The 230686-nt window shown below is 59.1% G+C and carries 204 protein-coding genes, 3 tRNA genes, 2 pseudogenes and 1 riboswitch (2 of these 210 cut by a window edge); of the genes and pseudogenes, 139 read left to right on the top strand and 70 right to left on the bottom strand.

Annotated features, from left to right (window positions below):
• The 5 genes from ACYVIS_RS02030 to ACYVIS_RS02010 form a co-directional block, all read left to right on the top strand.
• Positions 1-73, top strand: partial view of an MmgE/PrpD family protein gene (locus ACYVIS_RS02030; protein WP_232742203.1) — the final stretch only. Its footprint begins 1343 nt before the window's first position; the window shows 73 of its 1416 coding nt (coding positions 1344-1416); its start codon lies off the left edge, out of view; its stop codon occupies positions 71-73.
• Positions 74-141: 68 nt separating this feature from the next.
• Positions 142-1128 (top strand): Bug family tripartite tricarboxylate transporter substrate binding protein, encoded by a 987-nt coding sequence (locus ACYVIS_RS02025; RefSeq protein WP_232742204.1) that lies wholly within the window; start codon positions 142-144, stop codon positions 1126-1128.
• A gap of 31 nt (positions 1129-1159) precedes the next feature.
• Positions 1160-1870, top strand: coding sequence for a DUF4286 family protein (locus tag ACYVIS_RS02020; RefSeq protein ID WP_232742205.1), 711 nt, complete (start codon positions 1160-1162; stop codon positions 1868-1870).
• Positions 1867-2844, top strand: a complete 978-nt coding sequence (locus ACYVIS_RS02015; protein WP_460873132.1) for a Bug family tripartite tricarboxylate transporter substrate binding protein — start codon at positions 1867-1869, stop codon at positions 2842-2844. The genes ACYVIS_RS02020 and ACYVIS_RS02015 overlap by 4 nt, the downstream gene beginning before the upstream one ends.
• A 392-nt stretch (positions 2845-3236) precedes the next feature.
• Positions 3237-3956, top strand: coding sequence for a GntR family transcriptional regulator (locus ACYVIS_RS02010; protein WP_232742207.1), 720 nt, complete (start codon positions 3237-3239; stop codon positions 3954-3956).
• Here ACYVIS_RS02010 and ACYVIS_RS02005 read toward each other — a convergent pair.
• Both ACYVIS_RS02005 and ACYVIS_RS02000 read right to left on the bottom strand, forming a co-directional pair.
• Positions 3953-5308 (bottom strand): MmgE/PrpD family protein, encoded by a 1356-nt coding sequence (locus tag ACYVIS_RS02005; protein WP_232742208.1) that lies wholly within the window; start codon positions 5306-5308, stop codon positions 3953-3955. The two genes, ACYVIS_RS02010 and ACYVIS_RS02005, sit on opposite strands and share 4 nt — an antisense overlap.
• The gene (locus tag ACYVIS_RS02000) at positions 5305-6711 is read right to left on the bottom strand and encodes an MmgE/PrpD family protein (protein ID WP_232742209.1); all 1407 of its coding nucleotides are present in this window, start codon (positions 6709-6711) and stop codon (positions 5305-5307) included. The genes ACYVIS_RS02005 and ACYVIS_RS02000 overlap by 4 nt, the downstream gene beginning before the upstream one ends.
• A gap of 180 nt (positions 6712-6891) precedes the next feature.
• Here ACYVIS_RS02000 and ACYVIS_RS01995 point away from each other — a divergent pair, with 180 nt between their 5' ends.
• From ACYVIS_RS01995 to tcuA, 3 genes are read left to right on the top strand one after another with little or no spacing between them, the layout of a single operon-like run.
• Entirely contained in the window at positions 6892-7881 is a 990-nt protein-coding gene (locus ACYVIS_RS01995) for a tripartite tricarboxylate transporter substrate binding protein (RefSeq protein ID WP_232742210.1), read from the top strand.
• Positions 7878-9311: an MmgE/PrpD family protein gene (locus ACYVIS_RS01990; RefSeq protein ID WP_232742211.1), complete on the top strand. Its 1434-nt coding sequence runs from the start codon at positions 7878-7880 to the stop codon at positions 9309-9311. The genes ACYVIS_RS01995 and ACYVIS_RS01990 overlap by 4 nt, the downstream gene beginning before the upstream one ends.
• A gap of 10 nt (positions 9312-9321) precedes the next feature.
• Complete coding sequence (gene tcuA / locus ACYVIS_RS01985) at positions 9322-10821, top strand: FAD-dependent tricarballylate dehydrogenase TcuA (protein WP_232742212.1); 1500 nt, start codon at positions 9322-9324, stop codon at positions 10819-10821.
• Between the two features lie 51 nt (positions 10822-10872).
• Here tcuA and ACYVIS_RS01980 read toward each other — a convergent pair whose 3' ends face one another.
• The gene (locus ACYVIS_RS01980; RefSeq protein WP_232742213.1) at positions 10873-11973 is read right to left on the bottom strand and encodes an ornithine cyclodeaminase family protein; all 1101 of its coding nucleotides are present in this window, start codon (positions 11971-11973) and stop codon (positions 10873-10875) included.
• A 213-nt stretch (positions 11974-12186) separates the two neighbouring features.
• Between ACYVIS_RS01980 and ACYVIS_RS01975 the strand changes: the two genes are divergently transcribed.
• The 14 genes from ACYVIS_RS01975 (at position 12187) to ACYVIS_RS01910 (ending at position 25186) form a co-directional block, all read left to right on the top strand.
• Positions 12187-13155, top strand: coding sequence for a Bug family tripartite tricarboxylate transporter substrate binding protein (locus ACYVIS_RS01975; RefSeq protein ID WP_232742214.1), 969 nt, complete (start codon positions 12187-12189; stop codon positions 13153-13155).
• A 55-nt stretch (positions 13156-13210) separates the two neighbouring features.
• Positions 13211-14170 (top strand): D-2-hydroxyacid dehydrogenase family protein, encoded by a 960-nt coding sequence (locus tag ACYVIS_RS01970; RefSeq protein ID WP_460873131.1) that lies wholly within the window; start codon positions 13211-13213, stop codon positions 14168-14170.
• Between the two features lie 168 nt (positions 14171-14338).
• Entirely contained in the window at positions 14339-14590 is a 252-nt protein-coding gene (locus ACYVIS_RS01965; RefSeq protein WP_232744751.1) for a GlsB/YeaQ/YmgE family stress response membrane protein, read from the top strand.
• Between the two features lie 166 nt (positions 14591-14756).
• Entirely contained in the window at positions 14757-15212 is a 456-nt protein-coding gene (locus ACYVIS_RS01960; RefSeq protein ID WP_370636019.1) for a hypothetical protein, read from the top strand.
• A gap of 117 nt (positions 15213-15329) precedes the next feature.
• Complete coding sequence (locus tag ACYVIS_RS01955; RefSeq protein ID WP_460873130.1) at positions 15330-15467, top strand: hypothetical protein; 138 nt, start codon at positions 15330-15332, stop codon at positions 15465-15467.
• A gap of 13 nt (positions 15468-15480) precedes the next feature.
• A complete protein-coding gene (locus tag ACYVIS_RS01950; protein WP_460873129.1) occupies positions 15481-16461 on the top strand; it encodes a Bug family tripartite tricarboxylate transporter substrate binding protein in 981 nt (326 codons plus the stop codon).
• A gap of 58 nt (positions 16462-16519) precedes the next feature.
• On the top strand, positions 16520-18046 hold the full coding sequence (locus ACYVIS_RS01945; RefSeq protein WP_460873128.1) for an amidase: 1527 nt from the start codon (positions 16520-16522) through the stop codon (positions 18044-18046).
• A 98-nt stretch (positions 18047-18144) separates the two neighbouring features.
• Positions 18145-19320 (top strand): fumarylacetoacetate hydrolase family protein, encoded by a 1176-nt coding sequence (locus ACYVIS_RS01940; protein ID WP_232742218.1) that lies wholly within the window; start codon positions 18145-18147, stop codon positions 19318-19320.
• Between the two features lie 278 nt (positions 19321-19598).
• A complete protein-coding gene (locus ACYVIS_RS01935; RefSeq protein WP_460873127.1) occupies positions 19599-20288 on the top strand; it encodes an amino acid ABC transporter permease in 690 nt (229 codons plus the stop codon).
• Between the two features lie 16 nt (positions 20289-20304).
• The gene (locus tag ACYVIS_RS01930; protein WP_232742220.1) at positions 20305-20958 is read left to right on the top strand and encodes an amino acid ABC transporter permease; all 654 of its coding nucleotides are present in this window, start codon (positions 20305-20307) and stop codon (positions 20956-20958) included.
• A gap of 13 nt (positions 20959-20971) precedes the next feature.
• On the top strand, positions 20972-21700 hold the full coding sequence (locus ACYVIS_RS01925) for an amino acid ABC transporter ATP-binding protein (RefSeq protein ID WP_460873126.1): 729 nt from the start codon (positions 20972-20974) through the stop codon (positions 21698-21700).
• 104 nt (positions 21701-21804) lie between these two features.
• Positions 21805-22605, top strand: coding sequence for a transporter substrate-binding domain-containing protein (locus ACYVIS_RS01920; protein ID WP_460873125.1), 801 nt, complete (start codon positions 21805-21807; stop codon positions 22603-22605).
• A gap of 56 nt (positions 22606-22661) precedes the next feature.
• Entirely contained in the window at positions 22662-24191 is a 1530-nt protein-coding gene (locus tag ACYVIS_RS01915) for a UxaA family hydrolase (RefSeq protein ID WP_460873124.1), read from the top strand.
• 62 nt (positions 24192-24253) lie between these two features.
• A complete protein-coding gene (locus tag ACYVIS_RS01910) occupies positions 24254-25186 on the top strand; it encodes a dihydrodipicolinate synthase family protein (protein WP_460873123.1) in 933 nt (310 codons plus the stop codon).
• Between the two features lie 14 nt (positions 25187-25200).
• Here ACYVIS_RS01910 and ACYVIS_RS01905 read toward each other — a convergent pair whose 3' ends face one another.
• Positions 25201-26154, bottom strand: a complete 954-nt coding sequence (locus ACYVIS_RS01905) for a LysR family transcriptional regulator (protein ID WP_460873122.1) — start codon at positions 26152-26154, stop codon at positions 25201-25203.
• A 353-nt stretch (positions 26155-26507) separates the two neighbouring features.
• Here ACYVIS_RS01905 and ACYVIS_RS01900 point away from each other — a divergent pair, with 353 nt between their 5' ends.
• A complete protein-coding gene (locus ACYVIS_RS01900) occupies positions 26508-27680 on the top strand; it encodes a PepSY-associated TM helix domain-containing protein (protein WP_460873121.1) in 1173 nt (390 codons plus the stop codon).
• Positions 27677-27856, top strand: a complete 180-nt coding sequence (locus ACYVIS_RS01895) for a hypothetical protein (RefSeq protein ID WP_232742227.1) — start codon at positions 27677-27679, stop codon at positions 27854-27856. Before ACYVIS_RS01900 ends, ACYVIS_RS01895 begins: the two co-directional genes overlap by 4 nt.
• Before the next feature lie 569 nt (positions 27857-28425).
• Here ACYVIS_RS01895 and ACYVIS_RS01890 read toward each other — a convergent pair.
• Positions 28426-29658 (bottom strand): MFS transporter, encoded by a 1233-nt coding sequence (locus ACYVIS_RS01890; protein ID WP_460873120.1) that lies wholly within the window; start codon positions 29656-29658, stop codon positions 28426-28428.
• A 154-nt stretch (positions 29659-29812) separates the two neighbouring features.
• On the opposite strand from ACYVIS_RS01890, the gene ACYVIS_RS01885 reads away from it, so the two are divergent.
• Positions 29813-31972 (top strand): TonB-dependent siderophore receptor, encoded by a 2160-nt coding sequence (locus ACYVIS_RS01885; RefSeq protein WP_460873119.1) that lies wholly within the window; start codon positions 29813-29815, stop codon positions 31970-31972.
• 106 nt (positions 31973-32078) lie between these two features.
• Here the strand turns inward: ACYVIS_RS01885 and ACYVIS_RS01880 are convergent.
• A pseudogene (locus tag ACYVIS_RS01880) lies at positions 32079-32195 on the bottom strand (acyl-CoA dehydrogenase family protein); the annotation flags it as partial.
• Between the two features lie 132 nt (positions 32196-32327).
• Between ACYVIS_RS01880 and ACYVIS_RS01875 the strand changes: the two are divergent.
• The 8 genes from ACYVIS_RS01875 (at position 32328) to ACYVIS_RS01840 (ending at position 40831) form a co-directional block, all read left to right on the top strand.
• Positions 32328-33125, top strand: coding sequence for a crotonase/enoyl-CoA hydratase family protein (locus ACYVIS_RS01875; protein ID WP_460873118.1), 798 nt, complete (start codon positions 32328-32330; stop codon positions 33123-33125).
• 19 nt (positions 33126-33144) lie between these two features.
• Positions 33145-34209: a maleylacetate reductase gene (locus ACYVIS_RS01870; RefSeq protein WP_460873117.1), complete on the top strand. Its 1065-nt coding sequence runs from the start codon at positions 33145-33147 to the stop codon at positions 34207-34209.
• Between the two features lie 34 nt (positions 34210-34243).
• Positions 34244-35113 carry an intradiol ring-cleavage dioxygenase gene (locus ACYVIS_RS01865; RefSeq protein WP_460873188.1) on the top strand — a complete coding sequence of 290 codons (870 nt, stop codon included), beginning with the start codon at positions 34244-34246 and terminating at the stop codon, positions 35111-35113.
• 75 nt (positions 35114-35188) lie between these two features.
• Positions 35189-35659, top strand: coding sequence for a nuclear transport factor 2 family protein (locus tag ACYVIS_RS01860; RefSeq protein WP_460873116.1), 471 nt, complete (start codon positions 35189-35191; stop codon positions 35657-35659).
• 101 nt (positions 35660-35760) lie between these two features.
• Positions 35761-36318, top strand: coding sequence for a TetR/AcrR family transcriptional regulator (locus ACYVIS_RS01855; protein ID WP_460873115.1), 558 nt, complete (start codon positions 35761-35763; stop codon positions 36316-36318).
• Positions 36319-36638: 320 nt separating this feature from the next.
• Entirely contained in the window at positions 36639-38873 is a 2235-nt protein-coding gene (locus ACYVIS_RS01850) for a TonB-dependent receptor (RefSeq protein WP_460873187.1), read from the top strand.
• Positions 38874-38896: 23 nt separating this feature from the next.
• Complete coding sequence (locus ACYVIS_RS01845; RefSeq protein ID WP_460873114.1) at positions 38897-39652, top strand: tetratricopeptide repeat protein; 756 nt, start codon at positions 38897-38899, stop codon at positions 39650-39652.
• Between the two features lie 204 nt (positions 39653-39856).
• Positions 39857-40831: a M14 family metallopeptidase gene (locus ACYVIS_RS01840; protein ID WP_460873113.1), complete on the top strand. Its 975-nt coding sequence runs from the start codon at positions 39857-39859 to the stop codon at positions 40829-40831.
• A 14-nt stretch (positions 40832-40845) separates the two neighbouring features.
• Here ACYVIS_RS01840 and ACYVIS_RS01835 read toward each other — a convergent pair whose 3' ends face one another.
• The 3 genes from ACYVIS_RS01835 to ACYVIS_RS01825 are packed head-to-tail and all read right to left on the bottom strand — an operon-like array spanning position 40846 to position 42950.
• A complete protein-coding gene (locus tag ACYVIS_RS01835) occupies positions 40846-41529 on the bottom strand; it encodes a 2OG-Fe(II) oxygenase (RefSeq protein WP_460873112.1) in 684 nt (227 codons plus the stop codon).
• A gap of 6 nt (positions 41530-41535) precedes the next feature.
• On the bottom strand, positions 41536-42186 hold the full coding sequence (alkB, locus tag ACYVIS_RS01830; RefSeq protein ID WP_255696601.1) for a DNA oxidative demethylase AlkB: 651 nt from the start codon (positions 42184-42186) through the stop codon (positions 41536-41538).
• A gap of 8 nt (positions 42187-42194) precedes the next feature.
• On the bottom strand, positions 42195-42950 hold the full coding sequence (locus tag ACYVIS_RS01825; RefSeq protein WP_460873185.1) for a 2OG-Fe(II) oxygenase: 756 nt from the start codon (positions 42948-42950) through the stop codon (positions 42195-42197).
• A 207-nt stretch (positions 42951-43157) separates the two neighbouring features.
• Here ACYVIS_RS01825 and ACYVIS_RS01820 point away from each other — a divergent pair, with 207 nt between their 5' ends.
• Positions 43158-44384, top strand: coding sequence for a TIGR03862 family flavoprotein (locus ACYVIS_RS01820; protein ID WP_460873111.1), 1227 nt, complete (start codon positions 43158-43160; stop codon positions 44382-44384).
• A gap of 11 nt (positions 44385-44395) precedes the next feature.
• Here ACYVIS_RS01820 and ACYVIS_RS01815 read toward each other — a convergent pair whose 3' ends face one another.
• A complete protein-coding gene (locus tag ACYVIS_RS01815) occupies positions 44396-45268 on the bottom strand; it encodes a phosphonopyruvate hydrolase (RefSeq protein ID WP_460873110.1) in 873 nt (290 codons plus the stop codon).
• A gap of 204 nt (positions 45269-45472) precedes the next feature.
• On the opposite strand from ACYVIS_RS01815, the gene ACYVIS_RS01810 reads away from it, so the two are divergent.
• Genes ACYVIS_RS01810 through ACYVIS_RS01775 form a run of 8 tightly spaced genes read left to right on the top strand, consistent with a single transcriptional unit; the run spans position 45473 to position 54687 of the window.
• On the top strand, positions 45473-46351 hold the full coding sequence (locus ACYVIS_RS01810; protein WP_460873109.1) for a MurR/RpiR family transcriptional regulator: 879 nt from the start codon (positions 45473-45475) through the stop codon (positions 46349-46351).
• On the top strand, positions 46344-47312 hold the full coding sequence (locus tag ACYVIS_RS01805) for an isoaspartyl peptidase/L-asparaginase family protein (protein WP_460873108.1): 969 nt from the start codon (positions 46344-46346) through the stop codon (positions 47310-47312). Before ACYVIS_RS01810 ends, ACYVIS_RS01805 begins: the two co-directional genes overlap by 8 nt.
• An 8-nt stretch (positions 47313-47320) precedes the next feature.
• The gene (locus ACYVIS_RS01800; RefSeq protein WP_460873107.1) at positions 47321-49276 is read left to right on the top strand and encodes a dipeptide ABC transporter ATP-binding protein; all 1956 of its coding nucleotides are present in this window, start codon (positions 47321-47323) and stop codon (positions 49274-49276) included.
• Between the two features lie 54 nt (positions 49277-49330).
• A complete protein-coding gene (gene gsiB / locus ACYVIS_RS01795) occupies positions 49331-50881 on the top strand; it encodes a glutathione ABC transporter substrate-binding protein GsiB (protein WP_232742241.1) in 1551 nt (516 codons plus the stop codon).
• A 47-nt stretch (positions 50882-50928) separates the two neighbouring features.
• A complete protein-coding gene (gsiC, locus tag ACYVIS_RS01790; protein ID WP_232742242.1) occupies positions 50929-51849 on the top strand; it encodes a glutathione ABC transporter permease GsiC in 921 nt (306 codons plus the stop codon).
• A 5-nt stretch (positions 51850-51854) separates the two neighbouring features.
• Complete coding sequence (gene gsiD / locus ACYVIS_RS01785) at positions 51855-52757, top strand: glutathione ABC transporter permease GsiD (RefSeq protein WP_232742243.1); 903 nt, start codon at positions 51855-51857, stop codon at positions 52755-52757.
• Positions 52758-52783: 26 nt separating this feature from the next.
• Positions 52784-53872 (top strand): DmpA family aminopeptidase, encoded by a 1089-nt coding sequence (locus ACYVIS_RS01780; protein WP_460873105.1) that lies wholly within the window; start codon positions 52784-52786, stop codon positions 53870-53872.
• On the top strand, positions 53869-54687 hold the full coding sequence (locus ACYVIS_RS01775; RefSeq protein WP_460873104.1) for a M55 family metallopeptidase: 819 nt from the start codon (positions 53869-53871) through the stop codon (positions 54685-54687). The genes ACYVIS_RS01780 and ACYVIS_RS01775 overlap by 4 nt, the downstream gene beginning before the upstream one ends.
• 213 nt (positions 54688-54900) lie before the next feature.
• Here the strand turns inward: ACYVIS_RS01775 and ACYVIS_RS01770 are convergent, their stop codons facing one another.
• On the bottom strand, positions 54901-55179 hold the full coding sequence (locus tag ACYVIS_RS01770; RefSeq protein WP_460873103.1) for a hypothetical protein: 279 nt from the start codon (positions 55177-55179) through the stop codon (positions 54901-54903).
• A gap of 79 nt (positions 55180-55258) precedes the next feature.
• Between ACYVIS_RS01770 and ACYVIS_RS01765 the strand changes: the two genes are divergently transcribed.
• The gene (locus tag ACYVIS_RS01765; RefSeq protein WP_460873102.1) at positions 55259-56179 is read left to right on the top strand and encodes a DMT family transporter; all 921 of its coding nucleotides are present in this window, start codon (positions 55259-55261) and stop codon (positions 56177-56179) included.
• A gap of 281 nt (positions 56180-56460) precedes the next feature.
• Here the strand turns inward: ACYVIS_RS01765 and ACYVIS_RS01760 are convergent, their stop codons facing one another.
• Together ACYVIS_RS01760 and ACYVIS_RS01755 are read right to left on the bottom strand one after the other, a co-directional pair.
• Positions 56461-59934, bottom strand: a complete 3474-nt coding sequence (locus tag ACYVIS_RS01760; protein WP_460873101.1) for a DUF748 domain-containing protein — start codon at positions 59932-59934, stop codon at positions 56461-56463.
• Between the two features lie 353 nt (positions 59935-60287).
• A tRNA-Phe gene (locus tag ACYVIS_RS01755) sits at positions 60288-60363 on the bottom strand.
• Positions 60364-60528: 165 nt separating this feature from the next.
• Here ACYVIS_RS01755 and hemA point away from each other — a divergent pair.
• The 5 genes from hemA to ACYVIS_RS01730 all read left to right on the top strand — a co-directional run bounded on the left by hemA (position 60529) and on the right by ACYVIS_RS01730 (position 64751).
• Entirely contained in the window at positions 60529-61806 is a 1278-nt protein-coding gene (hemA, locus tag ACYVIS_RS01750) for a glutamyl-tRNA reductase (protein ID WP_232742258.1), read from the top strand.
• Positions 61807-61875: 69 nt separating this feature from the next.
• Positions 61876-62955 (top strand): peptide chain release factor 1, encoded by a 1080-nt coding sequence (gene prfA / locus ACYVIS_RS01745; protein ID WP_232742259.1) that lies wholly within the window; start codon positions 61876-61878, stop codon positions 62953-62955.
• 9 nt (positions 62956-62964) lie between these two features.
• Positions 62965-63777 carry a peptide chain release factor N(5)-glutamine methyltransferase gene (prmC, locus tag ACYVIS_RS01740; protein ID WP_255696602.1) on the top strand — a complete coding sequence of 271 codons (813 nt, stop codon included), beginning with the start codon at positions 62965-62967 and terminating at the stop codon, positions 63775-63777.
• A 32-nt stretch (positions 63778-63809) separates the two neighbouring features.
• A complete protein-coding gene (grxD, locus tag ACYVIS_RS01735; RefSeq protein ID WP_232742260.1) occupies positions 63810-64136 on the top strand; it encodes a Grx4 family monothiol glutaredoxin in 327 nt (108 codons plus the stop codon).
• A gap of 45 nt (positions 64137-64181) precedes the next feature.
• On the top strand, positions 64182-64751 hold the full coding sequence (locus tag ACYVIS_RS01730; protein ID WP_232742261.1) for a UbiX family flavin prenyltransferase: 570 nt from the start codon (positions 64182-64184) through the stop codon (positions 64749-64751).
• An 86-nt stretch (positions 64752-64837) separates the two neighbouring features.
• Here the strand turns inward: ACYVIS_RS01730 and ttcA are convergent, their stop codons facing one another.
• Positions 64838-65842, bottom strand: coding sequence for a tRNA 2-thiocytidine(32) synthetase TtcA (gene ttcA / locus ACYVIS_RS01725; RefSeq protein ID WP_460873100.1), 1005 nt, complete (start codon positions 65840-65842; stop codon positions 64838-64840).
• Positions 65843-65858: 16 nt separating this feature from the next.
• Positions 65859-66230 carry a dihydroneopterin aldolase gene (gene folB, locus ACYVIS_RS01720; RefSeq protein WP_460873098.1) on the bottom strand — a complete coding sequence of 124 codons (372 nt, stop codon included), beginning with the start codon at positions 66228-66230 and terminating at the stop codon, positions 65859-65861.
• A gap of 86 nt (positions 66231-66316) precedes the next feature.
• On the opposite strand from folB, the gene ACYVIS_RS01715 reads away from it, so the two are divergent.
• Positions 66317-67276, top strand: a complete 960-nt coding sequence (locus ACYVIS_RS01715) for an NAD(P)/FAD-dependent oxidoreductase (RefSeq protein ID WP_460873097.1) — start codon at positions 66317-66319, stop codon at positions 67274-67276.
• Here the strand turns inward: ACYVIS_RS01715 and ACYVIS_RS01710 are convergent.
• On the bottom strand, positions 67273-69039 hold the full coding sequence (locus tag ACYVIS_RS01710; protein ID WP_460873096.1) for a M61 family metallopeptidase: 1767 nt from the start codon (positions 69037-69039) through the stop codon (positions 67273-67275). The genes ACYVIS_RS01715 and ACYVIS_RS01710 overlap by 4 nt on opposite strands.
• A gap of 75 nt (positions 69040-69114) precedes the next feature.
• On the opposite strand from ACYVIS_RS01710, the gene ACYVIS_RS01705 reads away from it, so the two are divergent.
• From ACYVIS_RS01705 to ACYVIS_RS01640, 14 genes are all read left to right on the top strand, one after another.
• Entirely contained in the window at positions 69115-69891 is a 777-nt protein-coding gene (locus tag ACYVIS_RS01705) for an enoyl-CoA hydratase (RefSeq protein WP_232742266.1), read from the top strand.
• A gap of 600 nt (positions 69892-70491) precedes the next feature.
• A complete protein-coding gene (locus ACYVIS_RS01700) occupies positions 70492-70938 on the top strand; it encodes an ATP synthase subunit I (RefSeq protein ID WP_232742267.1) in 447 nt (148 codons plus the stop codon).
• A 62-nt stretch (positions 70939-71000) separates the two neighbouring features.
• Entirely contained in the window at positions 71001-71879 is an 879-nt protein-coding gene (gene atpB, locus ACYVIS_RS01695) for a F0F1 ATP synthase subunit A (protein WP_232742268.1), read from the top strand.
• A gap of 105 nt (positions 71880-71984) precedes the next feature.
• A complete protein-coding gene (atpE, locus tag ACYVIS_RS01690) occupies positions 71985-72227 on the top strand; it encodes a F0F1 ATP synthase subunit C (RefSeq protein ID WP_088603884.1) in 243 nt (80 codons plus the stop codon).
• Positions 72228-72359: 132 nt separating this feature from the next.
• Positions 72360-72830, top strand: a complete 471-nt coding sequence (locus tag ACYVIS_RS01685; protein WP_232742269.1) for a F0F1 ATP synthase subunit B — start codon at positions 72360-72362, stop codon at positions 72828-72830.
• Positions 72831-72844: 14 nt separating this feature from the next.
• Positions 72845-73384, top strand: a complete 540-nt coding sequence (locus ACYVIS_RS01680; RefSeq protein ID WP_460873095.1) for a F0F1 ATP synthase subunit delta — start codon at positions 72845-72847, stop codon at positions 73382-73384.
• 35 nt (positions 73385-73419) lie between these two features.
• Positions 73420-74961: a F0F1 ATP synthase subunit alpha gene (gene atpA, locus ACYVIS_RS01675; protein WP_232742271.1), complete on the top strand. Its 1542-nt coding sequence runs from the start codon at positions 73420-73422 to the stop codon at positions 74959-74961.
• Between the two features lie 98 nt (positions 74962-75059).
• The gene (atpG, locus tag ACYVIS_RS01670) at positions 75060-75971 is read left to right on the top strand and encodes a F0F1 ATP synthase subunit gamma (RefSeq protein WP_232742272.1); all 912 of its coding nucleotides are present in this window, start codon (positions 75060-75062) and stop codon (positions 75969-75971) included.
• Between the two features lie 48 nt (positions 75972-76019).
• Complete coding sequence (atpD, locus tag ACYVIS_RS01665; protein WP_232742273.1) at positions 76020-77441, top strand: F0F1 ATP synthase subunit beta; 1422 nt, start codon at positions 76020-76022, stop codon at positions 77439-77441.
• 9 nt (positions 77442-77450) lie between these two features.
• Complete coding sequence (locus ACYVIS_RS01660) at positions 77451-77873, top strand: F0F1 ATP synthase subunit epsilon (protein ID WP_232742274.1); 423 nt, start codon at positions 77451-77453, stop codon at positions 77871-77873.
• A gap of 251 nt (positions 77874-78124) precedes the next feature.
• Positions 78125-78922, top strand: a complete 798-nt coding sequence (locus ACYVIS_RS01655; RefSeq protein WP_460873094.1) for a hypothetical protein — start codon at positions 78125-78127, stop codon at positions 78920-78922.
• A gap of 30 nt (positions 78923-78952) precedes the next feature.
• Positions 78953-80035 carry a uroporphyrinogen decarboxylase gene (hemE, locus tag ACYVIS_RS01650; protein ID WP_460873093.1) on the top strand — a complete coding sequence of 361 codons (1083 nt, stop codon included), beginning with the start codon at positions 78953-78955 and terminating at the stop codon, positions 80033-80035.
• Positions 80036-80348: 313 nt separating this feature from the next.
• Positions 80349-82439: a primosomal protein N' gene (locus tag ACYVIS_RS01645; protein ID WP_460873092.1), complete on the top strand. Its 2091-nt coding sequence runs from the start codon at positions 80349-80351 to the stop codon at positions 82437-82439.
• A 47-nt stretch (positions 82440-82486) separates the two neighbouring features.
• Positions 82487-84550: a UvrD-helicase domain-containing protein gene (locus tag ACYVIS_RS01640; RefSeq protein WP_460873091.1), complete on the top strand. Its 2064-nt coding sequence runs from the start codon at positions 82487-82489 to the stop codon at positions 84548-84550.
• Between the two features lie 112 nt (positions 84551-84662).
• On the opposite strand, the gene ACYVIS_RS01635 is transcribed toward ACYVIS_RS01640, so the two are convergent.
• The 5 genes from ACYVIS_RS01635 to ACYVIS_RS01615 all read right to left on the bottom strand — a co-directional run bounded on the left by ACYVIS_RS01635 (position 84663) and on the right by ACYVIS_RS01615 (position 89610).
• Complete coding sequence (locus tag ACYVIS_RS01635; RefSeq protein WP_460873090.1) at positions 84663-84896, bottom strand: hypothetical protein; 234 nt, start codon at positions 84894-84896, stop codon at positions 84663-84665.
• A 172-nt stretch (positions 84897-85068) separates the two neighbouring features.
• Positions 85069-85803 carry a dethiobiotin synthase gene (gene bioD, locus ACYVIS_RS01630; RefSeq protein ID WP_460873089.1) on the bottom strand — a complete coding sequence of 245 codons (735 nt, stop codon included), beginning with the start codon at positions 85801-85803 and terminating at the stop codon, positions 85069-85071.
• The gene (bioA, locus tag ACYVIS_RS01625) at positions 85796-87172 is read right to left on the bottom strand and encodes an adenosylmethionine--8-amino-7-oxononanoate transaminase (RefSeq protein WP_460873088.1); all 1377 of its coding nucleotides are present in this window, start codon (positions 87170-87172) and stop codon (positions 85796-85798) included. The genes bioD and bioA overlap by 8 nt, the downstream gene beginning before the upstream one ends.
• Complete coding sequence (bioF, locus tag ACYVIS_RS01620) at positions 87165-88334, bottom strand: 8-amino-7-oxononanoate synthase (RefSeq protein WP_460873087.1); 1170 nt, start codon at positions 88332-88334, stop codon at positions 87165-87167. Before bioF ends, bioA begins: the two co-directional genes overlap by 8 nt.
• Positions 88327-89610, bottom strand: coding sequence for a cytochrome P450 (locus ACYVIS_RS01615; RefSeq protein ID WP_460873085.1), 1284 nt, complete (start codon positions 89608-89610; stop codon positions 88327-88329). The genes bioF and ACYVIS_RS01615 overlap by 8 nt, the downstream gene beginning before the upstream one ends.
• Before the next feature lie 271 nt (positions 89611-89881).
• On the opposite strand from ACYVIS_RS01615, the gene ACYVIS_RS01610 reads away from it, so the two are divergent.
• Entirely contained in the window at positions 89882-91108 is a 1227-nt protein-coding gene (locus ACYVIS_RS01610) for a CaiB/BaiF CoA transferase family protein (protein WP_232742286.1), read from the top strand.
• A 119-nt stretch (positions 91109-91227) separates the two neighbouring features.
• Entirely contained in the window at positions 91228-92763 is a 1536-nt protein-coding gene (locus ACYVIS_RS01605; protein WP_460873084.1) for a 3-hydroxyacyl-CoA dehydrogenase, read from the top strand.
• Positions 92764-92882: 119 nt separating this feature from the next.
• Here the strand turns inward: ACYVIS_RS01605 and ACYVIS_RS01600 are convergent, their stop codons facing one another.
• The gene (locus tag ACYVIS_RS01600; RefSeq protein ID WP_232742288.1) at positions 92883-93776 is read right to left on the bottom strand and encodes a c-type cytochrome; all 894 of its coding nucleotides are present in this window, start codon (positions 93774-93776) and stop codon (positions 92883-92885) included.
• Positions 93777-94012: 236 nt separating this feature from the next.
• On the opposite strand from ACYVIS_RS01600, the gene ACYVIS_RS01595 reads away from it, so the two are divergent.
• Positions 94013-94087, top strand: a tRNA-Arg gene (locus ACYVIS_RS01595).
• Between the two features lie 27 nt (positions 94088-94114).
• On the opposite strand, the gene ACYVIS_RS01590 is transcribed toward ACYVIS_RS01595, so the two are convergent.
• Positions 94115-97327: an amino acid adenylation domain-containing protein gene (locus tag ACYVIS_RS01590; protein WP_460873083.1), complete on the bottom strand. Its 3213-nt coding sequence runs from the start codon at positions 97325-97327 to the stop codon at positions 94115-94117.
• 10 nt (positions 97328-97337) lie between these two features.
• The gene (locus tag ACYVIS_RS01585; protein WP_460873082.1) at positions 97338-98582 is read right to left on the bottom strand and encodes an MFS transporter; all 1245 of its coding nucleotides are present in this window, start codon (positions 98580-98582) and stop codon (positions 97338-97340) included.
• Positions 98583-98732: 150 nt separating this feature from the next.
• Between ACYVIS_RS01585 and ACYVIS_RS01580 the strand changes: the two genes are divergently transcribed.
• The gene (locus tag ACYVIS_RS01580; RefSeq protein ID WP_460873081.1) at positions 98733-99452 is read left to right on the top strand and encodes a haloacid dehalogenase type II; all 720 of its coding nucleotides are present in this window, start codon (positions 98733-98735) and stop codon (positions 99450-99452) included.
• Positions 99453-99473: 21 nt separating this feature from the next.
• Positions 99474-99626 carry a hypothetical protein gene (locus tag ACYVIS_RS01575; RefSeq protein ID WP_460873080.1) on the top strand — a complete coding sequence of 51 codons (153 nt, stop codon included), beginning with the start codon at positions 99474-99476 and terminating at the stop codon, positions 99624-99626.
• Between the two features lie 32 nt (positions 99627-99658).
• On the opposite strand, the gene gshA is transcribed toward ACYVIS_RS01575, so the two are convergent.
• Positions 99659-101242, bottom strand: a complete 1584-nt coding sequence (gene gshA, locus ACYVIS_RS01570) for a glutamate--cysteine ligase (protein ID WP_460873079.1) — start codon at positions 101240-101242, stop codon at positions 99659-99661.
• Between the two features lie 159 nt (positions 101243-101401).
• On the opposite strand from gshA, the gene ACYVIS_RS01565 reads away from it, so the two are divergent.
• Positions 101402-101914: a hypothetical protein gene (locus tag ACYVIS_RS01565; protein WP_232742295.1), complete on the top strand. Its 513-nt coding sequence runs from the start codon at positions 101402-101404 to the stop codon at positions 101912-101914.
• Here ACYVIS_RS01565 and ACYVIS_RS01560 read toward each other — a convergent pair.
• The gene (locus ACYVIS_RS01560) at positions 101799-102113 is read right to left on the bottom strand and encodes a helix-turn-helix domain-containing protein (RefSeq protein ID WP_232742296.1); all 315 of its coding nucleotides are present in this window, start codon (positions 102111-102113) and stop codon (positions 101799-101801) included. The two genes, ACYVIS_RS01565 and ACYVIS_RS01560, sit on opposite strands and share 116 nt — an antisense overlap.
• 130 nt (positions 102114-102243) lie before the next feature.
• A riboswitch (SAM riboswitch) is annotated at positions 102244-102322 on the top strand.
• On the opposite strand from ACYVIS_RS01560, the gene metX reads away from it, so the two are divergent.
• The 4 genes from metX (at position 102312) to ycaO (ending at position 107242) form a co-directional block, all read left to right on the top strand.
• Entirely contained in the window at positions 102312-103562 is a 1251-nt protein-coding gene (metX, locus tag ACYVIS_RS01555) for a homoserine O-succinyltransferase MetX (RefSeq protein ID WP_370635914.1), read from the top strand. It overlaps the preceding riboswitch by 11 nt.
• Entirely contained in the window at positions 103559-104185 is a 627-nt protein-coding gene (metW, locus tag ACYVIS_RS01550) for a methionine biosynthesis protein MetW (protein ID WP_232742297.1), read from the top strand. Before metX ends, metW begins: the two co-directional genes overlap by 4 nt.
• Entirely contained in the window at positions 104182-105447 is a 1266-nt protein-coding gene (locus ACYVIS_RS01545) for a muropeptide transporter (RefSeq protein ID WP_232742298.1), read from the top strand. The genes metW and ACYVIS_RS01545 overlap by 4 nt, the downstream gene beginning before the upstream one ends.
• A gap of 70 nt (positions 105448-105517) precedes the next feature.
• A complete protein-coding gene (gene ycaO / locus ACYVIS_RS01540; protein ID WP_232742299.1) occupies positions 105518-107242 on the top strand; it encodes a 30S ribosomal protein S12 methylthiotransferase accessory factor YcaO in 1725 nt (574 codons plus the stop codon).
• 22 nt (positions 107243-107264) lie between these two features.
• Here the strand turns inward: ycaO and ACYVIS_RS01535 are convergent, their stop codons facing one another.
• Positions 107265-107714 carry a DUF2214 family protein gene (locus ACYVIS_RS01535; RefSeq protein ID WP_460873077.1) on the bottom strand — a complete coding sequence of 150 codons (450 nt, stop codon included), beginning with the start codon at positions 107712-107714 and terminating at the stop codon, positions 107265-107267.
• Between the two features lie 104 nt (positions 107715-107818).
• Between ACYVIS_RS01535 and ACYVIS_RS01530 the strand changes: the two genes are divergently transcribed.
• The 6 genes from ACYVIS_RS01530 (at position 107819) to rfaE2 (ending at position 113561) form a co-directional block, all read left to right on the top strand.
• Positions 107819-108463 (top strand): TetR/AcrR family transcriptional regulator, encoded by a 645-nt coding sequence (locus ACYVIS_RS01530; protein ID WP_460873076.1) that lies wholly within the window; start codon positions 107819-107821, stop codon positions 108461-108463.
• Positions 108464-108656: 193 nt separating this feature from the next.
• Positions 108657-109637 (top strand): Tim44 domain-containing protein, encoded by a 981-nt coding sequence (locus tag ACYVIS_RS01525; protein ID WP_232742302.1) that lies wholly within the window; start codon positions 108657-108659, stop codon positions 109635-109637.
• 90 nt (positions 109638-109727) lie between these two features.
• Positions 109728-110435: a ubiquinone biosynthesis accessory factor UbiJ gene (locus ACYVIS_RS01520; RefSeq protein ID WP_460873074.1), complete on the top strand. Its 708-nt coding sequence runs from the start codon at positions 109728-109730 to the stop codon at positions 110433-110435.
• Between the two features lie 2 nt (positions 110436-110437).
• Positions 110438-111994 (top strand): ubiquinone biosynthesis regulatory protein kinase UbiB, encoded by a 1557-nt coding sequence (gene ubiB, locus ACYVIS_RS01515; protein ID WP_232742304.1) that lies wholly within the window; start codon positions 110438-110440, stop codon positions 111992-111994.
• 188 nt (positions 111995-112182) lie between these two features.
• Positions 112183-113037, top strand: a complete 855-nt coding sequence (locus ACYVIS_RS01510) for a ferritin family protein (protein WP_232742305.1) — start codon at positions 112183-112185, stop codon at positions 113035-113037.
• A gap of 41 nt (positions 113038-113078) precedes the next feature.
• Entirely contained in the window at positions 113079-113561 is a 483-nt protein-coding gene (gene rfaE2, locus ACYVIS_RS01505) for a D-glycero-beta-D-manno-heptose 1-phosphate adenylyltransferase (protein WP_460873073.1), read from the top strand.
• A gap of 12 nt (positions 113562-113573) precedes the next feature.
• Here rfaE2 and ACYVIS_RS01500 read toward each other — a convergent pair whose 3' ends face one another.
• The 4 genes from ACYVIS_RS01500 to ACYVIS_RS01485 form a co-directional block, all read right to left on the bottom strand.
• The gene (locus ACYVIS_RS01500; RefSeq protein WP_232742307.1) at positions 113574-114254 is read right to left on the bottom strand and encodes a protein-L-isoaspartate O-methyltransferase family protein; all 681 of its coding nucleotides are present in this window, start codon (positions 114252-114254) and stop codon (positions 113574-113576) included.
• Positions 114255-114421: 167 nt separating this feature from the next.
• The gene (thiD, locus tag ACYVIS_RS01495; RefSeq protein WP_232742308.1) at positions 114422-115231 is read right to left on the bottom strand and encodes a bifunctional hydroxymethylpyrimidine kinase/phosphomethylpyrimidine kinase; all 810 of its coding nucleotides are present in this window, start codon (positions 115229-115231) and stop codon (positions 114422-114424) included.
• Between the two features lie 149 nt (positions 115232-115380).
• The gene (locus ACYVIS_RS01490) at positions 115381-116217 is read right to left on the bottom strand and encodes a cobalamin-binding protein (protein WP_232742309.1); all 837 of its coding nucleotides are present in this window, start codon (positions 116215-116217) and stop codon (positions 115381-115383) included.
• 34 nt (positions 116218-116251) lie between these two features.
• Complete coding sequence (locus tag ACYVIS_RS01485) at positions 116252-118096, bottom strand: TonB-dependent receptor domain-containing protein (protein WP_232742310.1); 1845 nt, start codon at positions 118094-118096, stop codon at positions 116252-116254.
• 514 nt (positions 118097-118610) lie between these two features.
• On the opposite strand from ACYVIS_RS01485, the gene ACYVIS_RS01480 reads away from it, so the two are divergent.
• The 10 genes from ACYVIS_RS01480 to ACYVIS_RS01435 all read left to right on the top strand — a co-directional run bounded on the left by ACYVIS_RS01480 (position 118611) and on the right by ACYVIS_RS01435 (position 127853).
• Positions 118611-119345, top strand: a complete 735-nt coding sequence (locus ACYVIS_RS01480) for an IclR family transcriptional regulator (RefSeq protein ID WP_232742311.1) — start codon at positions 118611-118613, stop codon at positions 119343-119345.
• 57 nt (positions 119346-119402) lie between these two features.
• Positions 119403-120182, top strand: coding sequence for an enoyl-CoA hydratase/isomerase family protein (locus ACYVIS_RS01475; RefSeq protein WP_460873072.1), 780 nt, complete (start codon positions 119403-119405; stop codon positions 120180-120182).
• Positions 120179-121807 (top strand): acyl-CoA mutase large subunit family protein, encoded by a 1629-nt coding sequence (locus tag ACYVIS_RS01470; protein WP_460873071.1) that lies wholly within the window; start codon positions 120179-120181, stop codon positions 121805-121807. Before ACYVIS_RS01475 ends, ACYVIS_RS01470 begins: the two co-directional genes overlap by 4 nt.
• Positions 121804-122220: a cobalamin B12-binding domain-containing protein gene (locus ACYVIS_RS01465; protein WP_460873069.1), complete on the top strand. Its 417-nt coding sequence runs from the start codon at positions 121804-121806 to the stop codon at positions 122218-122220. Before ACYVIS_RS01470 ends, ACYVIS_RS01465 begins: the two co-directional genes overlap by 4 nt.
• Entirely contained in the window at positions 122217-123344 is a 1128-nt protein-coding gene (locus ACYVIS_RS01460; protein ID WP_460873068.1) for a CaiB/BaiF CoA transferase family protein, read from the top strand. The genes ACYVIS_RS01465 and ACYVIS_RS01460 overlap by 4 nt, the downstream gene beginning before the upstream one ends.
• The gene (locus ACYVIS_RS01455) at positions 123341-124237 is read left to right on the top strand and encodes an ArgK/MeaB family GTPase (RefSeq protein ID WP_232742316.1); all 897 of its coding nucleotides are present in this window, start codon (positions 123341-123343) and stop codon (positions 124235-124237) included. The genes ACYVIS_RS01460 and ACYVIS_RS01455 overlap by 4 nt, the downstream gene beginning before the upstream one ends.
• Before the next feature lie 52 nt (positions 124238-124289).
• Complete coding sequence (locus ACYVIS_RS01450; protein ID WP_232742317.1) at positions 124290-124859, top strand: cob(I)yrinic acid a,c-diamide adenosyltransferase; 570 nt, start codon at positions 124290-124292, stop codon at positions 124857-124859.
• 152 nt (positions 124860-125011) lie between these two features.
• Entirely contained in the window at positions 125012-126025 is a 1014-nt protein-coding gene (gene dctP / locus ACYVIS_RS01445) for a TRAP transporter substrate-binding protein DctP (RefSeq protein WP_232742318.1), read from the top strand.
• Positions 126026-126045: 20 nt separating this feature from the next.
• Entirely contained in the window at positions 126046-126522 is a 477-nt protein-coding gene (locus ACYVIS_RS01440; RefSeq protein ID WP_232742319.1) for a TRAP transporter small permease subunit, read from the top strand.
• A 20-nt stretch (positions 126523-126542) separates the two neighbouring features.
• Positions 126543-127853 (top strand): TRAP transporter large permease, encoded by a 1311-nt coding sequence (locus tag ACYVIS_RS01435; RefSeq protein ID WP_460873067.1) that lies wholly within the window; start codon positions 126543-126545, stop codon positions 127851-127853.
• A gap of 190 nt (positions 127854-128043) precedes the next feature.
• On the opposite strand, the gene ACYVIS_RS01430 is transcribed toward ACYVIS_RS01435, so the two are convergent.
• Genes ACYVIS_RS01430 through ACYVIS_RS01395 form a run of 8 tightly spaced genes read right to left on the bottom strand, consistent with a single transcriptional unit; the run spans position 128044 to position 139467 of the window.
• A complete protein-coding gene (locus tag ACYVIS_RS01430) occupies positions 128044-131859 on the bottom strand; it encodes a hydantoinase B/oxoprolinase family protein (RefSeq protein WP_460873065.1) in 3816 nt (1271 codons plus the stop codon).
• Entirely contained in the window at positions 131856-132776 is a 921-nt protein-coding gene (locus tag ACYVIS_RS01425; RefSeq protein WP_255696605.1) for an NAD(P)-dependent oxidoreductase, read from the bottom strand. Before ACYVIS_RS01425 ends, ACYVIS_RS01430 begins: the two co-directional genes overlap by 4 nt.
• A 43-nt stretch (positions 132777-132819) precedes the next feature.
• Positions 132820-134298 carry an aldehyde dehydrogenase gene (locus ACYVIS_RS01420; RefSeq protein ID WP_232742323.1) on the bottom strand — a complete coding sequence of 493 codons (1479 nt, stop codon included), beginning with the start codon at positions 134296-134298 and terminating at the stop codon, positions 132820-132822.
• A 33-nt stretch (positions 134299-134331) separates the two neighbouring features.
• Complete coding sequence (locus tag ACYVIS_RS01415) at positions 134332-134715, bottom strand: carboxymuconolactone decarboxylase family protein (protein ID WP_232742324.1); 384 nt, start codon at positions 134713-134715, stop codon at positions 134332-134334.
• Between the two features lie 60 nt (positions 134716-134775).
• A complete protein-coding gene (locus ACYVIS_RS01410) occupies positions 134776-136014 on the bottom strand; it encodes an ABC transporter substrate-binding protein (protein ID WP_232742325.1) in 1239 nt (412 codons plus the stop codon).
• Between the two features lie 27 nt (positions 136015-136041).
• Positions 136042-136749 (bottom strand): ABC transporter ATP-binding protein, encoded by a 708-nt coding sequence (locus tag ACYVIS_RS01405; RefSeq protein WP_232742326.1) that lies wholly within the window; start codon positions 136747-136749, stop codon positions 136042-136044.
• A complete protein-coding gene (locus ACYVIS_RS01400; protein ID WP_460873064.1) occupies positions 136736-138511 on the bottom strand; it encodes a branched-chain amino acid ABC transporter ATP-binding protein/permease in 1776 nt (591 codons plus the stop codon). The genes ACYVIS_RS01405 and ACYVIS_RS01400 overlap by 14 nt, the downstream gene beginning before the upstream one ends.
• Positions 138508-139467: a branched-chain amino acid ABC transporter permease gene (locus ACYVIS_RS01395; protein WP_460873063.1), complete on the bottom strand. Its 960-nt coding sequence runs from the start codon at positions 139465-139467 to the stop codon at positions 138508-138510. The genes ACYVIS_RS01400 and ACYVIS_RS01395 overlap by 4 nt, the downstream gene beginning before the upstream one ends.
• Before the next feature lie 185 nt (positions 139468-139652).
• Here ACYVIS_RS01395 and ACYVIS_RS01390 point away from each other — a divergent pair, with 185 nt between their 5' ends.
• From ACYVIS_RS01390 to ACYVIS_RS01380, 3 genes are all read left to right on the top strand, one after another.
• Positions 139653-140573 carry a LysR family transcriptional regulator gene (locus ACYVIS_RS01390; protein ID WP_232742329.1) on the top strand — a complete coding sequence of 307 codons (921 nt, stop codon included), beginning with the start codon at positions 139653-139655 and terminating at the stop codon, positions 140571-140573.
• Positions 140574-140852: 279 nt separating this feature from the next.
• A complete protein-coding gene (gene metH, locus ACYVIS_RS01385; RefSeq protein WP_460873062.1) occupies positions 140853-144626 on the top strand; it encodes a methionine synthase in 3774 nt (1257 codons plus the stop codon).
• A 13-nt stretch (positions 144627-144639) separates the two neighbouring features.
• Positions 144640-145476: a helix-turn-helix transcriptional regulator gene (locus ACYVIS_RS01380; RefSeq protein WP_460873061.1), complete on the top strand. Its 837-nt coding sequence runs from the start codon at positions 144640-144642 to the stop codon at positions 145474-145476.
• Between the two features lie 86 nt (positions 145477-145562).
• Here ACYVIS_RS01380 and ACYVIS_RS01375 read toward each other — a convergent pair whose 3' ends face one another.
• Positions 145563-147014, bottom strand: a complete 1452-nt coding sequence (locus ACYVIS_RS01375) for a DHA2 family efflux MFS transporter permease subunit (RefSeq protein WP_460873060.1) — start codon at positions 147012-147014, stop codon at positions 145563-145565.
• Between the two features lie 66 nt (positions 147015-147080).
• Between ACYVIS_RS01375 and ACYVIS_RS01370 the strand changes: the two genes are divergently transcribed.
• The 4 genes from ACYVIS_RS01370 (at position 147081) to ACYVIS_RS01355 (ending at position 149331) form a co-directional block, all read left to right on the top strand.
• Complete coding sequence (locus tag ACYVIS_RS01370) at positions 147081-147269, top strand: DUF3460 family protein (protein WP_232742332.1); 189 nt, start codon at positions 147081-147083, stop codon at positions 147267-147269.
• A gap of 9 nt (positions 147270-147278) precedes the next feature.
• A complete protein-coding gene (locus tag ACYVIS_RS01365; protein WP_232742333.1) occupies positions 147279-148157 on the top strand; it encodes a segregation and condensation protein A in 879 nt (292 codons plus the stop codon).
• 33 nt (positions 148158-148190) lie between these two features.
• Positions 148191-149033, top strand: coding sequence for a pantoate--beta-alanine ligase (panC, locus tag ACYVIS_RS01360; protein WP_460873059.1), 843 nt, complete (start codon positions 148191-148193; stop codon positions 149031-149033).
• Between the two features lie 79 nt (positions 149034-149112).
• Positions 149113-149331 (top strand): response regulator transcription factor, encoded by a 219-nt coding sequence (locus ACYVIS_RS01355; protein ID WP_232742335.1) that lies wholly within the window; start codon positions 149113-149115, stop codon positions 149329-149331.
• A 56-nt stretch (positions 149332-149387) separates the two neighbouring features.
• Here the strand turns inward: ACYVIS_RS01355 and ACYVIS_RS01350 are convergent, their stop codons facing one another.
• Positions 149388-150050 (bottom strand): copper resistance protein NlpE N-terminal domain-containing protein, encoded by a 663-nt coding sequence (locus tag ACYVIS_RS01350; RefSeq protein WP_232742336.1) that lies wholly within the window; start codon positions 150048-150050, stop codon positions 149388-149390.
• Positions 150051-150119: 69 nt separating this feature from the next.
• Between ACYVIS_RS01350 and ACYVIS_RS01345 the strand changes: the two genes are divergently transcribed.
• The 7 genes from ACYVIS_RS01345 to ACYVIS_RS01315 all read left to right on the top strand — a co-directional run bounded on the left by ACYVIS_RS01345 (position 150120) and on the right by ACYVIS_RS01315 (position 161294).
• Entirely contained in the window at positions 150120-150827 is a 708-nt protein-coding gene (locus tag ACYVIS_RS01345) for a prepilin peptidase (RefSeq protein WP_460873058.1), read from the top strand.
• An 18-nt stretch (positions 150828-150845) separates the two neighbouring features.
• Positions 150846-151457 (top strand): dephospho-CoA kinase, encoded by a 612-nt coding sequence (gene coaE, locus ACYVIS_RS01340; protein ID WP_460873057.1) that lies wholly within the window; start codon positions 150846-150848, stop codon positions 151455-151457.
• A 10-nt stretch (positions 151458-151467) separates the two neighbouring features.
• Positions 151468-152250: a cell division protein ZapD gene (gene zapD / locus ACYVIS_RS01335; RefSeq protein WP_460873056.1), complete on the top strand. Its 783-nt coding sequence runs from the start codon at positions 151468-151470 to the stop codon at positions 152248-152250.
• Between the two features lie 153 nt (positions 152251-152403).
• Entirely contained in the window at positions 152404-153642 is a 1239-nt protein-coding gene (locus ACYVIS_RS01330) for an MdtA/MuxA family multidrug efflux RND transporter periplasmic adaptor subunit (protein ID WP_232742340.1), read from the top strand.
• Between the two features lie 29 nt (positions 153643-153671).
• The gene (locus ACYVIS_RS01325; RefSeq protein ID WP_460873184.1) at positions 153672-156755 is read left to right on the top strand and encodes a multidrug efflux RND transporter permease subunit; all 3084 of its coding nucleotides are present in this window, start codon (positions 153672-153674) and stop codon (positions 156753-156755) included.
• Positions 156752-159847 carry an efflux RND transporter permease subunit gene (locus ACYVIS_RS01320; RefSeq protein WP_460873055.1) on the top strand — a complete coding sequence of 1032 codons (3096 nt, stop codon included), beginning with the start codon at positions 156752-156754 and terminating at the stop codon, positions 159845-159847. The genes ACYVIS_RS01325 and ACYVIS_RS01320 overlap by 4 nt, the downstream gene beginning before the upstream one ends.
• Complete coding sequence (locus ACYVIS_RS01315; RefSeq protein WP_460873054.1) at positions 159840-161294, top strand: efflux transporter outer membrane subunit; 1455 nt, start codon at positions 159840-159842, stop codon at positions 161292-161294. The genes ACYVIS_RS01320 and ACYVIS_RS01315 overlap by 8 nt, the downstream gene beginning before the upstream one ends.
• Here ACYVIS_RS01315 and ACYVIS_RS01310 read toward each other — a convergent pair.
• Both ACYVIS_RS01310 and ACYVIS_RS01305 read right to left on the bottom strand, forming a co-directional pair.
• Complete coding sequence (locus tag ACYVIS_RS01310) at positions 161276-162247, bottom strand: Nudix family hydrolase (RefSeq protein ID WP_460873053.1); 972 nt, start codon at positions 162245-162247, stop codon at positions 161276-161278. The two genes, ACYVIS_RS01315 and ACYVIS_RS01310, sit on opposite strands and share 19 nt — an antisense overlap.
• Positions 162240-163106, bottom strand: a complete 867-nt coding sequence (locus tag ACYVIS_RS01305) for an ATP-binding protein (protein WP_232742345.1) — start codon at positions 163104-163106, stop codon at positions 162240-162242. The genes ACYVIS_RS01310 and ACYVIS_RS01305 overlap by 8 nt, the downstream gene beginning before the upstream one ends.
• A 297-nt stretch (positions 163107-163403) precedes the next feature.
• On the opposite strand from ACYVIS_RS01305, the gene ACYVIS_RS01300 reads away from it, so the two are divergent.
• Positions 163404-164369, top strand: coding sequence for a polyprenyl synthetase family protein (locus tag ACYVIS_RS01300; RefSeq protein ID WP_232742346.1), 966 nt, complete (start codon positions 163404-163406; stop codon positions 164367-164369).
• Between the two features lie 179 nt (positions 164370-164548).
• Positions 164549-164625: transfer RNA gene (locus ACYVIS_RS01295), tRNA-Pro, on the top strand.
• Between the two features lie 157 nt (positions 164626-164782).
• Here ACYVIS_RS01295 and ACYVIS_RS01290 read toward each other — a convergent pair.
• Genes ACYVIS_RS01290 through ACYVIS_RS01280 form a run of 3 tightly spaced genes read right to left on the bottom strand, consistent with a single transcriptional unit; the run spans position 164783 to position 167876 of the window.
• On the bottom strand, positions 164783-165652 hold the full coding sequence (locus ACYVIS_RS01290; protein ID WP_460873052.1) for an HpcH/HpaI aldolase/citrate lyase family protein: 870 nt from the start codon (positions 165650-165652) through the stop codon (positions 164783-164785).
• Positions 165643-166908: a CaiB/BaiF CoA transferase family protein gene (locus tag ACYVIS_RS01285; RefSeq protein WP_460873051.1), complete on the bottom strand. Its 1266-nt coding sequence runs from the start codon at positions 166906-166908 to the stop codon at positions 165643-165645. The genes ACYVIS_RS01290 and ACYVIS_RS01285 overlap by 10 nt, the downstream gene beginning before the upstream one ends.
• The gene (locus ACYVIS_RS01280) at positions 166905-167876 is read right to left on the bottom strand and encodes a Bug family tripartite tricarboxylate transporter substrate binding protein (protein ID WP_460873050.1); all 972 of its coding nucleotides are present in this window, start codon (positions 167874-167876) and stop codon (positions 166905-166907) included. Before ACYVIS_RS01280 ends, ACYVIS_RS01285 begins: the two co-directional genes overlap by 4 nt.
• A gap of 86 nt (positions 167877-167962) precedes the next feature.
• Here ACYVIS_RS01280 and ACYVIS_RS01275 point away from each other — a divergent pair, with 86 nt between their 5' ends.
• The 8 genes from ACYVIS_RS01275 (at position 167963) to ACYVIS_RS01240 (ending at position 176007) form a co-directional block, all read left to right on the top strand.
• Entirely contained in the window at positions 167963-168514 is a 552-nt protein-coding gene (locus ACYVIS_RS01275; protein ID WP_460873048.1) for a MarR family winged helix-turn-helix transcriptional regulator, read from the top strand.
• Positions 168515-168607: 93 nt separating this feature from the next.
• Entirely contained in the window at positions 168608-169366 is a 759-nt protein-coding gene (locus ACYVIS_RS01270) for a COG4705 family protein (RefSeq protein WP_232742347.1), read from the top strand.
• 137 nt (positions 169367-169503) lie between these two features.
• Positions 169504-170214: a sulfite exporter TauE/SafE family protein gene (locus tag ACYVIS_RS01265; RefSeq protein WP_460873047.1), complete on the top strand. Its 711-nt coding sequence runs from the start codon at positions 169504-169506 to the stop codon at positions 170212-170214.
• Positions 170215-170358: 144 nt separating this feature from the next.
• Positions 170359-171267, top strand: coding sequence for a LysR family transcriptional regulator (locus tag ACYVIS_RS01260; protein ID WP_460873046.1), 909 nt, complete (start codon positions 170359-170361; stop codon positions 171265-171267).
• A gap of 217 nt (positions 171268-171484) precedes the next feature.
• Complete coding sequence (locus tag ACYVIS_RS01255) at positions 171485-172471, top strand: Bug family tripartite tricarboxylate transporter substrate binding protein (protein ID WP_460873045.1); 987 nt, start codon at positions 171485-171487, stop codon at positions 172469-172471.
• 66 nt (positions 172472-172537) lie between these two features.
• Positions 172538-173581: an amidohydrolase family protein gene (locus ACYVIS_RS01250; protein ID WP_460873044.1), complete on the top strand. Its 1044-nt coding sequence runs from the start codon at positions 172538-172540 to the stop codon at positions 173579-173581.
• Between the two features lie 414 nt (positions 173582-173995).
• The gene (locus ACYVIS_RS01245) at positions 173996-174424 is read left to right on the top strand and encodes an ACP-like domain-containing protein (RefSeq protein WP_232742349.1); all 429 of its coding nucleotides are present in this window, start codon (positions 173996-173998) and stop codon (positions 174422-174424) included.
• A gap of 137 nt (positions 174425-174561) precedes the next feature.
• Complete coding sequence (locus ACYVIS_RS01240) at positions 174562-176007, top strand: DUF3300 domain-containing protein (protein ID WP_460873043.1); 1446 nt, start codon at positions 174562-174564, stop codon at positions 176005-176007.
• A gap of 7 nt (positions 176008-176014) precedes the next feature.
• Here the strand turns inward: ACYVIS_RS01240 and ACYVIS_RS01235 are convergent, their stop codons facing one another.
• From ACYVIS_RS01235 to ACYVIS_RS01220, 4 genes are all read right to left on the bottom strand, one after another.
• Positions 176015-177136: an MFS transporter gene (locus ACYVIS_RS01235; RefSeq protein ID WP_460873042.1), complete on the bottom strand. Its 1122-nt coding sequence runs from the start codon at positions 177134-177136 to the stop codon at positions 176015-176017.
• Positions 177137-177241: 105 nt separating this feature from the next.
• Positions 177242-177556 carry a non-heme iron oxygenase ferredoxin subunit gene (locus ACYVIS_RS01230; RefSeq protein WP_232742352.1) on the bottom strand — a complete coding sequence of 105 codons (315 nt, stop codon included), beginning with the start codon at positions 177554-177556 and terminating at the stop codon, positions 177242-177244.
• A gap of 7 nt (positions 177557-177563) precedes the next feature.
• Positions 177564-178037: an aromatic-ring-hydroxylating dioxygenase subunit beta gene (locus ACYVIS_RS01225; protein ID WP_460873041.1), complete on the bottom strand. Its 474-nt coding sequence runs from the start codon at positions 178035-178037 to the stop codon at positions 177564-177566.
• Position 178038: 1 nt separating this feature from the next.
• Entirely contained in the window at positions 178039-179298 is a 1260-nt protein-coding gene (locus ACYVIS_RS01220) for an aromatic ring-hydroxylating dioxygenase subunit alpha (RefSeq protein ID WP_460873040.1), read from the bottom strand.
• 111 nt (positions 179299-179409) lie between these two features.
• Between ACYVIS_RS01220 and ACYVIS_RS01215 the strand changes: the two genes are divergently transcribed.
• The gene (locus ACYVIS_RS01215; protein ID WP_460873039.1) at positions 179410-180318 is read left to right on the top strand and encodes a LysR family transcriptional regulator; all 909 of its coding nucleotides are present in this window, start codon (positions 179410-179412) and stop codon (positions 180316-180318) included.
• A gap of 53 nt (positions 180319-180371) precedes the next feature.
• On the opposite strand, the gene ACYVIS_RS01210 is transcribed toward ACYVIS_RS01215, so the two are convergent.
• On the bottom strand, positions 180372-181187 hold the full coding sequence (locus tag ACYVIS_RS01210) for a sulfite exporter TauE/SafE family protein (RefSeq protein WP_460873038.1): 816 nt from the start codon (positions 181185-181187) through the stop codon (positions 180372-180374).
• A gap of 248 nt (positions 181188-181435) precedes the next feature.
• Here ACYVIS_RS01210 and ACYVIS_RS01205 point away from each other — a divergent pair, with 248 nt between their 5' ends.
• Positions 181436-181771, top strand: a complete 336-nt coding sequence (locus tag ACYVIS_RS01205; protein ID WP_460873037.1) for a PsiF family protein — start codon at positions 181436-181438, stop codon at positions 181769-181771.
• 62 nt (positions 181772-181833) lie between these two features.
• Here ACYVIS_RS01205 and ppc read toward each other — a convergent pair whose 3' ends face one another.
• Positions 181834-184689: a phosphoenolpyruvate carboxylase gene (gene ppc / locus ACYVIS_RS01200; RefSeq protein ID WP_460873036.1), complete on the bottom strand. Its 2856-nt coding sequence runs from the start codon at positions 184687-184689 to the stop codon at positions 181834-181836.
• Between the two features lie 178 nt (positions 184690-184867).
• On the opposite strand from ppc, the gene ilvD (ACYVIS_RS01195) reads away from it, so the two are divergent.
• The 3 genes from ilvD (ACYVIS_RS01195) to ilvD (ACYVIS_RS01185) all read left to right on the top strand — a co-directional run bounded on the left by ilvD (ACYVIS_RS01195) (position 184868) and on the right by ilvD (ACYVIS_RS01185) (position 189604).
• Positions 184868-186739, top strand: coding sequence for a dihydroxy-acid dehydratase (ilvD, locus tag ACYVIS_RS01195; protein ID WP_232742359.1), 1872 nt, complete (start codon positions 184868-184870; stop codon positions 186737-186739).
• Between the two features lie 587 nt (positions 186740-187326).
• Positions 187327-187800, top strand: a complete 474-nt coding sequence (locus tag ACYVIS_RS01190) for an OsmC family protein (RefSeq protein ID WP_232742360.1) — start codon at positions 187327-187329, stop codon at positions 187798-187800.
• A gap of 118 nt (positions 187801-187918) precedes the next feature.
• Complete coding sequence (gene ilvD / locus ACYVIS_RS01185; protein ID WP_232742361.1) at positions 187919-189604, top strand: dihydroxy-acid dehydratase; 1686 nt, start codon at positions 187919-187921, stop codon at positions 189602-189604.
• Positions 189605-189665: 61 nt separating this feature from the next.
• Here ilvD (ACYVIS_RS01185) and ACYVIS_RS01180 read toward each other — a convergent pair whose 3' ends face one another.
• On the bottom strand, positions 189666-190487 hold the full coding sequence (locus ACYVIS_RS01180) for an IclR family transcriptional regulator (RefSeq protein WP_460873035.1): 822 nt from the start codon (positions 190485-190487) through the stop codon (positions 189666-189668).
• 115 nt (positions 190488-190602) lie between these two features.
• Between ACYVIS_RS01180 and ACYVIS_RS01175 the strand changes: the two genes are divergently transcribed.
• The gene (locus ACYVIS_RS01175; RefSeq protein ID WP_460873034.1) at positions 190603-192672 is read left to right on the top strand and encodes a metallophosphoesterase; all 2070 of its coding nucleotides are present in this window, start codon (positions 190603-190605) and stop codon (positions 192670-192672) included.
• 38 nt (positions 192673-192710) lie between these two features.
• Positions 192711-193676: a Bug family tripartite tricarboxylate transporter substrate binding protein gene (locus ACYVIS_RS01170; RefSeq protein ID WP_460873033.1), complete on the top strand. Its 966-nt coding sequence runs from the start codon at positions 192711-192713 to the stop codon at positions 193674-193676.
• Positions 193677-193762: 86 nt separating this feature from the next.
• Here ACYVIS_RS01170 and ACYVIS_RS01165 read toward each other — a convergent pair whose 3' ends face one another.
• A complete protein-coding gene (locus ACYVIS_RS01165) occupies positions 193763-194674 on the bottom strand; it encodes a LysR family transcriptional regulator (RefSeq protein WP_232742365.1) in 912 nt (303 codons plus the stop codon).
• Positions 194675-194815: 141 nt separating this feature from the next.
• Here ACYVIS_RS01165 and ACYVIS_RS01160 point away from each other — a divergent pair, with 141 nt between their 5' ends.
• Genes ACYVIS_RS01160 through ACYVIS_RS01140 form a run of 5 tightly spaced genes read left to right on the top strand, consistent with a single transcriptional unit; the run spans position 194816 to position 200014 of the window.
• On the top strand, positions 194816-195991 hold the full coding sequence (locus tag ACYVIS_RS01160; RefSeq protein ID WP_232742366.1) for an iron-containing alcohol dehydrogenase family protein: 1176 nt from the start codon (positions 194816-194818) through the stop codon (positions 195989-195991).
• 43 nt (positions 195992-196034) lie between these two features.
• The gene (locus ACYVIS_RS01155; protein WP_232742367.1) at positions 196035-196910 is read left to right on the top strand and encodes a TauD/TfdA dioxygenase family protein; all 876 of its coding nucleotides are present in this window, start codon (positions 196035-196037) and stop codon (positions 196908-196910) included.
• Positions 196907-197833: a fumarylacetoacetate hydrolase family protein gene (locus ACYVIS_RS01150; protein ID WP_232742368.1), complete on the top strand. Its 927-nt coding sequence runs from the start codon at positions 196907-196909 to the stop codon at positions 197831-197833. Before ACYVIS_RS01155 ends, ACYVIS_RS01150 begins: the two co-directional genes overlap by 4 nt.
• Positions 197834-197873: 40 nt before the next feature.
• Positions 197874-198848, top strand: a complete 975-nt coding sequence (locus ACYVIS_RS01145) for a Bug family tripartite tricarboxylate transporter substrate binding protein (RefSeq protein WP_232742369.1) — start codon at positions 197874-197876, stop codon at positions 198846-198848.
• Positions 198845-200014 (top strand): alpha-hydroxy acid oxidase, encoded by a 1170-nt coding sequence (locus tag ACYVIS_RS01140; protein ID WP_232742370.1) that lies wholly within the window; start codon positions 198845-198847, stop codon positions 200012-200014. Before ACYVIS_RS01145 ends, ACYVIS_RS01140 begins: the two co-directional genes overlap by 4 nt.
• Positions 200015-200091: 77 nt before the next feature.
• On the opposite strand, the gene ACYVIS_RS01135 is transcribed toward ACYVIS_RS01140, so the two are convergent.
• Positions 200092-200961: a LysR substrate-binding domain-containing protein gene (locus tag ACYVIS_RS01135; protein ID WP_232742371.1), complete on the bottom strand. Its 870-nt coding sequence runs from the start codon at positions 200959-200961 to the stop codon at positions 200092-200094.
• A 140-nt stretch (positions 200962-201101) separates the two neighbouring features.
• Here ACYVIS_RS01135 and ACYVIS_RS01130 point away from each other — a divergent pair, with 140 nt between their 5' ends.
• Genes ACYVIS_RS01130 through ACYVIS_RS01100 form a run of 7 tightly spaced genes read left to right on the top strand, consistent with a single transcriptional unit; the run spans position 201102 to position 207547 of the window.
• Positions 201102-201695, top strand: coding sequence for a cysteine dioxygenase family protein (locus ACYVIS_RS01130; RefSeq protein ID WP_232742372.1), 594 nt, complete (start codon positions 201102-201104; stop codon positions 201693-201695).
• Positions 201695-202852: a cystathionine beta-lyase gene (gene metC, locus ACYVIS_RS01125; protein WP_232742373.1), complete on the top strand. Its 1158-nt coding sequence runs from the start codon at positions 201695-201697 to the stop codon at positions 202850-202852. Before ACYVIS_RS01130 ends, metC begins: the two co-directional genes overlap by 1 nt.
• A gap of 53 nt (positions 202853-202905) precedes the next feature.
• The gene (locus tag ACYVIS_RS01120) at positions 202906-204507 is read left to right on the top strand and encodes a rhodanese-like domain-containing protein (protein ID WP_232742374.1); all 1602 of its coding nucleotides are present in this window, start codon (positions 202906-202908) and stop codon (positions 204505-204507) included.
• A gap of 22 nt (positions 204508-204529) precedes the next feature.
• Positions 204530-205369 (top strand): transporter substrate-binding domain-containing protein, encoded by an 840-nt coding sequence (locus tag ACYVIS_RS01115; RefSeq protein WP_232742375.1) that lies wholly within the window; start codon positions 204530-204532, stop codon positions 205367-205369.
• Positions 205370-205409: 40 nt separating this feature from the next.
• Positions 205410-206105, top strand: a complete 696-nt coding sequence (locus ACYVIS_RS01110) for an amino acid ABC transporter permease (protein ID WP_232742376.1) — start codon at positions 205410-205412, stop codon at positions 206103-206105.
• Positions 206106-206107: 2 nt separating this feature from the next.
• A complete protein-coding gene (locus tag ACYVIS_RS01105; RefSeq protein WP_232742377.1) occupies positions 206108-206800 on the top strand; it encodes an amino acid ABC transporter permease in 693 nt (230 codons plus the stop codon).
• Positions 206801-206821: 21 nt separating this feature from the next.
• A complete protein-coding gene (locus tag ACYVIS_RS01100; RefSeq protein WP_232742378.1) occupies positions 206822-207547 on the top strand; it encodes an amino acid ABC transporter ATP-binding protein in 726 nt (241 codons plus the stop codon).
• A 53-nt stretch (positions 207548-207600) separates the two neighbouring features.
• On the opposite strand, the gene ACYVIS_RS01095 is transcribed toward ACYVIS_RS01100, so the two are convergent.
• Positions 207601-207873 carry a hypothetical protein gene (locus tag ACYVIS_RS01095; protein ID WP_232742379.1) on the bottom strand — a complete coding sequence of 91 codons (273 nt, stop codon included), beginning with the start codon at positions 207871-207873 and terminating at the stop codon, positions 207601-207603.
• A 162-nt stretch (positions 207874-208035) separates the two neighbouring features.
• Here ACYVIS_RS01095 and ACYVIS_RS01090 point away from each other — a divergent pair, with 162 nt between their 5' ends.
• The 3 genes from ACYVIS_RS01090 to ACYVIS_RS01080 all read left to right on the top strand — a co-directional run bounded on the left by ACYVIS_RS01090 (position 208036) and on the right by ACYVIS_RS01080 (position 212066).
• On the top strand, positions 208036-208536 hold the full coding sequence (locus tag ACYVIS_RS01090) for a MarR family transcriptional regulator (RefSeq protein ID WP_232742380.1): 501 nt from the start codon (positions 208036-208038) through the stop codon (positions 208534-208536).
• 98 nt (positions 208537-208634) lie between these two features.
• Complete coding sequence (locus ACYVIS_RS01085) at positions 208635-210155, top strand: DHA2 family efflux MFS transporter permease subunit (protein ID WP_460873183.1); 1521 nt, start codon at positions 208635-208637, stop codon at positions 210153-210155.
• A gap of 462 nt (positions 210156-210617) precedes the next feature.
• Positions 210618-212066: an MATE family efflux transporter gene (locus tag ACYVIS_RS01080; RefSeq protein ID WP_460873031.1), complete on the top strand. Its 1449-nt coding sequence runs from the start codon at positions 210618-210620 to the stop codon at positions 212064-212066.
• Between the two features lie 83 nt (positions 212067-212149).
• Here ACYVIS_RS01080 and ACYVIS_RS01075 read toward each other — a convergent pair whose 3' ends face one another.
• The 3 genes from ACYVIS_RS01075 to ACYVIS_RS01065 form a co-directional block, all read right to left on the bottom strand.
• Complete coding sequence (locus ACYVIS_RS01075) at positions 212150-213316, bottom strand: mandelate racemase/muconate lactonizing enzyme family protein (protein ID WP_460873030.1); 1167 nt, start codon at positions 213314-213316, stop codon at positions 212150-212152.
• A gap of 86 nt (positions 213317-213402) precedes the next feature.
• Complete coding sequence (locus tag ACYVIS_RS01070; protein WP_460873029.1) at positions 213403-214167, bottom strand: GntR family transcriptional regulator; 765 nt, start codon at positions 214165-214167, stop codon at positions 213403-213405.
• Positions 214168-214307: 140 nt separating this feature from the next.
• A complete protein-coding gene (locus ACYVIS_RS01065) occupies positions 214308-215108 on the bottom strand; it encodes an SDR family NAD(P)-dependent oxidoreductase (RefSeq protein WP_460873028.1) in 801 nt (266 codons plus the stop codon).
• A 141-nt stretch (positions 215109-215249) separates the two neighbouring features.
• On the opposite strand from ACYVIS_RS01065, the gene ACYVIS_RS01060 reads away from it, so the two are divergent.
• Positions 215250-216188: a GlxA family transcriptional regulator gene (locus ACYVIS_RS01060; RefSeq protein WP_460873027.1), complete on the top strand. Its 939-nt coding sequence runs from the start codon at positions 215250-215252 to the stop codon at positions 216186-216188.
• 69 nt (positions 216189-216257) lie between these two features.
• Here ACYVIS_RS01060 and ACYVIS_RS01055 read toward each other — a convergent pair.
• The 9 genes and pseudogenes from ACYVIS_RS01055 to ACYVIS_RS01015 all read right to left on the bottom strand — a co-directional run.
• Positions 216258-216737 (bottom strand): annotated as a pseudogene (locus ACYVIS_RS01055) (methylated-DNA--[protein]-cysteine S-methyltransferase); the annotation flags it as partial.
• Positions 216738-216870: 133 nt separating this feature from the next.
• On the bottom strand, positions 216871-217845 hold the full coding sequence (locus ACYVIS_RS01050; protein WP_460873026.1) for an ABC transporter ATP-binding protein: 975 nt from the start codon (positions 217843-217845) through the stop codon (positions 216871-216873).
• Complete coding sequence (locus tag ACYVIS_RS01045; protein WP_460873025.1) at positions 217842-218840, bottom strand: ABC transporter ATP-binding protein; 999 nt, start codon at positions 218838-218840, stop codon at positions 217842-217844. The genes ACYVIS_RS01050 and ACYVIS_RS01045 overlap by 4 nt, the downstream gene beginning before the upstream one ends.
• Positions 218841-218842: 2 nt before the next feature.
• The gene (locus ACYVIS_RS01040; protein ID WP_232742391.1) at positions 218843-219718 is read right to left on the bottom strand and encodes an ABC transporter permease; all 876 of its coding nucleotides are present in this window, start codon (positions 219716-219718) and stop codon (positions 218843-218845) included.
• On the bottom strand, positions 219715-220656 hold the full coding sequence (locus tag ACYVIS_RS01035; protein ID WP_460873024.1) for an ABC transporter permease: 942 nt from the start codon (positions 220654-220656) through the stop codon (positions 219715-219717). The genes ACYVIS_RS01040 and ACYVIS_RS01035 overlap by 4 nt, the downstream gene beginning before the upstream one ends.
• On the bottom strand, positions 220653-221795 hold the full coding sequence (locus ACYVIS_RS01030; RefSeq protein WP_232742393.1) for an NAD(P)/FAD-dependent oxidoreductase: 1143 nt from the start codon (positions 221793-221795) through the stop codon (positions 220653-220655). The genes ACYVIS_RS01035 and ACYVIS_RS01030 overlap by 4 nt, the downstream gene beginning before the upstream one ends.
• Complete coding sequence (locus tag ACYVIS_RS01025; RefSeq protein ID WP_232742394.1) at positions 221792-223192, bottom strand: NAD(P)/FAD-dependent oxidoreductase; 1401 nt, start codon at positions 223190-223192, stop codon at positions 221792-221794. The genes ACYVIS_RS01030 and ACYVIS_RS01025 overlap by 4 nt, the downstream gene beginning before the upstream one ends.
• The gene (locus ACYVIS_RS01020; protein WP_232744764.1) at positions 223189-223482 is read right to left on the bottom strand and encodes a (2Fe-2S)-binding protein; all 294 of its coding nucleotides are present in this window, start codon (positions 223480-223482) and stop codon (positions 223189-223191) included. The genes ACYVIS_RS01025 and ACYVIS_RS01020 overlap by 4 nt, the downstream gene beginning before the upstream one ends.
• Complete coding sequence (locus tag ACYVIS_RS01015) at positions 223463-224596, bottom strand: NAD(P)/FAD-dependent oxidoreductase (protein ID WP_232742395.1); 1134 nt, start codon at positions 224594-224596, stop codon at positions 223463-223465. The genes ACYVIS_RS01020 and ACYVIS_RS01015 overlap by 20 nt, the downstream gene beginning before the upstream one ends.
• 22 nt (positions 224597-224618) lie before the next feature.
• Between ACYVIS_RS01015 and ACYVIS_RS01010 the strand changes: the two genes are divergently transcribed.
• Positions 224619-225536: a LysR substrate-binding domain-containing protein gene (locus ACYVIS_RS01010; RefSeq protein WP_232742396.1), complete on the top strand. Its 918-nt coding sequence runs from the start codon at positions 224619-224621 to the stop codon at positions 225534-225536.
• An 11-nt stretch (positions 225537-225547) separates the two neighbouring features.
• Here ACYVIS_RS01010 and ACYVIS_RS01005 read toward each other — a convergent pair whose 3' ends face one another.
• Positions 225548-227116: an ABC transporter substrate-binding protein gene (locus tag ACYVIS_RS01005; protein WP_232742397.1), complete on the bottom strand. Its 1569-nt coding sequence runs from the start codon at positions 227114-227116 to the stop codon at positions 225548-225550.
• A 236-nt stretch (positions 227117-227352) separates the two neighbouring features.
• Positions 227353-228204, bottom strand: coding sequence for an IclR family transcriptional regulator (locus tag ACYVIS_RS01000; protein WP_232742398.1), 852 nt, complete (start codon positions 228202-228204; stop codon positions 227353-227355).
• A gap of 135 nt (positions 228205-228339) precedes the next feature.
• Here ACYVIS_RS01000 and ACYVIS_RS00995 point away from each other — a divergent pair, with 135 nt between their 5' ends.
• Together ACYVIS_RS00995 and ACYVIS_RS00990 are read left to right on the top strand one after the other, a co-directional pair.
• Complete coding sequence (locus tag ACYVIS_RS00995; protein ID WP_232742399.1) at positions 228340-229590, top strand: CaiB/BaiF CoA transferase family protein; 1251 nt, start codon at positions 228340-228342, stop codon at positions 229588-229590.
• A gap of 20 nt (positions 229591-229610) precedes the next feature.
• Positions 229611-230686, top strand: the 5' portion of a protein-coding gene (locus ACYVIS_RS00990) for an acyl-CoA dehydrogenase family protein (RefSeq protein WP_232742400.1). It continues 88 nt past the right edge of the window; the window shows 1076 of its 1164 coding nt (coding positions 1-1076); its start codon is at positions 229611-229613; its stop codon lies off the right edge, out of view.

The following is a 230686-nucleotide window of genomic DNA, read 5'->3' as shown; positions in this document are numbered from 1 at the left end:
GCATGATGCAGTGGACGGTCTGGAGGACTGTGCCGACTTGCGTGATTTGACCGAATTGCTGGCTGCTCCATAGCCGGCCGATTCGGTTTCCTCTCAATTGAACATAAAACATACAACGCATAGTGCGATAAGGAGACATCCATGTTCCGACTTTTTTCCAGGCGCGGCTGCGGCAGTTTTGCTTTGCTGGGAGCGCTGCTTGCGGCTCCGCTGGCTTGTCAGGCGCAGGCCTACCCGACCAGGCCCATCCATTTGGTTGTTCCTTTCCCGCCTGGAGGCGTCGCCGATCTGATCGCGCGCCCGATTGCCGACAAGATCAGCAAGGAGCTGGGGCAGCCGGTCATCGTCGACAACCATGGGGGAGCCACTGGAACGATAGGCGCGGCATTGGTTGCCAATTCCCAGCCCGATGGTTACACGCTGCTGTTTGGTACGACGAATGAAATTGCAATGAGTCCTACTTTATATAAGTCATTGCCGTACAACCCGGTCAAATCGTTCGCGCCGATCATGCCGGTTGCCGAATTTCCCAATGTGCTGGTGGTGAGCCCCATGACGGACGCCAAGTCGTTCGCCGAGTTGATCGAACTGGCGAAGGCCCGGAAAAAAAGCCTGTCTTTCGCATCGTCCGGCGTAGGCAGTACGAATCACCTGACGGCGGAAATCTTCAAGTCGCTGGCCAAGGTCAATATCCTGCATGTCCCTTATAAGGGGGGCGGACCGGCGTTGATAGGCCTGATCGGCGGCCAGGTTGATGCGATGTTCGCTACATTGCCGTCGGCGATCACCATGATCAGGGGCGGCAAGCTCAAGGCCCTGGCAGTCACCGGCGAACGGCGCTCGCCCGCACTGCCCGATGTACCCACCGCCAAGGAGGCCGGTATGCCGGGCTTGGTCGTGACAACCTGGAACGGTGTGCTGGCGCCGGCGGGCACTCCTGACGCTGTGGTGGATCGTGTGCATCGCGCGCTTCTCCTGGCCGTGGCCGATCCCGACATAAAGAAAAGGCTGGCCGCGGTCGGTGCCGAGACGATGAGCATGACGCCGCAGGCATTCGCCGCTCTTATACATAGCGATTTCGATCGCTGGTCCGAGGTCATAAAAGGGGCAGGAATCAAGGCCGAATGAATCAAGACATAGAGCCGCACAAGGAGACGAAATGAGTGCATTGATGGGATCCGGCGCTTTGGCGCTTTGGCTGGATGTTGCAGCCCAACTCGACCGTGAAACAGATGGATGGTATGTCGACGAGCATTTGCCCGACCGGATCGACACTGGCGGGTATCTGCGAGCTCGCCGCTACCAGGCGCTGGAAGGGGAGCCAGCTTATTTTTCCATGTTCGAGGCATCGACGCCGGAGGCGCTGGCAAGCGAGGGCTATCTGAGCCTGGTCGGGAAAATCAGCGATCAGTCGCAGCGTATTCGCGCCGGTTTTTCCAATGTCGTGCGCAACACTTTCCGGGTGAGGGCCAGCATGGGGAGGGGCTTGGGAGCTGTGATGGCCAGTTTGCGGCTTAAGGCCTCAGGCGCGAATCCGGCCGGGCTTGCCGCCGCCATGGATGAACAGGTGCCTGCGCTGCTGCGCCGGCACGGTATCGTGGGTGTTCATTGGATGGAGGCCGCACCCGAAGTGCGCGCCCGCATGGATTCAGTACGCGCGGTTGGGCAGCAGGATCGGTCCGCTGACTATGTGCTGCTGATCGAGGCCACACGCCAAGCCGAGATTCTCCCGCTGCGCGCAGCGCTTTTATCCACAACAGCACTTGCGGAATTGGGCTGGAGCGAAGAAGGTTTCGGCATTTACAGCCTGCTTTATGAAGTATCGGGCCGGCCCGCCGGCAACGAAATAATATTGGGAGACAGAATATGAACAAATTTGCGAAATTGCTGCCGTGTGCCGCGTTGTTCGCTTTTGCGGCATGTGTGCCCGCAGCGACCCAGGCCGCTGCTTACCCCGAACGGCCGATCACATGGGTAGTGCCCTATCCTCCCGGCGGAACCACCGATGTCGTGGCGCGTAATATCGCGCAAGCCATGTCCAAGGCGTTGGGAGAGTCGATCGTAGTGGAAAACAAGGCCGGCGCGGGGGGCCAGATTGCCATGACGTATGTGGCCCACGCCGCGCCGGACGGGTACACTTTGCTGGTCAGCGATGCCAGCCTGGCAACCGCGCCCAGCCTGTACAAGCGCATGCAGATAGATCCACTAAAGGATCTGCAGGCGGTATCGTTATTCGTCACGGTGCCCCATCTCCTGGTGGTCACTCCGGCACTGAAGGTCAATTCATTGTCCGATCTGATTGCGCTGACCAAAAAGGAGCCTGGCAAGCTCAATTTTAGTTCGGGTGGAATTGGTTCGCCACTGCATCTCGCCGGTGAGGCATTGCGCATGGAAACCGGTCTGCAATGGACTCATGTGCCTTACAAGGGCGCCGGGCCGGCCATTCTGGCCGCCGTTACTGGTGAAGCGCAGATCGCCACGCCGTCGCTACCATCCGCTCTCCCTCAAGTGAGAGCCGGAAAATTGCACGCTCTTGCGGTCACCAGCCCCAAGCGTGTGTCCGTGTTGCCGGATGTGCCTACCGTGGCCGAATTGGGCTATCCAAAAGCGACAGTATTTGGCTGGGTTGGCCTGCATGCTCCCACCGGCACGCCTGCCGACGTCATGAAAAAGCTGGAAGGCGCGGCGGCGGTGGCCATGAAAGATCCCGCCTTGATCAAACGTTTGCAAGGTTTGGGCGCGGACATTATGCCGGAATCAGGCCCTGCATATGGAAAGCTGGTTGAGGATGAAGCCGTTCGTTGGAAAAAAGTTGTACAAGCGGCGGGTCTCAAGCCGGAATAAACGACAGCGCATGCTGTCTGCCCAGTTTGCGTTTGCCGCGGGCTTGCGCAAACCAGGCATCGGTATTCCGACTGGCCAGATGCCTGAAAGAAATAATAATATTGAATTCGTTTGCTGTGGCCAGCGGCCGCTCCGCTGGCATGCAGCCAAATTGGTTCGAGCCGATTTAAAGAGTAGAATTTGCCAGCCCCCAGCGTAGTCAGCCGCACAAAAAGGCCTTGTGCCGCTGACTACGCCGTCGCCGGCGCCTGCCGGTAAATTCGCAATCGGGTAAAGTCGATTATGCTTCTCGCTGTAGCGGTGTATCGTTGCATGTGTTGGTCACCGGTGTGAAGCACTTGGCGCCGCAGCCGCCAGGACTAAATCAGAAGTCCAATTTAATTGACTTGCCAATGATCAAGAAAGTAAACGACGCTAATTTATTATTGGGTGACCTTGCCTACGAGTCGGTGCGAGAGGCCATTCTGGCCAATGATCTCAAGCCGGGCGAGCGCGTATCCGAATACAAAGTCGCCGAGTGGCTGGGCATCAGCCGCACTCCCGCTCGCGAAGGGTTGCGGCGTCTGGAAAACGAAGGGCTCTTGTCTCAACATCCGCGTCGAGGTCTGGTCGTGGCTTCGATCGACGACAATGCGGTGCAGGAACTCTACGCCGTGCGTCAATTGCTGGAAGGCGCCGCCGCGGCCATGGCCGCCAAGCAGGCCACCGACGCCGAGGTCGCCACCTTGCAGCATCTGGTGGAGGCGGAGGCACGGATCACCGAAGACCCGCAGCAAATGTACGAGCACAATCGCACCTTCCACGAAGTCATCTATCGGGCGGCTCACAATCAACTGCTCTTGAAATTCCTGCTCTTGACGGCCGACACGCTAACGGCGTATCGCAATGTATCGACACTGGTTATCAAAGAGCGGCGCGAACAGGTCGTGGCCGAACACCGCGAACTCAGCGATGCCATTGCCCGGCGCGATGAAGCGGCTGCCAAGGAAATTGCCGTGCGCCACGTACAAAACGCATTGCGCGCGCGAACCAAGGTGCAGCACACTATCTTGATCGACGAGGTTCGGCGCCGCAGCCTTCCGCGGCCCGTCGCCAAGCCGCCGCGCGCTTAAATGCCCGCGGCTTGATCGCCCACTGGAAAGCGTGGCTGCGCGCCTAGTGCCGCAAGCTGGCCGTACCAGGCCGAGGCGGCCGCTTCCCCCATGTTTTTTTGCGTCAGAAGCAGGAATCTGCGATGTTGCTCGGGTTCGGACAGGGGATGCGCGGGCATGCCCCTGAAGCTGCTCGCCAGCGTTTCGAAGCTGCGGCCGTCGCGCAAAGTAACAGCCAGGTGGGCGCTCCATGCCGAAGGCAGGCCTGTCGCGGGGCGCAGTTCGATTGCGCGGCATATTCGGCGGATGGACGCATCGCCCAATGCCGATTCGTCGAAGGAATCAGGATCTTCCGGATCCCTGTGCAAGGCCAGGGCCAGGCAGAACGGCACACTGTACTGCGCCTTCATGACATCGCCCGGTTCGCGGATATCGTGATGGCTTGCCACCTTTTCATTGCACGATAGCGACAAGCCAATGACATCGTCGCCGCTGAAGCCGTGTTCGCGCATGAGTTCGCGCAAAGCCTGTATGGACGGTTGCGCGGTGACGTGGCAGGGATAGCGCTTGATGCAGATCTTCAGGCTTTCCCATTCCTGCCCCAGCCCGGCGGTCAGAAGTGCCGGATCGCCATTGCGGCAGTATGTTTCAAGGAAGCCGAATTGCCCTTCGAGTATGGTTTCCGGCCCTGTGTAGCCGTCGGCCACAAGACGCGCCGCTACAATTCCCGCTTCGGCGGCACGCCCCATGTGCAGCCGTTTGACCGTCGCCCCGTGCTTCGCTTTGGTAAAGGCCAGCAGCCCGCCGGACATTGAGCCTGCAACGCCCAGTGCATGGCCGAGCTGAACGGCGTTCAGGCCATAGATCAGGCCGGCGGCAATCGCGGCGCCATAAGGGCCGGTCAGTCCCGGCGCATGAAAACCGAGTTTTTCGCTGCTGTGATGACTGGCGGCTCCGATGCGGAACAGCACTTCGCAACTGGCGACGAAGGCGGTCAGCGCCATCGCCCCATTGGCGCCCGTTTCCTGGCAAGCGGCGACCAGTGCCGGTACCAGCGCCGCGCCCGGGTGCACGCCGGCCCCCGGAAAGCGCAAGCTGTCCTGCTCGAAAGCATGCGCCGACGCCGCATTGGCGAATGCCGCACTCGGGGCGGAAACGCTCTCTTTCAGACCGAACAGCGTGCAGGGACCGCCCGCGCCATATCGACGCGCATAGCCGGCCGTTGCCGCGCTCCATGGGAATCGGCTGCCGTATACCGAGCAGGCCAGGGTGTCGGAAATACAGGCGCTGGCGCGCTCCTGTACGGGCGCCGGTATGGCTTCAAGGCTCAGCCCGGCGGCAAATTGCGCAAGCTCCGACGCCGCTGTGGTCATGGCTTGGCCAGCAGGCGTGCCAGTTCGGCCGCATCGCTTTGCTGTTCCATGGTCAGCATCCAGTCGCGGATTTTCGCAATGTGCGCCTTCGGCAAGACGTGCGATGCGAGTTTGTCGAATTTCTCGACGATATCGGCTTCGCTGGCGAAATTTCTTTCGTTGCCTCGCCCCGCTTCTACTGTGTGCTCCAGGCGCGCGCCGTCCTTGAAAAAGACCTCGGCCCGCACCATGTGGCGGAATTTCGAGCCTTTCGCGGTAATGGCGGCATCGTGCATGACCTGGACTTTCTCGGCGACCCGCATGCGTTCGGGGTCGGCCACTTTGTCTTCAGTGAACTGGTCGACGAAGCAGTCGCCGTCCAGCAGCCAGGTGGCCACGCAATAAGGCAGATTCAGTTGGGCCGAGGTAAGGCCCTGCGGTTCGTACTTCCAGCCGACGTGATCCATCGTCACCTGCGAGCCATGCACCACGATCTTTTCCACTTCGGCTTCGCCAAACGGCCGCTGGGCCTGTATGGCCCGGATTGCATCCAGGGTACTGTGGTTGCTTCCCACACAGGAGTAGAACTTGAGGGCTACTCCCATCGTCTGCCAGGTCTGGCCCAGTCCGGCGGTGAGCTCTTCCAGCTTGAAGCGGTCTTGCGAGCGCGAAAAGGTGCTGCAAAAGCCGCCGTACTCGCTTTCCAGCACATTGACGATGCCGGTGAAACCTTGTTCGGCCAATAGTGCGCCGTACAGACCGCTTTGCGAGGCGCGGCCGGCATGCATGCGCTTGACCATCGCGCCGTATTGCGCCGCCATCAAGCCGCTGGACTGGGTGCCGGCGATGCCCAGCGCGTGCACTGTTTGGTCCGTATCCAGCTTCAGGCCGCGCGCGGCACCGGCCGCCGCGGAGAATACTCCCAACGTTGCCCCCGAGTGCCAGCCCTGCGCGATATGTTCGGGCCCCATGCAGATGCCCACGCGCGGGCCTATTTCGTAGCCGGCGACGGCAGAGGTAATGAAGTCGCGGCCGGTCATTCCCGGGCGCGACTCGGCAATCGAGAGCAGGGCGGGCAGCACCACCGCGCCGACGTGCAGCACGCCCTGGCGGTGGACGTCGTCCAGTTCGAAGGCCTGGACTTGCGTGCCATTGACCAGGGCGGCATGCGGTGACGAAAGCTTCCGGCCGGTTCCCCAAACTGTGCAGTGGCGTGTCGTGTCGACCGCGCCCAATACGTTCTGCAAAATGCGCGTCCACGGCAGGTTCGCGCCGTAAATGGCACAACCGATGGAGTCCAGCATCAGAAGTTTTATGCGGGTAAGGACTTCCGGTGGAATGGCTTCGTACTGCAGGCCTGAGACGAAACCGGCGATACCCCGGGTATAGGGGTTTGCTGAGAGGGTGGTGGTATTGGAAGACATGGGCTCGGTCAAGTGAGAGATGAATAAACGGAACGCATTGGCAAATCGCGCTAGCCATAGAGCTGATCACAAAAAATAGTATACCGTGGTATTCTATTATCGTCTTGCACTCGGCCGACTCAGGCTGATTTCGCACACCGCACAGATTAAAACCACTTACGAGACAAGGAGCGGATAGATATGAACAGACGGCAATTCAATCAACTGGGTGTTGGGCTGGCAATCGCTGGCGCAATGCCGGACGCATTCGGGCAGCCGCAGGAGGCGGCGGCGAAATATCCGTCTCATCCCATACGTTTGGTCATTCCTTTCGCGCCGGGCGGAGGCACCGACATTATTGGCCGTTCGGTCGGCCAGAAACTTTCCGAAGCCTGGAAGCAATCCGTTGTTCCCGAGAATCGCCCCGGCGCCAATAGCACGATAGGGCTGGCCCTGGTTGCCAAAGCGCCCGCCGACGGCTATTCCTTGACGATGATCACGGCCAGCGCCACTGTCAATGTCACACTCCAGGGACATCAGCTGCCTTATGACCTGTTTCGGGACTTTGCCCCGATTACCCAGATCACCGCGCAACCGTACCTGCTGGTCGTCAATCCCGCCTTGCCCGTGAAAACCGTGGCGGACCTGATCGCGCTGGCCAAGCGTCGCTCCAAGCCCATGACTTATGGATCGTCGGGTATCGGTGGCCTGAGCCATCTTTCGGGCGCCCTGTTTTCGTCCCTGGCCAAGATTCCCCTGACCCATGTTCCCTACAAGGGCGGCTCGCCCGCCATGACAGCGGTCGTCAGCGGCGAAATCGATATGCTGTTCAGCACACGCCTGCAGGCCAACAATCTGATCGAGGCGGGACGGTTGCGGCCAATAGCCGTGTCGACCGCCAAGCGATCGGCGGCATCGCCTCAACTGCCGACCATGAGCGAAGCGGGGGTGCCGGGCTTCGAGGTCACAGACTGGTATGGCATGCTGGCCCCGGCCGGGACGCCGGCGCCCATCATCAATAAGCTGAATCATGAAATCGTCCACATTCTCAAGCTGCCGGACATAGCCGCGAGGATGCGGGTCGATGGCTCGGATCCGGTGGGCAGCACCCCGTCGCAGTTTGCCGCCCACATTCACACCCAGGTAGAAAAGTGGCGCAAATTGATTACCCAGCTTGGAATACATACATGATGGGTGCGCTTAAAAAAGCACCTTCAATCGCCGGCATGCAGGCGCGGGGCGGTTTCGCTCGCGAGCTTGGCGCGCGGGTTTCCGCGTTTTCGCAAGCAAACGTCCCTGAAATGGCCGTGCATTGGGCCAAAGTCGGGATTCTCGACACCGTTGGCGTCACGCTTGCGGGCAGCCGTGAAGATGCCGCCCGGCTTGCCGCAAGCGCCCTGGATCCGGCGCAAGGGCCGGCGCTGGTGCTGGGTACTTCCCGCCGCGTCGGTATGCTCGATGCGGCCCTGATCAATGGCACCGCGTCGCATGCTCTGGATTTCGACGATTGCAACAACACGCTGGGCGGCCATCCCTCCGCCCCGGTACTGTCGGCCCTGTTGCCGCTGGCCGAGCATCTGGGCAGTTCAGGCAAAGACTTTCTGACCGCTTATGTGGTCGGCTTCGAAGTCGAAACGAAAATTGCGCTGGCAGTCAATTTTCATCACTACACCAAGGGCTGGCACCCTACTGCCACGATGGGCACGTTCGGCGCCGCGGCGGCCTGTGCAAAACTGATGGGCCTGGATGCCGAAGGCACGGCCACCGCGCTGGCGCTGGCCGCGTCGTTTGCCTCCGGCATCAAGGCGAATTTCGGCACCATGACCAAGCCCTTGCATGTCGGCCACTGCGCCCGCAATGGCTTGTATGCCGCACGCCTGGCAAGCCATGGCTTTACCGCCAACGCAGGCAATGTCTTTGAGCACAAGCAGGGGTTTCTGGATGTATTCAATGGCCCCGGCACCTACGATGTCGAACGCGCCCTGGCAGCCTGGGCGAATCCGCTGGATATCGTCGAACCCGGGATTGCCATCAAGCAATACCCCTGTTGCGGCAGCACGCATCCGGCACTCGACGCAATGCTCGACTTGGTGCGCTTGCACAGTCCGCGTCCCGATGACGTTGCCCGTATCGATGCGTCGATTCATGGGCGCCGGTTGGCTCATACCAACCGGCCCGACCCATCCGGCCCGCTGGATGCGAAATTCAGTTTGCAGTACGTGCTGGCCCGCGCATTGATCGATGGCCACGTCGGGGTTGCCGACTTCAACGGCAATGCCCACGAAGATTCTCGCGTGCGCTCCCTGTTGCAACGTGTTCATGTGGCGGCGTACGACCAGACCGGCGCCGGCGGCTTTGCCGCGGATAACCATTTCGGCGGGCTGGTGCGGATCACTTTACGCGATGGCCGTGTGCTGACGTCGCAGGTCGAGCAGCCGCTGGGCCGCACTTCCGCCAACCCGCTGCCTGCAGATCGATTGCATGAGAAGTTTCGCCTATGCGCCGCAACCGTCCTGCGCGACGATGCCATTGCTGCGGTTGTCGATCTTGTCGAGCGCGTTGAAACCCTGGTCCGAGTGGACGAAATTACCGCGCTGATTCATGGCGCAACGATAGAATGAGGACATTGAATTGGAACACCAGACTTATCAGTACGATGTGATTGTCGTCGGTAAAGGAAATGCCGCACTATGCGCCGCGCTTGCCGCACGGGACGCCGGCGCGAGCGTCGCCATGCTCGAAGCGGCTGCGGAAGACGAATCCGGCGGCAATAGCCGCTTTGCGGGCGGCGTGATGCGTTTTGCCTATTCATCCGTGGACGACCTGAAGCTGGTTACCGATCTTAGCGAAGAAGAAATCGCCAGCAGCGACTACTTTACCAACACGACCGACGAGTTCTTCGATGATCTGTTTCGCCTGACCAATTACCGCACCGACCCCCATCTGTCGGAAATTCTGGTTACGCAAAGCCTCCAGACCATGGTCTGGCTGCGCACCAAAGGCGTGAAATTCGTTCCCAATTACGGCCGCCAGTCGGTCATGGTCAATGGCCGGCGCAAGTTCTTCGGCAGGCTGCCCATTGAAGTGTCCGGAGGTGGCGCCGGCCTGGTGCAGTACCTCGACCGCGCCGCCGGCAAGGCGGGCATCGCGGTCCACTATCGCACGCGCGCCAAATCGCTGATCATGGAAAATGAACGCATCGTCGGCGTGCAGGCCAATCAGGGCGGCCGGCCCGCGACCTTCCTGGGCAAAGCCGTTGTGCTGGCCTGCGGCGGCTTCGAAGCCAATCCCGAGATGCGTACGCGTTATCTTGGCTCAGGCTGGGAGCTGGCCAAGGTGCGTGGCTCGCGTTTCAACCAGGGCGATGGTTTGAAGATGGCCTTGGACATGGGTGCCGCCCCCTATGGCAACTGGTCTGGATGCCACGCTACCGGATGGGACCTGAACGCGCCCGAATTCGGCGATGTCAATGTAGGCGATCAATTCCAGAAGCACAGCTATATTTTCGGGCTGCTGATCAATGCCAAAGGTAAGCGTTTCGTCGATGAAGGCTACGATTTTCATTCGTTTACCTATGCCAAGTACGGCGGCGAGCTGCTTAAACAGCCGGGGCAATTCGCGTGGCAGGTGTTCGATTCCAAGATCAATCAGTTGCTGCGGTCCGAATATCGCGTCAAGATGATTACCAAGGCCAGCGCCGATACGCTGGAAGAACTGGCCGGGAAGCTTGAAGGCGTGGACGCCAAGGCGTTTCTGGAAACGGCCTACGCGTATAACGCGTCCGTTCGCGACGATGTTCCCTTCGATCCGGCCATCAAGGATGGACGCGCAACGCAGGGCATAGAACCGCCGAAATCCAATTGGGCGCAAGCGCTCGATACACCCCCGTATCATGCCTACGCCACCACCTGCGGCATCACATTCACTTTTGGCGGCTTGCGCATATCGCCCGACAACGGGCAGGTTCTGGACGTGAATCTGACGCCGATGCCGGGCCTTTTCTGCGCCGGTGAAATGGTCGGCGGCCTTTTCTATTTCAATTACCCTAGCGGTACGGGATTGGTGTCGGGTGCGGTATTTGGCCGTATTGCGGGGCAGGGTGCCGCAGCCGAGGCAATGCGGCCGGCATAAAAACCCGGCCGGCGGTGAATGCCGTTTATGTGCCGCGGGCCAGGGTTCCGCTTAGTTGCGGATGTCCTGAATGAACCATTCAAGCGGCAGCTCCGTGCCCAGCCCCTGTTCCTTGGCCTTGCGGTAAACCAGCCCGCCCACGGATGAAAATTGAACCCCCCAGTTGCCAACCGTGTAGTAGAAGGTAATCTGGTCGTCGCTGACTCTGCCAGGCGCCTTGCCGGAAATCACGTCGGTATAGATGGGCCAGTTTTCTGTCTGGATGCGCTGGTGCCTGGCTTTGGGCAGGCGCATCTGCTCTTCTTCGGAGCCGGCCACATACGCACCCGGGCTGCCGGAAATTCCCTTCCTGAAACGCTCGGTTTCGGGCATGGGCAAATCTTCCCGGCCTTGCTGTATCTTTACATCGAAGCGATCGACGATTTCCTGGTTGAGTTCGCGAGGCGCCAGTGCCACCACATGCATGCCGGGTTCCAGCCACGCGGCTTCTATGACCGGGGTCATGCTGTCGGTACAGGTTGCGACAATGTCGGCGCCTTGCACTGCGGTGCGCGCCGAATCCATGGGCACAACCTCGATGCCGGAATGCTCGGACATCTCTTTTGCAAAGCGCAGGCAATTGGCGCGGGTGCGACTGTAGACGCGGACGCGTTTGATATCGCGCACAGCCGTGATCGCCTGGAAAAATGTGCGGGCCATACCGCCCGAACCGATGATGCACAGTTCGCGCGAGGATTCTCGTGACAGGAGCCGCGTGCCGATTCCCGCCGCTCCCCCCACCCGCATATGCTGCAAGTGGCCGTCGTTGAGCAATGCCAGCGGCGCGCCGTTTCCAGTACTGAACAGGAACACCAGCCCACAATAGGTTCCGGGCTCGATGCAGAATTTCTGCTCGCTGCCCGCCTTGCCTTCCGCCTTGGGCCAGACAAGGATGTCGGATTTGAGCCGCACGGCAAGTATGCCGTCGCTGGTGCCTTCCACGGAGCCATAGCGATAGTAGCCATTGTCCTGATCGCAGGGAACATACATATCGATACGTGGGCGGCCAATTGCCCCGCCTGTAAGCAGCGATGCGAACGCAGCCTCCTGAGCGGCAATGCAGTCGCTCATGTTCAGCACACGTTCAACAACCTTGTTGTCGATCAAAAGCACTTTTTTCTCCTTTTTGGGCGGATCGGGGCAATTGGCATTCCGTCTCGGATTGCATGGCGAAAATTCACGGCATTGCACTCGCTACTTTAGTTCAAACGGTACATAAAGGAGTACACTTTTCAGGCTGTTTTATAAAATAAAAACGAAGCCCGCAACGTCCTCAGAATGGCACAACGATTTGCGTCGGAATGCGAGGCGGCAAAGGAGATAGGCATGAAATGGCTTGGTCGTGTGGCAATCTTTACCGCATTGGTTCTGGGCCCCTTCAGCCCATCATTCGCAGATCAATATCCCAGCAGGCCGATCCGCCTCATTGCTCCCTATGCGCCGGGTGGCGGCGTCGACATCATGGCTCGACTGGTCGCGCAGTATCTATCCCAGACGATAGGCCAGTCGGTGGTGGTGGAAAACCGGCCGGGCGCGGGCGGCGTGGCCGGCACCGAAGCGGTCGTGAACTCGGCTGCCGATGGCTACACGCTCATACTGGCATCTTCCTCGCCTATCGTCGTCGCGCCTTATCTGATGAAAAAGCTCAGCTACGATCCGCTGAAAGATTTGGCCCCGATTACGCTGATCGCAAATATTCCGGCTATCTTGCTCGTCAAGCCCTCATCGAAGATCAACACCATTCAGCAGCTTATCGCGATGGCCAAGGCCGAACCGGGGAAACTGACCTTTTCGTCGTCCGGCATCGGCGGTACTGCGCACTTGGCGGCGCAGATGCTGAAGATCATGGCGGGAGTCAATATGCTGCACGTCCCGTACAAGGGAACAGGGCCGGCAATCCTCGCCGTCATGAGTGGTGAAGTAACCATGACCTTTTCCGATGTGATCTCCGGAATGCCGTACGTCAAGAGCGGCCAGCTCAAGGCAGTCGCCATAACCACGCCGGAACGGTCGCCGGAGCTGCCCAAGCTGCCTTCGATCGCCGATGTTCTGCCCGGATACTCGGCCACCGTATGGTACGGCGTCTTTGCGCCGGCGAAAACGCCCAAGCCCATTATCGATATATTGAATAAAGCCTTGGTGAAAGCCGTGCATTCGCCGGGCATGACAAAGACACTGAACAATGAAGGCGTTACCCCCATTGGCGATACTCCGGCCGAGTTCGCCCAGTTCGTGCGGGCGGACGGCGCCCGCTGGTCGAAGATTATTCGCGAATCGGGGATGAAACCCGAGTAGATCCTTTCTTACTGAAACCCGCCCCCTTACGGGTGCCATCAATCCGGGCCACACCATGAAAATAGCTGTACTCGACGATTACCTGCAAGCCGCCCAAAACGGCATAGACTGGGCTGCGCTGGGCAACGACGCCGCGCTGACTGTATTTACCGAACTCTTGCCCGCCGGGCTGGAAGAGCGGGCGGCCGCGCTGGCGGGGTTCGAGGTCATCGTTGCGATGCGCGAACGCACTCCGTTTCCGGCCGAACTGATACGGTTGTTGCCCGAGCTGCGTTTGCTGGTTACCACGGGCATGCGCAATCTGAGCATAGACATGGCGGCGTGCACTGCGCAGGGCATTGTCGTGTGCGGTGCCCCGGGAAGTCCCCAGGCCGCCAATGCAACGGCGGAACTGGCCTGGGCGCATATTCTGGGCCTGTTCAAGAATACGGTTGCCGAAGATCAGGCCATGCGTGCCGGGCTGTGGCAAACCAGAATGCCCGCCATATTGGCCGGCAAAACCTTGGGCGTGGTGGGCCTGGGCAAGCTGGGCCAGGCCGTGGCCACGGTCGGGAAGGCATTCGGCATGGCTGTGCTGGCGTATAGCCCCAACCTGACCGATGAGCGGGCTGCGCGGGCCGGTGTGACGCGCGTCGACAAGCATGATCTGTTTCGTCAGGCCGATGTGATCAGCCTGCATCTGATCCTCAGCGACAGCACCCGGGGCCTGGTCGATGCCCAATTGCTGCAGGCCATGAAGCCGGGAGCATTCTTGGTGAACACTTCGCGTGCCGGCCTTGTCGACGCCGGCGCCTTGTATCGCATGCTGAAAGACAAACGCATAGCCGGCGCCGGGCTGGATGTCTACCCCGAAGAACCGCTGGCGGCAGACGATCCAATACGCAGGCTGGATAACGTGCTGCTTACGCCGCACTTGGGCTACGTAAACCGCGAAAACTTCGAGGCGTTTTATCAGAGCGCCGTCAAAGCCATTGCTGCGTGGGCCGGCGGGCAGGCCGTTCATGTACTGAGTTAAGGCCGTCGCCCGGCTTGGCGATGGCCGGCCGGGCCAAACGGGAAGCAAGGGATTGTCAGCTTGATGTCAGTAAAACTTTACTTTTTTTAATACCATCATTTGACTGGCGGGCTTATTATTCCACGTGCATCGATACCTTTCTTTCAACCATCAGGAGAAAAAACAATGGTGCACTATATCTGGATGTTCGTGGTCGGTATTGTGGTCGGCTTGATAGCGCGTGTTGTCGTCCCCGGAAGTGAGCATATGGGCCTTGTGCTAACAGGTATTTTGGGCATTGTGGGGTCTTTTGTCGGCGGCTTCATCAGCCGCTTGTTCAGCCAGCCTGCCGAAGGTTCTTCTTTCCATCCGGCGGGTTTTATTTTGTCTGTGATCGGCGCGATTATCGTGCTGTTCATTTATACGCACTTTGTCCATTAGAAGTCGGGTGCTACACCGTGTTGCAATTTAAACGTAGTTGAGCTTCTTTGGTAACACGGCAAGGCGCGCCTTACGATACGATATGCGTGGTCGTTTCGACCAACGAGAGCACCATCAATTTTCTGGAAGGCTATAAAACATGAATACATTTCTGAAAACCTGTGCCATGGCTGCCGGGGTCTTGACTGCAGCAACAATCGGCTTCTCGTCCACCTCCATGGCGGCTACCACCCAGGCGGCGGCTACGAGCACGGAGACCGTCACCGCCACTTGCAAAGACGGCACCCCTTTTACCGGCACGTCCAAGAAAGGCGCATGCCGCGGCCATAAGGGCGTCAAAGAGTGGGGCGCCGCAGCACCGGCCGCAGCGGGTGCTGCCGCTGCCACCGCCGCAACAGCGCCTGCCGCAGCTCCAAAAGCGCCCACGGCCGCCAGCAAGACCATGCCCACTACAGCTGCCGCGGGCGGCGGGGCCGGTAAAGTCTGGGTCAACAGCAGCAGCAAGGTTTACCATTGCGCGGGCAGCAAATGGTATGGGAAGACCAAGGCGGGCGAATACATGACAGAAGCCCAGGCCAAGGCCCAGGGCAATCACGCCGACCACGGCAAGGCATGTTCCTGATTCCTTGGGTTCATGGTTAGACAAGGGGCGCACAAGTGCGCCCCTTGTCATATTAGGCGCCCATTGGCGTCGTATCCGCGGCGGACAGGCACAAGGCGCCCGCCTCTATGCGAACCCATGAGCAGCTACGAAGCCAGCTTTACGCTACAGTCTTTTGACTTCCGCGGCCGTATCTACGAAACCGCCGAGCCTGTAAACTGCGAAGTTGACTACCCCGTGCGCGCCGCTTTGGGCGCCGGCCAATTATTCTGCTAAACGGAGACCAATTTTGAAAAGGTATTGTGTCGGTATTTTGCAGGGCGTTGTTCTCGGTGCCTTGCTGCTTAACGCAGGCGTTGCATTGGCCAAGGATTATCCTTCGCGGCCCATAACTTTGGTTGTTCCATATCCGGCCGGCGGTGGCGGAGACACTTTGGGTCGCCTGATAGCCAAGGGCCTGGGCGACCAGCTGGGTGTATCGGTTATCGTGGAAAACAAGGCGGGCGCCGGCACGATCATCGGGGCTGGATACGTTGCGCATGCCGCCCCCAATGGTTATACGCTGCTGGTAAGTTCAGGCTCGACCTTTACCGTCAATCCCGCCATACACGACAAATTACCTTACGATTCAAGCAAGAGTTTTGAACCGGTCGGCATTTTTGGCCGAACCGCGCTGATATTGCTCGCCAACCCCAAGGTTCCCGTCAACAACCTGAAAGAACTGGTTGCGGCGGTCAAGGCCACGCCCGACAAATATTCGTTTGGCACTTTCGGCACGGGTACGACTTCCCATTTTGCCGGAGAGCTGATCATGAACGCTTGCGGCATTACGATGCAGCAAGTGCCCTACAAGGGTAGCTCGCCCGAAATGTCCGATTTGATCGGTGGACAGATTCCGTTTTCAGTCGATACCGTGTCGGCTGCCTTGCCGCAAATCAAGGCGGGCAAGGTGAAAGGCATCGCGGTTACGTCAGGCAAGCGTTCGCCCTTCCTGCCCGATGTACCTACTGTAGGCGAAAGCGGGTGCGCTCCAACCAATATGGATACCTGGATAGCCATGGTGGCTCCCAAGGGCTTGCCGGCCGACGTCAAGGCCCGGCTCGACACCGCGGCAGCGAAAATCTTCGACGATCCGGGATTGCGCAGCAAGTTTCTTGCGGTCGGCACCGAGCCGGCCTACAGCTCTTCGGCGCAGCTTGCCGAGTTGATCAAAAGCGAGAGCCTGCAAATGAAGGATCTGGCCAAAAAAGCGCATATCAAGGTAGAGTAAGCGCCTATCCGGCATTGCCGGCTTCCGTTATATCCCATCATTTCAGGATCATCGAACCATGAGCAACAATCACACATTGGTGAGCAAGTCGGCGAATGAGCTGCGTCGCCTGATAGGCAGCAAGGAAATTTCCCCGGTGGAATTGCTGGAAGCCTGCATTGCCAGAATCGAAGCGATCAATCCATTTGTCAATGCGGTTACCGCCACGTGCTACGAGCGTGCCAGAAAAGAAGCCAAGGCGGCCGAGGCAAAGGCGCTCAAGGGTGAAAAGCTTGGTCTGCTGCATGGCTTGCCCATGGGGGTTAAAGATCTGGAGGCGACTGCAGGCTTGTTGACTACCTATGGCTCGCCCTTGTTCCGCGGCAATGTACCCATCGCCGACAATGTGCTGGTGTCGAGGCTGCGCGCGGCAGGCGCCATTGTGGTGGGCAAGACCAATGTGCCTGAAATGGGTGCGGGCGCGAATACGCGCAACGCGGTTTGGGGCGCCACGGGCAACCCATTCAACACAAGTTTGAATGCGGGCGGTTCTTCAGGCGGTTCCGCGGCCGCCCTGGCTTGCGACATGTTGCCGGTTTGTACCGGTTCCGATACCGGTGGGTCCTTGCGGATCCCGGCGGCAAAATGCGGCGTGGTCGGATTCCGGCCATCGCCCGGGTTGGTGCCGAATTCTCGCCGGCTGCTGGGCTGGACTCCGCTATCGGTGGTGGGCCCCATGGGCCGCAGTGTCGATGAAGCGTGCCTGCAACTGGCGGCGACCGCCGGCGTTTCGGAGAGCGACCCGCTGAGCTATGAACTCGATCCGCTCGCATTCATCGGCTTGCCCGAGGTGGATCTTGGTGCGTTGAAGGTGGGCTGGACCGCGGATTTTGGCTGTTGCACCGTCGACAAGGACATACGCCGTGTCTTCGAGAAAAAAATCGGCGCCATGAAGCATCTTTTCAAGCAATGCGACGAGCTGCGGTTCGACCTGGGCGACGTGCATCGCTGTTTCGATGTACTGCGCGCCGAAAGCTTTGTGGCCGGGTTTCAAGACGCATACGACAAAGATCCGGCCAGCCTGGGCCCCAATACCCGGGCCAACTACGAGATGGGCGCGGCAATGTCTCTGCTCGACAGCGCCTGGGCACAGAAAGAACAAACGCGAATCCTGAACCGCTTCCAGGACACGTTCTCTGGCTACGACATCATTCTTTCGCCTACAACACCGGTGACGCCATTTCCCTGGACCATTTTGTATGCGGAGACGGTCAACGGCGAGCAGCAGCAAAATTATTATCGCTGGCTGGCGCTTACGTATGCCGTGACCCTGACTGCGCTGCCTTCCTTGAGCCTGCCCTGTGGCGTCGATCATGCGGGCATGCCGTTTGGCTTGCAGGTGGTGGGCAAATTCCGTCGCGACGCCTTTGTTCTCGGGGCCAGCAGGGCCATGGAAAAGGCTTTCGCCGGCCACGACGAATTGCGCCGGCCTGTTCCCGATACAAGCCGGCTCACGCATTCGGTGCCCGACCTGAAATCGATCGTTACCGCGCCGCCGATCGAAGGCCGTGTGGCAGATTCTGCAGGTTCAGTCGCCGCCGTTTAGGCCGCGGGCCGCGGGCTCCGCATTCGCCGAGCCACATCTTGGCAGGGAAGCTGTAGTACTCTGCTGTTTTCGTGTTGTTGAACATCCTTGCTTTTGCCATGAAACAATTTTCCGTGCATGAATTGCTGCCTGCCGATGCCGACCGGGCTACCCTGGTAGGGCGAGTCTGGCGCGATGGGCCGATACCTGGGCCATCGGTGATTGCCGTGCGCGACGGAGACGTCTTCGACATCAGCTCGCACGCGCCGACCATGGCCGACTTGCTTGATCGGGACGATGCGGTCGCCGTGGCCCGATCCGCCTCGGGAGAGTTCCTGGGGCCGATTGCGGCATTGCTGGGCACGGAAAGCGGCCGCGGCCTTTCTTTGCTGGCACCCTGCGACGTACAGGCTATCAAAGCCTGCGGCGTCACGTTCGCGGTCAGTTTGCTGGAGCGTGTGATCGAAGAGCAAGCCCGCGGCAATGCCGCCGATGCTGCTGAAATCCGTGCGCGAATCCAGGAATTGATCGGCGGCGATTTATCGCGTATCAAGCCGGGCTCGGCCAAGGCTCAGGCGCTCAAGGAAGAACTGCAGCGCCGCAATGCCTGGTCGCAATACATGGAAGTCGGAATTGGGCCCTACGCGGAAGTGTTCAGCAAATCGCAGCCGATGTCGGCGGTGGGGTTTGGCGCGCAGGTTGGTCTGCTGCCGGATTCCAGCTGGAATAATCCGGAACCCGAGATCGTGCTGGCCGTCGACCAGCATGGCCGCGTGGTTGGGGCTGCCTTGGGCAACGATGTCAATCTGCGCGATATCGAGGGGCGCAGTGCGCTTCTGCTGGGCAAGGCGAAAGACAATAATGCGTCGTGCGCGATCGGGCCCTTCATCCGATTGTTCGACGACCATTTTTCGATTGATACGGTGCGCGAGGCCCGGGTATCGCTGCTGATCGAAGGTGAGAGCGACGGCTTCGTGCTGGAGGGGATCAGCGATATGCGGGAAATCAGCCGCGACCCGCTGGATCTCGTGCAGCAAACTTGCGGGGCGCATCATCAGTATCCCGACGGCTTCATGCTGTTCCTGGGCACCATGTTTTCGCCGATCAAGGATCGGGCCGCCGTCGGCAGCGGATTCACCCATCGCTTGGGCGACCGCGTCACGATTGCCACCTCGTCGCTCGGCTCGCTGGTCAATACGGTGCAACTGTCCACCACCATTGCGCCATGGAATTTCGGCGTAAGGGCCTTGTACCGCAATCTGGCGGCACGCGGCCTGATTCAGGCGCCTGCCTGAGGCGAAACTCGCACGTTTGCGCGGCTTCCTACAGTAAAAGCAATAAGTATTAGTACTAGGAAAGCAAAGCCTCGCCTGTCTGATCCTATGGTTAACCCTTGGTTCAGGGGTGGAAAATTAGCTATCAGCATTCGGCTCACTGGCACATTATCAGACATTCCAAAAAGCGAACGCAGATTGGGAATTATTCAATAGACGGCGAGACGCCGATACGTAAAACTTGAATCGTCAGGGTAAGCAAACAGCAAGCACGATACAGGCAGCAAACAAATAAAAATATGGATTATGGTTTCGACTTCAGTTTTCTGAGCGGGTTTTGGCCTGATTTATTGAAGGGCACCTGGCTCAGCATAAAAATGTCGGCGCTTTCTTTGGTGCTCGGCTTTCTGGTGGGCGTGGCGTTGGCAGTGGCCAGGACCGAAGGCGGCAATTTCCTGAAAAAAATCGCCGCGGCATTTGTCGATCTGATACGCAATACGCCCCTGGTCGTACAAACATTCTGGCTGTTTTTCGGCCTGGCGGCGATTCAGATACGAGTGCCGGCTTTTTACGCGGCCATCGTCGCGCTGACGATCAATACCTCCGCCTACACCTGTGAAATCGTCAGGGCTGGCATCGACTCCATCCACAAGGGGCAAAAAGAGGCCGCGGCTTGCCTGAGCCTGAGCAAAGGCCAGATTCTGGGATATATCGTTTTGCCCCAGGCGGTCGAAAAAATGTATCCGGCGCTGATCAGCCAGTTCGTGCTGATGATGCTGGCGACCTCGATCATGTCGCAGATATCGGCGCAGGAACTGACGGCGATCGGCTATCAGATTCAAAGCGAGACTTTCCGCGGTTTCGAGGTCTACCTGGTGATTGCGGTCATTTATCTATTCCTGTCGTGGTTGTTGCGGCTTGTGATGAATCTGTGCCACGACCTTGCCTTTCCCAGGAAAAAACGCATGAACAAGAGCAACAAGAAATGAGCCGGGGGTACAGGTCGTGATATTTGGAATTACCTATAACCAATGGTTTTTTGTTCTGCGCGGAGCGGGCTGGACGATTGTGCTGTCCTTACTGGGGTTTGCCGGCGGCACTATTGCAGGCCTGCCATTGGCCGTTGCGCGGGCATCGAAACACCGTTTGTTGCGCGAGCTGAGCGGGCTTTACGTCAAGCTGATCCAGGGCATTCCATTGCCCGTCATGATGTTCATCGTGTATTTCGGCATCAGCATAGCCGGTTACGATTTGCCGGCGCTGGTCGCGGCGGGCCTGGCCATGACGTTCTATTCCAGCGCCTACCTGGGTGAAATATGGCGGGGCTGTATCGAGTCGATTCCCGTGACTCAATGGGAAGCGTCGAATTGCCTGGCGTTCAATACCCTGCAGACGCTGGCCTACATCATTCTGCCCCAGGCATTCCGGGTTGCGATTCCTCCCACCGTCGGGTTTCTGGTCCAGATTGTCAAGAATTCGTCGTATGCGGTGGTGATCGGCTTTTTTGACCTGACGTATTCGGCGCGCGTCATCAATAACTCCACCTTCAAGCCGTTTGCGGTATTCACGGTGGCGGCGCTTATCTATTTCATCATCTGCTACCCGCTTTCCCTGTTGTCTTATCGCTTGGAAAAAAAATTAAAAAATAAAACCAATTAAAGGCCATCCCAACATGAATCCCGTTGTCAGCTTCAAGAACGTAAAGAAATCCTATGGCAAGGACGAAGTCCTGAAAGGCATTACCTTCGATGTATTCAAAGGCAATGTGGTGGCGCTGATCGGCCAGAGCGGCTCCGGCAAAAGCACGGCCCTGCGCTGCATCAATGGCCTGGAAGGCATCAACGAGGGCGAGCTGCATGTCTGCGGCCGGGATCTGCACAAGAACGACTGCGACATATTCGGCTTGAGAAAGGAGGTGGGCATTGTGTTCCAAAGCTATAACCTGTTTCCCCACTTGAGCGTCGAGCAGAACATCACGATCGCGCCACGCAAGGTAAAGAAAATCAAGGCCAAGGAGGCCCAGGAGCTGGCTTCGCACGTGTTGAACCAGGTGGGGCTGGCAGACAAGGCCCGGGCCTATCCCGACCAATTGTCGGGCGGTCAGCAGCAGCGCGTGGCGATTGCCAGGTCGTTGGCGATGCAGCCGCAACTCATGTTGTTCGATGAGGTGACCTCGGCTCTCGATCCGCAAATAACCGGGGAAGTCCTGAAGGTGATAGAAAGTCTCGCCGACAGCGGCATGACCATGGTGTTGGTTACGCATGAAATGGCTTTCGCGCAAGCGGTTGCCGATCAAATCCTTTATGTGAAGAACGGCGTCGTATGGGAAGCGGGAGATGCCGGCCTTCTTAAAAATCCTCAAACACCCGAATTGAGGCAATTCATCAGCAATGGCCTTTGATTTCATCGCCGCGGCGGCCGCGCGCATTGCCAGCTTCGCGTATACGGTCGATGCGGTGCTGGGGCAAGGCCGAACGAGCGATTAACTACTATCTGGAGATAAGCATGTTGAACAAAAAAATAGCGATGTGGGCATTGGGCGCGTCATGCCTGATGGCGGCCGTTACCGCCGTGCAGGCGAATACCCTGGAGGCAATACAGAAACGGGGCAAGATCATTGTGGGCGTGGATATCAGCGCGCCTCCTTATGGCATGGTCGACGACAACGCCAAACAAACTGGTTTCGATATCGATGCGGCTCATTTGCTCGCCCACGATCTGGGCGTCAAGCTGGAGGTGGTGCCGGTTACCGGGCCGACCCGCGTTCAGTTCCTGCGCACCAACAAGGTCGATGTGATCATGGCGTCGTTTTCGATTACAGCCGAAAGAAAAAAAGTCATCGATTTCTCGGAGCCCTACGGCGTGGTGCCCGTTGTGGTGGGCGGACCCAAAGCGGCAAAAGTGATGTCGGCAAAAGACTTGGCTGGGAAGTCGATTGCGGTCACGCGCGGCACGACCAGTGATCAGGCCATTACCAAAGAAACGAAAGATGTACCCGGTGTGTCCATTGTGCGCTACGAGGACGATGCCACGACCAATACGGCGGCGCTGACGGGCCAGCAAGACTATATCGTTGCCGCCAGCAGCGTCTTGCCGGCAATCCACAAATCCAATCCCAAGCGCGATATTGTTTATAAATATACGGCTATCAGTTTTCCGATGGGCGTGGGCATTCGCCAGAACGAGCCGCAATTGAAAGACAAAATAAATCAGTGGGTGTCGAAGAACCTGAAGAATGGCAAGCTCAACGACATTTACAAAAAATACTTTATCGGTCAATCCCTGCCGGCAGAAATGCTGAAATAAAGGACAGGGCCTTGCCTCGATGGCAAGGCTCATGCCCGCCACGCGCGATCGCTATCATGTCGAAAAAAAACAAATTCCTGTTGTTGAATCAAGCCGACGATGTTGTCGTGGCTCTTGAGCAGTTGATCGGCGGCGCGCCGCTTGTCAATGGAGTGACTGTGTCGGGCCTGATACCCGCCGGCCACAAGGCGGCCATCAGGCCCATCGCGCAAGGGCAGGCCGTCAGGCGCTATGGCCAGATCATCGGTTTTGCCAGCAAACCCATTGCGGCTGGCCAGCACGTCCATACGCATAATATGGCGATAGGCGAATTCGACAAGGACTATCGCTTTTCGCAGGACTACATCGCGCAGGACAAGGCCAGTCCGCAAGCCACTTTCCAGGGCATCGTCCGGGCCAACGGCCAGGTCGCGACGCGCAATTACATAGGCATATTGACCTCGGTCAATTGCTCGGCCACCGTGGCGCGCGCCATTGCGGATTATTTCCGGCGCGATATACACCCCGAAATTCTGGCGCCTTATCCGAATATCGACGGCGTGGTCGCCCTTACGCATGGGGCGGGATGCGCCGTCGATCCCGGTGGAGAAGGGCTGGCCGTGCTGCAGAGAACCCTGGCCGGGTATGCACGGCACCCCAATTTCGCCAGCCTGCTGATCATAGGACTGGGGTGCGAAACCAATCAGATATCGACGCTCGTCAAAACCCAGAACCTGGTTCAAGACGAGCGCCTGCATACCTTCAATATTCAGGACACCGGCGGAACCACCAAAACCATTGCCAAAGGCATTCAGATCATCAAGGAGATGCTCGAGCCGGCTAATCAGGTATCCCGGGTGCCGGTGCCGGCCAGCCAGATCAAGGTCGGGCTGCAATGCGGCGGTTCCGACGGATATTCGGGGATCACCGCGAATCCGGTTCTGGGCGCCGCGGTCGATCTGCTGGTTCGCCATGGTGGGACGGCGATCCTTTCCGAAACTCCGGAAATCTATGGGGCCGAGCATTTGCTGACCTGTCGGGCCGTGAGTCCGCAGGTGGGCCGGAAACTGGTTGATCAGATCGCCTGGTGGAAAGACTATTGCGAACGCAATCATGCCGCTCTCGATAACAATCCCTCGGCCGGCAACAAGGCGGGCGGGCTGACCACGGTGCTGGAAAAATCGCTGGGAGGTATTGCCAAGGCGGGTACGACGGGCTTGATGGAAGTCTACGAGTATGCCGAACCTGTGGCGCAGAGCGGCCTGGTCTTCATGAATACCCCGGGCTACGATCCCATTTCGGCAACAGGCCAAGTCGCTGGAGGAGCCAACCTGATCTGTTTCACCACCGGCCGCGGCTCGGCCTACGGCTGCGCGCCGTCGCCGTCCCTGAAGCTGGCGACCAATACCGCTTTATGGACTCGCCAGCAAGATGATATGGATATGAATTGCGGTTCCGTCATCGATGACGGTGTCGGCATCGAACAACTGGGCCGCGAGTTGTTCCAGATGATCCTGGATTGCGCGTCCGGCGTGCGCTCCAGAAGCGAAATCCATGGCTACGGGCAGAATGAATTCGTTCCCTGGCAATTAAGTGTCATTACCTGAAGGTTCGCCCGGATTTACGGCCACTCTTGAATTTTTCTCTATTGTTTGGAAGCTCGACTCTCATGAATAAAAAATACAGCAAGGCCCGCTACAAGGGTGTGTATCCCGTTGTCCCTACGATTTTTCACGAAAACGGGGAATTGGATCTCGAAGGGCAGAAAAGATGCGTCGATTTCATGATTGATGCGGGATCCGATGGCTTGAGCATATTGGCCAATTTTTCCGAGCAGTTCGCCATCACGGATGATGAGAGAAAAATCCTTACCGAAACCATACTGGCTCATGTCAAGGGCCGCGTGCCGGTCATTGTGACGACTTCCCATTACAGCACCGATATTTGCCGGGATCGCAACAGCCATGCAGAAGAGCACGGCGCCGCCATGGTCATGCTGCTGCCGCCCTACCACGGAGCGACGATACGCTGTAACGAGTCGCAGATCTACGAGTTCTACGACCGTCTTTCCGCAGCCAGCAGCATCCCCATCATGATCCAGGATGCTCCCATGAGCGGTGCGAATCTGTCCGCGGCATTCCTGGCCAGAATGGCTAAAGAAATCGAGCATGTTTCGTATTTCAAAATCGAAATGCCCGGCGCGGCTTCCAAGCTGCGGGAATTGATACGCTTGGGCGGCGACAGCATTGAAGGCCCCTGGGACGGCGAAGAGGCCATTACCCTGCTTCCCGATCTTGATGCCGGGGCAACGGGCGCCATGACGGGCGGAGGCTATCCCGATGGAATAAAGACTATTTTCAACAGCTATTTTTCCGGCAATCGGGAAGAGGCCGTATCACTCTATCAGCAATGGCTGCCGCTGATCAATTACGAAAACCGCCAGAGCGGGATTCTGACCAGCAAGGCTTTGATGCATGAGGGCGGCATTATCAAGGCGCCTAACGGCAGGCATCCATTTCCCGCCATGTCCGAAGAGGTTCGCGCAGGCCTGATCGAAACGGCCAGAAGACTGGATCCGCTGGTATTGCGCTGGGCCAGGTAAACCCAGGCGCGTGCTCAGCCCGGACGCGCCGCGGCGGGCAGGGTGCGCGCCTGCAGGATGGCGTCGATGAAGAGTTTGGCGGCGCGCGTCTGGTTGCGTTGCTTTCTGGTGATCAGGCCAAAAGGCTGCGAGCGCGACGGCAGGCGTATGGGCAGAATGGTGATCAGGCCATGATTGGCAAAAAACGAAGCCACGTCGGTCGGGATCAGCGCCACGAAATCGTCGCTATCGCTCAGCAGTGTCATGGTGATGAAAGTGGAAGCGGTTTCTATGGGACTGGCGAAGGCATTGATGCCGGCGCGCTCGAGTTCTTGCTTCAATAGAATATTAAGCGGGGTTCTATTGGGATAGGCTATCCAGCGAGAGTTTTTCAGGTCGGGCAGGGCGACATCCGTTTTTTGCGCCAGAGGGTTGCCGTTGCCCACCACGATAGAGACATTTTCTTCGGCCAGGTGCATGTAGTCGTAGTTGTCGGCATGCTGGCTGACACTGGTTCTGCCTATGACCACGTCGAGCTTGTCGCTGTTGAGCATGGCCAGCATGATGGCGCTGGTATTTTCGTATATTTCGACCACAATGTCTTTGTTCATGCCGCAGACATGATTGATGGAGTCCTTAAGTACTTTAGGCACTCCGCCCATAATGACTCCCACCCTGATTTTGCCGCCGCTGCCGGTCTTGATTTCAGCGAGCTCATCGGACAGGGCCGTGATGTCCTTGCGTATGACGTGCGCGTAATTGATGGCGCATTCGCCGAATCGGTTGGCGTAGAGGCCGTCGCGCCGTCTTTCGAACAGCTTGTCGCCCAGAATCAGCTCGGCCTCGTGCAGCGCCTTGCTGGCGGTGGATTGCGTCATGGCCAATTCCGCCGCCGCCTTGCGCAAGGAGTTGTGCTTGCCTATGGCAATGATCAGATTCAGTTGCCTGAGCCGTAATCGCCCGAAAAGCATATTGGCATTGCTGGTCATGCTTTATTCCTGCTTTGACAAAATTGACATGAAAAGGCCTGGACGCCGAAGAACGGCGTGCCTGCAAATTGTAGCGGGACGAGCACGAGCGCGGATCGCCGCTGCGTGGGCGCAAAGACCGACCCAGGCGCCATTGTCGTCTCAGTTTGACACATGCTCTCCCTTTAAATAGAATGCGAACGATTATCAAATGCATTCATAAAAAAGGAAGGCATGAGGCCGAAGAGCGGATGCAGCGCGCAATGTCAGCATGGGAATGGTGCGGTGATGAAGCGTGCACCGTTCGAACCGCTCCGGGCCACTCCCCTTGCCGGGCGCAATCCGTGGCCACCGACTTTTAGCGAGCCCGGTTCATGACGACAGCTTCCACTCTCAAGACTTGGTATGGGATCCATAAATGGACCAGCCTGGTCTGCACGCTGTTTTTGCTGGTCATCTGCCTGACGGGTCTGCCCTTGATATTTCATCACGAAATCGATCGCTGGCTGGATGACGGCAAGCCGTATGCGGTCGTGCCGGCCGACACCGCGCCCGCCAATCTGGATCCGATCGTGGAGAAAGCCCGCGCGCTGTATCCGAAAGAAGTCATCAACTATGTCTTTATGGATGATGAAGAGCCGCGCGTGCTGGTGGGGATGGCCCCGTCGTACGAGTCCGCCCCCGGTTTGAGCCATGCCGTCAAATTCGATGCGCATACGGGCGAGCTGTTGAAAGATGGGCCTTTGGCGTCTCAGGAGCAGTTGACGTTCATGGGGATCATGCTGGCCCTGCACGTGGACTGGTTCACCGGCTTGCCGGGCGAGCTGTTCCTGGGTTTGATGGGCCTGCTGTTCGTAGCGGCGATAGTTTCTGGCGTGGTGCTCTACGGGCCGTTCATGAAAAAGCTGCCGTTCGGCGCGGTGCGGGCGGCTCGGTCGCGGCGCTTGAAATGGCTCGATCTGCATAATTTGCTGGGCATTGTTACCTTGACATGGGGCGGTATCGTGGGAGTAACCGGTGTGATCAACGAACTGGCGACGCCGCTATTCAGCCTGTGGCAGGCCACGGAAGTTGCCGGCCTGCTGACTGCCTACAAAGATGAAACGCCGCCCCGGATACTGACGTCGGTCCAGGCCGCACGCGATACGGCCAGCCGCGCTCTGCCGGGGCATTCCGTTATCAGTCTTCAATTCCCGGGCAATAAATTCTCGACGCCGCACCATTACATGGTATGGCTGAAAGGCGCCACGCCGGTGACTTCGCACTTGTTCACACCGGTGCTGATTGATGCGGGCAGCGGGCGGATAACGGCCATTGCGCGCCCTCCGTGGTACCTGACGGCGCTGGAGCTATCGCGGCCTCTGCATTTTGGCGATTACGGCGGCATGCCTTTGAAGATACTCTGGGCTTTGCTTGATTTGATGACTATCGTGGTGCTGGTCAGCGGGCTTTATTTGTGGGTGGCGCGGCGCAAGACGACCAATGCCCGCATTGCCGCCTTGATGCGCCAGTCCGCGCTTCCCGCTAAGTGTCGAGAAATGTCATGAGTGGGTACACGATGCTTGTGCGTGTGTGGGCCGCACCTGTCCTGCTGGGTGTGCTGACCCTGTTCGGCCTGCTGGCCGCTTTGCTGGGCACGGGCCTGTGGCACTGGGCCGCATGGCTGGCTCTGGCAATACCCGTTGCGGTAGCGTCGTTCTTCTGGATGGCGGCGCGTTGCTAGGGCACTTTTGGTTCAGGCGTTTACTGGTTGAACGTGTTTTAGTGGCTTTCGTTTTGAGCTGTTTTTAGGCTTGGGTTGTGAGTTTGGGCTACCTGTACTGGTTTGAGCTGTGACTTTGGATTGGGTTTTGGTGCGTTGTCTGTGGGGGCGGAAGTAATTCTATTGAGACGCCGCAGGGTGGGCGGTGCTGTGCAGTCCGGCACGTCCAGCGGTCGGCTAGCTGCGCTATCCGACTACCCGGGTCTGCCTCGTCCAGGCGGGCGTCGGGCGAACTCGCGTCGCCCCGCGGTGCGGGGCGCCACTCAGACAGCGCCCGCCGAAGGCCCCCGCCTTCCCTTCGTCAGCACCCGGCGCTGGACTACCGCCGGCCTGCACAGCACCGCCCACCCTGCGGCTTGCGTTGAGGCAATGCAGCGAGGTATCCCATGGGCCGGCAAGTTCATTCCAGGCATGCCCTGACCCCAAGCCCCGATAGACGGCGTCTTTAAATACCAAACCGTAAATACCAAAGCGACCAAAACATCGAATCCCATAAACACTCGAACCAAAAATATTCAAGTGCTGCGGCATCAAACAGTGTTGCCCACGGCTTTGGTTTGTTTGTCCACGCCCATAAGAAAGGCCAACGACAGCAGGCTGCAGACGGCCGCGGCAAGGAAGGCCTGGTCAAAATGGCCGGTGGCAGCCACGAACGCCGCAAACGCCGCAGGAGCAATCATGTTGGCCATGTAAATCAGGATGGCTGATCCCGCGGCGGTCTCCGTCACCATCCCGGCGGGCGAGCGGCGGGCCACTTCGGCGATCTGGACTCCATTCCAGCTGGCGGCCGTGGCTCCGGCCGCAGCCGCTATGGCGATAATGGCCCACAGCGGCCATTCGGAGGTACTGAATCCCAGCAGTGCGGTCGTGATGCTCGAACCGATGGCGGCAAGCGACAAGGTGAGAGTTGCCGATCCGCTTCGATCGGCAATCCACCCCAAGGTGATACGGCCCACTACGCCCGTGGCCTGCATGACCGCGAAAACCAGGCCGGCCATGTTCAGCGACAGGTCAAGACGCTCGACGAGATAGATCACCGAGAAGGTGAACCAGCAGCTTTGTGTTGCAGCCAGCAGGCTGCCGGCCATTGACAGCTTTAACGAGCCTTGTCCGCGTGCCAGCGACCGCAAGGGAATGGCAACGTTTCGGGCGGAAAGCAGGGCGCTCCAGGCGAAAGTCTTTTGGGTGGCGGTCGGCTCGTCCACGCGAGCACTCAGGCGCCAGGTCAGGCAGGTAATGCCGATCACGAACACGGCGGCGATCAGCAGTGTGATACGCCATCCCGTCAGTTCGACCAGCGGGGGAACTGCCAGGCCGGCAATAACGCCGCCTAGCGGCACTCCTGCCTGTTTGATGGAGAACACCAGGTTTCTGCTTTCCGGAGGACTGAATCGCTGCAGTATTTCGCTGCCCGCGGGACTGGCGGCGCCGTAGCTCAGGCCAATCATAAAGCTGGCAACCAGGGCGAGAGTGATGGACGGAAAGAAAAACAGGACAACGCTGATGGCTCCCAGCAGCAAGCCGATTTGCACCGTGCGGATGCCGCCGATGTAGCGGATAAGGGCCGCGCCGGCCACCAGGATCAACAGCGCGCCGACCGTATTGGCTGTCGTCAGGTATCCGATCAAGCTGCCGTTCCAGCCGAATTCCTGGGTCAGGACAGGAGAAATAATGGGTATCAGCCGGCTCAGGAATGATGTCGTGGTCTGCAGGACGAGGATGGCGATGACAGGAATGATCCAGGCGGGAACCGGTCTTTTCACGTTGCGATTGTGGCGTATGGGTGTTTGCAAAACATCAAGCATACCCGATTGAGGGTCGTACTCCTGTTTGTTTTATTATTGCAAATGATTATGATAATAGTTATCATTTGATAAAAATCAAAACCAAAAGAAGCCGGTAAAAAGGGAAATTACGATGCGCTATGCAGTCCCCGTTCGATCCAGGGTCGCTGCCCTGGCTGCTGTAAATGTCTTTTCCGTGCTGGCCGTGTTCAGCCAGCCCGTTGCCGCGCAAGGCACCGACGCCGCAGGCCGGGGCGGTACGGCAACGCTGCAAACCATCACGGTTACCGGCCAGGGCGAGCCGGAAACCGCAACAACGCCGGTTTCGGGCTATATCGCCAGGAATGCCGTGACAGCCAGCAAGACCGATACGCCGCTTATCGAGACTCCGCAAGCCGTCACCGTCGTCACCCGCGACGAAATCGCCGATCAGGGCGCGCAAGGTGTTCAGGATGCCTTGAACTACGCGGCGGGTGTGCGATCCGATGCCTATGGTCTCGATTCGCGAACCGATTCATTTCGGATCAGGGGGTCGGAGCCCAGCGTCTATCTGGACGGTTTGCGGCAAAACTACAATTGGTACACCAGCACAACCCGCACTGAGCCTTATTCTTTGGAGCGTATCGAGGTTCTGAGAGGCCCGGCATCCATGCTGTATGGGCAGGGCAGCACCGCGGGCGTGGTGAATATGGTCAGCAAGCTGCCCTTGCCTGAATCACAAAAGGAGGTCGGGGTCAGCTACGGCAGCAATAACCGCAAGCAAATACAGGCCGATCTGACCGGCCCTTTGACCGATGACGGTACATGGCTGTATCGCATCGTGGCCCTGGGCAGGAAAGCGGATACACAAGTCGATTATGTGCCCGATGATCGCCTGATGGTCGCGCCTTCGCTTATGTGGCGCCCCAGTGCCAGCACTTCCTTGACCTTGCAGGGTCTGTGGCAGGGCGACAAGTCGGGTTCGAGTTCACAGTTTTTCCCCTGGGAAGGCGTGGTGCTCGACAATCCGAACGGCGCCATACCCGAACATCGATTCATCGGAGAGCCCGACTGGGATCGCTACAACTCCACGCGATCTTCCTTCGGTTGGCAGTTCGAGCATAAATTCAATGACAACTGGACGGTGCGCCAGAATTTCCGCTGGGTAAAGAACAAGGTCGACTATCGCACCCTGTACGGCGATTCTTTTACCTTGCCCGGAGGTTGGGCTGGCGACCCTGTAAACAAGCGCCTGTTCGGGCGTTTTGCCGACGCCACGCTGACACGGGTCAATATGGTGGCGGCCGATCAGCACCTGGAAGGAAAATTCCAGACCGGCTTCATTCAGCACCACATTCTGGTGGGTTTCGATGCCGCACGCGCCAAGCAAACGAAACAATCGGGCTACGACACACCCGTGTACCTGGGCGGGACGGTGCCGTTGATCGATGTATATAGCCCGGTATACGGAGGCTTCACGCCGCCGGCGATGACGGACGATCCGGTGTCCCGGCAAACGGATACGGGCGTGTATATCCATGATCAATTGAAGTTTGGCCACAACTGGATTGTGGTGGCCGGCCTGCGTTACGACCGTTCGGTGGCCGCGTTGGAGGGTCAGGACGACGAAGTCAGCACCGCAACAACCAGGCGTTTGGGCTTGATGTATGCGGCCGATAATGGTTTTTCGCCCTATGTCAGCTATAGCGAGTCGTTCACTCCGGTGGCTGGGCTGGATTTTTATAACCAGCGCTACAAGCCCTTGCGTGGCAAGCAGATCGAAGGGGGCCTGAAATACGAGTCGCATGACGGCAAGACAATGTTCAACGTCGCCACCTATTCACTGCGGGAAGAGAACCGGCAAGTCAATGATCCCGGCAATCCGCTTAATCGGCTTCAAACCGGTGAAACCAAAACCACAGGCCTCGAGCTCGAGCTCAAGACAGCGCTAGGACGCAAATTCAGCGTCATTGCCAACTACAGCTATATAGACCTGGATTCCAAGCTGGAGGGCATCCCTCGCCATCAGGCTTCGGTATGGGGCAAGTACCGCTTCTCCATAGCTCAGGTGAGCGGGTTTTCGGTGGGTGCCGGGGTGCGCTGGCTAAGTTCATTCAGGGATGGTCATGCGCCGAAGACGCCGGCGGTAACGCTGGTCGATGCCATGCTTGCCTACGAAACCCCTTCATGGCGTTATGCCTTGAACGTCAACAACATGTTCAATAAATCGTATGTCAGTACCTGCCTGGGTCGCGGCGATTGCTGGTATGGGGCACAGCGCAGCATTGTTGCCAGCGCAAGTTATCGATTCTAGGCCGCGGCTCCTCGGCCGGGAGGCCGGCGGGCAAGGGCGCATAACTTGCCGCGGCAAGTTCGGCCAGATCGACGGCGTCGTTCAACAGCCGGTCATTTTCCTTCGCGATGGCCTGTGTCCTGATGCCGGCCAGGTTCGAGCCTGAATCAGGCTCGCTCATGCCTATGCAGAAAAACGCCCCGGCTTTGCAAATGCGCGGCAAATAGAACCGCTTTTGCGCTTTCTTTCAGAAACGCCCGTACTTCGTGGCGCAGCGCTTCATCTTCCGCCTGGATTTCAATGAGGTCCGGCGCATCTATCATGGTTACCCGGTGAGGTGTAGCATCGCATTATATTTTCAATACAAGGGTTCAGCATGAGTGAAATACTCCATTTCCGGCAGGATGACCATGGCATTGTGACACTGACCATGGATCATCCGGAAACCCGCAATGCCCTGACGGGCAACACGCTGGTGGATGCATTCCTGTCGGCATTCCAGCGTATCGAGGCCGATCCGGCCGTGCGCGCCGTCATTATTACCGGAGCGGGCAGGGCTTTTTCATCGGGCGGGAATATTGCCGAAATGGAGCGGCAGCTCAAGCCTGAGTTCGACAGCGCTGCGTTGCGCCACGAATATCGGCAAGGCATACAGCGATTGCCCCTGGCTTTATACAATCTGGAAGTGCCGACCATTGCCGCGGTCAACGGGCCGGCTATCGGGGCCGGTTTTGACTTGGCCTGCATGTGCGATATTCGCATTGCCTGTGAACGGGCGGTTTTCGCCGAAAGTTTCGTGAAACTCGGCATTGTGCCGGGCGATGGCGGGGCCTGGTTCCTGCCTCGTCTGATCGGGATGTCGCGCGCCGCCGAAATGACGCTTACCGGAGACGCGATCGACGCGCAGCAAGCCCTGGCATGGGGATTGATTTCCAAGATAGTGTCTGAAGGCGAATTACTGGCCGAATGCCAAAAAATGGCGTTGCGCATTGCAGCCAACCCGCCCGAAGCGGTTCGCATGAGCAAGCGCCTGCTGCGTGAAGGGCAGCATAGTCGGCTCGATACGCTGCTTGAGATATCGGCCGCTTTTCAGGCCATTGCGCACAAGACAGCGGACCACGCTCAGGCCGTCGAGGCGTTCATGCAAAAACGGGCGGCGAAAAAAGCAAAATAAACCAAGGCCTCACACGATAATGAAAAGTTTTGTCTATAGTTCGCAGCCCTCGCGTGTGATATTCGGCCTGGGTGCCTTGCGCGCGCTGGAACAGGAAATCGATCTGCTGGGCGCGCATCGCGCGTTGGTGCTGTGCACGCCGGGTCAGCGCAAACAGGCCGAGCATGTGGCGCAGATACTAGGGGCTCGCGCGGCCGGCATCTATGATCGGGCCGTGATGCATGTGCCCATGGATACCGTGCGCGAAGCGCGGGAAACGGCGCGCCGCCTTGGGGTGGACTGTGCCGTGGCCGTGGGTGGCGGCTCCACGACAGGCCTGGGAAAAGCGATTGCCCTGGATTCGGGCCTGCCGATCCTGGCTATTCCCACTACGTATGCTGGCTCCGAAATGACCCCCATCTTCGGCCTGACCGAGGCCGGCATCAAGAAAACCGGCCGCGATGTTCGTGTCTTGCCGCGTACCGTCATCTACGATCCTGAATTGAGCGTGGGATTGCCTGTGAGCCTGTCGGTGACGAGCGGGATCAATGCCATTGCGCATGCGGCTGAAGGATTGTATGCGCGGGATGGCAATCCGGTGATGTCCCTCATGGCGGAGGAAGGCATCCGCGCCATGGCCGATGGCCTGGACCAGATCGCGAAATCTTCCACTGATCTGGATGCGCGCGGCGAATGCCTGTATGGGGCCTGGCTATGCGGCACTGTGCTGGGGAGCGTGGGCATGGCCCTGCACCACAAACTTTGCCATACCCTGGGAGGCAGTTTCAATTTGCCGCACGCGGAAACCCACACCGTGGTTTTGCCGCATGCCATTGCCTACAACAGCCAGGCGGCACCCGATGCCATGCGGTGCATTTCACGCGCGCTGCATCGGCCGGACGCATCCGCCGCCGCCGCCCTGTTTGATCTGGCGCGCGGGCACCAGGCGCCTACGTCGTTGCGTGCTCTCGGCATGCGGGCCGAAGACCTGGATCGGGCTGCCGATATTGCACTGGCCAACCCCTACTGGAATCCGCGTCCGATCGAGCGCGTCGCCGTCCGCGAACTATTGCAGGCGGCCTTCGACGGCACGCGCCCGGCTTGAAAAAGCATCATGAGAAGTTTCTGGAATGAATGATATGCATAATCTCGATGAAAAAACCATCACCGAAGCCGTAGTGGCCCGCCAGGCCAATGCCTCCGACCCGCGGTTGCAAGAAATCATGAACAGCCTGGTGCGGCATTTGCACTCGTTTGCACGCGAGGTTCAACTGACAGAGCCGGAATGGATGACCGCGATCCGGTTCCTGACCGAGGTGGGGCATTCCTGCAGCGATTCGCGCCAGGAATTCATCCTGCTTTCGGATACGCTGGGCCTGTCGACGCTGGTAACGGCGCAGAATCACCGCAAGCCGGCCGGCTGCACCGAGGCGACGGTGTTTGGCCCGTTCCATGTGGAAGGTGCGCCGCATTACGCGCTGGGCGACGACATCGGCAATGGCATGAAAGGCGAGCCGTGCTTTGTCAGCGGCCGAGTGGTCGGCATCGATGGCCAAGGGGTGCCCAATGCCACGCTCGAAGTCTGGCAGGCCGATGCAGAGGGACTTTATGATGTGCAAAACCCGGACTTGAAAGAGCATCAAGGGCGTGGTGTGCTGAATGCCGATGCGCGGGGAAATTTTCATTTCAGGTCGATTGTGGCCGAATGCTATCCGATTCCTCACGATGGACCGGTCGGCCGCATGCTCGACGCCCTGGGCCGGCATCCCTGGCGTCCCGCGCACCTGCATTTCATGATTACGGCGCCAGGTTTCGAACGGCTGGTGACGCATGTCTTCAGGCGTGGCGGTGACTATCTCGATTCGGATACCGTGTTCGGTGTGCGATCGTCCCTGATTGCGGATTGGGTCCGCCACCCGGCGGGCATGGGGCCCGATGGCAAGCACTGCGACAAGCCGTTCTATACGCTGGATTTCGATTTTGTACTCAATCCTGCTTCCGGTATTTGATTTATGTACCATTTGGTAAAATAAGTACCTATCAGTACAATTGGCTTTCTTTCACTGACTAGGAAGGTAAATGCCATGACGACGACTCGTCCCCCGCTTCCCCCGTTTACTCAGGAATCGGCCACGCTCAAAGTACGGCAGGCCGAGGACGGCTGGAATTCGCGCGATCCGGAAAAGGTTTCGCTGGCCTATTCAATCGACACCCGTTGGCGCAATCGATCCGAGTTCGCCCACGGCCGCGAGGCGGTGGTCGGCTTTCTGAATCGAAAATGGGCCAAGGAGCTTGATTACCGGCTGATCAAAGAACTGTGGGCTTTTGGCGGCAACCGGATTTCGGTGCGTTATGCTTACGAATGGCATGACGATTCGGGCAACTGGTTTCGCTCATACGGAAATGAAAACTGGGAGTTCGATGAATCCGGCCTGATGAAGAACCGCCATGCGTCCATCAACGACCTTCCCATCAAGGCATCGGACCGCAAGTTTCACTGGCCTTTGGGCGCACGCCCCGTCGACCATCCTGGGCTTGGCGAACTTGGTCTTTGATAGGTTTCGAGCGGCCGGGCGGTTCCCGCACCGCTCGGAGAAGCAGATCAACAAGAAGTCGGTCCGTCAAGGGCAGGCCTCTGGAATTTGGCTAACACATCATGGCAAGAATGATCGCCGAGCGCGGCGACGTGATACCGGTACTGGCGGAAATTTTCCGCGCTTATGGATTCGAGGGCGCCAGCCTGGCCCGGATTACCGAAGGCACCAAATTAGGTAAAGGCAGCCTCTATCATTTTTTCCCTGGCGGCAAGGAAGAAATGGCCGCTGCCGTCCTGGGCGAAATCGACGATTGGTTCCGCGCCCATGTTTTTGACCCGCTGCGATCCGGCGATGACGCGGCAAAAAGCATCGCCGCCATGTTTGACGAGGTACGGCGCTATTTCCTGGCTGGGCGCAAAGTTTGCCTGGTTGGCGTCTTCGCGCTTGGCTGCGAGCGGGACCGCTTTGCCGCGCAGGTCGGCGAATACTTCGCAGCGTGGGCCAATTCCTTGCGCGAGGCACTGGTGCGCACGGGCCGGGACGATGCCGCCGCGGGGGAGCTGGCAGAGGAAATCCTGGCCGTCATTCAAGGGGCGCTCGTGCTGGCGCGTGCCCGAAACGAGCCCGAGATATTTGTCCGTGCTCTGGACCGCATGGAGCGAAGGCTGGCTCTTTAGCCGCCGGCATCCCTGTCCCGCAGGTGAGCTGCGGCGTTCCCCTGCGAATGGTTCGCCAGGTGTTCATTAGTCTGCAGAATCGAGAGGCCATTCCTGACCCCCGATTTTGTGCAGGCCTTCTTTCTGGTCCGATTCCGCGGCAAGTTTTCTCCTCGGCATTGAAGCAGCCAGTTATTTTTCAGAAAATTTTCAGTGGGTAGTCACTTTTTGTGACTTTTCCGTTAGAATGCGTAATTCTAAATAATAATGATTCTCATATCTAATACGGAGAAAGCCAAGTGTCTGATCAGCTTCGTCCCCCCTCTTCCTTGCGGGCCCATATGGCGGGAGGCCTTGCCACAGCGTTTGCGACACCGACCCTGTTCCTGACCTCCTTCTCGGCGATTGCCCAGAAAACAGGGGCCGACAACGTGGCGGAGCTGTCGCCGGTACAGGTGCATGGCGACATGCCGGGTGGGTATGGCGTCAAGCAATCAGCCTCGGAAAAATTCACGGCGCCCCTGGTCGACACGCCCAAATCGGTTCAAATCATCCCCAAAGAGCTGATCCAGAATCAGGCTGCGTCTTCATTGACTGATGTATTGCGCAATTCTCCCGGGATTACCTTCGGAGCGGGCGAGGGCGGCAACCCCTTGGGCGACCGTCCTTTCATCCGCGGTTATGACGCGCAGGCCAGCACATATATCGACGGCTTGCGGGACATCGGTTCGACTACGCGCGAGGTGTTCAATCTTGAACAGGTTGAAGTCGTCAAAGGCTCCGACGGCGCCTACGGCGGCCGCGGTGGCGCCGGCGGAAGCATCAACCTGATCAGCAAGACCGCCAAGGCCGCGAATTTCACCAACGCAAGCCTGGGAATCGGCACCGACAATTATTATCGCGGCACCGTGGACAGCAATTGGCTGTTGACCGACACCACGGGCTTTCGCCTGAACGCCATGTATCACGATGCCGATGTGGCGGGCCGCGATACGGTCCATAACAAACGCTGGGGCGCGGCACCCACCATTACGTTCGGGCTGCACACTCCTACCCGCGTTACGCTCAGCTATTACCATCTGCAAACCGACGATGTACCCGATAGCGGTATTCCGTATGCGTATCCCAGCAGCAAGGTTAAGCGCGACGGCAGCTATATGGGTATTTCGGAGACCGGCCCCGCGAATGTCGATCGCAACAATTTTTACGGACTGAGCAGCGATTTCCGCAAAACCACCAGCGATATGGCCACCATCGGGATCGAACACGACTTCGCCGACAAGCTGACATTGCGCAACACGACCCGCTATACCTATTCCGATCAGCGATATGTCTGGACGCAGCCCGACGACAGCCAGGGCAATGTCTTGAACGGCAAAGTATGGCGCCGCGCCAATACCCGTGTCAGCGATGTAAACAGCCTGGCCAACCAGACTGAGCTCGTGGGCAAATTCTCCACCGGATCACTCAAGCACAGCTTTAATACCGGTATCGAACTGTCGCAGGAGCGGGGGCGCAAAGATAGCCTTAATGTCAATCGCGGTTCAGGAACAAGCTGCAATGCCGGTATCGGCGCCACCTCGGCCTACAACTGCACCAGTCTGTACAGTCCGAATCCGGACGATCCCTGGGTAAACACCTTGAATGGCGGGGCAGCGGGGGCGTATACAAAATCCGAAACCACGACCAAATCCATCTACGCTTTCGATACCATTGAGTTCAACAAACAATGGCAAGCGGGCATAGGTGCGCGGATTGACGATTATTCAACGGAGTTCACCAATACTCCGGCCAATAATTTCGCCGTCATCCGCCGCAACGATACGCTGTTCAACTACCAATTGGGCCTGGTGTACAAGCCGGTCGAGAACGGCAGCATTTACATTTCGTACGCGACTTCCTCGACACCCGCCAACTCGACCCTGGGCGAGGGCAGCGAATCGCAATCCCTTACCCCTGGCCGTAATGGCGTCGGGCTCAACGCTGCGGATCTTGCGCCTGAAAAGAACAAGACCTACGAAATCGGCACCAAATGGGATGTGCTGAACAAAAGCATGAGCCTGACCGCGGCGATTTTCCGCACAGAGACCGTCAATGCGCGAATCACCATGCCCGATGGCAATTACGCCATGGCGGGTAAAAAACAGGTGGATGGCCTGGAACTGGGTATTTCAGGAGCGATTACCCCCAAATGGAATGTATTCGGCGGCTATACCTATCTGAACAGCAAGATCAAGGACGATGGCGTCGCCACGGACGAGGGCAATCGCTTTCCGAACACGCCCGAAAACAGCTTCAGCCTGTGGACCACGTACAAAGTCCTGCCAAAACTCACAGTAGGGGCCGGCGCGTACTTTGTGGACAAGCAATATGGCAATGCCGCCAATACGGCGTCCATCCCGGCCTACTGGCGCTTTGATGCCATGGCGGGTTATCAGGTCAACAAGCATGTGAACGTACAGCTGAACGTATTCAACCTGTTCAACAAGACTTACTACGACCAGGCTTATGCCGCGCACTACGCCAGCATTGCTCCCGGGCGATCCGCGATTCTTAATGTGAGCCTGGCTTATTGACGCCGCGATTATCCGGTCTTCCCATGGAAAAAATAAGCATTCAACAATTCAACGCGGCCACCGCCGAAGAGTTTGCCGTCATACTCGATGGCCCGCCGCGGGTAGCGGCCCGCTGGCTGGCCACCGCCGCCGAGCATGGAATCGTCGAGGCCCAGGTTCATTATGGCCAGCGGCTCCTGCAAGGCAAAGGCGTCGAAGCCAACCTTGGGCAGGCGCTGCACTGGTTCAAGGCCGCCGCTCGCCGCAACAATGCAATGGCCATGAATCTGGTGGGGCGCTGCTATGAAAATGGCTGGGGAATCGAAGCCGACATGGCCATTGCAACATACTGGTTCCGGCGCTCGGCTGCATATGGACTGGATTGGGGCATGTACAACTATGCCACCTCCCTGACGCTGGGGCGCGGCGTAAAAGCCGATCGGGTGCAAGCCCTGGCCTGGCTGAAAAAGGCCGCCGATTTGGGTCATGTCAAATCGCTGAATATTCTGGGAGGCTTTTACGAAGACGGATGGGAGGTCGATCCCGACGCGGACACTGCGCTTGAATACTACCGCCTGGCCGCCGAAGGCGGCGATTTCCGCGGCCAGTTCAACTATGCGCGCCTGCTGGCCGGGCGCGGCAGAATGCCTGAAGCCCATGCATGGATGCGGCGTGTTCCGGAAACGGCAACGCCGGCCTTTCTGGAGAAAATGCGGCAATTCCTGGCTACCGCGGCGCAGCACGAATTGCGGAGCCTGGCGTTTAACGGGATCTTTTGCCTGAACCCGGCAGCTTTATGATCCAGCATGGCCGAATGTGATTAAACGGCGACCCTCTGTATACTAAGAAAATTCGATACACGGTAGCGTGGCCGGGCCAAGTGCTTTGGTAGGGACGGGCTTTGTCCCGCCCGCCGGAATAGCCGTTTACCGTTTATTGAAAAATGCGTATTGCCACCGAACCATGACACTGTGCCCAATTCTTCCCAACTACAAGCCTGAGCCATGACAATGCCGCCCAAACCCACCCACCTGCGTGTACACCAGTTTGTCGGATTGAGGCCCGGGCCATCGCTTTTGGTGCTGGGCGCCGTGCATGGCAATGAAACCTGTGGCACGCGCGCCATCCAGCGTGTGCTCGATGAGCTGCAAAGCGGCGAATTGGCCATTACGCGCGGCCGCCTCAGCCTGCTGCCCGTCACCAATCCCATGGCGTACCATCGTGGCGCCCGCGAAGGAGAGCGCAACCTCAATCGCAACCTGCGCCGTTGCGCCGATCCGCAAGACTTCGAGGACAGGGTGGCCGATGCCTTGTGCCCCCTGCTGGAAGCACATGAAGTACTGCTGGACCTGCATTCCTTCCATACCGCCGGCCAGCCGTTCGTGATGCTGGGGCCGCGCAACAACCACGGTGCGCTTGAGCCGTTTTCGCTGGCCGAGCCGGAAGAACGCCTGGCTGCCCACCTGGGGCCCAGGCGGGTACTGGAAGGCTGGATGGAAGCCTACGAGCAGGGGGTGCGGCGGCGCCGTCACGAGCGGCCTGCCTCGTCGCCCGAATTGCTCGATGCGGCATACGGCACAGGCACGGTGGAATATCTGCGTACCCGGGGCGGATATGGCGTTACGCTGGAGTGCGGTCAGCACGACGATCCGGACGCTCCCGCGGTGGCTTATCAGGCGATCCGGCAAACCCTGGCCTTGCTTGAAATGGCACCGCTGCCCTTGGCACCGCCACGCAAGGATTTCCAGATACTGCACCTGATGGATGTGATCGACCGCGATCATGCCGATGATGAGTTCGAGCGCGCCTGGGCGAGTTTCGATCCGGTCGAGCAAGGTCAGCTCATCGGCCGCCGGCATGCGGGCCAGGAAGTTCGGGCGCCGAGCGACGGTTTTGTGGTTTTCCCCAACCCGGAAGCCTTGCCGGGCAACGAGTGGTTTTATTTTGCCGTCGCGAGCGATCGGGTTTTGCGAACCTAGGCTGCGGAGTGCCCTCAGGGCGCGTCATGAAACAACAGATCAAGGGCATAGCGCCGGCCTGATCGTACGCGGCTGACGCCGTGTTTCAGCGTTACGCGGTAGATGCCGCGGGCTCCCTGAAATGGCCGGTCATGCACCGCAATCACGGCCGCATCGCCCTGGCGCAGGGACAAGACAATAGGGCGCGATTGCATGCGCGGACGCTGTTCGGTCATGACGAGTTCGCCGCCGGTAAAGTCGCGTTTCGGTTCCGACAGCAGGATGACGGCTTGCAAGGGAAACACCAGTGTGCCGTTTGCATTCCGATGCAGTGCTTCGTAATCGCCTTCGCCATGGCGCGACAAGGCGGACAAGGAACGGGTTTGTCCCGCCCGACGGCACTGGTCCAGCCATGCCTGCAGATGAGCCGGATAGACTCCGGCATGTCCCATTGCCGTATTCCAGCGATTGGCAATGGGCGCCAATTGTTCGTAGAGATACTCGCGCAAAGTGCGGACCGGCTCGGGCAGGGCTGGATCGAAGTAGTATTTCTCCTCCAGGCTTAAGCCCTCGGCTGCCGGTCCGGGGCGGGCGCGCAAAGAATGAGCGCGCTCGTACAGGCTGCTCAGGTTCAGGCACTCTTCAGCGGTCAGCAAGCCGGGAATGACGGCGCTGCCCTGCTTGTCCAGTTCGGACGATAGTTGCGCGCAGTGGTACATACAGGCCTAAGCCGCCTTGCGAAAGGTGAGGTTGATGCGTTGGGCGCCCAGTAAAGGATGGTCTGCTTCTTTGAGCGGCATCACGCCGTGGTAGCGCATGCGATCGACTCCGCCCCACACGGCCACGTCGCCGTGAAAGAGCGGCACGCGTGCGGCCCTGTCACCGCGCTCATGTCCGCCGAAAAGAAAGACAGCGGGAATTCCCAGCGATACCGAAACGATGGGCGCTTCGAGATCTTTTTCATTCTTGTCCTGGTGCAGCGACAGGCGCGTTCCGGGCAGATAGCGATTGATGAGGCATGCATCCGGTTCGAAATCGGCGAATCCAGCTTCCGTCGCGGCAGTGCGCGCCAGGCGCAGGAAAGAGTCGGGCATCGGCGGCCAGGCCTGCCGGGACTCAGGGTCTTGCCGCGTGTAACGATATCCATGCCGGTCGCTGGCCCAGCCCATCGCCCCGCAGTTGGTCAGCGCGACCGACATGAGGTATCCGCCCGGTGTCACCATATGGCGAAATGGCGAGGATTTTTGAATGGTCTCCAGCGCTGACAGCAAATCGGGCGCGCATGGCACGGCGAAGCCGCGCAACACACAGGCCTGCCTGCCCATGCACTCAGTGCCGGAAAGGGTGGAATCGAATTCGAATAGATCAAGTGTCACGAACGGCCTCACCGCGCGTCATGGAAAATAATGCCGAGTGTATGGCGCCGTCCCGACAGCACCCGGCTTACACCGTGGCGCATCGCAAGCCGGCTGATGCCGCGTTTTCCGGGCACAGGCCGGGTGTTGACGGTAAATATTACGGCGTCTCCCTGGTCCAGGGCGACGATATCGGCGCGAGCGGGCCGGCTTGACGATTGGGCGGTCATGACGAATTCGCCGCCCTCGAAGTCTTCGCCCGGTTGCGATAACAGAATCGCAACCTGTATGGGAAACACGTGTTCGCCGTACAAATCCTGATGCAGGCAATTGTAATCGTCCGGGCCGTATTCCAGAAGCAGCGGCGTCGGGCGAGTCTGGCCCGCCTCGTGGCAGCGTCGGATGAAGTCCGTATGCGCATCGGGGAAGCGTACTGCAATGCGCATGGCTTCGTTCCAGCGATTGGCGATCGGCACGAGATGCGGGTAGATGGCCGAGCGCAGCCGGGCTATTGGCTCAGGCAGCGGATAACGGAAATACTTGTATTCGCCGCGGCCGAATCCATGGCGGCTCATCACGATGCGGGATCGATACAGGGCGTCGTTCGGATACAGCGCGGCCACCGCCCGGCACTCCGCAGGCGTCAACAACCGGGGCAGCACCGCATTGCCGTATTGATCCAGCGAATGCGCCGCGGCATTCCAGTCGAGAGCATTGACGCGCAGCTTTATGTCATTGGGCTGTGCGGCGGAAAATGCTTCGTCGGCGGCCTGCCCTGCGGGAATCGCTTGCAGTGCCTGCCGTTCAGAAAAGGTTTGGGCCGTTGTGATGTTCAGGATGGAGCTCCGTTGAAATCTGTTCCGAGTGCCATACAGTCTACGGAAATGGCCGGCGGTCGACACCCCGTCTCTTGCTGCCGAATTTTCGCTTTATTATGCTACCGTACGATTTTTCCAGGGCCTTCTCTGGCCGGACTTATTTCCTTCCATGACATGTCTTCTCGCTCCGTAGCCGTAATAGGCGGTGGGCCCGCCGGTTTGATGGCGGCCGAAACACTGGCCCGGGCCGGCGTGCGTGTCGATATCTACGATGCGATGCCTTCAGTGGGCCGCAAGTTCTTGCTCGCCGGCCGCGGCGGTTTGAACCTGACGCATAGCGAATCGGATGCCGCATTCAGATCGAGGTTCGGCGACAGTGCGCCGCACGTGTCGGCATGGCTGGACCAGTTCGACGCCACAGCTTTGCGGCAATGGGCGCATGATCTGGGGATAGAAACCTTTGTCGGATCGTCGGGCCGCGTGTTTCCCAAAGAGATGAAGGCAGCTCCCTTACTGAGGGCTTGGCTGCAGAGGCTGCGCGCCGGTGGTGCAGCGGTGCATGCGCGGCATGTCTGGCGCGGCTGGGCCGATGATGGCGCCCTGATACTGGATACGCCCCAGGGTATCGTGACACGCCGTGCGGAAGCGGTGGTGCTGGCCTTGGGCGGAGCCAGTTGGGCGCGGCTCGGGTCGGACGGAGCCTGGCAGGCGCCGCTGGCGCAGAAAGGGGTTTCCGTGGCACCCCTGCTGCCTGCCAATGGCGGTTTTGTGGCGGACTGGAGCCCTTATTTCGCCGAACGGTTTGCCGGCCAGCCGCTGAAGTCGATTGCCATGGCACCGGGCGGCTTCGGCATGCGCCGCGGCGAGTGCATGGTAACGGCCGATGGCCTGGAAGGCGGGCTGATCTACGCCTGGTCGGCAACATTGCGCGCCACGGTGCTGGCCAAAGAGGCCGCGGTATTGCACATTGACTTGCTGCCGGGGCGCGATCCGGCTCAGGTGCTGGCTGAAGTGGCCCGGCCGCGCGGAGCGAGATCCTGGTCCAGCCATCTTGGCAGCCGCCTGGGCTTGCGCGGCGTCAAGGTCGGTTTGCTGCGTGAATGCCTGCCCAGAACGGCCTTTGATCATCCCGGGACTCTGGCGCAGGCTATCAAGTGTTTGCCGGTGCGGCTGCACGGCATGCGCCCCTTGGACGAGGCGATCAGCACGGCCGGCGGCGTGAAGTTCGATGGAGTGAACCGGGATTCCATGCTTCTGGCTTTGCCGGGCGTATTTTGCGCGGGCGAGATGCTCGACTGGGAAGCCCCGACCGGCGGCTATCTGTTGACCGCCTGTTTTGCCAGCGGCCGCGTGGCGGGTCTGGGCGTATTGCGTTGGCTGGGAATCCCGCTGGATCAATGATCGCTTGGTAATTACCGAAGGAATCTGCTCTCCAGGTCGCGCATGTGTGCATCGCCTTGCAGGGCAATGATCTCCTTGACCGAAGGAAGGGTCTTGTCCACTTCACGGATGCCGCCATCGCGGCGAATCTGGGCGAATACGGCTCGCATTGCCCCCACTGCGGCACGGATGGCATGATTTCCGTAGATCACGATGCCAACCTTGCCCAGTGCCGCAATATCGGCTTCCGTGAGCTGCGGGTAGGCGGTGGGCACCAGCACCAGGGGAATCTTGCCCGGCCATGCCTGGATGAAAGCCAGTATCTCGTCAGGGGTCTGCTGCTTTGAATGAATCAGGATCGCATCGGCGCCGGCTTCTTCATAGGCAAGGCCACGTTTGAGTGCCTCTTCCTGGCCCAGGCCGGCGATCAGCGCCTCGACTCGCGCTATCACCGCGAAATCCTGGTCTTTGCGCGCAGCGATCGCGCAGGCGATCTTGCCCTGGAATTCGGCGACGCGCACCAGTTCCTGGCGCCCCTCCGCGCGCAGGCTGGTGTCCTTCGGAAAAGTCTTGTCCTCCATGACAATAGCGGAGACCCCGGCCGCTTCATACTGCGGAACAATGTAGCCGACAGTCACAGCGTTGCCAAAGCCCGTATCGATGTCGGCAATCAGGGGGATCGACACCACGGAGGCTATGGCGCGCATCATCTCCAGATGGGTTGCCATGGAAAGGATGCTGGCATCCGGCAGGGCATAGCTGGCGGAGAGCTCGAAGCCGCTGCCCCAGATACCGTCAAAGCCGGCCTCCTCGGCCAATTTCGCCGCAAGAGGGTTGTGCGCCGACATTGCCGTGAAAAGCCTGCCGTTGGACAAAGCGGCGCGCAGGGCCTGGTTCTTGGTCATTGCGATTTCTCCTGTTTATCGACAGCGTGCCGTGGATTAAAACATGACCCATGCCTAGTGTGCCGTCTGGCTGATTTGAATATACGAACTAGGCAAACAGAGTGCCAGGCATTAGTGGTTAACCCCATTATGAAAATGAATTTTCTTAATTTATCATTCGTGTAAATTAAATTACATAAATCAAAGCAAGGGTTTTCATACGCCATGGCTTCAACCCCCTTGACGATTGCGGATCGCGTTCTAAAGACTTCCGCCACAATGAGCAGCACGCAAAGGCGCATGGCCGATTACGTGCTGTCCCATCAGTTCAAGGTCGCCACCATGACGATCGACGAGTTTGCGCGTGCTGTCGAGGTATCGGTGGCCACGGCAAACCGCTTTGCGCGTCATCTGGGCTTGCAGGGCTACCCGCATTTTCGCGCCGAACTGGCACGTGGGTTCCAGGCGGCTTTGGCACCCATCGAAAAGCTGCGCTCCGAACTGGCGCATCCAACCGGGGTGGCCGAGGTCTTTTTGGCATCGCTGCAGGAAGACATCCATAATTTCCAGGAAACCCAGGCCAAGCTCGACCCCAAGGTCTGCGAGCGCGCCGTCGACCTGATCCTATCGGCCGAACGGATATTCACGGTCGGATTCGGCGGCAGCGGCTTTCTGGCGGCCCTGTTGCAAAGGGGCTTGTGCACGTCTTGCGATTACGTCGAATGCCTGGCTACCGCCGGCGGCGCCTCGCATGCGGCCCGCCGGATGTCCCGGTTGACGTCCAGGGATCTGGTCATTGCGATCACTTTTCCGCGGTACTTGACCGATACCGTGTCCTTGGGGCGTGCCGCGAAGAAAGCGGGCGCCTCGTTACTGCTGTTGACCGACCGGCCGACATCGCCTCTTGCGCCGGATGCTTCTGTCGTGTTGTATGCCGGCAGCGAGCGCCGTTTCAGCGCCACCTCCGAAACGGCGGCGCTGGGTTTGGTGGAAGCCCTGTGCGCCGCCACCGCATACAAGGCGAAAGATACTCTTGAGTCCGCCACCGGTTTGGCGGTGTCGGTCATGCCCTGGCTGGTATTCGAAGGAGATTCAAATGGTTAAGCCCGTACTGGCCATTCACGGCGGTGCCGGCGCCCTGTCGCGCGCGGTCATGTCCAGCGAGGCCGAACGCCAATATCGCGCGGCGCTCGATGGCATTCTGCGTGCGGCCCACGCTGTGCTGGCCAAAGGGGGCGGCGCGCTGGATTGCGTGGCCCAGGCGGTTTGCCTGCTTGAAGATTGCCCTTTGTTCAATGCGGGCAAGGGGGCGGTGTTCACCAGCGCTGGCACGCACGAGCTCGATGCCGCGATTATGGATGGCGCCTCGCTCAACAGCGGTGCGGTTGCCAATGTGGAACACATCAAGCATCCGGTATTGGCCGCACGGGCGGTGCTGGAGCATAGCAACCACGTTTTCTTTGTAAGCCGGGGCGCCGAAGATTTTGCGCTTTCGCAAGGCCTTGAAATGGTCGAGAATCATTATTTTTCCACGCCGCAACGCAGGGAACAGTGGCTGCGCGTCGTAAACGAATTTCCAGGCCAGGCGGTTCTGGACCACGATGCGGCTCGGGTTCAGGCCCAAGCCGAGGCGCCGCTCGATCCCGATCGCAAGTTCGGCACGGTGGGCGCTGTGGCGATTGATGTCCATGGCAATCTGGCCGCCGCCACCTCGACCGGGGGGGTCACCAACAAGCAGATCGGTCGCGTGGGCGATGCACCGATTATCGGCGCGGGCTGTTACGCGGCCAATCGCACGGCCGCCGTTTCCACGACCGGCACGGGGGAAATGTTCATCCGTGCCGTTGCGGCCTACGATGTGGCCGCCCTGATGGACTACGCGGGCTTGAGCCTTGAACAGGCGGCCGAGAAGGTCGTGCATGAAAAGCTGGTGGCCATTCAGGGCCAGGGCGGGCTGATCGCCGTGGACGGCAAGGGTAATGTAACGATGCCGTTCAATACCGAGGGAATGTACCGCGGCTATCTGCGACAGGGCGAAGAACCCTTCGTCGCGATTTACAGGTAGCCGTGGCCATGAGCGCCGGCGCTGTGCAGGGCACCTTGGTTCAATCCGGTACGGGCGGCGACTTTCCCGATAACCGGGTGTTGCAGGTCAACGATCTGAGCGTGGAGTTCGTCTCGCCTCAACGGACTGTCCAGGCTGTCAACAAGCTGAGCTTTCATGTTGATTTCGGAGAGACGCTGGCTATCGTCGGTGAGTCCGGGTCGGGCAAGTCGGTGACGTCCCTGGCGCTGATGCGCCTGGTCGAGCATGGCGGCGGCAGGATTACAGGCGGCTCTTTATTATTGCGGCGGCGCAATTCGGCTGTGCTCGATCTTGTGTCGGCCAGCCCGGCGATCTTGCGCACCGCTCGCGGCGCGGACATGGCGATGATTTTCCAGGAGCCCATGACCTCTCTTAATCCGGTATTCGCGGTTGGCGAGCAAATTGCCGAATCGATACGTCTGCACCAGGGCATGGATGCGGCGGCAGCCAATGCGGAGGCGCTGCGCATGCTCGAGCGGGTACGGATTCCCGAGGCCCGTTCGGTGCTGGGTCGTTACCCGCATCAGTTGTCGGGAGGAATGCGCCAGCGGGTCATGATCGCCATGGCCCTGGCCTGCAAGCCGGCTTTGTTGATTGCCGACGAGCCCACGACGGCGCTCGACGTGACCATCCAGGCGCAGATATTGCAACTGATACGCGAGCTGCAGCAAGAGATGCGCATGGGAGTGATATTCATCACCCACGACATGGGGGTGGTGGCCGAAGTGGCGCATCGCGTTCTGGTGATGTATCGCGGCGATAAAGTCGAACAGGGCATTTCCGAGACTATTTTTTCCGCGCCGGCGCACCTCTATACCAGGGCGCTGCTGGCGGCTGTGCCGCGCCTGGGCGCCATGAACGGCACCGATTCCCCTGCGCCGTTTCCATTGTTGAATATTGAGTCGCAGGCGGGTCTTGAACCTGAACTCAAACCGGCCGGTGACACAGCCGCGCAGCCTGGTTCGGATCAAAGGCCGGCGGAGCCGACAGGTGCTGTCGACAAGGCCGTTCCGGTTCTGTCGGTGCGCAACCTGGTTACGCGTTTCGACGTGCGTGGCGGCCTGTTCGGCCGCGTGCAGCGCCGGGTGCATGCGGTCGAACAGGTGAGCTTCGATCTGTTCCCGGGCGAAACCCTGGCCTTGGTAGGCGAATCAGGCTGCGGCAAATCAACGACTGGCCGTTCGCTGTTGCGTCTGGTGGAAACCCAGCAGGGCTCGATCACATTCAATGGCCGTCAGATCGACCATCTTGAAGGTTCGGAATTACAAGCCTTGCGGCGCAATATCCAGTTTATTTTCCAGGATCCCTTTGCGTCGCTGGATCCACGCCTTACGGTGGGATTCTCCATTATGGAGCCCTTGCTGATCCATAAGGTTGCCACGCCCGGCCAGGCGCAGGCCACGGTCGAGCGCCTGATGCGCAGGGTCGGTTTGCCGCCCGAGATGGCGCATCGGTACCCGCATGAGTTTTCGGGTGGTCAGCGCCAGCGCATCTGCATCGCCCGGGCATTAGCCTTGAATCCGAAGGTTGTGATTGCCGATGAGTCAGTCTCCGCTCTGGATGTCTCCATACAGGCGCAGATCGTGAATTTGCTGATCGAGCTCCAGAACGAGCTGGGCATTGCGTTCCTGTTTATTTCGCACGATATGGCGGTGGTCGAACGCATCAGCCATCGCGTCGCGGTGATGTACATGGGGCAGATTGTCGAGATAGGGCCGCGTCGGGCCATTTTCGAAAATCCTCAACATGCCTACACGAAAAAACTGATGTCGGCAGTGCCTATTGCCGATCCCGGCCGCCGCCATATGTCGCACACCTTGTTGACCGGAGAAATCCCGAGCCCCATACGCAAGGTGGGCGACGAACCCGTGGTCATGCCGCTGGTGCAGTTCGGGCCAGACCATTTTGTTGCTCGCCACGAAGTGGGCGGGAGTTGTTCATAAAAAGAGGGCCATCCCCTTTTGTCATTTTTTGATAAACGCTCTGGAGGAGTTGTGATGATGAAAAAATTTACACCGACTGGCTTGATCGCCGCGGCGGCGCTGGCATTTGGCGTATTCAACGCCCCTGCCGCGCTGGCATCGAAAGACGTGACCGTAGCGGTGCCGATTGCGGTCGATTCGCTGGATCCCTATAACACGAACAGCACATTGAGCATGGCCGTGGGTAAATCCTATTACGAGGGGCTGTTCGCCTTCGACAAGGATTTGAAAATCGTCAATCTGCTGGCCACCGGCTACGACGTGAGTGCCGATGGGCTGGTCTACACCATCAAGCTGAAGCATGGTGTCAAGTTCCAGGACGGCACCGATTTCAACGCCGAAGCGGTCAAAGTGAATATCGACCGGGTAATGGACAAGGCCAATCACTTGGCTCGCTTCAACCAATTCAACCGCATTAAAAGCGTTGAGGCCGTCGATCCCTACACTGTCAAGTTCACGCTTACCGAACCGTTTTCACCGTTCATCAATTCGCTGGCGCATCCGTCGGCCATGATGATTTCGCCAGCGGCGCTCAAGAAGTACGGCAAGGACATTGCCTTTCATCCGGTGGGCACTGGTCCCTTCGAATTCGTGGACTGGAAGCCGTCCGAATACCTGAAGGTCAAGAAGTTCGCCGGCTATTGGGACAAAAGCTATCCGAAAATCGACAACTTGACGTTCCGCACGGTAACCGACAACAACACGCGCGCCGCTGTCATCCAGACGGGCGAGGCTCAGTTCGTCTACCCGGTGCCTTATGAGCAGGCGATCATCCTGAAGAAAAATCCCAAGTTGACGGTGACGGACAGCCCATCGATCTCGGTGAAATACCTGTCGTTCAATATGCTGCAAAAGCCGTTCGACAACCTCAAGGTGCGCGAGGCGATCAACTACGCCATCAACAAAAATGCCTTGATCAAAGTGGCCTTTGGCGGCTACGGCGGCCCGATGGAAGGCGTCGTTCCTGAAAGCGTGGATTACGGCGTGAAAATGAAACCGTGGCCTTATGACCCGGCCAAGGCTCGCGAGCTGCTGAAAGAGGCGGGTTATCCGAAGGGCTTCACAAGCACCTTGTGGTCGGCCTATAACGATGGCACATCGGTCAAGGTGGTCCAGTTCGTGCAGCAGCAACTGGCGCAAGTCGGCATCAAGGTGTCGCTCCAGGTGCTCGAGTCGGGGCAGCGCGTGCAGCAGGTGCAGTCGGTGCAGAATCCCAAGGATGCCCAGGTACGCATATTGTATGCGGGGTGGTCTTCGTCGACCGGCGAGGCCGATTGGGCGCTGCGGCCTCTGTTCGATTCCAGCGCATGGCCTCCGGTATTGAACAACACGGCCTATTACAAGAATCCCGCCGTCGATGCCGATATCGCCAAAGCACTGGTCATCACCGACCGCAAGCAAAAAGCGGCCATCTACAAGGATGCTCAGGAAAAGATCTGGAAGGACGCGCCCTGGGCCTTCCTGGCCATCCCCAGCAATATATCGGCTCAAAGCAAGAACCTGACCGGGATGTACACCATGCCTGATGGTTCATTCGAGTTCCGCGGTATTGATCTGAAACAATAGTCACTGCGATACGTGTACGGGATTGATTCCCGTACACAGAGACCAAGATGCTTATTTATATAGTCAAACGGACTCTGGGCATGCTGCCAACTTTGTTGTTGGTTGCGCTGGTGGTGTTTTTGTTCGTTCGTATGCTGCCCGGCGATCCGGCCCGACTGGCGGCTGGCCAGGACGCCGATCAGGAAACCGTTAACCTGGTTCGCCAGGAACTGGGGCTGGACAAGCCCTTGCCGGTACAGTTCGTCAGGTATTTCGACAATCTGCTGCACGGCGATCTGGGTACTTCATTGCGTACGAAGCGTCCGGTGGCCACGGTGATTGCCGAACGTTTCATGCCTACCCTGTGGCTGACGATACTCAGCATGGCCTGGTCCGTTATTTTCGGAATGGTGATCGGTATTGTGTCGTCGGTATGGCGCAACCGCTGGCCCGATCGATTGTGCATGACCCTGGCGGTATCGGGTATTTCATTTCCAGCCTTTGCGCTGGGCATGATGCTGATGCAGATATTCTCGGTGCAACTGGGCTGGCTTCCCACGGTAGGCGCTTCCAGTCCTAGCCATTACATTTTGCCGTCGATCACTTTGGGCGCGGCCGTGGCCTCGGTGATGGCGCGGTTTACGCGGGCTTCGTTTATCGAGGTCATGCAGGAAGACTATGTGCGCACCGCCCGAGCAAAGGGCCTGTCCGAAACCCTGGTGGTGATCAAGCACACTTTGCGCAATGCCATGATTCCGGTGGTTACCATGATGGGCCTGCAGTTCGGTTTCCTGCTGGGCGGATCCATAGTCGTGGAGGTGGTGTTCAGTTGGCCAGGCATGGGCAGCCTGCTGATCGACGCGGTAACCATGCGCGACTACCCGGTCATACAAGGGCTGGTGTTGCTGTTTTCCTTTGAATTCATATTGATTAATTTAGTCGTGGATGTGCTGTACGGCGTTATTAATCCGAGCATTCGGTACAAGTGAGGCCAATGATGAGCACGATTGTTCAGAAAGATATTCTGGCCCCGCCGCCGATATCCAATACCGTCAGGACTCCCTGGTCCGAATGCTGGCGGAAATTTCGCAAGCAGAAATTGGCCGTGGCGGCGGGCATGTTCTTGGTGCTGCTGATCCTGGTGGCGATCGTTGCTCCGTGGATCGTTCCCTACGATGCGGAAAACTTTTTCGATTACGATTTTCTTAATGCCGGACCGTCGGCCTTGCATTGGCTGGGGGTGGACTCCCTGGGGCGCGATATTTTCAGCCGCATCCTGATGGGTTCGCGGATTTCGCTTGCGGCCGGCTTTCTTTCGGTCGCGCTGGGCGGCGTCGTCGGCACCTTCCTCGGCCTGATGGCGGGCTACTATGAAGGGTGGTGGGAACGCATCACCATGCGTATTGCGGATGTGCTTCTGGCGTTTCCCGGAATTCTTCTGGCGATCGGCGTGGTGGCGGCCATGGGTTCGAGCATGGCCAATGTGATTGTCGCGGTGGCCGTTTTCAGCGTTCCGGCGTTTGCGCGGCTGGTGCGCGGCAATACCCTGTCGATCAAGCACATGACCTATGTAGAGGCCGTGCGCAGTGTCGGGGCGTCGGACTGGACCATTATTTTCCGTCACATCCTGCCCGGCACGATTTCGCCTATTGTCGTGTATGGAACAATGCGCGTGGGCACGTCGATCATCACGGCGGCCAGCCTGTCGTTCCTGGGACTGGGCGCCCAGCCCCCCACCCCTGAATGGGGCGCCATGCTCAATGAGGCCCGCTCCGATATGGTGCTGGCTCCCCATGTGGCCATTTTCCCGGCGCTCGCCATTTTCTTTACGGTGCTGGCTTTTAATCTCCTGGGCGATGGCCTGCGCGATGCGCTCGACCCCAAGCTCGATACATGAAACTCAGCAGGAAATTCGGTAAAAACATGAAAACAGGTGCGCCCCGCGTCGGGGTATTGCAGGCAGGTCCCTTGAATTTGATTTCGGATGTGGCCGGCGTCACGGTGGGTCATGCGACGCTGGCCGACGCCGCGGTGCAAACCGGGGTAACGGTGATCAGGCCGCACCCCGGCGATATGTTCAGGGACAAGGTTCCCGCCGCCGCGACCGTCTTGAATGGTTTTGCGAAAAGCGTAGGCCTTTTGCAACTGGGCGAACTGGGCGTGCTGGAAACACCGATTGCCTTGACCAATACATTTGGCGTGGCCTCCGTGGCACAGGCCCAGATCCGTCAGGCCATTGCCGCCAATCCCGAAATTGGCCGGGAGCTGCCTACGGTCAACCCCCTGGTATTCGAATGCAACGATGGCTATCTTAACGATATCCAGGCAATGGCCGTGGCCGAACGCGATTACCTGGCTGCCTGCCATTGTGCTCAATCCGGTTTCGAACAAGGAGCGGTGGGTGCCGGGCGCGGGATGTCGTGTTTCCAGCTTAAGGGCGGTATAGGCTCGGCCTCGCGCTTGACCCGTCCGATTAAAGAAATGGATGCCGTCTATACCGTGGGCACGCTGGTGCTCGCCAATTTCGGCAAGCTGCCCATGCTGACCGTGGCAGGGCAGGCGGTCGGCCGGACTTTGCAAGCGGCCGCCGATCAATACGACGATAGCCCTGAAAAAGGGTCAATCATTCTCATCGTGGCTACCGATGCTCCGCTCGATGCGCGGCAGTTGCGCCGCCTGTCCCTGCGTGCCGGGGTGGGCCTGGCCCGGACGGGCTCGGTCTTCGGTCATGGCAGCGGTGATCTGGCCCTGGCTTTTTCCACCTCCTATACCGTTCCCCATACACCCGAACGGGGCATGCCCGGCGTGCCCATGCTGCACGATGTCTTGCTGGATCCCTTGTTCCAGGCCTGTGCGGAAGCCGTGGAACAGGCCATCCTGAATGCCTTATGGAGCGCCGCGTCGGTAACAGGGCGAGACGGCAATAGGCGTTTGGGTATCACTGAATTCATTCCCGATTGGCCGCATTGGCTGGCGCAGACACAGCAGACACAGATACAGGGTCAGACATGAGAATCTTGGTTTCAACGGATATTGAAGGAGTGGCCGGTGTGTTTCATGCCGAGCAAACACGGCCCGGCAATCCCGAATATGAACGGGCGCGCTTGTGGATGACTCAGGAAGCCAACGCGGCAGCCCTGGGAGCCTTCGAAGGCGGGGCAAGCGAGGTGCTGGTCAACGATTCACATGGGAATTTCCGCAACCTGCTGCCCGACCATCTGGATGCGCGGGTACGCTGCATACAGGGCAAGCCGCGTTATCTGGGCATGATGGCGGGCCTTGAGCAGGGCTGCGATGCCGTGTTCATGATCGGCTACCATTCCAGGGCGCAGGGCCGGGGCATCTTGGCCCATACCATCAGCAGCTTTGCGTTTGCCCGCGTCGTCATCAACGATCTCGAATTGGGTGAACCGGGTTTGTACGCGGCCCTGGCCGGCGAATACGGAGTGCCTGTGGCGCTGGGCACGGGCGATAACCGCTTCATCGAAGAAAATACCGATCTGCTTGCGACGGCCTCGTGGTTCCAGACCAAAGAGGCTTTCGGCTTGAACAGTGGGTGCAGCCTGACTCCAGCCGCCGCCCAGGCGGCGATACGCTTGGCGGCCAAACAAGCCATGCCGCGCATCGCAAGCCTCAAGCCGTTCGTGATCGCGCCGCCGATCAATTGTGTGCTGACCGTGACCTCGAGCGGCATGGCCGACCTCTTCTGCCAACTGCCGTCCATCGAACGCGTAAGCGGTGTGGTGGTTCGATTCAATACCGATAAGGTCGAATCGGCCGTTCGCACGCTGAACAGCCTCTCGGCCATGTCGGCAATGTTGCGTTAATGGCATGTCCTGGGGGCGCTATGGCCGCGCCAGGTCAACGATGCTTTTGCCGCTATCGACTTCGGCGCGTTTGTCTATTTCGTGCTGAGCTTTTTTCTTGGCAAATGCCGGCGCGTCAAGAATGTGCTGGCGCGGAATAAAACAGACGCATGGACGGTGGTCGTGGCCCCGCTATTGGTAACAAAGGAAGGGAACGCGGCCCAACTCCCTTTTTCATTTTAGCGGAATCAATCCCGGTTTATGCAGAATAATTTCCTTAAGTAGGTCGACGACATATGCTTGCGGATCGACCCTTTCGCCGCGATAGGGTGCGGACAGTTTCACCCACGTGTTGCCGGCGCTGACAGCGTCCAGCAAGCAGGTAAAGCCTGGGCTGTTCACGCCTTTATCGGGGTTGGGGCAGCCGAAGTGATCGATGACGATCTTCGCCTTGCTGCGGGCAATGTCTCGCAGGATAAGCGGTAGCAGGTCGCCTTCGATAAATAGCTCCACATGCGGGCCAAGATCGCATGCCAATCCTCGGCGTACCTGATATGCTTGCGGAAAGCCCGTAACGCACACAAGCCCCTAAATGAATTCGATCGGAACGCAGTTGCTGTTGATTGGCACCATGGCCGTCTGGGGTTTGAATATTTCCGCCATCAAGGTATTGACCGATTACTTCGATCCTATGGTCATTGCCTGCTTCCGCATGGTGCTGGCCGCGGTAGTCATCGACATGAGCCTGGTCTGGTCGCGCCGGCCCGTGAAATTGTTGCGCATATCGGCCGGCCAGTGGCTGCGTTTCGTTCTGTGCGCCGCCTTCCTGGTCTATGGCAACCAGGTCTTCTTTACATCGGGCATGCATGCCGCCAGTGCCACCAACTCTTCGCTGATCATGGCTTTGAGTCCGCTTGTGGCGTCTGCCCTGGCCGCCCTGGTCTTTCGGGAATCCCTGACCGGTATCCGGCTGCTTGGCATCGCCCTGGGTTTCGGCGGCGTGTTCGCCGTGGTGTTCGGCAGCCAGGATGCGGCGCTGTCGGGGCCCGGCCGGGGCGACCTCCAGGTCTTCTGCTCCATGTTGAGCTTCGTCGTGGGCGGCATGCTTATCCAGACGCTGGCGCGGCAATTCAATGCGCTTGTCATTACCAGCATCGTCTACACGCTAGGGGCGGCTCTGCTTTGCCTGCATCTGTTCGTGTCGGGCACGGTCGGCCTCGGCCTGTCGGTATTGTTGGCGCCGGGAGCGTGGCCCTGGCTCCTGATGGTGTTTTCGGGAATCATCGCCACCGCCATGTGCAATGTCTTGTGGAATCGGGCAATCGCCGAACTGGGCGTTGCGCGTACGTCGCTGTACCAATACTGGATTCCCGTTTTCGGCGTGGGATTTGCCATGCTGTTGCTGGGCGAGCCGTTTACCGTGTGGCATGGCGTCGGTTTGCTGGGTATTTTGCTGGGCACCTATCTGGGCACCCGGCGCCCTGTGGTCTTGGCGGCAAAAGCCCGGGCATGATGCCCGATAGGCAAAGAGTCCTGTCGATGGGCTCGGTCGGCAGACAAGCCCAGCCGCGCTGAGATGCGGGATTCAAGCAATGCGTGGTCCGATGAGCATTCAAATGTGCTGGGCGCAACAATTATGAATGGCAGCTTGCCTTTTCCCTCCGCCCAGCAAGCGCACGGCCAGTGCCGTTAATCTGATAACCCCCGCCGGCACGTATCGGTTCGCCAATTTCATCAATGGATAACACGGTTCCATGGAGACCGCCGCGAGTACTTCGACATCCGTAGTGCGGGTCAGTGCAAGGCGAACTCCACACGCGTTGCCTCGCCGTCCTTTGCGTCTTTCGCATCGAGCTTGGGGGCCACGATGAAGACTCTGCTGGTCAGATTCTGCGCGGTCTCCTGCAACTGCTCATACACGGCCTGAGCCCTCGCCTCGGCAAGGTTGTGCAGGGCCTGCCTGCCCAGGGGGGCAACCGCGAGCAGCATGGCCTTCATCTGATCCGGGGGCTGCGACTTGGCCATGCCGACGAAATTGCGTGGCTTGCCCTTGATGTTGGTATCGCGGTAGACCTTTTCCAGATACTTGGCGCGGTCGGCATCGGTCAACGCAACACCCTTGGGATCAGGCGTTCGCCCTCGGCTGGCGGTGCCCTTGGCCTTGCGCAGTTGGTCGTCCAGCCAGGCCTGGCGCAGTCCAGTCTCGTCGGATTTCGGATCGGCGTGGCCGATGATGTCCATCTTCAGTGCCGGGCGGTCGGTGAGCGCCTTGGCAAGAGTCTCGATGCTGGACTTTGCCTTGTCGTCCAGCGCGGCGCTACCCGGTGCGAAGTCGATGTATGACAGGTCTTCCTGGCTGCCGCCAAAGGCGGAGGCCAACAGCTTGAAGGGCGACGACACCACCTTGACCAGCGTGTTCATTATCACCCGCACGACGATGCCACCCACCGAGAACTGCGGATCGTCCAGCGAGCCGGAGATCGGCAGGTCGATGTCGATGTTTCCGTTGGAATCCTTCAGCAGCGCGACCGCCAGCAGCACCGGCAGCTTGAGCGCGTCCGGGCTGTTGGAGGGTTTGCCAAAGGTGAGCTGGTTGAGCTGCACCTTGTTGCTGGCCTGCAATGCACGGTTCTTGATCTGGTATTGCAGATCAACGGTGAGCTTGCCGCGCTGGATGGCATAGCCCACGTATTTGGACGAATACGTCGTGAATCTGGGTAGGTCCACGCCCTTGGCGGAGGCCTTGATATCCAGCGCCAGATGTCGCGAGAAAGGTTGCACCGTGCCTGATACCGAGAAGGGCGCCGTGCTGTAGACGCGACCTGTGACGCTGACCTTGGCCGGTGCCGGCTTGACCGAAGACACGGCTGTGAGCGTGCCGTGAATGGACGACAGTTCGGCACGGTAATTGGGCCGTACGAAATGATCATTGAACGTCATGCGGCCGCGCTCGAGTCTGACGCTGCTGATCGAGATGTCCGGTTCACCGCCGGTACGCCTGGGCTCTGGCCTTGCCACTGATTTTTTCGCCGCCCTGGCCTTGGGTTCTTCAGGCCCGGCCTGCCCTTTCTTGGCGGTGTCGCTGCGGCGTGTCTGCGTATCCTGCGTGATGGAGCCCGCGGCGTTGCCCTTGCTGACCATGATGTCCGTGACATTCAGGTGCGCCTGATTATTGAGCAGAATGTTGCCGTAGAAGTCGTCCAGAACAATGTCGCCCAGGCCCAGGCTGAGCTTCGGCCCCGCCATCGAGACATGCATGTTGCTCAGGTCCAGGCGCTTCCAGTTGAGGAAGTCGGCCTTGTTGACACGGTCTTTGAGGTCGAGATCGTGGACTTGCGCGCCGCCGCGCCAGTCCACGCTCATGGGCTTTCCACTGTGCGCCGCGGCGAATTCGGCGCTCCCACGCGCGCCCAGCAACACGCTGCGCACGGTGGCATTCAGGCTGGAAGCGATATACGGAGCCAGGGACGCCACGTCGAAATTGGCCAGATTGACCGAAGTCTTTACCGACAGCGGTTGCGCCACGAGGACCCCTTTGAGAGCCAGCGTGCCACGTTTCTGAATGCCGTCGGCCTGCAAGGCGAATGTCGTCGGTGTGGCGTCGGGGGCCAGCCGGTCGGCTTCCAGCATCAGAGAGCCGATGGACAGGTTCACGCCGGGCTTGACGGTCTCGTCGCGCGCCTCGAGCTTGCGCAGACCGAGCTTCACGTCTCGCGCTTCGATCCGCGAATTCGCCACATTGACCTTGCCTTCGAGGTTCAGCCGACCGTCGCGCACGGTAAGGGGCGCGACATGGCGTATCGCCGCCGCGAAAGGCGCCAGGGCCAGATCGCTTAACTGGATTTGTGCGTTCACCGAGAGCGGCTGCAGCACCACGGGTGCGTGGATCTGCAGCGAGCCGCCGCCCGGAACATTGGCCACGCTCAGTTGCAGGGCCATGGGCTGCCCCGCCGTTTGCGGCATGGCGATGTGCCTGGCCTCGCCGGTCACGCCGCCCAGCGGATAGTCCAGGCCGATCGGGTCGTCGCGTAGATGTACTTCGCCGGCATTGAGCTTGACGTCATCGACGGAGATCTTCCAGGCCGATGGTGCGGCAGGCGCGGTGCTGACCGGCACGGCGGGTACCGTGTCAGCCACGGGTGTGCCCGACGCGGATGTGGTGGCCGCTTTGGCTGGTGATGAAGTGGCGGGCGCGGACGAGCCACTCAGCTTGGCGAAGCCCTCGGCCACGCGCTGCCAGTTCCATTGTCTGGCATCGCGGTGCATTTCCACGCGCGGTTTTGTCAGGGCCACTGTCCCGATGGAGGCGGCCCGTGTGCTCGGATCGATGTCGATGTCTCCGACCTGCAAGTCGTCCCAGGCCAACAGCGGCGCACCCGATGCCTCGCTCACGTCGAGCTGGCGCAGCGCCAGGCCACCCTGTACGCGAATGTGCGGCGCAGCGTCGGGAGGCTGTTCGAACAGTACCTGCAGCTTGGAGTCGAGCAAGGCATGCTTGACCTTGACAGGCAGGGGCAAGGGCCAGAAATCCGCCCACTTCGCGAGTCCCAGCCCCGTGAACACCACGTTCAGCGTGGACACGGGAATTTTGTCGAAAGGCCGTGCCGTCCCGGTCAGGTCGAATGGGCTGCCGTTGATGCTCATGTGCACCTTGGGCTGCACGTCGATGTGCGTGGCATAGCCGAACGACGAGATGAAGGGTATGCCCAGCGTGAGCTGGTCGATCACCTGCTGGCGGCCTGTGACATGGTCGTCCAGGCTGATGACGCCGCGGGTCAGCGACATATTGTTCAAGGAGAAGCGCGGCAGCCCGGTCTTGGCCGGCTTGGATCCGGTGGGTTTGTCGGCCGACATTCTGACAATCCGGTCGACAATGTCGGAAAAATTGAAATGCGTGGCGTCCTGCCGTACCAGCGTGAATTTGGGCTGATCGATATGGATTCTGTCGATGACCGGCGCGAACATCACGATTGACCGCCAGGCCACGCGGAGGTCGACTTCGCCGATTTGCAGCAGCGGCGTCGCCCGGGGCTGGCCTATGGTGATGCCGTGCGCTCGCAGCGCGAGTGTGAAAGGGTTGAATGTGATCTTGCCCACCGTCACTTCGCGGCCCAGCACCTGGGAGACATCCTGGGTCAGCGCATTGTGTACCACCTTGGGCATCAGCCAGGCAGCCAAGCCGGCCAGGACGAGCAGCGTCAACACCGTGCCAGCCAGTATCTTGCCTGCCCGTCGGCTGAGCCTCGGCACTGGCATCCGCAAACGCATACATGTACTCCCGGCTAGATTTTCGTGTGTCCGTCCATCCCACAAACATTGCCGCTAAGCTGCTTATATGCCTATGGACCCATGGTGCCTGTGACTTTGGCGCTCATTATCGCCGCCAGACCCAAGGTCCGTCCATCGCGGGTCATAGACATTTGCAATTCTTTATTCATGGCGCCGAGGGCACCCTTGGCCGCCTTACGCCGGGGTCTGTGAAAGGGTGCGTCTTGCATCCGTCCGTCTTCGGCGTTAATGCGGGAATTGCAGGAGTTTGAAGGGTAGATGAGTAGATCAAAAAAAGCCGCTCTGATGAGCGGCTCTCTTACGCCTTGATGCGGTGGCTTTGCGCAATTCGTTGGTGGCCTGGGGCGGAATCGAACCACCGACACAAGGATTTTCAATCCTCTGCTCTACCGACTGAGCTACCAGGCCAACAAGAAGGCGAAATGATACACGAAAATCATAAGGCGCGCTTCGCACAACGCCCTCGATCCTTATTTACTCTGAATTTCTATAAATTTCAATGGGGGTTTATAATCCTAGGCTGTCTGGAGTGTGTCCACTACGCGCGCGGCTGTCGCCGTCGCCACTAATTACATGTCTGTTGATGTCCTGACCTTCGGCCTGAATCATGTCTCCGCCCCGGTGGCGGTGCGTGAGCGTGTCTCGATGCCGCTTGATCTGCTCAAGCCGGCGCTGGATGGCTTGCGCTCGGCGTTCGGGGCTTCGGTCAAGGAAGCGGCCATTCTGTCGACCTGTAATCGCACCGAAATCTACTGCGCGGCGGAGCCGCACGTCTCCGAGCAGTTGCCGGCCTGGATGGCGGAGTTCAATCGCCTCGAAGCGGGCAGTTTACGGCCTCATTTGTACCAGTATCAGCAAAACGAAGCCGTGCGCCACGCCTTTCGCGTGGCCAGTGGGCTCGATTCGATGGTGTTGGGCGAGCCGCAGATCCTGGGCCAGATGAAAGAGGCGGTGCGTGCCGCCAATGAGGCCGGGGCGTTGGGCACCATGCTGCATCAGCTATTCCAGCGCACGTTCTCGGTGGCCAAGGAAGTCCGGTCGCAAACCGCCATAGGCGCCGAGTCGGTTTCGATGGCGGCGGCGGCAGTGCGTTTGGCCGAACGGGTGTTCGGCGATCTGTCGCAAGCCAGCGTGCTGTTCATCGGCGCGGGCGAAATGATCGAGCTCTGTGCCACTCATTTTGCGGCGCTGAAACCCAAGCATGTGGTGGTGGCCAATCGCACGCTGGAGCGCGCCGATTTGCTGGCTTCGCGTTTTACGGCCAAAACCATGAGGCTGGCCGATATCCCCGATAAGCTCGCCGATTTCGATGTCATCGTTTCCTGTACGGCAAGCTCCTTGCCCATCCTCGGCCTGGGGATGGTGGAAAGGGCTACGCGCTTGCGGCGCCATCGCCCCATGGTCATGGTCGATCTGGCGGTGCCGCGCGACATCGAAGCCGAGGTCGGACGCTTGGCCGATGTGTATCTGTATTCAGTCGACGACCTGGGACGCATGGTGCAAAGCGGCACCGATGCGCGCCGTGCCGCCGTGGTGCAGGCCGAGGCGATCATCGAGACGCGGGTGCAGAATTTCATGCACTGGCTGCAAAATCGCGAAATCGTGCCGGCCATTATCGATTTGCATCAGGCGGCCGACCAGGTTCGCCTGGCCGAGCTCGATCGCGCCCGCCGCATGCTGGCGCGCGGCGAATCGCCCGAGCTGGTGCTGGAACAACTGGCCTATGGCCTGACTCAAAAATACCTGCACGGTCCCCTGGCGGCGCTGAATCAAAGCGAAGCGGGCGACGAACGCGAACAATTGCTGGCCTTGCTGCCACGCCTGCTGCCCGATACGAACCGCCGTCGTTAGCTGCGATCCCGCAGTGTCCTGTTGCGCGTGTTTGTTTCCATCTCTCATTTTTCCTTTCCTTTCCAATTTATGAAAAATTCCATGCGCAATCGCTTGGAGCAGTTTGCCCGCCGATTAGTCGAAGTCGATGCGATGCTGGCCGAGCCCGAGATCGCCGGCGATATGGATCGCTTTCGCAAGCTGTCGCGCGAACGTGCCGAGCTGGACCCGGTGGTGGAGGTGTTTGCCGCCTACACGGCGGTCGAGGCTGATATGCAGGCCGCGCAGGAAATGCTGGGCGATCCGGAAATGAAAGCCCTGGGTGAAGAAGAACTGAAGCAGGGCAAAGGCAGGCTGGAAGAGCTGGACGACGAGTTGCAGATTCTGCTTTTGCCGCGCGACCCCGACGATAGCCGCAGCGTGTTTCTGGAGATTCGCGCGGGTACGGGCGGCGATGAAAGTGCGCTGTTTTCCGGCGATCTGCTGCGCATGTACACGCGCTATGCCGAGCAACAGGGATGGAAGGCCGAGCTCATGTCCGAAAGCGCCTCGGAATTGGGCGGATACAAAGAGGTGATTGCCCGCATCGAGGGCGATGGCGTGTACGGACGCCTCAAGTTCGAATCGGGGGCGCATCGCGTGCAGCGGGTTCCCGAAACCGAGACGCAAGGGCGGATTCATACCTCGGCGTGCACGGTGGCAGTGTTGCCCGAGGCCGACCCGCAAAGCGATATTGTCATCAATTCCTCGGATTTGCGTATCGATACCTTCCGGGCCAGCGGCGCCGGCGGCCAGCACATCAACAAGACCGACTCGGCCGTGCGCATCACTCACTTGCCTACGGGGCTGGTGGTGGAGTGCCAGGACGACCGGTCGCAGCATCGCAATAAAGACAAAGCCATGCAGGTGCTGGCGGCGCGCCTGAAAGACAAGCAACAGCAGGAACAGCACAGCAAAGAGGCGGCGCAGCGCAAGAGCCTGGTGGGTTCGGGCGACCGTTCGGAGCGGATCCGCACCTATAACTACCCGCAGGGGCGGGTGACCGACCATCGCATCAACCTGACGCTTTACAAGCTGCAGCAAATCATGGAAGGTAATCTGGACGAACTGACCGGCGCATTGCTGGCCGAACACCAGGCCGAGCTGTTGGCGGCACTGGGCGACGAGTAAGGGTTGGCCGTGGAAAGCGTGCGCGATCTGCTGGCGGCAAGCTGTTTGCCCAGGCTTGAGGCGCAGATGCTGCTGCGGCACGTGTTGCAGGTACCGCGTGCGTGGCTGATTGCACATGATACCGATCCCTTGCCGGTCGAAGCCCGGACGGCCTATCGACGCCTGGCCGAGCAGCGCCTGGCGGGACAACCCATGGCGTATTTGCTGGGTTTCCGCGAATTCATGGGGCACGAGTTCGCCGTGTCGCCGGCGGTATTGATTCCACGCCCCGACACGGAATTATTGGTGGAAACCGCGGTCCAACATCTGAATGGGCAGCCCGGTGCGCGAGTGCTCGATTTGGGCACGGGCAGCGGTGCGATTGCCGTGTCGATCGCGCTGGCGTGTCCGCGAGCGGAGGTGGTGGCTACCGATCTTAGCCGCGCGTCGTTGGATCTTGCGCAGGACAATGCGCGGCGTTTGTCGGCCCGAGTCGAATTTTTGTGCGGGAGTTGGTACGATGCCTTATTGGGGCAAGGGGCTTTTGACCTGATTGTGTCCAATCCGCCGTATATTGCTGCTGATGATGCGCACCTGGAGCAGGGCGATTTGCGCTTCGAACCGGCAGCGGCCTTAAGCGATGGCGCCGACGGCTTGCAGGCGCTGCGGATCATAGCCGGCGGTGCGGGGCAGTGGCTCAAGCCGGGCGGCGCCTTATGGATGGAGCATGGCTGGGACCAGGCCGAGGCGGTACGTGGGTTTTTAAGGCAGGCCGGATTCAAACGGCTTGCCAGCAGGCTGGATTTGGCCGGGATCGAGCGAGTTTCCGGTGGATATTTATAATTTAACTTCTTTTTTGTGGAAATGAGAGCATCATGAGCGACGTTCAAGAATTTATTCGTCAAACCGTGACCGAAAATCCGGTCGTATTGTTTATGAAGGGTACCGCCCAATTTCCGCAATGCGGTTTTTCGGGGCGCGCCATCCAGATTCTCAAGTCATCGGGCGTCACCAAGCTGGTGACTGTCAATGTGCTGGATGACGATGACGTACGCCAGGGCATCAAGGAATACTCCAATTGGCCGACGATTCCGCAGTTGTATGTGGCGGGCCAATTTGTGGGGGGCTCCGATATCATTGCTGAAATGAGCGAAAACGGCGAACTGCTTTCCACCCTCAAAGAGGCTGGGGCTCTTGCCTGAGGCACGGGTCGGCGATCATCCCGCGGTTGATGCCCAGGCCTGTCCATGACCCGGCGCATCGTTGTAGGCATTACCGGCGCAACAGGTGCAACGTATGCGGTGCACCTGTTGCAGGCCTTGCGCGGCGTACCCGATGTGGAATCGCATCTGGTGGTGTCGCCCTCGGGCGTGCTGAATATCAAATATGAGCTGGGGATTTCCCGCCAGGACGTCCACGCCCTGGCCGATCGGGTTTACAGCTTCCGCGATGTGGGCGCCGCCTTGGCCAGCGGCGGCTTTGCCACGGCGGGCATGGTGGTGGTGCCCTGTTCGATGCGTACCCTGGCGGCGGTGGCGCATGGTTTTTCGGATAATCTGATTACCCGGGCGGCCGACGTGACGCTCAAGGAGCGCCGCCGTTTGGTCCTGATGGTGCGGGAAACGCCCTTCAATCTGGCCCATTTGCGCAATATGACGGCCGTTACCGAGATGGGCGGAGTCATTTTTCCGCCGCTGCCGGCGTTTTATCATCATCCCAAGACCCTCGACGAAATGGTCGACCATACCGTGGCCAGGGTGCTTGAACTATTCGATATCCAGGTGCCCGGCCCGCATTGGGAAGGAATGCAGCCGTAGGGGTGGGGCCCTATGCCCACCCGTTTTGGCGGGTACATATAGACAATGGGCGGCCGCAAGGGCCACCCCTACGCCGCCGTCGGCATCTACGGCAACTTGCGCAGGTCTGTCATCAGGGTGATTTTTCTGGCTGCGGCCGGGGCGTTGGAATTTTCCTCGTCTTCGTCGCCAAAGGGTATCGCCGCGGGGGATCCGAACGTGTCGCCATCGAAAGCCTTATCGCCATTTTCGTCGGCGATGCCCGTGGTTTGCAGGCTGGCGAAATCGAAGAGTTGGCTATCCATCAGATGGGTGGGCACGACGCGCGACAGGGCGCCAAATACATTCCATGAGCGGCCGGGAAATTTCTTGTCCCAGTCGGCGATCATGCGGCTGACTTCCTTGCGCTTGAGATTCTCCTGGGAGCCGCACAAATTGCAGGGAATAATCGGAAATTCCTTGAGGGCCGCGTAGGCGATCAGGTCTTTTTCGGGCACGTAGGCCAGGGGCCGGATCACAATATGCTTGCCGTCGTCGGACATGAGCTTGGGCGGCATGGCTTTCATGCGGCCGCCATAGAACAGATTCAGGAAGAAGGTGCCCAGTATGTCGTCGCGGTGGTGCCCCAGGGCGATTTTTGTGGCGCCCAGTTCGCTCGCCACGCGGTACAGAATGCCGCGCCGCAGGCGCGAACATAGCGAGCACATGGTTTTGCCTTCGGGTATGACCCGGGTGACGACCGAGTAGGTGTCTTGCGTTTCAATGTGAAACGGTACGCCCAGGGCGCTCAGGTAATCGGGCAGGACGTGCTCTGGAAAGCCCGGCTGCTTCTGGTCGAGATTGACGGCAATGATGTCGAACTTGATCGGGGCCCGGGCCTTCAGCGTCAGCAGGATATCGAGCAGGCTGTATGAGTCCTTGCCTCCCGACAGGCAGACCATGACTTTATCGCCGTCTTCGATCATGTTGAAGTCGCTGATGGCGCGCCCGGTTTCGCGGATCAGGCGTTTGGCGAGCTTGTTGTCATCGACGCGCTGCTTATGGGCGCGGCGGCGCAGTTCGCCGGAAGTCGGTTCGCTACGGCTGGAATTGATGAGAGTATCGGTTTGCATGATTGTTGCTTGACGGTCAGGGGCGAGCCTGGCGGCTGCGCTGGACCTCGATGCCTACGGCCTCGCAGTCGGAAAAGGCCAAGGGCTTGCTGATACGGATTTTAACCTGACAGATGTCGGGAAAGTCGCGCAGCAGGCGCTCCACCACTTTTTCGCACAGCGTTTCGAGCAGGTTCACATGCACCTGTGTGCACTCTTCGACGATGGCATTGCGCAGCAGCCGATAATCGAGCACGGTCTGGAGTTTCTGGTCGTGCACCTGCTGGGTGATATTGACATCGAATTCGGCGTCGACGTGCAAAGGCTGCGTGGTGCGCAATTCGTGTTCCAGAATGCCTATATGGGCATCGAGGGCAAGCCGGGAGAAAAAAATGCGACGGGTGGGCATAGGGTCAACCTTGATCAAGTGCCTGAATTGTAGTGCCAGAATGACACCGGCTCGCTACAATTTGAGATGATGAACCAGGAGCAGGAATGCAAGCAGAGACTCAGGAGTTTGACGCGATCATCGTCGGGGGTGGCCCGGCGGGCGTGTCGTGCGCCGTCTGGCTGGCGCGTTTGGGCCTGGCTCCGCTGCTGGTCGAAGCGGGCGCGCAAATCGGCGGGCTATGCCGTTCGAACCCGTTCTACGATGAATGGAATGCGACTTTGCCTGGCATGACGGGCCCCCAGGTGGCCGACAATCTGGCCTTGAGCCTGGAGCAGGCCGCCGTGCCTGTCCTGCTGTCTTGCCCGGTGAAGCAGATACAGCGTTGCCCGCAAGGGTTTGCCGTGACGCGCGGCAGTGGCGCCACGCCGCTGGTCGCACGTTATCTGGTGTTGGCCAGCGGCGTGAAGGCTCGCTCTTTGCCTGAGCTGGATCGCGCCGCGCGCAGCTCCGGACACGCCGATCGGGTGTTGACAGGCCCTGGCGAACATATTGTGGCGCACGATTTCCGCGACAAGCGGGTGGCGATTCTGGGCGGCGGCGACAATGCTTTCGAGAATGCTCTGTATGCGCTGGGGAAGGGGGCCAGTGCGGCGCACATTTATGCAAGGCACGTGCGTGCGCAGCAGCAATTTGTACGCCAGGTATCACCCGCCAATATTGCGATCGGGCCCTACAAGGTCGATGTCCAGGCGCTGCGGGTCAATGATCGGCCCTACGATGTGCTGCTGGTTTTTTATGGCTGGGAACCTTGCGTGGATTTTGCCGATAATCTTGCGCTGGATCGCTCCGTGCGGGGGTTTCTGGACACGCATGCGCTAACGGCTGAAACCAGTTGTGCGGGGGTCTATGCCATAGGCGAAGTGGCGCAGCGGCAGCATCCCTGCGTCGTGACTGCCCTGGCCGACGGGGTGACCGCGGCCAAGGCCATACAGGCCCGTATCGAAAATCAGCTGGATGCGGATCGCCCGATCGAGGCCGCTGTTATTGTCGATAACTGGCGCTAGCCAGCGTACGAGAGCCGGCATTCGCTGGCCGCGGGCGCGGCCAGGGTAACGGTGAAGGCACGCAATTCGTCGCGCCGGAAAACATGGACAAGCGCTTTGTCGCCCGCTTTGTGGCGTGCCAGCAGTTTGTCCAGGCTGGCCGGTTCGGCTACCCGCAGACCGTCGACCGCGACGATGACGTCTGCGGCCGACAAGCCGCCCGCATGGGCCGCCCCGCCTTCATACACAGTGGCGATATGGGTTTCGCCGTTGACGCTGCGCGTGCGCACGTCCAGGGCGGGAATGCCCGAGGCCGGCTTCCAGGCCATGGCGATGCCCTGCAAGGGCAAGAGCCGAGCCAGAGGCACATCTTCGCAGCCATCGACATGGCGGGCGATAAAATCGGCGACATCGACTCCTGTTGCCTCGCGTATGAGGCGGGCCATGGATCTTTCGGCAATGCCCTTGCCGCCGCCTGTGTAAAAGTCGCGTCCGTAGCGCTCCCACAGCAAACGCATGACGTCGTCGAGCGAGTACGCGCCTTGCGAGCCCTGGCGGATGACAATATCCAGGCCGAGTGCGACGAGCGAGCCTTTGGTGTAGTAGCTGACGATGGCATTGGGCGAGTTTTCGTCCTGCTTGTAATAGCGGGTCCAGGCATCGAATGAACTGTCGGCGATGGATTGCTTGTGGCGCCCGGCACTGCGGTGCACCGTACTGATGACTTTGCCCAGCATGCGCAGATAGTCGTCTGGTTTGATCACGCCCGAGCGCAGCAGCATCAGGTCGTCGTAATAGGACGTGAAGCCTTCAAATACCCAAAGCAGGCGAGTATGGTTTTCACGGCTCAGGTCGTAGGGGGAAAACGCCGCGGGCTTGATGCGCTTGACGTTCCAGGTATGAAAATATTCGTGGCTGACCAAGCCCAGGAAAGTCTGATAGCCTTCGCCCGGCTCGGCGTCCAGAGACGGGAGGTCCTGGCGCGCGGCCATGAGCGCTGTCGAGGCGCGGTGCTCCAGGCCGCCATAACCGTCGCCGGTAACCATGGTCATGAAGACATAGCGTTCGGCCGAATCAAGAAACGGCGCTTTTTTGCTGACAGGCTCGAACAGGGCGATTTGCGCGGCGCAGATTTTCTGCGTATCGCGGGCGATGCGCTCCAGATCCAGATTGGGCAGCACGCCGGTAAACACCATCTCGTGTTCGGCGCCGTGCGCTTTGAATCGTGCCACCTGCGGGATACCCATCTCGACCGGATGATCGATCAGTGCATCGTAATCGGGGGCCAGGTAGACGCCAAAGCCATGGCGCCTGGCGGCTTCGGGGTGGTTATGGGCGGCGGGCAGGCTGGTATAGACCTTCCAGCCGCGGATGTGCGGGGGCGGATTGAGCCGGACGAGGCAGGGTTCATGCGTCTGGCCGGTGACGCTCAGGAAGACGCTGGCGCCATTGAAAAAAGCGTGCGATTCGTCGAAATGGGCGCCGCGCACCGAAAGATCCCAGGCGTAAACCAGGTATTCGACTACCAGCGGTCCTTGACAAGGCGCGCATTGCCAACTGTGGTTGCCCGTTTTACGCATGGCCACGGCTTTGCCTTTGCAGGCGGCGCGCAAGGTCTGAACCTGGCGCGAGAAATCTCGAATAAGATAGCTACCTGGGATCCAGGCCGGCAGGGTCAGTTCCTGGCCTTTCGGGTCGGGTCGTTGAATGCTTAATTGCACCTTGAATCGATGTCCGGCGGGGTCGAAAGGGCTAAGGCTGTAAAGTAGGGGTTCTTTTTTCATTCTTGACTGGATGGCCTGGGCCGCAATGTATTGGTTCGGTTTTTCAATTCCATATCTTACTGTGCAGGAGACAATATGAGTGCACCGCTCGTAAAAGTAGAGACTCGCGGCCGTGTGGGCCTGCTGACCATTGATCGTCCCAAGGCCCTGAATGCTCTAAGCAACGAGGTCATCGACGAGCTGGCCGTAGCCATGCGTGCTTTCGACGCCGACGACAACATCGGCGCCATGGTCCTGACCGGCAGCGCAAAGGCGTTTGCCGCAGGCGCCGATATCGGCGCCATGAAAGACTGGACCTTTCAGGATGTCTATGGGCAGGATTATCTGGGCCATAACTGGGAGGCCCTCAAGCGCATACGCAAACCGATTATCGCGGCGGTGGCGGGTTACGCACTGGGCGGCGGATGCGAGCTGGCCATGCTGTGCGATTTTATTATCGCCGCCGAGAATGCCCGTTTCGGCCAGCCCGAAATCAAGCTTGGCGTCATACCCGGCTATGGCGGCACGCAGCGCCTGCCGCGCGCCGTCAGCAAGGCCAAGGCCATGGATCTGGTGCTGACGGCACGCATGATGGATGCTGCCGAAGCCGAGCGAGCCGGCCTGGTATCGCGGGTAGTGCCTGTCGAACGGGTGCTCGATGAAGCGCTTGAGGCGGCCACGATTATCGCTTCAATGTCCCTGTCGTCGGTCATTATGGCCAAGGAGTGTGTCAATCGGGCCTACGAGGCCCCTTTGAACGACGCCTTGTTGTTCGAGCGCCGCAATTTCCACGCTTTGTTCGCGACCGAAGACCAAAAGGAAGGGATGCTTGCCTTTACCGAAAAACGGCCGCCCAAGTTCAAGAACCGCTAATCGTGCAGCAGTCTCTTGCCTCTGACGGGGCGGTCGCGAGACGGCTTTTTTGACCTTTTTTTTGTAAGCGGCTTCCCCGTCTATATAGCTAAAAGCTAAAATGCATATAAGCGTTGTTTATCTACAAATTTACCGTGAAGGTTACATAAACGGCTAGCTGACAAGTTGCTTACCCTTTTGAAATCAAGCTATACTCTCTGAGTTTGACGCCAGCGGAATAAAAATCCCGGGCGGCTTGGCACATAAAACCGGATATTTGGCCGTGTTGTTGGCAAGTATTGGATTTCTATGTGGGGCTCATATGCGGGTTATATATCTGTAAGTATCAAGCAAGTTATTACGTGCAAGATACCTCCTGCACGATATGACACGGCAAGGTAAAACGCAGTACGAAATCGGCAATACAAAATTAGTGAAAGCCGCCGGCGCGGGTGTGTACGCGGGCAGAATCGGGCGGTACGGGTTTAAACAGTGGCGACAGTGGAAGAAACAGTGGACGTCAGTGGAAGAAACAGCGGGAAGGGCGGTGAACACACTCGCGGCGAACACAGAAGCGAATGCAAGGCAGATGTAGATTCGGGGCGCAGGGCTTCAAAGGATATGCCCCCGGGATTTAAGCCGGGCATCGAATCAGAAGCCAAACTCGAACTTAGCGAAGCTGATCGCGCCGCTCTGGTTACCGGAGCCGGGCGTGGGGTAGTGCGGGCTTTAATGGCCCAGCTTGCTATGGGCGGTTTCGGGGCTTTGCTTTCGTGGGTGGTGGCGGGCTCCGCTGCGGGGCTGTCTGCCTTGATGGGGGCGGGAGCCTACTTTGTGCCCAATGTGTTGTTTGCTGTGCGGGTGTTATTGGGGCTGTATGGCCCCGGAAAGCCGAGCGAGCTCACCTTTTTTCTGGGTGAGGCGTTCAAACTGGCTTCCACCTTGCTGCTGCTGGGGCTTGCGGTCCATTTGACTCGCGGCTGGCTGGTCTGGCCGGCCTTCTTGCTGGGGCTGCTGTGTGTATTAAAAGGCTATGTGCTGCTGCTCCTGCCGGGCAGGCGGTGGTAGCGTCGAGTAGTGATTTCATGAGCCTTGTGCTCTCGGTATAGGCTAACAGGATAAGGGTTCAGATGGCTGCTAGTGATATTTCGCCTCAGTCTGAGTATATTCAGCACCACTTGGTTCATTTAAACAATATTGGAGCCAAGCAAGCGGTTATTGCCGATTTCAATATCGTCAACTACGACTCGCTGTTCTGGGCCATTCTAATGGGCCTGATTGTGGTGTATGTGCTGTGGCGCGCCGCCAAGTCTGCCACCACCGGGGTACCGGGCCGCTTCCAGGTGTCGGTCGAGATGCTGGCCAGCATGGTCGACGAAGAAGCCAAAAGCATTGTGCCCAACGAAGTGTCGCGCCGTTTCATGACACCGCTGGCGCTGACCGTGTTCCTGTGGATCATTCTCATGAACACGCTGGATCTGGTTCCTATCGACATGCTGAGCTGGATCTTCAGAATGACCGGCCTGGGCACGCATCATGGCGATGTACTTTATTACCATCGCATATTGCCTACCGCCGATCTCAACGTACCCATGGGCATGGCCCTGGGCGTGTTGCTCCTGATGTTCTATTACGGCATCAAGATCAAGCATCCCCTTGGTTTCGTCAAAGATTTATTTACTGCACCGTTCCATGCGCATGGCGTCTTGGGCGTTGTACTCATGCCGTTCAATTTTTTGCTGAATGTCATCGAATACGCCGCCAAATCGCTTTCATTGGGCATGCGGTTGTTCGGCAATATGTTTGCCGGCGAATTGATTTTCATGCTGATCGCCCTGCTGGGCGGAGCATGGACCGGATTTAATGGCATGAGCTTCGGGCTTGGGATCGGCCAGGTAATAGCAGGGTCGGTGTGGGCAATCTTCCACATCCTGATCGTGTTGTTGCAGGCGTTCATTTTCATGATGCTGACCTTGGTCTATGTAGGTCAGGCTCACGAAAGCCATTAATAGTTTTCCGGCCAGGGTTAATCGCCTGGCCGGGGTGCAAGATCATCTTGCAAGGTGTATTTTTTTTGACTTTTTGATTACACGGTTTTTAACCAAGGAGTTGTTATGACCAACGTTGCTTTCGTTGCTCTGGCTTGCGGTCTTATTATTGGTCTTGGCGCTATTGGCGCATGTATCGGTATCGGTTTGATGGGTGGCAAATATCTGGAAGCGTCGGCTCGCCAGCCTGAGTTGATGAATGTTCTGCAAACCAAGATGTTCCTGCTGGCCGGTCTTATCGATGCGGCCTTCCTGATCGGTGTTGGTATTGCCATGTTGTTTGCCTTCTCCAATCCGTTTGTCGGGTAATTGGAATTGCCCGCGATTCGCGGGTCAAGCACCGTTTGTTGTACTTGGCATAGTATGAGTATGCGACGGTTTGAACATCATGTATCTAGTGGTGTTTGCGTTGAACAATCGTAGTATTAAAGGGAAACGACCGTGAATTTAAACGCGACTCTCTTTTTCCAGATGCTCGTGTTTTTTGTTCTGGGCTGGTTCACGATGAAATTCATCTGGCCACCCCTGACAAAAGCAATGGACGATCGCCGTCAGAAAATTGCCGATGGCCTGGCGGCCGCCGACAAGGGCAAGGCCGACTTGGCTCAAGCCCAGGCGCGCATCAGCCTGATAGAAGCTTCTGCGAAAACTGAAAACCATGCCCGCATGGTAGAGGCCGAGAAGCAAGCCGCTGCTTTAATTGAGCAATCCCGCCGTGAAGGCGAGGCCGAAAAAGCCAGAATCATTGCGCAAGCCAAGCAAGACGCTGCGCAAGAGGTTCAACGCGCTCGCGAAGGTTTGCGTGCCGATGTGGCCGTTTTGGCTGTCAAAGGTGCGGAACAAATTCTTAAACGAGAAGTTAACGCACAAGTGCACGCCGAGCTGCTGGATCAGCTTAAGGCACAACTCTAATATTAGGGCAAGCCATGGCTGAATTATCGACTATCGCCAGACCCTACGCCGAAGCGTTGTTTGCTGCGGCCCGCGACGACCAGGCCGACCTGGCATCGTGGTTGGATCTGGTCAACGAGCTTGCCCAAGTGGCAAGCATAGAAAGCGTGCGTGAAGCAATGACCGATCCTCGCCTGGGCGATGCCCAACGCGCTGATCTGTTTGCCGGCCTGATCAAATCGCCGCTTTCGAAGACGGCGCGTAATTTTATCGAGCTGCTGGTCGGCAACGACCGTTTGTTGTTCCTGCCCCAGATTGCACAGCAGTTCGATGCGCTCAAGAACCGGCACGATGGGACTGCACTTGCGGAAATCACAAGCGCGTTTGCGCTTGACGATGCGCAGGTTCAGCAAATTGTTGTTGGCCTCGAGAAAAAATTTGGCCTCAAACTCAAACCGGTCGTGACTGTCGACGCCTCCCTGATCGGTGGTGTGCGCGTCATGGTCGGCGACCAAGTACTTGATACTTCCGTGCAGGCCCAGTTGGCCCGCATGCGCGATACGCTGGCCGCCTGATGCGCGCCAGATAACAGGATTCCAGGAGTCTGAACATGCAACTTAACCCGTCAGAGATCAGCGAACTGCTCAAGAGCCGCATCGAAGGCTTGGGCGCGTCGACCGACGTACGTACGCAAGGCACGGTCGTTTCCGTAACCGACGGCATTACCCGCGTCCACGGCTTGTCCGATGTGATGCAAGGCGAAATGCTCGAGTTTCCCAACAACGTATTTGGTCTTGCGCTCAACCTCGAGCGCGATTCCGTAGGCGCGGTTATTCTGGGCGACTACACCGGTATATCGGAAGGCGACCCCGTCAAGACCACGGGCCGTATTCTTGAGGTGCCGGTCGGCCCGGAGCTGCGCGGCCGCGTGGTCGACGCGCTGGGCAACCCCATCGACGGCAAAGGCCCCATCAATGCCAAAGCCACCGATATCATCGAAAAAGTCGCCCCAGGCGTGATTGCCCGTCAATCGGTGTCGCAGCCTCTGCAAACTGGTATCAAGGCTATCGATTCCATGGTGCCAATCGGCCGCGGCCAGCGCGAATTGATCATTGGCGACCGTCAAACCGGTAAAACCGCCGTTGCGGTCGATGCCATCATCAGCCAGAAAGGCAAGGGCGTTACCTGCGTGTACGTCGCCATCGGCCAGAAAGCATCGACAATCAACAACGTGGTGCGCAAGCTCGAAGAACTCGGCGCACTCGAATACACCATAGTCGTGGCTGCGGGCGCGTCGGAATCGGCCGCCATGCAGTACCTGTCGGCTTATTCGGGCTGCACCATGGGCGAGTATTTCCGCGATCGCGGCGAAGACGCGCTTATCGTGTACGACGATCTGACCAAGCAGGCCTGGGCCTATCGTCAGGTATCGCTGCTGCTGCGCCGCCCTCCAGGCCGCGAAGCCTATCCCGGCGATGTGTTCTACCTGCATTCCCGCCTGCTCGAACGTGCCGCGCGCGTCAATGCCGATTACGTCGAAAAATTCACCAAAGGCGAAATCAAGGGCAAAACCGGCTCGCTGACCGCCTTGCCCATTATCGAAACCCAGGCCGGCGACGTTTCGGCCTTCGTTCCGACCAACGTGATTTCCATTACCGACGGTCAGATCTTCCTCGAAACCGATCTGTTCAACGCCGGTGTACGTCCGGCCATCAACGCGGGTATTTCGGTATCGCGTGTGGGCGGCGCCGCGCAAACCAAGGTCATCAAGAAATTGTCCGGCGGTATTCGTACCGACTTGGCCCAGTATCGTGAATTGGCCGCATTTGCACAGTTCGCCTCCGACCTCGACGACGCGACCCGCCGTCAGCTCGAGCGCGGCAAACGTGTGGTCGAACTGCTCAAGCAGCCTCAGTACCAGCCTTTGCAGGTCTGGGAGCTGGCCGTGACCTTGTTTGCGGTCAATAACGGCTACCTCGACGACGTTGCCGTCGAGCAGGTTCTTGGCTTCGAGAAAGCCCTGAAGGATCATCTCAAATCCAAGAACGAAGCGATGCTCAAACGCATCGAAGACACCAAAGAGCTTTCCAAAGACGACGAAACCGAATTGGTTGCCGCCGTTCAGGAATTCAAAAAGCACGGTGCTTTTTAAGTTTGACTGGCGAGGGTGATGTGGCGATCGCTACACTTATCCAAACGTAAGGCGGGGTGCAAATGTACCCCGCGACAACGCCCTGACAGGAAAATGTAATGGCCGGAATCAAGGAAATCCGAACAAAGATCAAGAGCGTGCAAAACACGCGCAAGATCACCAAAGCCATGGAGATGGTGGCTGCTTCCAAAATGCGCAAGGCGCAGGAAAGGATGCGTGCCGGCCGTCCCTATGCGACTAAAGTGCGCGAGATCGCTGCTCACCTGATGCAGGCGCATCCCGACTACCGCCATCCTTACACGGTCGAATCCGGTAAATTGACTGCGGTTGGCATTATCGTGGTCTCGACCGACAAAGGCCTGTGCGGCGGCCTGAACACCAACATAATGCGCCTCGTGCTTGCCCGCATGAAAGATTTCGAGCAAAAAGGCGTCAAGGTGCAGGCCACGGCATTGGGCAACAAAAGTGCCGGCGTACTGGCTCGTATCAGCGCGAATCTGGTGTCGCAGGAAGTGCAATTGGGCGATGCGCCCAATCTCGAGCGCCTGATTGGCGCGATCAAGGTGCAAATCGATGCTTTCGTCGATGGCAAGATCGACGCCTTGTACATCGCGACAAACCGTTTTGTGAACACCATGAAGCAGGATCCCAGCTTCATTCGGCTGTTGCCCTTGCCTGACGGGCTCGAAGATCCATTCCAGACGGAAGGTGCCGCCAAGGAAGACGAGCAAAACGTGGTGAAGTCGAATTTCGGCTGGGACTATCTGTACGAACCCGATTCGACAACCGTTATCGACGAATTGCTTATGCGTTACGTAGAGGGCTTGGTGTATCAGGCCGTTGCAGAAAACATGGCGTCCGAGCAATCGGCTCGCATGGTTGCCATGAAAGCTGCGTCGGACAACGCCAAGAAAGTCATCGGTGACCTGCAACTGGTTTACAACAAAACCCGCCAGGCCGCCATTACCAAAGAAATTTCAGAAATCGTGGGGGGCGCTGCCGCTGTTTAAGGTTTAAGCAGAAGGCATCCCGTCAAAGATATTTAGCAAGGACTAGACATGAGTAACGGAACCATCGTTCAGTGCATCGGCGCCGTGGTGGACATTCAGTTCCCCCGCGATAGCATGCCCAAAATCTATGCCGCCCTCAAGCTGGCAGACGACAGCTCGGCATTCGCCGAAAAAGGGCTTACCTTTGAAGTGCAACAGCAATTGGGCGACGGCGTAGTTCGCACGATCGCGATGGGCTCGTCCGACGGCTTGCGTCGTGGCATGGCTGTCAGCGACACCGGCGCACCGATCTCGGTGCCGGTCGGGCTGGGTACGCTGGGCCGCATCATGGACGTGTTGGGCCGCCCCATCGACGATGCGGGCCCCATCGACAGCACCGAGCTTCGTTCGATTCACCAGGACGCTCCCCATTTCGACGAATTGTCGCCGTCGGTGGAACTGCTGGAAACCGGGATCAAGGTTATCGATCTGGTCTGCCCGTTCGCCAAAGGCGGCAAGGTAGGCCTGTTCGGCGGCGCCGGTGTGGGCAAGACCGTGAACATGCTGGAACTGATCAATAACATCGCCAAGGCGCACAGCGGCCTGTCGGTGTTTGCGGGTGTGGGCGAGCGTACTCGCGAAGGCAACGACTTCTACCACGAAATGGCTGAAGCCGGTGTCATCAAGCTGGACAACCTGGCCGAATCGAAAGTGGCCATGGTGTTCGGCCAGATGAACGAGCCTCCCGGCAACCGTCTGCGCGTGGCGCTCTCGGGCTTGACCATGGCCGAGAAATTCCGCGACGAAGGCCGCGATATCCTGTTCTTCGTCGACAACATCTATCGCTACACGCTGGCCGGTACGGAAGTGTCCGCGCTGTTGGGCCGCATGCCGTCGGCGGTGGGCTATCAGCCTACGCTGGCCGAAGAAATGGGCAAGCTGCAGGAACGCATTACGTCCACCAAAACCGGTTCGATCACGTCCATCCAGGCCGTTTACGTGCCTGCCGATGACTTGACCGATCCTTCCCCCGCCACGACCTTCCAGCATCTGGACTCCACCGTGGTGCTGTCGCGCGACATCGCCGCCCTGGGTATCTACCCGGCAGTTGATCCGCTCGACTCCACCAGCCGCCAGCTCGATCCGCAAGTCGTGGGTGAAGAGCACTATGCTGTGGCTCGCGGCGTGCAGCAAACCTTGCAACGCTACAAAGAATTGCGCGACATTATCGCGATTCTGGGCATGGACGAACTGTCGCCCGAAGACAAGCAGGCTGTGGCCCGTGCTCGCAAAATTCAGCGCTTCCTGTCCCAGCCTTTCCATGTGGCCGAAGTGTTTACCGGCTCGCCCGGCAAGTACGTGCCCCTGACGGAAACCCTGCGCGGCTTCAAGATGATTGTCGACGGCGAGTGCGATGCCTTGCCCGAGCAGGCTTTCTACATGGTGGGTTCTATCGACGAAGCCTTCGAGAAAGCCAAAAAACTGCAATAAGGATTACTCATGGCCAACTTGCAAGTTGATGTGGTCAGCGCGGAAAAAACGATTTTCTCCGGTGAGGCGAAATTCGTGGTTCTGCCTGGCGAGTCGGGCGAGCTGGGCATTTTGCCCGGTCACGCTCCCCTTATCTCGCGTATCAATCACGGTACGGTCAAGATCGTGCTGGCTGACGGCAAAGGCGAAGAAAACATCTTTGTGGCGGGCGGCATTCTCGAGGTCCAGCCGGGTACGGTCACGGTATTGTCCGATACGGCGATTCGTGCCGCCGACCTGGATGAAGCCAAGGCCATCGAAGCACGCAATCGTGCCGAAGAGGCGCTGCGCAACACCAAGGACAAGGCCGATATCGCCGTGGTTGAAGCCGAGCTGGCCATGCTGGCAGCCCAGGCCGCGGCCGCGCGCAAGCTTAGGCAGATACGCCACTAGCATTGCCGGGCTTTGCCCGTCGTTGATTCGCAAGGGCGCCCCATGTGGGCGCCCTTTGCATATAAGCGCCGCGGCAGGGCCCCAGGCGCCCTCGCAAGAAACCACAGCAATAGGCCCCGCGGAGCCCCGTCCCCGCTCTTTCGTCTATACGTACTTCCCGATTTAAGACTTTCACGAATAGCCGTGCCCACGGTCTCCTGATTATTCTTGTTCCTGCCAGCTTCATCAGTCCACAAACAAGGAGGGGATTCATGAGAGAACGTCTGGATTGTGCAATATTGAGTACTCCAGGAACCGGCGACTGGGTGCGCCCATGGCTGGGCAGGCACGCGGGTGGTCGCGTACATGTGCAGGCGCTGGACAGTCAGGCCGGCGGCGCGGATTCCTGCGAGGTGCTCGCTCGCGTCGCCATGCCGTTGCGGCGCTTCGACGTCTGCCTGGTTCCTGTGTCCGAATCCAATCTTGCCTGGGTACGCACTGTCTTATCGGCCGCGCAAGGGCTTTTGCAAACACCGGTACTGGCCCTGGTCCATCAGTTGAAGGCGGCGGCACTCAATGATCTGTATGCCCTGGGCCTGGCCGATTTTGTACGCGATCCCATTTGTCCCGAAGAATTGCGCGTTCGAATCGAACAACTGCTCGATGAACGGCGTTACCCAATGCGCGAGCCGGCGGGCGCTGCGCGGCTCAAGGAAACGCATACCGCGTATCCGGCGGGTCCGGGTCTGAATGGCTCGGCAACCGAACAAGCCTTGTGCGCCACCATACTCGAGCGTGGCGGACACGAGCTCGAGGCCTACGCGGTTGCCACCGCGTCGCGTTGCGCCACTTCCAAAGAGTCGTTCCAGGCAGCGAAAAGCAAGGTGGTGGAACGTTTCGAACGCGCCTATATCACTGCGGCCCTGGGCCGGCATTCGGGCAATATTGCCATGGCGGCCCGCGCCGCGCAAAAACACCGGCGCGCTTTTTGGGCACTCATGCGCAAACACCAGATCGATGCGGCTCCCTATCGGGGTGAGTGCTCCCCGTTTATTCCTCCAGACGGTTAAAATCAGGCCTGTTTCCGAATAAGGATAGCCGTGTCTTTGCCTTCTTTAAAAAATGATGTCTTTTTGCGCGCTCTCATGCGCCAGCCTGTACCGTATACCCCGCTCTGGCTCATGCGCCAGGCGGGGCGCTATTTGCCCGAGTACAACCAGACTCGAGCGCGGGCGGGTTCGTTCATGGCGCTGGCGCAAAATCCCGAATTCGCCTGTGAAGTCACGCTGCAGCCGCTCGAGCGTTTTCAGCTCGATGCCGCCATTCTGTTTTCCGATATCCTGACCGTCCCGCATGCCATGGGCCTGGGACTCGATTTTTTGCCGGGCGAAGGGCCACGGTTTGCACATCCCGTGCGTACCGAAGCCGATGTCCAAAAGCTGGCAGTTCCCGATATGTCGCGCTTGCAGTACGTGTTTGATGCGGTTTCGCTCATTCGCAAAGAGCTCGACGGCAAGGTGCCTCTGATCGGGTTTGCCGGCAGTCCATGGACCATAGGCTGCTATATGGTTGAAGGGCAGGGGTCCGACGATTATCGCCTGATCAAAAGCATGTTGTACGGGCGCCCCGATTTATTGCATCGCATGCTCGACATCAATGCACAGTCCACCATTCAGTATCTCAACGCGCAAATTGCGGCGGGAGCCCAGGCTGCCATGATTTTCGACAGCTGGGGCGGTGTGCTTGCCGATGGCCTGTTCCAGGAATTTTCGCTGGCTTACACCCGCAAGGTCGTGCAGGGCCTGACCCGGCAACGCGAAGGCCGGGCGGTCCCTGTTATTGTATTTACCAAAGGCGGGGGGCAGTGGCTTGAAGAAATCGCGGCCTGTGGCTGCGACGCCGTGGGCCTGGACTGGACGGTCAATCTGCACCGGGCGCGTCAACGTACCGCCGATAGCGTGGCGCTTCAGGGTAATCTGGATCCCATGGCCTTGTTTGGCGGCGAAGGCGCCATACGTGCCCAGGCGCGTCGCGTCATTGACGATTTCGGCGTGGTCGAAGCAGGCGGGCATGTATTCAATCTGGGCCACGGCATTTCCCGATTTACCCCACCCGACGCAGTTTCCGTGCTGGTCGATGAAGTTCACAACTATAGCCGCTCAAATCATCCGATGCTGCGGTGAAGCCGGATATAAGCGCTTGTTTTATAGGCTGAAGATAGAAGTTGTACACATAACTTTATTGCTTTGCACAAAGGTCATTCATACCTTAGTTACTTTTTCGGTTGTGTGCATAACATATTGTTTTATATAAATAAAAAATATTTTTTTATTGCCTTTGGCTGATTTGCGCAAATGTGATGGTTGACTTTCCAAGAGTTGTTATATTCCTTTTCCCCAAAGTTATCCACAGGCTTGGGCTGAAACGCCAAAGGTGGCGTATTCTCATGTGTTCGGCATATTTCTTAAGAAAACACTTTAAGTTGGACGTGGCCCGATGATCGAAGATGCCGCCGGGGCGATCGACAGCGAAACCGGCATCACAGTGCATTGGCTCAGCGTGGCGCTTGACGTTCCCCTGGCAGGGCTGTTTGATTATCGTGCCGATCGGGCGGTGCCGATCGGTGCGAGGGTGATTGTGCCGTTCGGGCACCGGAAGCTTATTGGTGTTGTCGTCGACACCCCGGAAACCCCGGCGTTTGATGCCGCCCAGATCAAGGCCATTGATCAGATACTCGACGATTTGCCGCCTTTGCCGTCCGACTGGATTCGGCTGGCCGGGTTTGCCGCCCAGTATTATCAGCGTCCGCTGGGTGAAGTCATGCTGCCTGCCTTGCCTGCCGGTTTGCGCAAGGTGACCGCCTATCAGGGCAAGCGTTCCGCGGGCGGGCCGGTACAGCGCCTCGACAAGCGCAAGGCGCCGGCTCTGCCGCTTATTGCCGCCGATCAGACCCCGGTTTTAAATGCGCAGCAGGCTGACGCCGTTCAGGTGATCAATGCTCTTGACGGCCATAAAACGCTGTTGCTGCATGGTGTGACGGGCAGCGGCAAGACAGAGGTGTATTTGCATGCGGCCCAGGCGGTGCTGGCCCGCGGGCAACAGGTGTTGTTCATGGTGCCGGAAATCAATTTGACGCCGCAGCTCGAACAGTCGCTGCGCGCGCGCCTGGCCGCACTGGCCGGCGCGAATGCCTTGGCCGTTTTGCACAGCGGGCTGGCCGAGGGCGAGCGTTTGCGTGCCTGGCTAAGCGTCCAGCGCGGCCAGGCGCAGGTTTTGCTGGGTACGCGCTTATCGATTTTTACTCCCATGCCGAAGCTAGGGCTGATTATCGTCGACGAGGAGCACGACGCATCATACAAGCAGCAGGACGGTTTACGCTATTCGGCGCGCGACCTGGCCGTGTGGCGTGCCCACGACCGGCAGGTGCCGGTCATTCTGGGGTCGGCCACGCCATCGCTGGAATCCTGGTATCACGCCGAACGCGGTCATTATTTGAAGTTGTCGCTGGCGCACCGGGCCCGCGCGGTGGAACTGCCCGTGGTTCGGTTGGTGGATACCCGCAGGCTGGTTTTGCAGCAGGGGTTTTCGCCTCAATTGATCGACGCCATTCAAGAGCGTCTCGATCAGGGTCAGCAAGCTCTGATTTTTTTGAATCGGCGCGGTTATGCTCCCGTTCTGAATTGTGCGTCCTGCGGGTGGGTCAGCCAGTGCCCGCGCTGCAGCGCGTATACCGTGTTGCATCGGGGTTCGGGCCGGCGCCATCGTTTGCAATGCCATCATTGCGGCTATCAGGTGCAGGCACCTCATGCCTGTCCCGATTGCGGCGATCAGGATTTGCGGCCCATGGGCCGCGGCACGCAACGGGTCGAAGAACATCTGGCCGAGCTGTTCCCTCAGGCGCGGATCGCGCGCATCGATGCCGACAGCACGCGCCTGAAAGGCAGTGCGGCCGCCTTGTTCGCCAAGGTTCATGCCGGAGAATACGATCTGCTGGTAGGTACTCAAATGGTCGCCAAAGGCCACGACTTTGTAAATCTGGGACTGGTGGGGGTCCTGAATGCGGATGCCATGCTGTTTGCGCAGGACTTCCGGGCGCCGGAGCGCCTGTTCTCCCAGCTTATGCAGGTCGCGGGGCGAGCGGGGCGGCATGTAAAGGGGGGCGAGGTCATTATCCAGACCGACTATCCCGACCAGCCGGTTTATCAGTCGCTGGTGCGGCACGATTATGCCGGATTCGCCCAGTACAGCCTGGCCGAGCGTGAATCGATTGGTTTACCGCCTTGTGCTTTTCAGGCGCTCTTGACGGCCGAGGCCCGCGAACTGAAGCTGGCTCTGGATTTCCTGGCGCAGGCGCGGGCCTGGTTGCAGGAACAAATCGGCGATGGCGGCGCGGCCCTGACTCTGTATGATCCGGTTCCTTTGCGAGTGGTGCGGGTGGCCAATATCGAGCGTGCGCAGTTGTTGGTCGAAAGCCTCCATCGGCCGACTCTCCAGGTGTTTTTGGCGCAATGGTCGGCCGCCCTGCCCGAGTTGGCGGCAAAAGCCAGAGTGCGCTATCAGCTTGAGGTGGACCCGCTGGAAATTTAAGCCGGCCAGTCGCGTATCATTGACCTTTCCTTCACCTGTTACCCGCGATGTCTCCTGGCCATACCCTCGCCACTGGTTTGAATGCAATGCAACGCGAGGCCGTGCTGTATCTGAACGGCCCGTGTCTGGTACTGGCGGGAGCGGGCAGCGGCAAGACGCGGGTAATTACACAGAAAATCGCGTATCTTCTGCGCGAATGCGGCTATATGGGGCGGCATATCGTGGCGCTGACCTTCACCAACAAGGCGGCCCGCGAAATGAGCGAACGGGTCAAAACACTGGTTGATTCCAAACTGGCCAAAGGCCTGACCATCAGCACTTTTCATTCCCTGGGCGTGCGGTTTCTTCGTGAAGAGGCGCAACTGTTAAGCCTGAAGCCCCAGTTTTCGATACTCGATGCGAATGACGCACTGGCGATTATCCAGGAAATGCTGGCCACGACCGACAAGGGCCGTTTGCGTACCGTCCAGCAAATGATTTCCTTGTGGAAAAATTCCCTCATGGATCCGGATGCAGCCGAGCGCGCTGCCGCGACCCCCAACGAGATCGAAGCAGCCAAAGTCTATCGCAGCTATAACGCTACACTCGCGGCCTATCAATCGGTGGATTTTGATGACCTGATTCGCCTCCCGGCTCTTTTGCTGGAACAAAACCAGCAGGTGCGCGAGCGCTGGCAGGCGCGTGTGCAATATTTGCTGGTGGACGAATACCAGGACACGAATCTGTGCCAGTACCGGTTGGTGCAATCGCTGACCGGACAGCGGGCCATGTTTACCGCCGTAGGCGACGACGATCAGGCGATCTACGCCTGGCGCGGCGCCACGGTCGAAAACCTGGCCAAGCTGACGACCGATTACCCTGCCCTGAAAATCGTCAAGCTCGAGCAAAATTACCGTTCGGTACAACGCATTCTGTCGGCGGCCAACCAGGTCATCGGTAAAAATCCCAACCTCTTTGGCAAGAAGCTGTGGTCCGACCTGGGGGTGGGCGAGCCCATCCAGGTTACTCCCATGGAAAGCGACGAGGCCGAGGCCGAGTCGATTGCGGTAAGGATATCTGCGGCGCGTTTCGAGCGTCGGGCCGAATGGCGGGATTTTGCCGTGCTGTATCGCAGCAACCATCAGGCCCGCGTGCTGGAACAGGCGCTGCGGAATTTGCGCATCCCCTATACGATTTCAGGCGGGCAGAGTTTCTTCGAGAAAGCTGAAATACGCGATATCCTGGCCTATCTGCGCCTGGTCGCCAACGATGACGACGACCCCGCTTTCATCCGCGCCGTGACCACGCCGCGACGCGGGATAGGGCAGGTAACTTTGCAAACCCTGGGGCAATTTGCGGCGGAACGGCAAATTTCCCTGTTTTCGGCACTGTTTGAAATCGGCTCGACCGAGCGTCTGGGGGCGAAACAGCTGGAGCCATTGCAGGTATTTGGCGCTTTCATACAGCGTATCCAGTGGCGCGCCGGGCGCGGCCGGGCCGGCGAGGCGGTGACGTCCGCCGAGGCCGCGGGGCCGATACTGGACGATCTATTGAGCGCAATCCAGTACGAACGTTACTTATATGACACGCTTGAAGAGCGCCCGGCACAGACGCGCTGGCAGAATGTGCTGGAACTGGTCGGCTGGCTGAAACGCAAAGCCGAGGAAGACGGCCTGAACCTGTTTGAGCTGGTGCAGCATGTGGCCCTGGTCACGATGCTGGAGCGCGGCGAGGATGAAGAGCCCGATGCGGTCAAGCTGTCGACCCTGCATGCGTCAAAAGGCCTGGAGTACCCGCATGTCTACCTGGCGGGCGTAGAGGAAGGCTTATTGCCTCATATGGGGCGCGACGAGGAAGACGGCGATCCGGCCAAGGCGGCCGAGTCGCTGGCGCAGCGCATACAGGAAGAGAGGCGCCTGATGTATGTGGGTATTACCCGTGCGCAGCGCAGCCTGCACCTGACCTGGTGTAAAAAGCGGCGCCGGGCGCGCGAAGATGTGGTGCGCGAACCTTCGCGCTTTATCGATGAAATGGGCTTGGGCGAATTGAAGCTGCAGGAAGATCCCGAGCTTCAGGCGCTCAGCCCCAAGCAGCGCCTGGGCATGCTCAAGGCCCTGTTGAGCAAGGCTTGATCGGGGTAAGCGCATACTATAAAAAAAACCTGCCGCTAAAGGCAGGTTTTTACGATCACCAGGATCAGTTTTTATCGAAAACCGGGCTGACCCTTGCGAGGCGAAGCACGACTTACCACTGCGATCCCATGTAGAAGCTGCTGCGGGCGCGGGCTTCAGACATGGCTTTGTTCACTTCCGTGCAAAAATCCATGAAGTCGATGAAACCTTCCTTGGCCTTGGTAAATACATTCTTGACCACGGCAATAATCGAAACCGGCTCGTTGCAGCTGAGTGCATCGCGCATAAGGTTGCGCTCAAGCGAGTCGCTTAAACGAGTGTATTGGTAGTAAGTAATGCTGGACATGCTGGTCACCTGCTTTATAGGTTGTACTGACAGATGTCATTATAGGGTAAACCCTAATCGATAGTCAAGGGTTTTCCCTAATACGTTTTGGGACGTTGCAAATACTCTACTTTTCGAATCCCGGTTTAGGTGCAGCTGCGTTCGGCCAGGGCCTTTCAGGATCCCTCTATCACTATATAGAGGGTGGATTGGTGGGCCAGCCAGGCAGTTTTGAAAAATTCAGATAGCGGGCGGCCGCGGCAACCCGCTCAATCGCGGTCGGAGCGGATCCTGCGGAAATTCGCGGCACCCAGCCCAGCAGAGGTGCGTCGATGCGCAAGGCCAGCGCGGCGACAGTGGCCTCGCTGTTGAGCAGGTCCGGGTCGACCGTATTGGCGACCCAACCGGCCAGGGGCAAACCGCGCGCCGCGATGGCTTCCGTCGTCAATAATGCATGGTTGATGGCGCCAAGGCGCAGGCCGACGACCAGCACCACGGGCAAGCCTAGTTGCCGAGCAAGGTCCGCCGTGTCCATGGTGTCGTTCAGCGGTACCCGAAAGCCTCCCACTCCTTCGACCACGACGGCGCCGGCGAGTGCGGCAATCCGTTGATAACATTCGAAAATAAGTGGTAGTTCGATAGGGTGGTTTTCCAGCTTTGCGGCGATATGCGGCGCGGTGGGCTGGTGCAGCAGGTACGGCGTTGCCAGTGCCGGCGGCAGCGACACGCCGGCGTGCGCCGCCAGCGCATCCGCATCGTCGTTATGCCAGGCGCCATCTCGCCATTCCGCGCCGGCGGCGACCGGTTTCATGCCGGCTGCCGCGACACCGGCCGCGGCCAGCGCGTGCAATAGGCAACTGGCGATCAGCGTTTTGCCGATCTCCGTGTCGGTGCCGGCCACAAAATAAGCGCATGCGGGGCTATTCATGGCCGATCGCGCTTTCGAATACAGAAGCCGTGCGGGCTGCCAGGATATCGCATTCGGCGTCGTCCAGAATATAAGGCGGCATGAGATAAACGGTGCGGCCGATCGGGCGCAGCAGCAATTCGTTTTGCAGCGCATGGGTGAAAAAGCGGCGGGAAAATCGGCTTGCCGCCGCATCGTCGATCACCGCGTCGAAGGCCCAGATCATGCCGCGCTGGCGAAAATTGCGCACTCGATCGTGATGGGCCAATGGCTGCAGCGCGGCCGTCAGCCGCTGTGCCCGCGCGCGATTGGCATTGAGGACATCGTCTTCGTCAAAAATCGCCAAGGTTGCCAGCGCCGCGCGGCAGGCCAGGGGGTTGCCGGTATAGGAGTGGGAGTGCAGGAATCCCCGGGCCGTGTCGGCATCGTAGAACGCCTGGTAAATCGCATCGGTGGTCATGACCAGCGACAACGGCAGATAACCGCCGCTGATACCCTTGGACAGGCAGACGAAGTCGGGCCAGACCGCTGCTGTTTCGGGGCTTGCGCCGCACGCTTGCTCGGAAGCGAAAAAAGTCCCCGTACGGCCGCAGCCCACGGCGATCTCGTCAAAAATCAGATGGACTTCGTACTTGTCGCACAAGGCCCGTGCCTGCGCCAGATACACCGGGTCGTGCATGGCCATGCCGGTGGCGCATTGCACCAGGGGTTCGATAATCAGGGCGGCAATATGGGTGCTGCGTTGCTGCAGCAATAATTCCAGTGCGTGGGCCGCGCGGTATGCCACATCGGCGGCTGTTTCGCCTTTTTGCGCGGCACGGGCATCGGGCGACATGGCCACGTGCGCCCCGTGCAATAGCGGGCCGTACGCATCCCGGAACAGGGCGACGTCGGTAACCGCCAGCGCGCCTATGGTTTCGCCGTGATAGCTGCCCTGAAGACAGATGAACTCCCGCTTTTCGCTGTGGCCGGCATTGCGCCAGGCATGAAAGCTCATTTTCAGCGCAATCTCCACCGCCGAGGCGCCGTCCGAAGCATAGAAGCAATGGCCCAGCGCATGGCCCGTCAGCGCCGCCAGCTTTTCGGACAGGCGTATCACCGGCTCGTGGGTCAAGCCCGCCAGCATGGCGTGCTCGAGCTTGTCGAGCTGATCTTTCAATGCCGCGTTGATGCGCGGGTTGGCATGGCCGAACAGATTGACCCACCATGAGCTGATCGCATCCAGGTAGCGCTTGCCATCCGAACCATATAGCCATGCGCCCCGACCGTGGCTGACCGGCACCAGCGGTACCGATTCGTGATGCTGCATTTGCGTGCAGGGGTGCCAGACACTATGCAGGCTGCGTTGCACCATGTCCGACTGCGATTCCGATTGCGTGTATTTATCCATAGTGCTTGGCGAGCGTGTGCAGCCCGTTGATAAGCCGGTCGATCTGCTCGGCCGTATGCGCGGCCGACAACGAAATGCGCAATCGCGCGGTTTTTTTCGGTACCGTCGGCGGCCGTATTGCGGGAACCCAGATGCCTTGTTTATGCAAGCCTTCCATCAGATCCAGCGCGAGTCGATTGTCTTGAACCACCAAAGCCTGAATGGGCGTTTGCGAAGGCAGCACAGGCCAGCTCAAGCTTGCCAGCCCGGCGCGCAGCCGCGCGATCAATTGCCGCAAATGCTGCCGCCGCCACTCCTCGGTGCGCACCAGCTCTAGCGAGGCCAATAGCGTGGTGGCCAGCAAAGGCGGGCTGGCGGTGGTGAATATATAGGTGCGCGCCCGTTGCAGCAGCCATTCGATCAGGCTTGCGTCGCCGGCGACAAAGGCGCCGTAGACGCCGGCGGCCTTGCCCAAGGTTCCCATATACAGGATGCGCGGTGATGCCAGGCCGAAATGCGCCAGGCTGCCGCGTCCCTGCGGCCCCAGCACGCCAAAGCCATGGGCATCGTCCACCAGTAGCCAGGCGTCGTATTTTTCGCATAAGGCCAGCAATTCCTGCAACGGCGCAATATCGCCATCCATGCTGAACACGGCATCACTTATCACCAGTTTTCGTGGGCTGGCGTTTTTTTTCAGCAGGTATTCCAGCCGTGCGACATCGGCGTGCGGGTAAATCCTGAACTGCGCCCCGGACAGCCGCGCGCCATCGATCAGGCAGGCATGGTTCAGGCGATCTGAAAATATCGTATCTCCGGGGCCGGCCAGGGCCGGGATGATACCCAGGTTGGCCATATAGCCGGTCGAAAAATGCAAGGCGCGCGGCGCACCGACGAATTCGGCCAATGCGGTTTCCAGATCCTCGACGGCGCGTGTGTGGCCGCTGATCAGTGCGGAGGCGCCGGCACCCACGCCGTAGGCATCCAGCCCCGCATGCGCGGCGGCAATCAAGGCGGGGTGATTGGCCAATCCCAGGTAATCGTTGCTGCAGAATGCCAGATACGGCTTGTCGCCGACATTCAATATCGGCCCTTGAGGGCCTTCGACCGTCCGGCGCCTGCGCAATAGCTGGCGCTCTTGCAATTGCGTCAATTGATCGCCGATCTGAGCCATCAGGTCAGGCATGCGATACCTGTTCTTGCGATGCCTGTGTCTTGGATCGGCATTCAAAGCGCAGCGGCAACTGGTTCAGGCTGCGGTATACCGCATTGAGTCCCCAGGACTGGACGTCGCCAGCCAACCGCAGTTTCGGCAAACGCCGCATTACACTGCGCAGCGCTATCTCGGCTTCCAGATACGTCAGCGTTGCTCCCAGGCACACATGCGGGCCATAACCGAAAGACAGGTGCGAGCCTTCATTGCGTGTGATGTCGAGTCGATCGGGCGCGCTGAATTTGGCTGGGTCGCGATTGGCCGCGCCGATCAGCGGAATTACCAGCTCGCCCTTTTTCATCAGCCGGCCGTGCATTTCCACATCGACCTTGAGGCGGCGGCCGGTGTACTGCACCGGACTGTCAAAGCGCAACAGCTCTTTCAGCGCCGAGGGCAACAAGGACGGCGTCTGTTGCAGCAACTGCCATTGCCGCGGATGTGCCAGCAGCGCCAGCATGCCGTTGCCCAGCAGGTTCCGGGTTGTCTCGTGGCCCGCAAACAGCAAGGTGCAGCACTGGGCCAGCAGTTCCTTGGAGGTAGCGATCCCGCCATCGGCCTCTGCCACGATCAATTGGCTGATGAGGTCGTTGCGGGGTCGCAGGCGGCGTTGAGCCAGCAGGCCGCGAAAATAGTCGCTCATGGCCATCAGGCCGGCCTGGGCGCGCCGGGCGGTTTCGATGCTTGGCGTCGGGCTGCCGATAAAGCCGGCGATATCGTCGGACCATGCCACGAAGTCGTTGCGATCGGCCGCATCGATCCCCAGCATGGCGGCGATTACCAATGCCGGCAGAGGCCTGGCGAAATCGTGCATGAAGTCGAATTGTGTTGTTTCAAAGGAGCCCTGCGTTTCCGTTTCGCCTGACTGAACCCCGGTGATGATCTGATCCAGCAGGCCATCCGCGATGGCCTGAATCTGCGGGATCAATGCCTGCAACGCCGCGGGCTTGAAGCCTGCGCTCATGATCTGCCGCAGGCGCGCATGCCGTGGGGCGTCAAGAAACAATATCGAACGAGCGAAAATGCGCTTGAAGGCGCGCAACTCGTTCCTTGCCTCCAGCCCGCTGCTATTGACCCAGCCGCCGGCACGGCGCACCGAGAAGCGCGGGTCGCGCAATACGCTTGCCACATCGGCGTGTCTGACCAATAGCCATGCGCCGCCGCAGAACTCCCTATTCCAGTGCAGCGGTCCGGCCGCATGCAAAGCGCGGTAGGCTGGGTAGGGATCGTTGAGGAATTCACGATTGATCATGCCGGGCCTTTTGATGCGGTTCTCCGACTTTGCCGTGCCAGGCGACGAAGATTCGCATCGGTTTTTCGTAAGCGGGTGGGGCGCTGGTGCGTGGCATGACAGGCTGTCTCTGGCGTGTTCGGTTATGGGCGGATATATTCTAGGACCAAACCTGTTTGGCCAGACAGCGGGGTTGCATTTGCATTCAATGCCGTGCCGGATGCCAGTTTGAAACTTTTAATTGAGAGTTAGTGCACAATAGTCGCTTTAACCGGACGATCTGCGAACCACTATGTCTTTACGCCCCGCCCCGCTAACTGGAATTCGTGTTTTAGACCTTACCCGTGTCCTGGCCGGGCCGTGGTGCACGCAGAACCTGGCCGATCTGGGGGCCGAAGTCATCAAGATCGAACGCCCCGGTTCGGGAGACGATACCCGCAGTTGGGGGCCTCCGTACGTCAAGGATCAGAACGGCCATGACACCACCGAAGCGGCCTACTATGCCTCGGCCAACCGCAACAAGCTGTCGGTGGCACTGGATATGTCCACCAAGCAAGGCGCCAGCCTGATTCGCGAACTGGCCCTGCAATGCGATATCCTGGTGGAAAATTTCAAGGTGGGCGGGCTGCGCAAGTACGGCCTCGATTACGACAGCATCAAGGCCATCAATCCGGCCTTGATCTATTGTTCCATTACAGGGTTCGGCCAGACCGGCCCCTACGCGAGCCGGCCCGGCTACGATTTCATGATCCAGGGCATGGGCGGGCTCATGAGTATTACCGGCGAGCGCGACGATCTTCCAGGCGGCGGCCCCCAAAAAGCAGGCGTGGCGGTGGCCGATCTGATGACCGGCATGTATTCCACCGTGGGCATTCTGGCTGCCTTGCACGAGCGCACCCGCAGCGGCCTGGGCCAGCATATCGATATGGCTTTGCTGGATTGCCAGGTGGCCATGCTGGCAAACCAGAATCTGAACTACCTGACCACCGGCGTGGCACCCAGGCGGGCCGGCAATGCCCATCAAAACCTGGTTCCGTACCAGGTCTTCGCCGCCACCGACGGTCATTTGATTGTAGCGGTGGGCAACGATAGCCAGTTCCGGGCGTACACCCAGGTGATCGGTCGCCCGGATCTGGCCGCCGATGAGCGCTTCAAAACGAATCCCGGTCGGGTCATCAATCGCGAGGTGCTGGTTCCCATGTTGGTCGAGGCCATGAAAGGGCAGGCGCGCGACTACTGGCTGGCCGAGCTTGAAAAGGCGGGCGTTCCGGCCGGGCCGATCAACACTATCGATCAGGTTTATCAAAACCCCCAGGTCCAGTCGCGCGGCATGCACATGTCTTTGCCGCACGGCAGCGCCGGGCATGCGCCGGTGGGGGCAAGCCCTTTGCGGCTTTCAGGCAGCCCTGTCAATTATCGCCATGCCGCCCCCTTGCTGGGCGAACATACCGAGCAAGTACTGCGTGACCGCCTGGGGCGCTCGGACGAAGAGATCCGCCAGTTGATCGGCAGGCCGTAGGTGGTCGGCATGGCCCGTTTACGGCAATGCGTGCATGGAAACTGGGCTATCGTTGAAGAACAGAATTATTGTTAATTTTGCGCCCCAGCGTGGGCGCGAGGCGTTGGGAGTGAATTCAAATGAAGAATATTAAAGTCATAGGCATAGTCGGCGCAGGAGCGATGGGGCGTGGAATCGCCCAAATCGCCTCCCAGGCCGGCTACGAAGTCCTGTTGTTCGACCTGAATGCCGAAGCCGTCGCGGCGGCTCGGGATAATCTGAAGCAAACCTGGGACAAACTGTCGGGCAAGGGGAAAATTGCCCCCGAACTCGCCGCCGCATCGCTGGCGCGCGTCCAGGCGTGCACCGATCTGCATTCCATGAGTCGGGCCGATTTGGTCATCGAAGCCGTGGTAGAGCGTCTGGACGTCAAGTGCGAGCTGTTTCAAAAACTTGAAAGCATCGTGCCGGAAGATTGCCTGCTGGCCTCCAACACCTCGTCTCTGTCCATCACCTCCATCGCCGCCGCCTGCGTACGGCCCGACCGGGTATTGGGATACCACTTCTTCAATCCGGTGCCGCTGATGAAGGTGGTCGAAGTGATCGACGGCTTGCGCAGCGACCCCGCCGCGGGCGATGCGCTAATGGCGCTGGCCCGCGATATGGGGCACACGCCGGTACGCGCCAAGGATATGCCGGGTTTTATCGTGAATCATGCCGGCCGAGGAATGAACATCGAAGGCTTGCGACTGGCCCAGGAGGCGGTGGCGCCGTTTTATCAGGTGGATGCCATCATGCGCGAGCAGGCTGGTTTTCGCATGGGGCCTTTTGAACTGCTCGATTTGACCGGGCTCGATGTTTCGCACCCCGTCATGGAGTCGATTTACCGGCAGTTCTATGACGAGCCCCGATTCCGTCCCTCGCCGATCACGGCCACACGCACTGCGGGCAGGCTGCTGGGGCGCAAGGTGGGCGAAGGCTTTTATACATATCCGGACGGCCGTAAACAGGTTCCTGCCGAGCCGGCGGTGCCCCCCACGGTGGGCGGCTTGAAAGTCTGGCTGGCTCCTTATCATTCGGCGGGACACAAGCGCGCTTCAGCCTTGTTGAAAGAGCTGGGCGTCAATGTCATCGCCAGCGACCATCCTCCCGTCGATGCCCTGATCGTGGTAACACCCTTCGGCGAAGATACCGCCACGGTGATCGGCTCGCATCAGCTCGATGGCGAGCGCACGGTTGCCCTGGACACCTTCTTTGGCCTGGAGCAGGGCAAGCGCCGTGTATTGATGTGCTCGCCCGCTACCCAGCCCAAGTGGCGCGATGCGGCGCACGCCCTGTTTGCGTCCGATGGCACGGGTGTTTCAGTCATCGACGATTCGGCGGGTTTTGTGGCGCAGCGCATAGTGGCCACCATCATCAATGTCGCGGCCGATATTGCCCAGCAAACGATTGCCACACCGCATGATATCGATTTGGCCGTCTCGCTGGGCTTGGGCTACCCCCAAGGCGGGCCATTGTCGATGGGTGATAGCCTGGGCTCGGCGCATGTGCTGGAAATCCTGCGCGCCATGTATCGCGTCACGGGCGACGACCGCTACCGTGCCAGCCTGTGGCTGCAGCGTCGTGTACAACTGGGTTTGTCGCTGCGCGCCGAGCCCGTCTGCAAGGCGCGGTAGCCGGGCTTTCAGGTCCATGGGGGCCACGCTCCGGCGGCTTGGCCCCGGAAAGCAAAAAGCCGCTACGAAGAAAAGTAGCGGCTTTTTGCCGGGTGACTCATTGGCCCTCGCGGGCGGCCTTATTTGGCGGCGTGCACCATGTATTCAACAGCGGCATGCATTTCAGCATCGGTGGCTTGCGAGCCGCCGCGCGGGGGCATGGCGCCGATGCCATGGATGGCATTCTGAACCATAGCGTCGATGCCGGTGGCGATGAACGGCGCCCAGGCTGCCTTGTCGCCAAACTTGGGCGATCCTGCCGCACCCACCGCGTGGCAGGCGAAACATACTGCTTTGTAGAGTTTTTCGCCGGCTGGATCGATAGCGGCTTCGGCGGCGGGGGCCGCTGCAACCTTGGCAGCTTCAGCTTTAGGGGCCGGCGCGGCGGCGGGTGCCGGTGCTGCGGCGGCTACTGCAACAGGCTTGGCTTCGGCTTGCTTGGCTTCGGGGGCGGGAGCCGCAGGTTCTTTGAACGATGCGCCCGACTTGTTGGCCATGTAGGCGATTGCCCGGGCTACTTCATAATCGCTAAGCGAAGGATTGCCGCCCTTCGGAGGCATGGCGCCAATGCCGTGTATGGCGTTTTTGATCATGGCATCGTAGCCAGTCTTGATGAACGGAGCCCAGGCGGCGTGATCGCCGACTTTCGGGGCGCCGGCCGCACCGGCAGTATGGCAGGCGGTACAGGTCGAGTCGAAAACCTGCTGCCCGGTCTTGAACACCTTGGGCGCGTTGGCGTCGACCAGGTCGAAGCTGGCGACAGGCTTGATGCGGGCCTCGATGGCGGCGGGCGTGAGCGTGTCGGATCCGGCGCCGACCTTGTTGCCGGAGGTGACCAGATTGGCCAGCATGATGATAAGGATGATCGGGATCAGGAACGCCAGAACCACAGTCACGATAAGCTGTTTGGGGGTTTTTATGAGGCCTTCGTGGTCCTCTATAGTTTCTTCAATATGCTCTTCGGTGTTGTTCATGGTCGAATCCTGCGTGTACGTGATTCAAGGCGCTTCGTGGCCTGATGCTCGTTACTATGGTTGAAAGACAGAGGCAAGCAGCGTTTACGTGCTTTTTCACCACCCAAGTCCGCGATTATACCGAGACTACTGCTTAAATGCAGAATTGCGCTTCTTTTGAATACATCCCGCAGATCGGGAGGGTGCGGGAGGGCGTAAAAAAGCCGACATGAAAACACGCTACAATGACGTCCCCTGCGCCCGTAGTTCAATGGATAGAATGAGAGTTTCCGAAGCTCTTGATACAGGTTCGATTCCTGTCGGGCGCACCACTTCTCGAATCACAGCGCCGCTCAGCATTAGCCAGGCCCAAGCAACATGCTTTTGATGGCATCCGAAAATAGCTCGGCCATGGTCTGTATGGTATCGGGCCGGTAGTTCGGGCGCGTATAAAAGAACTTCATCCGGAAGCACCCATCCATCAGGTAGGCATACACGTGCAGGTGGTAATCGGCAAGGTTCTGTGCGGCCACCGTATCGGGCAGGTCCATGAGCGCGGGGGCGGGGGGCAGGAACAGGCTGCCATCGTAATTGTCCTCCCAGACGTCGCCGATATACTGAAACAGTGTTTTGACCTGGTCTTGCCTGGCCAGCTCCCTGGCGCGTGGATCGTCGCTGAAATAGCGCAGAGCGCTATGCCCCAGCCCATTGTCGGGAATGGCGCGATATTGTTCCGATACGGAAGACAGGGCCCGCGCGGGCGATAGCCCCTGGTCGGTCAAGGCTGATTCCAGCCTGACGGTGATCGGGGTATGGGTAATGAACCATCCTACCGTGCGCGATACATCCATTTCAGGGATGCAGGTTTCCCGGCCGTGCGCGACTTTGTGGAAGATCAGGCTTTTCTGGCCGGATATCCGGTGCGCGGTAATCGCCAGCGCGGCAACGATGGCATGTACCAATGTGGCCTGGAAGGCGCCTGCCCAGTGCCGGCGCGCCTGATTCACCTGGGCCTGGTCCAGCACCTGGAAGGCATGCGCTTGTATGTCGCTTTGCAGGGCCGCGGCGTTGGGGGCGTCTTCGGGAAACTCGGCCGTGTCGCGTGCCTGCTCCAGCCAGTAGTCCAGTTGCTGCGCCGCCTGGCCTTGCCTGGCGTAGTCGATCACGCCTTCCACCCAGGTATGGAAAGGGGTCGTCTTATGCGGGAACGCCGGCTCGCGGCCTTCGCTGAGCGCCGTATAGGCTGTGCGCAGGTCTTCCAGCGTGACTTGCAGGGAAATGGCGTCGCTGACCAATTCGTGCATGGTAAAGAAAAAATGATGATCGAGGCTGGCAGGGTCTTCAAAGAAGGCAGCCCGAATGACCGGCCCTCTTGCGATATCCAGGCTGTCGTGCAGCTGTTGAACCTTGGTATCGATGAAGGCCAGCCGGGTGGGGGCATCTGCGTCGGGGACCGTGAAATGGTCGACGGGAATCGTATAGACGTCGTCGCTTGATGCGAAGTGCTGGGTATAGTTGCCCTGCGCGTCCGGCTCAAACCTGAGCCGGATCGCATCATGCTGCTGTATCACCCGGCGCAGGGCGCTTTGGAGCGTGGGGATGTCCAGGACATGTCCGCAGCGCGCAATGAAGCCGACATTGAATTTGTTGGGGTTGGGTTTGGCCCAGCTGAAGTAGTAGCGCTGCATCGGGCTGAGAGGCAGCGTGCCCTGCGGCGTCTTCGTATCGGTGGATTTGGCTGTCGGGGCGTTTTCCGCATGCCTGGCGAGCGCGGAAAGGATGGGATGTTGATAGAGGTCGCGCGGGCTCAGGAAAAATCCGGCAAGGCGTGATTTCGTGCATACCCGTGCAACCAGTATGGAGTCGCCGCCCACGGCGAAGAAATCGTCGTCGATATCAATGCTGCCGTGCCCCAGCACTTCCTTCCAGATGGCAAGCAGCACTGTTTCCGTGGGAGTGCGGCCGACCTGGACAGCGTCTTCGACCGCAGAGAATTGTGGAAGCCGAAGACCATTGCGATCGAGCTTTCCATTGGGCAGTTGCGGCAATTGTTCTATATGGATGAAGCGCGACGGTACCATATAGGCGGCAAGGCTTTGGGACAGGAAAGACCGTAATTCGCTTGCGATGACTGCGGCGGGTTCGGTGCCGGGGCGTGTCTCGTAGAAAGCGACCAGTTGTTTGCCTGCCGCGCCGTCCAGGCCCGCGACGGCACAAGCCCGGATGGCCGGATGTTTGGCAAGGGCGGTCTCTACTTCGCCTGGCTCGATGCGTACGCCCCGGATCTTGATCTGGAAATCGCTGCGGCCCAGGTAATGCAGCGTGCCGTCCACCTCTTGGCGTACGATATCGCCGGACCTGAACAGCTTCGCGTGCTCGGGGTCGGCGGAATGATTGAAAGGATTGGCGATGAACTTTTGCGCGGTCAGGTCGGGGCGGCGAAGGTACCCCAAGGCCAGCCCGGGGCCGGACACATGGAGTTCGCCCGGTTCGCCGGCATTGACGGGTTCCAGCTTGTCGTTCAACACATGGACTTTCATGCGGCCTATGGGGCGTCCGATGGAAGCAACTTCTTCTTCCTGCTCGCTTCGTTCAATCTCAGAGCATGTTGCGTCGGCGGCCATTTCGGATGAGCCATAAAGATTCAGCAGGACGGCATTGGGCGCAAGCTGCGCAGCTTGGCCCGCCAGCTTGCCGGTCAGGGCTTCTCCCGAGGATGTAAGGTAGCGCAAGGACGGCAGATCGACGTCCGTTTGTGCGTGGGCTTCGAACAGGGCCCCCAGCAGCGAAGGCACCGCCACCAGCCTGGTCGCTTGGCTTTCCGCCAGTAAGGACAACAAGGCCTGGGGGTCGTGCGCGGTCGCGTCATCGACCAGGACGCCAGGTATGCCTTGCAGCAGGCCGCCGAAGGTTTCCCAGACGGAATCGACGAAGTTCAAGGAGGTTTTCAGGCAGGCGAGTTCCTGGGCGTTGAACGGATAGGATTCCCACATCCAGACAAAGCGGCTGAGCATGGAGCGATGCGTACCGAGCACGCCTTTGGGTGTCCCGGTGGAGCCGGATGTATACACCACATAGGCCACGGGGTCGACGGGATCGGCTGTCACGTTGGGTAGGGGGCTTGTGCTGGGCGATACCTGGGCGACATCGATCCACTGGGCATCCGTCCTGCCTCCCAGGCCCGACGATGATGCCTGCTTGCCGACAGCGCATACGATGGGCGCCGCGGTGTCTTTCAGCATGAATTCGAGACGGTCCATAGGATAGGCGGGATCGAGCGAGACCCATGCGGCGCCCGCTTTCATGATGCCCAGCATCGCGGCCACGGCTTCGATGCTGCGCGCAAGATGCAGGCCGACGATAAGCGGAGCGTGGGTGGCCTGACTGGCAGGCGCGTCCCCCAGCCGCCGGTGGATGTCATGCGCAATGCCGTTGGCCATGGCATCCAGTTCGGCGTAAGTCACCTGGGTATTGCCACTGATCAGGGCAACTGCCTGTGGCATGCGGCCAGCCATGGCCTCGAACATGCGGTGCAGCAGATCGGGGGGGTTCGAGCTTGAGGTCTCTGACATGGCGGGTTCTTTATGGCTTGGTTTGGGCTAGGCGGCTGGCGGGAAGCGACATGGCTATGGCACTTGCCGCCATGGCCGCGAAAGCGAACAGGAACGGTGCGATGGGGCTGATGCCGCTGAGTGCGCCGCTTGCGATAGAAGCCAGGCCCCATACGGCGGCATTGATCGAAATGGTGATGCCGAGAATCCAGCCCTGCTGCTGCTCGTCGACCGTATGGGTGAACAGCACAATGATGGCGCCGTAGGCCACAGATACCAGGACAGCAATAGGTACGGCGATAATCATTTGCACCAACATGCTGTGCGTGGCGATGGACACCGCGATGAGCGCGGCTGTGCCTCCTAGCCCGCACAGGGACAGCCGCCGGGCGCTGACATGGCGCTGGAGGAAAGGCAGGACGACACCGTAAGCCAGGCAAAAGCCTATACCCAAGGCACTCATCAACAGCGATACCGTACCCGTGTCTTCGTTGAACCGCGTAATCAAAAGACTGGGCAGGAACAGGAAGTACGTGCCCCAGGCAAACTGCATCAAGCCGAAAATGATGGCCAATCGCTGTATGGCGGGCGTGCCCCAGGCGCGGCGGAAACCGTGCACGCCCATGAAGAGGTCAATTTTATTCGCCGGTGCTCTTGAGACCGGCGGTTCCTTGAACATATAGCAGAACAGCGCAAGTACTGCCATGGCCAATGCGGCCGTCAGGAGGAAGGGCAGGATGAAATCCGATGCCTGTACGAGGCTGTCATGCGACAGGGAGCCCCCGATCAGCGGGCCAAGTATGAATCCAATGGAAGATACCAACAGACATATATTCAGGGCCAGGGGCCGTTTTTGGGGCGGGGCATTGTCTACCGCCGCCGCCTGGGCCACCGCCTGGCTGCCCGCCGTGGCGCCGCCGATGATGCGCCCCAGGATGAGAAGCCAGATCAGATTGAACGCAATGGCGCCGGCAATCAGAAGGAAGCTTGCCGCAATTCCGATCAGGCACAAAATAAGAATCCGCCGTCTGCCGAGCCGGTCTGACAATTCACCGAGCACCGGCGCCATGTACAGCATGATCAACTCGTAAATCCCGATGGCAAATCCGTACACCATGTAGCGTATGGCAAGGTTGTCGCCGCCCATGAGCAGAGGCGGTTCGTCGAGCAGCAGGGCGGCCAGGGTCGGGATCACGATGGTGTAACCCGTACTGTCGATCAGTATGATGAGAAATAGCGGTGTTAGCTGGCTCAGACTGACGGCGGATTTGCGCACAATGCCTCCTTGGGTCGTTCTGCCTTCAAAGCTTTAAAAAAATTCGGCAGCACAAAGGCAGATTCAAAGCCATACTGTGTTGCGGTGCGAGAGGCTTTCTTTGTATGGTCACCCACTGATCTACTATTATCAATCATTTACGGAGCTTACATGACAATACCGACCAATTTCGGCAAGCGCCCGCAATGGCTGACATTCGATTGTTACGGCACACTGATTCAGTGGGACGAGGGTTTGTTAGCCGCCGTGCAGGCCATTCTTGCCAAAAAAGGTGCCCAGGAAGTATCGGCACGTGAGTTTCTGTGTGTCTTCGATCGTCATGAACATGCCTTGGAGGTCGAACGGCCGCACCGCAGCTTCCGGGACGTGGCTGGCGTGTCGCTGATGCGGGCGCTCGAAGAACTGGGCTTGCCTCCGGGAAAAGAAGACATCGAACTGCTGACCCGCCGCATCTCCGCCATGCCGCCTTTTCCCGAAGTCGTACCGGCCTTGTCGCAACTGAAAAAGATGGGGTTCCGCCTATGCATCATCTCCAACACCGACGACGACATCATCGCGGGCAATGTGGCACAGCTTGGCAACACCATCGATCAGGTCATTACCGCCCAGCAGGCGCAGGTATATAAACCCAGTGTGCAGATATTCAGCCATGCGCACCGCACACTGGGTGTCGGTATGGAGGATGTCATGCATATCTGCGCGAGCCCTCATTTGGATCTGCAAGCGGCACGGGATATCGGTTTTCGCTGCATATGGATAGATCGCGACACCGGTCGCCAGCCTTTGTCCGATTACACGCCCGATGCCATTTTGCCCAAGCTGGACCGGGTGCCTGTTTTATTCAAGCAATTGGGCTGGGCGGCCGTGTAGACGTCGCATAATTCGGTGCGCATGGCGCTGAAAGATCCGAAGGTATTGAAAAGCCTGCATTTCCAGGGCGCCGAAGTCATGGAGAAAACGCCGGGACAATGCCAGGACTACATCAATAGCGAATATGACCGTTGGTCGAAGACCATTAAAAGAATCGGCCTGAAGATGAACTGATCATTCCGCCAGGTCGATTCACGGTGCCCGGATCAGGGGCGCTTGAGCGCGGCATGGTAACGGGCCACGTAGGCATCGAAGCTTTCGGTGTCGCTTTGTTCCAGCCTGACCTGTTCCTGCAGGGATTGCCCCGCCAAATCGGCAAGCGCTTGCTGCTTGGACTGGCTGAGCGCAACGGCCCGCAGCGCGTCGCGGTGCCGCTGGCTCTGCCGCAGGGTGTAGTCGTGCAGGCTGATCCGCTCGTCACGCAGCGCGCGCAGCAATCGGGTCGAAGGGGTCTGCTCGCTGTCTTGAAGCTTGGGTGCCTGTGCCTGCACGGCCTGGGCATAGTGCTGGCCGCCGCCATGGGCGGCATCCAGCATCTGGGCGTAGGGCAAAATACGCTCGAGCAGCTCATTGCCCCACTGGACCAGGCCGATGGCTTGATCTGACTCGGTTGCGTCTGCCTTGACGAGTTGCAGGCCGGGCTTGCGGCCTTCTTTCACTACCGTGCTGAAATTATTGCGGCTATTGCGGCACATTCCCGTTTCGGGGAAGAAAGGGCTGTCTTCGGACGCGCAAAACAGCAGGAACGCATCCATGAAATGGCTGGTCTGCGCTGAAATGCCGATTGGCGACTCCGGGTCGATATCCAGGCAGCGCACTTCAATGTATTGCACGCCGCGTGCGGCCAGCGCGGTGGCGGGACGTTCGCAGCGTCCGGTGGTGCGCTTGGGACGGATGGTCGAATAATACTCGTTCTCGATCTGCAGGATATGAGTATTGAGCTGGATCCATTCGCCGTTGCGGTGCGTGCCTATTGCTTCATAAGCGGGCCACGGCTTGGTTACCGCGTTATACATGCGGTTCAGGAAGGTTTCGATATCGTTGTAACAGAGCTGCAATTCCGATTGGGCCTTGTTCTGATAGCCGAAATCGCTCATGCGCAGGCTCGTTGCGTAGGGCAGATACAGGGTGTCGTCGTCCAGGCTGAGCAGCGAGTGCTTCGTGTCGCGCAAGAATTTGCGGGATACCGCCGGCGAGGCCCCGAACAAGTACATCAGCAGCCAGGAATAGCGCGTAAAGTTGCGGATCAGGGCCAGATAGCCTTTGGAACGCCGGTCTTCGATCGAAGACCCGTCGACGCCGAAGTGCTCCCAGATTTCGTCGGGCAGGGAAAAATTGTAGTGCACGCCCGCAATGCATTGCATGGTTTTGCCATAGCGTTCGGCCAGACCGCGTCGATACACATGTTTGAGCATGCCGGTGTTTGAACTGCCATACCAGGCGATTGGAATGTCGGCTTCCTCGGGCAGGTGCGCCGGCATGGATTGATTCCAGATCAGCTCGTCGCGCAACTGTTGTGCAACAAAGCGGTGGGTGTCTTCCAGCTCTTGCAGCAGGCCGGCGACGGAGTCGTGAGTGCCGGTAATCAATTCGAGCAGGGACTCGGAATAGTCGGTCGTGATCCGGGGGTTGGTCAGCGCAGATCCCAGTGCAACAGGATGAGGCGTCGTGGCCAGCACCCCTTGATTGTCGACGCGCAAGCCCTCTTTTTCGATACCGCGCAAGATACCTTTGAGCAGCCTGGGGTTCTGGCGCAGTGCGGCGTGGCGTTCGGAGCTAAGAGTCATCACAGGAGTATTTTTATGAATTCAGCCTGCGATTTTACGGGTGTTTCGGAATTTGTGGTGAAGAGGGGCCACGGCCCGAGGGGTCAAGCGCAGGCCTTTCGATGACAGGCCAGGGAACGGTAAACTGATTCTTCCATCAATTAAACAGCAGAGGGAGGTTCCGTGTTCAGGTATGCCGGAATCGTTGTCATTTTTCTTGCCTTGCTGGCAGGGTGTTCGCCGCAGTACAACTGGCGGGAAGCCCGGGTGGCCGGCGGAGCGGCCAAGGCGATCTTCCCCGACAGGCCTGTTACCCAGCAGCGGAAACTCGAGTTCTCCGGCCATCAGGTCGAGTTTTTCCTGACGACGGCCAAGGTCAACGATGTGGTGTTTGCGGTGGGCTATGCGTCTTTGCCTGCGGGATTGCCCGATAACGATCAACTGCGGCGGGATTTCGGCCAAGGGGTGATCCGCTCGCTGTACCAGGGCCTGGGTGTGGCGGTACCCGAGGTTCTTCCAGACTTCGGCAGCCGTTTTGCCATCGACGGCACAACGCCTCAAGGGCCTGCCAGGCTCGAAGCTAAGGCTTGGTTGCTGCCGCAGGGCCTGGTCGAGGGTATGGTGACAGCGGCTGCCGGATCTTACCCGCAGCCGGAAGCGGATGAATTTTTTCGCTCGCTGGTGCTGACTCGGTAAGTACGTTTAGCCAGCCGGCCTGGAGCGCTGCCGTAATAGCCGCCTGCCGGCTGTGTACCTGGAGTTTCTTGCAGGCATTGTGAATATGAAAATTGACAGTGCGTTCGGCGATGCCCAGAATCACTCCCATTTCCCAACTGGTCTTGCCGATTGCAGCCCAGCGCAAGCAGGTGAGTTCTTTGGTGGTAAGAGGATTCATGCGTCCGTTCTCCGTACATCGATGCCAAGTTTGATTACATTTATTTAACTAATGTATCAATTTTATTCATATCGGTAAAACGCAGAAGGACAAAACAATGCCCGGGCGGCCGGATAGTGATAAAATCCTACTTCGATTCAGCGCCGATTTGCTTGATCTGCTTGCGGGCGCCTCATAAATCCAGCTAAAGAGGTCCATATGGCCCATATTCCCGTTTCCGCGTCTGCCGTACAGCCCATACTTCCCCCTTCCACCCCCGACGTCCCCATTCCCAGCGGCTCAGTCGGATTTGTATCTCCCCGGTTTTTTACATTCAGCGATCCATTGCCGCTTGCCAGCGGCCAGGTTTTGCCGTCTTACGAACTGGCAGTTGAAACTTACGGAGTGCTTAACGAAGCCCGTAGCAACGCCGTGCTGGTTTGCCATGCGCTGAATGCCTCGCACCATGTGGCCGGGATGGCGGCCAACGACGCCAAGGATCTGGGGTGGTGGGACAATATGGTCGGCCCCGGCAAGGCTGTCGATACCAATCGTTTCTTTGTGATCGGGGTCAATAACATTGGCTCCTGTTTTGGCTCGACCGGCCCTGTCAGCCTTCACCCCGATACTGGCAAGCCCTGGGGGGCGGCTTTTCCCGTTCTGACCGTCGAAGATTGGGTGCGCGCCCAGGTTCGGCTGGCCGACTCATTGGGAATAGAAAAATTCGCCGCGGTCATGGGGGGATCGCTGGGGGGGATGCAGGCATTGAGCTGGGCGGTTACCTGCCCCGATCGGGTTGGGCACTGCATTGTCATTGCCAGTACACCGCGCCTGTCGGCCCAGAATATCGGCTTTAACGAAGTGGCGCGCCGCTCGATCATTTCCGACCCCGATTTCCACGGCGGCGATTACCTGGCGCACAACACCGTGCCCAAGCGCGGCCTGTCGGTCGCCCGCATGCTGGGCCACATCACCTACCTGTCCGACGACGATATGGCCGAAAAATTCGGCCGTACCCAGCGCGCGCCGGCCGCTGGAGGCGAATTCCATTATGGCTACGACGTCGAATTCGAAGTGGAATCCTATCTGCGCTACCAGGGCGAAAAGTTTTCCGGCTATTTCGATGCCAATACATATTTGCTGATTACCCGGGCACTCGATTATTTCGATCCGGCGCGCAATTATGGCGGCGATCTGGCCCAGGCCCTCGACAAGGTCAGCGCCGACTTCCTGCTGGTGTCGTTTACCACCGATTGGCGCTTTCCGCCCGCCCGTTCGCGCGAGATTGTCCGTGCCTTGCTTAAAAACAAGCGGCCGGTCACGTATGCCGAGATCGATGCGCCGCACGGCCACGACGCGTTTCTGCTTGAAGACCCCCGTTATCATGCCGTGGTGCAGGGTTATTACGATCGGATTGCGTATAAACTGGGCCTGCCCGAGCGCACCTCGACCACCGGAGTCTTAGCGTGACCACGATTCAATCTGCCGCGGACCAGAGCCCCTTGCGGCCCGACCTGGCGCGTATTGCCAGCTGGATCATGCCGCAAAGCCGCGTGCTCGACCTGGGTTGCGGCGACGGCGACCTGCTGGCCTATTTGCGCGACAAAAAAGAAGTCGAAGGGGCTGGGGTCGAGCTGAATAGTGCGCATTTCATCGCCTCGGTACAGCGTGGCGTATCGGTGGTTCAGCAAAATCTCGAAGAAGGCCTGGCGCTGTTCGACGACCAGCAGTTCGATACGGTGGTGCTGTCCCAGACGCTGCAATCCATGCACCATACCGAGCATATCCTGCGTGAGATGGCCCGGGTGGCGCGCTTCGGGATCGTGTCGTTTCCCAATTTCGGGTACTGGCCGCATGGCTGGTCGATTTTGCGCGGGCGCATGCCGGTTACCGGCGAAATGCCTTACCAGTGGTACGACACGCCCAATATTCATTTGTGCACGCTCAAAGATTTCCAGGATCTCGCGGCTTCGCTTGATTTGCGCATTACGCATCTGGCAACCTTCAATTTCAACAAAGAAGTTCGTTTGCTGCCGAGCTGGCGCAGTACGCTGGCCCTGTACCGGTTTGAATCGCCCAAACGGGCCGCTTGAAAAAAACAGGGGGAATCATCGTTTCTTCGTCCAATGTATATGCCAGTCCGCGCGTCATTCCCCTGCTGGTTCTGGGGTTTGCCAGCGGTTTGCCGCTGGCCCTGACGAGCGGCACCTTGCAGGCCTGGGCCACCGTGTCCAATGTGTCCCTTCAGGATATCGGCTTCCTGACCTTGATCGGCTCGGCCTATACGCTCAAGTTTTTGTGGGCGCCGTTTGTCGATCGTTATGCGCCGCCCATGCTGGGCCGGCGTCGCAGCTGGATTTTCTTCACTCAACTCCTTTTGGCGCTGGCCATTGCGGGCATGGGCCTGCTTTCGCCGTCGAACAATCTGGGCGCGCTGGCGGCGCTGGCGCTGGTAGTGGCGTTTTTATCGGCCACCCAGGACATTGCCTTCGATGCCTATAGCACCGACGTACTGCGCAAACACGAGCGGGCTGCCGGCGCGGCCGTCAAGGTACTGGGCTATCGGCTGGCCATGATCGTGTCTGGCGGCCTGGCCCTGGTTCTTGCCGATCAGTGGCTTGGTTGGGGCAATACCTATTTCCTGATGGGCCTGTTCATGGTTGTGTGCGCGTGTGCGACCCTCATGGCGCCCGAGCCCGAAGAGGTAGCGCGGGCGCCCAGAACGTTGGCGCTGGCGGTGGTGGAACCGCTGGCCGAATTCTTCCGGCGGCGCGGCGCCATCACAATCTTGCTGCTGATTGTTCTGTACAAGCTGGGCGATGCCTTTGCGGGTGCGCTGTCAACCACCTTTTTATTGCGCGGCGCCGGGTTCAGCGTTTCCGAAGTCGGCACTGTCAACAAGGTGTTCGGCCTGATCGCCACGATTGTCGGCGCCCTGATGGGTGGTTCATTGATGGCGCGCCTGGGCCTGTACCGATCCCTGATGCTGTTCGGGATTCTCCAGGCCGTGTCGAATTTCGGTTATTGGCTGCTCGCGGTGACACCGCCCCATCTTTATTCCATGGCGGCCGTGGTTGCCTTCGAAAATCTATGCGGCGGCCTGGGTACGGCGGCGTTTGTGGCCTTGCTCATGGCGCTTTGCAAGCATGAGTTTTCCGCCACGCAGTTTGCCTTGCTGTCGGCCCTGTCGGCGGTGGGCCGCACTTACCTGGCCGGGCCGTTGACTCCGCCGCTGGTGGAGCATCTTGGGTGGCCGGTGTTCTTCACCACAACGGTATTCATTGCCATGCCAGGCCTGATACTGTTGTGGTGGCGGCGCGCCGAAATCGAAGGCCTTGAAACCCTGCACTCCTGATTCCGCCCTCCTGGCGGCCGCCTGCCAGCCGTTCGCGCTCATTTGCCGCTTCCCCCACCGAGATATCCGTATGAAAACCGAAAGTTTTATTCCTGGCAAAGACGCCTCCCTCGAGTCGACCATCGAAACCATGAGGGGAAAGCTGGCCGCGCGCGGGTTTCGCCTCAACGAGTCGTCCTTGTTGCATGAAGTCGATGGCATCTGGTCGACACACATGAAAGACGATGAGTGCCCAATGCTGTTTTCCAACGGCAAGGGGGCAACGGAACTGGCCGCGCGCGCCAGCGCCTACGGCGAGTTTTTCGAGCGTCTTGGCACTCATTATTTCTGGACCCATTTTTATCTGGGCGAAACCCGTGCCAACAGCCCTTTTACGCATTATCCGCAAGAGCGCTGGTTCGCTCCAACGGCCGACGGCAAGTGGCCGGCTGAATTGCTCAACCCGGAGTTGCACGCTTTCTACAACCCGGACGGCAGCATCGATGGCGAAGTGCTGGTCGACCTGAACTCCGGCAATGTGGCGCGCGGCATCTGCGCCTTGCCCTACACCCGCCTGCGCGACGGTGCGCAGACTTATATTCCGGTCAATATTATTGGCAATCTGTATGTCAGCAACGGCATGGCGGCAGGCAACACCATGATGGAGGCGCGCACCCAGGCCATGTCCGAGATCTTCGAGCGGCACATCAAGTATCGCATCATCAGCGAAGGGCTGTGCTTGCCGGAAGTCCCGGATGATGTGCTTGCGCGGTTCCCGAACATCCAGGCCGGCATCGCCGGTTTGCGCCGCGCCGGCTTCGGTATTCTGGTGAAGGACGCATCGCTTGGCGGCCGCTATCCTGTCATGAACGTGACACTGGTACACCCCAAGGATCAGGGCGTATTTTCCAGCTACGGCGCGCACCCTCGCCTTGAGATCGCGCTTGAAAGAGCCATGACCGAATTGTTGCAGGGGCGTGCGCTCGATTCCCTGGAGGGCTTCCCCGAGCCTGGCTTCGACATGAGCGAAATCAATGCTGTCGCCAACCTGGAAATCCACTTTGTCGATTCAAGTGGCGTAATCAGCTGGAATTTCATGGGCGATGCGCCGGATTTCCCCTTTGCGGACTGGAACTTCAGCACGACCACCGAAGAAGACTATCACTGGCTGGTCAATTGCATTCATGGTGAAGGCAAAGACATTTATGTGTCCGATTTCAGCGAGCAGGGCGCATACAGTTGCCGCATTCTGGTGCCCGGCATGTCCGAGATTTACCCGGTGGAAGACCTGGAATGGGAAAACAACAGCATCGGCAATGCGATTCGTCCTGCGCTGGTGCGCCTGTCCGAGCTGAGCGACGGCGAGGCCGCCGAGCTGCTATCCGATCTGCAAACCATGAATCTGAACGACGAACGCCCGTTATGGGAAATCCTCGGCCTGGCGATCCCGCTTGGCACGCCATGGAAGCAACTGCGTATAGGTGAGCTGAAAACGCTGTTGGGGCTGGCCGTTGGCGACGAAGAGGCGATTCGTGAAGGCTGCGACTGGATCCATCACTTCAACGATCTGGATCCGGCACGCCGGCTGGTGTATCGCTGCATTGAAAGCATGCTGAATGTCGAGGATATCGAAAACTATCGCCGTTCCTTGATATTGCTGTATGGCGCCGAAACAGTCAGGCAAGCCGAGGCCTTGCTCGATCGCAGCGAGCGGTTTTTCGGGCTGCAGACCCTGGGCGCCGATATGCAAGGCAGCGCAATGCACCAGACCCTGCTGGCGGCATACGATAAATTGTTTGCCGCAGAACAGGGATAGCCGGCTTCATGAAAGAAGCGGGTCAGAAGCTGCCGATGCCGCGCGCCATAAGCGCGGCACAAAGAATCAGGAAAACGGCGGCAGTCATTTCCAGGTAAATGGTTGTCCGCAATTTTCGCAGAGTGCCGTTGCCGATGGCGGGTGCTTGCCCGGTTTTGGTCGCGGGGCGCCATGACAGGAACTGTTTTGTTGGGTAAATCGACAGACAGCCGATAAGAGCAAAGAGCGTCAGTTTGACCAGGAACGGACCGTTGCTGAAATAGTAGCCTGCGCCTTTCTCGAAATAGAAAACCCGAATCAGCCCGATAACGAGAATGATGCCTGCGGATACGCCGAAAATGGTGTCGGTAGTCAATATTTTGCGTGCTGTTGAAACCGTGACGGCCTCTCGTAACAGCACGCATTCGACGACCAGTGCAGATATCAGGGTAAACGCGGCAATATGGTGCAGGAATGCGAATAATGAGCTCATGAATGTTTTCCGTTGGCCGAGGGTTTGCCCGCACCTACTGTAATTGTGTACGGTGTACACAAAAATGTAGCATATATAATGGACAGTGTACACATGGAGAAACGATGCCAGTTGCAATAAAAAAACCGCAGCGGCGCACAAGCTATCGCCACGGAGATCTGCGGCGCGCGCTGCTGGACGCCGGTGTCGCGCTTGCACGCAGGGGAGGCCCCGATGCTGTCGTTTTGCGAGAAGTGACCCGGCAGGCGGGCGTGGTTCCCAATGCGGCCTACAGGCACTTTGCGAGCAGGCAGGACCTCTTCGAAGCAGTGCGTGCCGCGGCCTTGTCGGAACTGGCTGTTGCCATGGAAGCCGAATTGGCCCAGATTGACAATAGCCTGCCCGCGGTCGAATCCGCGCGCGCCAAACTACGGGCGGTGGGTGTTGGCTATTTGCGATTCGCCGATGCCGAACGGGGTTTGTTTCACACGGCGTTCTCGGTTGTGGAAGAAGTCGAAGGCGATACCGATCCCGCCAAAACCGGGCGCAGCGGCCTGAATCCTTTTCAATTGCTGAGCACCGCGCTGGACGCGCTTGTGGATGCCGGCGCATTGCCACCCGAACGCCGTCCTGGCGCGGAATATCTGGCGTGGTCCGCGGTGCACGGCCTGGCCTTGCTTGCCGCCGACGGGCCTTTGCATGGCGCATCCCCGGGACAAAGGAATGCCATCGGGCAGAGGCTGCTGGATATGGTCGAAAAGGGGCTGTAAAGCGGCCCCGTGTACGCTACCATCCATTGATTTCCAGGGCGGTCTTTACATGCGGAACTTATTGCTCCCTGGTCCGTCTTAGTTTAAGATGCTATTCAGGTTTTAGTAAGTTTCTTGCTTTGCCTGCCCTATGATGGTTTTAAATTAATGGATCGGCCGGGTATATTGCCCGGCCCCTACAGGAGCACAGTTAATGTCTCAACGGTTTTCACGGCTTTTGGCCATTGCCATGCTGGTGGTATCGGCGGGCGCAATGCTTTCGACGTCCTTCGACGCCGAGGCCCGGCGCATGGGCGGTGGCGGCAGTTTCGGCCGGCAATCGTCCAATGTTACGCAGCAGCGCCAGGCTGTTACGCCGCCTGCGGCAACGGCCATGCCGCGTACGGCTGCTCCGGCAGCGGCCGCGGGCACGGCGGGTGCCGCAGCAGCCGGCACAGCGGCCAAAAGCGGCATGTCGCGCTGGCTGGGCCCCATCGCGGGTATTGCCGCCGGCCTGGGCATTGCGTCCCTGTTGTCGCATCTTGGCCTGTCGGGCGCTTTTCTAGAGATGCTCTCCAGCCTTGCCCTGATCGCCATCCTGGTGTTTGGCGTCCTGTACATTGTGCGCCGCGTGCGTGCGGCGTCGGGTAATTCCCTTATGCAAAGGGCGGCGGCCGGCGCTGCCGCGCCTCCCGATCGCAGCTACGCAAATCAGCAAGATTCGCACCGTCAGGCAGACATACCCGCGGCTGCGGCGCCGTCTGCGGCCGCTTTTGCGCCGGCACCGGCCGCGCCCGTCGATGAAAAATGGTTCATCCCGGGCGACTTCAACACGCCCGAGTTTCTTGCCCAGGCCAAGGCGCAGTTCGTGGCGATCCAAGCCGTATGGGATAGCGGCGACGTCAAAAAGCTCACCGACTACCTGACCGACGACCTGATTGCCGAGCTTAAGCCGCAGGTGCTGGCCCGCGACGGCACCACGCAAACCGAGGTGGTGCTGCTCAACGCCGAACTGCTTGGCATCGAATCGGTATCGGGCGGGTATCTGGCAAGCGTCCGGTATTCGGGCATGTTGCGCGAATCCAAAGAGGCCGAGGCATTCCGCTTCGAAGAGGTCTGGAATCTGTACAAAGCCGAAAACGCCGGCTGGTTGTTGGCCGGCATACAGCAGATTCCGCTGGAGTTTGCCAGCTAAATAAGGGCCTTTGGCCAACACTGCGCGCTTGGCTCGCAAGCGCGTTTTGCTTTCCTTCCAGTGCCTGAGCTGCGTGCTCAGGCATTTTTCATGGCAAAACCGTTAAACTTGAGCTTTCGCCAGCCAAAAATAGCTTCGCGCATGTCGCGAATGTTCCCGAGCATGCTTCCAATTCCGTCTTTCCTGACCCCGGCCGCCGTTTTCGCGCGTACGCTCAACAAGTTGTTGCAGCGCGAAGAATGGGCGCGGGAGCGTTTAAGTCGCCATGCCGGTAAAACCCTGCGGTTTGTACTGGGGCGAATCAGCCTGAGCCTGACTCTGCGGGCTGACGGCTATGTCGAGGCATCCGATCCTGCCATTGTGCCGGATGTAACGCTGACGATCCCGGCAGACAAGCTCAGCCATCTTCCGGCCGTATTGCGCGCCGGCGATCCAACCGAAATAGCGGCCCTCATGCACGTAGAGGGCGACGCCGGACTGGCGCACGTGGTTTCCGACCTGGCGCGCGACCTGCGCTGGGATGTGGAGTCCGACCTGGCTCGCTTGTTCGGCGATGTGGCGGCCTTGCGCATGGTGAGCGGTTTCAAGTCGGTTTCCGCGAGCTTGCAAAGAGCCGGCGAGCGGCTGGCGGGCAACGTGGGCGAATATTTGTCTGAAGAGGGCGAGCTGCTGGTGGGGCGCCCCTCTTTTGAAGAGCGGCTCGCGCGGCTGCGGGCGTCGCAGGCTAGGCTTGACGTGCTCGAACACCGTGTCTCCAGGCTAGAGTCCGGGATGTCCGGCACGGTGCGCAGGGCCTGACGATGCTGACTTTTCTACGTTTGGTTCGCATTATTTTTGTGGCGCTGCGCTATCGTCTCGACGAGCTGGTACTGTCGGGGATCAAGCATCCGATCGCCAACGGTTTGTTGCGTGTCGTGCGTTTTGGGCGCCCGCCTAAAATGCCGCGTGGGGTACGCCTGCGCTTGGCTCTGGAGTCTTTGGGGCCTATTTTTGTGAAGTTCGGCCAGGTTCTTTCCACGCGTCGCGACTTGATCCCGCTGGATATCGCCACCGAGCTGGCGAGCTTGCAGGACCGGGTGCCGCCATTTCCTTCCGATCAGGCCGCGGCTTGCGTCGAGGCGGCGCTGGGTGCCTCTCCGCATGAATTGTTCAAGCAGTTCGATACCGATCCGGTGGCATCCGCATCCATAGCGCAAGTGCATCTGGCTGTGCTGCACGATGGCCGTGAAGTCGCTGTGAAAGTCTTGCGGCCGGGCATGCTGGATATCATAGAAAAAGACCTGACCCTGCTGAAAGCCATTGCCGGCCTGGTCGAACGCCTGGCTCCGGATGGCCGGCGCTTGAAGCCGCGCGAAGTGGTGGCCGAATTCGACAAGTACCTGCACGATGAACTCGATCTGATTCGCGAGGCGTCCAATTGCAGCCAACTGCGGCGCAATTTCGCTCCGGGCACCGGACGTGAAAATTTGCTCATGGTCCCCGAGGTTGTTTGGGAATACAGCGCGACCACCGTGTTCACCATGGAACGCATGCATGGCATACCGGTGAGCCAGATGGACAGGCTCAAAGAGGCGGGCATCGATATCAAGCAGTTGGCGCGCGTCGGGGTCGAGATCTTCTTCATGCAGGTCTTCACAGACGGTTTTTTCCACGCCGACATGCATCCCGGCAACATCTATGTGTCGGACGCTCCGGCGACATTGGGGCGCTACATCGCGCTCGATTTCGGCATAGTCGGCTCTTTGTCGGAGTTCGATAAAAACTACCTGGCCCAGAATTTCCTGGCTTTCTTTCAACGCGATTATCGACGTGTGGCCCAATTGCACATCGAGTCGGGGTGGGTCCCGCCGCAGACGCGCGAAGAAGAGCTCGAAGGCGCTGTGCGGGCAGTCTGCGAACCCTATTTCGATCGGCCGCTGGCCGAAATCTCGCTTGGGCAGGTATTATTACGTTTGTTTCAGACTTCGCGCCGCTTTAATGTTGAAATTCAGCCGCAATTGGTATTGTTACAAAAAACCCTGCTGAATGTCGAAGGCATGGGGCGGGATCTCGATCCCAACCTTGATTTATGGAAAACGGCCAAGCCGTACCTCGAAAAATGGATGCATGAACGTGTCGGCCTGACCGGCCTGCGCAAGCGTCTGGACAAAGAGGCTGGCCAATGGGCTCAAATGCTGCCTCAATTGCCGCGTCTGATCCATGCGAACCTTATGCGTCCCCATATGGCGCCGCAGTTGCACAGCGAGGTCGAACGCCTGCGCCGCGCCCAGGAACAAACCAATCGTTTGCTGGCGGCGGTGGCGGGTGTGTTGGCACTTGCGCTGGGCGTGGCCATCTGGGCGCTGACACGCCATTGAACGGGATATGCAGGCTTCGATTTTTATAGCCAGATAATGCAAGCGCTGACATATCTTTGATAAATAGTAGTTTTAATATAGATGTTCTGGCGGCAATCGCCAGAAACGACAAAAGCGGGTAGCGTTTGGCGGGCCTCGGGGAATTGATAGTCGCCAGATTGTCTCGATAAAATTTAAGAGAGATTTTTATGCTTTATCCAGAATTGTTCAAATCCATGGAAGCGGTGCGCTGGAATATGGCTACCGATATCCCCTGGGACGATTTCGACGGAAGCAAACTGTCTGACGAACAGGCTTATACCATCAAGATGAATGCCATCACGGAATGGGCGGCCTTGCCGGCTACCGAAATGTTTTTGCGCGATAACCGCAATGACAGCGATTTCTGCGCATTCATGTCGATCTGGTTTTTCGAAGAGCAAAAGCATTCTTTGGCCATGATCGAATATCTGCGCCGATTCCGCCCCGAGCTCGTTCCCACCGAAGAAGAATTGCATAACGTCCGCTTCGAGTTCGACCCCGCTCCCGCGCTTGAAACCCTGATGCTGCATTTTTGCGGCGAGGTTCGCTTGAATCACTGGTATCGCCGTGCCTCCGACTGGCATTCCGAGCCGGTCATCAAGGCCATTTACCGCATTATTTCCCAGGACGAAGCGCGTCATGCGGGGGCCTATTTGCGCTATATGAAGCGAGCCCTGATCAACCAGGGCAAAGAGCTTGGGCATCAGGCACGCATCGCATTTTCCAAGATCGGCGTCCTGATGGCATCGGCGCACCGTACACCCCAGGCTTTGCACCCCACCAACCTGCATGTCAACAAAGACATGTTCCCCGCCGACACGGTTCAGTCCAAGCTGCCCACGCCAGGCTGGCTGGAGAATTGGCTCGATAACCAGATCTGCTTCGATAACGACTGGGAAAACAAGGTCAGCTCGCGCATTCTGCACAATATGTCCTTGTTGATGGACAGTACCTTCAACACGGTGCAGGACCTCAACCGTTACCGCAAGGGGCTGTTGCGCGAACAGCCGGCAGGCGCCTGATTCGCGTTCGCGCGACAGTTCATCCAATAGAGTTGCAGAGCATGCCGGCACGTTTCGATTCAAAAGTTCTGGGGCGCGCAGCATGCGTGGCCGCTGTCGGGGCCGGGAAACTGCCGCGGCCGCTCGTTTTCACCAACGGCGTATTCGATATTCTGCATCGAGGCCATGCGGCGTATCTGGACGCGGCCGCCCAATTGGGCGCCACCCTGATCGTGGCTGTGAATACCGACGCTTCGGTCAAGCGCCTGGGCAAGGGTTCAGAGCGGCCGCTCAACCGCATGGAAGACCGGGCGGCCCTGCTGGCGGCCCTGGCTTGCGTAACGGTCGTTACCGATTTCGACGAGGATACGCCGCAGGCCCTGATCGAGCAGTTGCGGCCCGACATTATCGTGAAGGGCGGCGATTACGATATGGAAACCCTGCCTGAAACCGCCAGTGTCAAAAGCTGGGGCGGCAAAGCGGTGGCCATTCCTTTCGAGTTCGAACGGTCTACCACAGCACTGGTGGATCGAATTCGAAAGTAGTGCCTGGTTTGGCTAGAACTTGAACTGAGATACCGATACACCGCGCAGAGGCTTGATGACGGTATCGAAAATGCCCACGGTATCGAAGCTGGCGGCGCTGGTGCGCGTGATGCGGCAGGCTGTCATGATGGGCGACTGGCCAACCACAACCACCATGCGTCCGCCGATGCACAATTGGTACTTGAGCGCGTCGGGCACGGTGGGAACCGAACCGGTGACCAGGATCGCGTCGTATTCGGTAGTGCCCCATCCGGCATGCCCGTCGCCCGTTTCGACCTTGACATTGGTAACGTGGTTACGCTGCAGGTTTTGCTGCGCGAAAGCGGCCAGGCGGCTATTGATTTCGATACTGGTTACCTGTTGGGCGAGATATCCCAGCAGGGCTGCCTGATAGCCCGAGCCGGTGCCGATTTCGAGCACGCAATCGCTGGGCTTGAGCTGCAGTTCCTGGGCCAGGCGTGCTTCGACCTTGGGGCAGAGCATAGTTTCCCGGGTGTTGACCGAATTGATTTCCAGCGGCAGTTCGACGTCTGAAAAAGCCAGGCCCTGCATGGCCGGAGGAACGAAGCGTTCGCGCCGGATTGCAAACAACCCTTCCAGGACGCGGGAATCCAATACCTCCCATGGCCGGATTTGTTGCTCGATCATATTGAAGCGAGCGAGTTCAATTTCGGAGGGGGCTGTAACGTTCATAGGCTAGGCATGCAAGGCTGATCAAAGGTACGGTATTGTACTAATTCGCTGCCGTCATTGCCCGATGCCGGGAAAATTGAATAAAGCGCGGGGCATTGGGGCGAATCGACGGGCGGCGGGCCCGGCCCCCGGCGTCTGGGACGAGGGCTGTGCTGCGCATTATAGGGCTACCACCATTCATGGAAGTGATGAACGGGTCCGTGCCCCTTGCCGACGGCCAGGGCCGAGGACTTGGCGATGGCCGCGACGAGATACGCTTTGGCGCGCCGCGCCGCCTCGGGCACATCGTTTGCCTGGGGCAGGAGCGCGGCAAGAGCGGCCGACAGGGTGCAGCCGGTTCCATGGGTATTGGGTGTGTCGATGCGCTGTCCCGGCAATTCGATCAGGCGATCGCCATCGTACAGGATATCGATGGTGTCATCGCCCGGCAAATGGCCGCCTTTCAGGAATACCCAGCGCTCGCCGCGGTCGTTGAGCAGCCGCCGCAGCTTTTCCGCGACCCTGCGCATTTCCTTCAGGCTTTCCACCGCACTGGAGCCAAGCAATACCCCCGCTTCCGGGAGATTGGGTGTGAGTATCGTGGCCAGCGGCAGCAGATTGTCGCGCAGTTCGTGGATCGCTTGGCGCTCCAGCAGGTGATCGCCGCTTTTGGCTACCATGACAGGGTCGATGACCAGATGTCCCGGCTGCCAATGGGCAAGCCGTTCGGCGACGGCCCGTATCACGGCTTGTTGGCCCAGCATGCCGATTTTCACGGCATCCACGCGTACATCGGCGAATAGCGTGTCGATTTGCTCGGCGACGAAAGCGGGCGGGATCGGCAAAATGCCGGCAACCGTCCGGGTATTTTGTGCGGTCAGCGCGGCCACGACCGCCATGCCATAGGCCCCCAGGGCACTCATGGTTTTGATGTCGGCCAGTATGCCGGCGCCTCCGGAGGGGTCTACGCCGGCGATGGTGAGCGTATTGGGGATCATGTGGTTTGCTTATCTGGATTAGGAATCGGGCATTCCGTGGCCGGGCGAGCCGCGCTGCCGCGTCAAGGCTGAGAGAATAAACGATTTACCGCCGTGGCGTACGGCTTGGAACCATGGCTTTGAATCGGGGAGGCGCGGGACAGGGGGGCTCAGCGAGCCCAATCCAGCTCCCGGCACAGCTTTTCGCCGGCGGCGATAAGGCGTGGCCCGGGCCTGAACAGTTCATCGGGGTCGATCGCGTAAACATGATGCTTGAGTGCGGCCGGCAATCGCAAGCGCGACCAATACGCAAGCCGCTGTGCCTGGCTTGTGGGCTGGGACGCCGCGGTGATGATGACATCCGGCTGCTTGACCAGCACATTTTCGACGCTGATCTGGGGTGCTGCCAGCGCGGTATGCGCATAGACATTCACCCCGCCGCACAGCCGCAGGGTGTCGTTGATCAGGGGATCGTGCCCTATCGTGTAGAGCGGTGCCGTTCCAACCTCGATGAATGCCGAAACGACGCGGCGCCCCGAATACTTTGCCGCCAGCGCGGCAAGCCGCCGGCTCAATGCGGCCGCCTGAGGCCTGGCACTGGCCTGGGTGCCGAACAGTTCACCGAGCTTCACGATGTCCGCGGGAATATCCTGCAATTGCCGGGGAGCCATGTAAATCAGCGGGATATGCAGCGCCGCGAGCGTAGGGGCGAGAGTCTGGGCCGCTCCCGATGGCTGCCACGCCAATACGATATCGGGCTTGAGGGCCAGGACCTGTTCGATGTTGACGCTCAAACCGTTGCCTATCCTTGGTATGAGTTTGGCGCTGGCGGGGTAATCGCTGCTGGTCACGGTGGCGACGATTCTGTTGCCGGCGCCCGCCGCGTACATCAGCTCAGTCAGGTGCGGCGCAAGCGTAATGGCCCGCATCGCCGGTCGGGGGGATATTGCGCCGATGCTCTGCGGTGCTTGCGGGGTGCCGGTCGCAGCCCGGGCTGCGAACGCCATGCTGCAAAGCGCCAGCACGCAAGGCCGCAGCCAGCTACATGCGCCAGGCAAGATTGACGAACACATTGGAGCCCGGCGTGTTGTAAGCATAGGCATTGGCGTAGTCTTTGTTCAGCACATTGTTCCAGCGGAGCTGCACGGTGAAGTGTCGATTGAATTCATAGTTCGCCGTCAGGTTCCAAAGGCTGTAGCCGCCCAGAGGGGTGGTGTTGGCCGCGTTATCGTAGCGTTTTCCGACAAACATGTATTCGGTGCCGAGCGTCCACTGCCCGATGCGCTGATCGGCGCTGGCCCGGTAGATCTGCCGCGCACGCCAGGGCAACTGATTGCTGTCGGCGTCGTTTTTCGGGTTCTGGAAGTCGGCGCTGGCCCGGACCGTGGTATTGCCAAAGCGCCGCTGGCCCGAGAGCGTTACGCCGCGGATGGTGGCCGAATCAATATTTTCAGCGGTGCAGAATGCCGAGTCGGCCGGGCATACATAACCGTTGATCAGGTCGCGGACCTTGTTTTGATAGGCCACCACGCTTAGGCGAGTGGTGTCGGTTTCATAGCGAAGGCTCGCTTCGATATTCCTGGACTTCTCGGGTTTGAGGTTCGGGTTGCCCTGATAGCCGAAGGCCATGGGGGTATACAGGTCGGCAAAGGTGGGCGCCTTGAAGCCCGTGTTGCCCGCCACACCCACTCGCCACTGGTCGCTGAGGTCAAAATCGTATGCCAGTCCGCCGGTGGTTTCGTTGCCGTAGCCCGATATATTGTCGTTGCGGACGCTGGCCTGAACATGGTTGCGTCCAAAATCGCCGCGATAAACCAGCCCGGCGGCGTTGGTATTGCGTGCATCGGCCGAATAGGCGGTAGAGGCTATGGCTCTTTCTTCGAGGCGTTCGAGTATGAGCGACAGGCGCTGGTTTTTGCTTAGTTGAAAGTTGTTTTGCCACGAATACGAGCGCTGCAGGCTGCCATAGATAGACTGATAGGCCCGGTCGTCTCCTTGATCCCGGCTGAAGCCGAAACGCAAGACGCTTTGCCAGTAATCGGTGACGTCATCGGTGCTGGTCAGGGAGTAGATTTGCTGGCGGGTAATGGCATAGGCGGGACTGATGCCGCCCGCATCGTAATCGCCGCGGATATAGCCGTTATAGGCGGTAATGCCGATATGATGTCCTGGCCGCCAGCGATATCCCAGCGATCCCGCCAGGGTGTGCTGCGAATAGCCGTCCGCATCTTTGTTGTACGAGAAATTCGAGGCAGTGGTTGCATTGAAGCCGCTGCTTTCCGCCATGCTCGATGACAGGCTGTAGTCCCAGCCATCGCTGGCCCCGGAAAAGCCCAGGCTGGATTTGAACGTATCGTAGGTGCCGTAGCCGATATTGCCGTATACGCTGAGCGGGCGGTCTTCGCCCGATTTTTTCGTGATGATGTTGATTACGCCGCCAATGGCGTCCGATCCGTAGAGGCTGCTTGCGGCGCCCCGGACGATCTCGATGTGATCTATCGTCGCGGGATCGATGGTGTTCCAGTTGACGCTACCCGTCGTCGAGCCGTTGATGCGCAGGCCGTCGACCAAGACCAGGGTCTGATTGCTGTTGGTCCCGCGTAAAAATACTCCGGTATTGGTTTGCGGGCCGCCGTTATTGTAGAACTCGATACCAGGCTGTCGCGCCAGGACTTCAGCCACACTGCTCTGGCCGGCTTGTTGCAGTTCATTGTGATCGATCACTGTGACGTCGCCCAGTACGTTTCTTTCCAGCTGCGCAGAGCGGCTGGCCGTTACGACGATATTGCCGAGCTGGGGTACTGGGGGAGTGGACTGAGCCGAGGCGGCAAAGGGCGAAAAGCAGGAAAGAATGGCGAGTGTCCGCCGGGAGAGTTTGAGTTCCATTATGTGGCCTGAACATAACGCGCGTCCCCGCACGTTATTGATGGGTGAACAAATCATTCCACTTGCCGCGTTTTTGCGCAGCGGGCGAATGAGCTAAATGCCGTGATCGGGGCCGGTGTCGGGCTGGCATGCCTGGGCATGTTTACCGTTGCGGGGGCAGCACAGTTTGTGCGCGCGCCGCCCTGTGGGGGCGGAGCATGCAGTCTGTTTCCCGTTTAACTTTCGCAGGGCAGCTCTTGTACTGGCTTCGTCAAGATGTTGTGTTGCTGCTCCGAAAGCACCTCTTTCAGGGTGAAAATGTAGCACAAGACTACAACGTGCTTGTTGGCGCTCCTTATATGGGAAAAATAGTAGGCTTTAAGTGGCTAAATATATTCTAATTCTTTATTTGGAATATTAATAGATATTAATTCATTATTGTGAAATTACCGTATCGGATGTAATCTAGAGCCAATGAAACACCCAATGGCTTTTGGCCCCATCTATTTCCATTCTTTCAACAGGTAAATACTCCATGATCGCCAACCCTAGCCGCTCCGCCCTCCGACCTTTCGACATGCTGGAGGCTTTTCGCGCCGCCGGCAGGCCATTGACGCTCTCCGAAATCTCACATTTGGCCAGCATCCCATTGTCGACCTGCCACAGCGTCGTTCATTCCCTGGAACAGTATGGCCTTTTATATTTCCTGTCCGCGCGTGAAACCTATCCAACGCGGCGCCTATGGGACATGGCTCGCGAAATCAACGCCAATGATCCTATTGCCACGCGCTGCCTCCCGGCGCTTACGGCTTTGCGCGATGCAACGAATGAAACCGTCATTCTCGGCACGCGCCAGGATGACCGCGTGTTGTATCTGCTGGTCGTCGAAAGCCAGCAGACTATCCGCTACTCATCGCGGGCCGGCGACTTCAAGCCTTTGCACTCAAGTTCCATCGGCAAGGTAATGCTGAGCCTGATGCCTGAAACAGAGCTGCGCAATTGGCTGGGTTCGCGCGAGTTGGCTCAGGCAACCGATCAAACCATTACCTCGGCAAAAAAACTGATGGCCGATCTCGATGCAAGCCGTGACAGGGGCTACAGCATTACGCGAGGCGAGAACGTGGACGAGGTGATGGCGATTGCGGCTCCCTTGCAACGGGGTTCCATGACGCTGGCGGTGGCCGTTGCGGGGCCGCTTAACCGGATGGAACAAAAGGCGGGCGACATTCCGGCGCAGTTGTTGTCGTGCATCCAGAATATCAAGCTCTGATACCGCAATTTTTGATGATCGCGTAGTCAAACGGCATAGACCGGAAGTGCATACTCAATGGAAAGCAACAAAGACATACTCGTTACTGACCGCGGCGACGGCCAGATTTGGCTGACGATCAATCGCGCCGGCAAGCACAATGCGCTCTCGCGCTCGGTACTCGAAGAGTTATCGAATACGGTGACGCGCTATGGCGACGATGCCGATACCCGGTTCATCGTCATACAGGGAGCGGGCGAACGCTATTTCGCGGCGGGAGGCGATCTCGTCGATTTGTCGTCGGTACGCACGCCGGAGGCAACCCGGGCCATGAGCAGCGAAGCGCGCGGCGCGCTGGATTCCGTGCGCAACTGCAAAACCCCCGTGATCGCCTATCTGAATGGCGATGCCATCGGCGGCGGGGCCGAGCTTGCCCTGGCCTGCGATATGCGCATGATCTCCGCTCCAGCCCGCATTGGCTTTATCCATGCCAGGCTTGCCATTACGCCGGCGTGGGGCGGAGGCACCGATTTATGCAGTCTGGTGGGGGCCTCCCGGGCGCTGCGCATGATGTCGCGATGCGAAATGATCCATGCCGAAATGGCACTCGACTGGGGTCTGGCCGATGCCGTGATTACCGACGGGCCCGAAGGCCAGGACGCTCGGGAGTTCCTCCAGCCCCTGCTTCAACGTTCCGGTCTGATCTTGCGGTCGCTCAAGGAACAGGCAAATGCCTGGCGCACGGGGTGCTCCTATACCGAGCGCCGCGACGCCGAACAGCGCCATTTGATCGCCAGCTGGACTCACGACGATCACTGGCAGGCAGCGGACCACATACTTTCCAAGGGCAAGAAATGACGCGAGACGGAACAACATCGAACGCGGCCGCACTCGCGCCGCCGGCAGTCGGGCTGTCCAGCCCGGCGGGTATTGAAGTGCCCACGCAAGTGGATGCCTCGGCAGTGCACCCGGAAAATATTGGCAAGCCCGGGGAATATCCTTTTACCCGGGGCATATTCCCGGACGGCTACCAGGGAAGGTTGTGGACCATCCGGCAATACTCCGGATTCGGCACCGCCGAAGAGTCGAACGAGCGCTACAAGTTCTTGTTGGCTCAAGGTCAAACGGGCTTATCCGTTGCGCTCGATTTGCCGACGCAATGCGGCTTTGACCCGACGGATGCCATGGCTCGGCCGGAAATCGGAAAAGTCGGGGTGTCTCTATCCAACCTGAGCGAAGCCGAGATTCTTTTCCAGGGGATAGACTTATCGCGCATCTCGACCTCCTTCACCATCAATGGCACGGCGGCCATCATCTACGCCATGTATCTTGCGGTGGCCGACAAGCAAGGTGTGGCGCGTGAAAAACTTACCGGCACCATTCAGAATGACATCCTGAAGGAATACGTGGCGCGAGGCACCTGGATATTCCCCGTCCGGCCGTCCATGCGTCTCATCGCGGATTCCATCCTGTATTCCAACGATGTGTCCCCGCGTTTCAACGCGATCAGTATTGCCGGCGCCCATGTGCGCGACGCGGGGGCGACCGCCGTCGAGGAAATGGCCTACACGCTGGCCAACGGCCTGGCTTATGTCGACGAGCTGCAGAGCCGCGGAGGGGATGTCGAAAAATTCGCCAAGCGCCTGTCGTTCTTCTTTTATGTGCACATGGATTTCTTCGACGAAATAGCGAAGTTCCGCGCAGGCCGCCGGCTGTGGGCAAAACTGATGAAGGAACGCTATGGCGTCAAGGATCCCAAAGCCCAGCATTTCCGGTTTGGCGTTGTGTGCGGCGGGTCTTCCCTGGTAGCTCCGCAGCCCTATAACAATATCGTGCGTGTAGCGGTTGAAACCATGGCGGCGGTAATGGGCGGGGCGCAATCCATATTTACGTGCGCTTTCGATGAAGCCTTTCAGATCCCCACTGAGTTCTCCGCTGAAATTGCCGTGCGCACGCAACAAATGATCGCCTACGAAACGGGGATTGCCCGTACGGTCGATCCGCTGGGCGGCAGCTACTTCCTGGAGCAGCACACCGACAGGATGGAAGAAGCCATTGTCAACGTGATGAACGAGATAGAAGCTTATGGCGGGGTCATTCCCGCCATCGAAGACGGCTGGCTGCAATTAAGGCTGGCGCAGCGCGGGCTGGAGCGCAAGCAGAAGGCCGATTCGGGCGAAAGCGTCATCGTCGGCCAGAATCATTTCCGCCGGGAAGGCGAGCAGGCCGGCGTCAATGAGATTTTCCGCCTCGATGACAGCGTAGCGAAACGCGCGCTGGAAAAATTCCAGAAAGTGCTGGATACCCGCAGCCAGAACGCCGTCGATACCACGCTGGCCAGGCTGGCCACGGCTGCTGCAAATGATACGGAGAACCTCATGCCGTATCTGGTCGATTGTTGCCATGCCTACGCGACGGTGGGCGAGATGGTTTCCACACTGAAGAAACAGTGGGGCGAATTCAAGGAGCCGGTAAATCTATGAACGCACTCGATACCAAGCGCCCATTGCTGGGTAAACGTATCCTGGTTGGAAAGCCTGGGCTGGATGGGCACGACATTGGTGCAAAGATCATCGCGCTCACGCTGCGCGATGCGGGAGCCGAGGTAATCTATACGGGTTTGCGCCGCAGCCCCCAGGAAATTGCGCGCGTCGCCGTGGATGAAGGCGTCGATGCGGTGGGGCTGAGCATACTGTCGGGTAGCCACAAGGAACTCGTCGAGGACGTATTCGCCAGATTGAAAGACCTCAATGCCAGCGATATCAAGGTATTCGTGGGCGGCACGATTCCGGCGGAAGACCAGCAGCAATTGCGATCGATGGGAGTGACCGGCGTCTATACAAGCGATATGCCTCTTGACGATGTCGTTGCTTCATTGGCCCGGGCATTGTCATGAACAGGCCCCTGGAAGGCATACGGATCGTTGAAATCGGCCACATGCTGGCCGGCCCTTACTGCGGTCTGTTGCTGGCGGACCTTGGCGCCGAGATCATCAAGGTCGAGCCCAAGGACGGCGACATTGGCAGGCGCATCAGTCCTCACCAGATTGGCCGGCACAATGCTTACTTTGCCAGCCTGAATCGCAACAAGAAAAGTATTGTCCTGGACCTCGCCAGCGATTTTGGGAAGGCCGCGCTGGGCGGGATTCTTAAGACGTCCCAGGCGTTGATCACCAATCTTCGGCCCAGCGCAATCAAGAAGCTGGGCCTGACCTACGAGTCGCTGAAAGTCTGGAACGAAAGCCTGGTCTGCGTGGCCCTGACCGGCTATGGGCTCGAAGGCCCCTACGCCGAAAGGCCGGCGTACGACTACGTAATTCAGGCCATGACCGGCATTATGGCTCTGACCGGAGATCCGGATTCGGCTCCCACCAAGACGGGTTACTCGGCAGTCGACAATTCCGCCGGCATAATGGCCGCGCTGGGCCTCCTGGCAAAAATCATTCATGGCAAAGGTGGGCAGGTCGATGTCGCCATGTACGATGTCATGCTGTCGCAATTGAATTATCTGGCCGGCGCCACGCTCAATGCCGGAGAGCGCCAGGAGCGTCTGGCGAACTCCTCGCACCCTTACATCGTCCCGGCGCAGATTTTCAAATCGGCCGATGGCTGGCTCACCCTGTTCATCACTCATGACAAGTTCTGGCAGAAATTCTGCGTTGAACTCGGGAAGGACGAATGGCTGACCGATCCGCGCTTTGCCACCATGTCGGGCCGCCGCCAAAATCGTGAGCTTGTTGTTGCCGACATCAGCGCAGTCATGCTGACGGCGTCGGCCGGCGACTGGGTCAGGCGCCTGGCCCCGCTTGGAATCGTGGTCGCCGAGATCGGTACCCTGAGCGACGCCCTTGACAATGACCTTACCCAGTACCGCAATCTTATCGTTCAACTGGGCGATGGCAGCGAGCGGCTGCGGGCAATCGGAAGCCCCATCAAGTTCAGCGATTCGGAACCGGAATATGCCATGCCGCCGCTGCTCGACGAGCATCGCGGCGACATTCTTTCGGGGGACGGGCGTTGAAGCGAGCCGATCTCGACCGCCGGTCTCTTGGCCTGACCCTGACGCGCCTGGCTAATGCCACGGTCAACGATGCCCTCGCGGCCGACAGTGGGGCGTGCCTCACGCACACGGCACGCCGTATTGGTTTTACCGGGCCGCCCGGCGCGGGGAAAAGCAGCCTGGTCGGCCGTCTTGCGCAAATACGATCCGAAGGTATACGACTTGGTATATTGGCTATCGATCCCACCAGTCCGAAATCGGGCGGGGCTATTCTTGGCGACCGTATTCGCATGGACGAATTGGCCGGGATAAGCGATCTTTACATCCGTTCTTTCGGCTCGCGCTCGGCAACGGACGGACTCACCGACAATCTGCCGGAACTCATGGCAGTCATGGATGCCTTTGAATTCGATGAAGTGATGATCGAGACTGTCGGGGTGGGGCAGGCCGAATACGCTGTTCGTCCGCAGGTCGACACCCTGGTACTTGTATTGCTGCCGGATAGCGGCGATGTGATTCAGGCCATGAAGGCCGGCATCATGGAGATGGCGGACATTGTCGTGGTGAATAAATCCGATTTGCCGGGGGCGCGAAAAATGGCGGCGGATGTCAAGCGCATCGTCGGCATGAGCAAGCGCATACTGAAGGGATGGACTCCCCAGGTACTCCTTACCGCGGCGGATGACTCGGAGAGCATCCGGAATCTATCCGCCGAAATCGATCGGCATTGTCGATTGCTCGAGCAAGATGGCGTGCGTGAGAAACTTCTCCATGAGCGAGCCCGTTATCGAATCCGGCGGCTTGTGGAGCGGGAGGCCGCGCGCGTCGTTGATCAACTGCCGCCCTCCTGCCTGGGATCGTCGCTGGTTGAACAGTACCGGACCGTGCTCGATGGGCTTGGGAAAAGCCTATGAGCAGGCAGAATCGGCGCATTGCGGGCGTTTAAATTTTAAGGAATCGAAAAAAATGGCAACTCGTCTTTCTATCATTGCGACTCGCACCGGCGACGCGGGCACTACCGGCCTGGGAGATGGAAGCCGTGTCGATAAAGATGCGCCACGCATCGAAGCCATGGGCAGCGTGGACGAACTCAACAGCATGATCGGTTTGTTGCGCACAGAACCGCTGCCCGAGGGCTTGGACGCTTTGTTCAAGCATGTTCAGAACGATCTGTTCGATTTGGGGGCGGAGTTGTGCATTCCAGGGCATGTGGTCATAGCCGCGCGGCACGTAGAGTACCTGGACGGCAATCTTCGCCGCTATAACGCCAAGCTTGGGCCGCTTAAAGAGTTCATTTTGCCCGGCGGGTCGCGAGCCGCCGCATTGGCGCATCTGGCGCGCACCATTTGTCGTCGGGCGGAGCGCGCAGTCGTCACGCTTGGGCGGAGCGCCGCCGTCAATCCACCGGTAAGGCAATATTTGAACCGGCTCTCCGATCTGTGTTTCGTCCTGGCTCGAATTATCAATCAGGCCGAAGGCTGTGGCGACGTGCTGTGGGGCCGTGAGCCCGAGTCGAACTCGCCCTCCGCCACGTAAACAATCAACCAGGCCGACCCTGCTTCGAATTTGCTTCGGGGCGGCCGAAAATTTGTCCTTGCCCAAACTCACATTCTGAATGTAAAATAAAATTGAATAGTTTTTCCATATACTGAATTTGTTGGCACAAAAATCATAAACAGGAGACAGGGATGAACTCGAAAAACAATAATTTATTTATGGCTTTAGGCATGGCTGCCGCTCTGTGCCTGCCGGGTCTTGCATCGGCCAAAACAATCACCCTGAAAATGGCGCATCAATGGCCGCAGGCTGAATCCGATTATGTCGTGGCCACCGGCATCAAGTTTGCGCACGAGGTTGAAAAACGATCCAAAGGCGAAATCAAGATTCAGTTTTTCCCGGCAGAATCGCTGGTCAAGGCCAGCAATACCCACACCGCCCTGAAAAACGGTACGGTGGATCTTGCCATTTATCCCTATATCTATGCCGCCGGCGCCATTCCCGAGATGAACCTGATCCTGATGCCGGGAATATGGAAATCTCATGACGATGTGTTTCGTTTCCGCACCAGCGAGCCATGGCGGAAGCTGGAAGCCAAAGCCGAAGCCTACGGTTTTAAAACGCTTAGCTGGATCCAGATTTCCGGTGGCGTGGCATCGACGAAGAAACCCATTGCATCGCCCGCCGATGTCGCCGGAGCAAAAGTACGCGCCGCGGGAAAATACATGTCGTATGCGCTGCAACAGGCCAAGGCAAGCACGGTTTCCATGCCGTCATCGGAAAACTACAGCGCCATGCAATTGGGCCTGCTTGACGCCGTCTGGACTTCATCCAGTTCGTTTGGAGCCTATCGGCTCTACGAAGTCAGCAAGTATTATGTTTCTCCCGAAAAATACAGCATCTACTACACCATCGAGCCTATTGCCATCAGCATGAAAACCTGGAATAAGCTGACCCCAGGGCAACAGAAGATCCTGTCGGACGTCGGTAAAAGCCTTGAGCAAGGCGCTCTCGAGGGTGCCAAGAAAGAAGATGCGCGGGTGACGAAAATCTTCGCCGACAATGGTGTGAAGGTTCAGCAAATGACGCTCGAAGACTGGAACCGCTGGCACGATTTGTTCCAGGAGCATGCATTTCCAAAATTCAAGAAAGATAATCCTGCGGCGGCACCGTTGCTCGATGAAGTCCTTGCTTTATACAAATGATTCCCTCCGAGTGCCGGCCTGTGAAAAAAAGTAGCCTTTTCAACCGGCTTGTGGACCTCTCCGGAATGTCCGTGGGGGTGGCTACCTTTCTGATCGGTATTTTCGTCACGTACGACGTTCTGGCCAGGACCTTATTCCGGATGACCAACTCATGGGTCACCGAGGTCACCACCTATCTGATGGGCTACATCACGTTTGTGGGGGCTGCCTACGTTCTTAAAGAAGGCGCGCACGTCAGCGTCGACTTGCTGGTGCAAAAGATGCCTCCCACCGCCCGGCGGGTACTCGTTTTTGTCACCGATGGGATCATGCTGCTGGTTGTTGCGACGCTGGCCTGGCTCAGTTTCCAGTTTTTTTGGGATGCCTGGACCAGCCACGAAGTGTCGGACACCCTTTTGTCGATCAGTTTGTGGATTCCTTATCTGTCCTTTTTTATCGGGATGGTCTGGCTGTTGGCGGTGCTGGTCACGCAAACCTTGCGGCATTGGCGCCGATAGACCGATAAAAGGGACTCTGCATGATTGAATTATGGATCGGATTGGCAATGTTCGTGTCATTGCTGGTCGTGTTGCTTATCGGGATTCCAGTTGCCTTCGCCCTGATTGCGGTCGCAATGGCGTCGATTACGATACTGGGCGGAGGCTTCGATGCACTGGGTCTGGTGGCGCCCACCCTGTGGTCTTCCATCGCCAGTTTTACACTGACCGCGGTGCCGCTTTTTATTCTGATGGGGGCCATAATTTCGGCCTCGGGCATGGGAGCCCGGCTGTATGGCGCGCTGGCGACCCTGATGGCAGGGGTGCCCGGCGGCCTTACCGTGGCGACCACACTGGCCTGTACGATCATGGCGGCGGTATCGGGTTCCAGCGTGGCCACAGCGGGGGCGATTGGCCGTTTTTCGGTGCTCGAGATGCGCCGCTTCGGCTACCGGGACGAAACCGCCTGCGGTGCGGTTGCGGCGGGGGGAACGCTGGGCATTCTGATCCCTCCCAGCATCCCGCTGATCGTCTACGGCATCATCGCCCAGGAATCGATCGGGAAGCTGTTTATCGCCGGCATTGTTCCTGGCATCATCATGGCGTGCAGCTTTATTGTCTACCAGGTGTGGATTGCAAGGCGCGAGGCGAAAAAAATGCCCGTCGCAACGCATGAGCCGGTAACACTGCGGGAGCGCCTGGCCGCGCTGAAACATATCGTGCCTGTGGCAATTTTGGTGTGGGTGATACTCGGCACTATTTATCAGGGCATCGCCACCCCCACAGAAGCGGCCGCCCTGGGTGTCCTGGCCAGCCTGCTGCTTTCGGGCATTATCTATCGCGAGCTGACCTGGGCCAAGATTGTGATCATCCTGCGGGAAACGGCCAAGGGCAGTGTCATGGTCCTTATGATCATCGGCGGTGCAATGCTCTTCGGTTATGCCATGACCACCAGCAATGTCGCACCCACGCTTTCCCGAGTCGTGGCCGAGCTGAGTGTTCCTCCATGGATCGCATTCATCACGATCAATCTGTTGTTGATCTTTCTTGGCTGCTTCATGGAGACGCTGTCGATCATCGTGATTACAGCGCCCATTCTGATTCCCATCATTCTCGCATTCGGCTGGGATCCAATCTGGTTTGGCATCATCATGGTGATCAACATGGAGATGGCCTTGATTACGCCACCCGTGGGCTTGAACCTGTTCGTGGTTCAAGGCGTCGTGGAAGATGTGCCGCTTACACGCATTATTGTCGGCACCATGCCTTATGTCTTCATTATGGCGGCCGTGTTGCTGCTGGTCGGAGTGTTCCCCGATCTGGCCACCTTTTTGCCGCAACATATCCGCTGAGCGCCAGGGGTCTGCCGCTGCGCTGGCGCAAAGCGGATCCCTGGCGTGCAACAGAAAGGGTTGCGGCGCCATTGCGGGAGCGCGAACAAAGATCATGCCAGGCTTCGCACGGTCTTTCGCTATGGTTCCTGTCAAAGCATCGGCGAAATTGTTCATGGCATTCCGCCATATTTGTTGGCGCATTCAAACCTCACTGGGGAAGATCGTCATACCTCGCAATGGGGTCATCAGCGCGCATCTTCCCATCTTGCAGGTCTTGATCGATCGCCGCATGTGTGCGCTTGTGGGGATCGCCCCAGCCTCCGCCACTGGCAGTGACATGGCGCCACATCGAGCCCGATTCGATTTCCGTGACGATCTTCGATGGCAAATCACGCATTGCGCCGTCTTGCGAGAAAAGCGCGTTTTTCGAATTACTGCCCGGACCCCCGCCAGCTAGTCCCCAAGGCCGGATGACAGCACGATCGGAACGGATTTGCAGTACAGCGCGCCGGCCAAGGAAGCGTACATCGCGCCGCACCGCCAGGCCACCTCGGAATTGCCCCACGCCGCCCGTATTGGGCACAAAACCGTAATGTTCGACGCGCAATGGGTAGGTCGCCTCGATCAGTTCGCAACTGGTATTCTGGGCATCGACTATGGGCGAGGCCACGCCTTCGAGGCCATCGAGGCCAGGCCTGCCGCCGAATGCGCCCGAGATCAATTCCATGAAAACAAATGGCACGCCGTCTTGGTCCTCGCCGCCGACACTGATCACGGCGGGGCCGCCGTCGCCCGCAGCCGGGACGCGTTCGGGGCGCAATGGCGCGAATGCTCCAAAGAGGGCGTCGGTGACGCGATACGCTGTGACTGCACGCGCGGCACAGGCGGCAGGAAAGGCCATGTTCACGATCGAGCCTTTGGGCGCAGTCACCGAGAGCAGATGCAGGAAGCCTGAATTGTTGGGAATTTCACGCCCAATGATGGCTTTGACGACGAAGGCTACGGCGGTGCGGGTAATCGAAAGCGGCGCGTTGATGGCACTACGCACTTGCGGCGATGTGCCGGTGAAATCCACCGCGATGCCTTCCGGGCTGACATTCACCTCGACCTGGATTCTGACTGGGTCTCCTCCTACTCCGTCATCGTCGATGTAATCGACAAAACAATAGCGCCCTGGCTTCAGTTCCTGCAGAGCCGCCCGCGCCATGCGCTCCCCATAGTCGATCAGCTCGTGCATATAGTGGCCCAGCAATTCCGCCCCGAGGCGGCGGGCAATGCCCTGGAACTCGGCTTCGGCGGTGTTGCAGGCGGCGATCTCGGCATAGAGATCGGCCATGAGGATATCTGGATGCCGCACGTTGGCGCGGATCACATTGAGTAGATTCTGGTCGAGTATGCCGCGCGCATACAGCTTGCAGGGGGGGATGCGGATACCCTCTTGAAAGATCTCGGTCGAGTCCGCGGCGTTGCCTCCGGGCACCCGGCCGCCCACGTCCGCCATGTGGGCCACCGCTGCCGCAAAGCCGGAGAGCTTTCCGTCGAGGAATATCGGTTTGAACACAAAGAAATCCGGAAGATGCATGCCGCCGGCGTAGGGGTCGTTCATGATGATCAGGTCGCCTTCTTCCAAGGTCACGCGAATCTCCGCCGGCAAGGACATCAGTGCATTGGGAATCGATCCCAGATGCACCGCGATGCCGACCCCGCCTGTGACCAATTCCCCTTCGGCATTGCATAAGGCAACGGAAAAATCATGCGAATCGCGGACAATCAACGAACGGGCCGTCCGCGCCAGCGTGCCCGCCATGTTGTCGGTGATCGAGTCGAGGCTGTTCTTGACCAGCTCGAGCGACATCGCGTTGATTTCCGCGGTCTCGGCGCTCGTCGCGGCCTGTGCCGCAACGGTATCGAGCGCGATGATGACGTTGCCGAAATCATCCAGCGAAGCACTGCACTGAGGAGGAATGACGATAGTGGTGTCGAGCTCTTCGACGATGGCCGGCCCAATGACGGAACCTGTGCGCAGCGCGCTGCGGCGGATCACCCGGGCTTTCTGCCAGCCGGCATCGGGCCCGAAGTAAGCGTCGCGGGTAACGGTTTCGGCGTTTGCCGTTTCCTGCATGCTCTGCCGCCCTACCTCGGCATAAGAGGCTTTTCTGGTGATGTCGCGGGCGGTGATACGCAGACTGACAATCTGCACATGCGTCAGATCCTCTTGATAGCCGTAGGTGCGCTGGTGTTCCTCGCAGAATTTTTCGGCAAGCCGATGGAAGCTGTTTCTATCCAGCTTGCCCAGGGGCGCGTCGATAAAGAGTTCGAACGACTGGCCGACATACTGCATGGTTGCGCTGCGCTCGATTACGATGTCGGCTGACCGGAGGTCATCGCGCAACAGGTCGGCCATTGCACTGTCCTGCAGGTCCGCGAAGATTTGATTAAGACGCTCCACCGCGGCGTCATCGATCTCGTTGACGCGTTGCAATACGGTTCGCGAGCCTTTCTGCTGCACATCTGCCATCAGCAGGCCGAGGGCGCTGAAGAGTCCGGGGGAGTTTGGCACAAGGACATGCTTCAGCCCCATCGCGCGTCCCAGTTCCGCGGCATGCAAGGGCCCGGCGCCGCCGAAGGCGACGAGGGTATAGTCGCGGGCATCGCGGCCGCGTTCGACTGAAACGGCCCGCACCGCGCGTATCATGTTCGACGTAGCTACCGCATAGATGCCGTAGGCGGCTTGCTCGACGCTGAGCCCTGCGGGATGGGCGATTTTCTTGGCAATTGCTTCACGTGCTAAGTCGACTACGATGGATTTCGCTCCGCCCGCTATTGCATTGGGGTTGATATAACCCATTGTGGCGTAGGCATCGGTGACGGTGGGTTCGGTGCCGCCCTGGTCGTAGCATGCCGGGCCGGGTGCCGCGCCGGCGCTGCGCGGGCCGACGCGCAACGCCCCGCCGGCATCGAGCCAGGCGATGCTGCCGCCGCCGGCGCCGACCTCGGCGATTTCAATCGATGGCACGCGGATGACATGTCCGCCGCTCGAGCCTCCAGAGTGGCTCATGCCGCCGCCGACATGATATTCGGAGGATTCAAACGGTTTGCCGTTTTCGATCAGCGTCGCCTTGGCCGTGGTGCCGCCCATATCGAAGGCGATCAAATTACGCTCGCCGGTTTGCTGTGCCAGGTAGCATGCCGCCAGAACGCCCGCGGCCGGGCCCGACTCAACGATGTTGACGGGCCGCTGCCGGGCCAGCTCGGCGGAAATAAGACCACCGTTCGACTGCATGACCAGGACATCGCCCCGGTATGCGATCGAAATGAGGGCTTCCTGGAGTTGCCGCAAATAATGGTCGACCACCGGCATCAGGTAGGTGTTGATGACGGTTGTGCTGGTGCGCTCATACTCGCGAGCCTCGCCGAGCACTTCGGTCGAGCGGCAGATCGTCATGCCGGGGAAGAGCTCCTGGCCTACAGTCTGCACGAGTTGCTCATGGGTGGGATCGACATAAGAATTGATGAGGCATATCGCCACATTGCTTATCCCCTGGGCCTGCAAGCGTTTGAATGCCTGTTCAATGTCTGCGCGTTCCGGAGCGCGCAGCACTTCGCCGCACGCCGACATCCTTTCGTCGATTTCCAGGCGATGCGCGCGCTGCACCAAAGGCGCGGGCTTGACCCACCGAAGATCATGCACATCCGCTCCCCAGCCTCCACGGCCTATCTCCAGGACGTCGCAGAATCCCTTGGTGGTAAGCAGGCCCAGTTGCGGCCCGCTGCCCTCCAGGATGGCGTTGGTGGCTACGGTCGTGCCATGGATAAAGCCATTGAGATCTCCGCCGCTCAGCTTGAATTCGCCGAAGACTTCGGTCAGTGCGCCAAGAATGCCGCGCGAAAAATCTTCCGGCGTCGAGAGTACCTTGCGCCTGAACAGGCTGCCGTCATCGCCGAGGACGATGAGATCGGTGAAAGTTCCGCCCGTATCGACGCCGACCCGGTACGTAGTCCCTGTTCTGCTAATCATGCTCATTCAGCCTTTTCTGAAGCGGTGGCGGGCATCTTCGCTTTGCCTTCGATGACGACGCCGGCGCGGCGTTCGACCAGCTCGACGATGCGGGTGAAGTCCTGGTCGCCAAGTTCCGTCGCGGCCGTTTCCCACACTTCGGCGACCGCTCTGCCGATGGTGAACGGTACGCCGTATTCATCGGCGAACTCTTTGCACAGACGCACGTCCTTGTTCAGCAAGACGGCACGAAACCCAAAATTGAAGCTGCGATCGAGCACCGAGCGGGGGAACTTGTCGGTGGTTGCCGTGTTGCGGCCGCTGCTGGCATTGAGAACATCGAGCATGACGCTGGCGTCCAATCCGGCCTTCACGCCTAAAGCCATGACTTCCGTCGTGGCGGCCATGGCGTTGGCTGACAGGAGATTATTGAGCACCTTCATGGCTTGGCCCTGGCCGGGGCGGTCGCCGACCAGAAAGACGCGGCCCAGCATCTCCAGGAAAGGCTGGGCGCGTTCGAAGTCCGCTTGCGCACCCGACGCCATGATCGCCAGCGTGCCTTTGGCGGCGCCCGACACGCCGCCGCTGACTGGCGCATCCAGGAAGCGCATGCCGCGTTGCTGCAGGATCTCGGCCACGGCCACTGCGGTAGCCGGGCCCGTGGTGGACAGATCGATGGCCAGCTTGGCGCGGCGGCCCTGGGCCAGGCCGTCCGCTCCTTCGACCACCGCGCGCAGCGATGCGGGAGTGGGCAGGCTCATCAGCACGATATCCGCCCGATCGGCAAGCTCCCTTGGGGTGCGCGCCGCGGCCTCGGGCCCTGCGAAGGCAAGTGCCTGCTGATGGCGCAGGTCTTGTACGATCAGGGCGCACTTGGCGTTGCGCAGGCGAGTAGCCATGGGAAGCCCCATATTTCCTAGGCCGATAAATCCGATGCAGGTCATAGCTTCAGTCTCCGTTGTACGACTCTCTGGGGCTCACTCGTGTCTATCGCAGCACGAAGGGATTGGGCACGTCGTTGCCCATATCGATCCAGACACTCTTGGTTTGCAGATATTCATTGATCATGCCCATGCCGTTCTCACGGCCGAGGCCGGAACGCTTGTAGCCGCCGAAAGGCATCATGTAGCTGACCGCGCGATAGGTATTGACCCAGACCGTGCCGGCCTCGAGCCGATCGACCATGGTCAGCGCACGGCCGATGTTCTCGGTCCACACGCCAGCCGCCAAGCCATACGGCAGGCTATTGGCGATATGCACCGCCTCTTCATCGTCTTCAAAAGGCAGGACCGCGAGTACGGGACCGAAAACCTCTTCGCGTGCGATTTGCATCTCCGGTGTGACACCGGAGAAAATGGTGGGCTCCACAAACCAGCCGGTACCGCACTCGGGCCGCCGGGACGGACTTCCGCCGAGCAGGCATGTGGCGCCTTCGCTCTTGGCCGTCTCGATGTAGCGCAGGACCTTGTCATACTGAGGGCGCGTGGTGACCGGACCTACCTGGGTTTCGAGCTTGCTTGGATCGCCGATTCGGGCAGTGCCGGCGAACTCGACCACTTTGTCGACGAAGGCGTCGTGGATCTTGCGCTGCACCAGAAGACGCGAACCGGCAATACAAGTCTGGCCCGTGGCCGCGAAGATGCCGGAGATCACCCCCTTGACCGCATTGTCGAGATTGGCATCGGCAAAGACGATATTCGGGGACTTGCCACCCAGTTCCAGCGTGATGCGCTTGAAGTGGCGCGCGGCCAGCTCGTTGACACGCTGCCCGGCGGATTCGCCGCCAGTGAAGGCGATCTTGGCCACCAGTGGATGAGTCACCAGTGTTTCGCCGATATCGGCGCCGAAGCCCGTAACCACGTTGACTACGCCCGGCGGGAACCCGGCTTCGTCGAACAGCTTGACGAATTCGAGCGCGGAGACAGATGAAAATTCAGAAGGCTTCCACACCACCGTGTTGCCTGCCGCGAGCGCCGGCGCAAGCTTCCATACAGCCAGCAAAAGAGGTGAATTCCAGGGTGTGATCGCCGCGACGACTCCCAGGGGTTCAGACTTGGTATAGGTGAACATCTTGGTTTTATCGTTGGGGACCACCGAGCCTTCGATCTTGTCGGCCAGCCCGCCGTAATAATAGAACCACTGGGGTATGTAGCGTACCTGGCCCAGCATCTCTGCGAGCAGTTTGCCGTTGTCGCGGGTTTCGATGCTGCCCAGCCGTTCTGCATTGGCGGCAATGAGGTCGCCCAGGCGCCGCAGTAGATTGCCGCGGGCGCTGGCGCTCAATCCGCGCCAGCTCGGTGCTACAAAGGCCCGGTGAGCGGCCTCGATAGCGCGCACAACGTCTTCCGTACCGCCCTTGGCCACCATTGCCCAGGGCCGGCCTGTGTAGGGGTCGAACGATTCAAAATACTCGCCGGTGGAAGGTGGGCAAGGCTTGCCGTCCAGGTACAAGTCGTAATGGTCCATGATGTTCTCCTGTCGATGTCTGCCGAGGCCGTCTTACTTGTCCGGGGCGGGTTCGGCGAGCACTTCCTTGGCGACGCGAAAGGCGTCGACCGCGGCCGGCACGCCGCCGTATACGCCGGCTTGCAGCAGGGCTTCGCGTATCTCTTCCTGGGTGCAGCCGTTGCGCAAGGCGCCGCGAACATGTATCTTCAATTCATGCGGTCGATTGAGCACGGTAAGCATGACCACATTCAGCAGGCTGCGTGTCTTGCGCGATAGCCCGTCGCGGGTCCATACGGCGCCCCAGCAGTAGGTGGTCACGAGATCTTGCAGGGGCTTGGTGAAATCATCGGCTTCGGCCAGCGACTTGTTGACATAATCGACACCGACCACTGCTTTGCGAACGGCCAGTCCGCTTTCATAAACATCATCAGACATTTCGGTACTCCTGTATTGCATGCCGGCTATTCGGCACGCGAGGGTGGTTGCAATCAATATTCAATGCTTGGGCCACATCACGGAGGCGGTTGCCAGCGCCGGCGGATACACCGTCTTCGGTTCCCCGTCCTGCCATTGCACCAGCACCATGTCGGCACCGACGCGCCTGCCTTCGGCATCGAACTTGATGCGATGACCCGGATAAAAGCGCGCCGCTCCCTCCGTGGTATCCATCGCACGCAATGCCTGGGCAACTTTTTCGCGATCGGCGGAGCCCGCTTTTTCAAGCGCGTCTTTCAGTATCCACATGTCGCCGTAGCTGGAAATTGCTTCCTGGGTCATCCATGGCTCGCCCGTCGCCTTTTTCCAGTCGGCGGTGATTTTCTCTTCGCCCTTGCCGCCCCAATTGCCCGAAATGAGCATGACTCCATTGATCACATCCTTGCCCATTACCTTCAGCAGTTCCGGCATGCCTAGCGAGCTGCCGCTGGCGAGGACAGGAATCCTGCCCTTGCCGATGCCCATTTCGTTCATCTTTTCAAGAATGAGTTTGGAATCGGGCACGTTGGTGGTCAGGAGCAGCAGCAGGTCGGGTTTGGCGTTGCGGACCTTTTGCACCATTGAGGTCGCATCCGACAGCGGCGGCGTGTAGATTTCGTCGACCACCAGTTTCATGCCGAGTTTGGCAAAGCCGCCCTCACGCATGGGCTTTGTAAAACTGGCCGGGGAGGCTGTGTTGTCCATGATGATGCCCACCGTCTTGGGGGCGGCGCCGGTGGCCTTCTTCGCAACCTGGGCAATCACCGGCAGTGCGTTTTCGGCTTGGGCTCCGCCCGGCATCGAGGTCTGGAACACATATTTGTAGCCGCGATTGGTGATGGCTTCGGAATACGACAGGGTCAGCCATGGCAGCTTGGCGCGTTCGGTTACTTCGGTGACTGCGAGCGTGAAAGAACTGACGTACACACCGGTGCCCCCCACCAGGTCGGGCTCTTGCGCAACTAGGCGCTGCGCGGCGATCTTGGCCTTCTGGGTGCTGTCCCCCGAATCAGCCACGACGAGCTGCATTTTTGCGCCTCCAAGTGCCTTGATGCCGCCCTCGGCATTGATGTGGGCGACCGCCAGCTCCGCTCCTTTGACCTGAAATTCGCCGCTGCGCGCCCAGGCCCCGGACAGCGGAACCATCACTGCGACTTTCACTGGTTTCGGCTCCGCAAAGGCGTTTGCCGAAGCACCCAGCGTTCCCGCCATGGCCAGTGCCGCACAAAATACAAAACCGTGTGTCATCTTGATGTTCATGATGTCTCCTTAGTCGTTATTTGCCTGCTACATCCCAAGATATGCCCGCTTAACCTTGGCATCTCTCATTAAAATCTCATGAGTCCCCTCCAGCGCGACGCGGCCGGATTCCAGAACATAGCCATAGCTGCAAGCCTCGAGTGCTTCAGCAACGCGTTGTTCCACAAGCAGGACCGTCAGGTTGTGGTCTTTATGTATCTGCTCGATCAATTCGAAAATCTGGTCGGCGATCGCTGGCGCAAGTCCCATCGAGGGTTCATCCAGCATCAGGAGCTTGGGCGTCGACGCAAGGCCCCGGCCAATAGCCACCATTTGCTGCTCGCCGCCGGAGAGCGTGCCGGCATATTGCTTTTGCCGCGATGCGAGCTGTGGGAATAAACCGAATATCATGTCGCGTGAGCGCGGCCATTGGCGTCGCGCCGCACGCGACTGCGCGCCCATTTCGAGATTTTCGAGCACCGTCATGCTCTTGAAGACCTGACGGCCTTCTGGGACGTGGGCAATGCCCAGGGCGGCGCGGTCCGCCGCCAGGACGGTTGCCAGGTCCTGGCCCTCGAACAGGATGGCGCCCGCCTCCAACGGCACGGTGCCCGATATGGCTTTGAACAGGGTGGATTTGCCGGCGCCGTTGGGCCCGACGATGGCCACGAACTGACCTGTTCCTACGCTAAGGCTGACGTCCGACAGCGCATGCAGGCCGCCATAGGAGACCGCGAGATTGTCAATGCGCAGCATGGGTCGCCCACCGTTTTCCGAGGTATGCTTCAATGACTTTGGGATCGCTGGTGACCAAGGCCGGCTTGCCGCAGATGAGCATGCGGCCATGATTCAGCACCAACAGGCGGTCGGCCAGCCGCACCATGGCCTGCATGGTGTGTTCGATGATGACGATGGTGATGCCGCTGTTCCTCAGGTCGTCGATTACCTTGAGCACATGCTCGACTTCTTCGGAACCCAGGCCGGCCAGGATTTCATCCAGCAGCAATAGCCGCGGCCTCGAGACGATCGAGCGGGCCAGTTCCATCAGGCGCAGCTGGAGTGTTGTCAGAGAGGTGGCTACCTCATCCTCATGGCTGGCCAGGCCGACGCGGACGAGCGCCGTACGCGCGGCGTCATAGGCCGCCGCGTCTTTGCGGTGGGCGGAAAATGCGCCTACCACGATGTTGTCGAGCAGGCTAAGGCGCGGGAACAATCGCACCACTTGGAAGGTTCGCCCAATGCCCGCGCGGCAGATGCCATGCAGGGGCAGGCGTTCCAGCGACTTGCCTTCAAAGCTCACCTGGCCTTGGGTAGGTGAAAGCACACCATTGAGCACATTGAACAAGGTTGTCTTGCCCGCGCCATTGGGGCCGATGATGCCGAGAATTTCGCCCCGGTATACATCGAAGCTTACCTCGCTCACCGCCACAACCCCGCCAAACGACTTGGACAGATTGCGCACTGCGAGGAGCACATCGCTCATAGGCGTTCCAGTACATGCCTGAACTTTACGCATGTAGGGTTCGGCATGGAAGGCGTTTGGAGCACGGGCCGGCCCATTGCGCTTGCGGCGGAATGCATGGGCAAGTTTAGGCAGTATGCCTTGCGGCGCAATCAGAATGACCAGAATGATTGCCAGTCCGTAAACTACGCCTTGAATGCCGGGCCAGCGGTTGCCGAACTCCGCGTTGAGGATCTCGCCTAGTGGAATCAGCACTACGGCACCGACTAGCGGCCCCGCAATATTGGCGGCTCCGCCAAATAGCGTCACTATCATTGCTTCGGCCGACACCAGCATGCCGAATACACTTGCGGGCGTAACGATCAGCATGACGACAGCATAAAAGCCACCGGCGACACCGGCAATCGCCCCGGACAGCACAAGAGCCTTGAGCTTCCAGACAAAAGGATTGATCCCGGCAGCCTGCGCCGCCAATTCATTTTGCTTGATGGCCAGCAGCGACAGGCCAAACCTGGACCGTGCGACCCATAGATTCACCAGCAGCGAACCTGCCAGCAGTACGACGCCGATCACAATATAAACTCGTTGGTCCGAGAACTGCATGTATTTCCACGGATCCACGCGCTGCATCGGCAATGTGATTTCGTTCAAGCCCAGCCAATCGAACACATAGAGCAGGACAAGGGGATACGCCAACATCGCCAACGCGAAGTAAAGGCCGCGCAGGCGGAATGTGGGGATTCCAATCAGCAGGCCCGCGAGCGCGCCTATGGCGCCCGCCCCGAACAAACCCAGCCACGGCGTGATGCCCATGTGAACAAAAAGCAGCGTAACGGCGAATGCCCCTAGACCGAAAAATGAGGCATGCCCGAAAGAGACCAGACCCGAATAGCCGCTAATGATATTCCAGGCTACACCCATCATTGCCCAGATCGGGACGAGCGTGAAGATGAGCTGGTAGTACGAATTCTTGAGCAGGAGGGTGCCAATCAGGTACAGGGCCAGGCCGGCGCCCACGATGATGGTGTTGTTGCGCAGGAGCGTGGATGCCTTCATGCCCGCTCCACGCTGCGCCCGAACAAGCCTTGAGGCCGCACGAGAATGATAAGCAGGAAGACGACGAAGATTGCCGCATTCTGCAACTGCGTCGGCAGTATCAGGGTTGCAAGCTGCTGTACAAGGCCGATGGTCATGCCGCCCCAGAATGCACCTATGGTGCTGCCCATTCCACCCAGCACCACGCCCGCATACATGATAATGACGAACTCCACGCCTACATAAGGCTGGAACGAATAATACGTGGCAATGAGGCCGCCAGCCACGGCCGTAACCGCCCCGCCTATGCCAAACGCCAGCCGGTGTGCCCGGCGTACGTGGATGCCCATATAGGTAGCCGCTTCAGGGTTGTCGGCGGCCGCACGCAGTATCTTGCCGTGGCGCGTGCGGCCAATGAAAGCCGCGACGAGCAGAATGACAATGACGGCAACGACGAACGCGGCCATTCGAGCTTGATTGAGAAAGAGTGTCATGCCGCCAGGAAGCGGGCCGATTTCCCAGGCCGTGGAGGAGAGCGGCGTATTGACCGATTGGGGTATTGCGCCGAAGACGAGCAGCCCGCCGTTTTGCAGAACCAGCGACAGGCCAAGGGTGAGGATCAATTGAGCGTAATGCCCGTCGCCTTCTGTGCCGCTGGCGCGCAGGCCGGTGATCCTGCTCAGGAGCACTTCATAAAGGAAGCTGGCAATGAAGAACATTGCCACCGCCGAGATCAAATTCGCAATATAAGGGCCGATGTAAGGGCCGAGCGTCGCTCCAAGGCCAAGCTGGGTGAAAACCAGAAGAGTCCCATACATGCCCAGCATGAGGAATTCACCCTGGGCAAAGTTGATGACCCGCATGACGCTGAAGATGAGCGCAAGACCGACGCACATTAAACCGTAGACACTTCCGACGACAATGCCGCTGTAAAGCGCCTGCAGCATATTCTCAATGACTATCCATCCCTCAGTCATCAGCGTGCCTCCTCTGGCCTTAGCTACCGGTGGATACTGCCTGCGCGCAGATTTGCACTTAGCCCATTACCAAGGATTCATGGGTGCGGATTGCGCATGACTATTCTTTTCTGTGTGTGAATCTTACTGAGTGCAATGTATAATTACCAATGACATTTTTTTTGCTTTATTAATAACTTTTATTAATGCGTCGGCTAACCCTCGTCAATCTCGAAACACTCTGCTGGATTGCCCGGCTCGGTTCTTTTACCGCCGCGGCCGAACGGCTCAATTTAACCCAGCCCGCCATATCCAAGCGTATCAAAGACTTGGAAGATGCCGTGGGGGTACGTGTATTCAGGCAACAAGGCAGGCGCATGGAACTCACGATACAGGGTCGCGACTTGGTGCAGCGGGCGGAGCCGCTGCTCAATCGGCTTGAAGACTTGGTCATTTCTCTTGAGAATCCCGTTGCGGCCACTGGACTAATTCGCATGGGAGTCGGCGAAATTGTCGCTGTCACCTGGCTCGCGAGGCTGATGGCGCATTTGAAAGAAAAAATGCCGGGCGTAAATTATGAGATTGAAGTTGGGCTTACCGTGAACATGCGGCACAAGCTCGAAGTCGGGCAGTTGGACGTAGCGATCCTTGCCGCGGTGGCCGATAGCAACCAGATCACTGCGACGAACCTGGGCGGAGTTGATCTGCATTGGCTGATAGGCAGGAAGCTGCTGGCGGAGGCCGAGAAGAAATGTGCGAGCGTAAAGGAAATTCTCGAAAGCTATCCTATTTGGTGTGTGGCCCGGCCTTCATATATGTATCCGCTGGCGGTTGAAATGCTGCGCAAGTATGGTGTGGCACCGAAAAATATCAATACGTCGGACAGCGTGCAGAGTATTGTCGAGCTTGCGGCCAATGACGTGGGTATCGCAGTTCTGCCGGAGAGCATGGTGATCCAGCATATGAAGGACGGGCGCCTGCTGTCGATTTCGAAAGAATTGGCGGTGGAACGGCTCGATTTTGTGATTGCCCGCCGTTGCGATCAAGACCAGGCCATCATTCAGGAAATTATCAAATGCACCCAGGAAGCCAGTGAGTTTCTAAGGGAACAGTCCTATGGAAAATAACAACTGGCTTGGTCGAATGCCCGCAGGGCTGCATCTGTAGGAGCGGCCCTTGGCGCCATGAGCATGTCACGGCCACTTCAACGGATGGCCCTGCAACGCGATGCCGGGAGGACATCAGGCCCCTCTGTTCCTGCCAGAACCGTGGTGCCGACAGGGTCTTGCCTCGGCCGCGGAAACGATATAGATACAATACAGGGATAATTTCGATCAATTCGGCCTGGGCGGCCATGGTCCGTCCCGGCGCAAATGTGCCCGCTTCTTCTGCTTTCAGGTAAATACGTGTCCTATCCTACATTGCCCTATCCGATCACTTCGTACACCCGTGGCGCCGAGTTCGCGCGTCTTCTGGCTTCGCGCATACTGATCCTCGATGGCGCCATGGGCACCATGATCCAGCAGTACAAGCTCAGCGAGATCGAGTTCCGGGGCAGTCGCTTTGCGGATCACTACAAAGACGTCAGGGGCGACAACGAGCTGTTGTCGCTGGTGCGCCCGGACATCGTTCTGGAAATTCACAAACAGTATCTTGCGGCGGGCGCCGATGTCATTGAAACCAATACCTTTGGGGCGACCTCGATTGCGCAGGGCGATTACGGCCTGGGCGAACTGGCCTACGAGCTGAACCTGGAGTCGGCCAAGCTGGCGCGCGCGGCCTGCGATGAATACAGCACACCGGACAAACCGCGCTTTGTGGCGGGCGCCTTGGGCCCGCAGCCTAAAACGGCTTCGATTTCACCCGACGTGAATGATCCGGGCGCGCGCAATGTAAGCTTCGAGGAGTTGCGCGCAGCGTACACCGAGCAAATGAACGGTCTGCTCGATGGCGGAATCGATCTGGTGCTGATCGAAACGATTTTCGACACCCTGAATGCCAAGGCCGCCATTTTTGCGGTGGAAACCGTGTTCGAAGAGCGCGGCGTGCGGCTGCCTGTCATGGTTTCGGGCACGGTCACCGATGCGTCGGGGCGCATTCTGTCCGGGCAGACGGTCGAGGCATTCTGGAATTCTGTGCGGCATGCGCGGCCTATTACCATAGGCCTGAACTGTGCGCTGGGGGCGGCGTTGATGCGGCCTTATGTGGCCGAGCTGTCCAAGATATGCGATACCTATATTTGCGTCTACCCGAATGCGGGCCTGCCCAACCCCATGGCCGAGACCGGCTTTGACGAGACGCCGGCCGACACCTCGTCGCTGCTCGAAGAGTTTGCCAGGACCGGCCTGGTCAATATGGCCGGCGGCTGCTGCGGCACGACCCCCGAACACATCAAGGCGATTGCCGACCGGGTCAGTGGCTTGCCGGTGCGGCAGGTGCCGGTCATTCCAGTCAAGACCCGCTTGTCCGGCCTGGAAGCCTTGACTATTGACGAGGATTCCCTGTTCGTCAACGTGGGCGAGCGCACCAATGTGACGGGCAGCAAGATGTTCCTGCGCCTGATCCGTGAAGAAAAGTACGAAGAAGCCTTGGCGGTGGCGCGCCAGCAGGTTGAAAACGGCGCGCAAATCATCGACATCAATATGGATGAGGCCATGCTGGATTCGGCCGCGTGCATGCATCGGTTCCTGAACATGATCGCGTCCGAGCCCGATATTGCCCGGGTACCGGTCATGATCGACAGCTCCAAATGGGAGGTTATCGAGACGGGCTTGCGTTGTGTGCAGGGTAAATCGGTGGTGAATTCGATTTCCATGAAGGAAGGCGTCGACGCTTTCCTGCATCATGCAAGGCTTTGCCGCAAATACGGCGCCGCGGCGGTCGTCATGGCATTCGACGAGCAAGGGCAGGCCGATAGTATCGAGCGGCGCAAGCAGATATGCGAACGTGCCTATCGCTTGCTGGTCGACGAAGTCGGCTTCCCGCCCGAAGACATTATTTTCGATCCCAATGTATTCGCCATTGCCACCGGCATCGAAGAACACAATCACTACGCGGTCGATTTCATCGAGGCGACCCGCTGGATCACCCACAACCTGCCGCACGCGCGAATTTCGGGCGGCGTCTCGAACGTGAGCTTTTCGTTTCGCGGCAATGAGCTGATGCGCGAAGCCATACACACTGTGTTCTTGTATTACGCCATCAGGGAAGGCATGACGATGGGCATCGTCAACGCCGGCCAGCTTGGCGTGTACGCGAACGTCGACCCGAAGCTGCTGGCGTATGTCGAAGACGTGGTGCTCGACCGTGCCGAGCCGCTGGGCAAGACCGACCCGGCCGATGAGCGCACCTCGACCGAGCGTCTGGTCGAACTGGCCGAAACGTTCAAGGGTTCGGGGGCCAAGAAGGAAGAAGATCTGGCCTGGCGCGATCAGCCGGTGGAGGCGCGTCTTTCGCATGCGCTGGTCCAGGGTATTACCACCTTCATTGTCGACGATACCGAAGAGGTCCGGCAGAAGATCGCCGACAAGGGCGGCCGCCCCATCGAGGTGATCGAAGGCCCGCTCATGGACGGGATGAATGTGGTGGGCGATTTGTTCGGCGCCGGCAAGATGTTCCTGCCCCAAGTGGTCAAATCGGCCCGCGTCATGAAACAGGCCGTGGCGCATCTGATTCCTTTCATCGAAGAAGAAAAACGGCAGATTGCCGCTGCCGGCGGCGATGTGCGCGCCAAGGGCAAGATTGTGATCGCCACGGTCAAGGGCGATGTGCACGACATAGGCAAGAACATCGTTACCGTGGTGTTGCAGTGCAATAATTTCGAAGTCATCAATATGGGCGTGATGGTTCCCTGTGCCGACATCCTGGCCAAGGCCAAGGAAGAGAATTGCAATATGGTGGGCCTGTCGGGCCTGATCACGCCCAGCCTGGAAGAAATGGCTTATGTGGCCTCGGAAATGCAGCGCGACGAGTATTTCCGCAGCCGCAAGCTGCCCTTGCTGGTTGGCGGGGCGACCACCAGCCGCGTGCACACGGCCGTGAAGATCGCGCCCAATTACGAAGGCCCGGTTATTTACGTGCCCGACGCCAGCCGCTCCGTAGGGGTGGCCACCAACCTGATGTCGGACCAGGTCGATGCGTACACGGCCGAAGTGGCCGAGGAATACGAGCTGGTACGCACCCGCCATGCCAACCGCAAGGCAACGCCCTTGGTCACTTTGGCCGAGGCGCGTGCTCATAAGCCGCATATCGATTGGGCCAATTACACGCCGCCGCGTCCCAAGTTCATTGGACGCCGTACGTTCAAGAACTACGATTTGTCCGATGTTCTGCATTACATCGACTGGACGCCCTTTTTCCAGACCTGGAGCCTGTTTGGCCAGTATCCGGCCATTCTCGAGGACAAGGTAGTGGGCGAACAGGCGAAAAAAGTGTTTGCCGAAGGCCAGGCCATGATGAAAAAAGTCATCGAAGGCCGCTGGCTTACCGCCAACGGCGTGGTGGCGTTTTATCCGGCCAATACGGTCAACGACGAAGACATCGAAATATATCGCGACGAATCTCGTTCCGACGTCCTGTTTACCTGGCGCAACGTGCGGCAGCAAACGGTCAAGCGTGAAGGCGTGGACAATAAATGCCTGGCCGATTACATCGCCCCCAAATCGAGCGGTGTGGCCGATTATATCGGCCTGTTCGCAGTCACTGGCGGGCTGGGGATCGAAAAACACGATGCCGCCTTTCTGGCCGATAACGACGATTACTCCAGCATCATGCTCAAATCGATTGCCGATCGCCTGGCCGAAGGCTTTGCCGAATGCCTGCATGCGCGGGTGCGCAAGGACTTGTGGGGCTATGTGCCTGACGAGACCCTCGACAACGAATCGATCATTGCTGAAAAATACCAGGGTATACGGCCTGCCCCGGGCTACCCTGCGTGCCCCGAACATGTGATCAAGAAAGAAATGTTCAAGGTTCTCGAGTGCGAAGATATTTCCATGCAGCTGACCGACAGCTATGCCATGTATCCGGCCTCCAGCGTGTCGGGGTTTTACATCAGCCATCCGCAATCGCAATACTTCAACGTGGGTTCCATAGGCGATGATCAGGTCAAAGATTATGTTCAGCGCAGCGGCCGCAGCGAGGAAGACGTGCGCCGGACGCTGGCCAGCACCCTGAGATAGCCGAGGCGCCATAATGCCCGACAAACTGCCCGGCGCGTCGGCAGCCGCCGATATCCAGGCCAGCTCCGCGCGGCGGCGCGCCCTGGGCGACTTCCTGCGCAGCGTGCGCGCGCGCGTGAGGCCTGAAACTGTGGGGCTGCCGGCGGGTACGCGCCGCCGCACTCCCGGCTTGCGGCGCGAAGAGCTGGCCCAACTGTGCGGCATCAGCGTCACCTGGTACACCTGGATCGAACAGGGGCGCGATGTGTCGGCTTCGCCGGGGGTCTGGGCGCGGCTGGCCAATGTCCTGCAACTGGTCCGTGGCGAACGGCAATATCTGTTTGAACTGGCCGAGTGTACCGATCCCGATCATGGCCGTGAACAGCCCGGCGAGCTGCCTTCGGACCTGACCGAGTGCGTTCACAGTATTACCGCGCCGGCTTATATCCTGGACCGCTGCTGGAATGTGCTGGCGCGCAATGAACCCTTGCTGCGCCTGTTCGACGGCTGGCCCGACCGCAGTACGCAGCCCAATCTGCTGCGCTATATTTTCCAGGACGCCACGGCGCGCGATCTGGTGGTCGATTGGGAGCAGCGCGCGCGCCGTGTGGTCGCCGAGTTCCGCGCCGACGCCGGCCCGCACGCCGACGAGCCCGATGTGCGGACCTTGGTTGACGATCTGCTGCAGACCAGCCCGGTTTTCACCCATTGGTGGACCCGCCAGACGGTCGTGGAGCGCGAGGGCGGGCGGCGCGAGTTCAGGCATCCGGAGCTGGGCGCCCTGATCTACAGGCAAATCACGTTTCGCCTGGCTACCCGCCCGGACTGCAAATTGGTGATTTTATTGACGGACGGCCAGGGCCTTGCGTGATGGCGGAGGCAGGAGCGACCCTTGTGGCCGCCCGCGGCGGCATTAACGGCCAGGGCGCGGATTCGTCATGTAATACGGAGACTGTTTCAGGAGGTACGAGGCAGTTTCTTGTTTTGGTGCAAGTGATCGCCGGCGTTGGGCGACAGGCGCCGGAACGAAAAGAACGACAGGGCGGTCAGCACGCCTATGACTACAAAACCCCAGATAATGTCGATCAGATCCAGGTGCGTAGCTCCGCGCCAGCCCATGCTGAGGTTGAGCGTAACGGCTGCGCAGCCGACTCCCAGGCTGATGCCCAGTTGCTGGGCCATGGCGGCAAAGCTGCTGGCCCGGCTCATTTTTTCGGAGCTGATGTCGGCGTAGGTCAGTGTATTGACGGCGGTGAAAAGCAAGGAACGGAAAAAACCGCCCACGACCAGGATGGCGATCATGATCCATATGGGCGTTTCGGGCCGGAACAGACTGCACAAGGCCACGAAGGCGCCCGCGATCAGCGCGTCGAACATCAGGATACGCTTGAAGCCGAAGCGCTGGATGATGGGGGTGGCTACGAATTTCATGATCATGGCGCCCACGGCGCTGGTAAAGGTGATCATGCCGGCCGAAAAGGGGGAAAGGCCAAAGCCGACCTGCAGCAGGATGGCCAGCAGGAAAGGGGTGGCGCCGACCGCGAACCGGCACAAATTGCCTCCCAGGACGGAGATGGCAAAGGTAGGGGTGCGCAGCAGATTCAGGTCGATAATTGGATATTCGGCATGTTTGGCGTGCCAGCAGTATAAAAGGCCGCAGACCAGGCCCGTACCCACCAGCAAGAGCAGATTGACCATCGGCATGGAGCTGTGGCCTATGGCTTCGAAGCCGGAAACCAGTGCCGCCAGGCAAATGCTGCTGAGAAGAAAGCCCAGCCAGTCCAGTTTGGGTCTGGAATCGGGGTAATCGTCCTGTACATAGTGCAGGATAAGCGCAATTCCCAGGATTCCCACCGGGATGTTGATCAGGAAAATCCAGTGCCAGGAGGCATAAGTCACTAAAAAACCACCCAGAGGTGGTCCAATGACTGGCCCCAGCAGGGCGGGCAGCGATAAAAAGGCCATTGCCTTGAGCAGTTCGGTTTTCGGGACTTTGCGCAGCATGATGACTCGGCCCACCGGCACCATCATGGCGCCCGCCATGCCTTGCACAATGCGGGCCACGACCAGTTGCGCCAGGTTATGCGACATGGCGCAGCCTATCGAACTCAGGGTAAATAGTAGAATGGCGGCCATAAATACCCGTTTGGCGCCGAACCGGTCGGCCGCCCAGCCGCTGATCGGTACAAAAACCGCCGTGGCGAGCAAATAGCTGGTAATGGCCACGTTCATCTGTACAGGCGTCGAATGCAGCGAAGTCGCCATGACAGGCAGCGCCGTTGCCACGACGGTGGAGTCCAGCATTTGCATGAACAGAGCGCAACCCACGATGAAGGGAATCATTCGAATCGCAGTGCGTTCGCGATCGGAAAGGGGCTGTGTGGGGGAAAAACGGGGGCTGGGATCCATTGCCTGATTCTAACTTTGTTTGACTGAAGTAAACTTGAAACCTGATTATCAAATTCCTTAGGTATTATGGCCAAGAATTACGAATCGGAAATTACCCAGTTTCTGAAGAACTATAAATCCGAGCATCCCGACACCGAGGCGCGGCAGCGCGACGGCCGGGCTCGTTTGTGGGACAAACAGCTCGATTCGGAGACCCTTGACGGTTTTCGGGTGGCGCGCGTTCCCCAGCGTCCCTACGTCTATCAAACCGACTAAGCGGTCCCGATGTCCGTGTCTTCCGTGCCGGTCGGCGACTTGGATGCCCTGGTCGAGCCTGTGATCGACAGCACTCCCGACGTCGTCGACAGCGTGGCATTGGCTCGCCTGTACGGCGAGCCTCTGTTTGCCATGCCGCAGGATCTCTACATTCCGCCGGATGCCCTGGAAGTATTTCTGGAAACCTTCCAGGGGCCACTGGATTTGCTGCTGTACCTGATACGCAAGCAAAACTTCAATGTGCTCGACATCCCCATGGCCGAGGTCACCAAGCAGTATTTGTCGTATGTCGAGCAGATCCGCAACCAGAACCTCGAGCTTGCCGGCGAATACCTGCTGATGGCCGCCTTGCTTATCGAAATCAAGTCGCGCATGTTGCTGCCGGTCAAGAAGACCGATACCGGCGAAGAGCCCGACGATCCGCGTGCCGAACTGGTGCGCCGTTTGCTCGAATACGAGCAAATGAAGCTTGCTGCGCAAAAACTCGATGCCCTGCCGCAAATAGGCAGGGATTTCTTGCGTACGCATGCGTTGATGGACTTGAGCGTGGAGCGGATGCTGCCGGACGTCAGCCCCGACGATTTGCGCACTGCCTGGCTGGACATCATGAGCCGTGCACGATTGAACGCGCATCATCACATTACGCGCGAACAGTTATCGGTGCGCGATCACATGAGCCAGATCCTGCGCCGCTTGAGCGATGTGCGTTTCATGGAATTTACCGAGTTGTTCATGGAGCGGGCCCACGAAGGCGATACAACGGCGATAATTGTCGTCCATTTTCTGGCCATGCTCGAATTGGCACGGGAGTCTCTGCTCGATATTACTCAGGCAGCGCCGTACGCGCCGATTTATGTGCGTTTGTCGTATACCCGTGCTCAGGCATGAATCCGGCCCAACCCTTACAAGACGGAGAGCCTTTTGAAAGTCGTTCACACGATTGAAGAACTGCGTGATCAACTGCGTGGCCAGTTGCGAGTGTCGTTCGTGCCGACTATGGGCAATTTGCACAATGGCCATTTGTCGCTGATGAAACTGGCCCGCCAGCATGGCGATCCTGTGGTGGCGAGTATTTTCGTCAATCGCCTGCAGTTTGGACCGAATGAGGATTTCGATCGCTATCCGCGCACCTTGCAGTCCGATATCGAAAAACTGGAACGCGAGCGCGATGTGTATGTCTTGTTTGCGCCCGATGAACGGGAAATGTATCCGGAGCCGCAAAACTACCAGGTCCAGCCTCCAGCCGATCTCGGCGACATACTCGAAGGCCACTTCCGTCCCGGGTTTTTTACCGGCGTCAGCACGGTGGTCATGAAGCTGTTCTCCTGTGTGCAGCCGCGTGTCGCGGTTTTCGGCAAGAAGGACTACCAGCAGCTCATGGTGGTGCGCAATATGTGCCGGCAGTTTCAATTGCCGGTGGACATTCTGGCCCACGAAACAGTGCGCGATACCGACGGGCTCGCGCTGTCGTCGCGCAATATGTACCTGAAGCCCGACGAGCGCCGCGAGGCCCATGTCCTGTATGCCACCTTGCAAAAAATACAGGCGCAAATCAAGTCGGGCAGCGCCGATCAGGCCGACCTGGAGGGGCAGGCTGTCGCTGCCCTGAGTGAGCGCGGCTGGAAGGTCGACTACGTGTCCTTGCGCCGGCAGCGCGACCTCAATTCCCCGACGGTTGGGGAAATCGGGGCGGGCGAACCGCTGGTGGTTCTGGCGGCGGCCAGGCTGGGCAGCACGCGCTTGATCGACAATCTGGAAATCTGAATTTCTGTAAGAAATGACAGGCGACTTTCCCTGAAACTCATGACAGAATCCTCCGTATGTTTTTACAGAGGAGACCGGCATGAATAATGTTTTCGATTCAGACAGCGAGCGTTTTGCCGTGCTGACCCCCCGCGAACGGGATGTCATGGCCTATGTGGTAATGGGCAAGCCCAACAAAATTATTGCCGCCGAACTCGGCGTGTCTCAGCGCACCGTCGAAGCCCATCGCGCCAGGGTCTTCCAGAAGCTGCAGGTCAGAAACGCCGTCGAGCTGACGCATTGCGTACTGGCGGCGTAGTTCTTGGGGACGGCCGGCTGTGTGCCGGGCCCCCATGGCCTAGTGCCCTTTATCGTTCAATTGCCGCATTGCATTGCGGGTTCTTTATTGAGCTCGCTGATCGCATCGACATCGGCTTGCCGGGTCAGGCGGTAGTCCAGATTGGGTGTGATGCTATCGATGCTGTTGATACGCAGCAGGTTGTCGGTGACGAAAGTCAGGTTGGCCTTGGTGTTGCGGTTTTTCAGTTGCAGCACAATCCGCAGGGGCGTGGTTCCTACGACTTCCCAACAGCCTTGTTGAACTATTTTCTTGTTGGCGGTGGCGCCGCCAAGGAATGCGGTGCGGGCCCGCCATTCGCCGCTGGGTGCCAGCGTAAGGGTGATCCGGGTGGCCGAGCAGGCGTTGCTGTCGGCCAGGCACGGGATGGTTCCTAAAAAGGTTTTGGCTTCAGTCAAAGGCCTGGTGCTTGCCGGAACGGCCGACTCGGCCTGGGGGCTGGCTTCGCCGCCTTGATTCGGTTTTTGGGTGTTGCCAAAGCCCAATTGGATCTGCGATGGAGCCCGTGTGTACGCCCGGCCCTGCGCCTGGGCCTCGGCATCGTGCTGCGTGTTGTCGCGTGGTTGATCGTAAAAACCGGCGGCACGCTGCTGTGCGCAGCCGGCGAGCATCACAGCCGATACCGTGATGCTCAGGGCATATAGAATTGGGCGCAGTTTGCGTGAAGCGAAGGCATGCATGACAGAAGTTCCATCGAATAGAGGCAATATGCATTCTACGCATTTATTGCCATTGTTGGGGGGCAGGCAATGGGATCGATTCCTGACAATGTGTGGGCGGGGTATGGGAGCGGCCTTGCCGGCGCACTGGCTGGCGCGTTGTCGGCCTGGTGGAGCACAGGCTTTGCCTGTGGCTACGGTGTCCGTCTTGCCGCCCGTTTTGGCACGGATAGCCCAACCCCCGGGTTCTTGCGCTTGCCGGCATGCGCGCGCTATGGCGCGGCAGCGGTCCTGGCACTGCTGACCTATGTTTTGCAAAGCAGGGTGGGGCTCGCTGCCGAGTTCTGGGCTGTCGGCATTGCCCTTAATATGCTGCTGATCCTGGCCGTCATCGATGTGCAGCTAGGCCTGCTGCCCGATGCGCTCACGCTGCCATTGCTGTGGCTGGGCCTGGCGGTGGCCTGGGTGGGATCCGCGGTTTCCCTGCACGATTCCGTTGCGGGCGTGGTGGCCGGATACGGATTTTTATGGCTGTTGTTCCGGGCGTTTTCCTGGATGGGTCGGGGCGAAGGCATGGGTTATGGCGACTTCAAGCTGCTTGCCGCCCTGGGCGCCTGGGTAGGTGTTTTCAGCTTGCCTTATGTCTTGCTGGCAGCGTGCATTGCGGGCGTGTCGTGGGCATTTTGCCGCCAGAAAAGCTTCGGGCTGGCCGCCTCCTATCCCTTCGGCCCGTTTTTGGCCGCCAGCGGCGCGGCCGCGCTGATACTCCGTCCTGATGTACATTCTTGTTTTTGGTAGAAAATCTGGCCAGGCCATATGTACAAGATAGGATTGACCGGAGGCATAGGATCCGGGAAAAGCCGCGTTGCCGATTTCTTTCAGGAATGGGGCGCCGCTGTCATCGACACCGATGTGATCGCCCATGAGCTCACGGCTCCCGGGGGAGGTGCCATTGAGCCCATCCGGCGCCGGTTCGGGCGGGCAATGATTGCGGCCGACGGTTCGCTGGACCGGAAAAAAATGCGCGAACTGGCATTTTCCAGTCCGGACGCGCGCGGGCAGCTGGAAGCCATTCTTCATCCAATGATAAGTGTCGTTACACAAGAGCGTGCCGATCGGGCGCAGGGATGTTATCTTGTGTTTGTCGTGCCATTGTTGGTGGAGTCGGGGCGATGGCGCGACCGCGTCGACCGGATTTGCGTGGTCGACTGCGATCCCGCTACCCAGATCGCACGGGTTCAGGCTCGCAATGGGCTGACGTCCGAAGCTATTGCGCGTATTATGTCAGCGCAAGCTTCGCGTAAGGATAGGCTGGCGCTTGCCGACGACGTCGTACTCAACGATGCGCAGACGACACTGGCAGAGCTCTCCCGGCGTGCGCGCCAGGTGCATGAACGCTGGTGTTTTTGGGCAATACAACAGAATTGATCGGTAAGCGGTGCCGATTGTTAAAAAGGTTCTTGGTCGCGTGATTCTTTACGAATATCCTTGCAATGAACGCGTTAGGGCTCTGCTCAGAGTCGAGCATTTGTTTAACAGGCTGTTTTTTTTCGCCGAAGGCTCCGACGCGCGTTATCAGCAGGTGGCGGTTGCGACACTGTTCGATGTGCTCGATATCTGCGATCGAACCGATCTCAAGGGCTCCATCCTGCAAGATCTCGAGCGGCAGCGCGCCACGCTCAATGCGCTGCGCCAGCATCCGGGAGTCGACCCCGACACCCTCGACACCCTGCTCAACGAGATCCAGGCCAGCAGCGCCGAACTCAGCTCCCAGGGGCGCGTTGGGCAAGTCCTGCGCGATAACGAATGGCTGGCCAGTTTGCGTGGCCGGATATCCGTGCCCGGCGGGTCGTCGCAGGTCGACATGCCTTCGTATTTCTCCTGGCAAATCAAGCCCTACGAAGCCCGCATGAGCGATTTGCGGCAATGGATAAGCCCGTTTTTATCCCTGTACAAAGGCCTTTCCCTGAATCTGCGCCTGTTGCGCGAATCCAGCGATGTCGCCAATCTCGAAGCGCGGCAAGGGGCCTACCAGGAAATGCTCAGCGGCAAGACTTTTCAGCTTTTGCGTGTCTGGGTTGATCCCGAGCTGGCGGTATTCCCCGAAATGAGCGCCAACAAGTACGTGATCTGGATACGCTTTGCTTCCCAGGACAGCGATCTGAAGCCTCAGCCGGTTACACGCGATATTCCTTTCAAGTTGTCACGCTGCAACGTATAGGCCAGGCCCTGCGGGCGCAATTTTGTACGGCTTTGTCGCGCCAAGGGAAATAAGTTGTTGCGTTCCATTTCATGCGGCCAATATTTGTGCTCAGGAAGGCTTCAAATCGGCGAGAATAGCGAGGTTATCGCGTCCCGAAACGGAGAGTAGTGCATGTTGGAGCCAGGTTCCGAGCCAAATCGTCATCGCCCCGCCCGAGCCTGGGTTTGGGTTGCTGTCATTGCAGTTGCGCTGGCGGGAGGGTATTGGGCCTTCAACAAACAGCATGGCGGTTCGGCCGGCAAGGCTCGAGGCGGGGCCTCCGATGTGGTGCCGGTCCGGGTAGCCACGGTGCAGACAGGGCGCATCAATTATTCGTTGAATGCCGTCGGCACAGTGACCGCATTCAATACCGTCACCGTGCTCAGCCGCGTCGCCGGCGAACTGCAGAAAATAGCGTTCACCGATGGGCAGAAAGTGCAGCAGGGCGATTTGCTTGCGCAGATCGATCCGCGCTCGTTCCAGGTGGCGCTCGAACAGGCCGAGGGCCAGCAAAAGCAGAACGAGGCGCTGTTGCAGAATGCGCGCCTCGACCTGCAGCGTTATCAACTGCTATATAAGCAGAATTCCATCGCCAAGCAGCAGGTGGATACCCAGGCATCCCTGGTCCAGCAGTACATGGGTTCCCAGAAAAGCGACCAGGCCGCTGTCGATAACGCCAGGCTGCAACTGAGTTTTACACGAATCACCGCGCCGATTTCAGGACGGCTGGGCTTGCGGCTGGTTGATCAGGGCAATCTGATCTCCGCGTCGACCGCCCCCGGTCTGGTTGTCATTACGCAAACGCAACCGATTTCCGTGGTATTTACTTTGCCGCAGGCACAGTTGCCGCAAGTACTGGCCGAATGGCACAAAGGCAGCAAGCTTCCCGTCGATTTGTACGGCCGCGACGACAAGGTCAAGATTGCCAGCGGCGAGCTGATGTCGATCGACAATCAAATCGACGTGGCTACGGGCACCCTCAAGCTCAAAGCCAAATTCGACAATGACGACGAGTCCCTGTTTCCCAACCAGTTCGTCAATGTGCATTTGCTGGTCAGCACCGACGACAAGGCGACGGTGGTGCCCACGATTGCGGTGCAGCAAGGTTCGATCGGGCCATTTGTCTATGTGATCCAGCCGGATAACAAGGCCCACATCCAGCCAATCAAGACCGGAATCGTCGACGGCGGCAGCATTGCGGTCACGTCTGGTCTGACGATCGGCCAGCAGGTGGTAACAGAAGGCCTGGATCGTTTGAACGAGGGCGCCCAGGTAGAGATCATGACTGGCGCCGCCGTGCCTGGCACGCCGGCCAAAGGAGCTGTTGCTCCGAAGGCTCCCGCCGGCTCCCGGACCCGCACTGGGCACTGATTTCCGTGAATCTATCGCGCCTTTTCATTATGCGGCCGGTTGCCACGACGCTGGCAATGCTGGCCGTGCTGATTGCCGGCATACTCGCATACCGGATCCTGCCCGTATCGGCATTGCCCGAGGTCGATTATCCGACCATTCAGGTGGTAACCCTGTATCCGGGCGCCAGCCCGGTAGTGATGACCTCTCTGGTGACCTCGCCCCTGGAACGCCAGTTCGGACAAATGCCTGGATTGTCCCAGATGAGCTCGTCGAGTTCGGGCGGCTCGTCGATGATTACCCTGCAGTTCGATCTGGGTTTGCCGCTGGATGTGGCCGAACAGGAAGTGCAGGCGGCGATCAATGCCGCTTCGAACCTGCTGCCCAGCGATCTGCCCACGCCGCCCACCTACAACAAGGTGAATCCGGCCGATACGCCGGTCATAAGCCTGGCCATTACTTCGCCCACCTTGCCTTTGTATCAGGTCCGGGATCTGATCGATATACGTGTGGCGCAGAAGCTGTCGCAGGTATCCGGTGTGGGCCTGGTCAGCATCGCCGGCGGGCAACGGCCGGCCGTACGCGTACAGGTCAATCCACAGGCACTGGCATCGCACAATCTGACGCTGACCGATGTGCGCACGGCCATCACCAGCGCAAGCACCAATCAGCCCAAGGGAAACCTGGATGGTCCGGAACGTTCCACGACGATCAACGCCAACGATCAGCTCAGTTCCGTCAAGGACTATGACTCGCTGATTTTGTCCTATAAGAACGGGGCTCCCTTGCGTCTGCGCGATGTGGCCACGGCGGTACAGGATGCGCAGGACATCCGCCAGGCCGCATGGGTGGGCAAGACGCCCGCGGTGCTGCTGAATATTCAGCGTCAGCCCGGGGCCAATGTGATCGATGTGGTGGACCGCATCAAGGCGCTGCTGCCCTCCCTGAAGCAGTCTCTGCCTGTTGGGGTCGATGTCTCCGTGGCGACCGATCGCACGCAAACCATTCGTGATTCCATCAACCATGTCCTGTTCGAGATGGTGCTGGCCATAGTGCTGGTGGTGCTGGTGACTTTTGTGTTTTTGCGCAGCTGGACGGCAACCTTCATTCCCAGCGTGGTGGTGCCTTTGTCGCTGGTGGGCACCTTCGGCATCATGTATCTGGCCGGGTTCAGCATCAATAACCTGACCCTGATGGCGCTCACCATTGCCACGGGTTTTGTGGTCGATGACGCGATCGTCATGATCGAGAATATCGCGCGGCACATCGAGGCCGGCGAAACCGCCTTGAAGGCGGCTCTCAAGGGCGCGGCCCAGATAGGGTTCACGCTGGTTTCCCTGACATTGTCCCTGATCGCCGTGCTGATTCCTCTTCTGTTCATGAGCGACGTAATAGGGCGGCTGTTTCGTGAATTCGCCATTACGCTGGCGGTGGCCATCCTGATTTCGCTGGCGATCTCCCTGACGCTCACGCCCATGATGTGCGCGCGTCTGCTCAAGCCCGAGTCCGAGATGAAATTCGGCCGTTTCCAGCGTAAAACCGGCGCCATGATCGACGGCCTGGTGCGCGGCTACGATCGCGGCCTGTCTTTCGTCCTGGCGCACCAGCGCATCACCCTGCTGGTGGCCGTCGGCACGCTGGCCGTGACCGGCCTGTTGTATCTGCTTGTGCCCAAGGGTTTTTTCCCGCAACAGGATACCGGTATGATCCAGGCCATCAGCCAGGCGCCGCAGACGGTTTCCTTTCCGTCCATGGCGCGGCGCCAGCAGCAGGCGGTCGATCGAATCCTGGAAGATCCGGCAGTATCCACGGTGACTTCGTTCATAGGCATCGATGGCACCAATTCAACCTTGAATACGGGCCGCCTGCAGATTGCCCTCAAGCCCACGGGTGAACGCAGCGACAATGCCATGGCCATCATCGGGCGACTGAATCAGGCGCTGAAAAATATACCCGAGATCAAAGTCTATATGCAGCCGGTGCAGGACCTGACCATCGACGATCAGGTCAGCCGGACCCAGTACCAGATGACTTTGTCGGACCCCGATAGTGCGGTGCTGGGCACATGGGTGCCCAAGGTTGTGCAAAAGCTGCAAGGCCTGCCGCAACTGACGGATGTGGCCGACGATTTTCAAAATGGCGGCCTGCAGACCTCGCTGGTCATCGATCGCGACGCGGCGGCGCGCCTGGGCGTGACCACTGCGGCCATCGATGAGGCCCTCTACGATGCCTTCGGCCAGCGGCTGATTTCAACCATCTTCACCCAATCGTCGCAGTATCGTGTCGTGCTGGAAGTCGCACCGCAGTATCGCCAGAGCCCGGCGGCGCTGGCGCAGATCTACGTCCCGACCTCAGGCGGCACCCCGGTTCCCCTGACCAGCCTGGCGCGCGTCGTCGAGTCCAATACCTTGCTGTCCATCGAACGCCTGGACCAGTTCCCGGCGGCGACGGTGTCCTTCAACCTGGCGTCGGGCGTGGCTTTGTCCGACGCGGTCGATGCGATCCAGAAAGCCGAGGCCGGCATGGGCCTGCCCGCCTCTATCGATACGCGATTCCAGGGGGCGGCCAAGGCGTTCCAGGCCTCGCTGAGCAGCACCCTTTGGCTGCTTCTGGCCGCCGTGGTGGCGATGTACATCGTGCTGGGAATATTGTACGAAAGCTACATCCACCCGATCACCATCCTGTCGACCTTGCCGTCGGCCGCGATCGGCGCGCTGCTGGCCCTGCTGATCAGCCGGACCGAGCTCGACATGATAGGCGTCATCGGCATTATTCTGCTGATCGGCATCGTCAAGAAAAATGCCATCATGATGATCGACTTCGCGCTCGATGCCGAGCGCCACAGAGGCCTGAGCCCCAGGGCGGCAATACACGAGGCTGCGCTGCTGCGCTTCCGCCCGATCCTGATGACTACGCTGGCGGCCTTGTTCAGCGCCATTCCGCTGATGCTGGCTACGGGCGCAGGCTCGGAACTGCGGCAGCCCCTGGGCCTGGTGATGGTAGGCGGCCTGCTGTGCAGCCAGTTGCTGACTCTGTTTACTGTTCCCGTGATTTATCTGGCGTTCGATCGCCTGGCGCGTCGTTTCCGGCCCAGGCCGGCGGTTGACAGGGCTCCGGACGAGGCCTTGCCATGAGGTTCCTGGCCCTGTTCATCATGCGGCCCGTTGCAACAACGCTATTGAGCCTGGCGCTGGTGCTGACGGGGGCGCTGGCCTTTGGCCTGCTGCCGGTATCTCCTTTGCCGCAGGTGGACTACCCGATGATTTCGGTTTCCGCCAGCATGCCCGGCGCCAGCCCCGAAACCATGGCCTCCAGCGTGGCAACCCCGCTGGAGCAGGCCCTGGGCTCGATTGCCGGGGTCACGGACATGAGCTCGAGAAGCACCGAGGGCTCCACCCGCGTCTCCCTGCAGTTCGATTTGAGCCGCGACATCAATAGCGCCGCGCGCGATGTGCAGGCCGCCATCAACGCTTCGCGCACACTCCTGCCGTCAAGCCTGCGCAGCAACCCCACCTACCACAAGGTCAATCCGGCGTCGGCGCCCATCATGGTCCTGGCGCTGACCTCGCCCACGGTAACGCAGGGGCAGCTGTATGACATGGCGTCGACCATTCTCGCGCAAAAGCTGGCCCAGGTTTCGGGTGTGGGCGAGGTCGATGTCGGGGGCAGCTCCTTGCCGGCGATACGCATTGACCTGAATCCCCAGGCGCTCAACAGCGCCGGAGTGGCGTTGGACGATGTGCGTACCGCCCTGGTGAATGCCAATGGCCTGCGCCCCAACGGCATGGTCGAAAACGACCAGTACCACTGGCTGCTGAATTCGGGCGATCAGTTGACCCAGTCGGCGCAGTACCGGCCGCTGATCGTGGCCTGGCGCAATGGCGCGCCGATACGCCTGAGCGATGTCGCCACAGTCACGGATTCGGTCGAGGATCTTTTCAATGCCGGATTCTTCAACAATCAGAAAGCCATTTCACTGATCGTGCGGCGGCAGTCCGATGCCAATATCATCGAGACCGTCGATGCGATTCGCGCCCAGATCCCCAGCTTCCAGGCCATGCTGCCGGCCAATGTCACGCTTACCGTGGCGCAGGATCGCACTCCGAGCATACGCGCTTCCCTGCACGAGGCAGAGCTGACTCTGGTAATCGCCGTGGTGCTGGTGGTGCTGGTGGTGCTGCTGTTTTTGCGCAATCTGCGCGCGGCGCTCATTCCCAGCATTGTCGTGCCCGTATCGCTGATTACCACCTTCAGCCTGATGCTGTTGTTCAATTTCACGCTCAACACCATTTCCCTCATGGCCTTGATTGTGGCGGCGGGGTTCGTGGTCGACGATGCCATCGTCGTGCTTGAAAACATCATCCGGCATATAGAACGGGGCGCGCCTCCGGTGCGTGCGGCCATACGCGGTCTCAAGGAGGTGGGCTTTACCGTGCTGGCGATGAGCGTGTCCCTGGTTGCGGTATTCATCCCCATTCTGCTCATGAGCGGCATAGTCGGGCGCCTGTTCCGCGAGTTTGCGGTAACCCTGTCGGCTTCCATCATGGTGTCCCTGCTGGTTTCCCTGACGCTGACCCCCATGATGTGCTCGCGCCTGTTGCGCCGGCAGGAACGTGTTCGAAAGCCGCCGGGCCGCCTGGCCCGGACCTTTCAATCGGTGGGCGAAGTATTGTGGGACGGATATAAAAGATCCTTGTCGTGGGCGCTGGCGCATGGGCGCTTCATGATGTTGTTGCTGGCCATCACGATCGGACTCAATGTGTATTTGTACAAGATCGTGCCCAAAGGCTTTTTCCCGCAGCAGGATACCGGCCAGCTATTGGGATTCTTTCGTGTCGATCAGGGAACCTCCTTTACGGCCATGCTGCCCAAACTGGAAGATTTTCGCAAAGTGCTGCTGCAGGATCCCGCTGTTGCAAGCGTAACCGGCTATGCCGGCGGTCGCGGCGGAAGCAATTCCAGTTTCCTGCTTATACAACTCAAGCCGCTGGATGTCCGCAAGATCAGCGCAACGCAGGTTGTGAATCGCCTGCGCGGCCAATTCCAGGGCGTGCCCGGCGCGCGCCTGACACTGGTGCCGCAGCAGGACATCCGGATGGGCAGCCGTCAAACCAGCACGGCGTCCTACGACTACACCTTGATGGCCAGCGATCTGGGGCTGCTCAAGACCTGGCTGCCCAAGGTGCAGAAAATCATGGCCGGCTTGCCCGAACTGGTCGATGTGGACACCGACGTCGAAGACAAGGGAACTCAGGTCAATCTGGTTATAGACCGCGACGCGGCAACCCGCCTGGGCGTCAATATGGGCCTGATTGCGTCGACGCTGAATAATTCGTTCAGCCAGCGGCAGATCTCGGTCATCTATGGGCGGCTGAATCAATACCATGTGGTCATGGGGCTGGATCAGCGCTATGCCCAGAATGCCGAATCGCTCAAGCTGGTGCAGGTGGTCACGGCCGGCGGCAACAGAGTGCCGCTGTCCGCATTTGCCCATTTCGAGGTTGGCAATTCGCCGCTCAGTGTGCAGCACCAGGGCTTGTTCGCCGCGGATACGGTTTCGTTCAGCCTGGCGCCCGGCGTGGCATTGGACCAGGGGCTTCAGGCCATCAACAATGCAGTGGCGCGCAGCGGCTTGCCGACCCGGGAAATACAGGCGGGCTTCCAGGGCGATGCGCAGGCTTTGCAGCAGTCTCTGGCGCAGCAGCCCTGGTTGATCCTGGCGGCGCTTGTCACCATGTATATCGTGCTGGGCATGCTCTACGAAAGCTATGTGCATCCCATTACGATTCTGTCGACCTTGCCGTCTGCGGGTATAGGTGCCTTGCTGGCCCTGATGCTGCTGGGCGAACAATTTACGCTGATTGCGCTGATCGGAGTATTTCTGCTGATCGGCATAGTCAAGAAAAATGCCATCATGATGGTGGATTTTGCCCTGCAGGCCGAGCGTGAGCAGAACCTGTCCTCGCGCGATGCCATATACCAGGCGTGCCTGATCCGGTTTCGCCCTATCATGATGACGACGGTATCGGCGCTGTTTGGCGCGCTGCCCCTGGTGCTGGCTTCGGGTGCCGGCGTGGAATTGCGCCGGCCGCTGGGCCTGACCATTGTCGGCGGCCTGATCCTCAGCCAGATCCTGACGCTCTACACCACACCCGTTGTTTATTTATATCTGGATCGCTTCCGTTTGTGGGCCAAACGCAAGCGGGGGCAGCCTGCACATGGTTAATTTGCATAAAAAAATCTTGAGAAATTCGGCGCTTGTCGTGCTGACGGCTTTGCTCGGCGCGTGCGCGGTGGGGCCGAATTATCAGCGGCCGACTGTTTCCGTGGGGAACGGGTACAAAGAAGCAAAAGGCTGGAAACTCGCGCAGCCTGGTGACACGGGCTTGCGTGCCGACTGGTGGCGCAGCTACAACGACTCCGTGCTCAATGGGCTTATGGATGGCTTGCTCGCATCCAACCAGAACATTGCGCAAGCCGAGGCCCAGTACCGTCAGGCGCAAGCGTTGGTGAAATCCGCCAGGGCCGGCTTTTTCCCGACCGTAACGGGGGGCCTGTCTTCGACGCGCTCCGGCAGCCGCAGTCCCGACACCGGTTCGGGTTCCAGCAGCAGCAAGAGCAGCCAATCGGAGCTTAGCGGCGCGGTAAGCTGGGAACCCGACATCTGGGGCAAGGTGCGGCGTTCGGTGGAGTCAAGCCGGGCGGGCCTTGAAGCGAGTGCGGCCGATGTGGCGGCAACGCGCTTGAGCATGCAATCGACCCTGGCGCAAACCTATTTCAATTTACGCGCGCTGGATGCGGAGAAACGGCTATACGTCCAGACGCTTGCCGCCTATCAGCGTTCCCTGACGACGACCGAGAACCGCTACCATGCGGGCGTGGCGGCGCAGTCCGATGTGGAAGCCGCCCGCACTCAACTGGAGAACGCGCGTACCGACGCATTGGCGCTGGAATGGCAGCGCGCGCAGTACGAGCATGCGCTGGCGGTGCTTACAGGGCAGGCCCCGTCGAGTTTCGCGCTTGCTCCAGACCAGACAGTGGGAACCGTGCCTGAAATTCCAGTCGGCCTGCCGTCGCAATTGCTTGAGCGCCGCCCTGATGTGGCCGCCGCCGAGCGCCGCACCGCCGAGGCCAATGCCAAGATCGGCGTGGCCCAGGCGGCCTGGTTTCCGGACCTGACCCTGAGCGCCAGCGGCGGCTTCAGCAATAGCCAGTTGGCGCTATGGCTGGCGGCGCCGGCCAGTTTCTGGTCCCTGGGGCCGGCATTGGCCATGACGCTGTTCGACGGCGGTGCGCGCCAGGCGAATATTGAACAGTCGCGCGCGGCCTACGATGCGCAAGTCGCCGCCTACCGTTCGACGGTTTTGGGCGCTTTGCAGGAGGTCGAAAATTACCTGGTGCAATTAAGCGTGATGGCCCGGGAACAGCAGACCCAGGACCGGGCCCTGGCCTCGGCGCGCGAATCCCTGCGCCTGACGGAAAACCAGTACCAGGCCGGAATAATCGATTACCTGAGTGTTGCGCAGGTTGAAACCACCGCCTTGAGCACTGAACGTTCGGCGCTGGCGCTCAGAGCGGCTCGACTGGTGGCCAGCGTGCAATTGATTGCCGCGCTGGGCGGCGGCTGGCAGGTGCCCCAGCCGGCCGACAATCATCAGGCGAGCAGCAAATGACGGATGCCGGCAATGCCGTGTGCACCGTGTTCCCGTGCGATCGGCCCGGTTTGGGCGGATTGTCCGCCGATGGCGAATACCGGGCGTCCGGCTTGCTCGGCCAGTCGGGAAAATTGTTCCCAGCCCATGCCGGGTCGGTCCGGGTGCGAAGGGGTGTCGAGCACATGTCCAAGGACGGCGAAATCAGCATTCAGTGCGCGCGCCGCAGCCAGGTCGTCGAGCGTGTGAGCCGATACGCCAATCAGGCCCGGTGCGGGAACCGGGCTGCCTGACTCGGCCAGTGCCCGGGCATCTGCCGCGCGCCACTGTGTGCCGTCCGCTTGCGTTCGCCACGGTGCCGGGTGGCTGCTGTTGACGAGGCACTGCGCTTCAAATTCACGACAGCGCTGCAATACCTGCCTGAACCCGGAGTAGACCTCGTGCTCGGCGGCGTGGGCCGACCAGGCGGGTTCGCGAAACTGTACCAGCCTTACTCCTCGCTTGAGGGCCTGGGTAAGCAAGTCCATGAAGCGGGGCAGATTCTCGCTGCGCTCGATGGAGGTGAGCAGGTAATGGTCGGGAAGTTGCAGCCAGCGCAGCGGTGGTTCGGTGGCCGGCAAGAGCTGGCCTACGGTAATCGGTTGCTGGGGGTCGACCCAGGCTAGGATCTGGCCTTCGCGCCCGACGGGCGTGCCGTTCCAGGCGGTAACCCGGCAAAACGCCAGGCGCACGATGTTCTTGGGGTATTCGTGCACATGAGTGATCCACGGAGTGGCTTCGGTGATATCGATGTCGAGCTCTTCCTTCAGTTCGCGCGCCAAGGCTTGGAGCACGGTTTCGCCGGGCTCGATTTTCCCTCCGGGCAGTTCCCACCAGCCCGACCAGGGCTTGTCGGCGGGGCGCTCGGCCAGCAGCAGCGAGCCGTCGGCACGCTGGATCATGCCGGCGGCGACATTGATGAGCGGTTTAGACATGACGGGCCGACCAGTCGCGGGCGAACTGACGCGCGACGCGGCCGGAACGCGAACCGCGCTCGAGCGCCCATTGCAGCGCTTCGGTACGCGAGGCTTCGATATCGGCATTGGTGCAGCCGAGCTCTTTGAGCCAGTAATACACAATGTCCAGATAGTCGTCCTGCTTGAATGGGTAAAACGACAGCCACAGCCCGAATCGTTCCGACAGCGAGATTTTTTCTTCAACCGTTTCGCCGGGATGGATTTCGCCGTCGGACTGATGCTGAGCGCTGAGGTTCTCGCTCATGTATTCGGGCATGAGATGGCGCCGATTCGACGTGGCGTAGATCAGCACGTTATCGCCCGACGATGAGATCGAACCATCCAGCACCGACTTGAGCGCCTTGTAGCCGGCTTCGCCTTCCTCGAAGGACAGGTCGTCGCAAAAGATAATGAAACGTTCGCTGCGCTGGCCGACCAGGTCGACGATATCGCCCAAATCGCCCATATCGGCCTTGTCGACCTCGATGAGCCGCAAGCCGCGTGATCCATAGGCGGCCAGCATGGCCTTGACCAGCGAGCTCTTGCCGGTGCCGCGGGCGCCTGTCATGAGCACATTGTTGGCCGGCTTTTTCTGCAGGAAATGCTGCGTGTTGCGATCAATAATGCCTTTCTGGCGCTCGACATGCTGCAGGTCGTCAAGGTTGATGAGCGATACATGCTTGACGGCATCGAGCCAGCCGCGATTGCTGCGTTTGCGCCAACGAAAAGCATGCGCCGACCAATCCGTTTCCGGCGGTGCCGGAGGAAGCCACGCTTCTAATTGCGCCAGTACGCGTTCGGCGCGTTGAATAAGCGTGCTTAAGTCGGTGGCACTCACTGAGTTCTCCATATGGAATTGGGGCAAACCGCTATTATCGCCAATTTATGCCTGGTCTTGCAGGAATTGCGATTTGGGTGCATTGGCATCCGGGGCCGTGTTATGTGTGATGTTCGCGCAAGAACGTATAATCCCAGCCTTGATCCGCCAGATTTTGTAACTGTTTGGATTTGCACGGCCGTACCTTGCTGTTCAGAGGTTCACGCCGCGCGTGCCGGCGCTGTCGGCCCAAATGATTGGCAGAAAGGCGGCCTTGTTGATTTTGCCCTTTGGCTTACTTTAAACCCGGACCCTGTTTTGAATCTCGCCGAGTTGCTTGCCCCCATTGCAGAGGATATGAAAGCGGTCGATGCGGTTATTCGCTCCCGCCTGAGTTCCGACGTTGTCATGATACGCACGATCGGCGACTATATCGTGGGCGCGGGCGGCAAGCGCATGCGCCCCGCCTTGTTGCTCATGATTGCCAAGGCCCTGGGCTACCAGGGAACGCATCATCATTTGCTGGCCGCGGTCGTCGAGTTCATTCATACGGCCACTTTGCTGCACGACGATGTGGTGGACGAGTCCGATATGCGCCGCGGCCGCAGCACGGCCAATGCGGTGTTCGGCAACGCGGCCAGCGTACTGGTGGGCGATTACCTGTATTCCCGTTCTTTTGAAATGATGGTTGAAACCGACAAGATGCAGGTCATGTCCATCTTGTCGGGGGCGACCACCATCATTGCCGAGGGCGAGGTGCTGCAGCTCATGAATGTGCACGATCCCGAGGTATCGCTGGAGCGCTACCTGCAGGTGGTGCGGTACAAAACGGCCAAGCTGTTCGAAGCTTCGGCACAGGTCGGCGCCGTCATTGCCGGGGCTACGCCCGAACAGGAGGCCGCCGCGGCCGCCTATGGCCGTCATATCGGCACCGCGTTCCAACTGATCGACGATGTACTCGACTACAGCGGCGATGTCGATGCGCTGGGCAAGAACGTGGGCGACGATTTACGCGAAGGCAAGCCCACCATGCCGCTGATTCGTGTCATGGAGATCGGTACCGAGGCCCAGAAGACATTGATCCGGGACGCCATCAAAACCGGCGAGGCCGACTTTGAAGCCGTGGCGCTGGCCATCCACGATACCGGCGCGCTGGACTACACGCGCCAGGCGGCGGTCGCCGAAGCCGGGCGGGCCCGCGAGGCCCTGGCCGCCTATCCGGTTTCCGTTCAGCTGGAATCTTTGTTAGAATTTTGCTCTTTCGCCGTCGAACGGAATCATTAAGTTGTTCGTGGACGGGGTTATTTAGTTGCTCTCAAACGGAATCGCCGGGTTTTGCTAAAATGCTCGTCTTGCCGTTGGATTTGCCGGTAAGCGGATTGCTCGCAGGCGGGTCAGTCCTGGGTACATAGCCCGGTACAAAGGCAGCAATATGGCCCACGGCAAATCATTTGGCATTAAATCGGGGCGTAGCTCAGCCTGGTAGAGTACTGCGTTCGGGACGCAGGAGCCGGAGGTTCAAATCCTCTCGCCCCGACCAATATATTCCGACAATAAAAGCCCCTTGTCATTCAGGGGTTTTTGTTTTTCATGCGCAGGGTGTTGATGCATTCGGGCGCTACAGAGGCTAAAGCTGGCGTCAGACCGCGCAAAATTGGCTTCCACAAGATCTGCCTTGTGCATTGCCAGCATGCCGATTACGAAGAGTATGTATCGCCCAGATCCAGATACTGTCGAGCGCGTTCGATGATGGGCAGATCAATCATTTTCCCGTCGAGCTGCGCAGCGCCGTCGCCCTTGGCGCGGCATTGGTCATGGGCATCGACGACTCGCCGCGCCCATTCGATTTGCTCTCGAGACGGTGAAAAACATCGATTCAGAATGGGAACCTGGGCTGGATGAATGGCCACGCTGCCTGTAAAGCCAAGATTCCGCGCCCGCATCGCTTCCCGTTCATAAGCCTTCAGGTTGGCGATTTCTGACACGCTGGCGGCTAATCCCCAGCATTCCAGACCGTGCGCATGCGCCGCAATGGCCACTTGCTGGGCCGGCCAACTCAGTACCTGTGGATCGGGCTCGATTCCCATCAATGTGCAGTAATCTTCCGCACCAAAACCCAAGGAGGACAGCCTCTCGCTGGAGCAGGCAATAGCGGCGGCATTCAACACCGCTCGGGGAGACTCCAGCAACGCCGCGATCAGCATAGGGTTCGACTCCCGTGTTTCCGAGCCTAGGCAATCCAGAGCCTGAGCCAGCGCACGCACCTGTTCCGGGGCGTCTACCTTGGGCAACACTATCATGCTGATGTGGCTTGGGTCCACGTAGGCAAGATCGCGCTTCCAATGCTCCTCGCCCGCATTCACCCTTAGGGCGACAACTGCGCCCTGATCGTGAAGTTGGGCTGCCGCTTCAATTACCGACTCCCTGGCTTCTTGCTTGCGTTCAGGAACAACCGAGTCTTCCAGATCAATAATTATGGCGTCAGCGCCTCGTTGCGCTGCCTTTTGGAGGAATCGCGGCGTTGTCGCGGGTACGAACAGCAAGGAGCGCTTGCTCTTCATTCGCATTCGATCGCTCCTGATCTCGATAATTTTTCAAGATCCTGGTCGCCCAGGCCCATGGCGCGCAGCACTTCGGCCGTATGCTGCCCTCGCCGCGGTGCGGGCAGTCGTAAGGAACCGGGAGTGGCGGATAGTGCGGGAACTACGTTGTGCATGACAACCGGCCCTGCGTCGTTTTGTCCTTGCGATTTCACGTAGACACCCCGCTCGATCACGTGAGTGTCTTGCAATAGCTCTTCTATGTCATACACAGGCCCCACCGTTATTCCTGCGTTCCGAAACAGCTCCAGACAGGAGGCCTGATCGTATCCGCCAATGAATTCCTGCAACATGTCCTCGATCGCTTCATCGTTGTCTAGCCTTGCGGCATTCGTGGAAAATCGCGCCTCATCAAACAAGGCACTTTTTCCAATGATTTCGAATATCCGCCGCGCCATTTTGTCGGTCGAGCCGGACATGCAGACCCACTTCCCGTCTTGGCATTGGTAGACTCCGCGCGGCGATGCGATTTTGAGTCTGGCATCAGGCTTGATACCTGTGCCGGCGTAGTTCGCTGCGTCCGGCCCCATAATGGCAGTCATAGGTTCCAATAAAGACAAATCGATAACCTGGCCTTGCCCACTCCCCACTTCGAGTTCCCGAAGCGCCGCTAACGTGGCGAATGCGCCTGTCAGGCCAGCCACCATGTCGGCCAGAGCCATGTTGGGCAGCAAAGGGGGTTGGCCTTCATGGCCATTTTTTCGCGCATAGCCGCAAAAGCCCTCTATAAGGCTTCCGAAGCCCGGAAGATCGCGGTAGGGTCCGGTTTGCCCCCATCCCGATACCCGGACAATAATCAGGCGCGGGTTGCGGGTATGCAGGAACAATGGCGCCAAACCCATTTTTTCCAAGGTCCCAGGTTTGAAGCTTTCAATCAAGACTTCCGCTTCATCGACAAGGCTCAGAAACACCTTATGCGCAGCTTCGGATCGCAGATTCAAGGCAACGCTGCGCTTGTTTCGCCCATAGACCTGCCACCAGCCATCGAAACCTTCGGGAAACTCCGAGTGTGCATCTTTCCAGTCGCGTAGAGGGTCTCCGGTTCCGATGGCTTCGATTTTCAAAACATCGGCTCCAAAATCGGCCAACTGCAGCGAAAGCATGTTACCGGCTACCAAGCGGCTCATGTCGATGACCCGGATGTTCCTCAAAGGTCCCCGCTTCGTTTCGTCGAAGGCCGTTGATTGCAGCAAGCTGGCGCATCGCTGGTGGGGCACAATCATTCACTCCTTTTCAGATGTATTTGAGTCAGCAATTTGTCCCACGATACGGCGTCTTTTTGGAAATCTTCCGCAAATTCATGGTTCGAAATATTCAACACCTCTGTGTCCAGTTTGGCAAACGAGTCCATGAGTTCGTGATTCTGCAGCGCCTTCGATACCGCCGCATGCAGCCGGTCGATAAGCTCTGCGGGAACGCCTTTCGGACCGAACAGGCCGCCGATCGTGGTTACGGTCAAACCTGGAAAGCCGCTTTCGGATAGAGTCGGTACGTCAGACAAGGACGGCGACCGCTGCGGACCGGTCACGGCCAGCGCGCGCAGCCGTCCCGACTTTATTGCAGCCATCGAGGCGGTCAGGGAGTCGGTACTGAAGAGAACCTGGCCTCCGATCAAATCGGTCAGCGATTGCCCGCTGCCCTTGTAGGGCACATGAGTAGCTGTCAGGCCGGCCTCTTTCAGCAGCAATTCGCTGGCCAGATGCGTCATGGTTCCTTGGCCCGCCGACGAGTACGCAACAGACCCCGCCCTTATCCGGCTCATCAGCTCCGACAGGGTTTTGGGTGAGCCGGGGGAATTGGCCACCAGCACGACAAACTGGGCTCTCATGACTGACGCCACAGGCACGAGATCGGTATAGCGGAACTTTGCATCGGGCAGCATCAGTGGTGCCACAAGAAGCGGCGCCGTCGAACTGAACAGCAGGGTATAGCCGTCGCTCTTGCTGTTTGCGACATACGCATTGCCAATCATTCCCGAAGCGCCGGGGTGATTCTCGACGATGACGCTTTGCCCGAGCTCGTGCCCGAGATATCGTCCAAGAAGCCTTGCCATGATGTCGCTGCCAGAGCCAGGCCCTTGCGAGACCACTATTTTCACGGGCTTGTCCGGCCAGGTCGAGGAAAAAGCGGGGCCAGTCAGGATGGAAGAAAGAAACGCCCCAATGAGAAGGCGCAAAACGGTACGATACATGATGTCTCCATTATTGTGGATTTCCCGAAATATAGGCCCATTTATTTGCTACGTCAAATTTTTCCATGACAAATAAAAAAACTTCCATGAAACGAATTTCGAAATTGACTGCGCTCCCATTGACGAACGTGGAATCGGCCGCTTGTGGACCGACCGACATCCACCCCACCATACCGGACGATCTGATCACATTTCGTATCTCGGTGTTGTCCCAGTTGCTTGCCCGGGTGGTCAATAACTCGGTCAGCCAATCGCAAGGACTCTCTAGCCGGCAATGGCGTTTGCTCGTTACGCTTAGCCGGCTCGGGCGCCCATCCTCGTCGGGCGAGATCGCTCAGTTTTCGCACTTGGACTACAGTCAGGTAAGCCGGGCTGGATATGAACTTTCTCAAAAAGGCTTGGTCACATATACCGCCGACAAGAAAGACAGACGCAAGTCCTTCCTGCATCTGAGCGCGGAGGGCGAGCGGGTGCTTGCCGCGGGACTTTCGGGCACTCTCAACCGTCAGGAGCGTTTGCGAGGCGTCATGACGCAAGAGGAATATCGCTTTCTCGACAAAGCGATACGTGCCTTGACGCTGGAAGCGCAGTCTATGTTGGATGAAACAAAGTCCGACGACGCTGAAGCAGATGGATAGCGAAACGGTGCTGCCTTTAACCTATGTCTAGCCTAAGTTTAAAGTGTCAGACTTCGTGTCGAGCTTCCAAAATGGAAATTAAATGGAGTCGATGTGAACAATTCAACTGCACACGCTTTGAGCAAGGTCCCGGAGGTCACTTTGATCTTCTGGATTATAAAAATCGCCGCTACCACGCTGGGTGAAACGGGTGGTGATTCGGTGACCATGTCCATGAATCTTGGATACCTTGTCGGGACGGCAATTTTTGCGGTAATTTTCCTGATTGCCGTGGCCGCTCAAGTCAATGCAAAGCGCTTTCATCCGTTTCTCTATTGGGCCACGATTATTGCAACGACGACAGTGGGGACCACCTTGGCCGATTTTGCGGATCGTTCCCTTGGAATTGGATATGCGGGGGGATCGTCCTTGCTGTTTATCCTGCTGATGGCGTCACTATTTATTTGGCATCGGTCGCTTGGGACTGTATCGGTCGAGGCCGTCAGCTCTCCAAAAGCAGAGATGTTTTATTGGGTGACGGTCATGTTTTCCCAGACTCTGGGGACTGCGCTAGGCGACTGGACCGCCGACACCGCCGGGCTGGGCTACGAAGGAGGTGCCTTGGTATTTAGCGCCTTGTTGGCACTGATTGCCGTGGCGTACTACCGGACCAGGATATCTCGCACCGCGCTGTTCTGGGCGGCATTCATCCTTACTCGCCCACTTGGAGCGGTGGTTGGCGATTTTCTTGATAAACCGCTCAGCGCCGGTGGCCTGGCGTTGAGCCGTTATTCCGCTTCGGCTGCTCTTTTTGCTTTTATGCTGACCTGCATTTTATTTTTCAGGCAAAGGGCGGCGGCACGGGCTCATTGAAGTGCAGTGTGTGGCCTGCTCGCTTGTTGACACAAGGAATCGAAGAACGAGCTCCGGCCGCCTGGAGAGGTTGCACCGATGCTAAACTGCGCCTTTTCCGCAGCCTTGGCATGCGTCATTCCGACTAGGCAAGTGATTTGACCGAATTCCAGATTGCGCTGGTAGCGCTTACCGTGTTTGTCGCGGCCCTGACCCAGGGCACTACCAGCATGGGTTTTGCATTGATTTCCGCACCGGTGATTGCGTTCGTCGAGCCAGGCCTGCTGCCGGTCTGGCTGTTGATCATGATGGTGCCTTTGAATATTTATGTGGTGCTGCGCGAGCGGCACGCCATCGACTATCACGCTACGCAATGGATCTCGCTGGGACGCATTCTGGGCACATTCGGCGGTGTTTGGATTCTTGTCGCCATTCCCCTGACATGGTTAAGCACGCTGATCGGAATCGCTATTGTTCTTGCGTCGCTGGCGTCGTTCCTGATTCCTGCCTTCAATCCTGGTAAAAAGGCACTGGCAATCGCCGGGGCAATCACAGGTGTTGCGGAAACCGCTACGGGCATTGGCGGCCCGCCGTTGGCGATTGTGTGCCAGCATATGCCGGTAGCCACCTTGCGTGCGACGGTGGCACTGTGCTTCCTGATAGGGCAAATCGTATCGCTGGCAGTACTGGCCTTGAGTGGCCGCACGAACCTGCATCAATTCATGTCGGCGCTGGTCATGATGCCGGCGCTACTGGCCGGCATGTGGGTGAGTCATTTGATCCATCATCGCGTCAACGCAAAAATCCTGCGCAAGGCGGTACTGATCTTTGCGCTGATATCGGGTGCCATTATTTTGCTGCGTGCGTAAGCGCCGTCCATGGCTTGTCCGGGCGTGAGGAAGGGGATAAACCCCAGATGCCCCCGTGAGTCGAGGTCAATATCCATTCCATAAAAAAATAGGGCGCTGATTGCCCCATGTACGTCATAATCTTCCTTCAGAAGGAGGAGTGGAATGGACTTGCGGCAGCTTGAGTGTTTCATCTATGTTGCTGAATTGGGCAGCTTCACGCAGGCCGCCATGGTGCTTGGCGTGGGACAGCCCACGCTAAGCCGGCAGGTGCGACGCCTTGAAGTGGAGCTCAGGCAGACTCTGTTTTATCGCAATGGGCGTGGCGTCAGCCTTACCGAAGCTGGCAAACGTCTGCTGGCACATGGGCGCACGATTCAGATGCAATTTGAACATGCCCGCCACGATGTCGAGGACTCTCGCGGCACCCCTTTGGGGCGTGTGACTATCGGTTTGCCTTATGCGGTAGGACATTCGTTGAGCAGTCCTTTTGTGAAAGAGTTCCGACATCGTTACCCAAAGGCGAACTTGTGTATCACCGAAGGATTGACCGTTCATTTGTACGAATGGTTGCTCCTGGGACGTATTGACATTGCGTTGCTGCACGATCCAGTCCCGTCGCCGAGTCTTGATATTCGTCCTATCCGTGAAGATGATCTACTGGTGTTGGGGTACAAAAAACGTGGAGCGGCGGCAATCGCGCCACCCATCCCGATGCGCAAAGTGGCGGAATTGCCTCTGATCATTCCTTGCCGGCCCCACCCGCTGCGCATGATGGTTGAAACGCGGCTGGCTAATATGGGGCTCAAGCCGACGATTGCACTCGAAATTGACGCGGTGGCAACCATCGTGAAGCTTGTGTCGCAAGGCGAAGGATATGCCATCGCAACGCGGCATGCGGTCGCCATCAGTGATGCCCGGGATCACTTGCTGACCCGTCGTATCACCGCTCCGCACATGAGTAGCGTGTTGGCATTGGCCATGTCCGCCGAACGCCCGCTAACCACGCTGGTGCTTCGAACCAGCGAGCTATTGCAGGAAATTCTGCGTGTGTTGTCACGGGACGCCAATTGAAGCGCGGGCTACGGCGATCGCCTGACACGGCGTGAAAAACACGATTGAAAGAATTTTCATGATATGTTTTTTTGGAATATCAGCTAGGCAGTAATGTCTCTATTCACAAGGCTCGGCTGCGACTAGTATTCATGCGTAGTCGTTAACGCAGCACTAGTCTGCCGGCATGGTGGCAACTCCAATCGTCATCAATCGCAAAAATAGAGGAGGCATTCCAATGAAGATAGATTTTAATCGTGTGCTGGGGATGGTCACTGCAGCTTGTATGGTTGCACTGGGGCTTGCCGCTCCATCGGCCAGCGCGGCTTTCCCCGAAAAGCCGATTACGCTGGTGGTTCCGTTTCCTCCTGGAGGAGCGGTCGATACCTTGGGGCGCATTTTTGCCGATAGCATCAGCACCCAGACGGGCCAGCCCGTGATTGTGGAGAATCGCGCTGGAGCAAATGGCAACATCGGTACGGAGGCGGTTGTCAATGCCGCGCCAAATGGTTATACGGTGCTGCTCGCTGCCAACGGATTGGCAACGAACTCCACAATGTATCCCAAGCGCTCGTTTAACGAAGTCAACGATCTGGCGCTCGTCGCCTACGTGGGATACGCACCACTGATTCTTGTGGTGGCTTATGACTCACCTTTCAAAACTTTTGGCGATCTGATCAAGGCCGCCAAGGCCAAGCCGGATTCGGTATCGTTTGCGACGTCCGGCAATGGCAGTGCGCCTCATCTGGCCTCCGAATTGCTTAGAATCACCACCAAGACGGAAATGCTGAATGTACCGTACAAAGGAGGATCTCCGGCCAAGCTTGATCTGGTTACAGGCCGGGTGTCGTTCATGCTGCTTAATCCATTGGAAGCCATGCCCCAGATAGAAGCCAAGAAGCTGCGAGCCCTCATGGTCGATAGTGTGGAGCGTCTTGCCCAATTGCCTGATGTTCCGACGGCGAAGGATCTGGGCTATCCCGAACTGGAGGCCAAGGTATGGTGGGGATTTGCCGTGCCAAAAGGCACTCCTGTGCAAGCCATCAAGACGCTCAATCTCGACATCAACAAGGCACTGCAAGACAAAAAGGTGCAGGACAAGCTTAAAAAAATGGCCATTACGATTGGAGGAGGCACAACGGCGGAGTTCGAGGCATTTTTCCGTGAACAGGTTTCAAAGTGGGCCCGGGTCGTAAAAACGGCGGGCATCAGTGTCAACAATTGATGCGGTAATGAGCAACGACGCCAATTGGCTGACAGGCCAGTGTTTTGACAACAGAATGGGTTTGGCATGATTATTGATTGTCATGGTCACTATACGACGGCGCCCAAGGCGCTCGGTGATTTCCGTGCTTGGCAGTTCGAAACGTTGAAAAACCCTGAAGGGAGATGGATGGATCCGGGCGTTGTTGTCAGCGACGATGAGATCCGTGAATCCCTGGAGGACAATCAACTCCGCATTCAAAAGGAGCGTGGGGTAGACCTTACCCTGTTCTCTCCCCGTGCGGGCGGGATGGCACACCATGTGGGTGGTGCCAGCATCAGCGAAACATGGACTCGCCATTGCAACGACTTAATACATCGTGCAGTCATGCTCTATCCGGATCAACTTGTCGGTGTGTGTCAACTGCCGCAATCGCCAGGGGTTAGCCCAGCTAATTGCATACCGGAATTGGTGCGTTGTGTCGAAGAGCTCGGTTTCGTGGGTTGCAACATCAATCCGGATCCCACTGATGGGTACTGGACCGATTTACCGCTGGCGCATCGCCATTGGTACCCGTTGTTTGAAAAGCTGGTCGAGCTTGACGTGCCGGCGATGGTACACACGAGTTGCTCGTGCAACCCGAATTTTCACTTTACCGGCGCACACTACTTGAATGGCGACACGACGGCGTTCATGCAGTTCATCGAGTCGGACCTGTTTAGCGATTTTCCCACTCTCAAGTTCATAATTCCGCATGGTGGCGGGGCGGTGCCCTATCATTGGGGGCGCTATCGAGGCCTTGCGCAGAATATGGGCCGCCCACCTTTGGAAAAGCTGATGCGGAACGTGTTCTTTGATACTTGTGTTTATCACCAGCCAGGCATTGAATTGCTGTTGCGGGTTGTTCCTCCCGAAAACATTCTGTTCGCCTCCGAGATCATTGGCGCAGTCAAGGGCGTGGATCCGCAGACAGGATTTAATTACGACGACACCAAGCGCTATATCGATGCGGTGTCTTGGTTGCAGCCTGCCGTGCGCGAGCAAGTAATGGGGGGCAATGCACTGCGCGTCTTCAGCCGTCTTCGGGAGCGATTGCAAAAGCAGGGCCGTTTATCGAGCGTGGCCGTATGAGCCCACAGCCTGGAATGACTTCATGCGGCGGCTTATGGAGTTGGCTCTCGCATTGACTTGAATGTTCAAAAAAATCAAATGCATAGAGACGCACAACTTGGTTGTGCGTTTTTCTTTTCTGGTGGCATGATGCCGCGGCGGCGCCGATTTTCTTTTTGCAACACAGAAAGAAGCGACATGAAACAGCATGCAAGCAGATCGCCTGCCGTTACGGCCGCGCGAGAGGGCGCATCCATGGCTTCGAGTAGGGAACGTATTGCCGTCCTGTGTGGGCGTGCGGGGCTTGTTTGCGGGCCGGCATCGACGTTTTAGTCGGAGTCAATTTGACACGCGCTCTTACAGGAGCTGGCTGGTGCGGGTGGTATAAAAACTTCAAGAGTAGGTGCTTATGCCTAGAATCTTAAAGGAATAAACATGAAAAATTACCATCTGGCTCGTATTACCGGTCTGGTGTTGTGCGCCGGGCTTGCCGCATGCTCTACGCCGCAAGAAGGAAAGAAAGCCAACGAATTGACGCAGAAGACGGTGGAGTACTCATGTTCCGCCCAGGCCCAACAGGCGCTTAGCGTGCAATATACCTTCCAGGGCACTGACGCCGTGACGGCCAAGCTGATCTACAACAACCAGGCTATCGACTTGACCCGCGACACCGGCAGCAAAACCGATATGGTCGGCATTGCCTTTACGGGCAGCGGCTATACCTGGACTACCGATAAATTCACGCTGGACACTGTCGGCCAGGCCAATGGCAATATGCTGACGCAACAAGGCGAGCAGGATGTCAACGGCAAGACTATGCCCGTGAACAATATATTGGCCAAATCCTGCAAGGTCAGACACTAGGCCCAGGCTCCCCCATCGGGCGGCATGATGAGGTGTTTCATTAAGTTTCAGAAGCGTGAACGAAACGGAAGCCGCAAGGTCTTACTCTGAGGCATCGTGGGCGGTGCGTGAAGTTCCCTGGTTTTGGAGCCAATAGTATGAATACCTTGTGCTTGCCGAAAGCCGTATTTGCCGGATGGGTGGCCTTGCGTGCGCTGTGGCGCAAGCTGGCATCCACGGTAATGCTTGCGCTGACGATGCTTGCAACCATGTCCGCGCTTGTTCCCGCGCGGGCGGATGAATTGCTCAGCCCCCCGCAACTGGAGCAACTGGTGGCGCCGGTGGCGTTGTATCCGGATTCGCTGCTGTCGCAAGTGCTGATGGCGTCAACCTATCCACTCGATGTCGTTGAAGCCCAGCGATGGCGTGCGGCGCAACCCAAAAACATGTCCGATCAGCAGCTATCGGCGGCTGTGCAGGGCCAGCCATGGGATCCCAGCGTCAAGTCCCTGACTGCCTTTCCCGATGTCCTGCTTATGATGAGCGACAAGATCGACTGGACGCAGCAATTGGGTGATGCTTTTCTGGGCCAACAGCAAGACGTGATGGATGCGGTGCAGCGCTTGCGGGCGCGCGCCGAGGCGACCGGGCATCTGAGGTCGGGTAGCCGGCAAAGAGTTGTGGTCGGCGACGGCAGTCCGGCCATTATTCAGATCGTGCCGGTGCAGCCCGATATCATTTATGTGCCTACTTACAATCCGCTTGTGGTGTACGGCCCGTGGCCATATCCGGCCTATCGGCCCATTTACTGGTATCCGCCGAACTATTATCCGGCCCCCGGAGTCTTTATTTCTTTTGGCGCCGGCCTGGTGGTGGGTAACGCCTTGTGGGGCCATGTCGATTGGCATCGCCGCGCTGTAAATATCAACATCAATCGTTACAACTATTTTAATCACGCTCATATTGTCAATAATCGCTGGGAGCACGATCCGCGGCATCGCCGGGGTGTGGAATATCGTGATCCGGGGGCTCGCCAGCGATTTGGGCAGAGCGGCCCTTCGGGGATGCGCGCCACCGAGCGCGAGCAGTTTCGCAACCGCGCCGATACGGGGCGCAGGCAGTTGAACGACCCACATAATCGGCAGGATGTACAGCGTGCGATAGAGCGCAGTCAAAATGGCGCTGCGCGGGGAAATGGCCTGGCAACGCCGAATTTGTCGTCTCCTCCACGAGGCGATCGCAATAGCGGCGGTTTCGGAGGCAATGGACGCGATTTGCAGGCGCCCAATGCGCGCAGCCACCGGACTCCCTCCGGGGAGGCGCCCGCCAATATCAATCGCACGCGTCGGCCCGACGCGGGGCCTAACCATTCCGCCACGCCGTTTCGGAATATTTCACAGCCTCCGCCCGCGCGCACTCGAGAAACGCCGCAACGGCCGCAGCAACAACAACGGCCGCAACAACAGCAGCGCCCGCAGCAACAGCAACGACCCCAGCAACAGCAGCGGCCGGCGGCGCAGCAGCGGGAAGAACGGCATTCTCAGGCTGGCGGCGAACGGCCGTCCAGGGGGCGAGGCGAGCATCGGGATGGCGATCGTCGCTGATCGGCGTTCAGCGCCTGTCGCTGCGGCAGGCCAGGGCGGCCATTGCCAGGCAGGCCGCCGCCGCTCCGTACAGAACAAGGGAAGGTGTGACGGGCAGCAGGAAGCCTGCCAGGATGGGCCCTACACCGGCACCTATATCGCGCCAGACCGAGCGGGCAGCCAGGGCATGCACTCTTTGCGGGCCCGGGTACCGATGGGCAACAATAGGCGCAATCAGGGGCAGTTGCAGTGCGCGCAGGATAACCACCGCGGCGGCGCAGACCCATAGCCAACCGGCGCCGAAGCCCACCAATGCAAGCGCTGTCATCAGCGACAGCATGATCAGCATGCGTTCGGGGCCGTACTTCTCGGCCACTTGCCCTCCCACCGGGCTGAGCAGAATTTCCGCCAGATAACGCAAGGCCAATAGCAGGCCGGCAATCAATACCGCTCCGGTAGGCGCGATGCTTTGCCCCAGAAATGAAAGCCCGACAATGAAAAGGCCGTCCAGGACCAGGCCTTCGACGAAGGACCAGATGTCCAGGCTGCCGGGCAGTTTGAAGCGGCGACCTTGCGGCTTGACATGGCCCTGGCCCGCGGGGAGCTTCAATGCCAGCGGGACCGAACACAGTGCGATCAATGCCAGCACCAGGAAGAACGGCCGCGGGGAAAACTGTTCGGCGAAAAAAGCGGAGAGCGGCAGCGCCAGCATGGGTCCCAGGGCAATCAGGGCGCGCGATTGGCCGGTTCTGCGCGAGGCTCCGGTCAGATCGGCCGTTGCGAGCGCCTGCGTGGAAAGGTTCAACGCCGCGTAGGAAAGCCCCCACAGCAGTCGTACTATGACGAGGGCCCAGAAGCCTGAAAAAAACGAGTAGCCCAGGGCGCAAATCGATGCAATGACCGCGGCGATGGTACATGCGGCGCGGTCGCCATGCTTGGCATAAAGTCTGGCCACCGTGCTGTAGCCCGCTATCCGAATCAGCCGATTGGCTGCCAGCAGCATGCCGGCCTCGGCCAGGCTTATACCGAATTGCGACGCATAAATTGGCAACACCAGATAAAGAACGGTATCGGCGGGTAGCGACATGCCCAGCACCAGGGCCGCATTTCGGGAGTTTCTGTCGGTTGATTGTGTGGGGTCGCCACTCATGGATGTCCAGTGCTCACTGGCTGCCAAGTGTCGATGCCGGCCCGACAAGCATCTTTCTTGACGGCCAAACTGGACATTCTACGATAGACCGGTTTCAGGCCGGCTCTAAGCCAGGTTCACCAGCACCTGGCCGTTTTCAACCCGTACCGGATAGCACTTGATATGCTGCGTGGCCGGTGCGCAAACCGCGTGCCCATTGCGTATATCGAATCGGCCCTGGTGCAGCGGGCACTCGATTTCGTGACCGTAAAGAAAGCCGTCGCATAATCGGGCATGGCCGTGCGTGCAGATATTGTCGGTGGCGAAATACTCGCCCTCGGCCTGATAGAGGGCGATTTCGCGCCCGTCCACATTTACGGCCACCACATCGTCGGCGGGCACTTCGGTCGCGGCGATGGCCGGGTTCCAGTTTTCGTCCATGAGGTTCTCAGATGGGATAGATCAGTGAATTCGGGATCATTTCGGTATCGAAGATGCAAAGGCGCGATTCGAACTTCAGGCCGTCGTTGCCGCGCTGGATAATATCGATGTAGCGGCCGACGTTGTACACAATCGATACGCCGTCCGAGCGCGTGCGAAATACCGAGTAATTGGCTTCGGCCTCGATGCGGGAGTCGCTTGTCTTGCCGATTTTCGGCAAGCCGATCACATGGCGCTGGTAATAGGGTTCGTGAAAGATGGTTTCCGTGGCTCCGTAGATGCGGTCCTTGAGCATGCCTTTGCTTTCGAAGGACAGCGTAGCCAATGGATAGCCCCGGTCGTAGTTTTCCCGGGGCTGTACCTTGTAGATGCATTCCTCGGTAAAGAATTCCGGCCATTCGCTCCAACGGTTATTGTCGAGCGCCGAGGCATACTCGGCATAAAGCGATACGACCGCGTAGTAGGTGGGGAAGTCGATCATTTCAGCACTCCATCACTTTGCGCCAGTAGTCGTACATGCCGCGTATCAGGGTTTCGGTCACCATGTGGTCGGTGTTTTCAACCGTGCGGCCCCCCAGTTCGGCAAGCGTGCTGTGCGACGGCTTCTGCCTGAATCCTTCCTGGGAAAATTCGATTACCTCGCCGTCGTCGGCCGATACAAAGCCTCCGGGGCCGAACAGGTTGGCCTGGCGCAACCTGCGGCGCGTCATCTCGGCTGTATCTTCCTCGAAGCCGAAGTGCGTCCAGATGAAGTCGAAGGAGTCGGGGCCTGCGGGCTGAATGTGCCGGGTCGATACCGAATTCACCTGTTGCTGGATGATGACGCTGGGAAACAGGGTAAGCATGACAGCCGTGGGCCCTTTCCACCAGTCTTCCTGCACGACATCGAGCAGACGGTCGTCATGCAGGGTCATCTGCTCCTTGAAGCTGGACACGCCTGCCGTGACGGCTCCTTTGCCGCCCGTACCCCTGGTTGAAATCATGGCCGCGTGGCGGAATTTTTCATCCATTTCCAGCTCGGACTGGTTGTCGGCGCGCCACAGGCCGAAAGTTACGAACCAGGTATGCAGCAGGCCGGGGTGGTAGGGGTCTTTGATGTTTTCCTGCATCAGTTTCCAGTTGCCCGGGATTCTTTGGCGGCTATAGCCCAGGATGGTCAGTTTGCGGCCGTCGAAAACCCGGTCGAAGTAGCCCAGTATGACGGGGCCCAGGTATTCTTCCAGTGATTCGACCGAGTGGTCGAAAGACGCGAAGATCACACCGTTGCGCAGCGCGACCTTGAGCCTGGTCAATCCGTGGTCGCGGGGATCGAAATCGGCCGGCATGCCGCCGTTGATCTTGCCGTTCTGTTTGACCCCGCGGCGAAAAGGCACCCCCAGCAGATTGCCTTTGAGGTCATAGTTCCATTGATGATAGGGGCAAGTGAAGTCCTGGCGATTGCCGGATTTTTCGCGGCAGAACTGCACGCCGCGGTGGGCGCAGACATTTTCGACGACCTGCACTTCCTGGTCGTGGGCGCGCACGAGTATGACCGAGCGTTCGCCGATGGTGGTGCGCTTGAAGTCGCCCGGATTGGGGATTTCGGCTTCCAGGCCCACGTAGTTCCAGTGGGCGGTATAGAAGAAGCGCTCGAGTTCGCGTCGGTATAAGGCGTCGTCGGTATAGGCCCGGAACGGTATTCGGCTGGAGCCCTCTGTGCTCCAGCAAAGCTCAGGGCTGGCTGCGTCGGGAAGTGAGTGCATTGCGGTCTCCGGCATCGTTGTGCTTGTTTGGGAAATAATGCACCATTCAAATCTATTTATAAATAGAATTATGTAAATAATATCTATCACTATTATTAATAATATAAAATCATGGAACTCAAAGACATAGACCTGAATTTGCTGCTTGTCTTCAATGAGCTGCATCGTTTGCGCAGTGTTTCACAGGCGGCTCAGGCACTGGGCCTGTCGCAGTCGGCAATCAGCAATGCGCTGAACCGATTGCGCAAGACGATGGGCGATGAGTTGTTTGTTCGGGTGTCGCGGGGCATGGCGCCCACGCCCTTTGCCGGCGAGCTGGCCGAACCCGTTGCCCAGGCGCTCGGCACAATCTATTCGTCACTTAATACAACGCCTGTGTTCCAGCCTGGAACCAGTACGCGCAATTTCACCATTGCCATGTCCGATATCGGCGAAATCTATTTTCTCCCCGAACTGATGCGGCGATTGGCAAAAACGGCGCCTGGTGTGTCCATCAGTACGGTGCGGGATACCACGACCAGTTTGCGCAATGAAATGGAGAACGGGCAGGTGGATCTGGCGATCGGTTTTTTGCCTGATCTGAACCGCGGTTTTTTTCAGCAAAGGCTGTTCCGCCAGCGCTATGTGTGCGTATTTCGCCGCGGCCACCGTCTGGCCACGAACGGCGTTAGCCTGAAAGCGTTCAAGGCCGCCAGGCGTGTGATGATTGTGGCGGCCGGGACCGGGCACGGCATGGTCGACCAGGCCATACAGCGGGCTGGCCTGGTCGATGACGTGCGTTTGCGCGTACCGCATTTCGTGGCGGTGGGACACATATTGCAAAGCACCGACATGATTGCGGTGGTGCCTCAAGCCTACGCCGAAAGCACGCTCAAGCCTTTCGATCTGATGTTTGCGCCGTGTCCGATCAAGATTCCCGACATCGTCATCAATGTGCTGTGGCACGGCAAGAATCACCGCGAGCCGGGCAATCAGTGGCTGCGCCAATTGATATTCGAAACATTTTCCTTCGGGTCCTGAGCAGGCCCGCGGGCCGGATGGGCTTGACCCTGGCCCGCGTCATTTGCTTGCGATCAGGAAAAGGTGGCCGGCCAATACGTTTTGATCAGCATGATTACCGCGACCAGCGTTGCTATGCCCGAGAAGCCGATTTGCAGCAGGCGAGAGGGAATATGAGGCGAGGCGAGGCGGCCCAGTACCATTCCCGCCACGGCGGCTCCCACAAAGTTCCAGCCCATGCCGGAAATACGGGTTCCGTGCAGGACTATGCCGGCTACCGTGCTCATCGAGACCAGGGCGATCACGGCGAGCGATGTGGCGACGATGCTGTGCATGTCTATATTGGTATAGCGTTTGAAGGCAGGCACGATGATGAAGCCGCCGCCCACTCCCAGCATGCCGGCGAATAGTCCGGTCACGGCCCCTATGCCCGCCAGTGTGGAGGCGCAGCGCCGCGTCCAGTGTAATTTGCCGGTGGTGGGATTGAGCACGCAAGGCTTCAGTTCCGAAGCGCCGGGCTGGACCGGGTTTTTGACCTGGCGGGCCTGCCGGAACATGCGCCAGGCCACCAGCAGCATAATGGCGCTGAACAGCGTCATGAGGAAAAGGTCGGGAATGATATGGGCCAGCGTAATGCCCAGATGCGAGAACAGGGCACCCAGAATAGCCATCAGCAGGGCTGCCTTGTAGCGGACTATTTTCTTGCTCAGGCCGTCGAGGGTGCCGACCAGGGCCGAAATGCCCACGGCCATCAAGGCTACGGGGGCGGCGCTTGTCATGCTGAAACCCAGGCCTACGACCAGGGCGGGTACGGCCAGTATGCCTCCTCCGGCACCCGTCAGCCCCATGACCAGGCCTATAAAAACGCCCAGAAAACTGACTAGGAGCATGGATTTCCCAACCTATGTATACGAACAAGCTCTATTGCAGAATCGATACGGTCGACCATGTAAGTGCAATCTGGAAAGGAAAGAATGTACAGGGAGGAACTATTATAATTATTTTTGGTTATAAATATATACTTAATTGTTATATTGATTGAGCTTTAAACACAACATGGACTTGCCTCTTGCGCAGAACGACCCGTGGCCTCAATATATCAACACCTTTTGTGCCTTACTTCCTAATGAGGTGTTCCATGTTTGCATCGACTCGCGTCTTTCTGGCTGCCACGGCTCTTTGCGGCTTTGTCGCAGCCCCTGTTTTTGCAGCCACGCCAGCCGCATCCGCCGCTCCCACGGCCAAAACGGCTCAGCAGCAGCGCATGACCACTTGCAACAAAGACGCCACCGGGAAAACCGGCGACGCCCGCAAAGCGTTCATGAGTTCCTGCCTGAAAGGCGAAACCGAACCGGCCAAGCCCGCAAACGCGGCGCAGGAACGTATGAAAACCTGCAATGCGGATGCTTCCGCGAAATCGCTCAAGGGCGATGCCCGCAAAGCCTTCATGAGCACTTGCCTGAAGGCCAAATAGCGGTTCCTTGCAAGGTGCGGGCATGGGATTCCCCGTGCTCGCACCGGTATGGGCGGCAGGCTTCAGCCCGAGTTGCGCAGCCCTGCCGCAATTCCATTGATGGTCATGTGTATGGCGCGCTGGCTGCGGCTTTCCTCGTTGGCTTCCGTGGTTTTGCGACGTTCCGCGCGGTGGCGTTGCAACAGCTCCACCTGCAAGTGATTGAGCGGATCGATATAGGCAAAACGTTCGCTCAGCGATGCCCGTAGTTGCAGATTGTCGTCCAGCAATTCGCGCTGCGTGACGAGCTTGAACATTTCCAGCGTCAGGGCATGTTCCTGTTCGATGCGCTCAAACACTTTTTCACGCAATTTCTTGTCGGGCACAAGTTTCGAATACCGCCTGGCAATGGCCAGATCGGTTTTGGCCAGCACCATTTCGGCATTCGACAGCAGCGTATAGAAAAACGGCCAGTCGCGGGCCATGCCGCGCAATTGCGCCAGACGCGCGTCGCGGCTGCCCGGAGTATCGTCGCCTTTGTGTTCCAGGTAGGACAGAATCGCCGAACCCAGGCCGAACCAGCCGGTGAGCATCAGCCGGCATTGGGCCCACGAAAACCCCCACGGTATGGCTCGCAGGTCTTCAATGCGCCGGCTCGGTTTGCGCGCCGATGGCCGCGAGCCGATGTTCAGACCGGCGATTTCCAGGATAGGCGTCGAAGCGAAAAAATAGTCCGCGAATCCGGGGGTGTGGTAGACCAGATCTCTATACGCTTTTTGTGCGGCGACCGACATCAGGCTCAGTGCGGTTCCGTAGCGGGCCATATTTTCGTCTTCGGTTTGAGAGGCCGATTGATGAGGAGTGAGGCTGGCCTCGAGCGTGGCGGCCACAAGCAGTTCCAGATGCCAGCGCCCGACTTCGGCGTCCTTGTATTTGCTCTGTATGACTTCGCCCTGTTCGGTAAGCCGGATCTGGCCATTGACCGTGCCCGGGGGCTGAGCCAGGATCGCGTCGAAGCTTGATCCGCCGCCGCGCCCGACCGAGCCGCCGCGGCCGTGGAACAGGCGCAGCCGGGTTTTGCGCTTCTTGAAAACCTCGACCAATTGCCGCTCGGCCTGGTAGAGCGACCAGGTCGATGTCAGGAAGCCGCCGTCCTTGTTGCTGTCCGAGTAGCCCAGCATGACCTCCTGGATTCCGCCCTGGGTGTGGCGTATGCGCGTTGCCACCTCGGGCAGGTCGAGCCATGCCGCCATGATTTCGGGCCCGCGCTCCAGGTCGGGAATGGTTTCGAACAGAGGCACCACCATCAGTCCGTCATTGAGTCCGGACGTGGCGGCAGCCGGAGCGATCAAGCCGCTTTCCTGTTGCAGCACCAGGACTTCGAGCAAGTCGCTCAGGGTTTCGGTATGCGACACGATGGTCTGTTGTATGGCCTGGCGCCCGTAGCGTTGACGCGCTGCGGCGGCAGCCCGCAGTATGGCCAGTTCTTTTTCGGTTTCGTCCGAATACTGTATCCAGGGAGACACCAGGGGGCGGATTTCCTGGATTTCATTGCGCAGTACGGCGATGCGGTCCGCTTCGCAAAGCGTCGGATAATCGATGGCCTGGCCCTTGAACCGGACTCCTGCCGCCTTGAACAACTCGGCGAGCACGCGTTCGTGCACATCGGAGCTCTGGCGCAGGTCCACCGTGGCCAGGTGAAACCCGAAGACGCTGACGGCCTGAATCAAGCCGTTCAGCCGCAATAGGCCGATCAGGCCGCTGCGCTGCGTTTCCAGCGAATCGGCGATGACCTGCAGATCGAGCTGGAATTCGGCGGCGCCGGCGTAGGCCGGTGCCGGGTAGGTGGGGCGCAGCGCCAGCGACCGGCCCGTGATGTTCTGGGCCGTAGCGTCGAGCCGGGCATAGAGGTGGATGCAGGCGCGGCGATAAGGCTCGTCGGCGCGGTGCGGCGAGGCATCCTGGCTGGCCTGCGCGAGTGCAAGGAGCTCCGGGCTGACGGCGCTGAGCGTTTGCGAGATCGACAGTTCGGTGCCGAGGTCTTTTACTTCCTGCAGGTAATGCTGCAGGACTACCGTGGCTTGCCGCAGCAGCGCCTGTTCCAGGGTTGATGCGTTGACATTGGGATTGCCGTCGCGGTCGCCGCCGATCCAGCTGCCCATGCGCATAAAAGGCGGCAAGGGACTGGCATTGATGTCGAAACTGGAGCGGCCTGGTCGTCGCAGCTTGAGAGCGAGATCCTGGTACAGGCGCGGTATGGCGCTCAGGAAGGTGCTTTGGTAATAGCCCAGGGCGTTGTCTATTTCGTCCAGGACCGTGAGCTTTTGCCGGCGCAGCAGGCGTGTTTGCCAGAGGGTCTCCACCAGGCCGGTAAGCCGCTGCTGCAGCCATTCTTCTTCGGACGAGGTGAGGGTGGTGTCGCGGCGGCTCAGCTGCAGGGCGATTTCGCGGTGCACATCCAGGGTGCTTTTGCGCTGTACCTCGGTGGGGTGCGCCGTCAGTACCGCCATGATGCACGCGTCGCTGAGGTGGCGCTGGATTTTCCCGCTGCTTACGCCTTTGCTTTTCAGGAACTCGAAAGCATGCTGCAGGCTGCCGCGCTGCGGCGCGCTTTCGGTCAGGGCGTAGTGGCGTTGGCGCCGGTTCTGATCGCGGTCTTCGGCGATATTGGACAGATGCAGGAAGTAGGTAAAGGCGCGGATGACCAAGGTGGCATCCTGGCTGGCCAGCTTCTGTATCTGTTTTTCGAGCAGGATGCTGTCTTTGGTCTTGCCTTCGCGGCGAAAGGTAACGGCGGCGCGGCGCAGCCTTTCGATAACGTCGTAAATTGGCTTGCCTTCACATTCTTTAATGACTTCGCCGAGTATTTTTCCGAGCAGCCGTATGTCGGTACGCAAGTGGGACGACGGTTCCGTGTTGCTGGGGGCGGGCAAGTTCACTGGGACTCCTTGGTTGGATGGGGTTATGCAAGCAGGCGCCGGGCGCAAGCGCTAACTATACGATAGCTTGAGCCTTTTCCTCAAAAACGCCGGTACTTCGGGGCTGATTCGCGCAACGGCGCCAAGACGATTATCATATTCAGCCTTTAATTCCTTTTCTTTCTACCAGAGAACTTCAATGCCGCAATATCGTTCCCGTACTTCGACCCAAGGCCGCAACATGGCTGGCGCCCGCGCTCTGTGGCGTGCGACCGGCATGCAGGATGGCGATTTCGAAAAACCCATTATTGCGGTGGTGAACTCGTTTACCCAATTCGTACCGGGTCATGTGCACTTGAAAGACATGGGTCAATTGGTGGCCAGGCAAATCGAAGCGGCCGGCGGCGTAGCCAAGGAATTCAATACGATCGCGGTCGACGACGGTATCGCCATGGGTCACGGAGGCATGCTGTATTCGCTGCCGTCGCGCGAACTTATTGCCGATTCGGTGGAATACATGGTCAATGCGCATTGCGCCGACGCCATGGTGTGCATTTCCAATTGCGACAAAATCACCCCGGGGATGCTGATGGCTGCGATGCGCCTCAATATCCCTGTTGTGTTCGTATCGGGTGGCCCGATGGAGGCCGGGAAGATTGTTGAAGCGGGCACCCAGAAAGTACTGATGAAGCTCGATTTGGTCGACGCCATGATCAAGGCCGCCGATTCAAAGGTGAGCGATGCCGAGGCGGCCGAGGTTGAACGCAACGCCTGTCCGACTTGCGGTTCGTGCTCGGGCATGTTCACGGCGAACTCCATGAATTGCCTGGCCGAGGCCCTGGGCCTGGCCTTGCCGGGCAACGGAACCGTGGTGGCCACGCATGCGCGCCGCAAGAGCCTGTTCGAAAAAGCCGGTACGCTGATTGTCGATTTGGCCAAGCGTTATTACGAGCAGGACGATGCGTCGGTATTGCCGCGCAGCATTGCCACGTACCAGGCCTTTGAAAATGCCATGACGCTGGATGTCTCGATGGGCGGTTCGACCAATACGGTGCTGCATTTGCTGGCCGCGGCCCAAGAGGCGGGCGTTGATTTCACGATGTCCGATATCGATCGTATTTCGCGCAAGGTGCCTTGCGTGTGCAAGGTGGCGCCGGCAACGGACAAGTTTCATATCGAAGATGTGCATCGTGCCGGCGGCATATTGGGTATTTTGGGCGAGTTGTCGCGTGCCGGCCTGCTCAACGAAGACGCGGGCAATGTGCATAGCGGCACCTTGGGCCAGGCGATTCGCGACTGGGACGTGAATGGCGGTTCGGCCAGCGCGGAAGTGCATGAGTTTTTCAAGGCCGCGCCGGGCGGGGTCCGCACGCAGGTGGCATTCAGCCAGAATCGTCATTTCGAGCAGTTGGACCTGGATCGGCAGAAGGGCTGCATCCGCTCCAAGGAGCATGCGTATTCGCAAGATGGCGGGCTGGCTGTGCTGTACGGTAACCTGGCGCCCAAGGGCTGTATCGTCAAGACGGCGGGCGTCGATGAAAGCATACTCAAGTTTACTGGCATTGCGCGTGTGTTCGAAAGCCAGGAGGCTTCGGTTGAAGGCATTCTGGGCGGCGCCGTCAAGGCGGGCGATGTGGTGGTGATTCGCTACGAGGGGCCCAAGGGTGGGCCTGGCATGCAGGAAATGCTGTACCCGACGTCGTATCTGAAATCGAAGGGTTTGGGGGCGTGTTCGGCCTTGTTTACCGATGGGCGTTTTTCGGGCGGATCGTCGGGCTTGGTCATTGGCCATGCTTCGCCCGAAGCGGCCGAAGGCGGCAATATTGGCCTGGTCAATGATGGCGATGCGATTGAAATCGATATCCCGAATCGGTCGATCAATCTGGCCATCAGCAATGAGGAGCTCGCCCGGCGTCGCGCTGAAATGGAGGCCCGCGGCGACAAGGCCTGGCAGCCGGTGGATAGGGAACGTGTTGTGTCGCAGGCCTTGAAGGCCTACGCTGCGATGGCGACCTCCGCCGATCGCGGCGCGGTGCGGGATGTGTCGCAGTTGAATGGCGGTCGGCGGTAAGCGCTGGCGGGTCTGTGGGTTGCTCGTCATTCGCGTTTTTTTAGCGTTATTTAGTGTTCTTAAGGCGCGGGGGTGGCGGCCCGGGCAGGGTGGAGCTCGCATCGTCCGGTCCTGGCTGCGCCAGGACTGCCCGCGGCCGGCGCCTGGATCGGGCGGTCGCGGAACTCGCGTCGTCCACAGCCCCCCGGGCTGTGGACACCCTTGACGCTCAGACAACCGCTCCCTTGCATCCCGATCCAGGTGCCGGCCGCGGCGGACTCAAGCTCGCTCACCCTGCCTGGGCCGCCACCCCCGCTTGCGTTGGGGTTTTTTGGGCGATCGCAAACCTGCGTTTTTGCGTGCTTGTGGGCTGATATCACAATGAGCTATCGCATAAAGGCCATTCCAACAGATCCCCCCAACACATTGTCATCACATTGTTCGTGTCTTGCTTTCGGGCCGCCAGACTGCGACCAGTCCATTCGCCTGCAAGTCCTTGGTCACTTTGTGGGCCGGGCATATCGTGGTGAAAAGGAGTAATGTAAAACCGATGCGTGCCCCCATAAGGGCTGTTGCCGCATTCAACCCCGATTGAGTCGAGAATGGAAATGAGTCGAACGCACAGTTATAACATTCAGGTGAACTGGACTGGAAACAAGGGCGAGGGAACAACCGCGTATAGGTCTTATGAACGCAGCCACACCCTGAGTTCGGCTGGAAAGCCGGATATAGCGGGTTCGTCCGATGCGCATTTTCTGGGCGATGCCCAGCGGTGGAATCCGGAAGACCTGCTTGTCGGCTCAATTAGCGCCTGTCATCAGCTTTGGTACCTGCATCTATGCGCGGATGCGGGCATTGCCGTTCTGGCTTATGCCGATGAGGCGCAGGGCATCATGCAGGAAGATCCGGATCGCGGCGGTTTTTTTACGCAAATCACCTTGAGGCCCAAGGTGAGAATCCGGCGTGGCGACAATGCGCAGTTGGCGGCCAGTTTGCACGAGCGGGCGCATCATTTCTGCTTTATCGCCAATTCCGTCAATTTCCCCGTTATGTGCGAGCCGACGATCGAGTCCGAGTCTTGACTCCCGAACCTGCTACCGGCGTTACCTGCCTGTGGCGTTGCGCGCACCGGGTTCCGGCTAGGCCGCGTTTGAAAAACTTGCATTCCGGTGCCACACTCTAGCCTCCCAGGAGATAAATATGAATAAAGCCAAGCGTCTACGATCCGCGAATATTACTCAGGGCTCGGCCCGCGCGCCGAATCGTTCCATGTATTACGCCCTGGGCTATAAGGAAGAGGATTTTGCCAAGCCCATGGTGGGCGTGGCCAATGGCCACAGCACCATCACGCCTTGCAATAGCGGCTTGCAGAAGCTGGCCGATGCCGCCATTGCTGCCATCGAGGAGGCGGGCGGGAACGCCCAGGTATTTGGTACGCCGACGATTTCCGATGGCATGGCCATGGGCACCGAGGGCATGAAGTATTCGCTGGTGTCGCGCGAGGTCATCGCCGATTGTGTCGAAACCTGTGTGCAGGGCCAGTGGATGGATGGGGTGCTGGTGATCGGCGGCTGCGACAAAAACATGCCGGGCGGCATGATGGGCATGCTGCGCGCCAATGTACCGGCTATTTATGTCTATGGCGGCACGATTCTTCCGGGCCGTTATAAAAACCAGGATCTGAACATCGTCAGCGTATTCGAGGCGGTGGGCGAGAATTCGGCGGGCCGCATGAGCGACGAAGAGCTAAGGCAGATCGAGCTGCATGCCATACCAGGCAGCGGTTCGTGCGGCGGCATGTATACCGCCAACACCATGAGCTCCGCCTTCGAAGCGCTGGGCATGAGCCTGCCTTATTCATCCACCATGGCCAATGTGCACGATGAAAAAACCGGCTCGGCGGCGGAATCGGCCAAAACCCTGATCCGTGCGATCGAGCTCGATCTCAAGCCGCGCGATATCGTTACGCGGGCCTCCATCGAGAATGCCGTCAGCGTCGTCATGGCGACGGGCGGCTCCACCAATGCCGTGCTGCATCTATTGGCGATCGCCCATGCGGCGGATGTGCAGTGGACCATCGACGACTTCGAGCGTGTGCGCCAGCGCGTGCCGGTCATCTGCGACCTGAAGCCCAGCGGCAAGTACCTGGCTGTCGATCTGCATCGCGCCGGCGGCATTCCGCAAGTCATGAAAATTCTGTTGAACGCGGGTTTGCTCAATGGCGACTGCATGACGATTACCGGGAAGACGATGGCGGAGACCTTGAAGGACATACCCGATGCGCCGTCCGCGGATCAGGACGTCATTCATACCCTGGACAAGGCGCTGTACGCCAAGGGCCACTTGGCCATACTCAAGGGCAATCTGTCGCCGGAAGGGGCGGTGGCCAAAATTACCGGGCTTAAAAATCCGGTCATGACCGGACCCGCCAGGGTCTTCGAAGACGAGCAGTCCGGGCTCAAGGCCATATTGGATGGCAAGATCAAGGCCGGCGATGTCATGGTGTTGCGTTACCTCGGCCCCAAGGGCGGCCCCGGCATGCCTGAAATGCTCGCGCCCACGGGCGCTTTGGTAGGGGCCGGCCTGGGCGATTCGGTGGGCCTGATCACTGACGGCCGTTTTTCGGGAGGCACCTGGGGCATGGTGGTTGGGCATGTTGCGCCTGAGGCGGCCGTGGGCGGCTGCATAGCGCTGGTGCGCGAGGGCGATTCCATTACCATCGATGCCCATCGCCTGCTGTTGCAACTGAACGTTCCCGAAGAAGAGATCAAGGCGCGTCGTGCCGCCTGGCAGGCGCCGGCACCGCGCTATACGCGCGGCGTGCAGGCCAAGTTCGCGTTCAATGCATCCACGGCCAGCACGGGGGCGGTGCTGGACAATTTCTAGGGTTCAGTGTTTTTTGCCTGACGGCGGAGCGGTGGGCAAATAGGGCCGCCAGCTCCGCCATTCAGTCTTTGCTCAATCCTAATTTGTATTCAATGTTGTGCACCAGGCCCAGCAGGCGCGGCCCCAGGTCTTTTTCCAGCCGGCTCCGGTCGGTGGCGTAGCTTGGGACTGTCAGGTTGAACGCCAGGGACATGCCGTTTACCTCTCCTTTCATGGGGACTGCGACGGCGGCCAGGGTTGGCCTCCAGTCGCCGGCTACGACGCAGAACCCCAGCGTATCTATTTCCGAAAAAGCGGTATCCAGTCCAGGGCGGAATTTTTCCCAATCGTCGGGATAAGCTTGCTGCAAGCGCTTGAGGATCAGCGCCCGTTCTGGCTTGTCCTGGCAATATAGAAGCGCTCTGCCAATGGCCGTACGCAGGAACGGGCGGGTTGAGCCGACGCCGGGCTTGGTGTCGTTGGACTCCTGGTCCTGCACGGTTTCGACGTAGACCACCTGGAAGCGATCGCGTGCACCCACCGAAACCGGGCCATGGGCATAGCGGGCCAGTTCCAGCATGGCGGGGGCCGCGACCTGACGGATCGTCAGTTGGGAAAGCAAGGGATAGCCCAATGACAATACCGCGGGCCCTAGCGAGTACTTGCTTGTTTGACGGTCGCGCCGCAGATAACCCAGCCCCACCAAGGTGAATGTCAATCGGGAAACCGTGGGTCGCGACATCGCCAATTGCTCCGCGATGTCCTTGTTGCCCAGGGTTCCCGCGCCATTGGCGAAGCAACCCAGAACGGCCAGCCCGTTAGCCAAGGTGGACGCAAACTGTGGATGGGCCCGCAACGCCGCGCTATCTAAAAATTCGGGCCGGTCTTTTTCCTGTTCCGCCATCTGGGCTCCTTGATTTGATTCTTGACATATTAGCGAATCGCAACAATAATTCAATTCAAATAAATGAAATTAAATTCCAATTAATGGAATTAAACTCCGTAGAGCATCAATTAATATGAATCGATCCGCTTCGCCGTCCTTCAGCGGCCAGCCGCTTTTTTCTTTTGTCGTTGTCGCCGACACCCACGTCAATGAGAGCGATGGCGTGTCCAGTTCGCCGTATCGCACCAACCAGTTGGCCAATGAGCGTGCGCGCCATGTCTTTCTGGACATTGCCGCTATGGAACCGGCGCCGAAGTTTGTCGTGCACTTGGGCGATATCGTGCATCCCGTACCGTCGCTGCCGACATTCCAGGATGCCGTGGCCTGCTTCAAGGACATTGCCAGCCCGCTAACGGTGCCGGTGCATCTGGTGCCCGGCAACCATGACGTGGGTGACAAGCATGTGGATTGGATGCCGGCGGACCAGGTGTGCGAGGCGTTTCTTGAGACGTATCGCGCAGCTTTCGGCCAGGATTATTTTGCGTTCGACGAGGGGGATTTGCGCTTTGTCATTATCAATTCGCTATTGCTGAATTCCGGCTTGCCCGATGAAGAGCGCCAAAAACAATGGCTCCAGCGGCAGGTCATGGAAGCCGGCGGCAAACGTGTCTTTCTTTTCATGCATTACCCGCCCTATATTTACTCGACTGATGAGCGTGGCAGCTACGACAATGTCGATGAGCCTGGCCGGAGCTGGCTGCTCGAGTTGTTGCGCCAGCCCCAGGTGGAAGCCGTTTTCGCCGGCCATGTGCATAATTTCTGGTACGACCGAATAGGCCAGGCAGAGTTCTATATGCTGCCTTCCACTGCTTTTCTGCGTCACGATTTTTCCGAGTTCTACCGAGTGGCTCCCAGTGTCGAGTTTGGCCGGGGCGATGTCGACAAGTTCGGTTATTTCGTGGTGGACGTATTCGCCAACGGCCATGTCGCCTATTCGATCCGCACCATGGGCGCCCAGGCCAAAGCCGGAACGACCCGCATTGCCCGGCCGTCCCGCTTCCTGGCGCATCCCAAGACGTCTTCCTTCAATAATGTCGGTGTCGAATTGCGGCACCCCTGGGCGGAAAGCATGCAGATCACCGCCACCGGCGGAGTGCAGGAGTTCGGCCGGAAATGGGCGCGCAACGATTACCCGCTGCTGGCCTTGTGGGAAATGGGCGCGCGCCTCTCCAAAGTGCCCGATCTGGATCTGGCCGAGATTGAATCCCGGGAACGCATGCGGCTCATGGCCCGGATGGGCCATCAATACATCGTTACTTCGCTGGGGGCGCCCAAGCCCGGTCTCTTGTCGCTGGATATGGCCGCATGCGGTGTGGCCGCATTCGAGGTCAATGCCACGCTGGATGGTTTTGAGCGGCAGCGCGGCACCTTGCGGGCCATCCGCTCGGAGACCGGCGCCGGGATTTATTATTCGAAGATCCTCAGTGCCGATCCTTCTCATTACGATGGCACGCATTTCAGTCATTTCGTCAAAGCCGGTTTCACACTCGATGAACTGGCCGTGCACCGCGAATTCATTGTCGCCGCGCTCCATGCGGGCGATATCGACGGGGTCACGGTACGCATAGAGGCGGATCAGGAGCTTGTGCCGGCGGCCCTGCGACTCATGGAATTCAGCCGCGATACGGGCTGCCATGTGCTTGCGTCGCTCAAGCTCAGCGGCCCCAGCCTTGCCATTGAACGCGCGGACGATCTTGCTGTGGCGGCCAGTGTTGCGCAGGCCATGATCCTTTCCAAGGCTTCGTCGGCTATCCGCTATGTCTACGATACGTTCATGGACGTCGATCGCGGCTATTTCCCCCGGCATGCTTTTATCGACCGGCGCTTCAATCCGCGCATTGCCGCCAGCGTTTTTACTACGCTCAATGCACTGCTTTCCGGCGCCGCAAGCATTGCTCTGGAAGAGAACATCCCGAATGCGGGCGGTTCGCTTGTATTCAGTGCCGGCGCCAACCGCTATGCGCTGATCTGTGCGAAAACGGGGCAAGCCCTCGATCTGCTCAAAACGCTTCCACCGGCCTGCATTGCCCACGACTTGGCCTCGGGCTTGCGGCAAACGATTGAAACTGAAATAGACATGCTCGAAAGTGCAGAGGCCGCGAAGGCTGATGAATTGCAGTTGCTGTTGATTTTGCTTGAATGAAGGCGCATTACTGGATCTCAATTTATCGGAGAATACCTATGCAGTGTCGTTCTATAGCCCTGGCCTTGCTGCTGGGCATGCTATTTGTTTCGCCCGCCAGCCGGGCCGCTTATCCGGATAAACCCGTCAAGCTTCTGGTCGGCTATGCGCCAGGCGGGTCCACCGACATTGTGGCCCGCCTGCTCGCCAAGGTCCTGACTCAAAAATGGCGGCAGTCCGTAGTGGTTGAAAACAAGACTGGCGCAAGCGGCATGATTGCCGCCGAACAGACGGTCCACGCCGCTCCTGATGGCTACACGCTGTTGCTTGGATACACTCCGGAGGTCTCGCTCAACAAGCTGGTGTTCAAGCGCATGCACTACGACCCCATCACCGATTTGTCGGCCTTGGCTCTGGTTGCCTCGGCGCCCCTGGTTCTTGTCAGCGGACCCAAGCTGCATGCCAGAAATTTGAAGGAGTTGCTGACATACAAAGGGTCGAAGCGGCAGATCAGCTATGGGTCGCCGGGCGTGGGCGGCCAGCAGCACATGGCGGGAGAGATGCTGGGGCGCCTCACTGGCCTGCCGCTGATGCATGTGCCATACCGCGGCACTTCTCTTGCGGTCAACGATCTGCTGGGTGGCCAGATCGATTTGTTTTTTGCAACCACGCCGCCGCTGCTCCAGCACATCCGCGCCGGCAAGCTGTGGCCCATTCTGGTGGCCGGGCCCAAGCGTGAAAAATTATTGCCCAATGTGCCCACGGCCGTGGAACTGGGTTTGCCGCGGCTGCAGCTTACGAACTGGTTCGGTGTGTTCGGGCCCAAGGATTTACCGGCGGAACTGGCCGGCAGGATCAGCGACGATGTGATGGCGGTGTTCAAAGATCCGGGCTTTGTGAAATCTCTGGAAGACCAGGGGCTGACGCCTACGCCCTTGCAAGGCGCTGCCTTCAAGGATTTCATAGGCGCCGAGATGAAGAAGTATCAGGAGATCGTCGCGGAAACCGGAATATCGGTGCAATAAGCCTGTCGCACCCGGGGCGCTGGAGCCCCTGCTGCCTTGCCTGGCAAGGCGCCGGACTGCCTGAAGAAAGAGGGTCGGAAGAAACGCTAAATGGATTTTCCGGCCCATTGCATAGTGCCGAGCCAGTCGGTCAGGAAGCCCAGAAATGTCCGGACGCGCGCGGGCATATTCTTGCGGCTGGGGAACACGGCATAAATTTCCAGCTCGGTGGGTTGATACTCGGGCAATACTATTTGAAGGCGGCCGTCTTTCAGGTCCTGGTCCACCATGTAGCGGGGATGCATTGAAATGCCGTGGCCGAGCAAAGCAGCGTGGCGCAATGGTTCGCCGAAGTTGGCGCGAATGGTTCCTTGCACCTGAACCGCTACGTTTCCCCCTGGGCCGGTGAATTTCCACGAATTGGTAGGGGATTTGAGCGAATGCACCATGCAGTCGTGGCTGGCCAGCCCCAGCACCGACTGGGGGTGGCCGCGCCGTTTCAGGTAGCCCGCCGAAGCCACCAGCACTTGCGGAACGATAGCCAGCCGGTGTGCGATCTGGCTGGTATCCTTCAACGATGGTGTAATGCGAATCAACATATCCAGCCCTTCGGTCACCAGATCGGCCCTGCCGTCGTCCAGATACATGATCACGCGGATATCCGGGTGGACGTCGGCGAAAGCGGTAATGGCGGGAACCAGATGATGGGCGCCGAATGAAGGAGGCGTGCCAACGCGCAGGGTACCCTTGAGTTCCTTCACCGACATCTGCAAGCGTGCTTCTATGCTGTCGACATGTTCAAGCAGGCTTCGGCCGTTCTCCAGCAGCGACAGGCCGGCCTCGGTCAGGCTTACGCTTTTTGTGGTTCGGGTCAGCAGCTGGACCCCCAATGACTTTTCCAGCCATATCACGTGTTTGGTGACATTGCTCTTTGCTATTCCCAATCGTTGGGCGGCCGCCGAAAAGCTCAACTGCTGCGCCACTTCGATAAATATTTCAATGCTGCGTAGCCTATCCATTTTGGCTCCATAGTTTCCATTTCAAGAATAATATATTCCTGATTTGGTTCTATGCATACAGGAATAGGGTCACTATACTGCCGTCTCACTGTTTCTATTTTAGATACTATGGCGCCAGGCGGCAAAGGAGATCGCGGACAGATGGCAGGTGTCGATTTCACGCATCAGGCACTTCGCACCCGCCTGGTTTGCAGACCGGGAGCCGCCCTCGCCCTGGCCGACGAACTGGCGCATCTTGGGTGCCGGCGACCTTTGATACTGACCAGCAAAAGCATGCGTGCCCACAGTTTGTATGCCGACCTTCTGCTTTTGTTGTCCGATGTGGCGGTAGCTGAATTCGACAATATTCCCCAGCACTCCGATCTGGAAATGATTGGCCGAGTCACAGAGCGGATGAATTTTCATGAGGCCGATTGCGTGGTTGCTGTGGGTGGGGGAAGCGTATCCGACAGCGCGAAGGCCGCGGCATTGCTGTTTGCGGAAGGCGGCACACTGCGCGATCTGGCATCGCGCTTCATCTTGCCGGCCACGATTGTGGCGCCCGATCTGCTGCGCCCGAAGGTTCCAATCATCTCGATCCCAACGACGGCTTCGGCCGCCGAGGTGACTCCGTCTTTCGGCGTGCGTACGCCCGAGGGTGAAAAGCTGCTGTTCTGGGATCCACAACTTGCCAGTCGCGTCATTTTGCTGGATGCGAAGCTGAATCTGTCGATTCCCGCGCCGCTCATGCTGGCCACAGGCATGAACGGCCTGGCCCATTGCCTGGAAGGCTTGTACTCGACAAGCCGGTCGCCGATTTCCACCTCTCTGGCGTTGGAAGGGATAAGGCGGTTCGACCATGCATTGCGCGCCGTGGCTCGCGATCCGGAATCAATTGAGTACCGTGTCGAGTTGCTGGTGGCTGCGCATTTATCCGGCATGGTTCTGGCTTCCGCGCGCAGCTGTCTGCATCATGCGGTGTGCCATGTGATTGGAGCCACATGCGGAGTGCCTCATGGTCTTGCCAATACGGTCATGCTGCCGCACACCGTGCGTTTCAATCAGAGCGCGGCGCCGGATTGCCTGAGCCCGATCGAGGCCGTTCTGGGTGAATCCTTATCGGCATTGCCGCCAGGTGATGACGGGTTTTTATTTTCCTGGCTTGCCAATCTGCAGGCGGAATGCCGCCTGCCTGGCAGCCTGCGCGATATTGGCGTGGCCCGGGAGGCATTGCCCGATATTGCGCGAAAAACAATGCATGAGCGCGGCCTGGCTTTCAATCCGCGTCCGGTCAATAAGCCGGACGACATTGAAGCCATTCTTGACGCCGCGTGGTAGCAGCCGTTCCATCGCAAACCATCGCAGTAGCCGGAGGTATTTCATGAAGGTCACAAAAAGCGGAGCAAGCCTGGGGGCCCGGGTCGAGGGCCTCGATCTGTCCGCCGCGCTTGCGCCGGAAGATTTCGCTGAAATTGAAAAACTGCTGGGGGCTTTCGGCGTCCTGTTTTTTCCGGCGCAGCATATTTCGGCTGTGCAGCTCAAAACGTTTGCCCAGAATTTCGGCACGCTGGAGGTAAATGTTGCGAACAGCTATCAAGAGCCGGGATTGCCCGAAGTGATGACTTTGTCGAATATTGTCGAAAACGGCAAGCCGATAGGCCTGAGCGACGCGGGGCAGGACTGGCATACCGATATGTCGTATAGCAAGCTGATTGCCTTCGTGAATATTCTGTACGGCATGCAGATTCCGCATCGGGATGGCGAACCCTTGGGTTGTACGGAGTTCTGCAATATGCATGCGGCCTACGAGGCATTGCCGCAAGAGCTGAAAGTACGGCTCGAAGGCATGACAGTCCTGCACGATTTCAACAAGTTCTGGGAAATGATGCGGCGTGAAAAGGGGAGCAGCCGCCCACCCCTGACCGAGGCCCAGCGTCTGGCGCGACCGCCTGTTTCGCATCCCATTTTCATGGTGCATCCGATCAGCGGCAGGAAGGTGCTCTACGCCAATCCAGGCTACTCGATACGAATCAATGAAATGCCTCAAGAGGAAAGCGATCGCATGCTGGAGTTCCTGTTCGCCCATCAGACTCAGGAGGCCTTTCGTTATCGGCATCGCTGGACTGTCGGCGATGTACTGATGTGGGACAACATGGGCACGATACACAATGCCGTTGCGGACTACACGCCGGACGAGCACCGCTTGATCAAGCGCTGCCAGGTGGCCGCCGACCGTTACTTTCCGGAGGCGGCATGAAACTGGTCAGCTATCGGGGCGACGGCGAGGCACCCAGAACAGGGGTGGTGCTGGAGGCCGGCATTCTTGATGTGAGCGAATGGATTGCCGCCCAGGCTGTATCGGGCAGCACACAGGAACATTGCCTGCGCAGCGGCCACCCGGCCGCCTCGGGCGGCATGCTTCGGCTGCTTCAAGGCGGGGCTGACGTCATGCGGAGTCTTCACGTGCACGTCGAGCAGTGCCAGGCCCAGGCGGCGACCCGCTATCAAACGCTGGAATCCGTTCGCTTGTACCCGCCCGTTCCGCGGCCCGGGAAGGTGGTGGCGGTGGGCAGGAATTACGCGGATCATGCGAAGGAGACAGGCGTTGCGCCCTTTGAGAAGCCGCGGATTATTGGCAAGCTTGCCTCATGCCTGAGCTCGCCCGGCGCGATTGTCGCATGTCCGGACGGCGTGAAGAAACTGGATTTCGAGGCCGAGCTCGCGGTTGTCATCGGCGACTATGGGTATTGCGTTCCCGAGTCGCGGGCCCTGGAATGGGTGGCCGGCTATTCTGTGTTGAACGATCTCAGTGCGCGTGAATTCCAGTTCGATATTTCCCCGCCGCAGACAACATTCGCCAAGAGCATGGACGGTTTCTGCCCGATGGGGCCGTGGCTGCTTACCTCGGACGAGATCGGCGACCCGCAGTCATTGATGGTATCGAGCTGGGTAAACGGCGTGCTGAAACAGCAGGCCGGTACGCGCGACATGCTGTTTCCGGTTGCCACGCTGGTTGCCTACATTTCGCGCTTCATGACGCTCGAACCAGGCGATGTATTGGCGACTGGAACACCCGCGGGCAGCGGCGCTTTCCGTACGCCGCCTGAATATCTGCAAGCGGGAGATCGAGTCAGGCTGGAGGTGTCGGGCGTAGGTGTGCTGGAACACAGCATTGCTTAGCAAGAAGCAGCAAATACATTAAATCAAAAGGAAGAGACAAATGAAGACACTTATTGCATTACTGGCCACCTTGGCCATGAGCCTATCCGCTTCCGGAGCGAGTGCGAAGGATTTTCCCGACGGACCCATACACATGATCGTAGGCTACTCGGCGGGAGGGCCTACCGATGTCATCGCCCGCCTGATTGCCAAGAGCATGACGGCGACACTGGGGCAGTCGGTCGTTGTCGAGAACCGGACCGGGGCGGTTTCGATGATTGCCACGCGCGATGTGGCGCGTGCGGCGCCCGATGGCTATACGCTGTTGTTCACCTCCTTGTCCCTTAACGTCAATCCCCTGCTGCTGGGAGAAAAAGCTGGCTACGATCCCAAGGATTTTGCACCGATTTCCCTGGTTGCAACCTTGCCGCTCGTTGCCGTCACGCGTTACGACTCCCCGGTCAAGTCGATCAAAGAACTGATCGACAAGGCGCGGGCCAAGCCCGGCGCGGTGACCTTCGGGTCTTCGGGCGTAGGCGGTTCGGCGCATCTGGCCGCGGCGATGATGGGCATTATGGCGAAGGTGAAAATGCTGCATGTGCCTTTTCGCGGCAATGCGCCGGCCCTGGCGGAGGTCATGGCGGGTCGTGTGGATTTCATGTTCTATCCAAGCATAGGCATATCCAATTATGTAAACCAAAAACGGCTTAGAGTGCTTGCCGTGGGCACGGCCAAGCCGCTTGCCGATTTTCCCGGTGTGCCAACCATGAATCACGAAGGTTTCCCGGGGTTTGAACTCACCGCCCCGTGGGTGGGTTTGCTGGCACCAGCCAAGACGCCGGCCAAGATTGTCGCGCAGTTGAACAAGGCTGTTGTCGAAGCGCTGAAAGATCCCGAGATCCAGAAGCGGCTGCACGACCTGGGAGCCATCACGCAGAGCGATACGCCGCAAGAGTTCCGCAATTACCTCAACAAGGATAAAGAGCGCTGGGCGCACGTTATCAAAGCGGCCGATATAAAGATCGACGCGAAATGAGCGATGGGCGGGCGATGGCGCGAAGGCTGGCTGGTGCTCGTTCGATTGACGACCTCCGCCGCCTGGCGCAGCGGCGGCTGCCTCGCGCCATCTTCGATTTCTTCGATGGCGGTGCGGAAGACGAAATCGTTCTGCGCGATAATCGGGACGCGTTTGGGCGGGTCCGGCTTATGCCGCGCACGCTTGTCGATGTATCGACCATTGACTTCGGCGTGGAACTGCTTGCCGCCTCTGCCTCTTTGCCCATGGCGGTTGCGCCCACAGGTGCGGCCGGGTACGGCTGGCCGAACGGCGATATCGCCATTGCACGGGCTGCCGTCGCCGCCGGTATTCCCTATACTTTATCGACCTCGGCGACGGCTTCGATTGAAGAAGTGGCCCGCCAGGCGCCTGGCAGGCTCTGGTTCCAGGCCTATATCCTACGCGATGGCGCAGCGCTGGCAGGCTTGATCGAACGGGCACGAGCGGCCGATTACGAAGCGCTCATGATCACCGTGGATCTGCCCGTGGGCGGAAAGCGCGAGCGCGATTTCCGCAACCATCTGTCTTTCCCATTTCATTTCACACCGCGCAATGTGCTGGATTTCGCCTGCCACCCGCGATGGTCGCTGGCCTTGCTGCGCAATGGCATGCCGGTTGTCGAGAATCTGAAAAACCTGCGGCCAGCGCCGGCCGATAGCGCTAATAAAGCCGCGTCGTCTGTAGGGCGGTATTACGATCCTTCTTTCGATTGGTCGCGTCTGCAGCAATTGCGTGACGCGTGGCCTCGCAAGCTTATCGTGAAGGGCGTGCTTTGCCCCGATGATGCCCGTCGGCTGTCGGCGATGGGTTGCGATGCCATCGTTGTGTCCAACCATGGCGGACGCCAGCTTGACTGCGTCCCTGCCTCCCTGAACGCCTTGTCGGCGGTTGTCCGGGCCGTTGAGGGGCGAACGCCCGTCCTGATCGATGGCGGGGTTCGCCGCGGCAGCGATATTTTCAAGGCCCGGGCCCTGGGCGCGCAAGGAGTGCTGATCGGGCGCGCGACTCTTTATGGTGTTGCGGCGGCGGGCCAGTGCGGCGCCGCGCGCGCCATCGACATCCTGCGCGAGGAATTCGTCCGGACCATGCAGCTTTGCGGCGTGCCGCATGCCAATCAGATTGGGCCGTCGGCGTTGTTTGCATAGGGGTAGAGGCCAGGCTCTTGCCTTACAGATACGGCCCCGGCCCGCACGCATGATTCAACAGTGCCTGCCGCCGGTTATCAAGGCGCGCTTTCCATTTTGTCTTCGAATTTGCGTTTCAGGATTTCGTAGACGTGCAGGGTCAAGGGGCTGATGGTGTCTTTGCGCGTCCACAAGTAATAGCTGACAGGTGCCAAAGGCGGCAGGCCGTCGGACTCTCCCAGCACGCGCATATCCGCTTCCAGCAGTTCGACACTGCGGGCCGTGATGCCCAGCCCCGCGCGGACGGCGGCCTTGATGCCGATCAGGGTAGGGGCCAGGTAGTTGATATGCCACTCCAGCTTGGTCTGTTCCAGCGCCATCAGGGCGGTTTTGCGGAATATGCTGGGCTCGTCGGCCAGGATCAACGGCACGGGGGCCCGCTTGTTGTGGACATAGTCGGCGGCGCACAGCCAGGCGGTGGGCGAGGTGCGCAAGATTATTCCATTGAGGTTTTTTTGATAGCGCGTGGATATGGTCAGGTCGAGATCGCCCGATTCCAGGGCGCTCATCAGGAATGGGCTGCGGTCTACGCGGATTTCCAGGCGCACTTTCGGCGCGTAGCGCGCAATATGAGTCAGGGCGGACGGCAGGATGGTGTCGGCCACGTCTTGCGGGGCACCCAGCCGTACGTCTCCTTCCATCGGCTGTTGCCCTATGGTGCGCAAGGCTTCGTCGTTGATGGCCAGCAGGCGCCGCCCGTATCCGGCCAGCTTGCTGCCTTGCGGCGTCAAAACACGGCGCCGGCCCTTTTTTTCGAACAAGGGGAAGCCTATCAATGATTCAAGGCGCTGCATCTGCTGCGTGACGGCGGACTGGGTTTTGAACAATTCATTTGCCGCGCCAGAAAATGTATTAGCTTTTTCTATGGTTACCAAGGTGCGCAACAAATCAAGGTCCAGATTTCTCATAGGGAAATCCCTTATAAAACAAAGAATATAAACAGCCTCTCATAGATAATACATTAGTATTACTTATGTGTTTTTTATAATTATTAATTTGTTAGAGTAGCCATACCCGCCTATATTTTCGTTCATTAAAGGAGATCTACATGACTCACGCTGCAGAAAGATCGGCCGCCGTCGGCCGCTTTATCGATACCGCAAAACACACCGCCGCCAAGGAAGTGACCCGCCAGGATCTGGACGTGATCCTGACTGCCCTGATCGATCTGGCTTCGCACAAGAAATGGTGGTCGGATGAATATTTTCCAGGCCCTGAAGAGGGCGAGTTGCAGGCGCGCTACCTGATTCATGAAGAGCCCGACAGCACGTATGCGCTTTACCTGAATGTCATGAAGCCGGGGAAACTGATTCATCCCCACAACCACACGACCTGGGCCTGTATCGCGGCGGTCCAGGGCACCGAGAACAATTATCTCTACGACCGGGTCGACGATGGCTCACAACCCGGCGCGGCCAAGCTGTCGCTGGTGAAGAAACACCCCGTATCGCCCGGTGGCGGCATTGCGTTGCTGGCCGACGATATCCATTCGGTAAGGATCGAAGACGAGACAGGCATCCGTCATCTGCACATGTATGGTCTGGCGCTCGAGAAACTGAAAGAACGCCTGGTCTTCGACACCGAAAACAATACCTATAAGCTGATGACGGTCGGCGTCCAGACCAAACGGAGCGCTGCGTAATGTCGGAGCGTTCCCGCGCGACTGCGCTGACCCGGCTTGGCCGGCCCGACACGGGCTGGGCCAATACGCCGATAGTCAAAGGCAGCACGTATTTATACGACAACCTCGAACACTGGCGCAGCACCCGGATCAAGCGCGAGCATGAGCGCCAGCTGTCTTATGGGGCGCGCGGCAACGAAACGGTCTATGCGCTGGAAGACGCTGTTGCCGCGCTGGAGCGCGGACATCGGGCCAAGTTGTTCCCGACCGGGCTGGCGGCCATTTCGATCACTCTGCTGGCCTACCTCAAGTCGGGCGATCATGTCCTGATCTCCGACTCGGCTTATGAGCCGGTGAAGAAGTTCTGCACTACCCAGTTGGCCCATTACGGCATCACCTTCGGCTACTTCAGCGCCGTCGACGACGATTGGGCCTCATGCCTGCAAACCAATACCCGCATGATCTATGTCGAATCGCCGGGTTCGCTGCTGTACGACATGCTGGATCTTCCCGCCATGGCCGCCGTATGCCGGCAGCGCAACATTCTGTTGTGCGCCGACAATACCTGGGGTTCGTGCCTGAATTACCAACCTTTGAACCTGGGGGCCGATATCTCGATTGTCGCGGCCACCAAGTATCTGGGCGGTCACTCGGACGTGATGATGGGCGCCGTAACGACGACGCAGGCGGCTTTCCAGGCGATCGAGACAGCCAGTGTCAATTTTGGCCAGACAGTGTCCGCCGAAGACGCCTTTTTGGTTTTACGCGGCATGCGCACTCTCGAACTGCGCCTGCAGCGGCATGCGCAAAGCGCCTTGAACCTTGCAGGCTGGCTGGCCTGTCAGCCGGCGGTTCGCGCGGTCTTTCATCCGGCATTGCCGGGCGATCGCAACCATGCCTTGTGGCAGCGGGACTGCCAGGGCAGCAATGGCTTGCTGTCGCTGGAGCTGCGGCCCGGGCTCTCCATCGATGCCATTGAAAAGGCTGTCGACCAGATGGAAATCTTCGGCATTGGGGCTTCGTGGGGCGGATATGAAAGCCTGGTCCTGCCGATCGACGCCAGGAAAACACGGCTCGACCATGCCGATGCCGGTTATCTGCTAAGGCTGCACATAGGCCTGGAAGACGCGGAAGACTTGAAGGCCGATCTGGGAAAAATGCTGGTCTCGGTTCAATAGTTCTGCTGGTCTCGGTTCAATAATTCACCCACTCAGATTCTTTACGCCACTACATGATTCAACCCACTTTGCAATTCGTCGACGCCCATCAATTAAAAAGCTGGGTGCATGACGCATCCGAACTTGCCTTGCTCGATATTCGCGAGCACGGTCAATATGGCGAGGATCATCTGTTCTTCGCCGTGCCTCTGCCTTACAGCACGCTGGAACTCAATATCTTCCGGCTGGTGCCCAGCAAATCGACCCGGATCGTCGTGTATGCCGATGAGCGCAGCCAGGCCGTCGTGCCCGCTGCCGCGAGCGTCCTGTTTCGCCTTGGCTATACCCAGGTGTACGTGCTGGAAGGCGGCATATCGAGCTGGAAGCGCAGCGGCTACGAGACCTTTGCCGGAGTCAATCTGCCCAGCAAGACTTTTGGGGAAATAGCCGAACACGCCTATGGCACGCCAAGCGTGTCCGCCGCGGCGCTGTATGACATGCTTCAGGATGACCAGACGGATGTGATCGTGCTGGACGGACGGCCCATCGAGGAATACCGGAAAATGAGCATCCCGGGTGCGATTTGCTGCCCCAATGGTGAATTGGCCTTGCGTGTCGGCGCCCTGGTGCCCAGCGCCGAAACCACGATAGTCGTCAATTGCGCCGGCCGCACCCGCAGCATTATCGGCGCTCAGACACTGATCAATCTGAATGTGCCCAACAAAGTCTATGCGCTGGAAAACGGTACCCAGGGATGGTTTTTGGCCGACCTGCCGCTCGAACATCAGTCCAATCGGCTCTATCCCGAAGCCATACCGGAAGACACCAAGCCGGCCCTGCGGGAGCGGGCCGGGGGGCTGATAGAAAAATTCGACCTGCCAGGCGTTACGACCGCCACAGTGCAAGCCTGGGTGGCCGATGACGGCCGCAACACCTTTCTATGCGATGTGCGCACCGAGTCGGAGTATGTGCCCGATGCGCTGGTCCAGCACACGCCGGGAGGCCAGTTGATACAGGCCACGGATCAGTACATAGGCGTGCGCAAATCGAGAGTGGTGATTTGCGATTTCGACGGAATCCGCGCTCCGGTGGTGGCAAGCTGGTTGAAGCAACTGGGCTGGGACGTCTATTTATGGCCCAATCCAGAGACGCTTTCAGGCTTGCCCAAGCCGCAGCGGTTTACGCCCGTATTGAAAAATACGGCGGTGCTGAATCCGTCGGAACTGGCCGGTTTTATTCGCGGAACCAGGGATGTCCTGGTCGTCGATACACGCCAGAGTGTCGCGTACCGCAAGAATCATTTGGAAGGCTCGGTCTGGGCAATTCGGCCCAGCCTATTGTCGCGAACTGAAGGGCGCGTGGCTACGCCGGTACTGCTGCTGGGGTCCTCTCTTGAAAGCCTGCAAGTGCTGGCCCAGGATCTCGAGTCGCACGAATACCGGCATGTCTATCTTTGCGTGGTCTCGGACCAGGTTCTACGCCAGGCGGGCTTGCCGCTGGAGCAGACCGAAGATATGCCGCGCGACAAGGACTGCATCGATTACCTGTTTTTTGTGCACGATCGGCATGACGGCAACAAGGCCGCCGCCCGGCAGTATCTGCAGTGGGAGACCAACCTGGTTTCTCAAATCGATGAGCAGGAAAGAAATACGTTTTTGATTCAAGCGCATCATTAATTAGTCTATACGGGAGACAAACATGCATCATCCAATAATCAAAAGTACCATCTTGGCCGGTTTGGCGACAGCCGCCGTTTTTGCTTCGGGCGCGGCACAGGCCAATCGGCTCGACGATGTCAAGGCCAAGGGCAGCATTGTGTGCGGCACGCAAAATGCCAGCTCGCCTTATGGGTTCCAGGATCCGAAAACACGCGAATATGTGGGCTACGATGTCGATATGTGCAAGGCCATCGCAAAAGAAATGGGCTTGAAGCTCGTCCATAAACCCTTGTCGACCGAAGCGCGCATTCCGGAGGTGAAAATGGGGCGTGTGGATATGGTGGCGGGCTCCATGGCCTATTTGCCCACCCGTGCGAAAGAGGTTGATTTCAGCCTTCAATATTTGCAAGGCAATATCGGGGTGTTGGTCAAGAAGGATTCCGGCATCAAAACCCTGGCCGACCTGGCTGGAAAAAAAGTGTGCGCCTCGTCGGGTTCCAGTTCGGCGGCCATTGCATCCAAGGTGCTGACAAAATCCGATGTGCTTACCTTCCAGACCATTTCGCAGTGCTACCTGGGTTTGCAAAACGATAAGGTCGCCGCCATGACTGCCGGAGATCTCGTTCTGCTGCGTTTCAAGAACGATTCGGAAAAAACCTCCACCCCTACCGAACTGCTGTCCGAGCCGACCTATACCGAGCACATAGGGGTTGTGGTGAACAAGGGCGAAACCGATCTGAAAAATGCCATCAATGTTGCGATCGAGAAAATCGACAAGTCGGGTGAACTGAGCCAAATCTATGATAAATGGATGGGCAAGGATTCCATCTACAAGCTGAACCGTACTTTCAAGGTGCAGCCGGTCGATAGAGCGAATTAAGTCTTCGAGGATTAGGGTTGCGGCGCAACCCTGCTGATCTATGGATTTTTCTTTTTCCCTGCTGACCAATCCCGACACCCTGCACATGCTGATGTGGGGGGTGTCGGTAACGTTGCGGCTGTTTGCCGGAGCGCTGGTGTGCGGGCTGACGATTGCCCTGCTGTTGTCGGGCCTGTACCTGGTTCCGTCGAAGCTGTTGCGCTGGATTATCGCCCTGTATGTCGAATACCATCGGAATGTGCCCACTGTGGTGCAGATCATGGTCTGGTACTTCGGCATGCCGGAAGTGCTGCCCAAGGCGATCCGGCTATGGATAAACCAGGGCAATACCGAGTTTTCGTTTGCCCTGATTGCCTTGTCGCTGAATGTCAGCGCTTATTACTACGAAGATATTCGTTCGGGCATCAAGGCCATTGCCGCGACCCAAATCGAAGCGGCGCGATCCATAGGGCTGGGCGCGATGCAGTCGCTGCGCTACGTGATTCTGCCGCAGGCCATGCGCATCAGCATTCCTCCCATTATCAATCGCTCGCTGATTGTCTTCAAGGACACCAGCCTGGCCATGGTCATTGGCGTCACCGAACTGACCTACCAGGTCAAGAAGATCGAGAACACCACGTTCCAGACCTTTCAGATTTTCATGATTTCCACGCTGATCTATCTGGTCATATCGTTGCTGATAGCCACGCTGGGCGCCCAGGTGTCCAGGAAATTCCCGGCTAACTTCAAGAGCTAGACATGATTGATTTCCTGAGCACGTATGGCTTGATGTTTCTGGTGGGGTCCTGGCCCCACGGCCCGCTGGGCGGCTTCGCCGGAACACTGCTGCTGGCCGGCCTGGGCCTGATGGGCGCATTTCCGATCGCATTGCTGATAGGCGTTGCGCGCACAAGTTCCATCAGGGCCTTGAAAATCGGCGCGACCGTGTGGGTGTATACGTTCCGGTCGATTCCCCTGATCATGATCATCTTCTGGGCCTACTTCCTGCTGCCGACGCTGATCGGCACCGAGGTGCCCGCCTTCTCGACCGCGCTGTGCGCCATCATCATTTATGAATCCGCGTTTTTGGCTGAAATCATCCGCGCCGGCCTCGAGGCTTTGCCGGCTGGGCAGGTGGAAGCGTCGCGGGCGCTTGGGCTGGGGTATTTCAAGACCTTGTTGTCCATCCAGTTGCCGCAAGCCTTGAGCAATATGATTCCATCCTTGCTGAACCAGTTCGTATCGACCATCAAGGCCACATCGATTGCCTACATCATCGGTGTACAGGAAGCCTCGTTTTCGGCGCAGCAGATCAACAGCATCGAACTGACCGGCACCTTGCGCACCTATATGATCCTGGCGCTGTTTTATTTCTTCCTGTGCGCGCTGCTTTCAAAGCTCGCCAAAGTGCTGGAAACGCACCTGGACAACAAACGGATAGGCCTGGCCTGATTTCCGATTCGGGAGACTCGATTGATCAAATTCGAAAACGTCAACAAATGGTATAAAAAATACCAGGCGCTCACTAATGTATGCGGTGAAGTGAAGGCCGGTGAAGTGCTGGTCGTTTGCGGGCCGTCGGGCTCCGGAAAATCCACCATGATCCGCACCATCAACAAGCTCGAGGAAATTCAAAGCGGCGTCATCCGGGTGGAAGGGGTGGATATTACCGATGCGAAGTTGAACATCAATCAGTTACGCGCAAAAATCGGCTTTGTGTTCCAGCAGTTCAATCTATTTCCCCATTTGTCGGTGAAAGAGAACATTGCCTTGTCGCCCATCAAGGTCGGCGGCTATTCCAGGGCCGAGGCCTATGAGCTGGCTGAAGAGTTGCTGGCCAAGGTTGGCCTGAGCGCAAAAATCAATGAAATGCCGGCCAATTTGTCGGGCGGCCAGCAGCAGCGGGTCGCCATTGCCCGGGCCCTGGCGCAAAAGCCGCCGGTCATATTGTTCGACGAGCCGACCAGTGCTCTGGATCCGGAGATGGTCGGCGAGGTGCTGAGCGTCATGAAGGCACTGGCTGCCGACGGCATGACGATGGTGTGCGTGACGCATGAAATGAATTTTGCCAAGGATGTGGCCGACCGCGTCTGGTTCATGGACCAGGGCGAAATTCTCGAAGACTCCACGCCTGCGGAGTTTTTCACCGCACCCCGGCACGAGCGGGCAAAGAGGTTCCTGTCGGATATCATTCACTAGGGCGCCAGGCTGGCGCGCGGGGCCGGCGCCAGCCCCGGGAGGTTCCGGTGCGATCAGGCCTTCAGGGCTTTCTCCAGCAGGCCATCCACTATTTCATTGGTGCTGAGCCCTTGCTCCTTGGCGAGCGCCCGGATTTTCTCGGCCATGTCTTGCTTGATCTTCACGGGAAACGAAATCAGGCCCTGCGCCTGATCGAGTTTGCGCTGTTCGCGGCGATCGACCAGCGCTGCGCCGGAGTCGGTGGCAAAGCGGCCAGGGGTCGCGCTTTGCTTCATTTTTCCAACAAGCTTGAGTGCCTTGTTTTTTTCCAGATCGGTTTTTTTCATGAAATTCTCGTTGGGTCGACTTTGAGCCGGCCGGATGTTTCTGCATTGCGGCGCAATACGGTATCTATTGCCTCATTGTAGCGGTCTCGTCCCTGCGGATAGGGCCGGGATTGCTGCTGAACTGGATTTTTCCACTGAATATGTAGTAACGTACGTTACTATATGGACAAGATATCTTCTTTTCAGTCTTTCGAGCAGGCCATGCAGGGCCTGTCGCGGCGTCTTTCTGCGCGCGGCGCAATGCGTGAATCGGTGATTTTGCGCTTGTTCCAGCATGTGGCCTTGCGGCTGAACGACTATATGGACGAACCGTTCAAGTCGCATGGCTTGAACACCACTTTGTGGACCTCACTGGTGGTGATTTATGCCAGCCCCGACCATCGCCTCAAGCCATCGGAATTAAGCGTTTTCATGAACTCTTCGCGCACCAACAGCACCCGCGTCGCCCGCGAGCTGGCGGGGCGTGGTTTTGTCGACCGCGTGGACGATGAGACCGACCGGCGCCAGCTGTTCCTGCAACTGACCAAAAAAGGCCTTGCTTTCGTGGAAGACTTCCTGCCGCCGCGTCGCGCCTATGTCAAGCAGGCGCTGGAAGGCTTCAGTGCGGACGAGGTAGACGAACTGGAACGCCTGCTGCGCAAGCTGCTGCATAAGCTGGATTAGTTTTTTTTGCCTGAATAGTAACGGACGTTATTACCTCTTATCATGCCGGCAACATTGTGATCGACACCCGCGAGCCTTCCCTCGAACCGAAACGGTTCATGATCACCTTGTCCATCATGCTTGCCACAATCATGCAGACGCTGGACAGCACTATTGCCAATGTGGCGCTGCCTCATATGGCGGGCGGACTGTCCGCGTCGCAGGATCAGATCACCTGGGTGCTGACTTCCTATATTGTGGCGGCGGCGATCGCCACTCCTGTCACGGGCTGGCTGTCCGGCCGTTACGGACGCAAGACGATCTTCCTGATTTCCATCGCCGGCTTCACGGCGAGCTCCTTGCTGTGCGGCATGTCGGGAAACCTGCTGGAGATAGTGGGCGCCCGCCTGCTGCAAGGTGTGTTCGGCGCGGCGCTGGTGCCCTTGTCGCAGGCCGTGATGCTGGACATAAATCCGCCCGAGCGCCATGCCCGAGCCATGGCGGTATGGGGCATGGGTGTTATGCTCGGGCCCGTCCTGGGGCCGACTCTGGGGGGCTGGCTGACAGATAACATGACTTGGCGCTGGGTCTTCCTGATCAATTTGCCCGTGGGCATTTTGTCTTTTGCGGGGGTGTATTACTACATTCATGAAACCGGGCCGAAGATCTCGAAGCGCTTCGACTGGTTCGGCTTTTCCCTGCTGGCGATTGCCATTGGCATGCTGCAGTTGCTGCTGGACCGCGGCGAGCAGGCCGATTGGTTCGGTTCCATAGAAATTCGCGTTGAGGCGGTGTGCGCTTTTATTGCATTCACCTTCTTTGTGCTGCATACGGCCACGGATGGCAGCGATTCCTTTTTCAATGTGAAGCTGTTGAAGGACCAAAATTTCGTGACCGGGCTGGCGTTCTATTTCCTGCTGGGGCTGCTGCTCTACGCTACGCGTGCGCTGTTGCCGCCTTTGCTGCAGACTTTGCTGGGCTACCCGGTAATGACCACGGGGCTGGTCACCGCGCCCAGCGGCCTGGGGACGATGCTGGCGATGATGTGTGCGGGGCGTCTGGTGGGGCGCATGGATAGCCGGCTGATTGTTGCGCTGGGTTTTGGCCTGACGGCGCTGTCGCTGTGGCAGATGGCGGGGTATACGCCGCAGATCACCGAATGGGATGTGGCCTGGCCGGGGTTCATCCAGGGGATGGGCATAGGGTTTACGTCGGTGCCGCTTACGACCATGACTTTTTCTACGTTGGACAAGCGTTTGCGCCCGGAGGGTACGGCGATCTATAGCTTGTCGCGCAATATAGGCAGCAGCATTGGGATTTCGGTGATGCAGACCATGCTGGTCCGCAATACGGTCATTATGCATAGTTCCCTGGCGGCGTATGTGACGGCCGGTACGTTGATGTCCCGTCCGGATCCTTTGTCGGGGCTCTTCGACATGAGCACGTCGGTTGGTCGGGCGGGGCTCGATGCGGTGCTGCAGAACCAGGCGTCGTTCATTGCCTATCTGGATGATTTCCGGCTGATGTTCTGGGTGACGCTGGCGTCGATACCCTTTTTGCTGTTGATGCGTACGAAAAAGGCAGTCAGCGAGGACTCCGTGGAGCAGGCGGCTGAGACTGTGGCTGTGGGGGCGGAATAGGCCACGGGTTCGCACTGGTTTCGTAGGTACCATCTTGGAATCAATAGGCTGTCCGTTGTTCTCGTTCTTAAGGCGCGGGGGTGGCGGCCCAGGCAGGGTGGTGCTCGCATCGTCCGGTCCTGGCGTTGCCAGGACTGCCCGCGGCCCACGCCTGGATCGGGCGGTCGCGGAACTCGCGGGAGCGAACAGCCCCCGGCTGTTCGCAAACGTCCCGCTCAGACAGCCGCTCCCTTTATTCCCGATCCAGGCGTGGGCCGCGGCGGACTCAAGCTCGCTCACCCTGCCTGGGCCGCCACCCCCGCTTGCGTTGAGGGTTTTTGGGCGATTGCAGGCCATGTCTATAAATTTACGCTGTGTCGATTGAATAAATGATGATTGTAATTTATTATACTCACGATCCATTCATCATGAACAGGTGGGCATGCGTGCCGCAATGGCCACCGGACAAACTGAGAGCGATCCATGCCTGCTGTACCCCCACCCCCCGTCGAGGGGCGCGAGAGTTCTGTACTATCGGCCGATCGCCGGACGCGTTTGCTCCTGGAAGCGCCCATCGCGTCGACGCTGCTGCGGCTTGCGGTGCCCAATATTCTTGTCCTGGCCGCACAGGCTTCGGCGGGATTGATCGAAACCTATTTTATCGGCCGTTTGGGTACGAATGCCCTGGCTGGAGTAGCGCTGGTATTTCCCGTTGTGATGCTGATGCAGATGCTGTCGGGCGGGGCCATGGGGGGAGGTATCTCGTCGGCGATCGCCCGTGCCTTGGGAGCGGGGCGGCGGGGCGATGCGAATTCGCTGGTGCTGCACGCCGTGGCCATCGGCGTGTTGTTCAGTTTGTTTTTTACTGTCACGGGCTTGATCGGCGGGCACTATCTGTATGCCGCGATGGGTGGCGTCGGAGCGTCGCTGGACGCGGCAATGAAGTATTCCAATTGGGTGTTTGCCGGAGCCGCCCTGATTTGGCTGTTCAATTCCCTGGCTTCCGTCATACGAGGCACCGGAAACATGGCTTTGCCCGCCACGGTAACCTGCGTCGGCACCGTTATGCTGGTGCCCATGTCGCCCACCCTGATCTTCGGCCTGGGCCCTATCCCTGCCTTGGGCATAGCCGGGGGTGCTATTGCGCTTCTGCTGTATTACCTTTTCGGCTGCATCGCCCTGACCGCCTATTTGTGTTCCGGCAAAAGCCTGTTGCGGCCGTCTTTGAAAAATATGGAGTTCCGCGGTGAATTTTTTCGCGATATTTTGCGCGTGGGCCTCGTGGCGGCGATTTCGACGATTGCCATTAATCTGGCGATAAGTATTGCAACGGCGCTGGTGGGCGAGTTCGGCCCAGCCGCTATTGCGGGGTACGGCACGGGTGCCCGCCTGGAATACTTGCTGGTTCCGCTCGTTTTCGGCCTGGGCGGGCCCATGGTTGCGATGGTAGGCACATGCATGGGAGCGGGGCGTACGGAGCGGGCTCTGCGCATTACCTGGATAGGCGCGGCGCTTGCGTTTGCCATGACTGAAACCATAGGCCTGTGCGCCGCCGCGTTTCCGAATGTCTGGCTGTCTTTATATAGCCACGATCCGACGATGCTGGCATCGGGTGCGCATTATTTGCGGACCGTCGGGCCGGTTTATGGGTTTTTCGGATTGGGCTTGAGCGTGTACTTTGCCTCGCAGGGCGCGGGGCGGTTGCTGTGGCCGGTCATAGGCAGCACTACGCGGCTTGCATTGGCGGCTCTTGGGGGGTGGCTGGCCATACGCTGGGGCACGGGCTTGGGCGGTGTTTTCCTGGCGCAGGCCCTCGCTTTGGTTGTTTATGGGTTCATCAATGCGACCGCAATCGCCGGCGGCGCATGGTTCGGTCCGGTAGGCTGGCCGCGCAGTACTTCCAGCCTGGTCCGCAGGCTGGAAGGTTTGTAGGGTGAGCGAGGCGGCCCGCGCAGCTTGAATTCAGGCAAACAGATCCGCCGTTGCCCGGGCCTTAAGATTTCCGGGACGGTATCCTACGGCCGTATGCGAAAGCGTTCGATGCGTGTCAGGTCGATTTCGCCGCAGATGCCCGGCGCCTCGGGCAGGCTCACCGCTCCGTCTTCAACCTTGAATTCCAGGCCCAGCTCTTCGCGGAAGGGGTTGGGTTTGGAGTCGATCTCCAGCAGCCCCGGTGCGCCGACGGCGGACAGCACGTGCATTGAAGCCATCTGCCCTATGCCTCCGCCCAGCCAATGAGGGCAATATTTCCGGCCGGCTTCCACAGCCATTTTTCCCACAGCGTAGCAGCCGCTTACGCCTCCCCATTTGCCGATGTCGGGCTGGAATACGTCCAGATAGCCGGCCTGCAGAGCCATATTGAAGTTCGCGCGGCCGCGAAGATTCTCTCCGGCCGCCAGCGGTATTTTGGAGTGTTCCGCCAAGGCCTGCCATTCCCGGTTGGGACGGTCGCAAGCCAGAGGTTCTTCCAGCCATTCCAGATGATAAGGCGCCAGTTCGCGCACTCGTTTCATCGCTTCGTCCATAGTCCATGCCTGATTGGCATCGACCATCAGCCGTGCTTCGGGTGGGAGCGATTCGCGCAGGGTCCGCAGATTCGCCAGGTCACTCTGTACATCGAAGCCGATCTTGAGCTTGAACGCCCGGTAGCTTTCCTCCCACTTCTGTAAAGCGACCTCGAGCAGGTCGGGCAGTTCGAGCCCGCTGGCATAAACCGGCACGGTGGGGGCGCCATTGAGAAGGCGCCATAGCGGCCGGCCTGCGCGCCGAGCTACGAGATCCCAGCAGGCGGTATCGACCGCGGCCACGATCTGGGCAAACGGCCCGCTTTCGCCGCATTGGAGCGCCAGCTTGTGTGTTTTGGCGTCGAGTGTTTCAAATACTTTGAACGGATGTGAAAAAGGCTGGTCGATCAGCAAGGGCTGCAAGACCGCTCCGATAAGGTTGGCGCGATGTTCCGCACCATGAGGGGGGAAATTGCACCATACCTCGCCCCAGCCTTCGTGGCCCGAATGATCTTCGACCCGGACGATGACCGTTTGCCGATGCTGCTTCGTGCCGAACGAAGAGCGTATGGGGCGGTCCGTTGCACAGCGGTAGGCAAAGGCCTCGACCTTTGCGAGGACCAGATCCATCTCTATGCCAGCCAGGCTGGGCAGATCGGTGAATGGGTTTTCGTGCATGTCTGTCGGGGTTCTCTTTTGGGTGCGCGGGCTTCAGTTGGGCTTGATGTCCGCGTTGCGAATTACTTTGGAAAATCCGGCTGATTTCAGGATGCGCACGGCAGCGCAGCGTTGTTGATGTCAAGGTCCATTTGCAGTCGTACAAAGCGCGAGGGATAGGCGATGTGGGCCAGGTGGATGACCCGGCCGTGGCGATCGAGCACGATACGCCGCACGCGTGCGATGGGGCTGCCCACGGGGATATCCAGATGCAGGGCCACGTGCATATCGGCCGAGGCGATGACCAGCGATTGGGACGCCGCGGCCAGGTCTTCGTTCATTCGCTCGACAAGCAAAGGCAATACCAATTGGTTTTCGAATTCATGCGGTGCCTGTTCGAACACGTCCATCGCAACGTAGATATCGATGAGGCAATACGGTACTTTTTCACGGGAATGCACCCGTCGTATGCGTTGGTAGGTGTCGGCCGCCAGCCCTTCGTTGGGCTCGACCAGGTCGATGCCGGCAACGGGCTCGGACTCGAGCAGTTTGCGAGCCAGGCCTTCGCTGGTGATCAGCAGGTCTTTCCAGCTTGTCGCCAGCCGGAACCAGCGCTCGTCACCCAGGTTTTTGGCCACGAACGTGCCGCGCCCGCGTCCGCGCGAAATCAAACCCTGGCCGGCCAGGTCGTCCAGCGCCTGGCGTATGGTAATTCGCGCGACGCCGTATTCGCTGGCCAGATTGTCGATAGTGGGGATCTGTGCGCCCACGGACCATTCCTGATGCTCGATGCGTGTGCGCATCAAAGTTGCCACCTGGTCGTACAAAGGCAGATGGGAGCGCTGGGCCAGGTCGGAAAGGCGAATAGTCATAATGACCTAATAATAGGTTTTTAAGACTGAAAGAACAAGCACGCGCCAATAGCGCCAGTTGGTTTGCGTTTGGAGAGGGACGTGGCGTGCAGGAGGCGATGGGCGGCGCTGGTGTTTCTTCCCTCGCCCCTGCTGTCGGGTCAGGCTGCGCGGTAGCGCGTGGCCGGCACTTGCCTGGACAGGTTGGGCATAAGCGTCTGGCGGGCTGTTTCGTATGCCTCCCAGTCGGCCAGGTCCGGCAGCGAAGGGATGGTGACCTGTTCGCCCTGGTCGAGGCCGGCCAGCGCCGCATCCACCATGTCTTCCGCCCGCATGACCATTTCGCTCGGCACGTGCTCGATCGGCATGCCGGCAATTTCCCAGAAATCGGTGGCGGTTGCGCCGGGCGCGACCGCCTGGACGCGGATTTTCTTGTCTGCCAGTTCATGGTTCAGCGAACGGCTGAATGCCAGAACGAATGCCTTGGTGGCGCCGTAGACGCCGTTCAGGATTTCGGGCGCGATGCCGACGATCGAAGCGATATTGATGATCGAGCCGCCTTCGCGGGCGACGAATCCGGGAACCGCGGCGTAGGTCAGCCGCGTCAGCGCCGTCACGTTCAGATCGATCATGGCGGTCATTTTGTCGACATCGGAGGCAAGAAGCGGGGCTGTGGCCCCGAGGCCCGCGTTGTTGATCAGCAGGGTGATGCTGGAATCGGTCCGCAGCACGCTTTCGACGCGGGCCAGATCGGACTTGTTGCCGAGGTCCGCGGCGATGATTTCGATCGTTTGCCCGGTTTCATCGGCAAGGCGCCGCGCCAGCTCGTCGAGGCGTTCGCGATTGCGTGCCACAAGAATGAGGTTGTAGCCGCGGCGCGCCAGCCGATCGGCGTAAATCGCACCGATGCCGGAAGACGCTCCTGTTATCAGGGCTGTGCCGCGTTGAGGATGAGTGGCCATGTTTTTTCCTTTGCCTGGTTGAGTCGACGCCGGAAGCGGCGTCTCTAAATAGAGAGAATATGCGGCGTGGCGATTGTCTCAAATGTCATATATACAACGTTTTAGGACGCTGCTATTATTGTGACGTTCCCAGGAGCCATCATGCAAAGCATAGGTTTTGTTGTTTTCCCGAATTTCCAGGTGATGGGTTTTGCCGCCATCACCGTTTTCGAGGTCGCCAACTTCGTCGCCGCAGAGACCGTCTACAGAATGAGCCTGCTGTCCGAGCAGGGCGGGCTGGTTCGCTCCTCGGCGGGTTTTTCCGTCGAAACCGAAGCCTTCGACGGAAAAGTCTTTGACACCGTCATCATCGGAGCCGGCGCACAGATCGAACCCTCGGCACCGGCATTGCTGGATTTCGTGCGCCGTTCCATGCAAACTTCCAGGCGCGTTGCGGCGCCCTGCACCGGGGCATTTGTCCTGGCCGAAGCCGGTGTCCTGGACGGCCGCCGGGCCACCACGCACTGGTTTTTCGCGCGCCAGCTCCAGAAGCGTTTCCCCCGCCTGAAGGTGGAGGAGGATCGCATCTTCATCATCGACGGTCCTGTCTGGACATCGGCCGGAATGACTGCCGGCATCGACCTGGCCCTGGCCATGGTCGAGAAGGATCTCGGGCCGGAAGTCGCCCGTTCGGTGGCTCGCAAATTGGTTGTGTATCATCGCCGCGCGGGCGGCCAGTCGCAGTTCTCGGCGCTGCTGGAACTGGAACCCAAATCGGACCGCATCCAGAAGGCGCTGGATTTCGCCAAACAGAATCTGCGAAGCACGCTGTCGGTGGACGATCTGGCCGATGCCGCAAACCTGAGCCCGCGCCAGTTCAGCCGCGCCTTCCGGGCGGAAACGGGCCAGTCGCCCGCCAAGGCGGTCGAGAACCTGCGTGTGGAAACTGCGCGACTGCTGATGGAGCAGGGCCGTCTTTCGATGGACGTGATCGCCGATGAAACCGGCTTCGTCGATCGCGAGCGCATGCGCCGCGCCTTTTTGCGGGCCTTTGGCCAGCCGCCCCAGACGGTGCGCCGCAATGCCAGGATAGGGGCGTGAGCGGTCAAACACCGCCTATGCGTTGACGCGCGGCTCCTCAGCCAGGAGTCAGGCCGCGGTTTGCGGGGCCTGATCGCTTTCCAGCGCCAGCAGCCGTTTTTTGGTCATGAGGCCGCCGGCAAACCCGGTCAGGTCGCCCGAGGCGCCGATAACCCGATGGCACGGCGCGATAATCGAAATCGGATTTCTGCCGTTGGCCGCGCCAACCGCCCGCACCGCGCTCGCGTGGCCGATCTGCGCCGCGATTTCGCTGTAGCTGCGCGTTTCTCCAAATGGAATAGTCAGCAGCGCCGCCCAGACTTTCTTTTGAAACTCGGTTCCGGCAAACTCCAGCTCAAGCTCGAAACGGTTTCGTTTCCCGGCGAAATACTCATTCAATTGCCGTTCGGTATCGAGCAGGACCGGATTATTCACCTCTTCGGTCATTGGGCCCAGCCGTACCCGGTTCGGCTTATCGTGCTCCCACAAAATGGCGCAGAGCTTTGCGTCATTGGCTACCAGCTTCAATTGCCCGACGGGCGAATCCATCGTTTTATATGCGTATGCCATTTTCCGACTCCTTGCGGTTAAAGAATACATCGGTCAGGGGCAATTTAAATCTTCGATGGCTTCAAGACACTCCGGCTCTTGCGTTTGAATTCCCGCTGCGCCCGGACTCCCCGGCCGCTTCATGGCTGGGGTTTCACGCCTTCACCAGCGGATGAAAGCACGCGGCATCGCGTCCGGGAGAAACCTCCTTCAGCACAGGCACCTGAGCACGGCAGTCGGCCTGGGCTGCCGCGCAGCGCGGGTGGTAGGTGCAGCCTGGGGGCAGGTTCGTGGGCGCGGGTATCTCGCCGGTGATCCTGCTCAGGGTAATGCGTGCGGCCGGGTCGGGTACGGGCGAGCAATCCCGCAGCACCCTGCTATACGGATGCAAAGGAGAGTCCAGAACCTGCGCCGTATTGCCCCGCTCGACGATGCGACCAAGGTACATGACGCAGACCTCGTCGCAGAAATGCCTGACTACGCCCAGGTCGTGCGATACAAACACGAAAGACAGGCGTCGTTCCCGCTTAAGGCGCTCCAATAGTTGCAGTATCTGTGCCTGCACGGATACATCGAGAGCCGACACGGGCTCATCGGCCACAATCAGCTCCGGATCGAGCACCAGGGCTCGCGCTATACCGATACGCTGGCGTTGGCCGCCGGAGAATTCATGGGGGTAGCGATCCAGCGACGTGTGCGGCAAGCCCACTTCATCCAGTGTCCGGCCGATGCGTGCATCGATTTCACGTGAAGTCCCCAATTTGTGTACACGCAAGGGCTCTGAAAGCGTCTGGCGCACCGTAAGCCTGGGGTTCAAAGAGGCGAAAGGGTCCTGGAACACAATTTGAATGCGTTGGCGCAATGTGCGCATCTGCGCCGAATTGGCATTGCGCAGCTCGATGCCATCGAACAGGATGGAGCCTTCGTCGGGCTCGACCAGGCGCAGCAGTGTGCGTGCCACCGTGGATTTACCGCAGCCGGATTCTCCCACCAGGCCCACGGATTGACCGCGCTCCACCTCGAACGATACATGGTTGACGGCCCGGACTATCTGCTTCGGCCCGCCCAACGGGCCGCCGCCGCTTTCAAAGCGCTTGACCAGGTTCTTGACTTGCAAGAGGGCGCTCATGCCTGTTCTCCCGATTGGCGTGCGCGCACAAAGCAGCGCACTTGGTGTCGTCCGTCTGCCAGCGTGGTCAGCGGTGGATGTTCTGCCTCGCAGATGCTTTCGCGCAGCGGGCAGCGCGCCGCAAAGGTACAGCCTTTAGGCATGGCGCTGATCGCCGGCACGCTGCCGGGTATGGGCTGCAAGGAGATCGAGTCGGTATCCACGCGCGGCATGGCATGCAGAAGCGCTTCGGTGTAGGGGTGGGTGGGATGGGCGAACAGGGTGTCGGCATCGGCCAGTTCCACGATCTCTCCGCCGTACATGACGGCAACCCGGTCGGCAATTTGCGCCACGACCCCGAGGTTGTGTGTGATAAACACAACCGACATGCCATATGCCTGCCTCAAATCGTCCAGCAAGGTCAGGATCTGCGCTTGTATGGTGACATCGAGCGCCGTGGTCGGTTCATCGGCCAGCAGCACTTTGGGGCGACAGGCAAGCGCCATTGCAATCATGACGCGCTGGCGCATGCCGCCCGAGAATTGGTGTGGATAATCCTTAAAGCGTTGGGCCGCCGCGGGAATCTTCACTTCCTCCAGGACTTCCAGGGCAATCTTGCGGGCCTCTTTCCAGCCCAGTTTTCTATGCTGGCGCACGGCTTCGGCAATCTGGTCGCCTATGGTCATGGTAGGGTTGAGCGAGGTCATGGGCTCCTGGAAGATCATGGCGATGTCGTTGCCGCGCACGGCTGCCATCCGGCTCTCGGAAAGCCCGGTCAAGTCTTTGCCTTCCAGCAATACCTGGCCGCCGCCATGCCGCGCTCCCGAGCTTGGCATCAGGCGCAGTATGGACAATGCCGTCACGCTCTTGCCGCTGCCCGACTCACCCACGATGGCCAGGGTTTCGTTCTTGGCGACCGACAGCGACACGCCACGCACGGCGGCATGCCAGGTTCCGCCGATGCGGAACTCGGTGCGCAGGTCGCGTAGCTCCAGTGATGGGGTTTCTGTGGCCATGTTTACTCCGAACGTAGCTTGGGGTCGATGGCGTCGCGCAAGGCATCGCCCAGAAGGTTCAAGGCAAGCACAGTCAGCAGGATCGCCAGGCTGGGGAATACAGTCAGCCACCATGCATCCAGGATGTGCTCGAAGCCTTCCCGTATCATGCTGCCCCAGGTCGCGGTGGGAGGTGGTACGCCCAAACCGATGAAGCTCAATGACGCTTCGGTACGTATTGCCGAGGCCATCCACAGCGAGCCCAGGACGATGACATCTGAAATCATGTTGGGCACGATATGCACACCCATGAGGCGCAGCGGGCCGTAGCCCAGCGCACGCCCCGCTTCGATGAAGTCACGGTTCTTGAGTGCGATGGTTGGCGCGCGCGCCACTCGCACGAACGGCGCTATTTCGGTGATGGCAATCGCGATAATCAGGTTTTCCAGGCTCGCGCCGAGCATCGCCGCCACCATCAGGCCCAACACCAGAGTGGGAAAGGACAGAAGCACGTCCACCAGGCCCATGACCAGGCGATCGAACAGGCCGCCCAGGTAGCCGGCCAGCACGCCCAGGCAGGAGCCTATGGTCATGGCGATGAGGATGGCGACAAAGCCCACCAGGAGTGAAACGCGCGAGCCATAGATCATGCGCGAGAGCACATCCCGGCCATAGCTGTCGGTGCCGAGCCAGAACTCGGAAGAAGGGGGCTCCAGGCGGGAAACAATATGCTGTTTCAACGGGTCGTGCGGAGCAAGCCAAGGCGCGAAAATTGCCACCAGAACAATGGCAAGCAGCAGGCCCAGCCCGATCCAGGATAGGCGGTTGCGGCGCAGTGCGGCCCAGAGGGCGTTGGAGCGCGGCGCGGCCGGCGCGGCGGCGGTAGCGATTGCAGTCATTGATACTTTACCCTTGGGTCGACGAGCCCGTATATCAGGTCGGTCGCAAGATTGACGAAAATCACGCACGAGGCGAACACGATCATCAGGCCCTGCAGCAGGGTGTAGTCGCGTACGTTCAGAGCGCCCAGGATCAACTTGCCCAGGCCTGGGCGGTTGAACACGATCTCGGTCAGGACGGAATTGCCGATCAGTGTCCCGAAATACAGGCCAATCACGGTCACGATGGGAATCAGCGCATTGCGCAAGCCGTGGCGAACGATCAGGCGCAAAGGGCGTATTCCCTTGGCACGCGCGGTGCGGATGTAATCTTCGCCCATCACGCCGAGCATGGACGAACGCGTTACGCGCATGACGTAGGCCATCATGATCAAGCCCAGGTTGAACGCAGGCAAGGCGAGGTTGAGCAGCAGATCCTTCCAGCTGTTTGTCGTGACATGGCTGATGACCGGGAACCATTTGAGCTGAATGGCAAAGACCAGCAGCATGAGGATGGCCGACACAAAGGCCGGGAAGGAGAGTCCGGTCAATGACAACAGGCGGCCCAGGTAGTCGGGCCATGCGTTGCGCCGCAGTGCCGCCCACACGCCCAGCGGAAGGCCCAGGAGCGTGCCTATAAGAATGGCCGAAGCCGTCAGTTGCAGTGTCCAGGGCAGCACCGCCGCCACTTCCTGCAGCACAGGCCTGCCCGTGGACATTGAAACCCCCAGGTTGCCGGACAGCACATTGCCCAGGAAATTCAAGTATTGCTCGTGCAGGGGCAGGTTCAGGCCCAATTGCAATCGCAGCGCCCGCAGCGCCTCGGCGCTTGCATGGTCGCCGAGCATGACCGCGGCGGGATCGCCCGGCACCAGCCGCACCAGAATGAACACGGCCGTCAACATGGCCAGCAAGGTCGGTATGGCTTGCAACAGCCGTTTGATGGTAAAGCGTATCATCGGGTGTCTTCCTTTATTGGCGGCGTGCCCATCAGCCGCTGGGCGCCGAGCCCGGCTATGGCCCGGTCGGTTTTGCCGCGTACAATCAAGTCGGTCAGCACCGCACCGACGATAGGCACAAGCTGGAACCCATGGCCGGAGAAACCAAAAGCGTGAAACACGCCAGGAGCATTCGGCGAAGGGCCAACAATGGGCAGAAGATCTTCAGTTTTAGCTTCCAGGCCGGCCCACACACGTACGATACGGACATTCCTCACGCCAGGAAAGAGATCCGTGGCGGCTTGCGCACCCTTGGCCAATACGCGCATGCGGGCCGTCGACGTTTCCTTGTCCAGATCGGGGATGCCTTGCAGGCCTCCGCCTATCACCAGGGTTCCTTGATCGGCCTGCTTGAATGACAGTGAGCGCCCAACGATGGCCACCACGGGCTTGATAAAGGGTTGCAGGCGTTCGCTCACCATCATCATCGACGATTTGGCTTGCAATGGAATGTCATCCCCCACCATGGCGGCGATGCGGGCCGACCATGCCCCGGCGGCATTGACGATGACAGGTACCGTCCAATTGCCTTTGTCCGTGATGAGCATCCAGTCGGCGCCGCGCCGCTCGATGGCATTGACGCCGCAATGCTCGTGCAGGGTGACGCCGGCGGCTTGCGCCGCCAGGCGGAAAGCCCGCAATGCGCGGTGCGGGTCCGCGGCGCCATCGCGGCGCGCAATCGATGCGCCGCGGCAGTGCGGACTGAGCGCCGGCAGCAGGCGATGCAGTTCATCAGGGCCAAGCAGTTCTTCATGCGTGTAGCCATCGCGCCGCAGGGCATCGACATGTGCCTGCAGCTGTGCCAGGGCGGCCTCGTCTTCGGCCACACAGACCTGCCCATTGGCATGAAAGCCACAGTCGTCGCCCACCAGCTCGTTCAGCCTGGGCCACATTTCCATCGCTTCCAGGGACAGGTCCAGTTCGCCGCGATCGCGGTTCAAGGTGCGTACGCCCGCCGCGGTGGCTCCCGATGCATGGCGCCCGGACCAGTGGCGCTCGAGAACGATCACGCGCTTGCCGGCCCGGCTCAGGTGCAGCGCCGAAGACAAACCATGCAGGCCGCCGCCGATGACGGCCACGTCATAGATCGGGGCTGTCATTGCGAGCCTGCCTCGTCGGTCAGGGAGGCCAGCTCGCCCAGCGTCAGGGGCTTCAGCGGAGGACGGATGCGATAGAAGCCCACCTCTGGAACCGGGCGCTGCTGGGCTTCGGCCAGAATATTGGCAATGGTATAGCCGCATTGGCGTCCCTGGCAGGGGCCCATGCCGGCGCGGGTGAAGGATTTGATCTGGTTCGGTCCCGGCTGGCCCAGCTTCGCGGCGGCGCGTATATCCCCGGCCGTGAGCTCCTCGCACCGGCAGACTATGGTGTCGTCGGAAGGCGATGCCGTATTGGCGCGCGGTGGATACATGGCATCGAGCATGGGCCGCACAGCCAGTTCGCGCAGCAGTTGTTTGCGTAGCGGCGCGGCGAGCGCATCGGCGTTTGCCGTGCTCAGTTTGCCCGCACGCGCTGCAATGGCAAGGCCCGCAAGCTGGCCGCGCAGGCCAGCCGCGCGCGCTCCGGCAATGCCGGCCCCATCGCCCGCTACGTAGATGCCCGGCTGGCTCGTTGCGCCCCAGGCGTCCACTTGCGGTGCAAAACAGCGTTGGCTGTCCATCCAGGCGTGTTGGCATTCAATGGCACTGCTCATATGTATGGAGGGCACCACACCTTCGTGGACCAGCAGCAGCTTGGCAGGTACGCGTCGTTCCGGGCCGTTGCCGGTGGAAAAGACAATCTCTGTCATACGGCCTTCGCCTTCGGCGCGGAATTGAGCTACGCCCGCATAGACAGGAACGCCCGCTTTCCGGATAGCCTGCAGCCAGCGGTAGCCTTTGCGCAGGTCGCGCCAGTTGCGCAGGGCGGACAGGAAATGCGGGATTCCTCGACGCCTGCTGTCCGCAGGTGACGTATCCAGCCAGCCGGCTACCCTGCCGCCCGCCTCGAGGAGTTGCTTGATATACAACAGCACCAGCGGGCCGCTGCCTGCAATCCATACCGGGTCCGCGGGAACCTGGTTCGATGTCTTGAGCAGGATTTGCGCGGCCCCGACGGTCATGACGCCAGGCAGGGTCCAGCCCGGGAAGGGGGCGGGCCGTTCCTGGGCGCCGGTAGCCAGCAGAATATTGTCCGCCTGCACCACGGTCGCTTTCTCGCCCTGAGTCATGTACGCATGCCAGCCCTGTTCTATCTGCCATACCTGGGTCATGGGACGGTAGTCCGCGCCACAGTCACGGAAGCGGCGAGCCACCGCCGCGCCCGCGCGATATTCTTCTCCGAGAATGGCGCCGGTAGCCTGGTCGGCAACGCGTTCCACGGCACGCCAAATCTGGCCGCCGGGGGCCGGCTGGTCGTCGGCCACCAGTACGCTCAGGCCATGGTCGCGGGCCTGGATCGCGGCTTGCATGCCGGCTGGGCCTGCGCCAACAATAAGCAAGTCGATCTTTTCGTTCATGCGATGCTCCGTTTGCCATGTTGACGTTGAACCCGCATGCCCTCGCGCACGGGCAGCATGCAGGTTTGGGTTGACGCTACGCCGTCCACGATTGCCAGGCATTCGAAGCACACACCCATCATGCAATAGGGTGCGCGAGGATTGCCCAGCACAGGCGTCGTACGGCTTACGGGTGAAGCCTGGCGCAGTATCACGGCCGCGACTGTTTCGCCGGGGCGTGCCTTGACGGCCAGGCCATCGATATAAAGGGTGAGCGCTTGCGCGCCGGAATCAGGCAGTTGTCGAAACATCGAATCGCTCATGGTGAAAGAAATCCAGATTGGCGGTTAAGGTCGAATCGCGCAGGCAGTCCGAAAGAGGGCCCGCATGAAACGCGGCCAGGGTTACGCCGGAATGGCAAACCGCTATCCAGGCGCCGGGATGGGAAACAGAGCCGGCATAGACGGGGCAGCCGTCCGGCGTCAGGATGCGCAGGCAGGCCCAATGGCGCACCAGGCGCGCCTGCGTAAGGTCGGGTAGTATGCGCAGGGCGTTGTGGGCCAAACGTGTTGCGGCACTGGAGGTCGTATGCAAGTCGTAGCCGACATTTTCCTGGGTCACGCCTATCATGACCGTGCCTTCCGCTGTCTGCCGCAGGCCGCTGGCCGGCAAGGGAAGCAACGGACGCAAGCGCTCGGTGACCAGGAGCTGGCCACGCTGGGGGCGCAGAGGGACATCCAGGCCCACCATGCGGCCCAGGCTCGCGGAGCCCAGTCCCGCGGCAATGATTATTTGCGCGCCTTCATAACATTCACCTCCGGCCGCGACGGAGAAGCCGCCGCCCGTCAGCGCTGTGATACCCGTTGCAGGGCGGTTACCCAGGATTGTTGCGCCGCGCAGCATCAAGCCTTGATGAAGCGCGGCGAGAAGCTTTAGAGGGTTGACGTGGCCGTCGGCCTGCCCCAGGCTTGCGCCGCTTACATCGGGGCCCAGGCGCACACCGGGCAATATGGCCTGCAATTGATTCCGGTCCAGCATGCGGGTACAGGGTGGTTCGTCCGCGGCCTGCGCATGCCAGGTGTCCAACCTGGCCTGGCGTTCAGTCCAATCCTGTTCACCCAGGCAGAAGTGCAGGCCTCCCCGGCTTTCGTAATCCAGGGCCATGCCGGTTTCCTGTTCCAGGCTTTGGGCAAACCCGGGCCATAGCTGTGCCGAGCGGCGCGACAATTTCTGGTAGGCGGGGGCATTCTGGCCTTTGCCCTGTACCCAGATCAAGCCGAAATTGGCCTTGGCAGCCCGGTAGTCGGTATCGGCGCCGTCCAGAACCAGCACTTTGCGGCCGCGCCCGGCCAGGCCGTAGGCAATGGCCGCGCCCACCATGCCGGCGCCAATTACGATTACGTCATAAGATTCCAGTTTGGTCATTCGCGTACTTTTGGATGGGTGTATGAAAAAATCATTGAACCTGCGCCAGGTCGAGGCCTTCAAAGCCGTGATCGAATACGGTACGGTCAATCGCGCGGCGGAAGCCTTGTTCGTGTCTCAGCCCGCGGTCAGCAAGCTGCTGATGAAACTCGAAGAGGCCACCGGCCTGGCCCTGTTCGAGCGCGTCAAAGGCAAGCTGGCGCCTACGCCCCACGGCATGCGTTTGTATGAAGAAATCGACCGTATATTTGTCGGTCTGAATCAGATCGAAGTGGCGGTGGATTCCATTCGCCGCGATGAGCAGAGACAGCTGCGCATAGGCGTTATGCCTGCACTGTCTGGTTCGTTCGTGCGCCGTGTCACCATGGACTTTCTCAAGGTCAATCCCGGCGTCCATGTGTCCATACAGGCACGCAGTTCGCAGTTCCTGGCGGACTGGCTGGTAGCCAGACAGATTGACGTGGCTTTGGTCAGCAATGCTGTCGAGAACCCCTATATTGATCGGGAGCCCATGCTTTCTTCGCCTCTGTTCTGCGCGCTGCCCCCGAATCACGCCTTGACGCAGAAGCGGGTAATCCGCGCCAGCGACCTGGACAACGTTCCTTTCATCACGTTTGAGTCTGGCAGCCTGACAGACAAACTGGTGAGGCAGATTTTCAGCGCCGAGGGGGCGCACCTGAATCTCGTGCTCAATGCCGTGACGGCGCCCACGGTGTGCGAGTTTGTGGCGGCGGGCCTGGGTGCGTCGCTGGTCCATCCTTTGTTTGCGGAATGGGTAGGCAAACGCATTGTTCTGCGGCGTTTCGATCCGGAAATCGTGGCCACTTTTCAGTTGTGCCGCGGGCGAGGCACCCGCAATGCAAACCTGGTCGAGTCTTTCATGAACGTGGCCCGGAGCGTGGCACAACAGGTATCGGATGAGTCGTTCCATAATGTGTGATGGCTTTCCGCTTACTTGGACTCGAACGTGGTCTTTTCGGTGATGGGCGGCGCCAGATTCAGCGAACCCTTCAGGTCATAGCCGTAGTGCACTTTGGCGGAATGAAGCCACACCTGCTTCAGGCCAAACAGTGGAATGCCGCAGACATCGTCATGAATCTTGCGCTGGGCGTCCTTCCAAAGCGCAAGCTGCTTGGCCGGATCGGGTTCGATACGGGCGGCGCGTATGCTTGTATCGGCAACCGAACAGTGCGAGAAGTTCGACATGGCGGTGGGCGAACCTATTTCCGACGCGGAGTCGAAGAACTCGGACAAATAGGCGTCGGCGTTCGGGAATCGGGCCGCGCCATAGAAGACGATGGCGCTTTGGTCTTTGCGGCTGCGCGCTTGGTAGGTGGCGTGGTCCACCACTTCCATATTCAGCTTGATGCCCGCTTCAGCCAGTTGCGCCTGCACGATTTCCATGATGGGCTGCTGGGCTGAAATGTTCGAGACTATAGACTTGAGTTCGATGCCGTTGGGGTAACCCGCCTCGGCCAGCAACTTCTTGGCTTTGGCTACATCGTGCACATAGGTACCCGCGCTGCAGTCATGACCCAGGTACCCTTCGGGCACCACGGAGCAGCCCTTGGTCGCAACATCCTTGCCCGCATACTTCACGATTTGGTCGACATCGACGGCGGCTGCGATGGCCTGGCGCACCTTGAGATTATCCAGCGGCTTGAAGTGGCGGTTCAGGTGCAGAATGCGGAATTCGGCCGGTTCAAAAATATCAACATCATAGCCACGCTTGCGTGCGCGCTCTACCCACCGTTGTTCGCGCTTGCCCTGGATAATATCCACCTCGCCCGAGTCGAATGCCAGTTCGCGGGCGCTGTCCGAGGGAATCATGCGGTATAGGATGCCCGCAACCTTCGGCTTGCCCCGGTAGTACTTGTCGTTGGCAAGCAGCTTCACATACTGCTGGGTAACATGCTCGCTGAAAGCAAAGGGGCCCGTGCCTATGGGCGAGGCACCGAACTTGGTGCCCAGCTTTTCGGCGGCCTTCTTGCTGACGATATTGCCGCCGTGGTAGTTCGATACGCGGCCCAGGAAGCGTGCGTCGGGGTACTTCAGGGTGATGCGCACCGTGTAGTCGTCCAGGGCTTCAACCCTGTCTACGCCGACGAAAGTCGATGCAAAGCTCGAACGCTTTGGGTCGGCGGCGCGCTCCAGGGAGTAAACCACGTCCGCGGCGGTCAGTTCGCCATAGCCGCCGTGGAACTGCACGCCCTTGCGTAAGTGAAAGGTCCAGACCTTGCTGTTGTCCGACACGTCCCAGCTTTCGGCCAGGTCCGGTTCGAGTTTGGTGGGATCGGCGCTGCCGGGCGGGAAGCGAACCAGCGCATTGAACATCTGGCTGACCACGCCCTTGTCATGGGTGGAGGTGGCGCGATGCGGGTCAAGCGTGGCGTTATCGGCCGCGCCGGAGCTGATGCGCAGCGTGGGGCGTTGAGTGTCCTGCGCGTGGGCCGGTGCCGGCGGCACGGTGCAGAGGCCAAGCGCGACCAGGGCCAGGGCGGGCAGTAGATTCAGCTTCATGATGTCTCCTCGATCCAGTTGGTTTAGTGCTGTAGTGGCACATGCTAGATTCGGGGAGAATATGAGTCAAAGTCCTTTATTTACATACCGTATTCAAAAAGGTTATAGAGTAGGTGGATTGAGGACTTTGTGGCAGGAGGCGATGAAAAATTTAAGGGTTTTTACTTAGGGGGACGATTGCTGGGAATTTAGGGTTAATCCTAGTTTGGAAAGCTGGATTCGCCTGTATTCACGCTTCAGTCAACCCCCGCTACCTGATTGCCATAAACGATTTCCGATACGCCACTCGCAATAGGCATCAAGGCATTTGCCAACGATGGCAAGACCGCCGTGGCGTACTGATGGCGGAACATGGTTGCACTGCACACATATTCCACGATTCGATCCGCATTGGACGAAACAGGAACGGCCAATGCTGTTACCGACCTGTTCATATACCCCTCGTCCAGCCCCCAGCCTACGCGCTTTGCTTTCCTGGCTTGTGCCATGAACTGGGCGAATGTCAGTGATCGATCCCATCGCAATTCATTGAAGATGGCTTCGCGCGTGGCGTCTTCCAGGCCGCTCTGCAGAGCCAGCACGCGTCCCATTCCTCCCATCAGTATGGGTAAACGCTGGCCTATGGGCATTTGAACATTCACGGCTGTGTGGCAGCTGGCAACGGCAACCAATTCCATGCGCGTCAAGGATTGCCGCTGCCAGATCGTCGCGGTGACTTTCCAGCGATCGGCGTACCCCTGCAAACGCGGCATAACTTCGCGCAGATCGACCGTTCGCGAGGCTGTCCGGTGCGCCAGGTTCACAAAACTGCTGCCCAGAACATAACGCTTTCCCGGGCCGATAAGATCGGCGCCCGCTATCCATCCCACCGCAAGCAGGGTTTGAACCAGATTGAAGCAGGTGCTGGGGTTGAGGCCAAGTTCGCGCGCGGCGTCCGCGGCACTCCAGGGCACGTGGCAGTTGGCCGCGTAGGTCATGAGCCGTGTGGCCTGAAAGGCCGCGCCCACCACCTTTCCAGCGGCAAGATCCAGGTCTTGCGGCGTGCGGGCCAGGGGGCCCGCTCCTTCGAATATCTCAGATTTAGTCATATTTATTTTCTATGGAGAATTTTATAATCTCATATAAGAATAACATTTGACAAGGGCCTCCGTTGGATTGAAACTTCCCTCATCAAAGAAGGCGCGGCGCGATCGGGCCGACAAAGAATGCGTGGAGGCAAGACAATGGGTAAGTTGGACGGTGTTCGCATTATTGACATGAGCAGGGTGCTGGCTGGCCCCCTGGCCGGTCAGATGCTCGCCGACCTGGGTGCCGAGGTGATCAAGATCGAGCAGCCAGGCACGGGCGATGAGGCCCGTCGCTATGGGCCGCCCTTTCTGGGGGAGGAAGACGAAGGCGGAACAGCGTTTTTCCTGGCGGCGAATCGCAACAAACGCTCGGTGGCCGTGGATTTTTCCAAGCCTGAGGGTAGCCGTATCGTGCAGCAGTTGGTGGCCAAATCAGACGTCGTCATTGAAAACTTTCGTGTCGGCACGCTGGCGCGCCACGGCCTGGATTATGCAAGCCTGTCGGCGCAGAACCCTGGGCTTGTCTATTGCTCGTTGACCGGTTTCGGCCAGTCCGGCCCATACGCCAGGCGCCCCGGCTACGACGCGATCTTCCAGTCCATGGGGGGCTTGATGAGCAGCATCGGCTACCCGGACGAGCATCCGGCGGGCGGGCCTCTGCGCACGGGCCTTTCCATTACCGATGTCATTACAAGCTTGTATGCCGATGTGGCGATTGTTGCGGCCTTGCACGCACGTGCGCATAACGGCGGCCAGGGCGATTACATCGATCTCGCGCTGCTGGATTCGACGGTGGCCACCATGTCGCATTACGCCATGCATTATCTTATCTCCGGGCAGATGCTTCCCCGCCGAGGCAACTCGGGTAACGGCGGTGTGCCATCCCAGGTCTTCAAGTGCCGCGATGGCTCGATCATGCTCACCGTGGGCAACGATGCGCAGTTCGTCCGATTTTGCCAGGCGCTGGGCTGCCCGGAATGGGCCAGCGACGATCGCTTCTCGGCCGGCGTCATGCGTATCCGAAACCGCGACACCCTGATTCCGATTCTGGAGGCGCATTTTGCCGAGCGCAACGCGGCGGAATGCCTGCAGGCACTGGTGGCGGCGGACATCCCGGCAGGTGCCATCAACAACATGGCACAGACCTTTGCCGACCCGCAAGTTGCTGCCCGAACATTGCGCGCGCCAGTGCGCGACGATGGCCGTGGCCCGCTCGATGTCATTGCGAATCCGATCCGGTTTACGCACGACCCAATCGACACCTATATCAGGCCGCCCCTGCTGGGCGAACACACAGACGAAGTGCTGGGCGGACTGCTTTGTTATTCGGCGGAAGATCTCACCCGGCTGGCCGGCACGGGCGTCATAGGTCGCCGCCCATCGGCTACAGACGCATCAACACTTTAATAGGTTAAAGAGGATATCTAATGACTATTCGCCTCACCGAGCAGCAACAGGCGCTTGTTGAACAGGTTAAACGCTTTGCCCAACGCGAAGTGCTTCCCTTGGAGCAAAGAGCAAGGAATGATCCCGACTACGGCTCCAGATTATTGGCGGCGCTGGGATCGGCCGGCATGCTCGGGCTCGATATTCCCGAGACCTATGGCGGCATAGGCCTGCCTCACCTGGATGCGGCCATGTGCATAGAAGAAATGGCTCGCCATAGTCTGGATGCCGCCGGTTTTATGTCGGCGGCCAGCCTGGGCCAGGCCTATTACATCTACGCGTTTGGCACGGAAGAGCATCGCAGGCGCTACTTGCCGGAAATCTGCGCCGGCAAGTACACGGTTGCCATCGGCATCACCGAGCCCGGCGCGGGCACTGCCTCGACAGCCTTGACGACGCGCGCGGCCATGGGTGAGCGCATTGTCATCAATGGGCGCAAGCACTACGTGTCCAATGTCCCCAATGCGGGACTCTTCATTATTTATTGCCGTGTCAGCAACGCGCCTCGCGCGAAAGGCATAGGCGCCATACTTGTCGAACGCGGCACCCCGGGATTTTCCATTGACCGGCTCAGCGAGAATATGGCCGGAAGCTACCAGGCGGACCTGCTGTTCGAGGATTGCGAAGTACCGGCCGGCAATCTGCTCGTTGGTGAAGGCGGGTTTGCCGAACTGACCAATTGCTACAACCTGGAGCGCTGCGGCGGCACGGCGCTGGTTCTGGGAACGGCCATCGGTGCCTATGACATGGCCCTGGAACATGTGTCGCACCGCGAACAATTCGGTAGAAGCCTTGTTTCCTTCCAGGCTGTGCAAATGCGGCTGGCAAACATGGCGATCCAGATCCAGGCCGCTCGGCTGATGCTGTATCACGCATTGGGTATAAGCGAGGGCTGGCCCGATGCGCAAGAGTCGTCGATGGTCAAGGTATTCGGCAATGAGACGGCCAAGAGCGTTTCGGACGAAGCCATCCAGTTAATGGGCGGCGCGGGCTACCTCAAAGACCTTGGCGTCGAGCGCCGCTATCGATATGTACGCGGCTATTCGATTGCCGGCGG

The organism is Paralcaligenes ginsengisoli, assembly GCF_054781135.1.
This window is presented reverse-complemented; position numbering and strand designations above follow the sequence as displayed.

What these genes read in the sequence shown, in the direction of transcription:
- ACYVIS_RS01885 (WP_460873119.1), top strand. Translation starts at nt 29,813, where the DNA reads ATGCGCTATGCAGTCCCCGTTCGATCCAGGGTCGCTGCCCTGGCTGCT.
- ACYVIS_RS01480 (WP_232742311.1), top strand. Translation starts at nt 118,611, where the DNA reads ATGATCGCCAACCCTAGCCGCTCCGCCCTCCGACCTTTCGACATGCTG.
- ACYVIS_RS01250 (WP_460873044.1), top strand. Translation starts at nt 172,538, where the DNA reads ATGATTATTGATTGTCATGGTCACTATACGACGGCGCCCAAGGCGCTC.
- dctP (WP_232742318.1), top strand. Translation starts at nt 125,012, where the DNA reads ATGAACTCGAAAAACAATAATTTATTTATGGCTTTAGGCATGGCTGCC.
- ACYVIS_RS01015 (WP_232742395.1), bottom strand. Translation starts at nt 224,596, where the DNA reads ATGACCAAACTGGAATCTTATGACGTAATCGTAATTGGCGCCGGCATG.
- metX (WP_370635914.1), top strand. Translation starts at nt 102,312, where the DNA reads ATGGCCCATATTCCCGTTTCCGCGTCTGCCGTACAGCCCATACTTCCC.
- ACYVIS_RS01245 (WP_232742349.1), top strand. Translation starts at nt 173,996, where the DNA reads ATGAAAAATTACCATCTGGCTCGTATTACCGGTCTGGTGTTGTGCGCC.
- ACYVIS_RS01730 (WP_232742261.1), top strand. Translation starts at nt 64,182, where the DNA reads ATGACCCGGCGCATCGTTGTAGGCATTACCGGCGCAACAGGTGCAACG.
- ACYVIS_RS01230 (WP_232742352.1), bottom strand. Translation starts at nt 177,556, where the DNA reads ATGGACGAAAACTGGAACCCGGCCATCGCCGCGACCGAAGTGCCCGCC.
- ACYVIS_RS01530 (WP_460873076.1), top strand. Translation starts at nt 107,819, where the DNA reads ATGCCAGTTGCAATAAAAAAACCGCAGCGGCGCACAAGCTATCGCCAC.
- thiD (WP_232742308.1), bottom strand. Translation starts at nt 115,231, where the DNA reads ATGATCCCCAATACGCTCACCATCGCCGGCGTAGACCCCTCCGGAGGC.
- atpB (WP_232742268.1), top strand. Translation starts at nt 71,001, where the DNA reads ATGGCTGCTAGTGATATTTCGCCTCAGTCTGAGTATATTCAGCACCAC.
- ACYVIS_RS01065 (WP_460873028.1), bottom strand. Translation starts at nt 215,108, where the DNA reads ATGGCCACTCATCCTCAACGCGGCACAGCCCTGATAACAGGAGCGTCT.
- ACYVIS_RS01180 (WP_460873035.1), bottom strand. Translation starts at nt 190,487, where the DNA reads ATGGCGGAACAGGAAAAAGACCGGCCCGAATTTTTAGATAGCGCGGCG.
- ACYVIS_RS01450 (WP_232742317.1), top strand. Translation starts at nt 124,290, where the DNA reads ATGGCAACTCGTCTTTCTATCATTGCGACTCGCACCGGCGACGCGGGC.
- ycaO (WP_232742299.1), top strand. Translation starts at nt 105,518, where the DNA reads ATGAAAACCGAAAGTTTTATTCCTGGCAAAGACGCCTCCCTCGAGTCG.
- ACYVIS_RS01780 (WP_460873105.1), top strand. Translation starts at nt 52,784, where the DNA reads ATGAAAACAGGTGCGCCCCGCGTCGGGGTATTGCAGGCAGGTCCCTTG.
- ACYVIS_RS01810 (WP_460873109.1), top strand. Translation starts at nt 45,473, where the DNA reads ATGGCTTCAACCCCCTTGACGATTGCGGATCGCGTTCTAAAGACTTCC.
- ACYVIS_RS01290 (WP_460873052.1), bottom strand. Translation starts at nt 165,652, where the DNA reads ATGCGAATGAAGAGCAAGCGCTCCTTGCTGTTCGTACCCGCGACAACG.
- ACYVIS_RS01330 (WP_232742340.1), top strand. Translation starts at nt 152,404, where the DNA reads ATGTTGGAGCCAGGTTCCGAGCCAAATCGTCATCGCCCCGCCCGAGCC.
- ACYVIS_RS01600 (WP_232742288.1), bottom strand. Translation starts at nt 93,776, where the DNA reads ATGAACAACACCGAAGAGCATATTGAAGAAACTATAGAGGACCACGAA.
- ACYVIS_RS01805 (WP_460873108.1), top strand. Translation starts at nt 46,344, where the DNA reads ATGGTTAAGCCCGTACTGGCCATTCACGGCGGTGCCGGCGCCCTGTCG.
- ACYVIS_RS01115 (WP_232742375.1), top strand. Translation starts at nt 204,530, where the DNA reads ATGCATCATCCAATAATCAAAAGTACCATCTTGGCCGGTTTGGCGACA.
- ACYVIS_RS01140 (WP_232742370.1), top strand. Translation starts at nt 198,845, where the DNA reads ATGAGCGATGGGCGGGCGATGGCGCGAAGGCTGGCTGGTGCTCGTTCG.
- bioD (WP_460873089.1), bottom strand. Translation starts at nt 85,803, where the DNA reads ATGAATAGCCCCGCATGCGCTTATTTTGTGGCCGGCACCGACACGGAG.
- ACYVIS_RS01500 (WP_232742307.1), bottom strand. Translation starts at nt 114,254, where the DNA reads ATGAACGTTACAGCCCCCTCCGAAATTGAACTCGCTCGCTTCAATATG.
- atpD (WP_232742273.1), top strand. Translation starts at nt 76,020, where the DNA reads ATGAGTAACGGAACCATCGTTCAGTGCATCGGCGCCGTGGTGGACATT.
- gsiC (WP_232742242.1), top strand. Translation starts at nt 50,929, where the DNA reads ATGCTTATTTATATAGTCAAACGGACTCTGGGCATGCTGCCAACTTTG.
- ACYVIS_RS01940 (WP_232742218.1), top strand. Translation starts at nt 18,145, where the DNA reads ATGAAACAATTTTCCGTGCATGAATTGCTGCCTGCCGATGCCGACCGG.
- ACYVIS_RS01460 (WP_460873068.1), top strand. Translation starts at nt 122,217, where the DNA reads ATGAACAGGCCCCTGGAAGGCATACGGATCGTTGAAATCGGCCACATG.
- ACYVIS_RS01345 (WP_460873058.1), top strand. Translation starts at nt 150,120, where the DNA reads ATGGGATCGATTCCTGACAATGTGTGGGCGGGGTATGGGAGCGGCCTT.
- ACYVIS_RS01645 (WP_460873092.1), top strand. Translation starts at nt 80,349, where the DNA reads ATGATCGAAGATGCCGCCGGGGCGATCGACAGCGAAACCGGCATCACA.
- ACYVIS_RS01680 (WP_460873095.1), top strand. Translation starts at nt 72,845, where the DNA reads ATGGCTGAATTATCGACTATCGCCAGACCCTACGCCGAAGCGTTGTTT.
- ACYVIS_RS01120 (WP_232742374.1), top strand. Translation starts at nt 202,906, where the DNA reads ATGATTCAACCCACTTTGCAATTCGTCGACGCCCATCAATTAAAAAGC.
- ACYVIS_RS01160 (WP_232742366.1), top strand. Translation starts at nt 194,816, where the DNA reads ATGGCAGGTGTCGATTTCACGCATCAGGCACTTCGCACCCGCCTGGTT.
- ACYVIS_RS01020 (WP_232744764.1), bottom strand. Translation starts at nt 223,482, where the DNA reads ATGTTTCGACAACTGCCTGATTCCGGCGCGCAAGCGCTCACCCTTTAT.
- coaE (WP_460873057.1), top strand. Translation starts at nt 150,846, where the DNA reads ATGTACAAGATAGGATTGACCGGAGGCATAGGATCCGGGAAAAGCCGC.
- ACYVIS_RS01485 (WP_232742310.1), bottom strand. Translation starts at nt 118,096, where the DNA reads ATGGAACTCAAACTCTCCCGGCGGACACTCGCCATTCTTTCCTGCTTT.
- ACYVIS_RS01820 (WP_460873111.1), top strand. Translation starts at nt 43,158, where the DNA reads ATGTCTTCTCGCTCCGTAGCCGTAATAGGCGGTGGGCCCGCCGGTTTG.
- ACYVIS_RS01660 (WP_232742274.1), top strand. Translation starts at nt 77,451, where the DNA reads ATGGCCAACTTGCAAGTTGATGTGGTCAGCGCGGAAAAAACGATTTTC.
- ACYVIS_RS01435 (WP_460873067.1), top strand. Translation starts at nt 126,543, where the DNA reads ATGATTGAATTATGGATCGGATTGGCAATGTTCGTGTCATTGCTGGTC.
- ACYVIS_RS01860 (WP_460873116.1), top strand. Translation starts at nt 35,189, where the DNA reads ATGACGACGACTCGTCCCCCGCTTCCCCCGTTTACTCAGGAATCGGCC.
- ACYVIS_RS01945 (WP_460873128.1), top strand. Translation starts at nt 16,520, where the DNA reads ATGAGCAACAATCACACATTGGTGAGCAAGTCGGCGAATGAGCTGCGT.
- ACYVIS_RS01375 (WP_460873060.1), bottom strand. Translation starts at nt 147,014, where the DNA reads ATGGATCCCAGCCCCCGTTTTTCCCCCACACAGCCCCTTTCCGATCGC.
- ACYVIS_RS01520 (WP_460873074.1), top strand. Translation starts at nt 109,728, where the DNA reads ATGGCAAAACCGTTAAACTTGAGCTTTCGCCAGCCAAAAATAGCTTCG.
- ACYVIS_RS01920 (WP_460873125.1), top strand. Translation starts at nt 21,805, where the DNA reads ATGTTGAACAAAAAAATAGCGATGTGGGCATTGGGCGCGTCATGCCTG.
- ACYVIS_RS01035 (WP_460873024.1), bottom strand. Translation starts at nt 220,656, where the DNA reads ATGATACGCTTTACCATCAAACGGCTGTTGCAAGCCATACCGACCTTG.
- ACYVIS_RS01040 (WP_232742391.1), bottom strand. Translation starts at nt 219,718, where the DNA reads ATGACTGCAATCGCTACCGCCGCCGCGCCGGCCGCGCCGCGCTCCAAC.
- ACYVIS_RS01165 (WP_232742365.1), bottom strand. Translation starts at nt 194,674, where the DNA reads ATGGATAGGCTACGCAGCATTGAAATATTTATCGAAGTGGCGCAGCAG.
- ACYVIS_RS01895 (WP_232742227.1), top strand. Translation starts at nt 27,677, where the DNA reads ATGAGTGGGTACACGATGCTTGTGCGTGTGTGGGCCGCACCTGTCCTG.
- bioF (WP_460873087.1), bottom strand. Translation starts at nt 88,334, where the DNA reads ATGCCTGACCTGATGGCTCAGATCGGCGATCAATTGACGCAATTGCAA.
- prfA (WP_232742259.1), top strand. Translation starts at nt 61,876, where the DNA reads ATGAAAAATTCCATGCGCAATCGCTTGGAGCAGTTTGCCCGCCGATTA.
- ACYVIS_RS01235 (WP_460873042.1), bottom strand. Translation starts at nt 177,136, where the DNA reads ATGAGTGGCGACCCCACACAATCAACCGACAGAAACTCCCGAAATGCG.
- ACYVIS_RS01975 (WP_232742214.1), top strand. Translation starts at nt 12,187, where the DNA reads ATGAAATGGCTTGGTCGTGTGGCAATCTTTACCGCATTGGTTCTGGGC.
- ACYVIS_RS01655 (WP_460873094.1), top strand. Translation starts at nt 78,125, where the DNA reads ATGAGAGAACGTCTGGATTGTGCAATATTGAGTACTCCAGGAACCGGC.
- ACYVIS_RS01315 (WP_460873054.1), top strand. Translation starts at nt 159,840, where the DNA reads ATGGTTAATTTGCATAAAAAAATCTTGAGAAATTCGGCGCTTGTCGTG.
- ACYVIS_RS01395 (WP_460873063.1), bottom strand. Translation starts at nt 139,467, where the DNA reads ATGACTGAGGGATGGATAGTCATTGAGAATATGCTGCAGGCGCTTTAC.
- ACYVIS_RS02015 (WP_460873132.1), top strand. Translation starts at nt 1,867, where the DNA reads ATGAACAAATTTGCGAAATTGCTGCCGTGTGCCGCGTTGTTCGCTTTT.
- ACYVIS_RS01525 (WP_232742302.1), top strand. Translation starts at nt 108,657, where the DNA reads ATGTCTCAACGGTTTTCACGGCTTTTGGCCATTGCCATGCTGGTGGTA.
- ACYVIS_RS01560 (WP_232742296.1), bottom strand. Translation starts at nt 102,113, where the DNA reads ATGAATCCTCTTACCACCAAAGAACTCACCTGCTTGCGCTGGGCTGCA.
- ACYVIS_RS01085 (WP_460873183.1), top strand. Translation starts at nt 208,635, where the DNA reads ATGATCACCTTGTCCATCATGCTTGCCACAATCATGCAGACGCTGGAC.
- ACYVIS_RS01005 (WP_232742397.1), bottom strand. Translation starts at nt 227,116, where the DNA reads ATGAAGCTGAATCTACTGCCCGCCCTGGCCCTGGTCGCGCTTGGCCTC.
- ACYVIS_RS01905 (WP_460873122.1), bottom strand. Translation starts at nt 26,154, where the DNA reads ATGACCAGCAATGCCAATATGCTTTTCGGGCGATTACGGCTCAGGCAA.
- ACYVIS_RS01205 (WP_460873037.1), top strand. Translation starts at nt 181,436, where the DNA reads ATGTTTGCATCGACTCGCGTCTTTCTGGCTGCCACGGCTCTTTGCGGC.
- ACYVIS_RS01220 (WP_460873040.1), bottom strand. Translation starts at nt 179,298, where the DNA reads ATGCACTCACTTCCCGACGCAGCCAGCCCTGAGCTTTGCTGGAGCACA.
- ACYVIS_RS01130 (WP_232742372.1), top strand. Translation starts at nt 201,102, where the DNA reads ATGACTCACGCTGCAGAAAGATCGGCCGCCGTCGGCCGCTTTATCGAT.
- atpG (WP_232742272.1), top strand. Translation starts at nt 75,060, where the DNA reads ATGGCCGGAATCAAGGAAATCCGAACAAAGATCAAGAGCGTGCAAAAC.
- ACYVIS_RS01915 (WP_460873124.1), top strand. Translation starts at nt 22,662, where the DNA reads ATGTCGAAAAAAAACAAATTCCTGTTGTTGAATCAAGCCGACGATGTT.
- ACYVIS_RS01970 (WP_460873131.1), top strand. Translation starts at nt 13,211, where the DNA reads ATGAAAATAGCTGTACTCGACGATTACCTGCAAGCCGCCCAAAACGGC.
- ACYVIS_RS01700 (WP_232742267.1), top strand. Translation starts at nt 70,492, where the DNA reads ATGCCCCCGGGATTTAAGCCGGGCATCGAATCAGAAGCCAAACTCGAA.
- ACYVIS_RS02010 (WP_232742207.1), top strand. Translation starts at nt 3,237, where the DNA reads ATGATCAAGAAAGTAAACGACGCTAATTTATTATTGGGTGACCTTGCC.
- ACYVIS_RS01855 (WP_460873115.1), top strand. Translation starts at nt 35,761, where the DNA reads ATGGCAAGAATGATCGCCGAGCGCGGCGACGTGATACCGGTACTGGCG.
- ACYVIS_RS01285 (WP_460873051.1), bottom strand. Translation starts at nt 166,908, where the DNA reads ATGATTGTGCCCCACCAGCGATGCGCCAGCTTGCTGCAATCAACGGCC.
- ACYVIS_RS02025 (WP_232742204.1), top strand. Translation starts at nt 142, where the DNA reads ATGTTCCGACTTTTTTCCAGGCGCGGCTGCGGCAGTTTTGCTTTGCTG.
- ACYVIS_RS01260 (WP_460873046.1), top strand. Translation starts at nt 170,359, where the DNA reads ATGGACTTGCGGCAGCTTGAGTGTTTCATCTATGTTGCTGAATTGGGC.
- atpA (WP_232742271.1), top strand. Translation starts at nt 73,420, where the DNA reads ATGCAACTTAACCCGTCAGAGATCAGCGAACTGCTCAAGAGCCGCATC.
- ACYVIS_RS01765 (WP_460873102.1), top strand. Translation starts at nt 55,259, where the DNA reads ATGAATTCGATCGGAACGCAGTTGCTGTTGATTGGCACCATGGCCGTC.
- ilvD (WP_232742361.1), top strand. Translation starts at nt 187,919, where the DNA reads ATGAATAAAGCCAAGCGTCTACGATCCGCGAATATTACTCAGGGCTCG.
- ACYVIS_RS01475 (WP_460873072.1), top strand. Translation starts at nt 119,403, where the DNA reads ATGGAAAGCAACAAAGACATACTCGTTACTGACCGCGGCGACGGCCAG.
- ACYVIS_RS01990 (WP_232742211.1), top strand. Translation starts at nt 7,878, where the DNA reads ATGATGGGTGCGCTTAAAAAAGCACCTTCAATCGCCGGCATGCAGGCG.
- ACYVIS_RS01400 (WP_460873064.1), bottom strand. Translation starts at nt 138,511, where the DNA reads ATGAAGGCATCCACGCTCCTGCGCAACAACACCATCATCGTGGGCGCC.
- ACYVIS_RS01310 (WP_460873053.1), bottom strand. Translation starts at nt 162,247, where the DNA reads ATGTCTAAACCGCTCATCAATGTCGCCGCCGGCATGATCCAGCGTGCC.
- ACYVIS_RS01465 (WP_460873069.1), top strand. Translation starts at nt 121,804, where the DNA reads ATGAACGCACTCGATACCAAGCGCCCATTGCTGGGTAAACGTATCCTG.
- ACYVIS_RS01845 (WP_460873114.1), top strand. Translation starts at nt 38,897, where the DNA reads ATGGAAAAAATAAGCATTCAACAATTCAACGCGGCCACCGCCGAAGAG.
- ACYVIS_RS01995 (WP_232742210.1), top strand. Translation starts at nt 6,892, where the DNA reads ATGAACAGACGGCAATTCAATCAACTGGGTGTTGGGCTGGCAATCGCT.
- ACYVIS_RS01215 (WP_460873039.1), top strand. Translation starts at nt 179,410, where the DNA reads ATGGAACTCAAAGACATAGACCTGAATTTGCTGCTTGTCTTCAATGAG.
- ACYVIS_RS01080 (WP_460873031.1), top strand. Translation starts at nt 210,618, where the DNA reads ATGCCTGCTGTACCCCCACCCCCCGTCGAGGGGCGCGAGAGTTCTGTA.
- ACYVIS_RS01870 (WP_460873117.1), top strand. Translation starts at nt 33,145, where the DNA reads ATGAAAAGTTTTGTCTATAGTTCGCAGCCCTCGCGTGTGATATTCGGC.
- ACYVIS_RS01190 (WP_232742360.1), top strand. Translation starts at nt 187,327, where the DNA reads ATGAGTCGAACGCACAGTTATAACATTCAGGTGAACTGGACTGGAAAC.
- ACYVIS_RS01490 (WP_232742309.1), bottom strand. Translation starts at nt 116,217, where the DNA reads ATGGCGTTCGCAGCCCGGGCTGCGACCGGCACCCCGCAAGCACCGCAG.
- grxD (WP_232742260.1), top strand. Translation starts at nt 63,810, where the DNA reads ATGAGCGACGTTCAAGAATTTATTCGTCAAACCGTGACCGAAAATCCG.
- ACYVIS_RS01075 (WP_460873030.1), bottom strand. Translation starts at nt 213,316, where the DNA reads ATGCACGAAAACCCATTCACCGATCTGCCCAGCCTGGCTGGCATAGAG.
- ACYVIS_RS01170 (WP_460873033.1), top strand. Translation starts at nt 192,711, where the DNA reads ATGCAGTGTCGTTCTATAGCCCTGGCCTTGCTGCTGGGCATGCTATTT.
- ACYVIS_RS01575 (WP_460873080.1), top strand. Translation starts at nt 99,474, where the DNA reads ATGGCGCTGAAAGATCCGAAGGTATTGAAAAGCCTGCATTTCCAGGGC.
- ACYVIS_RS01325 (WP_460873184.1), top strand. Translation starts at nt 153,672, where the DNA reads ATGCGGCCGGTTGCCACGACGCTGGCAATGCTGGCCGTGCTGATTGCC.
- ACYVIS_RS01045 (WP_460873025.1), bottom strand. Translation starts at nt 218,840, where the DNA reads ATGGCCACAGAAACCCCATCACTGGAGCTACGCGACCTGCGCACCGAG.
- ACYVIS_RS01175 (WP_460873034.1), top strand. Translation starts at nt 190,603, where the DNA reads ATGAATCGATCCGCTTCGCCGTCCTTCAGCGGCCAGCCGCTTTTTTCT.
- ACYVIS_RS01850 (WP_460873187.1), top strand. Translation starts at nt 36,639, where the DNA reads ATGGCGGGAGGCCTTGCCACAGCGTTTGCGACACCGACCCTGTTCCTG.
- ACYVIS_RS01605 (WP_460873084.1), top strand. Translation starts at nt 91,228, where the DNA reads ATGAAGAATATTAAAGTCATAGGCATAGTCGGCGCAGGAGCGATGGGG.
- ACYVIS_RS01470 (WP_460873071.1), top strand. Translation starts at nt 120,179, where the DNA reads ATGACGCGAGACGGAACAACATCGAACGCGGCCGCACTCGCGCCGCCG.
- ACYVIS_RS01955 (WP_460873130.1), top strand. Translation starts at nt 15,330, where the DNA reads ATGAGCAGCTACGAAGCCAGCTTTACGCTACAGTCTTTTGACTTCCGC.
- ttcA (WP_460873100.1), bottom strand. Translation starts at nt 65,842, where the DNA reads ATGCAAACCGATACTCTCATCAATTCCAGCCGTAGCGAACCGACTTCC.
- ACYVIS_RS01355 (WP_232742335.1), top strand. Translation starts at nt 149,113, where the DNA reads ATGAATAATGTTTTCGATTCAGACAGCGAGCGTTTTGCCGTGCTGACC.
- hemA (WP_232742258.1), top strand. Translation starts at nt 60,529, where the DNA reads ATGTCTGTTGATGTCCTGACCTTCGGCCTGAATCATGTCTCCGCCCCG.
- ACYVIS_RS01615 (WP_460873085.1), bottom strand. Translation starts at nt 89,610, where the DNA reads ATGATCAATCGTGAATTCCTCAACGATCCCTACCCAGCCTACCGCGCT.
- ACYVIS_RS01925 (WP_460873126.1), top strand. Translation starts at nt 20,972, where the DNA reads ATGAATCCCGTTGTCAGCTTCAAGAACGTAAAGAAATCCTATGGCAAG.
- ACYVIS_RS01840 (WP_460873113.1), top strand. Translation starts at nt 39,857, where the DNA reads ATGACAATGCCGCCCAAACCCACCCACCTGCGTGTACACCAGTTTGTC.
- ACYVIS_RS01110 (WP_232742376.1), top strand. Translation starts at nt 205,410, where the DNA reads ATGGATTTTTCTTTTTCCCTGCTGACCAATCCCGACACCCTGCACATG.
- ACYVIS_RS01800 (WP_460873107.1), top strand. Translation starts at nt 47,321, where the DNA reads ATGAGCGCCGGCGCTGTGCAGGGCACCTTGGTTCAATCCGGTACGGGC.
- atpE (WP_088603884.1), top strand. Translation starts at nt 71,985, where the DNA reads ATGACCAACGTTGCTTTCGTTGCTCTGGCTTGCGGTCTTATTATTGGT.
- ACYVIS_RS01430 (WP_460873065.1), bottom strand. Translation starts at nt 131,859, where the DNA reads ATGAGCATGATTAGCAGAACAGGGACTACGTACCGGGTCGGCGTCGAT.
- ACYVIS_RS01090 (WP_232742380.1), top strand. Translation starts at nt 208,036, where the DNA reads ATGGACAAGATATCTTCTTTTCAGTCTTTCGAGCAGGCCATGCAGGGC.
- ACYVIS_RS01710 (WP_460873096.1), bottom strand. Translation starts at nt 69,039, where the DNA reads ATGAAAAAAGAACCCCTACTTTACAGCCTTAGCCCTTTCGACCCCGCC.
- ACYVIS_RS01320 (WP_460873055.1), top strand. Translation starts at nt 156,752, where the DNA reads ATGAGGTTCCTGGCCCTGTTCATCATGCGGCCCGTTGCAACAACGCTA.
- ACYVIS_RS01865 (WP_460873188.1), top strand. Translation starts at nt 34,244, where the DNA reads ATGCATAATCTCGATGAAAAAACCATCACCGAAGCCGTAGTGGCCCGC.
- gsiD (WP_232742243.1), top strand. Translation starts at nt 51,855, where the DNA reads ATGATGAGCACGATTGTTCAGAAAGATATTCTGGCCCCGCCGCCGATA.
- ACYVIS_RS01280 (WP_460873050.1), bottom strand. Translation starts at nt 167,876, where the DNA reads ATGTATCGTACCGTTTTGCGCCTTCTCATTGGGGCGTTTCTTTCTTCC.
- ACYVIS_RS01070 (WP_460873029.1), bottom strand. Translation starts at nt 214,167, where the DNA reads ATGACTATTCGCCTTTCCGACCTGGCCCAGCGCTCCCATCTGCCTTTG.
- ACYVIS_RS02005 (WP_232742208.1), bottom strand. Translation starts at nt 5,308, where the DNA reads ATGACCACAGCGGCGTCGGAGCTTGCGCAATTTGCCGCCGGGCTGAGC.
- ACYVIS_RS01010 (WP_232742396.1), top strand. Translation starts at nt 224,619, where the DNA reads ATGAAAAAATCATTGAACCTGCGCCAGGTCGAGGCCTTCAAAGCCGTG.
- ACYVIS_RS01960 (WP_370636019.1), top strand. Translation starts at nt 14,757, where the DNA reads ATGGCTGCCGGGGTCTTGACTGCAGCAACAATCGGCTTCTCGTCCACC.
- ACYVIS_RS01580 (WP_460873081.1), top strand. Translation starts at nt 98,733, where the DNA reads ATGACAATACCGACCAATTTCGGCAAGCGCCCGCAATGGCTGACATTC.
- ACYVIS_RS01935 (WP_460873127.1), top strand. Translation starts at nt 19,599, where the DNA reads ATGGATTATGGTTTCGACTTCAGTTTTCTGAGCGGGTTTTGGCCTGAT.
- ACYVIS_RS02020 (WP_232742205.1), top strand. Translation starts at nt 1,160, where the DNA reads ATGAGTGCATTGATGGGATCCGGCGCTTTGGCGCTTTGGCTGGATGTT.
- ACYVIS_RS01510 (WP_232742305.1), top strand. Translation starts at nt 112,183, where the DNA reads ATGCTTTATCCAGAATTGTTCAAATCCATGGAAGCGGTGCGCTGGAAT.
- ACYVIS_RS01405 (WP_232742326.1), bottom strand. Translation starts at nt 136,749, where the DNA reads ATGCTGCGCATTGACAATCTCGCGGTCTCCTATGGCGGCCTGCATGCG.
- ACYVIS_RS01150 (WP_232742368.1), top strand. Translation starts at nt 196,907, where the DNA reads ATGAAACTGGTCAGCTATCGGGGCGACGGCGAGGCACCCAGAACAGGG.
- ACYVIS_RS01760 (WP_460873101.1), bottom strand. Translation starts at nt 59,934, where the DNA reads ATGCGTTTGCGGATGCCAGTGCCGAGGCTCAGCCGACGGGCAGGCAAG.
- folB (WP_460873098.1), bottom strand. Translation starts at nt 66,230, where the DNA reads ATGCCCACCCGTCGCATTTTTTTCTCCCGGCTTGCCCTCGATGCCCAT.
- ACYVIS_RS01255 (WP_460873045.1), top strand. Translation starts at nt 171,485, where the DNA reads ATGAAGATAGATTTTAATCGTGTGCTGGGGATGGTCACTGCAGCTTGT.
- ACYVIS_RS01380 (WP_460873061.1), top strand. Translation starts at nt 144,640, where the DNA reads ATGCCCGACAAACTGCCCGGCGCGTCGGCAGCCGCCGATATCCAGGCC.
- bioA (WP_460873088.1), bottom strand. Translation starts at nt 87,172, where the DNA reads ATGGATAAATACACGCAATCGGAATCGCAGTCGGACATGGTGCAACGC.
- ACYVIS_RS01105 (WP_232742377.1), top strand. Translation starts at nt 206,108, where the DNA reads ATGATTGATTTCCTGAGCACGTATGGCTTGATGTTTCTGGTGGGGTCC.
- ACYVIS_RS00995 (WP_232742399.1), top strand. Translation starts at nt 228,340, where the DNA reads ATGGGTAAGTTGGACGGTGTTCGCATTATTGACATGAGCAGGGTGCTG.
- ACYVIS_RS01835 (WP_460873112.1), bottom strand. Translation starts at nt 41,529, where the DNA reads ATGTACCACTGCGCGCAACTATCGTCCGAACTGGACAAGCAGGGCAGC.
- ACYVIS_RS01350 (WP_232742336.1), bottom strand. Translation starts at nt 150,050, where the DNA reads ATGCATGCCTTCGCTTCACGCAAACTGCGCCCAATTCTATATGCCCTG.
- ACYVIS_RS01025 (WP_232742394.1), bottom strand. Translation starts at nt 223,192, where the DNA reads ATGAACGAAAAGATCGACTTGCTTATTGTTGGCGCAGGCCCAGCCGGC.
- ACYVIS_RS01635 (WP_460873090.1), bottom strand. Translation starts at nt 84,896, where the DNA reads ATGTCCAGCATTACTTACTACCAATACACTCGTTTAAGCGACTCGCTT.
- ACYVIS_RS01590 (WP_460873083.1), bottom strand. Translation starts at nt 97,327, where the DNA reads ATGTCAGAGACCTCAAGCTCGAACCCCCCCGATCTGCTGCACCGCATG.
- ACYVIS_RS01135 (WP_232742371.1), bottom strand. Translation starts at nt 200,961, where the DNA reads ATGAGAAATCTGGACCTTGATTTGTTGCGCACCTTGGTAACCATAGAA.
- ubiB (WP_232742304.1), top strand. Translation starts at nt 110,438, where the DNA reads ATGCTGACTTTTCTACGTTTGGTTCGCATTATTTTTGTGGCGCTGCGC.
- ACYVIS_RS01910 (WP_460873123.1), top strand. Translation starts at nt 24,254, where the DNA reads ATGAATAAAAAATACAGCAAGGCCCGCTACAAGGGTGTGTATCCCGTT.
- ilvD (WP_232742359.1), top strand. Translation starts at nt 184,868, where the DNA reads ATGCCGCAATATCGTTCCCGTACTTCGACCCAAGGCCGCAACATGGCT.
- gsiB (WP_232742241.1), top strand. Translation starts at nt 49,331, where the DNA reads ATGATGAAAAAATTTACACCGACTGGCTTGATCGCCGCGGCGGCGCTG.
- ACYVIS_RS01640 (WP_460873091.1), top strand. Translation starts at nt 82,487, where the DNA reads ATGTCTCCTGGCCATACCCTCGCCACTGGTTTGAATGCAATGCAACGC.
- ACYVIS_RS01415 (WP_232742324.1), bottom strand. Translation starts at nt 134,715, where the DNA reads ATGTCTGATGATGTTTATGAAAGCGGACTGGCCGTTCGCAAAGCAGTG.
- ACYVIS_RS01225 (WP_460873041.1), bottom strand. Translation starts at nt 178,037, where the DNA reads ATGATCGACTTCCCCACCTACTACGCGGTCGTATCGCTTTATGCCGAG.
- ACYVIS_RS01030 (WP_232742393.1), bottom strand. Translation starts at nt 221,795, where the DNA reads ATGACAGCCCCGATCTATGACGTGGCCGTCATCGGCGGCGGCCTGCAT.
- ACYVIS_RS01775 (WP_460873104.1), top strand. Translation starts at nt 53,869, where the DNA reads ATGAGAATCTTGGTTTCAACGGATATTGAAGGAGTGGCCGGTGTGTTT.
- ACYVIS_RS01410 (WP_232742325.1), bottom strand. Translation starts at nt 136,014, where the DNA reads ATGAACATCAAGATGACACACGGTTTTGTATTTTGTGCGGCACTGGCC.
- ACYVIS_RS01210 (WP_460873038.1), bottom strand. Translation starts at nt 181,187, where the DNA reads ATGCTCCTAGTCAGTTTTCTGGGCGTTTTTATAGGCCTGGTCATGGGG.
- ACYVIS_RS01535 (WP_460873077.1), bottom strand. Translation starts at nt 107,714, where the DNA reads ATGAGCTCATTATTCGCATTCCTGCACCATATTGCCGCGTTTACCCTG.
- ACYVIS_RS01095 (WP_232742379.1), bottom strand. Translation starts at nt 207,873, where the DNA reads ATGAAAAAAACCGATCTGGAAAAAAACAAGGCACTCAAGCTTGTTGGA.
- ACYVIS_RS01050 (WP_460873026.1), bottom strand. Translation starts at nt 217,845, where the DNA reads ATGAGCGCCCTCTTGCAAGTCAAGAACCTGGTCAAGCGCTTTGAAAGC.
- ACYVIS_RS01000 (WP_232742398.1), bottom strand. Translation starts at nt 228,204, where the DNA reads ATGACTAAATCTGAGATATTCGAAGGAGCGGGCCCCCTGGCCCGCACG.
- ACYVIS_RS01705 (WP_232742266.1), top strand. Translation starts at nt 69,115, where the DNA reads ATGAGTGCACCGCTCGTAAAAGTAGAGACTCGCGGCCGTGTGGGCCTG.
- ACYVIS_RS01900 (WP_460873121.1), top strand. Translation starts at nt 26,508, where the DNA reads ATGACGACAGCTTCCACTCTCAAGACTTGGTATGGGATCCATAAATGG.
- ACYVIS_RS02000 (WP_232742209.1), bottom strand. Translation starts at nt 6,711, where the DNA reads ATGTCTTCCAATACCACCACCCTCTCAGCAAACCCCTATACCCGGGGT.
- ACYVIS_RS01815 (WP_460873110.1), bottom strand. Translation starts at nt 45,268, where the DNA reads ATGACCAAGAACCAGGCCCTGCGCGCCGCTTTGTCCAACGGCAGGCTT.
- ACYVIS_RS01060 (WP_460873027.1), top strand. Translation starts at nt 215,250, where the DNA reads ATGCAAAGCATAGGTTTTGTTGTTTTCCCGAATTTCCAGGTGATGGGT.
- rfaE2 (WP_460873073.1), top strand. Translation starts at nt 113,079, where the DNA reads ATGCCGGCACGTTTCGATTCAAAAGTTCTGGGGCGCGCAGCATGCGTG.
- ACYVIS_RS01145 (WP_232742369.1), top strand. Translation starts at nt 197,874, where the DNA reads ATGAAGACACTTATTGCATTACTGGCCACCTTGGCCATGAGCCTATCC.
- ACYVIS_RS01155 (WP_232742367.1), top strand. Translation starts at nt 196,035, where the DNA reads ATGAAGGTCACAAAAAGCGGAGCAAGCCTGGGGGCCCGGGTCGAGGGC.
- ACYVIS_RS01390 (WP_232742329.1), top strand. Translation starts at nt 139,653, where the DNA reads ATGCGTCGGCTAACCCTCGTCAATCTCGAAACACTCTGCTGGATTGCC.
- ACYVIS_RS01875 (WP_460873118.1), top strand. Translation starts at nt 32,328, where the DNA reads ATGAGTGAAATACTCCATTTCCGGCAGGATGACCATGGCATTGTGACA.
- ACYVIS_RS01610 (WP_232742286.1), top strand. Translation starts at nt 89,882, where the DNA reads ATGTCTTTACGCCCCGCCCCGCTAACTGGAATTCGTGTTTTAGACCTT.
- ACYVIS_RS01715 (WP_460873097.1), top strand. Translation starts at nt 66,317, where the DNA reads ATGCAAGCAGAGACTCAGGAGTTTGACGCGATCATCGTCGGGGGTGGC.
- ACYVIS_RS01275 (WP_460873048.1), top strand. Translation starts at nt 167,963, where the DNA reads ATGAAACGAATTTCGAAATTGACTGCGCTCCCATTGACGAACGTGGAA.
- ACYVIS_RS01240 (WP_460873043.1), top strand. Translation starts at nt 174,562, where the DNA reads ATGAATACCTTGTGCTTGCCGAAAGCCGTATTTGCCGGATGGGTGGCC.
- metC (WP_232742373.1), top strand. Translation starts at nt 201,695, where the DNA reads ATGTCGGAGCGTTCCCGCGCGACTGCGCTGACCCGGCTTGGCCGGCCC.
- ACYVIS_RS01365 (WP_232742333.1), top strand. Translation starts at nt 147,279, where the DNA reads ATGTCCGTGTCTTCCGTGCCGGTCGGCGACTTGGATGCCCTGGTCGAG.
- ACYVIS_RS01370 (WP_232742332.1), top strand. Translation starts at nt 147,081, where the DNA reads ATGGCCAAGAATTACGAATCGGAAATTACCCAGTTTCTGAAGAACTAT.
- ACYVIS_RS01425 (WP_255696605.1), bottom strand. Translation starts at nt 132,776, where the DNA reads ATGACCTGCATCGGATTTATCGGCCTAGGAAATATGGGGCTTCCCATG.
- ACYVIS_RS01420 (WP_232742323.1), bottom strand. Translation starts at nt 134,298, where the DNA reads ATGGACCATTACGACTTGTACCTGGACGGCAAGCCTTGCCCACCTTCC.